We start from the raw sequence: 226,600 nt of genomic DNA, 5'->3' as shown, positions 1-226,600 counted from the left end.
GGAAGAAACCGATCTGGCCAGGGACATGCTGGTCGTTTTCGTCTCCGACCATGGCGACATGATGGGCGAGCGCGGGCTCTACTACAAAAAGTCGTTCTACGAATGGTCAAGCCGCGTGCCGATGATCTTCTGGGCCGGCGATCGGCTAACGCCTGGCCGATGCAGCGAAACCGTATCCCTTCTGGATCTGCTGCCGACATTTGCGCAGCTCGCGGGAACGGCGGATCAGGTGCTTGAGGCCGACGGCGCGTCCCTTTTGCCCTGCCTAAGCGGCGGGTCCCTTGGGCACCGAACCATCCCGGCGGAGTTCCTTTCAGAAGGCGTGTTCGAGCCCGCCTTCATGATGGTTCAGGACCGGCTGAAGCTGCTTTATAGCGAAAGCGACCCGCCCATCCTGTTCGATCTCGGCGCCGACCCGGACGAGCTTAGAAATGTCGCAGGGGATGCGCGCTACGACGCGCCGCTGAACGCGCTGATGGCCGAGGCGCGTGCAACCTGGGACGTGGACGCGCTGTCTGCGCGGATCATCAAGGATCAGAACCGGCGCCGCCTGATTGATCGCAGCCATAAGATCGGCGCGCCGCCGGTTTGGGACTACCAGCCCTTTACCGACGCCTCCAAGCAATATGTGAGGGCCGGCAAATGGACGACCGAGGTCGAGGCGCTGGCACATCTGCCGCCTCATAACGGCACTGAGTAAAGCGCGGCCTGTGAATGCCCACTGGCCCCAAGAGACTCCAGTCGACCAAGAGCCGATCTGCTGGGCGCGATGGAAAAGCTGCGCCTGGACATGAAGAAATCTAGCCAGAAGCGCGACAGAACATCGGCCGCCGTCTCGACGGTGGTCCCGGAGCCAGGGCCTCTCACCCCAAGAAATACGAAAAGCCGCCCCAGGCCGCAGAGGACACTGTTGGCTTGCCGAACCGCAACCAACGTCGCCGCCAGCCCCGCTGGCTGTACCTCGCGAGGCCAAACTCCGGTTTAGAACCCGATACGGTCTGACCGAATAATTACACCGAGTTGCGGGTTTGAGCCCATCTTGATCAATGCTCCGCGACGCACTGACGGCGACCTTCGCGGAAGGAGCAAAATGGACCGCTCTAGTCACCGCCCCAATCGCAGGCGCTGTCAGTCTAATTCTGGCTCCAGAAAGGAAACAAAGTAAGTGAAGCTATCCGCGGACGGGTAGAACAGCGATGCTTCTGCACAGTCTCTATCAGCAGTAAGTCGCAGTACTATTCCCAGACATCTGCACCGATGCAATACTGACGTAATACCGACTTGATACCAACGCCCGGTTTTCCCATAAAACAAGACGCTAACCTCCGATTCGGGCGGCTTGCCCAACGGACTCACCGCACGCCGTGTTAAAGGCTTGGAAAAATGCGCGCGCAATAAGTTGATCGGCCGCAGAGGCGGCGAATTGTGCGTGGCCCGTCCTTAGTCTGTAACTAGTTGATATGTTATAAATTATTTATTCAGATGCCTATCAGGAACGCCTATGCCCGTCGCCCGCCTGCCTTATACTGTGCCCTCTTGCTTGCTGGGCGTGGGGAAGATCGCGCCGCTCAACCGCGCGCCCGAGACCGTGGCACGCGGCCATGCCTCAAACGTTTATCGCGCGCGTCAGCCGTTTTCTCCCCGGATAACCCTGGAGCTCCTGAACGGTAAGCTGCCGCAGGACCTGCCCGACCCGCTCCCCGGCTACCGGCGGGTGGAGGATGCGGTATGACCTCCGACGAAAAGGCACCGCAAGACGCGGTCTTGGGTGTGGGCATCGCCGACACCCCCGCCGAGCTGGGCGCGTTCTTGCATCCGGGCTGTGTGGCGGCCATCTGGCGGCGCCAGACCCCGCGCGACGTACAGATTTGGCTGGACGGGTTGGACCCCCAGGTTCTGCCGCAGGGCAGGGTCACACTGCGGCCCCATGCCGTGGCCGACACGGCGCGGCATCTCTTCGACGAGGCCGGGTTGCCCGCCGGGCCGGAACGAGACTGGCTGCACAATGATGTGGTCACGCTGGCCGATATATTCTCGGGCCTGCTGCCAGCTCGGTTCCTGCGATTGCGGCTGGATGTGGTGACCACCAATGCCTGCAGCAAGTTCCATATCGACGCGATCACATCGCAGCTTGTTTGCACCTATCGCGGCACCGGCACGCAATACGGTATCTCCCATGATGGCAACGATCCCAAGCGGGTCTTTACGGCTCAGACCGGGTCGCCGATCCTGCTGCGCGGCACGCTTTGGCCCACGAAGCCTGTCTCGAATCTGCTGCATCGCTCGCCGCCGATCGAAGGAACCGGCGAGACACGATTGATTCTGGTGCTCGACCCGGTGCCTGCTCTCGAAGACCAATCAACCTGATCGGCCAGATGCTTTACGTAACGTCAGTCCGGTGACAGAATCGGCGGAAAATGCGCCCGACGCGGGCGGTTACGCGCCCCACACCGGCCCCAGAATTCACCAAAAACATTAACGCAACCGATTGCGAGAGACGCTCGCGGCGTCAAGAATATCATTATTTAACATAATGTTACAATGTACCCCCTTGAAATCGCTCGACAAAACGGCGAAACTGTTTGCAGCTTTCTGCGTATCCAACGAACCTGCAGGTCCTAACTCTGTGCAGCCAGTGGGTTTTTTTTGGCGCATTGTCACGTAACGGTTGTTTTTGCGTGCCACAGAGATCGAGTCCGCACAGGACGAAACACTGGGAGAACGAAATGAAACTACAAGTATCCGCATTGGCCTTTGCGTCGTCGCTCATCGCGGCGGACATCGCTGCCGCCCAGACCGAGGTTCAGTTCTGGCACGCCTTCACCGGCCGCCTGGGCGAGCTTGTCGCCGCGCAGGTTGACGAGTTCAACGCCAGCCAGAGCGACTACGTTGTCGTGCAAAGCCACAAGGGCAACTACTCCGAGACGCTGAACGCCGGCATCGCCGCCTTCCGCGCCCAAGAGCAGCCCCATATCCTGATGGTTTTCGAGGTGGGCACCGCCACGATGATGGCCGCCGGTGGCGCGGTCAAGCCGGTCTTTGAGGTGATGGCCGAGAGCGGCGCGACCTTTGACTCCGACGCCTATATCGGCTCGGTCAAGGGTTACTACACCACCACTGAAGGCGATATGCTGTCGCTGCCGTTCAACTCCTCCACACCGGTCCTTTGGGTGAACCGCGACGCGATGTCGGCGGCGGGCGTGGACCCGGACACCGACATGTCCACCTGGGAGCAGGTCGGCGACGTGCTCGACCAGCTGAAGGCCGGCGGCGAGGATTGCCCGCTGGTCACCGCTTGGCAGAGCTGGATCCATCTCGAGAACTTCTCGGCCTATCACGACGTGCCGTTTGCCAGCAAAGACAATGGCTTTGCAGGTCTCGACACCGAGCTGATGCTGAACGGTCCTGCGCAGATCGCGCATCTGAGCGCCATGGGCGAATGGGCCCAGGACGGCAAGTTCATCTACACCGGTCGCCGCAACGAAGGTGGCGCGAACTTCCGCGCGGGCGAATGCGCCCTGTTCACCGAAAGCTCGGCGGGCTACGCGGGCATCAGCTCCGAAGCCAAGTTTGACTTCGAGGTGCGCCCCCTTCCCTATTGGAAAGCCGTGGCCGACGAGCCGCAGAACACCATCATCGGTGGCGCGTCGCTTTGGGTGATGCAGGGGCATGAGGCGGACGAGTACAAGGGCGTGGGCGAGTTCCTGTCGTTCCTGTCGACCTCGAACGTGCAGGCCTCTTGGCACCAGAACACCGGCTACCTGCCGATCACCATCGCGGCGGGCGATCTGACCAAAAGCCAGGGCTTCTATGACAAGAACCCCGGCACGGACATCGCGGTGATCCAGATGACGGCCAAGCAGCCGACGGCGAACTCCAAGGGTCTGCGCCTGGGCTCCTTCGACCAGATCCGCGGGATCATCGACGAAGAGCTTGAGGCGATCTGGGCGGGCGACAAATCCGCCGAGGAAGCCATGAACAGCGCCAAGGAGCGTGGCGACGCGCTGCTGCGCCGCTTCGAAGCCGCCAACCGCTAAGTCTAAAACAATCCCCGCCCCGGGCCAGTCCTGGGGCGGGCACTCCCGCCGGATGACTCAATGGAAAAGCGTGTAACCTTTCGCGGCTGGATGCTGCCGCTGCTGCTGATCGCCCCGCAGGTGCTGATCTCGGCGGTGTTCTTTTTCTATCCAGCGGGCCAGGCGATCTGGCAGTCGCTGTTTATACCCGACCCGTTCGGGCTTTCGGCGCGCTTCGTGGGCCTGGGGAACTTCGAGTTCCTGCTGGGCGACAAGTTTTATCGCGCCGCATTCCTGACCACGGCAGTGTTCTCGATCCTGGTGACGGTCTGCTCGATGGTGCCGGCGCTGTTCCTGGCGGTGCTGGCGGACCGGCTGATCAAGGGCTCGGGCGTCTACCGCACGATGCTGATCTGGCCCTACGCGGTGGCACCCGCCGTGGCCGGCGTGCTGTGGCTCTTCATGTTCAACACGCGCGTGGGCGTTATCAGCTGGTATCTGGGGCAGCTGGGATACGACTGGAACCACGTGCTGAACGGCGGCGAGGCGATGGGCCTCGTGGTCGTGGCCTCGGCCTGGGGGCGCATCAGCTACAACTTCCTGTTCTTCTTCGCGGCTCTGCAATCGGTGCCGCGCTCGGTGATCGAGGCCGCGGCCATCGACGGCGCGCATTTCTGGCGGCGCTTCTTCACCATCGTCCTGCCGCTGATCACTCCCACGGCGTTCTTCCTGCTGGTGGTCAACGTGGTCTACGCGTTCTTTGAGACCTTCGGCGTGATCCACACGATCACCGCGGGCGGGCCGCAGCAGAGCACGACGATCCTGGTCTACAAGGTCTTCGCGGACGGGTTCGTCGGCCAGGACCTGGGGTCCTCCTCGGCGCAGTCGGTGATCCTGCTCTTCGTGGTGGGGCTGCTGACGGTGATCCAGTTCAAGTATATCGAGAAGAGGGTGCATTACTGATGGCCCAGCAATCTGGCATGGTGGAAAAGCGCGGCGCGGGGCTCTGGCTGACCCATGCGTTCATGATCCTGGGCGTGCTTGTGATCTTCTTCCCGATCTGGCTGGCCTTCGTGGCCTCCACGGTCACCCAGCCCGAGATCGTGCAGCCGCCGATGCCGCTCTGGCCCGGCGACCAGTTCATCGAGAACTACACCGCCGCGCTGTTCTCTGGCGTGAACGTGCCGGTGGCGACGATGCTGTTCAACTCGCTGGTGATGGCGGTGGGGATCGCCGTGGGCAAGATCATCATCTCGCTGCTAAGCGCCTTCGCCATCGTCTATTTCCGCTTCCCCTTCCGCAGCACGTTCTTCTGGATGATCTTCCTGACGCTGATGCTGCCGGTCGAGGTGCGCATCGTGCCCACCTTCGAGGTCGTGGCGGGCTTTGGCATGCTCAACAGCTATTCCGGGCTGATCTTCCCGCTGATCGCGTCCGCCACCGCCACGTTCCTGTTCCGGCAGTTCTTTCTGACGATCCCGGACGAGCTGGCCGAGGCGGCTCGCGTGGACGGCGCACGGCCGATGCGGTTCTTCATCGACATCGTCGTGCCGATGAGCCGCACCAATATCGCGGCCTTGTTCGTGATCCTGTTCATATACGGCTGGAACCAATACCTCTGGCCGCTTCTGATCACCACGGACCCAGAGATGAACACCATCGTGATGGGCATCAAGCAGATGTTCCCCTCGGGCGATGACGTGGCCGAGTGGCCGGTGATCATGGCGACCTCGATCCTGGCGATGATCCCGCCGGTGATCGTGGTGGTGTCGATGCAGCGCCTGTTTGTGCGCGGACTTGTGGATAGCGAGAAATAAATGGCGACGGTTACACTCAACCAGATCAAGAAAAACTTTGGCCCCACGGATGTGATCCACGGGATCGACATGGAGATCGCCGATGGCGAGTTCATCGTGATCGTGGGCCCGTCGGGCTGTGGCAAGTCCACGCTTCTGCGCATGGTTGCGGGGCTGGAGACGGTCAGCAATGGAGACGTTCTGATCGGTGGCGCGCGGGCCAATGACAAAGAGCCGATGGACCGCGACATCGCCATGGTGTTTCAGAACTACGCGCTATACCCGCATATGTCGGTGCGCCAGAACATGGGCTACGGGCTGAAGATCGCAGGCCTGCCTAAGGCCGAGATCGAGTCCAAGGTGCAGGCGGCGGCGAAGCTCTTGCAGCTTGAGCCGCTGCTCGATCGCAAGCCCCGGCAGCTCTCCGGCGGCCAGCGCCAGCGCGTCGCCATGGGCCGGGCCATCGTGCGCGAACCCGCCGTGTTCCTGTTTGACGAGCCGCTCTCGAATCTCGACGCCAAGCTGCGCGTGCAGATGCGCCTAGAGATCCGCGAGCTGCAGGAAAAGCTGGGGATCACCTCGCTATACGTCACCCACGACCAGGTCGAGGCGATGACCATGGCCGACCGCATGATCGTGATGAACGCGGGCGTCGCCGAGCAAATCGGCACGCCGCTGGAGGTCTATGAGACGCCGCGCACTCTGTTCGCGGCACAGTTCATCGGCAGCCCCGCGATGAATGTCTATGACGCGCAGGTAGAGGGCGGTGAGGTCAAAATGGGCGATGCCATCATTGGCGCCGCGGTCGGTCCCGATGGTCCTGTCAAATTGGGGATGCGGCCAGAGCATCTCTTCTTGCGCGACGACGGTCCGGTCGAGGCGCAGATCCAGATGTCCGAGCCGCTGGGCGCGAACACGCTGCTGCATGGGCGCCTGACCGCAACAGGCGACGCCATCACGGTCAGCCTGCCCGGCGTGCACGTCACGAACGACAAAGACGCCGTCATGCGGTTCGCGGTGGATCGCGGCAACATCCACCTGTTCGATCAATCTAGCGGTATTCGGCGGGACACCTAAGCCCGCCGAACACCGTCAGCCGCGCCACTGATTTCTGCGCGAGCATGGATTCCCTGACCTCCCCGACTCACACAATATGTGGCATTCTTCCGCCACAATCGGAGCGTATTATGACGAATAGAAGAGATTTCATGGCCATGTTTGGCGCCGCAGCGGCCCTGCCCTCGGTGGCCCTTGCCCGCAAGAATTATGAGATCCCACCCGAGCATATGCCGGTCGAGGTCCGTATTAAGAAGGGGCTCGAACCCGGCGTGATCCATGTCGACCCCAATAGGTTCTACCTCTACTGGACGATGGAGAAACGCAAAGCCATCCGTTATGTTGTGGGTGTTGGGCGCCACGGCCTCTATGAGTCGGGCGAATTCACCATCGGCGCCAAGAAAGAGTGGCCCTCTTGGAAGCCCACCGAGTCGATGATCGAGCGCAACCCGGCCTATAAGGAATTCGAGAACGGCGTGCCCGGCGGCCCGACAAATCCGCTGGGGTCCAGGGCGCTCTATCTCTTCAACGCCAAGGGCGCGGACACCTTCCTGCGCATCCACGGCACCCCGCAGCCTTGGACGCTGGGCCAGGCGGTCTCGAACGGCTGCGCGCGGCTGGCCAACAGCCATATCGAGCACCTCTACCAGATGGTGCCCAAGGGCACCCGCGTGGTGCTATATCCGCAGGCCTAGCGCTTGATTTCGGCTAAGATGTAAAGCCCGTGCCGGTGGACCTCCTCCACCGTAAGCGCTCGCGCTGCAACGGCTTCCAGCGCCTGCTTTCGGATCGCTTCCGAGGCTGGGCAGAGCGGCACCAGCAGGTGCGAGGCGTCCGCAATCCCCGGTAAGCCGCCGTAATACCAGGGCGATCCGCCGACCAGCCGCGGGTTGTCCCCGAAGAGCCAGAGGCTCGAGAAGATGTCGGCGGTGTAGATCTTCGTGTCGCCGAACCCATTCGCCTCCAGGTCTGCGGCAATGACCTCGAACCACGCAATAATCCCCATGCGCAGCTCGCAATCGGGCAGCAGCTCGCCCAAAAATTCGGTCTTCGTCGTCTCTCTGTCGGCCAGCTCAGCCCGGCCCTCTAGCCCCGATCCCGGCCCGTCCAGACCCATGGTTCCGTCCACCCGGTTGGCGCGGACAATGCGACCATGCAAGTCGCGATGTGGTCCGGAGTCCGCCAGTAAAGGCGTGTATTTCTCGGGGTTTACATTCATGTGGCGGAACGGGCTGTAGGCGAGGTTTATGAAGGACGGCGTGGCGAAGGCCAGCGCGGCCACGGCGCTTAGCATCAACGCGCGGCCCAACGGCCAGCCGAACCCGTTCCTCGCCTTCTCATCCACCCGCGGCGCCAAGAGCAGGATCGCCAGCAGGACCAGCCATTGCGGGTCATTTCCGAAGTTCTGGAAAGTCACATAAAAGAACCCGCCCGCCAGCAGCAGCAAAAGCAGCCCCAGATGCGCCTCTCCCGCCTGGCGCAACAGCACCACGCCCAAAAGCACCACCAGCGAGCCGCCCAGATAGGCGGGCGCCCCGATGACGGATTGCAAAGGCATGCCGGGCTGCGAGCGCACCTCAGAGCCCGCTACGGCCAGCAAGTCGCCCAAATAGGCGCCCCAGAACGCGACACCCGCCTCCGCGGTCACCGCCGCCATCACTGCCAGCCCCGCGACCAACGCGCAGATCAGCGCCACCCAGTCCCGGCGCAGCAAGAGCGCGATCAGCACCACCGGCGCGAAGGAGATGAAATAGGTGACCTTGCAGAGCGCCAGGAACGCCATGCCGAGCCCGATGAACCCGCCATCCAGCACCCCGCTGCGCACCACGACGCCCGGCAGCACCGCCAGCACGATCACCACATAGGCCACGGCCCAGGCCCAGCGGTTGTAGTGCATCGAGATCGAGACCAGCAGGTCCCTTTCGCCATGCACCAATGCCAGCGCCAGCACCATCACCGTGAGCCCAAAGAGATAGGCTAAGCCGTTGGGAAAACGCGAGAACGCCGCCCAGACCGTGGGCAGCAGTAAGGCGCAGGCGACCACCACCTGCGCTGATAGGATCGCCTGCCCCACGCCCATCCCTGCGTCCAGGAACCAGACGACAGGTTGGAATGCGGCGATCCCAATCGGTGTCATAAAGTCCAGATGCGGCCATTCGCCGTCGGCCATGCGGAACAGGATCTGCAACAGGTGCAGCGTGTCGCCCTCATGCTTGGCGATGTAGAACCCGCCCTTCATCAGGGCCGCGCCGCCTAAACCGGCGATCACCACCCCGAGGAAAACCAGCAACATAATGGGATTAGGTCTGCTCATGCCTTCGCCCCGTCCTTTTTTTGCCAAATTAGCCTGTCATCGCACGTAAAGCAAAAGAAGAACCGGAGCAGCGACCGATGAACATGCAGGTTGGAGACGTAATGGCGCCGCCGGCGCCCAAGCGCATTGACGAGATGAAGCTCCCCATCGTGGTGATGCGGGACATCTTGCTGAAGACCATGTTCCGCCGAAACCTCGAACAGGTCACAGAATTGTCCAAGGTACTCTGCCTGCCGGTGCCGGTGACGCAGGAGCTGGTTGATCTGTGCCGCACCCAGAAACTGGTGGAAGCAACGGGCACGCTGCACGCCAATTCCGGGGGCGAGATGGGCTATCAGCTGTCGGATGCGGGCAAGGCCCGCGCCTTGGACGCGCTAGCTCAGTCCGAGTATTACGGCGCCCTGCCCGTTCCGCTGGAGGTCTATCAAGAGCAGGTCAAGCGCCAGTCCATCCGTAATATCCACATGAGCCGCGAACAATTGACCGGGGCGATGGGGCATCTGGTGCTGCCGCCCACGCTGATCTCGAACCTTGGCCCCGCGGTGGGCTCGGGCCGCTCGATCTTGATGTATGGCCCTCCGGGCAACGGTAAGTCCTCGATCTCGAACGGCATCCGGGACGCGCTTGGCGACAAGATCTATGTGCCCCGCGCGATCTTCTATTCCGGCCAGGTGATCACGGTGTATGACCCCATCGTGCATACGATCGCCGAGGACTGGGGCGACGCCGAGACCGGCCTGCGCAACACCACCAACAAATTCGACCGCCGCTATGTGCTGTGCGAGCGCCCCACGGTGATCACCGGCGGCGAACTGTCGCTGGAAATGCTCGATCTGGTCTACAACTCCACCTCGCGGACCTATCAGGCGCCCTTGCAGCTAAAATCCACCGGCGGCGTGTTCATCGTGGACGACCTTGGCCGCCAGGCCGAGCCGCCCCAAGCCCTGATCAACCGCTGGATCGTGCCGCTGGAAGAGGGCAAGGACATCCTCGCCCTGCAATCGGGCGAGAAGTTCGAGGTGCCCTTCGACACGCTGGTGATCTTCTCGACCAACTTCCACCCCAACGAGATCTTCGACAAAGCCGCGCTGCGCCGGATCTTCTTTAAGATCAAGATCGACGGGCCGTCGCAGCAGGACTACCTGAAGATCTTCAGCCTGGTGGCCAAGAAGCGCAAGATACCACTCTCAGAGGACGCGCTGTTGCATCTGATCAAAAAGAAATACCCCACGATCAACAACATCTATGCGAACTACCAGCCGATCTTCCTGATCGACCAGATGATCGCGATGTGCGAGTTCGAGGGCATCCCCTATCAGATGACGCCTGAGCTGATCGACCGCGCCTGGGCGAACATGTTCGTCAAGGAAGAGACGATCGTGCATTAGGCGACGCTTGCCGACACCAGACGTGACGGAACCCAAGCAGAGCAACCGCCCGAGCTTGCCTCGGGCAGCGGCCGACCTCCCCCAGGAGGCCGCTTTTGCAACGTAGCAACTTAGTTAAACGCCGGGGGTTTCACAGATCGCTCGCACGACAGGAACGTCGCGCAGGCGTCCTCCAGGTCGGCCGCTGCCTAGGTTGCGCTTGGTTCAAGGGGGAGGCCCCGGATCACGTCCGGCGCGACGGGTTTCAAATCCCTGCTCAAAGCCAATCAGCGATGTGTTCCGGGAAGTCACCCTACCGCCCAAGTCACTCACGCATCAGGCAGCACGCCCGTAGGGTGACCACCAATCGTCTCAGCGTTCTTGCGCCGCCAGAAGTCACGCACCCCATCTCGTCATAGAACGGCACCAGGGCCATCCATCCTCCGTAGACAGAATGCCTGGAACGTAGTAAGAACATCTGATACGCGCAACTGACAGCTTTCCAGGCGGCAGCGCGCGTCTATTGAGGCCCAAAGATATCCAGCATGAGCACGCTTCCCGCGCAGTTTGACGCCTGGTTCGCCCGCCGCGGCTGGTCAGCGCACCCGCACCAGCTGGACATGCTGGACCGCGCGCAGGACCCGGCAACCTTGCTGATTGCGCCCACCGGCGGCGGCAAGACGCTGGCCGGTTTTTTGCCGTCCCTGGTGGAGCTTACGGGGGGGCATCAGGGGCTGCATACGCTTTACGTCTCGCCCTTGAAGGCCCTGGCCGCGGACATCCGCCGCAACCTGCGCAGGCCGGTGGAAGAGGTCGGGCTCGACATCCGCATAGAGGAGCGCACCGGCGACACGCCCGCCCTGCAAAAGAAGCGGCAGCGCGCCGACCCGCCGCATATCCTGCTGACGACACCCGAGAGCCTGGCCCTCCTGACATCCTACGAGGACGCCGCGGTGACATTTGCGGGGCTGCAGCGGGTGATCGTGGATGAAATCCACGCCCTGGCGGAATCGAAGCGGGGCGATCAACTGATGCTGGCCCTGGCGCGGCTGCAGACGCTCAGACCCGAGCTGCGCCGGGTCGGGCTCTCGGCCACTGTCGAGGACCCGGGCAGGATCGCGGGCCTCTTGGCACGCCACCCCGATCCCTGCCACATCCTGCATGCCGATCCCGGACCGGACCCGGACATCCGCATGCTGCAAACCGAGGACCCGCCCCCCTGGTCCGGCGGCGGCGCGAAATACGCCATCCCCGCAGTGCTGGAGGAGGTCAAAAAGCACCGCACCACGCTGATCTTCCACAACACCCGCGCGCAGGCCGAGATCTTCTTTCACAACCTGTGGCTCGCCAATGACGACGCGCTGCCGATTGCGATCCACCACGGCTCGCTGGCGCGCGAGCAGCGCCACAAGGTCGAGGCCGCCATGCTCGCGGGCAAGCTGCGGGCGATCGTCTGCACCGGCACGCTGGATCTGGGCATCGACTGGGGCGATGTGGACCTGATCATCCAGGTCGGTGCGCCCAAGAACGTCAAGCGGCTGATCCAGCGGATCGGGCGGGCGAATCACCGCTATAACGCGCCCTCCAAGGCGATCCTGGTGCCCGCGAACCGGTTCGAGGTGGTGGAATGCGTGGCGGCGCTGGAGGCCGCGCGGGCCCATGAGCTGGATGGCGACCCTGCGGGTCGCGGTCCTCGTGACGTGCTCTGCCAGCAGATCCTCATCGCCGCCGCAGGTGGCGGGTTCCGGGCCGACGATCTCTACGGCGAGATCAGGAGCGTCGGCGCCTATGCCGATCTGAGCCGCGCCGAGTTCGACGCCTGCCTGGATTTCGCCGCCACCGGCGGCTACGCGCTGCGCGCCTATGACCGCTGGCAGCGGCTGGTGGAGGACGAGGAGGGCGTCTGGCGCCTGCGCGACCCCCGCGCCGCCCAGCGCATCCGCCAGAACATCGGCACGATCATGGACAGCGAGTTGGTCAAGGTGCGCATGCGCGGCCACCGCAAGCCCCTGGGCGAGATCGAAGAGGACTTTGCCGCCACCCTGACCCCCGGCGACACCTTCCTGATCGCGGGCCGGGTGGTGCAATACCGCCGCATTCTCGAGCAGGTGGTCGAGGTCACCAAGACCAACAAGCGCAAGCCCAAGGTCGCCGTGTTCGGCGGCACCAAGTTCGCCACCTCCACCCAGCTCTCGCAGCGCATCCTGCGCCTGATGCACCAGCCGATCTGGCCCGAGCTGCCGCAGCACACCGCCGATTGGTTGATGCTGCAGCGCGAGGTCAGCCAAATGCCCACTGCCGACCGCATCCTGGTCGAAAGCTTCCCCCATGACGGGCGGGCCCATACTTGCGTCTACGGCTTCGCCGGGCGCAACGCGATGCAGACGCTGGGGCTATTGCTGACGCAGCGCATGGACCAAGAGGCCTTGATGCCGATGGGCTTTGTCTCGACCGACTACGCGGTGCTGATCTGGGGGCTCGAACAAGTCGCCGACCCCGCGCCCCTGTTCCAGCGCGACGCCCTGCGCGCCGGGTTCGAAACCTGGCTCTCGGGCAATATGGTGATGAAGAAGACCTTCAAGGTCAGCGCCGTGGTCTCGGGCCTGGTGGATCGCAAGGCCGCAGGGCTACGCAAGACCGGGCGGCAGACGGCGTTCTCGACGAACATCCTTTATGACACGTTGCGCAAGTATGACCCCGACCACGTGCTGATGCAGATCACCCGCGAGGAGGCGATGAAGGGCCTCGTGGATTTCGGGCGCATCGAAGAGATGCTGGCGCGCACCCAAGGCCGGGTGGATCACGTGATCCATGACCGTGTGACGCCCCTGGCCGCGCCTCTGCTGTTAGAGGCAGGCCGGGTCACCGTCGACAGCGCCGCGGTGACCGAGAAGCTCCTGGCGGAAGAGGCCGAGAAACTGATGCAAGAGGCGGGGCTCTAGGGCGAGGATTGGCCCGGTACGCCCTTTGGGTGCGCCAAATCTCTTGCAAGAGATTTGCACTTTCCTTGCAAGGAAAGTTGGGCCCGCAAGCGAGCAAGCGGTTACGCATAGAGGACCAATGCGGATCGCGTTGAAGAAACTCTTGCAAGAGTTTCGCAATTTTCTTGCAAGAAAATTGTGTCGCGCCAAGATCTGCGGAAGGCCAAAACAAACTTGCAATCCGCGCGGTTTGCGCTATCGAACATAGCATGAACATCAACCAGATCATGCTCGCGGGCACGGCGCTCGAGGCGCGCGGCTCTGGGGCGCTGCACTGGCCCGAAGAGCGCCTGTTGGCTGTCAGCGATCTGCATCTCGGCAAATCCGAGCGCATCGCGCGCAACGGGGGCGGCTTCCTGCCGCCCTATGAGACCACGGATACATTGGCCCGTCTAGACGCCGAGATCGCCGCAACCTCCCCCCGAACGGTCGTCTGCCTCGGCGACAGTTTTGACGATATGGCCGCGGCGGACGGGCTGACAGACGCGGCAACGGAATGGGTGACCCGGATGATGGCCGGGCGGCGCTGGGTCTGGATTGAGGGCAACCACGACCCCGGCCCAGTGGACCTCGGCGGCACGCATCTGGCCGAGCTGCCGCTTGCGCCGTTGACCTTCCGCCACATCGCGCGGCCCGGCGCCAGCGGCGAGGTCTCGGGCCATTACCACCCTAAGGCCAGCGTGCGCGCGCGCGGGCGCACCGTGTCCCGACCCTGTTTTCTTTATGATAGAGACCGGCTGGTCCTACCCGCGTTCGGAACTTACACGGGCGGCCTGCGCTGTACCGCGCCCGCGCTGCAGACGCTGATGCGCGCCGAGGCGCGCGCGGTCTTGACTGGGCCGCGCCCGACGACCATTCCTATGCCGAGGGTGACCGCATGAGCATAGAGCAAAAGATCCGCGCCAGTTTCGACCGCCAAGCGATGATGGCGACCATTGGGGCCGAGTTGGCCTCGGTGTCCGAGGGCCAGGTAGTGCTGCGGGCGCCGATCCTCGAAAGCGTGACCCAGCAGCATGGCTTCGCCCATGCGGCGGTGTCCTTTGCGCTGGGCGACAGCGCGGCGGGCTATGCGGCGCTTTCGGTGATGCCCGAGGACGCAGAGGTGCTGACGGCGGAGATGAAGATCAACCTGCTGGCCCCGGCAGCGGGGGACCGGCTAGAGGCCACGGGCCATGTGATCCGCGCGGGCCGCAAGCTCGTTGTGGTCGGGGCGAGCGTCGTGGCCTTCGACGGCGGCAAAGCGCGTGACGTGGCGGTGCTGCAGGGCACCATGGTGCCCTTCTACCCGTCCTGATCCGGCACGCGCAGCTCAAACTCCCGCGCGGCGACAATAACCCCGTTCACCTGGACCGAGACCGTCTGTTCGCCCGGATAGTGGCGCCTGGTCGTGACCGGCTTGAGCGGCAGCGATTTGGTCAATTGCGTGGGCTCGCCTGGGGGCAGCTCGGTCTCTGTCCACTTGAAGACCTTTGGCGCGGTCTGCCCGTTCGCCTTGCGGAACCCCAGCACCAGGTCGACTAGCACCGGCAGCGGCCCCGCCCCCTTGTGTGTGAGCGCCAGCGAGACCTCCAGTGACTCGCCCAGGGTGATGGCGGCTGGCGAAACGTTCAGATCAGCCGCCAGATCACCCGGCGCGGCATAGCCAAACACCGCCAGCGTGTCCGGGTCGCCCGCCTTGATCAGGCTGCGGCAGGCATGCTTGACCAGCCTGCGGCGTGGCCCGGACGCGTCCCTCATCCAGCGCGCGGCGATGCCCGTCACCACAGAGGGGTGATCCTTGGCGATGTCATTTAGATTATTGGCGACGGAACGGCGCACATATTCCGACGGGTCGTCCTTGAGCGCCGCCAGGATTGGCAGCACCGGCGCCGGGTCGCGCACGAAATCCTGCAAGCGGATGCCCCAGGGCAGGCGCGGGCGGCTGCCCTCGCTGGCGAGGCGACGCACATGGTGATTGGGATCGCGCGCCCAGCCCGCGGCGGTTTCGAGCGTCAGTTCGGGGTGGTCGCGAAAGAACGGGCGCACGGCGAACTCCGCCGAGAAGCGCTTGGTCATCTCTGCAAGGAAGCCGAGGCAGGCCTCGGGATGCTCCAGCCCATCCTCGGCGACGTAATTGCCAACGGGCACCAGGGACCAGCCGCGCAGGCCCGCCGCGTCCGGCGGGCCGCCGTCGATCCCCTCCTGGAGATCCGGGTGAAGGAGCCCCGTCAAGGGAGCCAAGGCCCCGGGCAACGCAAGAGGCATCGCGGCGCGCAGCGCCGCCGCGATTTGCGCCGAGCGCTCCATCATCTCTAGATCGTCCAGCCCGGAAAGCGCCTGTGCCTCGAACGCCGCGCGGTCGAACCCATCGATCCGCGCAAGCACCGCGCCCATCGCGCGGATCACGTCGGCGCTGAAGAGGTTCTTGAGCGGCTCGGCCACCTTACGCAGGCGCCCAGGCGCGTTGCGTCGGCACGAATAGCCGCACCTGGTCACCGACGCTCAGCGGTCCGGGCCGCTCCACCCAGGCGGTGACGCCGCGCCGATCCTTTGCGGCGGCCTTGAAGGCCTTGCCATGGCCGGGGCGGTCCGCCTCTATCTCCTTGCCCGGAAAGTGGCAGGGCGCGTTCTCGAGGTCGATGGTGATCGTGGTGCCGTTGGGCGTTTGCAAGCGGCTGCCCGGCGGCACGTGGGTCCAGTCTGGGATGCCCTCGACCACGATGGAGGCGCCCAACCATTCCGGGTTCAGCGCCTCAACGCCGATCTCGGCGGCGATCTGGGCGTTCTCCTCGGCCGACAGGATCGACAGCTGGCGCGTGTTTCGGATCTCGGTGCCCTTGGGATGCAGCATGGTGACCCGCACGCAGGAGGCGCGTGTGGTTCCGGAATGCAGCTCGCCTTCGATGCCTTCGAAGCCGGCCACGACCTCGTCCGCCTGCCCCGAACGAACGCCTGTGACGTCCGGCGGCACGATGCCGAGCCAGGCGATCTTTGCCTCATGTTTTGTTTCGACCAGGCAACCCATGGCGCGCTCCTTCTTTGGGATTCCGCCTTAGGTTACGGCTGGGCCGCCCAGGACCTCAACCCGAAAGCTGCGGTCTGCGTGACATGGCACGAAAAAGCCCCGCACTTGTCGGGGCTTTTTGTGGTGCTTCAAACCGGCTTTGATCACGCCGGATCAGGCTCCATTCCGCCGTCATCCAACGGCTTGGCGCGCGGCTTGGTCTTGGGGATCGCCGTTACGCTAGGCGCGCTGCCCTGGTCGTCGTCATCGGCATCGTCGTCGCCTACGACAGGCGGCTCACCGCGGATGACGCGCTTGATCTCTTCGCCGGTCAGCGTTTCGTACTCAAGCAGACCCTCCGCCAAGCGTTCCCATTCCTCTTTCTCGTCGGAAAGGATCTTGAACGCGGTCTCATACGCTTCTTGAATGATGCGTTTGACCTCTTCCTCGATCATCTCCTTGGTCGCGGCAGAGACCGAGAAGCCCGCGGTCTGACCCGAATAGCCCTCATGCGCCTCGGCATAGTCGATGTTGCCGACCTTGTCGGACATCCCCCAGCGCAGCACCATCGCGCGCGCCAAGGCTGACGCCTGCTGGATATCGCCCGCGGGACCGTTCGAGACGTCGTCCTCGCCGTATTTGAGGATCTCAGCGGCTTTGCCCGCCATGGTCATCGCCAGCTTCTCTTCGCATTCCGACTTGTGCCAGTTCAGCCGGTCGATCTCGGGCAGCGAGACGACCATGCCAAGCGCGCCGCCGCGCGGAATGATCGTGGCCTTATAGACCGGGTCACATTTCGGCAGCTTCAGCCCGACGATGGCGTGACCTGCCTCATGATAGGCCGTCTTTTCCTTTTGGTCGTCCGTCAGCACCATCGAGCGCCGCTCGGCCCCCATCATGACCTTGTCCTTGGCCTGCTCGAAATCCTCCATCGTCACGAACCGCCGCCCGATGCGCGCGGCCATCAGCGCGGCCTCATTCACCAGGTTGGCCAGGTCCGCGCCGGAGAAGCCGGGGGAGCCACGCGCGATGATGCGCAGATCAACGTCGGGACCCAGCGGCACCTTGCGGGCATGCACGCCCAGGATCTTCTCGCGGCCCTTGATGTCGGGGTTCGGCACCTGCACCTGGCGGTCGAACCGGCCAGGGCGCAGCAACGCGGGGTCCAGGACATCCTTACGGTTGGTGGCCGCGACGATGATCACGCCCTCATTGGCCTCGAACCCGTCCATCTCGACCAGCAGCTGGTTCAGCGTCTGCTCGCGCTCGTCATTGCCGCCGCCATAGCCCGCGCCACGGTGGCGGCCCACGGCGTCGATCTCGTCGATGAACACGATGCAGGGCGCGTTCTTCTTGGCCTGCTCGAACATGTCGCGCACGCGGCTGGCGCCGACGCCCACGAACATCTCGACGAAGTCAGAGCCGGAAATGGTGAAGAAGGGCACGCCCGCCTCGCCCGCGATCGCGCGCGCCAGCAGCGTCTTACCGGTGCCCGGAGGGCCCACCAGCAGCGCGCCCTTGGGGATCTTGCCGCCCAGGCGGCTGAACTTCTGCGGGTTACGCAGGAATTCCACGATCTCTTCGAGCTCTTCCTTGGCCTCGTCGATGCCAGCGACATCGTCAAAGGTCACCCGGCCATGCTTTTCGGTCAGAAGCTTTGCGCGGGACTTGCCAAAGCCCATCGCGCCGCCGCGGCCCCCGCCTTGCATGCGGTTCATGAAATAGATCCAGACACCGATCAGAATGATGAACGGCAAGAATGTCATCAAAATCGTGGTGAAATTGGATTGCTCCTGCGGGCTGGCCTTAAAGTCCACATTATTGTCGATCAGCGTGGTTGTGACGTCCGTATCCGGAGGCACAATTGTGACGGCACGACCGCCGCCAGCGCTGATGAATTCCACCCGCTCGCCGTCTATGACGGCCTCGGTCACTTGGCCGTTCTCGACCTGCTCGACGAAATCCGAATAGGCGACATCGCTCGACCCCAGACCGGACTGGTTGTTGCCGAAGACGTTAAAGAGCGCCAGGATGAGCAGGAAAAGGACGACCCAAAAGGCGATGTTTCGCGCGTTGCCCAAGGTGTTCTCCTCATGAATTGGGATCCGGCGGGGCGGTGCCGGAGGTTCCCCCTAAGATAAGCGTTCAGCGCCGAGGTTCAACGGCGGATCAGCCAAGCGGCGAAATCGTCGCGGGATTCGACGAGTTTCGCACGCCAACCGTTAAGATATCCTGCGATTGGGGCGGAAATAAGCTCCGCCCCGCGCCAAACGCCCGGCGAGGACAGCAGCGAGACCCGCGGCATGCCGGAATCCCGCCAGTCTGTAACCTGCCGCAGGCCGTCTTCGCCCAGCGCGCGGATCTCCAGATCGGGCGCGTGCGGCCCCTCAAGCACCCAGCGCCCGTCCCAGATCTCATCGGTGCGCGCGGTCAGGTCCTTCACCGCGTTATGTTCGCGGGTGATGCGCAGTTTTTGATTCAAAATGCCGTTTGATGCGTCCAACCGAAGAAGGCAGCCGGACAGCGTATGGGTATCAGCCTGGATGAAGGCGGCATCCATCGACACCAGCGCCGAATAGCGCACGGGGTGGTCTGCGCCCGAGACCCATTGGATGGCCTGCACCAGCAACCGGCGTTCGATCTCTTGCGGGACCGGGAGCTTCGGTGACCGGGTCAGAATGAGGTCACCGGATTCTTCCTGTACCAAGGTGCCCGCCTCTTGCCGCATGTAGTGATCCAGCGCCCATTTGGCCATGGCGGCGTTGTGGGCGACCGCGCCCAGCCTTTCCGCGTCGATCCCCAACGGAGCAAGCATGGCGAGAACATTGCGCGCCTTGACCCGATCGAACCGTTCGTCAGTGTTGCTGGGGTCCTCGACCCAGCCGAGATTATTCCTCTGCAAACAGGCTCGCAAATCCTGACGGCTAAAGCTTAGAAGGGGGCGCTCGAACCGCACCCCATCTTGTTCGAACGAGCGGCTCATGCCAGCCAGTCCGTCGACGCCTGCGGATCGCGCCAATTTCATCAAGACAGTTTCGGCTTGGTCGTCCACCGTATGGCCCAGAGCCACATGCGCAATGTTATGCGCGTGGGCCCATTCAGCAATCAGGCGGTAGCGCGCACGGCGGGCTTGGTCCTGCAGGTTGCCGGTTATGTCGCCATGCTCCCAAGACAGGGTTGTGTGCGGCACGCCCAAATCCGCGCAGGTTTTTGCGACAAAAACGGCCTCTTCCGCGGCTTCGGGGCGCAGCTTGTGATCCACGGTGACCGCGTGGATATCCACGCTTCTCGTTTGCGCGGCACGCACGAACAGCAGCAAAGTCGCCATGCTATCGCTGCCACCAGAGACTGCGACCCCGATCCGTTTGGGCTGGTCCCACAGAAACGCGGATTCCGCAAAGTGAAGAAGGAAATCGTCTGGAACTGCCGCGTCTTCGCTCACGAGCACCCAAGTCGGGCGCGTTCCGCCTCGGCATCCACCACCCGCAGCGAGCCGGGAAAGCGCGAGGCCACCTCGGCCAGCGTTACGCAGGCCTCTTCCTGCTGCCCAAGCTGCCCCAGCGAGGTGCCCAGACCCACCAGCGCGTCCGCCGCCATGCGCCCGTTGGGTGCGCCCGAGAAACTGGCCAGATAGGCACGGGCAGCGTTTGGCGTGTCGCCCAGTCCGGTCAACGCCTCACCGCGGAAGAAATTCGCCTCGGGTGTCAATGCCCCGCCGGGGTAGTTGTCGACCACATCGGTCAACAAGGTCACCGCGGTGGTGAAATCGCCCTCGTCCAACGCTGAAAGCCCTGCCTCGAAATCGGCCTGCTCGCCCACGGCGAACTCGGTGGTGTCGCCTGTGACGGTGGCCAAAGCCGTGGTGCTATCCGCAGTGGAGGGCACGGCGGCATCGCCGCCCAGGGTCGGGGTGTCTCGCAGAGTGGCGATGTCGCAACCAGGCTCCAGCTCGCACAGCCGAAACTCAAGGTCGCCGACACGATTGGTGCCGTCTTTGACGACCCGGTCGATGCGGAACTGTAGCTCTTCTGTGCGCGCCGTCAGCCGCTGCAGCGCGCCCTCGATCAGGTCGATACGCTGCAGCGTGTCCCCGCCCACGGCAAGAGAGACGCCGCCGGTGGTCGACAGCTCGCGCCTAAGGGACTGGATCTGCACGAAAAGCGCCGAGAGCTCCTGGCGGATATCCGCCAGTGTTTCGTCCTGCGCCACGGCCGTGACCGGCGCGGTCAGGGAAAGCGCAAGCAGGGCCGGGACATACCAACGCATAATCGCCACCCTTAGCTTGTCAGACCAGAGGCCAACACCGTCACCGCGCGACGGTTCTTGGCATAGCAGGTCTCGTCAGAGCAGATCTCCAGCGGGCGTTCCTTGCCATAGGTCACGGTGCGCAGCCGGTTGGCGGCCACGCCTTGGCTGATCAGGTATTGCTGCACCGCGCTGGCGCGACGGGCGCCCAGGGCGAGGTTGTACTCACGCGTACCTTGCTCGTCCGCGTGGCCCTCGATCTGAACCGTGAAGCCGCCATTGTTCAATAACCACTGGGCCTGCCCAGCCAGGACGTTGCGCGCGTCCGCGTTCAGGGTGCTTTGATCCACCTCAAAAAGCACGCGGTCGCCGATGATTTCCGTGAAATAGGCAGGCGTTGCCGGATCAAAAGAAGCGCTGGCGCTCGAGCCAGAAGCGTTCAGGTCTACCCGGTTTTCAGATCCGAATTGGCTTGGGTTGGTGCAAGCGGCCAGGGCCAGCCCAGCGACCAGTAAGAGGGATTTGTTATAGAAGGTCATTTTTGTTGCCTTTGACCATATTGTTGCTCGATTGCTTACAGTTTAGCAGGTTCTATTGCGCTTGGGAACGCACAGTCTCGTTGGAGATACAGCTTGACACGCGCGCGCGCAGCCGCTGCAACTTGGGCATGGACGCGACGCCCAATTTCGAGCCAGCGGAATTCGACCTGCTGAACGTGCCTGCGGGCTATCTGGACGATCCCTACCCCTATTTGGCCACGCTTCGGACGCAGGCGCCAGTGCACCGCAACCCAGATGGCACCTATGTGCTGACCCGCTACGCCGACATCGCGCAGGTCTATCGTGACCCCGCGGTCTGGTCGTCGGATAAAAAGGCGGACTTCGCGCCAAAATTCGGACCCGGCGCGCCGCTTTACGAGCACCATACCACCTCGGTCGTGTTCACCGACCCGCCGGACCACACCCGCATCCGCAAGCTCTTTCAATTCGCCTTCACGCGGCGGGCGCTCGCAGCGTTCGAAGAACGCATCGCCGCGCTGGTGGATGGCTATCTCGACCAGCTTGCCGATCAGGGCGGGATGGAATTGGTCGAGGGGTTCTCGTTCAAGCTGCCCATCGAGGTGGTCTGCGACATGCTCGGCGTGCCCGGACAGGACCGGATGCTGATCCGCGACTGGGCGCTTGCCATCCTAACGGCGCTTGAGCCGAAGCTGACGCCGGCGCAGCTAGATGCGGGCAACCGCGCCGTTGTGGAGTTCAAGGATTACCTGCGCGGGCTGATCCGACACCGGCGCGCGCATCCCAACGAGGCGCAGCCCACCGAGGTCCTGACCGTCATGGCCGACGCCGAGGCAGACGGCGAGCGGCTTTCCGAGCTAGAGCTTCTGCACGCCTGCATCTTCATGCTGAACGCCGGGCATGAGACCTCCACCAATATGATCAGCCACGGGGTGCACGAGATGCTGCGCCACCCTGATCAGATCGCGCGGCTGCGCGCCGACCCGGGCCTGATCGAGCCGATGGTCGAGGAGGTGCTGCGCTATCAAGCGCCGATCCAGATCAACAACCGCCGCTCAGTCGCGGAGGCCCGGCTGGGCGACGTCACTCTAAAGGCGGGCAGTTCGGTGCACATGATCGTCGCCGCGGCGAACCGAGATCCCGCCCAGTTCGCGCAGCCCGACCGTTTCGACATCACGCGTCGCCCCAACAGGCATTTTTCCTTTGGGCTTGGCATCCACATCTGCGCGGGCAACGCGCTGGCCCGCTTGGAGGCCGCGATCGCATTCCAGAAGCTCTTTGATCGCTTCCCCAGGCTGTCGCTTGAGGCACCCGCCAAAATCGCTCCCCGGCTGCGGTTTCGCGAGGTCTCGGCGCTTCATGTGCGAACAGCTTGACCCGATGGGCTTCTTCTCATCACAAATACGCAGCCCAACCGCCCCGTCAGGAGCATAGTGAAATGTACCCCAAATGCATGCAGCACGTGGCCATCGAGGTCCGCGACCCGGAACGCTCTATCGCGTGGTACCGCGAGGTCCTGGGCTTTAAACTGACCGAGCGCCACCCGGCGCACGAGCACCCGGACATCCCGGTGGAGCTGACATTCATGCGGTTGGGCGAGGTACATCACGAGATCGTCCTGGTGCACAACCCACACAAGGAAAGCACCCGGAAACCCTTGCCGCAGGAAGACCGGGCCGGGCCAGTGAATTTCCACCATTTTGCCCTGGAATGCGACAATCGCGAAGAGTGGATCGCCTTCGTGGCCCGCGTCGAGGCCATGGACGTCGAAATCGTGCGCGGACCGGTCCTGCATTCCTTCACTCAGGCGCGCGGTGACGGGTCCTGGGGCGAGAACGAGGCCGTCTATATCCTGGACCCCGACGGGCACCGGATCGAGATTTTTTGCGATCTTGCCTTGATTGATCCAGACGGCACCCATCGCAGCGTCTATGGGGATCGGTTGGAAGGCACGCGAACCGAGGAACTTTAGCGGTCGGCGGCAAATTAGCGCGCGACACGTGAAATCGGGCAACCGCCAGAAATTTTTAAAATTTCTGCGGTAGTTCCCCCGTCCACCCGCCCCTATCATCGGCCGATTCGAGCGAACAAATAATGAACTTTTTAGCGCGGGGCTGGTGGGCCTACTCCCGCAAACTCAATCCACTCTGATGACATGTGCTTTCCTCCAGATTTCATGACGCGGCCGAACCGGCGCAGCCCCCTAGCCCCAGCGGCCTGCATGGCGGCAATGGCCCTAACCTAACTTCGATTCTGGTTTATATTCAGTAAACACCCACGGAGATGTTTCCCCTCCATGAAAAGTGCCCCTAGAGTGACGCCAGGGCCGCCAAGCCGAACAGAAACCACCGGACGGGGTATATGGACACAGATGTTGCAGTGATCGGTGGCGGGCCGGTGGGTTTGACGCTCGCCAATCTGCTGGGCCGCCGCGGTGCATCCGTCCTGGTTCTCGAAAAGCAGCCTGAACCTTACCCAATGCCGCGCGCGATCCATTTCGACGGCGAGGTGATGCGTGTTTTTCAGGCCGCGGGGGTGGCCCAGGCCGTCCTGCCGCACACGCATGTCGGCAAGGGGATGCTGTTTCAGAACGGTGCGGGCGAGACTTTGGTGGACTGGTCCCGCGCGCAAGAGATCGGGCCGATGGGCTGGTACGAAAGCTACCGCTTCTTTCAACCTGGGCTGGAGGCGGCGCTGCGCGACGCGCTGGTGGATTACCCAAACGTGCGCCTCGTCACCGGCGCCGAGGTCATCCGGCTGTCGCAATCGGGCGATGCGGTCACGCTCACCCTCGGCTCTGGCACGCAGCACCGGGCGCGCTTTGCGATCGGCGCCGACGGCACCGGCTCCGTCACCCGGCAGGCGCTTGGCATTGCGCTGGAGGATCTGGGATTTCAAGAGCGCTGGCTGGTGGTCGATCTGCGTCTGACCCGTCCGCGCGACGACCTTGGCGATTACTCGATCCAGTTCTGCGATCCTGAGGCGCCCGGGACCTATGTGCGCGGGGTGGGCAACTGGCGCCGGTGGGAGCTTCGGCTTAGCGACGGCGACCCCGACCCAATGCCCGAAGAGATGATCTGGCAGCGGCTCAGGCGTTGGATCACGCCGCGGGATGCCGTGCTGGAGCGCGGCGCGATCTACACCTTCCGCTCTCGGATCGCAGAGCATTGGGAGCAAGGCCGCATCCTGTTGGCCGGAGACGCCGCACACCAGATGCCGCCCTTTATGGGCCAGGGCATGTGCGCGGGCATACGCGACGCGGCGAACCTGTGGTGGAAGCTCCTGGCGGTGCTGCGTGGCGCGGACCAGGCGCTGCTGGGGACGTACGGCCCGGAGCGCGCGGCCAATGTGCGTGCCTTCATTGAAAAGTCCGTCGCCCTTGGTCGCTTGATCAACCAGACCGCCGCGGGGCTGATCCCGCAGGGGCAGATGAGGTCAATCTGGCCGGATCTCGGCCCGGGCCTTGGTCCCAGGGACGGGATCGGCGGGTCACTGGCACCGCAGGTGCTCACCCCCAACGGCAAGGCTGATGACGCAGCGGGGCACCGCTTCTACGCGCTCGGCGCCGGGGCGGCCGCGGGGACGCTCCCCAAATTCGACGGCGCCGAGGACTGGCTGGCCGAGCACGCCTGCAAGGGCGCGATCATCCGCCCGGACGGCTACGCTCTCGGCCCGGCCAGTGACCCAGAGCTTGTCACGCTGGCCGAGCAGCTCAACCAACATCTGGCCTAAGAGCTTGCCATGCGCGTGCGGCTCCGCTACCCCGCAAGCCGCGCAATCGGCAAAGGCTCAACCCATGGGCATCAACTCTGAATCCGACATCGAGGCCAATCTGCAGATCGGCCCCACGAATGAGGGCATGGTGCGGCTATACGTCGAGGGCGGCGGCGCGCAGATCCCGATGGATTTCGATCCAGAAGAGGCCGAAGAGATCGCCGAAGAGATCCGAGCCGCCGCGGCCAGCGCCCGCGCGATGCAGAAGAAATAGCAATCTGCCGGGCGGCCACTTAGAGCGCGCGCCTAGGCCGCGTCCAATGCGCAGCCCTCCACCGTCACGCGATGCATGAGCCTGCGCTGGCCCGGGTAATCGTTGATCGCCTTATGCCAGGTGGCACGGTTGTCCCACATGGTCACGTCCCCCGCCTGCCACCGGATGCGGCAATGGAACTCAGGCCGCTCGCAATGGCGGAAGAGCATTTGCAGGATCGCGTCCGATTCCTCTTCAGAAAGCCCCTCGATCCGCGTGGTGAAATCCGGGTTCACATAAAGACCCGCCCGCCCTGAGAGCGGGTGCCGGATCACCACCGGGTGCAAAGCGTCCTGGGTGGCGGCGGCAGCGTTTCCAATGCGCCCGTCCTTTGCGGTCTCTGCCTCCGCGACCGCCACCCCAAAGGCGTGCCGGCTGGAATGCCAGGCCCGCAGGCCGCCGACGAATTCCTGCATCACAGGAGAAAGATGCTCGTAGGCCATGCCCATTGAGGCAAAAACAGTGTCGCCGCCGGTTTGCGGCACCTCTATGGCATGCAGGATCGAACACATCGCCGGGATGTCGTCGTAGGAATGGTCCGTGTGCCATTGCTCGCCGATCACCTTCGTCTGATCGCGGTCCTTAAAGACCATGGCGATGCGCGGGTGGCTTTCAACTGGCTTAAAGAAACGGTTGACGTTGATCGCGCCGAAGCGCTCGGCAAAGGCCAGATGTTCGTCGGGGGTGATGCTTTGCGCCCGGATGACGATGACCGAATGCTCGGCGAAGGCCTCGTGGATCGCCGCAAACTGAGCCGCGTTGCGGATGTCGGCACCGATGATCTCTGCGCCAAGCCCACCGGTGAGTTGTTTGATCTCCATGCGTGCCTCCACCTAACCGGGTGGATGGAACATCAGGACCCCTCATTTTGCAATACACCTTGGGATCTCATTCAAGCTTCAGAAAGCCAGAGTGATCCCGTCATTACTGCGGCGGCGGGATTGGTTTTGGCCTGGAGCAGGCCTTAGGGTGCGCCAAATCTCTTGCAAGAGATTTGCACTTTCCTTCCAAGGAAAGTGGGCCCGCAGGCCGGTAAGAGGTTGGGATAGAAGAATCATTCCGAGGCGCGCTGAAGAAACTCTTGGAAGAGTTTCGCAATTTTCTTGCAAGAAAATTGCGGCGCGCCAATGCCCGCTCCTGGCCGAACGCAGCAACAAATTTTGATTGCAACCACAGTCGTCCCGACGTCTCAAAGCGCCTTTGTCTGCCAAAGCCTGATGCCAATTCCGCCATGATCCACAACGGGACCGGGTGGCGCAAACGGCAGGCCGCTGGCCTTGGCCAGTCCGCCATCCGAGGTAATCAGAGCCACACGCCAGCCCTGAAACCTTTCCTTCATGACCTGCCCGAAGGCCCCGTAGAGCCCAAAGAGCGGCTTTTTGTTGCCGATCCGCCCGCCATAGGGAGCGTTTACGATCACCAGGCCGGGCTGGTCCGTGGGAGGTTTGGCGTCGCTAATCGCGGCGTGATGGAACGCCGCCAGGTGAGAAACACCGGCGCGTTCGGCGTTCTCTTGGCTCATCTTAACGGCGCCGGTATCGCGGTCAGAGCCAAAAAAGCGCGCCGGCGGCACCGGGGCGAGGCGGCGCTTCATCCGCTCGAACGCTTCCGGCGCGTAGCTGGCAAGCTGCTGGAACGCAAACGCGCGCGAGCGGCCTGGGTAGAGCCCGGCGGCAATCTCGGCCGCCTCTATCGGGAAGGTCCCAGACCCACACATCGGGTCATAGAGCGGCATCGTCCCGTCGAAGCCCGCCGCGCGCAGGAAGAGCGCCGCCAGGTTCTCGCGCATGGGGGCCTTATTGAGACGCAATTTATGCCCGCGCCGATGCAGCGCGTCCCCGGAAGAGTCCAAGCTTATCGTGACCATGTCGTCTTCGATACGCAGCTTGACCGTGAGCTCGGGGTCGCCATCACCAGAGCCGATGGCCTCGGTTATGGCGTTCTGCACGCGCTCGGATGCGGCGCGGTTGTGGTATATCTTGGACTTGCGGCAGGTGGCCTCGACCTCGACCGGCGTGCCGGGCCGCAACCAGTCGGACCAGGCCAGGCGGCGGGCGCGCTTGTCGAGCTGCGCCAGGTGCATGGCGCGGAACTCGGCCAGGCGCACCAGCACCCGCGTCGCACCGCGCAGCTGCAGATTGGCGCGCCAGACCTCGGTCCAGTCTCCCTGCACCGTGACCCCACCAGGGTCCACGGATTGCACCGCGAAACCGCCCGCGCGGGCCTCCTCGGCCAGATGCGCCTCAAGTCCCGGCGGCACCACGAGGAATATGTCAAACAGCACGCTCATCTGCGCTGGATAGCGCGGCTGGCGTGGCGTGGCCAGCGATCAGCGAGGGCGCAGCGGTACAAAAATCGCCGCCAAGCGCGACGATCGGAACGCTGCGGAACGTATGGATTTTGGTCCCGCGCGCGGTTAGTCCTTGAGAGGTGACGCCCAAGGAGAGAACTCATGCGCGAGACCCTCAGCATCGTGATGCGGATGGGGCATCTGCGACGGCTCTTCCCGCTTTGGCTCGTGGGGCTCGCCGTTCTGGTGCTTTGGTTCAGCACCTGGCTGCTCTTGGCGCTTGTGTATGGCGTGGTGATGCAATTCTTCGTCGAATATGTGATGCACCGCTTTCTCTACCACCGCGACCCGCCCGCCGAGCAGAGCGCCTTTAACGCGCTCTACCGCACGCATATCGGGCATCACGAGTTCCCCAACGATCCCGAGTTCTTCACCGGCGACGACCATTGGTTCGCGGTCCGGTTCGGGCTGATTTCGGTGCTCTTGCACTTGGCGGTGCTTTGGCCCTTCACCGGGCTCGCCTTCGCGGCGCAATTCGCTGTGGTGGCGCTGTTTGTGGGCTCGGTCTCGGCCTATGCGTTCTATGAGTTCTGCCACACGCTGGCCCATGTGAAGGTACCCAAGGGCTGGTTCGGGCAACGCGTCACCCAAAGCCATATGAAGCACCACTTCAACGACCACGAGACCACGTTCCATGTCAGCTTTGGCATGGGCTGGATCGACCGGCTGATGGGCACGACCTACGACCGTGAGGATGCCAAGACCCGCTATGACGGCGAACGCATCCTTTCGATGGGCATGGACCCCGAGGATCTGCGGCTGGTGACGGCGCGCAAGGCCTTTGGCATCACCCAAACGCCGCGCAGCAAAAGCGCCTAGGCGTCCTCGGCCGTCTCCACCGGCTGTACCTCCACCGCCTCGTTCAGGAAGATCCCGGGCGCGCAGGCCGGGTCGATCTCGACCGTGGCCTCGACGAACTGCGTCTCGGTGTCGGCCTCGGTGTCGATGCGGGTGATCGCGCCGCCGCAGGTCTCGCCCGTCACGCGTTCCACGGTGACCGCGCCGCCAATGGACAGCGCCGAGGCCTCTGGCGCCGCGAGCCGCCGGATCGGCAGGAACACGTCAACCGATTTCTGGTCCGGCTTGTAGATGCGCGCGGCGAGGGCGCCGTCCTGCACGCAGTCGCCCACGCTGGCCTCAAAGCCCACGAGCACGCCGTCATAGGGCGCGGAAAGAGTGTACTTGGACAGATCGATCTGCGCCGATTGCATGTCGAGCGTGCCGATCTCTAGCGCGATCTGCGCGCGTTTCAGCGCCGCCTCGGCGGTCGAGATCGCCTCTTTGGCGCGCTCCGCCGTGAACCGCGCATCCATGAACCGCCGCTCGATCCCGTCCATCGTGGTCTCGTTGATCAGCCCGCGGCCCAGCATGACGCTGTTGCGTTGGAATTCCTCCTCGACGAAGTCGCGCTCTTCCTGGCGGCGCAGGTCGTCGGCGCGGGCCGCGGCGAGCGAAAGCTCGCGCTCCTCGACCTGGGCGGCGAGCTCTGCCAGGCGCGCCTCGGCGGTCACAACCGCCAGCTCGGCGCGCTGCGCGTCCAGCCGCACCAACACCTGCCCCCCCGCCGCGCGGCGCGCGGTCTTAGCCGCATCCGAGATCTCCACGATGCACCCACGGGCCTCAAAGGATAGCCCGTCAATCTCGCTAGCCCGCACGGTCCCAAAATAGGTCTCTGCGTCGTCGGCGCCCGCGGTGAAGGGAACAAGGGCGAGCGCGAGGGCGGTCAAAGGCAGTCTCGGTGTCATGGCGGTCCTCAATGGGCGGCTTGTCTGGCAGATCAGGGGTAACCTTAGCGCCTTTTTGCGATTCGGCTATTCTTTAGACTTCCTCGCGGACCATCCGCCGGGTCAGCGCCCGCACGCCCAGATGCAAGAGCACCGAGAAGACGCCCAGCGTCAGCAGCGCCGCGAACATCAGGTCGGTCTTTGACCGCCCATTCGCAAGCAGCATCAGGTAGCCAAGCCCGCGCGAGGCCCCCACCCACTCGCCGATCACTGCACCGATGGGCGCGTAGACCGCCGCCAACCGCAGCCCCGAGGCCAGCGATGGAAGTGCGGCGGGCACGCGGATGCGCCACAGCACCTGGCCGGGCCGCGCCTGCATCGTGCGCGCCAGGTCCAGATAGCCCGGCGGGGTGCGCAAGAGCCCGTCCAGGAAGGACGCCGCCACCGGGAAGTAGACGATCAGCACGCACATCAGCACCTTCGAGGACAGCCCGAACCCCAGCCAGAGCGTCAGGATCGGCGCCAGGGCGAAGACCGGCAGCGCCTGGGTGAAGACCAGGACCGGCTGCACCAGCAGCCGCGCATAGCGGCTGGTGGCCAGCTGGATCGCCGTGGCGACGCCCACCAGCGCGCCGATACCCAGGCCGAGGAAGACCTCAACGGCGGTGATCCAGGCGTGCTCGGCGATCACCCAGCGGTTAGTCCACCAGGTCTCGGCCACCAGGGCGGGCGCAGGAAGGATAAAGCGCGGCACGCCGCTGAGCGTGACGATGGCCTGCCAGATCGCCAGCGCGAACGCCGTGGCGGCCAGGGCGGGCCAGGCTTTGATCAGGGCGCGGGTCACGCTGCGAGCGCCATCAAATGGCGCATCAGGTCCGCCTGGCACGCCAGCGTCTCTTGCGCGTCCACCCCGCGGGGGATCGCAGCCTTAGGCGGCGTCACCTCAGTCAGCCCCTCCGGCGTCATCACCTGCACCGAATGCCCCAACCGCGCCGCCTCGCCGGGATCATGTGTCACCACCAGCACCGTGCGCCCTGCGAGCAGCTCCACCGCTAGGTCCTGCATCTCGGCCCGCGTGCGGGCGTCCAGCGCCGAGAACGGCTCGTCCAGCAGGATCACCGGCTTGTCCTCCATCAGCGTCCTGGCCAGCGCCACGCGCTGCCGCTGTCCGCCGGACAGCGCATACGGGCGTTTCTGGGCGTGCTCATTGAGGCCAACGCGCGCCATCAGCCCCGCGAGGCGATCACGCTCCGTAGGATCGCCGCGCAGCCTAGGACCAAGGGCGATGTTCTGGGCTACGCTGGCCCAGGGCAGCAGCAGGTCGTCCTGCGCCATGTAACCCACCCGCGGCGCCACCGGCCCGCCATCGCTGGCGCTTATGTCGCCGGTGAACGCGGCCTCGGTCTCTAGCCCCGCCACCAGCCGCAGGATCGTGGACTTGCCCACGCCAGAGCCGCCCAGCAGGCAGGTCCAGGCACCCGGCGCCAGCTCCAGCGTCAGCGGCGCGAAGAGCCGCGCGCCGCCGATCTCCGCCCGGCCTTTGACCGTGATGCCGGGCGCTTGGCTCACGGTGTGAGCCCCATCTGCCAGAAGTTCACCTCTAGCTCGGTCGCCGTGCGGAAGGTCCGGCACAGGCGATCCCAGCGCGGCGAGGCGGTGAAATCCGCGCCCAGACGGCGCTCCAAGGCGCTGTCGAGCATCTCGCCCACCGCCACGCAGGCGCCTTGATAATCCGCGCCCGCATAGGTGCCGATCCAGTCGCCGTAAGTGTCGGATGTCTTCTCCGCCGCCAAGCGCGCGCCGATCTCGCCATAGCCCATCACGCAGGGCGCCAGCGCAGCCAGCAGATCCAGCAGATCGCCGCTATAGCCCGCCTCCAGCACAAACCGCGTATAGGCCAGGTTCTCGGCCCGCTCCGGGGTCGCGAAGAGCTCCTCTTGCGGGATCCCCGCCGCCGCGCAGATCCCGATATGGAGCTGCATCTCTTCCGCCACCAGTGCGTTCACCGTGCCCACGGCGGTGAGCATCTCTGCGTGGGTCTCGGCCTTGACCACCGCCAGGGCCCAGGCGCGGGAGAAGTGGATCAGGAACACATAGTCTTGCCGCAAGTAGTGCAGGAACGCCTCCCGCGGGAGGCTCCCATCCCGCAGCCCCTCCACGAAGGCATGGCGGGTGTAATCCCGCCACGCGTCGCGTGCGGCGCCCCGCATCAGCGGGAAGGCACGCCCATAGCTCATTGCCCCGCGGTCTCGGCTGTGACGTCGATGCTGATCGCGCTGACCGGGTTCTCGCTCTCGATCAGGCCACTTTCCACCAAGAAGCTCTCGAACCGCGCGTAGCGACCATGATCGAACCCAGCGGGGCGCAGCGCAAAGCGCGGCAGGGTGTCGACCCAGGCGCGCGCGTTTAGCTCGTCCTGCAGCTCGACCGAGGTCGCGGCGAAGATCTCCCAGCTTTTCTCGGGGTTGTTGACGATGAACTGCGTGGCCTTCTCCGTGGCGGCCAGGAAGCGGGCGATCATGTCGGCGTCCATCCGGTCGGGGTTGGCCACATAGATCAGCTCGTCATAGGGCGGCACGCCCTCCTCTTCGATGTAATAGCAGTGCCCCTCGACGCCCTCGATCTCCATCTGGTTCAGCTCGAAGTTCCGGAAGGCGCCGATCACGGCGTCCACCTGGCCGGACATGACGGCGGGGGAGAGCGAGAAGTTCACGTTGACCAGCTCGATATCGTCCAGCGTGATCCCGTGGGGCTTGAGCATCGCCGTCAGCACCGCCTCCTCGACACCGGCGACCGAGAAGCCGATCTTCTTGCCCTTAAGGTCGGCAAGGGACTGCACCGGGCCGTCCGCCAGGGTGAGCAGGCAGTTCAGCGGGGTCGCCACCAGCGTGCCCACGCGTTTGAGCGGCAGTCCCTCATGGATCTGCAGGTGCAGCTGCGGCTGGTAGGAGACGGCCAGGTCGCCCTGGCCCGCGGCCACAAGGCGCGGCGGGGCGGAGGGGTCGGCGGGGGCGATCACCTCGACCTCCAGGCGTTCCTCGGCAAAATAGCCGTTCTCCTCAGCGATGATGATTGGGCCGTGATCGGGGTTGATGAACCAGTCCAGCAGGAGCGTCATCTTGTCCTGCGCCGTCGCGGGCGCGGCGGCCAACAGGGCCAGTGTAGTGAGAAAGTGTTTCATTTTGATCCTCTGTTTACGAAGCGGAGGCTGCGACGAGAACAATCTCGCCAGGCCAATCGGGGTGAAGGGTTTCGGCAGCGCGCCAGGCGCGCAGACCGGTGGCGCAGGCCAGGGCAAGGCGACCCTGGCGGGGCGCAATCCTAGAGATGTCCTGCGGCGCGACGCGCCGCGCTGCGGGGTGTATCGGTTCCGGGGCCTCCTGGTGCCCGCGCAGATCGACGATGGTGTCCCCATCGTTGAGATCGGCTCGGGCGGCAAAGGAGAACCGCAGCTCAGGTTCGGGCGCATCATCGAAGCGGAATATGCTGGTGCGCAGGCTCATCGCGTCAAGATTGACGACCTGTCCAAGCGGCGAGGAGTGCCCGCAGGGCGCAATGAGCAACCCCAGCGCCATCTGCGCCTGCATCGCGCCGAGCATGCCCACCACCGGGCCAAGCACCCCTGCCGTGGCGCAGCTTGCGCCGCTCTCCGGGGCGTCCGGGAAGACCGCCCGCAGAGAGGGCGCTCCGCCGCAGAACCCGCCCACATAGCCGCTCAGCCCCAGCGCCGAGGCGCTGATCAGCGGCTTTCCCGCAGCAAGGCAGCTATCGGACAGGATGTAGCTCGCCGCATAGCTGTCGGCGCAATCGAGCACCAAGTCCGCCGCGCCCACCAGCGCGCCCGCATTCGCGGGCGTCAGCGCCTCAGGCACCGCCAGCACCGCAATCTCGGAATTCAGGGCTTGGCAGCGACGGCAGGCGATCTCGGCCTTCAAAAGGCCGACGTCCTGCTCGGAGAAGAGCGTCTGCCGGTGCAGGTTCGTCAGGCTCACCACGTCCGGGTCCACAATGGTGATTTGCCCCACTCCGGCGCCCGCCAGGAGCGGCAGCGCCGGCGCGGCCAGCCCGCCCGCGCCCACCACAAGGATCCGCGCCGCTGCGAGGCGCGATTGGCCTGCGGCGCCGACCTCGGGCAGGATCTCTTGCCTAGCGTAGCGGCTCACCTTGTCACCTCCAGCCACGCGCGCACCCGCGCCTCGGGGTCGTCGTTCAGCGTGATATCCGTGACTGCCGAGACGATGTCGGCCCCAGCCTCGAACACCCCCGGTGCGCGCTCGACCGACATCCCGCCGATGCCCACCAACGGGACCGCGCCTACGCGCACCTTCCACTCGGTGAGCCGTGGCAGGCCCTGCTGGTGCCATTTCATCTTCTTCAGGATCGTCGGATAGACCGGCCCCAGCGCCACATAGTCAGGCTCACAGCCCAGCGCGCGCTCCAGTTCATCCTCGTCATGGGTTGAGAGGCCCAGCTTGATCCCGGAGCGCTTGAGCGCCTTCAGATCCGCGTCGCCCAAATCCTCCTGACCGAGATGCACCCAATCACAGCCCAGCTCTATGGCCAATTGCCAATGGTCGTTCACCACCAGCACGGCGCCGTGGTCCCGGCAGAGGTCGCGGGCGGCGGCGATCTCGGAGCGCAGCTCCGTCTCGCCGCGATCCTTCACGCGCAACTGCACCAGTTTCACGCCCAGCGGCAGCATGCGCCGCAGCCAGTCCGCGCTGTCAAAGATTGGGTAGAAGCGGTCTAGGGTCGTCATGAGAGGAATGCCTTTCCGATCACAGGCGTTGACGGCGCGGCCATGTCGCGCGGCTCGATCGGGTCGGCCTCATGCGCCATCTGCCCGGCCTCGATAGCCCGCATCATGGCCACGGCCATTTGCGCGGGGTCGCCCGCGCGCGCCACGGCGGTGTTCAAAAGCACCGCGTCATAGCCCAGCTCCATCGCCCGCGCGGCATGGCTCGGCAGCCCGACGCCGGCGTCCACCACCAGGGGCGTGTCCGGGAACTCTGCCCGCATGGCCCGCAGCGCGTATTCGTTCGCTAGCCCGCGGCCGGAGCCAATGGGCGCGCCCCAGGGCATCAGCACCTCGCAGCCCGCCGCGAGCAGGCGCTCGCCCACGATCAGATCCTCAGTGGTGTATGGGAAGACCTGGAAGCCCTCGTCGGTGAGGATCTTGGCCGCCTCCACCAACTGAAACACATCCGGCTGCAGGCTGTCCGTGTGCCCGATCAGCTCCAGCTTGATCCAGGGCGTGCCGAAGACCTCGCGCGCCATCTGCGCGGTGGTGACGGCCTCTTTCACGGTGTGGCAGCCCGCGGTGTTGGGCAGCACCAGGACGCCCAGGTCGCGGATCATCTGCCAGAAGGCCTGACCGGCGCCGCCCGCGCCCTCGCGGCGCAGCGAGACGGTGGCCACGCCCGCGCCAGAGCGCCGAAAGGCGTCCTCGAGGATCGCGGGGCTGGGGTATTGCGCGGTGCCCAGCATCAACGGGTTGGGCAAGTTGGTGCCGTAGAAAGAACGCATCGCTCAGCCCCCCTGCATCGGCGCGAGGATTTCCACCCGGTCGCCGTCCTTGAGCGCGGTCGTCGCGCGCAGCCCCGCGGGCACGAAACCCTCGTTCACCGCGGTGGCAACGCGGCCTGACAGGCCGCGCTCCTCCAGCAGGGCCGCAAGGGTCTCTGCCCGCACCTCGCAGGTCTCGCCATTAAGGATGATCTTCATCGACCAGCTCCGTTCTCTTGTTCTCTAGCGCCAGGTCCGCCACCGCCTGCGCCACGGCGGGCGCCAACAGGTAGCCATGCCGGTAGAGCCCGTTGGCATAGATCGTGCCACCCCGGCGGCGCACGCGCGGCAGGTTGTCAGGAAAGGCGGGGCGCAGATCCACACCGATCTCAAGGATCTCGGCCTCGCCGAAGGCGGGGTTCAGCGCGTATGCCGCCGAGAGCAGCTCCAGCATCGAACGCGCAGTGATGCGCCCGCGATCTTCGCTCTCGATCATGGTCGCGCCGAGCATATAGACGCCGCCGCCGCGGGGCACGATATAGAGCGGCATGCGCGGGTGCAGCAGCCGCACCGGGCGGGTTAGCGTCACATCCGGGCAGCGGATCACCAGCATCTCGCCCTTCACGCCGCGCAGGTCAGTCAGGTGATCGCGGGCGGCCAGCCCGCGGCAGTCGATCACGTTGCTCAAGCCCTCGGAAGCCCGCTCGGGCAGGATCGCGACGCCTGCGTCGCGTAACCCTTGGGCCAGACAGGCCAGTGCCTGCCTTGGGTCCAGATGTGCCTCCTCGGCGAAGAACAAGGCCTGTGGGAAGCCAGACAGGTCGGGCTCCGTACGGGCGATCTCGTCGGCGCTGAGCCATGTATGCGCCTGCGTGCGGCGCGAAAACCGCTTGAGGTCGGGCAGGTCGCGCGGGTTGGCCACAACGAGCGTGCCCTTGCGCTCGACACATGTATGGCGTGCCCACCAATCCGCCGCCCGCTGGCCCAGGCGCAGCACGGGCTCTTCGGCGTTCTCATACTCGCACCAGGGCGCGAGCATGCCCCCCGCCCACCAGGAGCAGCCATGCGGGCCCGGCGCGCCATGCGGGTCAAAAACCCGCACTTCCGCGCCGCGGGCGATCAATTCGGTCGCCACCGCCAGCCCGGCAACCCCGGCCCCTATGACGGACCAGGTCGTCACGCGGGCCAGACCCGGTGGAAGTGATGCACGGGCCCGTGACCGGCGCCCACGCCCAGCCCGTCCGCCGCCCCGATAGCGCCCTGTAGGTAATCGTGGGCTTCGCCCACCGCCGCCTCAAGCGACAGCCCCTTGGCCAGACCCGCCGCGATGGAGGATGACAATGTGCAGCCCGTCCCATGCGTGTTCTTGGTCGCTAGGCGAGGCGCGGAGAACTCCGCCACCACCTCGCCGCCAGAGATCAGCACGTCGTGGCAGGTCTCTCCCGCGCCATGGCCGCCCTTCATGAGGATCGCGCGCGCTCCCATGGCGCCGAGCGCCGCCCCTTGGCGGAGCATCTCCTCGCGGCTCATCGCCTGGGGCTCGCCCAGCAGCACCCCCGCCTCCGGCAGGTTCGGCGTCAGCACCGTGGCCCGCGGCAAGAGCACCTCGCGCAGCGTCGCCACGGCCTCCTCGGCCAGCAAAGCGTCGCCGGATTTGGCGATCATCACCGGGTCCAGCACCACCGGCCCGTCATAGCCCGCCAAGGCCTCGGCCACCGTGTGGATGATCTCGGAGGTTGCCAGCATGCCGATCTTCACCGCCGCCACGTCCAGGTCCGACAGCACCGCCTCGATCTGCGCCGTGACCACGTCCAATGGGATGCCATGCACCGCCGTCACGGCCTTTGTGTTCTGCGCCGTCACCGCTGTGATCACGCTGGCGCCGTATACGCCCAGCGCCGAGAAGGCCTTTAGATCCGCCTGGATGCCCGCGCCGCCGCCGCTGTCGGAGCCTGCGATTGTCAAAGCGATGCGCGCCATATCGGCCTCCAAAAAAAGGCGGACCGGGGGTTGAAACGCGTTCTGCTTATGAGACCGTTCCCTCCGCCGGCATTGCCCGGATCAGGTTCGATGGGTTTACGCTTGCGCGAGTCTCAGCCCTGACGGGCACCCCAACGGTTAAGGGGAGGCGTATCAAGGCCCCGCCCCAGCGTCAACCAACCAGCGTCAACCAACCAGGCCGCGCGCAAACGGCATGCGCAAGAAACGCTGACCGCTTCGCGCGTTCGTGGTGATAGATGTTCCACAGGCACGGATTTGAGGGGGACCATATGGCCAAGACACTTAAGACGCCTATTCTGTGAGCATGGGCCTTGGCGGCACCATGACGACCCAAGGCGTACCGGATGGGTACAAGAACATCACGGTCCATGTCGCCCCGGTCCGCCCGGCCGAGCTCGTCGCGATCACCATTCAGCGAAAGATGCAGACCTCTTAAGGGACCGCGTCTGTTAGCTGCGGGATTTCCACCTCCCCCCGGCGCCACCGTGGCGCGGCCCCTATCTCTTCTTTCCGGGTCAGGCTATCACCGTAGCTGAACGCAAAGCCGCAAGACGAAGAGGTCAAAGATGAGCCCCACCGGCAACTGGTCCTACCCCACCGCAATCCGCTTTGGCGCGGGGCGCATCCAGGAAATCTCTGAGGCCTGCGCGGCTGCGGGCATATCAAAGCCGCTCTTGGTCACAGACCGGGGGCTCGGCGGGCTGCCGATCACGTCGGGCACGTTGGACCTTTTGGAGGCGGCCGGCCTAGGCCGCGCCCTCTTCGCTGATGTAGACCCCAACCCAAACGAGGAAAACCTGACCGCCGGGATCGAGGCCTTCAAATCCGGCGGCCATGACGGGGTGGTGGCCTTTGGCGGCGGCTCGGGGCTGGACCTGGCCAAGATGGTGGCCTTTATGGCCGGGCAGACGCGGCCCGTGTGGGACTTTGAGGATGTGGGCGACTGGTGGACGCGGGCCGATGCCGACGCGATCTATCCCAACGTGGCGGTGCCGACCACGGCGGGCACCGGCTCGGAGGTGGGGCGCGCCTCTGTGCTGACCAACACCGCAACCCGTGAGAAGAAGATCATCTTCCACCCCAAGGTGCTGCCCTCGGTGGTGATCTGCGACCCGGAGCTGACCGTGGGCATGCCCGCCGCGATCACCGCAGGCACGGGCATGGACGCCTTCGCGCATTGCTTGGAGGCCTTCTGTTCGCCCCATTACCACCCGCTGAGCCAGGGCATCGCGCTAGAGGGGATGCGGCTGGTGAAAGAGAGCCTGCCACGCGCCTTTGAGACCCCTGGCGACCTGGAAGCGCGGGCGCATATGATGTCGGCCGCGATGATGGGGGCCACGGCCTTCCAGAAGGGCCTCGGCGCGATCCACGCGATCAGCCACCCCATCGGCGCGCATTACCACACCCATCACGGCACCACGAACGCGGTGGTGATGCAGGCCGTGTTGGAGTTCAACCGCTCCGCCATCGAGGACCGCCTTGCCATGGCGGCCCGCTATCTCGGCATGGAGGGCGGATTCGAGGGCTTCCACGCTTACGTGGGGCAACTTAACGCGCGTCTGAACATTCCCGCGAGCCTTGCGGATTTGGGCGTCACTAGCGCCGACAAGGCGGTGCTTCTCGAAGGCGCGCTGAAGGACCCGTCCTGCGGCGGCAACCCGGTGCCAATGAACGCCGAGAATATCGGGGCGCTCTTGGATCGGCTGCTTTAGGGCCTGTGGGCAAACACCACTTTTGCACTGTGCCGGACCAGACCAAGGGGCCGCAACGTCGCACTCGACCGCGATCCCAATCCCACGCATAGTGGCGCGCGGGAGGATGCAAATGGGTGAGACGTACAAGGCCGATGTGGTGATCTGCGGCGCCGGGCTATCCGGGCTGGTCGCGGCCTGCGAGGCCGCCGACCGGGGCCGCAAGGTGCTGATGCTGGACCAGGAAGGCCCGCAGAACCTGGGCGGGCAGGCGTTCTGGTCTTTGGGCGGCCTGTTCATGGTCGACACGCCAGAGCAGCGCCGCATGGGCATCAAAGACAGCCACGCGCTGGCGATGAATGACTGGCTGGGCTCGGCGCAGTTCGACCGCCCAGAGGACGCCAACCCGCGCAAGATGGCCGAGGCCTTTGTCGACTTCGCCGCCACAGAGATGCGGCCCTGGCTGCAAGGGCTTGGGCTGCGCTGGTTCCCCGTGGTGGGCTGGGCCGAGCGCGGCGGGTCCTTTGCGCATGGGCATGGCAACTCGGTGCCGCGGTTCCACATCACCTGGGGGATCGGGCCCGCGGTGCTGCGGCCCTTCATCAACAAGGCGGTTGAGCACTCGAATATCGAGATCAAGTTCCGCCACCGTGTCACCGGGCTGGACCTTAAGGACGGGGGCGTCTCCGGTGTGACCGGCGAGATCCTGGCGCCGAGCACCGTCGCGCGCGGGGCGGCCTCTTCGCGGGATGTCACCGGAGACTTCCGCGCCGAAGGGCAGGTCGTTGTCACCTCCGGCGGCATTGGCGGGAATTTCGACCTGGTGCGCGCCTCTTGGCCCACCGATCGGCTCGGCACAGCGCCGCAGAAGTTCATCTCTGGCGTGCCCGAGCATGTGGATGGGCTGTTGCAGCAGACCGTCGCCCAGGCCGGCGCGCAGATGATCAACACCGACCGGATGTGGCATTACTGCGAAGGGATCACCAACTGGAACCCGATCTGGCCGCATCACGGGATCCGCATCCTGCCGGGCCCCAGTTCGCTTTGGTTCGACGCGCTGGGGCAGCGGCTGGAGGCGCCCTTCTTCCCCGGCTACGACACGCTGGGCACTCTGTGCCGCATCTTGTCCACCGGGCACGGGCATAGCTGGTTCATCCTGACCCAGAAGGTGATCGAGAAGGAGTTTGCCCTTAGCGGGTCAGAGCAGAACCCCGACCTCGCCGCGGGCAAGTGGAGCGCCGTGCTGCGCCAGCGCTTCTTTGGCAAGGCCACGAGCAGCGTGGCCGCCTTTAAGGAGAAGGGCGAGGATTTCGTGGTCGCCGCAGGGCTAGAGGAGCTGGTCGCGGGGATGAACCGGCTCACACCCGACGCACCCTTGGACGCCGCGAAGATCCGCGCCCAGGTCGAGGCCCGCGACGCGCAGGTGCACAACAAGTTCTCCAAGGACCTGCAGGTCACCGCCCTGCACGGCGCGCGGAGATACCTGGGCGACCGGCTGATCCGCACGACCAAGCCGCATAGGTTCCTGGACCCGGCGAACGGTCCCTTGATTGCCGTTCGGCTGAACATACTGACGCGCAAGAGCCTCGGCGGGCTGCATACGGACCCCACGGGCCAGGTGCTGCGCCATGACGGATCGGGTTTTGACGGGCTGTTCGCGGCGGGGGAGGCCGCCGGGTTCGGCGGCGGTGGCTATCACGGCTACAACGCGCTGGAGGGGACCTTCCTGGGCGGCTGCCTGTTCTCGGGCCGCGCGGTGGGGCGGGTGGTGTGACAAACCCGCCATTTTAAGCACCATTTTCATTAATCCATTGACCTTTGGGCACAAAGCGCCCATGTGCCCCCCAAGCCCGGCGTCCCTGACGCGTGAGCAGGTGGCGGCACAACGACCGCCCAGACCCGGCGCATAACAATAACAATTGGTTCCCATATCACGCAGGGGTCCGATGGAAGGCTGCACCTAGCGCAATCCGGCGCGCGCACCTTTCTCACCTTTGCCTCCTCGCAGGACGCGAGAGGAACAAACAGGGCGCCAAACGGACGCCCAGAGAGACACAACTTGACAACATTCGCAGAGCTCGGCCTGGCCGAGAGCCTGGTGTCGCGCCTTACAGAGGCGGGCATCTCCACCCCAACCCCGATCCAAGAGCGCGCGATCCCGCATGTGCTGGAGGGCTTCGACCTTATGGGCCTCGCCCAGACCGGCACCGGCAAGACCGCGGCCTTCGGCCTGCCCCTGGCGCAGCGCATGCTGCATCACCAGGAGAAGGCCCGCCCGCGCGGCGCCAGCGCGCTGGTCCTGGCCCCCACCCGGGAGCTGGCCAAGCAGATCCACGACAACCTCATGGCCTTCGTCGGCGGCGCGCATCTGCGCGTCGGGCTTGTGGTCGGCGGGCAGTCGGTGAACGCCCAAGCCAAGCGCATGGAGCGCGGGGTGCACATCCTGGTGGCCACGCCGGGGCGTCTGATGGACCTGATCGACCGCGGCGCGGTGACCCTTGAGCATACCGAGTACTTGGTGCTGGACGAGGCGGACCAGATGCTGGACCTCGGCTTTATCCACACGCTGCGCAAGATCGCGCAGATGCTGCCAGCGGAGCGCCAGACGCTGCTGTTCTCGGCCACCATGCCCAAGCTGATGAACGAGATCGCGGGCTCTTTCCTGACTGACCCCGTGCGGGTCGAGGTCTCGCCCCCCGGCAAGGTCGCCGACAAGATCACACAATCGGTGCACTTCATCTCGCAGGCGGGCAAGAAGGACCTGCTGATCGAGTGCCTGGACGCGCATCGCGAAGAGCTCGCCCTGGTTTTCTCGCGCACCAAGCACGGCGCCGAGAAGCTGATGAAGTCGCTGGTGGCGGCGGGGTACGCCGCGGGCTCGATCCATGGCAACAAGTCGCAGGGCCAGCGCGACCGCGCGCTGAAGGCCTTCCGCGCAGGCGAGCTGAAGATCCTCGTGGCCACGGATGTGGCCGCGCGCGGGATCGACATCCCGGACGTGCGCTACGTGTATAACTTCGACCTGCCGGACGTGCCCGACAACTTCGTGCACCGCATCGGGCGGACGGCGCGCGCGGGCGCCGCGGGCCGCGCGGTGGCGTTCTGCGCGCCTGGCGAGGCCGAGGCGCTGCGCGCCATCCAGAAGGTCATGAAGCTCGAGATCCCGGTTGCCAGCGGCACCCCCTGGGAGGGCGTGGAGCCCCCCGCCGGTCGCCGCCCCAGTGGCAAACCCCGCAACGGTGGCGGGCGCGGGCCGAAACCGGCGCATACGTCCGGTGACGGTGTCGGCAAGCCCAAGAGCAACAGCCGCCGTCGGCGGCGGTCCGGCCGCGGCAACCGTGCCGCCTAGAGGGGCTCGCTGGGAGCGGGTCTGCGCGCATGCTGCGTACAGACCCGACGCCGGCTTTCTGCTCCCACAATCCCAAAGTGACTGCGCGACCCAACCGCCCCCATTCGGGAGTGCGGTCTCGCGTTGATTTGCAGGCTTGCCTTTTGATTGAAATATGTGCTATTTGCACATTTATTCATTCAGAAGGACGGCCTATATGCTTAGATCTGCTGGTCTGCGTTTCCTCATCGTCGGTTTTCTTGGGTTGATTATGTTCATCCCGTTGGAGCTTGTCAGCGCCATCGTCTCGGAACGCGACGACTACTCCCTTCAAACCATCCGCGAGGTCAGCCGGGAATGGGGCGGGGCGCAGCTTATCAGCGGGCCGCAGCTTGTGATCCCGGTGCAGGAGCTTGTGACCGAGGAGCGCCGGCGCACCAAGTTCGACCAGGCAACGGGCGAGGCCCTGCGCGACGACAAGGGCGAGCTTGTCTATGAGATATTCCAAGAGGACGTGCTGAAGACGCGCGATCCGATCTATGTCTATCCTTAGGTCTTCGAGATCCTCATAACAACGCAAACGCAGACCCGTTACCGCGGTATCTTCGAGGTGCCGGTTTATACTGGAACCGTAGAGATGCGCTTTGACTTCCCGGCAGATGCCGAAGGCGTGCTGCAAGGCGCGGAGGTGGCGCAATGGGACCAAGCCGAGCTGCGGCTCTTTGTGTCATCGAACCGCGCGCTTAGGGGCGAGGCGCGGCTGAGCGCCGGGAACCAGGACTTCGCCCTAGAGCCTCTGGACCGGCGCGACGGGATCTATGCACCGATTGGCGACCCGCGCGGGCTGGGCCAGTTCGAGATGCGCGTGGGCATCAACGGCGCGCGGAGCGTCTCCGCCGCAGCGGTAGGCCGCGCCAGCACGATCAGTATCGAGAGTGACTGGCCGCATCCCAGCTTCTATGGCAGCTTTCTTCCCAACGAGTCCGAGATCACGGATACCGGGTTTAGCGCCCGTTGGGCGATCCCACATCTGGCGCGGGCGCTGCCGCAGATCTCGCGCGAGGACCCGGATGAGAGCGCGCGCGATGATGCCAGCATGGGGGCGCGGTTTTTTCAGCCAAATGACTTCTACCAAAAAGCCTATCGCTCGGCCCGTTACGGCATTCTGTTCATCGCGCTGACATTCCTCACGGTGCTCTTGATGGACCGCACGAATGCGAAACCCGCACATCCGGTGCAGTACCTGCTGATCGGGCTGGCGCAGGCGATCTTTGTGCTGCTGATGGTGGCCGACTCGGAGCAGATCGGCTTTGGCGCGGCCTATGCGCTTTCTGCCGGGGCGACCATCCTGCTTTTGGTGATGTTCGCGGCGACGGGGCTGAAGATGGGGCGGCGCGCCTGGGTGCTGGCTTTGCTGCTGGTGGTGCTTTACGGCGTGCTCTACCTGATCCTGGAGAGCACCGATTACGCGCTGCTTGCCGGGGCCAGCCTGGCGTTCGTGGCCCTGGCGGGCACGATGTATTGGACCCGCAACGAGGACTGGTACGGCGCCCCGCGTGACGGGTTGCCCCTTTGGCAAGGCTGGGGGCGACCCAACGCCCAGCCCCAGGCCCCGTCGCCCACACCGGAAACGCCAACCAACCCGCAGCAACAATCGGACAAAGAGGCCTAAGACGGCGGCAGCGCGGCATGTGTCGCGCGGCCAGCTCGCCAATTGCCTCGCCGGGAACACGCGCTAAAGTGGCGGCCACAGCTGAACGGAGTGTTGCAATGCCGCGCCTGCCTAGCCTGAATGAGAACGCCGCGCTCAGCGATCTATTCGCGCGGTTTCCCGGCAACGCCGCGCCCATCATCGCGCTTGTCGAAGAGATCATGCGCGGCGAGGGCGCCAGGGACATCGCCGAGCGCGAATTCATCGCGGCCTATGCCTCGGCGCTGAACGCCTGCGCCTTCTGTACCGGGTCGCATGTGATTTTTGCCGAGGCCTTCGGGATCGCGCCGGGGCTGATCGAGCAATCGCTGGAGGATCTCGACGCCGCCGAGATCTCGCCGCCACTGCGAGAGGTTCTGCGTTATCTTCAAGCGCTCAATGCGCTTCCGCATCGGCTGACACAGGCGGATATGGACCGCGTGCTTACGGCGGGCGTCAGTGAGGCAGCCCTAGTAGAAGCGCTGGAAATCTCTGGCCTTTTCAATATGATGAACCGGATCATCGAGGGCGCGGGTGTTGCGTTCGACCCACGCAGCGACCCGCAAAGCCACAGCGTCAACGCGATGCGGGGTGCCCCCCGCAACCACCACTACGTCTAAACCGGATAGGGCCCACTACTATGAACCAGCCGAACGATGCCGAGGCCAGACGCGCGATAGAACCGGTTGTGGTCTATCCGCCGGACACGCTGGACCCGCCGCCGATGGAGCTTTACCGCGCCGCGCGGGCGGGGGCATCAAGGATCGCCGAGCACCGGGCCGAACCGCGCGAGGCGGCCTGCTTTCGCGTAGCCGCGGGGCAGTTCTTTCGCATCAGCAGCGTCGAGGGATCGCAGGTCGGAGACCTGAACCTCTGGGCCGCGGATGACCTGAACGAGCGGTTCTTTTCGGGCAAGACACGCGCGCTGCATGGGACGCATGTGACCACGGGTGACCGGCTCTGGTCGACGATCCCGCATCTGCGCCCCATGGCCACGGTGACCGAGGACACGCTAAGCTGGTACGGGATCGACGAATATGGCGGTTCGGTCCATGACGTGATCGGCACCCGCTGCGATCCCTACACGCATCACGCGCTGTCGGGCGGCGGCGAGTATCACCACTGCTGCCACTCGAACCTGACCCGCGCCTTGGTGGCCGAGACCGGCGCCGACCCGTTGTCGGCGGAGCTTGCGGTGCATGACGTGCTGAACGTGTTCATGTGCACCGGCTTCACGCGGGACACGGGGCAGTATTTCATGAAAGCCTCGCCGGTGCGCCCGGGCGACTACATTGAGTTATTTGCGGAGATCGACCTTCTCGGCGCGCTCAGCGCCTGCCCTGGCGGGGACTGCTCGACCGGGCATTCCAGTGACGCCGCGCAATGCCACCCGCTGTTGATTGAGGTCTTCGCGCCTGCGGACGGGGCCCTGACCGGCTGGTCTTCACCGCCGCGGAACGGGTATTCGCGCAACCACGGCTTGTGAGGGGGCCGAATTTCTTGGAGAAATTCGAGCCCTTTTCTTTCTAAGAAAAGGCCGCCTCCAAAGCGATTTCGACCATGTCTCCAAAGCTGCGCTCGCGCTGATCGGACGGCAATTCTTCCTTTGTAATCAGGTGGTCAGACACGGTCAGCACAGCCAGCGCCCGCACGCCGAAACGCGCGGCCAGGGTGTAAAGCTCGGCGGCCTCCATCTCGACGCAGAGAATACCGTGGCGGGTCATCTCGGCGTTCAAATCGGGGCGCTCGTCATAGAACGTATCCGATGAGTAAATCCCGCCGACATGGGTCACCACGCCCCTCTTCGCTGCCGCCTCAACCGCCGCGCGCAGCAAGCCGAAATCGGCGCAGGGGGCGTAGTTGAACTCGCGAAAGATCGTGCTGGAGGGCGTCGCCACGGTCGAGGACGTCATGGCGATCACCACGTCGCGCAGCTTGACATGCTCTTGCATCGCGCCCGTAGACCCTATTCGGATCAGGGTCTTAGCACCGTAGTCGCGGATCAGTTCGTTGGCGTAGATCGACAGCGAGGGCATCCCCATGCCCGATCCCTGGATCGTCACGCGGTTGCCGCGCCAGGTGCCGGTAAAGCCCAGCATGCCCCTGACCTCGTTGACCAAAACGGCGTCCTCCAGGAACGTCTCCGCCGCCCATTTTGCGCGGTAGGGATCGCCCGGCATCAACACGGTCTCGGCGATTTCGCCGGGCTGCGCCCCGATGTGAATGGTCATCTCGCCTCGCAGATTTGGGTGTCGGTATCACGTCGGTATAGCGTCGGCATTGCGTCGGTGTCTATCGCCCCGGGACAGGCAGGTCTGGGCTTTGTAGCATAGGGAAACCATTGGCGTTGGGCGCGCCAAATCTCTTGCAAGAGATTTGCACTTTCCTTGCAAGGAAAGTTGGGCACGCGTGCCGGTGAGAGGCTGTGGCTGGAGGACCAAATCGGGTCGCTCATTAGAAACTCTTTCAAGAGTTTCGCAATTTTCTTGCAAGAAAATTGTGACGCGCCAATGTCCACCGAAGGCCATGAGTGGATCCGCTACTGCGCCGCCACCGCCTGTGGGTCGGCCAGCGCCACGATGTCGAACATGATCCGGTTCAGCTCGAAATCCTTGGGCGTGTAAACCTTGGCCACGCCCAGCGCCCGGAGCCGCGCCGCGTCGTCGTCCGGGATGATCCCGCCCGCGACCACGGGGATGTCCAGCCCTTCGGTCTTTAGCCGCGCCATGAGGTCTTCCAGAAGCGGCACGTGGCTGCCAGACAGGATCGAGAGTCCCAGCACATGCGGGGCCTCCGCGCGGCAGGCCGCGACGATCTCGGCGGGGGTCAGGCGGATGCCTTCATAGGCGATTTCCATGCCGCAGTCGCGTGCCCGCGCGGCGATCTGCTCGGCGCCGTTGGAATGCCCGTCGAGCCCCGGCTTGCCCACCAGGAACTTCAGGCGCTCGCCGAGGCGGTCGGAGACCGCGTTGACGGCCTCGCGGATCTCGTCCAGCCCCTCGGTGCGGTTCGACGGCGAGCGCGACACGCCGGTGGGCGCGCGGTACTGCCCAAAGGCGGCGCGCACAACGTCGCCCCATTCGCCCGTGGTGGCGCCGGCCTTGGCGGCGGCAATCGATGGCTCCATGATGTTGGTACCGCTGCGGGCCGCCTCGCGTAGCTTCTCTAGGGCCGCGGCGACGGCTGCGCCGTCGCGATCCTGGCGCCATGCGGCGAGGCGCGCGATCTGATCGGCCTCGGCCTCAGGATCGGCGACCATGATCGCATCCGGCCCGGAGGTCAGCGGCGAGGGCTCGCCGGTGGTGAACTTATTGACGCCAATCACAGTGGTCTCGGAGGTCTCGATGCGGCTGATGCGCTCGGCATTGGCCTCGACCAGCTGGCGCTTCATGTATTCGATGCTCTCGACCGCGCCGCCCATGCCGTCGATCTGCGCCAACTCGGCGCGCGCGCCCTCCTTGAGGGCGTCGACCTTACGCGTCACCGCCGGGTTGCCGTCGAAGAGGTCCTCGTATTCCAGAAGGTCGGTCTCGAAGGCCAGGATCTGCTGCATGCGCAGCGACCATTGCTGGTCCCATGGGCGGGGCAGGCCCAGCGCCTCGTTCCAAGCCGGAAGCTGCACCGCGCGGGCGCGGGCGTTCTTGCTGAGCGTCACCGCCAGCATCTCGAGCAGGATGCGGTAGACGTTGTTCTCGGGCTGCTGCTCTGTCAGGCCCAGCGAGTTCACCTGCACGCCGTAGCGGAAGCGACGGAACTTGGCGTCCTCGACGCCGTAGCGTTCCGCGGTGATCTCGTCCCAGAGCTCGACAAAGGCGCGCATCTTGCACATCTCGGTCACGAAGCGGATGCCCGCGTTCACAAAGAAGCTGATGCGCCCGACCATGGCGGGGAAGTGCTCGGGCGGGACCTTGCCCTTGAGATCGTCCAGCACCGCCACGGCTGTGGCCAGGGCGAAGGCGAGCTCTTGCTCCGGCGTCGCGCCCGCCTCTTGCAGGTGGTAGGAGCAGACGTTCATCGGGTTCCACTTGGGCAGATGCTGGCGCGTATAGGCCGCCACGTCGGTGATCATCCGCAGGCTGGGCCGCGGCGGGCAGATATAGGTCCCCCGCGAGAGGTATTCCTTGATGATGTCGTTCTGGACCGTGCCCTGCAGCTTGGAGATATCCGCGCCCTGCTCCTCGGCCGCCGCGATATAGAGCGCAAGCAGCCACGGCGCCGTGGCGTTGATCGTCATCGAGGTGTTCATCTGCTCCAGCGGGATCTGGTCAAACAGCGCGCGCATGTCGCCCAGATGGCAGACCGGCACGCCGACCTTGCCGACCTCGCCCTTGGAAAGCTCGTGATCTGAATCATAGCCCGTCTGCGTCGGCAGGTCGAAGGCCACGGAGAGGCCCGTCTGCCCCTTGGCCAGGTTGCCGCGGTAGAGCGCGTTGGAGGCCGTGGCCGTCGAGTGGCCCGCATAGGTGCGGAACAGCCAAGGACGGGTTTTCTGCGCTTGCGACATACGGGGGCCTCCGACTCGGTCCGGTAACTTTATTTCGCGTCCGCGTAGGTATTCGACAGATTGTGGCGATGTCAATATGCCGCAGCGCAGAAACCTGAGCGCGATTTGATCAACTCGGCCCTCAAGTAGCGAAGTGGCAGGGCACCAACATGTCTGCTTCCGCAGGCTCTTTCCTATGCAAGACGCCAAGCGACGCGCGAATTCTGACGCCAATTCTGGGCGCATGGTGGCGATTCCGTATTTTTGGCCAAGAAGAAGCAGGGCGCCTGACCTTGTTTACCGACCTATGAATTCCTGGCAGTGTGCCGGGATGTTTCGGACCGTAGAACTCCCCATCTGGCTCTTGGTGTTGATCGTGCTCTTCGCGGCGGTCACCTTTGCCTCGCATTTCCTGTTCCCCTCCGTGCGCTGGTTCCTGAGGCGGCGCATGGAGCGGGTGGTCTCGCGGCTCAACGAGCGGCTGGAGCGGCCCATCCAGCCGTTTAAACTGGCCAAGCGCCACGACATGATCCAGCGGCTCATCTATGATCCCAAAATCGCCGAAGCGATCTCGCATCACGCGCGCGAAGAGGACGTGCCCGAGGCGGTGGCCTTTGAACGCGCGCGGCGCTACGCGCGGGAGATCGTGCCCAGCTTCTCTGCCAGCCTCTATTTCGGCTTCGCGATCAAATTCGCGCGCTGGCTGAGCCGCAAGCTTTACATCGTGCATCTTGATGACGGCGACGACGCCGCGCTGCGGGCCATCGACAGCGAGGCGACAGTGGTCTTTGTGATGAACCACCGTTCGAACATGGATTACATGCTGGTGACCTATCTGGTGGCGGATCGCTCGGCCCTGTCCTACGCGGTGGGCGAATGGGCCAGAGTCTGGCCGCTGAGCCGCGTGATCCGCGCGATGGGCGCCTTCTTTATCCGCCGCAAGTCGCGCAACGTTTTGTATCGGCGCGTCCTAGCGCGCTATGTGCAGCTGGCCACCAAGGGCGGCGTCACGCAGGCGGTCTTTCCCGAGGGCGGGCTGAGCCTGGACGGGACCGTGGGGCCGTCAAAGCTGGGCTTTCTGAGCTACATCCTGTCCGATTTCGACGCGAAAACCGACAAGGACGTGGTCTTCGTGCCGGTGGCGCTGAACTACGACCGGGTGATCGAGGACCGCGTGCTGACCGAGGCGGCGCGGCGCGGCGAGCGCAAGTTCCGCGCCTCGGTCATCGTCGGGATCTGGTTCGCGTTGCGCTACACGTTCCGGCGCATCATCCGCACCGCCGTGCGGTTCGGGCATGCAGGCGTCGGGTTCGGCGCGCCGCTGTCATTGACGGAGTTCCAGCGCGAGCATGGGCGCGATCTGGAGGCCGTGGGCGAGGCGCTGCGCGCGCGCGTGCGGGACGTGGTGCCGGCGCTGCCGGTCTCGACGCTTTGCTACGCGCTTGAACAGTTGACCGGGCCGGTATCACGGGGGGATCTGTCCCTAGCCGTGGCCCCGCTGATCGCCGCCCATCCGCACCCCTCCATGGCCGACGCCGCAACCACCGTGGACGAGGCGATGGGCACGCTCTTGACCCGGCGGATCGTCACGGAGGGGCCGCAAGGCGTGGCCGTGAACCCTGAGAGCCGCGCCCTGTTGGAGTATTATGCCCGCTCCGTGGCGCATCACTTTGCGGACGCAGCATACACCGTGCAGTCGCAGCAGACATAAAATTACAATTATGCGGCCTTTTGGGTTGCATCGTTACCAAGCGATCACTAGTCATGTCGCAATTCGCGCCCCGATTCTGCGGCGCGGCGAGACATTCAGCAACGGGAGAGACACCCATGGCCCTGGACCAGGCGGACACGATCGCGCCCTATGACGCACCCGAGAAGGACCTCTATGAGGTCGGTGAGATGCCCCCGATGGGCTATGTACCCAAGAACATGTACGCCTGGGCGATCCGCCGCGAGCGCCATGGCGAGCCCGATCAGGCGATGCTGCAGGAGGTCGTCGAGACGCCCCTGCCCGACAGCCACGAGGTGCTGGTGCTCGTGATGGCCGCGGGCGTGAACTACAACGGCGTCTGGGCGGGCCTGGGCATCCCGATCTCGCCCTTCGACGTGCATGGCGCGGACTACCACATCGCGGGCTCGGACGCCTCGGGCATCGTCTGGGCCGTGGGCTCGAAAGTGAAGAACTGGAAGGTCGGCGACGAGGTCGTGATCCACTGCAACCAGGATGACGGCGACGACGAGGAATGCAACGGCGGCGACCCCATGCTGTCGCCCAGCCAGCGGATCTGGGGCTACGAGACCCCCGACGGGTCCTTTGCGCAGTTCACCTGTGTGCAGGCGCAGCAGCTTATGCCGCGACCCAAGCACCTGACCTGGGAGGAGAGCGCCTGTTACACGCTGACGCTGGCCACCGCCTATCGGATGCTGTTCGGCCACCACCCGCACGAGCTTAAGCCCGGCCAGAACGTGCTGGTCTGGGGCGCCTCGGGCGGGCTGGGCTCCTACGCGATCCAGCTGGCCAACACCGCGGGCGCGAACGCCATCGGCGTGATCAGCGACGAGGACAAGCGCGACTTTGTGATGTCCCTGGGCGCCAAGGGCGTGCTGAACCGCAAGGATTTCGACTGCTGGGGGCAGCTGCCCACGGTGAACTCGCCGGAATACGCCACCTGGTTCAAAGAGGTGCGCAAGTTCGGCAAGGCGATCTGGGAGATCACCGGCAAGGGCGTGAACGTGGACATGGTGTTCGAGCATCCCGGCGAGAGCACCATGCCGGTGTCGAGCTTTGTGGTGAAGAAGGGCGGCATGGTCGTGATCTGCGCCGGCACCACCGGCTACAACCTGACCATGGACGCGCGTTACGTCTGGATGCACCAGAAGCGCATCCAGGGCAGCCACTTCGCGCATCTCAAGCAGGCCGCCTCGGCCAACCAGCTGATGGTCGAGCGCCGGCTGGACCCCTGCATGTCCGAGGTCTTCACCTGGGCCGAGATCCCCGATGCGCATATCAAGATGCGCAAGAACGAGCACAAGCCGGGCAATATGGCGGTGCTGGTGCAGGCGCCCAAGACCGGGCTGCGCACGCTTGAGGATGCGCTGGACGCCGGGCCCAAGGGCTAACGACCATCGCATCTGGCAAGATCTTGCCGGCCCGCCGAGGCGTTAACCCTTGGCGGGCTTTTTTATGTAAAACTCTACCTAACTGAGAATTCGAAATCCTCTATTAACCTTCTCCTCCCCATTTCTGGCGAATATTTTGTCGCCGGGACCTGTGCGATAAAAAAGCTCCTCCGCGGCGGCTATTAAGCTTCCGTTAACCTTTCCCAAGGAGAGATGCCTATGGCACATGATTGGATTCTCGACGTTCTCGCGGACCTAAAGACCTACGCCAACAAAAATGGTCTATCCGCCTTAGTGCATGAGCTGGACGAAGTTACGCTCATCGCTGCGACCGAGATTGCGTCGGCGGAGGGGAAGGCGCCGATGACGGCGACGCGCAATGCAAGGACGTCTGGATACCTATATTGAAACGGTCCAGTCCGCGAACTCGCTGGATGAGCTTCAAGGGCGTATCAAAGACCTCAGAAACGTCTTCGACGTCGAGCATGTCGTTTACCACTCGATCAACTCCCTAGGTCAACAATACGCATCGCATACCTACACTCCGGAATGGGAAACGTACTACTTTGCCGAGAACTTCGAACGCATTGACCCCGTTGTGCAGGGCTGCCTCCGCAGGTTCCACCCGGTGGACTGGCGGCGCCTGGACTGGTCGGGCAAGGCGGCGCGCGACTTCTTGGGCGAGGCGGTAGATGCGGGCGTGGGGCATCAGGGCTTCTCGGTGCCGATTCGCGGCCCCAGCGGTCAGTTCGCCCTGTTTACCATTAGCGACCGCCGGTCCGACGCGGTCTGGGAAAAGTACACCGAAGCGCATGTGCGCGATGTGATTCTCGCCGCGCATTTCATCAACCAAAAGGCCCTAGAGATCGAACGCGGGTCAGACGAAGCGGATGTGGCCAAGCTGAGCCCGCGCGAGGTGGACGCTTTGACAATGCTCGCAATGGGTTACAACCGTGCGCAGGCCTCGGAGAGCCTCTCGATTTCCGAGCACACGCTGCGGGTCTATATCGAGAGCGCCCGCTCCAAATTGGGCGCCGCGAACACCACGCATGCCATCGCAAAGGCGCTCACCCTGGGGCTGGTGATCGTCTAGCTGAAACCGAAATCGTTAACTGACCGCGCGCTGCCTTAGGCCTCTGTTAGCCAGCAGGCCGGATTCTCTTCGCCACGTTTTTCGGCGAAGGGAGACCAAAACATGCTGCGTTACATCTATGGCGACGAACTCCACAGCTTTCCAAAGCTGCGCGACACGATGTTCCGTGACCGCGCCTGGCAGTTCAAGGAGCGCCTCAATTGGGAGGTGAAGATCGACGCGCACGGGTTCGAGCGCGACAGCTATGACGACATGAACCCGCTCTATGCGATTTGGGAGAAGGCCGATGGGCGCCACGGCGGCTCGATGCGGTTCTTGCCCACCACCGCCGAGACCATGGTGAACGACCATTTCCTGGACCTCACAGATGGCGTGCCGATCCAGAGCCCGTTCATCTGGGAATGCACGCGGTTCTGCCTGTCCGAGAATGCCGAGGCGCGGGTGTCGGCGATGCTTATGCTGGCCGCTTTGGAGGTGGGTCTGAACTTCCACCTCACTGATCTTGTTGGCGTATTCGACGCGCGCATGGTGCGCATCTACCGCCGCCTGGGCTGGGAGCCCACGGTGCTTGGCACCCAAGGCGAGGGCCGCGACGCCATAAGCGTGGGGCTATGGGACTGCGCCGCGGACCTGCGGGGGAACCTGCTGTCGCGCGCGGGGGTCTCGGCGGAGGTCGCGCAGCATTGGTTCGATCGCACATTTGGCCGCGCGGCCAGCCCGGCGCCGCTGGCCTTGGTCGGCTGACCTGACGGGTCTTGGGCTTTACGGGCGCGGCGCTCTGCCTCGCGCTCGAATTCCGGTTCCAACCGCTCGGAATGCGCTCTAGGGTCGCCCCATGGCGCTTCCCAGCTTTCAGTTCTCCGACGATCAGGCCGATGCCTATGACACCGCCACCGAGCTTTTGCGCGGTGTCGGGGTGGACTTGGACGAGGGGATGCTTTTGCCCCCGCCCGAGCGCCAGGCCCCGGCCATGGCGATCATCGGGCGGGCCGGGTCCGGCAAGACGCTGCTGCTGAGCCAGCTTTACCACGCGGTAGAGGATCTAGGGGTCGAGGTCGTCTCGGGCGATTACGAGAGCCGCAAGAAGAAGGACAAGCGCACCCTGGCAATCCTGGCGCCCACCAACAAGGCCGCAAGCGTGCTGCGCGGCAACAAGGTGCCCGCAACGACGATCCACCGCATCCTCTACACGCCGGTTTACGACCCCGAATACGAGCGCGTCGCGGAATGGCTCGCCGGGAACGGCCCGAAACCCGAGATCGAGGGGCTCACCGAGGCCGCCCTGGACCGCGCCTTGGAGTTCTACAACGCCCACCGCTCGATCCCCGGCGCGCTTGCCACGGCGGGGCTGCGCGGCTCGGATTTCATCACCGGCTGGAAGCGGCGCGACGACCCCCTGGACATCGGCTTTGTCGACGAGGCCTCGATGCTGGACGACAAGCAGTACCAGGATCTGCGCGAGATCTTCCCGACGCTGATCCTGTTCGGCGACCCCGCGCAGCTGGCCCCGGTGGGGCAGTCCGGCGAGATGGTGTTCGACCGCTTCAAGGGCCCGCGCAAGCGCGAGCTGAGCCGGATCCACCGGCAGGCCGATGACAGCCCGATCCTGGACCTGGCCCACGCGCTGAGCGACCCAGAGGTGGAGTTCGAGGAATTCGAGCGCATGATCCACGAGGCAGCGCAGCGCGACGACCGTGTACAGGTCGCGCCTCGGGTGGATGCTGACCTGATGGCCCGCTCGCCCGTGCTGGTCTGGCGAAACGCCACGCGCGTGCGGCTGATCCAGGCCTTCCGCGGCGCCCATGGCGCCCCGCCCGACGCGCTGATCCCCGGCGAGCCGCTGATCTGCGACGGGATCGAGCTGCCCGCCAAGCACCGCAAGCGCCGCATCGACCTAGAGGCCCGCGGCCTGATCAAGGGCGCGCAGGTGGTCTATCTCGGCCCCGGCAACAGGCCCGGCTTCTCGCGCCTGCACGTCTTCGGCGCCGACCAGCCGCAGATCTCTGCCGCCTCGATCGTCAAGATCGAGTTCCCGGACCAGGAGGAGCCCTTTATCCCCTACGCCGCGCGCATGGGCGCGGCCTTCCTGCACGGCGCCGCGGTGACCATCCACAAGGCGCAGGGCTCGCAATGGCCGGAGGTGCAGGTCTTTGGGCCAGATATCTACGCCGCGGCGCGCTCTGGCCGGATGGAGGCGGGCCTGCCGCTGTGGAAACGCCTGGCCTATGTGGCGATCACCCGCGCCCAGGAGCGCCTGCATTGGGTCATGCGATACGCCCTTGCGCGCCCGCAGGCGGCGCTTACGGTGGAAGACCTGCGCACGGCCAAGCCCGCGCCGCTCGAGATGACGCAAGAGGAAGAGGCACAGACATGAGCAAGAGCATCGTGATCACCGGCGCCAGCAGCGGCATCGGCCGCGCCACGGCCGAGCACTTCATCGCCCAGGGCTGGACCGTGGGCGCCCTGGCGCGCCGCGCCGACGCGCTGGCGGAGCTGGCCGGCGAGAAAGTGATCGCCCTGCCCGCGGACGTCACCGACCCGGACGCCGTCGAGGCCGCCTTTGACGATTTCGTCGGCAAGGCCGGGCGCATCGACGCGCTCTTCAACAACGCCGGCATGTTCGGCGTGGCCGCGCCCATCGACGAGGTGCCCGTCGAGACCTGGCTGCAGGTGGTGAACGTGAACCTGACAGGGATGTTCCTATGCGCGCGCCAGGCCTTCAAGCACATGCGCGCCCAGGGCGGCGGGCGCATCATCAACAACGGCTCGATCTCGGCGCATGTGCCACGCGACGGCTCGATCTGCTACACCTCGACCAAGCACGCCGTGACCGGGCTGACGCGGACGCTCAGCCTGGACGGGCGGGCGCTGAACATCGCCTGCGGACAGATCGACATCGGCAACGCCGAGACCGACATGGTGCGCGCGACCAACGCGCGGCGGGTCAGCGAGGGCCTGACCGCGGATCCGGTGATGGACGTGCAAAACGTCGCCGAGGCGGTGATGTATATGGCCGAGCTGCCGCTGAACGCGAATGTGCAGTTCATGACCGTGATGGCGACACAGATGCCGTATATCGGGCGCGGATAGGCGCGGCGCGTTCCGGCACGATTGGCCGGTTGGGCTCTGGCGGGCGGATCCTCGTGAAGATTAGGGAAATCTTCACGCGAATCGCAACACAATCGTGCAGGGCGGGCGCTGACGGCGCGTCTTTCTTTGACCAATCTTAATCCCATTGAGTGCCTGCGGCACGCTTCATGCTCCCCATATCGGTGCGGCCAAAATGCCCCGCCCCCGTCGTGACAGCGGCAAGCCTGAGCTCTCGGGCATTTTGCCACCCCGAAATGGGGCCCCGCCGTCCAGCCCAACCGAATGCTCTCCAAATCACCGTGATCGTTGAGAGACCCCGTGACTACTGCTAGACTCCTAGCGGCAGGCATTGATTGTGGGGCGTTATGGTTAAAACCAAAGATGACAAGGAGGCCGGATTTTCGCTGCTGGAATTGATGGTTGTCGTCGTGATCCTGTCGATCCTAGCGCTGGTCATCGTTCCGCGCATCATCGACCGCCCGGATCAGGCCCGCATCGCCCGCGTGCAGTCTGATTTGGCGGCGCTGACAAACGCGGTCAACCTCTACAAGCTCGACAATTTCACCTACCCCACCACGCAGCAAGGCCTGCAGGCTTTGGTGCAAGCGCCGGTCGGCGAGCCCACGCCGCCCAACTACGCCGCCAGCGGTTATATTGATCGCCTGCCCAACGACCCCTGGGGCAAGCCCTACCAGTATCTTTCGCCCGGCGTGCACGGGGATTTCGACATCTTCACCTTCGGCGCTGACGGTGTCACCGGCGGCGACGGGGTGAACGCGGATATCGGCACATGGACCGGCGGCTGAGTTCCGACGCGGGCTTTACCTTGGTTGAGCTTATGGTCGTGGTCGCCATGCTGGCATTGCTGTCCGTCTCGGCGGTGCTAAGCCTGTCGCGCCCGTCCGCCGAGGCGCGCGATTGGGCGCGCTTCCAGGCGCTTCACGATCGCCTAAGGGCCGAGGCCACACTGTCACGGCAACGCATCGGACTTGCCGTCTCGGCGACGGGTGTCCAGCGGCTTAGTTGGGACAATGACTGGCAAACGGCGTCAGAGCCGCAGCCTTGGCACGGCGCGGTCACGCTGCAAACGCCACCCGCCGCAGAGGCCACCATCGTCTTCACCCCCAGCGGCCAAACCACGCCGATCCGCCTGCAATTCAAAACCCCGAATGGGGCAACCCAATGCGCAACCGAAGGGTGGGGGCCACTGACATGCGCCGGCGGCTAGACCACGGCATAAGCCTCGTCGAGATGGTCGTCGCCGTGCTGGTGCTGTCCATCGGAATCGTCGCAGGATTTCAGGGGCTCAACCAAGCCCGGCGCGGCATTGGCGAGGAACTCCCGCGGCTTATGGCGCAGCAGGCAGCCCTAAACCGGGCCGCGCAGTTTCAGATGCTCGGGGTCGCGGGCGCCGGTACCGGGCCCACGCAGACCGCCCTGGGCGGCATCGACTGGCACATCACCATAGAGACCGCGCCGACCGAGGGTGGCTTTGTCGAGGCGCGCATCCGGGCGCAGGCCGAAGGTCACCCGGGCGCGCTTGTGGTCGTTTATGCACCGTCCGGACCGCCAGAGCCATGAGGCGGCAGTCCGGTTTCTCTTTGCTTGAACTTGTCGCCGTGATGGCAATTTTCTCGCTCGTGGCGCTCATCGGCGTTCAAGTGATGCAAGCCAGCCTGCGCAATGCCGAACGCCTTAGCGCGGTGAGCGACGAAAGCGCAGGGCTAGCACATGGGCTGGCAATGCTGCGCCTGGATCTAGAAAGCGCCGTTCCGCGCGGTTTTGTGGCGCCGGAGGGTACCCACCGTGACGCGTTTCTGACCGCCCCATCCGGCGTCGAGCTGTCGATTGGCGGGCTGTCGCGCAGCGCGCCAGGTGCCACCGGATTTGGCCGCGTCCAATGGAGGCTCGACCCCGGCGCCGGGCGCCTGATACGCCGCGTTTGGACCGACCTACAGCCCGGCCCCGAACGCCCGCCTGAGCAAGGCTATTTGTCCGATATTCGGGGTTTCCAAATCGAAACCTATCAAGTCCTCGGCGGATGGCGGCCCGGATATGCCCCGGACCCGCGCAACCCCGATGCTCTGCCGCTTGGCGCCCGCATCACGCTGGACCATGCCCGGCTCGGCCCTCTGGAAATCATGGTGAGCCTGCGATGACCCGGGACCGCGGCGCCGTGTTAATAAACGCCTTGGTCGTGGTGCTGGCAATCGCGGCGGTTGCCGCGGCGATGCTCACGCGGTCGGAATCCGCGCGCATCCGCGGCGCCGGGGCGAGCCAAGCCGCGCAGCTCTCGCTTTACCTGGACGGGGCAGAGCGGCTGTTGCCCGCGCTATTGGCCGACGTCACCGACAACCCCATCGCGCATTCCGGCCAAAGCTGGGCCAAGGGGCCGCACCGCTTTCCCATCGATCGAGGCCGCGTCGCGATCAGCCTGGTGGATCTGCAGGGGCGGCTGAACGTGAACTGGCTCACACGCGACGACGATTACGCAAGGGACGTGTTCCGCGCAACTTTCACAGAGCTGGGGCTGCGCCCCGCCCTGGTGAATGCGCTTGCCATCTTCGTGGCGCAGCGCGGCCCGGCCATGACGGTGGACGACCTGCGCGCGGTCCCCGGCATCGCAACAGGCGAATTCGCCGCGATGCGCTCCAGCCTGTCGGCCCTGCCCGTGGACACCAGGCTTAACCTCAACACCGCCTCTGACGCGGTCAAGCGGGCCGCAATCGCGCCCCTGCCGCCAGAGCTGATCACGGAGATCATGCAGCGACAGACACCGATCCAGTCCACCAGCGAATTACGCAAGCGCGCCGAGGAACTGCTGGGCACTGAGGAGCTGGATCACCTGCCCTTCGACACCCGGTTGACCGTCGGCAGCATGTGGTTCCGCGCCGATATCCGCGCCGATCTGGGCGATCTGCACCTGCGCCGCGCCTTGATCATCCAAATAGACACGACCGCCGAGACGCCGACGCGGCGCGTGCTGCGCTGGGCGGTCTATGATTGAGCCCGCGCCAATTCCGCCGCATAACGTGGCCCAAAGGGGCGACAGACGTTGAGCAAGACCTATCGCATTCCAGGGGCACCGCCGATGCGGCGGCTGGGCGCCGGCCAAGCGCCCGGCGGCGCATATGTCGGCTTGCTGCCCGGCACGCTTTCGCCGATCCTGCCCGTGGAGCTGCCAGCAAAGCTGAGCGGCGGCGCGCGCGAACAGGTGGCCGGTCGGCAGGTCTCTGACATGGTGTCCCTGCCCGCCGGCAGCTTCGAGATCCACCCGCTGCAACCCAAGGGCGCCAAGACTTGGAACCGCGTCCTTTTTATGGCGCGGGACGACATCGCCGCCTGGCGGCAGAAGGCGACAAAGGGCTGCCAGGCCATCCTGCCCGATTTCTTCGCCCTGCCCAGCGCGCCGGGCCTATGGGCCATCGAGGTCGAGGGCGACACCCTGCGCGCGCGCCTGGCGGCCGATGACGGGTTCACCGCCGAGGCGGATCTGGCCATCGCACAGCTTCAGGCCACTGATGCGCCGAAAGGCGTGCTGCGCCTGGGCGATCCCAACACCGCGGTGGACGCATATCTCGCAGGTCTTGGCGTGCCGATCCACACCGATCCCGCCGCGCTGAAGAAGGCCGGGCTCGCGCCGCTGCGCTGGGCCGACGTCACCGCCGGGCTGAACCTCTTGACCCCGCCCAGCGCCGCGCCACAGCGCATCCAGGCGGGGCTGCGGCGCTGGCGCCTGGGCGCGCTGGCCGCCGCCAGCGCTGCCGCCCTGTGGCTGGGCATGCTCTACCTCCAAACCCAAACGGCGCAGCAAGAGGCCGCCCAGAACCGCGACCTGACGCTGGCCATGGTGCGCCAGCATTTTGTGCCCGATGGCCCAATCCTGGACGTGCGCGCGCAGGTCGGCGCGGTGCTTGCCTCCGCCGTAGAACCCGAGGTGATCGAGGTCCAGGGTCTGCCCGCGCTGACGCAGTTCCAGATCGCCGCCGAGGTCCTGACCCGCGACACCGCGCAGGTCGCGCTTGTGACCTACCGCCCGGAGACCGGGCTGGAGACCACCATCGAGACCCCGGATTTTGCGGCGCTGGACGCGCTTGTGCTGGACCTGCAAGGCGCCGATTTCCTGGTCGAGCAACTGGATAGCCGCGCCGAGCAATCGGGCGGCGTGTCCGCGCGCCTGCGCCTGGAGCTACTCGAATGAGCGGCGGGCTCTCTGGCATCCTGGCGCAGCTCTCGGGGCGGGAGCGCGCGCTTCTGGGGCTGATGGCCCTGGTGGCGCTGCCGCTGGCTGTGGTGTTCCTTGCCGTTTTGCCCATGACCGAGGCCCGCGACGCGGCCCGTCAGCAGGCCCGCGAGGCCACCGCCCTGCGGGACTGGGTCGCGGGGCAAGTGCGGCAAATGCCCTTGAGCGCCGAGGCCGCTTCCGCCACCAACGCCGAGGCCAACACATCCGAGGTCATCGGGCTGGCCGCGATCGAGGAAGGCCTGATCGGTGCCGGGCTGCGCGACCAGATCACCCAGCTTGCCGACCGCTCTGACGGCGGGGTGGATATTGCATTAGAGGACGCGCTGTTCGATGAACTCAGCCGCTGGCTCAGCGATGCGGAGCCGCGCTGGGGCTACCGCCTGCACGCGTTCCGGATCGAGGCGGCCTCGCCCGGCTTGGTCCGCGCGCAGTTTGAGCTGCGGGTGCCGCAATGATCCGGGCCTTGTTCTATCTGATTGTTTTTGTGGCGGGATTGGGCGCCGCGCTGGCCTGGTTCGGCGAGATCCGCCACCTGCGGATGGCGTTTGGCGATGACCTGCCGCAATGGACGCAAGCCATCAACGATGACGCCGGGATGCGGCAAGGCTCGGCGGGGATTGCTGTGCCGGGGCAACCCGAAATCCTGTTGCGTTGGCGCGCCGTTGCGCCGGACCTGGACGGGCTGCATTGGGAGCTGAAGCTTTCAGGAGATGCGATAGAAGCGCGGGCGGAACTTTTGCTGCCCTGGTGGCCGCAGGACGCCGTGCTTCGAAACGGGCGCGGCAGCGCCTCGGACGGGGTTAATGGCGTCCTCCGCCTTAGCAACATTGAGGGCAAACTCCCCGTGCTCAACCGCAAGTCACGCGGCCCCGGGCAGATCACAGTCACCTTCGATCCAGAGAGCGGCGTGCCAAAAGGCTTTGGGCCCCTCGGCGTCGTGAACGGAAACACCCTTACGGTGCAGGTTCCGGCACCCTAGCAAGCCCGGGTCACGCATCGGCGGAAAACCCGTTCCAAAGGACCCACTTAGCTTCCGTTCAAGGCGGATCGGTGCTAAGGAACGGGTCTGTCAGGCTTAGGCATGCCGGCGAGGGACTGGGGCGATAAGGTGAGACTTTTGTCAGGGCTCTTCACGAGTATCGCGGTGGCCGCGCTGGGCTTTGCCTGCGGCGCGCTGGGTCTTGCCCTTTTGCCCGCCGCCCCCGACGCCTTTTCGCAGCCAGAGCGTGCGCCTGCGGTTGAGCCCATCCTGGTGACCGCGCGGGACGTTCCCGACGCCTGGCCCGCCGTCTTTGGCGTGGTGCCCGAGGTGGCGCCGGAGCCGGAGCCCCTGCCCGAGCCGGAGACCGCCGAGGCGCCGCCCGAAGAGAACACCACCTACTGGCTGACCGGCATCGTCGCCGGCCTTGATAGCGGCGCGGGCATGGCCATGCTGGCCGAGAACGACCGCAACATCGTGGTGAAGATCGGCGACACGCTGATCGGCGGCGAGACGGTGACCGCCATCGACGCGCGCGGCGTCTGGATCGAGTATGACGGCAAGACAGAGCTTATCCCGGTGCAGCGCACCAGATTGGACGGCATCGTACAGCTAGAAGCGCCCAGCGCTGCGGCGGCATCTGATGTTGCGGCGGATGTCTCGCTGGTGCTCGAGCAGGTCGACCGCGAGACCATCAGCGCCCTGCTGGCCGAGGCGGGCCAATTGGAGCCGCCCATCGGCGGCACAGGGATGAACGTCGCGCGGGTTAGGCCAGGGCATTTCTATGCGCAGATGGGCCTGCGCCCCGGCGACACGATCATGGCGGTCAACGGGGCCGCGCTGACAAACGCGGACCTGCTGTCGGGCGTCTCAGACGAGGACCTGAACAGCGGCGCATTAGAGTTGGACATCCTGCGCGACGGCGCGCGGCAAATCGTGAGGGTCACCCTTGATCAAGGCTAGCCGCGCAATCCTGGTCGCCCTGGCGATCTTCCTCAGCTTCACCGCCACGGTCCGCGCGCAGATCTCGTTGGATCTGCGCGACGCGGATCTGCGCAGCTTTGTCGAGATCGTGGCGCAGTCCACCGGGCGGAACTTCACCCTGGACAACCGCGTCGACGGCACGGTGACGGTGATCGCGCCGGGCACCGTCAACAGCGCGGCCTTGTACGAGATCTTCCTCAACGTGCTAGAGCTGAACCGCCTGACCATTATCGAGGGCGAGCAAGTGGACCGCATCGTGCCCTTGGACATCGCCCGCGAGCTGCCCCCCAGTGAGCGCGTGCGCACGGCAGGCGGCGCGTTCGAGACGCGGGTCTTCGTGGTACGCAACATCTCCTTGGGCGAGACGGTCGAGGTCATCCGGCCCCTGCTGCCCGCCGAGGCCGTTTTGTCCACGGTTGAGCAATCCGGGCTAATCATCCTATCGGACCGGCGCGAGAATATTGACCGGATCGGCACCCTGATCGGGCAGCTCGACCAGCCGCGGCGAAAGACCATCGAGACGATCCGGCTGAACTACTCCAACGCGCAGGACATCCTGTCGACGATCCAGGCGCTCGAAATCGTGCCGCCGGGCGGCTCGGTGACCGCCGATTTCCGCTCTAACGCCATCGTGGTCAGCGGCAATGACGAGTTCCGCAGCCGCGTGCGCACCGTGGTCAACCAGCTTGACACCCCGCAGCGCAGCACCTCCACCTCGGTGGTGCAGCTCAACTACGCGGATGCCTTGCAGCTAGAGGGCGTTATCGCGCGGTCGGTCTTGGCGGGGGACGCCAACAGCACATCCGAAGTGACCATCGTTGCCGAGCCGCAGACGAACTCGATCATCGTGACCGCGCCCAGCGACCGGGTGGATGGCATCGTCAACGCGATCAAGCGGCTGGATCAGCGGCCCAGCCAGGTGCTGGTCGAGGCGGTGATCTTTGAACTTTCGGTGCAGACGCTCAGCGATCTTTCCGTGCAATTCGGTGGGCTTTTGAATGACGCGCTGTTTGGCGGGGCGGAGTTCAGCGTGGGCGGGCGCTCGACGCTGACCTCGATGCTGAACACGGCGATCTCTGGCAGCGTTCCCAGCCCCGGATCGGGCCTGACGGCTGGGTCGGCCTCTGTCAACGCCGCGGGCGACAGCGGGTTCATCGGCTTCCTCTCGGCGCTGAGCCAGGCCAACACCACGCGCCTTCTGGCCACGCCCTCGATACTGACGCTCAACAATACCGAGGCCGAGATCGTCGTGGCGCAGTCCGTGCCCTTCGTGACGGGCTCTTTCGCGACGGTGGGCGACAGCCCGACGCCAGAGCGGCCCTTCCAGACCATCGAGCGCCAGGATGTGGGGCTGAAGCTGCGCGTCACGCCGCAGATCACCGGCGACAACACCGTGCGCATGGAGATCTCGCAGGAGGCCTCGTCGCTGACCCGCCGGGCGAGCGCCGCGGGGGGCGAGATCACCTCGAAACGCACCCTGTCCACCAACGTGCTGGTGGGCAACGGGCAGGTGATTATGCTGGGCGGTCTCTTGGAGAACGGCGCCGGGTCCGAGAACGCCGGCGTGCCCGGGCTGTCGCGCCTGCCCTTGCTGGGCGCGCTGTTCCGGGGGCGCGCCGTGACCAAGAACCAACGCGTTCTGCTGCTGCTGCTGCGGCCCCGCGTGGTGACCAATGACCGCGAGGCCACGCGCCTGTCCCGCGAGGTCGCGCGCGATGCCAAACGCGCGACCCGCGCCATCCAGCCCGACCCCGATGGGCAGTTCCCGAACCAACCGCTGGTCGCCTTCCCCTTCGACGGGGCGAACCTGAACCAGCCCTTCGATGCGGGGTTCATCGACGACTACGCCCGGTCCAGGACATTCCCGCCGCTGCCCTCGCGGCTGCAATTCAACGCGCAGTAGCGCGCAGCTTGAACGCCCGCGTTGGCGTCTTGCGCGGCGGCGGAGAAGACATGGGCTAACAGAGATTATGGTGGCCCGTGTCTGGCGAGGAGCGGTCGTTGAAGATCTCCCGCCCCAGACTTGATCCGGGGCCTCCACCTTGAACCAATCGCGACCCGGGCAGCGGCCGACCTGGAGGTCGCCTGCGCAGCGGTTCTGTATCGCGAGTGATTTCTGAAAACGCCACCGTTCCAATGAATTGCAACGTGGCAAAAGCGGCCTCCTGGGGGAGGTCGGCCGCTGCCCGAGGCAAGCTCGGGCGGTCGCACTGTGTGAATGCCGTTTCATCTGGTGTCGGCAAACGTCGCCGGGGCGTTGTTCGTTTCGACCTATACCCGCCCCAGGCCCTAAAGCGCACACGGATTCCATTCTGCTCGCGCCCGGGCTACAGTCCGACTGACATAGACCCGAAAACGATAGAGACGCGCTCCGGATGGCCAAGCCTGACCTGCCTTTCACCTTCGCCCGCGACCAGCAGATGGTCCTGCGGGGTGACGCGCTGGTCTGCGGGCCGGGCGCGACGGTCCTCGGCATGCGCGAGGCGCGTCGGCGCGCGGGCATCGCCTTGACGGTGGAGCGGCTTGAGGCCGAAGCCTTTGAGGCCCTTCTTAACAGCCATTACCGCGAGGGCACGCAGGCGGGCGACGAGGACGACCTGACCTTTGATCTTGAGGCGGGCGGCGGGCCGGCGGTCCGCGATCTCCTAGAGGACGCCACCGAGGCGCCGGTCATCGAGCTGGTCAACCAGCTCATGCGGCGCACGGTGCGCGGCGGCGCCAGCGACCTGCATGTGGAGCCCTATGAGGACGGGCTGCGCGCCCGCGTGCGCGTGGACGGCATGCTGCGCACCGTTATGGACCGCTCTGACGTGCCAGTGCGCCGCGTTGTGAGCCGCCTCAAGGTCATGGCGGGCATGGACACGGCCGAGACGCGGCTGCCGCAGGACGGGCGGATCGGGCTGCGCTATGGCGGGCGCGACATCGACGTGCGCATGTCCACCCTGCCCGGCCAATTCGGCGAGCGCATCACCTTACGGGTGCTGGACCGCCATTCCGGGCTGATGCCGCTAGAGCGGCTTGGGCTGGGCGAGGACCAAGAGGCCACGCTGGCGCGGCTCGCGGCGCGGCCCGACGGGATCGTGCTGGCCACCGGTCCTACCGGCTCGGGCAAGACGACCACGCTTTACTCGCTGCTGCAGCTCTCGGACCACACTAAGCGCAACATCGTCACCGTCGAGGACCCGATCGAATACCATCTGCCGGGCATCAGCCAGACCCAGACCAATAGCGAGATCGGCATGAGCTTTGCCGCCGGGCTGCGCGCGACGCTGCGTCAGGACCCGGATGTGATCCTGGTGGGCGAGATCCGGGATGGCGAAACAGCGCAGGTCGCCGCACAGGCCTCGCTGACGGGGCATCTGGTGTTCTCGTCGCTGCACGCGAACAGCTCGGTGGCCGCGGTCACGCGGCTGCGGGACCTGGGGCTGGACAACTACCTGATCGCCGCGACCCTGCGCGGGATCCTGGCGCAGCGGCTGCTGCGGCAGGTATGCACCCATTGCGCGGAAAGCGCGGCGCCGGACCAAGCCACGGCAGAGATGTTCGCCGCGCACGGCCTGCCCGTGCCGCTGTCGGTGCCCAGCGCGGTGGGCTGCGAGGACTGCGCAGATACCGGCTATCAGGGCCGCCAGGGCGTCTACGAGATCGTGGAGATCACCGAGGATGTCGGCGCGGCGATTGGCGAGAACGCCTCGGAGCAGGCGCTAAAGCGCCTGGCCGTGCCCGCGGGCAGCACGCTGATCGCGCAGGGGCTCAAGCTGGTGGCGGAGGGGCGCACGACCATCCCCGAGCTCCACCGGGTGCTGGGCGCTGAATAAGTGCAGAGCTACGCCTATATCGCCTATGACGGCAACGGGCGGCGCAAGACCGGCACGCTGGTCGCGGAAAGCGAGCGGGCGGCCTCGGACGCCCTGCAGGCCGATGGCTTGATGCCCGCCGAGATCACCGCGCGCGCCAAGCGCCGGGCGGGCGGGCGCGCCAAGCTGGACGCCGATGAGCGCGCCATATTCTCGCGGCAGATGGCGGTCCTGCTGGAGGCCGAGCTGCCGGTGGAGAACGCCCTGGACGCGGTCATGGAAAGCGAGGGCTCGCGCGCCATGCAGGCCTTCGCAGGCGAGCTGAAGGCCGCCACGCTCGAGGGCTACCCCTTATCGGACGCCATCGCGCGCGGCCGGGGCGGCTTTGCGCCCTACTACACCTCGTCGCTGCGCGCCGGGGAGAGCTCGGGCGACCTGGCTGTAGTCTTTGGCGGGCTGGCGGACTTCCTTGAGGCGCAGGGCGCCAATCGCGCCGAGATCGCCACGGCGCTGATCTACCCGGCCTTTGTGGCGCTGGTCTCGCTGGTGGTCTGCGCCGTGCTGGTGACCAGCGTGGCCCCCGAGGTGGTCGCGATGTTCGAGGTCTCGGCCCGGCCGCTGCCGGAGCTGACGCAGGTGGTGCTGGGCGCCACGGGCTGGATCCAGGCGAATTGGGTGGGGCTGGCGGCGGCGCTGGGCGCCGCGATCCTAGGCGGCTACCTGGCGCTGCGCGTGCCGCGCGTCCGCAACCGCGCGGACCGCATCCTGCTGCGCCTGCCGATCTTCGGGCGGTTGCGACGCATGGCGATGGCCGGGCAATACCTGCGGACCCTGGCGCTGGTCCTGGGCAGCCGCCAGACCGCGGTGAACGCCGCCGAGGGCGCCGCCGATGTGCTGACCGTCGCGCATCACCGCGAAGAGGCCGACGGCGTTGTCACTGCCGTCAGGCAGGGCGAGAGCCTGTCCGGCGCGATCCGGCGCCTCACGCTGCTGCCACCCGTCGCGCTGCAACTGATCCGCGTGGGCGAGGAGAGCGCGCGGCTCGCCCCCATGGCCGACCGCGCCGCGGTGCTGGTCGAGACTTGGCTGGCCAATGACCGCAAGCGCATCGCCCAGATCCTGGACCCGGTGCTGATGATGCTGGTGGGGGTCTTTGTGCTGATCATCGTGCTGGCGATCCTGCTGCCGATCTTCGAGCTGCAATCGGTGGTGATCAGCTGATCAGCGCGCATTTGGCGCTGTGGTTTGCGGTTCAGCGCCTGTTCTGGCAGGCTCGACACAAATATAGGAGCAGGAATTATGAGACATTTCATTGCCGTGTTGTGCTTGGCCGCGATGCCGGCGCTTGCAGATGACGTCCAGACCCAGATGCCGCCGCGCGCCGTAGAGGTGTTCCAGCAGACCGCGATGGTCACCCGTGGGGCCACGCTGGACCTGCCCGTGGGCGATCACCGGGTGCTGGTGCCGCTACCCGAGCCCCTTGAGGATGACCTATTGGACCTGACCGCCTCTGACGGCGCGCGCATCACCGCCCTTCGCAGCGCCGAGGCGCTTGATTTCGATGCCGACGCCATCGCCACCCCTGAACAAGCCGCCGCGCAGGCCGAAATCGACCGCATAGACGCCCTGGTGGACACCAAACAACGGGAGATCGCCGCGATCGAAGCCGATTTGGCGGCCCTTTCCGCGCAGCGGACCTTCCTGGGCTCAATCACCGGGCCCACGCAGACCGGGCTCAGCCCAGAGGACATCCGCGGCATGGGGCAGGCGCTCCGCGAGGAAAGCTCTGGCACGGGCGCGGCCATGGTGGAGCTCAACGCCACGACTGCGCGCCTTACCGAGGAGCTGCAAACGCTAAACCGCGATCTAGAAGCCGCAAGGCGGGCCCACGCGGCGCTGAACCCGCCGCAATCCTTCGGGCCCGGGCTGGTCATCGACGTGTCCGTCAGTGTGGCGGGGCAGACCAGCTTTGTGCTGAAGCATGCCGCCGAGGCGGGCTGGGCGCTGATCTACGAGATGCGCCTACGAGACGAGGCAACAGCCCCCAAAGTGGAGATCACGCGCAAGGTCGCGGTCACGCAATACTCGGAGGCGGATTGGCGCGACGTCGATTTGATCCTGTCGACCGCCAATCTGGGCCAGGCCGAACCCTCGCGCGTTTGGACCAGCCGCGCACGAATCGAGAAGCCAGAGCCGTTGCTTAACGGCTTAGGTGGCGTGCTCGACGAGAGCGCGGCGATGACCGATCCCGTTTTTGTCGAACCCGAAGTTATTATCGAAGAGACCGGGGCCATGCGCGCCCTTGATGGCCAGATCCTTGCCTATCAGAGCCCCGCCCCGGTGACGCTGCCTTCCGTAATGGGCCAGTTGATGTCAAGGACAGCGTTTTCACCCTCAAAAACCCGGGAACCGACGAAGGTTTCCGGGGTGCCTGCCAGGCGCAGTGAGGTTCACAGCGGAGTGATTGTGCTGTGGCGATGGGGAATATGCCAGTGTTGTTGGCCTCGCCTGTCGGCATGCCTGCTCACCGTGATGTGTCTGCGCCGGGCTCGTGCTTCCGTCCGTGGTCAGCGCAATGGCTGCCAACTTCATACCTTGTCCGGTTCGGCTCCCGAGTGTCGATCTTCAGGGCGCGCTCAACCCTGGAACGGGTCGGCAGATGGCAGCTTGCGTACATCATCGGGGACCGCGTCCCGGCTGGGACACTGGTGGGCCGGCACCGTCAGGTGCGGCCGAACGCTCCTTGTGCTGAAAACATTTCAATCATGGATGCGGGGCGCTCAGGCGTTCTGCCGGAGCGCCATCGCCTCGTCACGGGTGAAGCGGAACCCGGTTCCATCCACCCACATCCGGTGCAGCACCACGCCGATGCGACGGGCCAGCGCCACGGTGGCACGTCTCTTCCCACGACGCTCGGCAAGGCGCAGCGCCCAGGACTTGAGCCAGTTCGGGCCGCCATGATGCAGCATCACGTTGGCCGCCTGGTAGAGCGCCGCCCGGAGACCTGCGTCTCCGACCTTGGTGATCGCGCCCACAATGGACCGCTCGCCGGATTCATCCCGCCCCGGCGTCAGCCCGACCCAGGGGCCAACATCACGAGATCGTTTGAAGCGTGTGGGATCATCGATCGCGGCCTTCACCGTCAGCGCAACGACGGCACCCACACCGGGCATGGTCATCAGCAGGCGACAGATCGGATCGATCTTCGCCTGATCGCGCACCATCTTCTCGAACCCCGCAAGTTCCCTTCGCAGCTCTGCGCGGGCACGCAGGATCGGCTCAATAGCCGCTTTCAGCACAGTATTGCCCGCCGCCAGGTCCCTGACCCGCTGGTCATAGCGACCTTTCGAGACGGGTCCCATCTTCAGGCCAAAGTTGCGCAACACGCCCCGCACCGACAGTTCCAACTGGATCAGTACCTTCTGGATCGCCTTGCGCGCCGTCAGCAACACGCGTGTTTCCTGAGCAGGAACCGACTTGCAGTGCACGGCGCTGAACCAACCCATCTGCAGGAGATGCGCGATCCCCTGTGCATCCCGCCGATCCGTCTTGATCGGGCTTGCTTTCAGCGCCGCCTTCACTTGCCGCGTTTCCATCAGGATCGCGGGTAGCCCGGCCTCGGTCAGCCCCTTGTGAAGCCATTGGGACAGTGGACCCGCTTCCAGGCCAATCCCGGTAATCTCGCAGGGCAAGGCCTTGAGGAAGCTGACCAACACTTCCGGCTCGCTGGCGACGTCAGTTTCCTTCAGGATCTTGCCGCGATCACCGAGCACGCAAACAGCCGTGCTTGCCAGAGAGACGTCCAGTCCGATAAAGATATCCATGTCGTTGTCCTTTCTATTCTTTGGAATTGAGGCGCGCCATCTGGCAAGACCTCGTAGACACGCATCATGCGTATCAAAGGGCAACGACACCCTCTCTGCGACACCGCTTCAAGCGTAACGACCGAGATTCGCGCCGAGGCCCATTACGGTATCTTCGGGCGACCAGCTTGTGCTGACGCTTGGGCAGGTCGCCCTGGACGCGGAGCTCAGCTTTGTCGCCGTGCCCCGGCGCGATGAAAGCGCGTTCGTGATGGCGGAGCTGAAGAACACCGGCGAGCTGCTGCCGCCAGCGATTGCCAAACTCTATCGCGGCGACCGCCTGGTGGGCGAGGCAGAGACCGACCTGATCCCATCGGGGGCCACCGCCAGGATCGGCTTTGGACCCGAAGAAAGCCTGCGCCTGGACCATGCGGTGCTTGACCGCGAGACCGGCGACCGCGGGCTGGTGTCGGTCACGAACACGCGCGACGAGACCGTGCGGTTATCAATCGAGAACCTCGGGGACGTGACGCGCAATGTGCGTCTGCTGCATGCACTGCCCTATTCCGAGCAGGAGGACCTGGTGGTGACCACGCGCGCCCGGCCCAACCCAAACGAGACCGATATCGAGAACCGGCGCGGCGTTTCCGCCTGGTCGATCCAGGTTGGCGCGGGTGCCACAGAGACGATCACCCTGACCCACAACCTAAGCTGGCCGGACGGGATGGAATTGTTCTGGCGGCCCTAGAGCTACCGCCGCGCGCGCAGGAACTCCATCAGGCGGCCCACCCCGCCGGGCACCACCAGGAAGGACAGCCCGAACCCCGCGAAGAACCCCAGGATACGCGGCGCGACGCCCGTTGTGCTGCCATAGATCAGCGCGAAGACCACATGAATGCCCATCAGTAAGGCGATGAGCGTGAAGGCTTGGCGCTGCGGCCCGCCCGCCGCCACCTGACGCAGCCACAAAAGGAACGTGTAGGCCCCGATCAGCCCATATGCGCCAGGCAAGCCCCCGAACACCGGGAACGGGTCGTTGAAGATCAGCCAATAGAGCAGCGACGCCAGGATGCTGGACCCCAGAAACACCGCGGGCACCGCCCATTCCGACATCGCCTCGCCCACCATCTTGCCCAGCGCCAAGGTGAAGACCAAGGCGAAGACAACCGACATAAAGCTGGGGTGCACGAATGGATGCGTGACGATGCGCATAAGGTGCTCTGGCGGCCAGAGGTTGCGGTCGACCATCTGCGAGAGCACGTCTGGGAAGAATGCGAACCGCTCCACCGCGTCGGCGCGCCAACCGATGGCCGCGGGCCCGCCGATCAGCCCGTTCTCGCCCGCCTGGAACGCCAGCTCTGGCAGCACGATCAGAAGCGCCAGCAGCATCACGCTAAGCGGCAGCGGGTTCACCGGGCTTTCGTCGTAATGGCTCATGTCTTGCGTCCGTTCTGCCTGCGCCCGCCATGTGACATCCCATGGCCAACGGGTCAACGCCGCGAAGGCTTGCCGCGGCGCCATTCGCGGTGCAGAGTTTCGGCGAGGTACCGCAAGGGAGGCGATGATGGCAGACGGACAGCCGAAGGCTTGGGGCATCAACAACGACTACGCCAAGCTGCATGACGTGCTGCTGGGCAAGCCGGAGTTCTACCGCTGGGTCGAGGCCGGGCCGCTGATCGGGCGCACCCTGGCCAATGCCGACCGCACCGGCCACAAATTCGGTCTGCAACTTGCCATGCAGCAGCATTCCGAGATGGTCTCGATCTACGAAGAGAACGGCGTCACCTGCCACTACCTGGACGCCGACGAGGCGCTGCACCGCAACTTCTTTGCGCGCGACAGCTCTGCCATGACGCCCTGGGGCGCCCTGATCTGCCACATGCAGCTGAAGGTGCGCCGCGCCGATTACGTCACCGCGATCAAGTTCTACCAAGAGGCGGGGATCCCGATCTGGAACTTCGCCACGGCTGGGCATTTCGAGGGCGGCGATTTCAACATCATCGAGCCCGGGCGGGTGCTGATCGGCTATTGCGGCGAGCGCTCCGAGAAGGCGGGCTCCGAGCAGGTCGCCGATTGGGTCCGCGCCGAGGGCTGGGAGGCCGTCGTCGCCCCCATCAGCCGCGAATTCGTGCATATGGACGGCTTGATCGTGCCCCTAGCCGAGAAGCTCGCCGTCGCCTGCGTGGACGCGATGGAGCCCTGGCTGGTGGACATTGTGCGCGGCTGGGGGATCGAGATCGTCGAGGTCGAGTATCGCGAGGCCAAGAATCTGGGCGTGAACCTGGTGGCTCTGGGCAACGGCAAGGTGCTGTCGATGGCCGGCGCGACCGAGCTGAACGCCAAGATGCGCGCCCTGGGCTTTGAGGTTTACGACCCGGATATGTCGATGTTCACGCTTGGCGGCGGCGGCGTGCATTGCCTGTGTCAGGCGCTTTGCCGCGACGATGCGTAAGGAATTTGCCGCGCGACAACCTCTTAATTCACTGATATATAATGTCTATTTATCTACTAAATTAATAGTTTGACAGCTCTCTGCTGTTCTGCCTACGCTTTAGGCAGCCGGAGATTACGGCTTTAAAACGAAATTTGGGAGGAGACGAGATGCGCAAGTATCTACTCTCCGCGACTGCGGCTGCGGCCGTCATCGCGGGGTCTGGTGCCGCTTTTGCTGACGCCGCGGCGGCCACGAAATGGATTGACCAAGAGTTCCAGCCATCCACCTTGTCGAAAGACGAGCAGATGGCCGAGATGCAGTGGTTTATCGACGCCGCCGCGCCGTTCTCGGGCATGGAGATCAACGTGCTGTCCGAGGGCATCCCGACGCATGGCTACGAATCCGAGGTCCTGACCAAGGCCTTCGAAGAGATCACCGGCATCAAGGTGAACCACCAGATCCTGGGCGAGGGCGAGGTCGTGCAGGCGGTGCAAACCCAGATGCAGACCCAACGGAACCTCTATGACGGCTACGTCAATGACAGCGACCTGATCGGCACGCATTCGCGGCTGCAGCTGGCCTATAACCTGACCGAGCAAATGGCGGGCGACTGGGCGGCCACGACCAGCCCGACGTTGGACCTGGAAGACTTCATGGGCATCCAGTTCACCACCGGGCCGGATGGCAACCTCTACCAGCTGCCCGACCAGCAGTTCGCGAACCTCTACTGGTTCCGCAAGGACTGGTTCGACGACGAGGGCAACAAGGCCGCGTTCAAGGCCAAGTACGGCTATGACCTGGGCGTGCCGGTGAACTGGTCCGCCTATGAGGACATCGCCGATTTCTTCTCTAACGACGTAAAGGAAATCGACGGCGTCGCGATCTACGGCCACATGGACTACGGCAAGCGCGCGCCCGATCTGGGCTGGCGGATGACCGACGCCTGGCTGTCGATGGCCGGCGCCGGATCGAAGGGCGAGCCGAACGGCATCCCGATCGACGAATGGGGCATCCGCATGGAAGCGGGCAGCTGCAACCCGGTCGGCGCCTCGGTCGAGCGCGGCGGGGCCGCCAACGGCCCGGCGGCGGTCTACGCGATCCGCAAATGGGACGAGTGGCTGCGCAACTACGCGCCCCCGGGTGCGGCGTCGTTCGACTTCTACCAGTCGCTGCCCGCGCTTTCCCAAGGCAACGTGGCGCAGCAGATCTTCTGGTACACCGCCTTCACCGCCGACATGGTGAAGCCGCAGTCAGAAGGCAACAACACGGTGGACGCCGATGGCAACCCGCTGTGGCGGATGGCGCCGTCGCCCCACGGCCCGTACTGGGAAGAGGGCCAGAAGGTCGGCTATCAGGACGTGGGTTCCTGGACCTTCCTCAAGTCCACCCCGTCGGACCGCGCCCAGGCCGCTTGGCTCTATGCGCAGTTCGTGACCTCTAAGACCGTGGACGTGAAGAAAAGCCATGTTGGCCTGACCTTCATCCGCGACAGCTCGGTCAACCACGAAAGCTTCACCGAGCGCGCGCCCAAGCTGGGCGGATTGGTCGAGTTCTATCGCTCGCCGGACCGCGTGGCATGGTCGCCCACGGGCATCAACGTGCCGGACTACCCCAAGCTGGCGCAGATCTGGTGGCAACAGATCGGTGACGTGAACTCGGGCGCCTTCAGCCCGCAAGAGGCGATGAACCGCCTGGCCGAGGAGATGGACGTGACCATGGCCCGGATGCAGTCGGCTGACGAGGCCGCCGGCATCTATGGCGGCTGCGGCCCGCGCCTGAACGAAAAGCAACCGGCCGAGTTCTGGTACGCCAATGGCGGCGCCAAGCCCCCGCTGGAGAACGAGAAGCCGCAGGGCGAGACCGTCAACTATGACGAACTTGTCGCGCGCTGGAACCAGTAGCGCCAAGCGCTTGAGACACGATGTAGGGCGGGACCAGTCCCGCCCTACATGCAGAGGGACCGGGGTAGAACATCCATGACGATAGAGCTGAAGGCCGCCTCCAAGACGCTGCGCGGCATCACCCATATCAAGCCCACGTCTCTGGTCATGGAGGCTGGGCGTTTTAACGTTCTGCTCGGGCAGACCGGATCGGGCAAGACCTCTCTGATCAAGCTGATGGCCGGGCTGGACCCGCTGGCCTCGGGACAGATCTGGATGAATGGCGAGGACGTCTCGAAGCTGTCCACGCAAAAGCGCAATATCAGCTTGGTGCACCAGTTCTTCGTGAACTACCCGCATATGTCCGTCTTCGACAACATCGCCTCGCCGCTGCGCGTGGCCGGGATGGCCAAGTCCGAAATTCAAGGCCGCGTCGAGGAGGCCGCCGACATCCTGCAGCTGCGCCCGATGCTGAACCGGCGCCCGCAGGAGCTTAGCGGCGGGCAGCAACAGCGCTGCGCCCTGGCCCGTGCCATCGCCAAAGAAAGCCGCGCGGTGTTCCTGGACGAGCCGCTGGCGAACCTGGATTACAAGCTGCGCGAGGAGCTGCGCGAGCAACTGCCAGAACTTTTCGCCGGGCGCGGGGCCGTCGTGGTTTACGCGACCTCCGAGCCCGAGGAGGCCCTGCTGCTTGGCGGGGTGACCGCGCTGATGGAGGACGGGTCGGTCTCGCAATTCGGGCCGACCGCGCAGATCTACCGCGACCCGGACAGCCTGACCGCGGCGCGGGTGTTCTCTGATCCGCCGATCAACGCCGCCCAGATCACCAAGGCCGGCACCACCGCATCATTGCCCACCGGGGCGAGCTGGACCATGCAGGGCGACGCCGCCAATCTGCCGGACGGCGCCTACACCGTGGCGATGCGCCCGCATCACGTCACGCCGCAGCGCACATCAGAGGCGGATGTCGCCCTGAACGGCGTGGTGCAGGTCACCGAGCTTTCCGGCTCGGAATCCAGCGCGCATTTCCAGATGGGCGCGAATGGCTGGGTCTCGCTGGCCCACGGCGTGCACCCCTATGAGGTCGGCGCCGAGCACCAGTTCTTCATGGACGCCGCAAAGGCGCTTTACTTTACCCAGGACGGAAGGCGCGTCGCGTGACCCAAATGTTGTCGAACATGGCTCGCCCCTTTTCGTGCATCCAGACGGAGGTGCGGTAGTGGCCAAGATCACGCTCTCTAACCTGCGCCACTCCTACCTTGCCAACCCCAAGGGGCCAGAGGACTACGCGCTGAAGGAAATCGACCTGGATTGGATGGACGGCGGCGCCTACGCGCTGCTTGGGCCGTCCGGTTGCGGCAAGTCGACCCTGCTCAACATCATATCCGGCCTGCTGTCGCCCTCGGAGGGGCGCATTCTGTTCGACGACCAGGACGTCACCGCCTTGGCGCCAGACAAGCGCAACATCGCCCAGGTATTCCAGTTCCCGGTGATCTACGACACCATGACTGTGCGCGAGAACCTGGCCTTTCCGCTGCGCAACCGCGGCGTGGCCGCGTCCAAGATCGCCGAGCGCGTGGCCGAGATCGCGGCCCTGCTGGAGGTCGAGGAGATGCTGGACATCCGCGCCGCGCATCTTTCCCCCGACAACAAGCAAAAGATCTCGATGGGGCGCGGCTTGGTGCGCGACGACGTCAACGTGGTCATGTTCGACGAGCCGCTGACCGTGATCGACCCGCATCTCAAGTGGAAGCTGCGCAGCAAGCTGAAAGAGCTGCATCAGCGCGTTAAGGCCACCATGATCTACGTCACCCATGACCAGACGGAAGCGCTGACCTTTGCCGACCAGGTCGTCGTGATGCAAGACGGTGAGGTGGTGCAGATCGGCACACCGGTCGAGCTTTTCGAGCGCCCCCAGCACACATTCGTGGGCCATTTCATCGGCTCGCCGGGCATGAACCTGCTGCCCGCAGAGGAAAGCAGCGGCGGGCGCGTGTCCTTCCAGGGCCAAGGCGTTGCGCTGGAGGGGCCGATAAAAGGCGCGGGCGGGCTGACCCAGATCGGCATCCGCCCGGAATACGTGACCCTTGGCGCGGCGGGCGTCGAGGCGCAGGTCCGCAAGGTCTCTGATGTCGGGCGCCACTGCGTGGTCGAGGCGATCGCGGGCCCCACCCTGGTCAAGGCCATCGTGCCCGGCGACCCGCCCCTTCAGGGCGAGACCGTGCATCTGGGCTTTCGACAGGATCAAACCCGCCTTTACAGAGACGGCTGGGTCGCAACGGAGGCCGCGACATGAGAACGGAAAACCAAAAGGCCTGGTTCTTTGTGCTGCCGGTCTTGCTGCTGGTCGCGTTCAACGCGCTGGTGCCGATTATGACCGTGGTGAACTACTCGGTGCAGGAGACCTTTGGGAATAACGTCTTTTTCTGGCAAGGGTTGGACTGGTTCGAGCAGATCCTGCGCTCGGACCGCTTCCAGGCGGCGCTGGGGCGGCAGTTCCTGTTCACCTTCCTGATCCTGATCATCGAGGTCCCTTTGGGCATCGCGATTGCACTGTCCATGCCGCGGCAGGGGTTCTGGGTGCCCGTCTGCCTGGTGACCATGGCCCTGCCGATGCTGATCCCGTGGAACGTGGTGGGCGCGATGTGGAACATCTTCACCCTGCCCGAGATCGGCCTGCTGGGCTATCTGATGAACAACACTTTGGGCATACCCTACGACATGACGCAGAACCCCTTTGCGGCCTGGGTCACGATCATCACGATGGATGTCTGGCACTGGACCTCGCTGGTGGTGCTGCTGAGCTATGCGGGGCTGGTGTCGATCCCTGACGCCTATTACCAGGCGGCCAAGATCGACGGCGCAAGCCCCTGGAAGGTGTTCCGCTACATCCAGCTGCCCAAGATGAAGACCGTGCTGACCATCGCGATCCTGCTGCGGTTCATGGACAGCTTTAACATCTATACCGAGCCCTTCGTGCTCACCGGCGGCGGGCCGGGCAACTCGACGACGCTGCTGTCGATTGACCTGGTCAAGATCGCGCTGGGGCAGTTCGACCTGGGCCCCGCCGCGGCGATGAGCCTGATCTACTTTGCAATCACGCTGCTGGTCTCGTGGCTGTTCTACACGCTGATGACGAAGGATGACGTGAAATGAGAAAGCGTTCGCTCGTCCCGATCCTTTACATCGCCTTCCTGATGCTGCCGATTTACTGGCTGGTGGCGATGAGCTTTAAGACGACCGGAGAGATCCTGTCGGGCTTCAGCCTGTTCCCGCAGACATTCACGCTCGAGAACTACCGGGTGATCTTCACCGATCCGACCTGGTATTGGGGCTACATCAACTCGATCCTCTACGTGTCGCTGAACACGGTGATCTCGGTCTGCGTGGCGCTGCCTGCGGCCTACGCGTTCTCGCGCTACCGGTTCCTGGGCGACAAGCAGCTGTTCTTCTGGCTTTTGACGAACCGCATGGCCCCCGCGGCGGTCTTCGCCCTGCCCTTCTTTCAGCTTTACTCTTCGGTGGGGCTCTTTGACACGCATCTGGCCGTCGCGCTGGCGCATTGCCTGTTCAACATCCCGCTGGCGGTCTGGATCCTCGAGGGCTTCATGGGCGGCGTGCCCAAGGAGCTGGACGAGACGGCCTATGTGGACGGTTATTCCTTCCCGCGCTTCTTCGTCACGATCTTTCTGCCGACGATCAAGGCGGGGGTCGGCGTGGCGGCTTTCTTTTGCTTCATGTTCTCGTGGGTGGAGTTACTGCTGGCCAAAACGCTGACAGCGGTGGAGGCAAAACCCATCGCGGCTACGATGACCAAGACCGCGTCCTCGGCGGGGTATGAGCTGGGTCTGTTGGCGGCGGCGGGCACGCTGACGATCATCCCCGGCGCCATCGTGATCTACTTTGTCCGCAACTACATCGCCAAGGGCTTTGCCCTGGGGAGGGTCTAATGCGCTGGTTGATATTCATTGGAGCGCTTTCGCCCGTGGCGGCCCTGGCGCAGGGCTGGGGCAACGTGGCCAAGCAGGAAGAGTCCCAGGGGTTTTCCTGGACGGACCCGCTTTGGCCGTCCTTCTGGATGGCCTGGACGCCGGCGACCTTCGCGCTGTTCTGCGGGATATTCGCCGCCATGGGGCTGCTGACGATCCTAGAGATCCGCCGCCCAGGCGGAGATGAGCGCCGCGGCATACTGGGCCTGACAACCACGCGCGGGGACCGGCTTTTCATCTCGCTTCTGGGCACGGCCTATATCTTTTTGGCCTGGCTGGGGCTGGTGGGGCAGCCTGTTTGGGCTCCGCTAGGGATCAGCGTGGCCTGGATTGGGTTCTGCTTTTGGAAGGCGTGAGCGGCGCGCTTCTCCCAACGCGCGGCTATTTTCTTGAATTACTATTTGTTTCGTAGATACTGCCATAGCGGGAAGAATGGGCGCTGCCCACGATAGGGTCAGAAATGAAACCAAAAAGAAAGTACGAGCTTCTGACCGAGGTCGAGCTGGAATTTATGAATATCCTTTGGGCTCTGGATGAGGGCACCGTGCGGGACGTATTGGACCAACTACCGTCAGAGCGCAGCCTGGCCTACACGTCGGCGGCGACCATCCTTCGCATTCTGGAGCAGAAGGAATTCGTCACCAGCCGGAACCGCGGCAAGAGCCATGTCTACAAACCGACCCTGGCGAAAGACGTTTATCAAATGCGCTCGCTTAAGGATCTTTCCGTGAAGCTTTTCGACGACGCGCCCGCCTCGCTGGTGGCGCGCCTGGTCGACGACAACGAACTGAGCGAAGAAGCATTGGGGCAAATCCGGGCACTTGTGGATCGGAGGTTGAAGAATGATACCGGTTGAAGCCGTTCTAGATGCCTACATCAATGCCAACATCCTGATTGTCGTAGCCTTTGCCCTATGGAGCGCGGTGGCGTTTGCGCTGCGCCGCGTTGGGCTTGAACACAGCTACGGGACCCAATTACAGCTGCTGAACACGGTGTTCCTGGCGATCTTGCTGTCGCCGTTCCTGGTGATGCTGTTTTTCGCCGCGCAAAGCGCCGGGGTCGCCAAGGGCGTGAATGTGAACCTGTCGGACATGGTCGTGTCGCACTTCCTGAACGGCGGGTTCGAGATGAACGCCACGCAGTTCGAGCGCCTCTTGCAGATCCGCGAAACGCTCATCACCAATATCGCTAACGCCGCGGGCATTAGCGCCTGGATCGCGATCTCGGCCTTCCTTGCGGGACTGCTGATTGGCGTGGGGCGCCTGATTTACTCGATGTATTGCCTGCAGGTGATTGTCTCGCAAAGCTACCACCTGCGGCGCTTTGGCCGGCTGCGGATCCGGGTGTCGGACCGCACTCTTGTGCCGTTTTCAACGCGCGGGCTGTGGTACTATCACGTCGTCATCCCCGCCCAGATGATGGGCGAACAGGGCGACGTGCTGCGCGTCTCACTGGCGCATGAGTTCCAGCACCTGCGCCAGGGCGACATCGAGTGGGAGATCATCCTGGAGGCCCTAAAGCCCTTCTTTTTCCTCAACCCCGCCTTCCACGCCTGGAAGCGGCGCGTGGAGGGGCTGCGCGAGCTGAGCTGCGACCACCAGGTCATGTCGCGTGGCCGCATAGGTCGCCGAACCTATTGCGACACGCTGCTGTCGGTCTGCCAGCAGACGCTCAGGCGCGACCGGAACTTTGTGATCGCCGTGCCAAAGGTGACCCTGGTCACCGCGGACCGCACGGCGATTGGGCGCGGCAAGCAAAGCCTGCTAGAACAGCGCATCAACTCGATCCTGGACGCCCGGATGCTGCGCAACCCAAAGCTCGTCTATGCGGGTATCATGATCCCCATGACCGCAGCGGTTCTGTTGACCGCCGTGGCGATCCAACGCCCCGCGGATTGGAGCCAGGATCGACTGACCCTATCCACGGTGGTGAATTTGGAGCGCCTGGATGAGATCAATCGGCTTTCGACATTTGGGCGGATACGGAACTAGGCCAGGCATACGGCTTCCCTCTCACAGAGGCCCGCCAAGGCAAACCTTGCCGGCGTTTTGGGGTCGGGAAGTTGTTACCCGATGGATTCGGGGCCGTCGCCATTGGTGCTCGAACCAATGGCGCACGCGCTGGCAACTCCATCCGAATGGCCAGTGGCCTCCCCCGCTAGGCGATGACTTGGTTCAGCGTTCGGACGACGCGTTCCGAGGGCAACGAGAAGCCCACCTCAATGTGCAATCCCTCGCGGTTGAAGCCATCAAGCACATTCAGTGCGCGGAATGAACGACCATCGGCCAACTGATCTGCCATGAAGTCCAATGACCGGACCTGATTTGGCGCTTCAGGCACCGCCAACGGCTCTGGCTTCTCACATTGTAGTCGTTTCTTGGGTTTAATCCGCATGTTCAACTCCAGTTCGCGATAGATGCGATAAACGCGCTTATGGTCCCAACCGAAGCCTTTTACGTTGCACAGGTGCAGGAAGCACAGGCCAAAGCCCCACGTCTTCTCGGCATTGGTCAGCGTCACCAGCCAGTCCGCGATCGGCTCATTCTCATCACTGAGCCTGGGCTGATACCGATAGCAATTCTCGTTTACGGGGCTTTCGTGGCCCCGCTGGGGCCACGGTCCCCTTCAACTGCTGAACGCACGGCAGGCGCCGGGGTGATCTCATACAGCTCCAACGGCCTGCATTCGGTGAAGTGCAGCGTCTCACACAAAGTGCGATCTCGCACGAGTTGTTTATGGGCGATATCAAGGAAAGCGGTGCGCTCTTTCACATTCAGGCAGAGGCGGCGTCCTGGCTGTCATAGTGGCTCAATTCGCTGATACTTAATAAGTATCCCAAAAGCTGTTAAGCCGACAATCGGGATCGGCTTGTTATTCCATGCGTTCGTGGGCGGCAGGCGCATGGAGACTTAACAAGTCTATGCATTCCATTCAGTGACGGAAGTGCGAACAAAGCCGCTATTGGCAGTTCTCTGTTTGCGGCTGCGCCCAGCGGTTGGGCCGCATGTCCGCCGCGGGGGCGGGCGGGTCAGCACGTTGGTCGCGGGGCTCGTGACCAAAGGGTTAACCCTGCGCGCGGCGGTTTCGGGGGTGGGGCCGCGCATCGGGAGGTTAACGCCTTATTTTGTTGAGAAAACCCGTGTCGGCAAAGCGTCGGCAATGTGTCGGCCTTGCGTATGGCACCTCGTATGGCAGAAGGGTGGAAAGCGCCCGAGTTAACGGACCGCGCGGTGGGTTTGGGGTTTGTTGAGGCTCGGATGGGCCTGTGAGCATTATGCCGCGGAGTTTGATGCCTTCACAGCGGCCAACGTCACGGATCGGTCCAGAAAAACGTCGAGGTCCAGTCGCTATGCCAGGCAGAGCCGTCGGTTGGGGGGAATAGAAAGACAGTGTTGATTAGGCATTCGCTGCCCTTCGGGGGGGTCACGTTGACATGGCCATCAGCATCGGTGCGCAGCCGGTCGGTGAAGAGCCTGCCGTCTGGGGTCCGGCAGAACAGCGCAGCGGGTTGGCCTGCGGTATCGGAGCTTGCGCTGAAGAGCTGAAAGCCAGTCTCCGTTTGCACCCATTCATGGTGCAGGCCGACGCGGCGATCTTTGCCCGATCGCGTGCCAAAATGGACCAGGGTCTTTGAGAGGCGGCGATAGGTTTCGCGGATCTTACCGTCTTCGTCCGAAAGCGGGCTTACACCTTCAAGCGCTGCTTCGGCACCGATATCACGGACGAATTTCAAGAACTTGTCCTGCTTGTTATAGATCAGCCGCTGATTGAAGGAGGTCACCGCCAAGATGTGCAGCCCCTCTGAGAACGCGCGCAAAGAGGCGTCCCTTTCGGCCAGCTTCTGGTTCTGCAGCGATTGCTCGGTTTTGGGCCCGATCCATCGAGCGATCTCATAGGCGCGTGGCTGAAACGGGAATCTTTGCCCTGCCAAGTCTTCACCGATCCAGACCTCGGGGGTGAGGGTCGCATCAAGGGCAAGGACCTGCGCGGGGGATCTGATCCAGAACTCGTGGGCCTGGGCCGGGGTGAGGAAGGCCGTCTGAAAAATCAGTGCCAGAAGCAGGTTACGCATCGCTCAATATACCTATTGCAATCACGGGCCCCGTTGGTGCCCCGGTTGGAGAGCCGCCGACGGGCTCTAGGCTGACCGCGAGGGTGGCCCCTGCGGCGACTTGTTGAGTGTCGGGCAGCGCAAAAACACCGCCCGGCGCAAAGACCCCAAGCGAGACGGGCGCGGCGCCATTTGGTAAGAGCCAAAGCTCGAAGGATCGGTCCTCCGCGGGCAGGTCTCCGGCGGCGAGCGTTATCTGAGCCTCGGCTTCCTCGCGCCTTAGTTCCAAGATGAACTGGTAAGGCGTCTCGGGGCTGGCCAGCCTGGCCCGGAGATCAGGCGCGGATGGATCGAAGCCCCAGTTGACCAAGAACAACGCCACCAAGAGCGCGGCGGTCACGGCGCTCAGAAGTGGCGGCAGGAACCGGCCCCAACGGCCCGCCTTAGCAAAGAGTTTGCGGTCGATCTTGGCCTTGATCCTCCTGGAAGGTGTCATGCTGCCGTAATCCGAATTGAAGCCCGAGAGATGATCCTGCCAGCGCGCGATGAGGGCGGCAAAGCTGGTGTCGCGGCGCATCCGCGTCTCGGCCTTTCGGCGCCCTTCCAGCGGCAAGACCCCCACAACATATTCTGCCGCAATTGTGTTATCGCTTTGATCTGATGGGTCAAATTCGGTCATGGTCTGGCATGCTCCAGGCAGGCTTTCAGGCGCAACAAGCTGCGCCGAAGCCATGTGCGCATGGTGTTGAGCGGGGTGTCAAAGCGGGTCGCGAGCTCTTGATAGGACCAGCCCTCAAGATAGGCCGCGCGAACGGCCTCGGCGCGTTTGGTGTCAAGCTCCTCTAAGCAGGTATTGATCTGCGCCCGCACCTCGGATTGGGCATAAGCGGTCTCGGGCGTCGGTTTGTCGTCGGGCAGCTCCTCTGCCATCTCAATCGGCGCCACCGGCACGGTTCGGGCGCGCAGCTTGTCGATGGCCAGGTTCCGCGTGATGGCGATAAGCCAGGAGATTGGCCGCGCCTGGCCCGGTCGAAAACTATCGGCGCGGTGCCAGATCCGAATATAGGCCTCTTGCAGCACATCCTCGGCCTCAGAGCGGCTGCGCATCATCCGCAAGGCGACCGCAAAAAGACGCCCCGAGGTGAGCTTGTAAAGCTCGTCAAAGGCGCGCCTGTCCTTGAGCGCGACCCGCGCGAGGCAGGCCTCGAGCGCTGCATGTTCCTGAATGCCCTGCATTTCGACCTCCTACCCATGCACCTAGTAGAGGCCGCCGATCTCAAGCCGCACCGGCTGCCGCCCCGCTGGCGGCGTTGCGCCGGGTTGTGAGGGGCGGATGTCATCGCGCGCCTTCTCCAACGCTTTCAGCCGGGCCTCGTATGTTGATTTCAGGCTCCGATCCGACCGCAGAACGGTGGGCTTGAGAAACACAAACAGGGTGCGCCGGGTGCTGCTGCGCGCGCGGGATTTGAACAGGTTGCCCAGAACGGGAATGTCCCCTGCGCCCGGCACCTTCTGCAGGCTGTTCAGGTCGTCGCGCGTGATCAGCCCGCCCAGCACCACCGTCGAGCCGCTTTGGGTCAGGATGCTGGTCTCGATTGAGCGGCGATTGGTGATCAGGTCGGCCGCCCCTTCGACATTGGCATTGACGAGCGACGAGACCTCTTGGCTGATATCCAGACGCACCGTGTTGCCCGCATTGATCCGCGGCAGCACGTTCATGGTCAGCCCCACATCGCGGCGCTCGATGGTGGTGAAGGGCTGGACTGTGTTGCCATCGGTGGCGAAGGTGCCCGTGCGAAACGGCACGTTCTGGCCAACCACGATGGAGGCGGGGCGGTTGTCGAGCGCCATCAGCGAGGGCGTCGACAGAAGGTTGGCGCTTGTGCTTTGGCTAAGCGCCTGAACCAGCAGCCCGAAATCGCTATTGCCCAAAGAGAAGGAACCGCCAGCGGTTGCAAACGCCGCCCTCGGCGCGCCGATTGCCGCCAGCAGGGTGCCGAGCGCGCCGCCGCCATTGCCAAAGGAGGTCGCGGCCAGCCCGCCCGGTGGGGCCAGCTCGCCCAGACCCAATTGCGCGCTGAGCCGGCGCGCCGCTTCGCCCGAGACTTCGACGATGGCGGCCTCGATCAGAACCTGTGGCCGCCTCTGGTCCAGCTCTGCGATCAGGGCCGCCACCTCGGACAGCTGCGCATCCGTGCCGCGCGCCACGATGGCGTTTTGCGCCTGATCCGCCGCGATGGTGACGGGTTGCTGATCCTGCGTCGCGGCCGCGGCGTTTAGGCTATTGTGCTGCGCGTCTTCCGCGACGGCATTGGTCGCGGGTGTGCCCGCCCCGGTCAGGGCGGCGGAAAGGATGCCGGCCAGCTGCTCGGCCTCGCCAAACCGCAGCGCGAAGACCCGAGTACGGCGCGCCACTGTCGGGTTGCTGATGGGGGGGACATCCATGGCCAGGGCCAGGGTCTCGACCTCCTCAAGCGCCTCCGGTGTGCCCCGGATCAGCAACGTGTTGGAGCCTGGATCGACCGAGAGTCGCGCGCCGGAGGGATCTGCGCCCAGAACCTCAATGATGGCCGCGCCGACAATCGCGGCCTGAGTATTGCGAAACTGCAGCACGCGGGTCAGGCGCGTCTCGTCCTGATCGAGACCCTGGGCGATGGCCTCAACGCGCCGAACGCCCTCTGCCGTGTCAGTGATGAGCACCGCATTTGGGTCCTCGAGCGCTTCGATGGACGCGGATGAGGCCACCAGCGGGCGCAAGACCCGCACGGCCTCGGCGGCTGGCACGTTGTCCAGCAAGATCATTTGGGTCACAAAATCCTGGCTGCCCACCGCGCCGGTATCGCCGACCACTTGGGCGACGGCCCGCGCAGCATCAAGGGGCACGATTTCCCAGATGGCGCCGCTTTGCGCGGCGTGAAACCCGCGCGCCCGCAAGATGGATTGAAAAAGCTCCCAGGCGCCTGCCTGATCCAAAGGCTCGGCCGATACGACAGTGATCTCGCCGCGCAATTCTGGGTGGACGATGAGCGTGCGCTGGGTGATTTCGGCGATCTGCTCGGTCAGGATGGCCACATCGGTCTGGCGCAGATTAATGGTAAAGGTCTGGTCCTGTGCCTGAGAGGCGGGGACAAATCCAAAGATTGCGTTGGCGAACAAAAGGACAAACAAAATGCGCATAGCTCACCTCAGCGGAAAGGAGAAAGACAAGACCTGCCCACCGCGCTCGACTTCGAGACGCGCATGGCCTGAGGCCGCGATCACATCGTAAAACCGCCGATCCTGCTCGGGGTCTCCCACCGCCTGGCCGTTGACGCTGCGCACCAGATCGCCGGATTTCAGCCCAGCGAGGCGCACGCCGACGTCATGGCGATCAGCGATGACATAGCCGTCATCGGTTGGTTTGAGCCCGATTTCTTGCAAGACGGCCTGCGGGTTCTTGCGGATACGGTGGCGCCAGTAGTCGATGTATTCAGAGGTGGTCTCGGGCGCGCCGGGCTTTTCATACTTCGCGGGCACAACCAGCTCTTGGCCCATCCGCGACAGGAGCGTCGGGGCGTCAGCCGCGTCCGGGTCGGGTTTCGCATGGGCAGTTTCGGTCGCCTCGTCAAAGCGCAGGGTGATGACGCCCGCCTCATCCTCAAGCTCGACAAAATCGACGGCAATGCGCGTCAGGATCAAGGCGTCAGTCACGGGCATGTCTTGGCGAAACAGGCCCGGCGCGCCGCCAACATACAAGAGCGCGGTGGACGCGCCCCCAGCGGAGGCAAAAATGCCCCGCAAGACCAGATCGGGCCGACCGGGCTTGGCAGGGTTGAGGTCGCGCACAGGCGTGGCCGCCTGTCCAAAGGGTGCGGAGGCGATGATCGCCGCCACATCGACGGGCGCGGCCTTGGCCGGGCGCGTGTCTGCGATGGGAGGAGCGGCGTGCAGAACCACGATCCCGGCCTGGTGGCGGACCACGGGAGGTAAGGCCCATGCCACCGAGCCAAGCGCCGCCAGAGCGACGCCAACGCGCCACAAGTGATCCACGCGGCGCATCACGACGCCCCGCCATCTGTCGCCACATATCCGGTGAGATAAGCAAGCGGCGCGTCCGGGTCGGCGGCGGGTGCGACGGATATGTCCACCCGGGACAGCTGGGGATCACCCGTCGGGCGCAGCACCGCTTCAACCTGCCACTGGGTCTGGGCCATGCGCAGGCGATCCTCGGGGTCATTTGCGCCCAATTGCAGCTCGACCAGAGTGTTTTCGGCCACCCAAAGCGCGACAACACGGTCAGAGACGCTGACTACGCTGCTTGTGTGGGCCTCGGCCGCGGAAAGCAGCGCCTTGGCGGAGACAGAGATCACGACCAGCGCGACCAGCGCCTCCAGCAGGCTGAAGCCCGCAGTGTTCGGTGATCTCTTGTTAGCCATTCTCATCTCTCACCACCTGCGCACGGACGCCATCAAAGCTGACGATGCTGGCCCGTGCCCCCGAACCGAAGGTCACAACGAGGCGGTCGCGGGTATCGGGGACCAAATTGCCCGAGACGCTGTAGACCGCCGTGCGACCGGCTTGTTCAGTGTTACGCGTGGTGGTCGGGAAAAGTTTCACCCCCGCCAGAAATGGGTCGGAATGCGGGTGCCACGCCCCTTGGTCGTCCTGCTGAACAAGCTCAAGGGCGCCGTCGGATTGGCGGATGCCGAAAGCCTGCCCGGTGGCGAGCGCGTGACCCGCCGCGCGGTCCAGGGCCGAGACCAGCGCCAGCGCGCTGAGATCGGCGCGTGCGGGGTCCCGGGCGCTTGGCAGCGCCAGGACAACGGCCCCCGCCATGATGGCAAAGAGCGCCAGCACCACGAGCATCTCGATCAAGGTCACGCCCGCCAGAGACGGGCGCGCGGTCATTGGCCCGCCCGCTTTGTCTCTTGGCGCAACGAGATGTCAGCCTCGACGCCCTCACCGCCGGGGGCGCTGTCGGCGCCGTGCGAGACCAGATCAAAGCGGGCGCCCTCTGCGCGGTAGACATAAGGCGCGCCCCATGGATCGAGTGGCACGGTGCTGAGATAGCCACCCTCGGGCCAGCTGCGCGGCAGGGGCGGGCTGACCGGGCGCACGGCCAGGGCCGCAAGCCCCTGCGCGGTTGTGGGGTAGGCCCCGTTGTCCAACCGGTAGAGCTGCAGCGCGCCCGCGATAGAGCGCAGGTCGGTCCCGACCACCGTGACCCGCGCCTCATCCGGGCGCCCGATCACATTCGGCACGATTAGGGCCGCCACGACCGAGATCATCACCAAGACGACCATCATCTCGATCAAGGTGACCCCCGCGTTGGGCGCGCGGCGGCGCGCGTCCAGGTCTTTCGTATCAATGAATTCAGCCATGAAACTATTCCCTTCTGAGTCGCGTATTGCTGAGTATATAGGCGCAAAAATATGCGCTGTAAACACAAAAAATCAAGCAAAAACAATGCTTTAGATTGGTATATGGGATCGCGACGCCATGCGTAGAAATGCACTCGTGCCGCTCTCTTCGGCCCAGACGCTTTGGTCCGCCGATCCCATTTTGACCGCGCGCCTAGCGCGCAGTGCGGCGGCCTCGGGTGCTCCATCCCCCCAGGTGATCCCGGGTGCCGCCGTTCTTTTGCTGCCGCTTCATTTGCCCCTGAAAACGGACCGAAAGCGCCGCGCCGCGCTGCCCTTTGCTCTTGAGCCGCACCTTAGCGCCGGGCCGGAGGAGACCCATGTCGCCCTTGGCCCAGAAATCGGCGATCAGACCTGGCTTTGCGCCGCGATTGACCGGCTTGATGCCATGTCGTGGCTTGATGCGGAGGGCGGCGGCCCGCTGCTGCCCGATATCCTTGCCGTGCCCGTGCCCACGGGTGGCGTGGATTGGGGGCTGTGGTGCAGCGATCGCGCTATCTATATCCGCTTGGCCGAAGGTGGTGGGCTATGTGTCGCCCGTGATGCCTTTGCCGATCTGTGGCGCGCGCAACATCGTCCCGCGCTAGAGCTGGCCTTTGGGACGCCGCCGCCTGGGGTGGAGATCGCGCGGGTTCTGACCGAGCTTCCTGATGTGGACGCCTCTGTATTGACGCTGGATCTGCGGCAGGGGCTTGCGCCGGCGGCGGTCTCAAAACAGTGGCGCAGGCGTTTGCGATTTGCGGCCGCTGCCGGCGTTTTGACCATACTGGCCCACGCGGCGTTGCTGGAGTTTGACGCGCGCGCCCTGTCGCATCTGAGCCAAGACCGCGGCAACCAACTGCGCGCCGCTTTGGCCGCGCGAGGGTCAAGCTTGGATCTCTCGTTGCCGACGCAGACCGTGGCCCGCGCCCTGTTGCGTACAGGCGCGACGGGCCCAACGCCGGATCCGTTCCTGCTCATCCTGTCGCAGGTGTTCTCGGCGATCCCATCGGGGTCGGTCAGGTTGCGCGATCTGCGGTATGACGCGGCAACCGCCAGCCTGACGCTGTTGCTGACAGGCGATGATCTTGCCGCGCTGCAACGGGCCGAAACCAGCCTCAAATCGCAAGGCATCGCTGTGACCAGCGGGTCGGCGGCGCAGACGGCCAGAGGCGCCGAGATGCAGATCGTTGTTTCGGGGGCCGGGTGATGCGCAGGCTGACACCACGCGAGCAGGTTTTGCTTTTCGGTCTCGGCGGGCTTCTGAGCATGTCGGTTCTGTGGGCGCAGGTCTGGCAGCCGGCGCTTACGAGCAAGCGCGACAGCTATGCGCAGCTGACCAAGATCGACGCGATTGAAGGGCTTTTGCACAGCCTGCCCATATCGGTGGTGCCACAGGAGATGCCCGAGCCATTGCGGCTGCGCGTCACCGGCACGGCAAGCGAGGCGGGGTTGGAGATCCGCCGCCTGGATCCGCAGGGGGCGGCGCTGTCGGTCTCCCTGGACAAGGTGCCCTTTGCCGCGCTGATCTCCTGGGTGGAGACGTTGAGCACAACAGCAGGCGTGCGCGTCTTGGCGGCTGAGATCGGGCGGCTGCCCGAACCCGGCCAGGTCACGGCCCGCCTCTTACTGGAGAATTCCCTATGACGGCAATTCCTTACCGCTTCGCCAGCGCCCAAAAGCTTGTGGTAACGCCAGAAAGCGAGACCTGCGTCTACGCCGCCGAAACTCCGCTTGCGGCATTGGCGGAAGCCCAGCGGGTGACGGCAAAGGCTCTGCGGTTCCAGCAGGTCTCGGACGTGGTTCTGGCCGAGCAGATGGAAGACAGCTATCGCGACAGCGCCACGGAAGCCGCGGGCGCGGCAGAGCAGGCGCGGGACACGGATGCCGATCTGGCCGCCCTGGCCGACAGCGCCGCGGCGGTCGATGACCTGTTGGACCAACGCGAAGACGCCCCGGTTGTCCGGCTGATCAACGCGCTGCTTTTGGAGGCCATTCGGGGCCGCGCCTCGGATGTGCATATCGAAGCCGAAGAGCATCATCTGGTCGTGCGCTTTCGCGTCGACGGCATCCTGCGCGAGGCGCTGCGATCAAACCGGGCTTTGGCCCCGCAACTGATCAGCCGCATCAAGGTGATGGGACGGCTCGACATCGCAGAAAAGCGCCTGCCCCAGGATGGGCGCGTGTCCTTGCGGGTGGCGGAGTTCCATTTGGACGCGCGGATCTCGACCATTCCAACCCAGCACGGAGAGCGGGTCGTCATGCGTCTGCTGGACCGGGGCCAGACCCGCGTCGGGGTGGTCGGGCTGGGAATGACGCAAGAGATGCAAGCCACGTTCGAGCAGCTTCTGGAGCGGCCCGATGGCCTGATCCTGGTCACGGGCCCCACCGGGTCGGGCAAAACCACGACGCTCTATGCGGGGCTGGATAGGCTCAACGACCGCCAGCGCAACATCATGACGATTGAAGATCCGATTGAGTATGCGCTGCCGGGCATCGCGCAGATGCAGGTCAACCCCGCCACCGATCTGACCTTTGCACGCGGATTGCGCGCACTTTTGAGGCAGGATCCCAATGTGATCATGGTGGGCGAGATCCGCGACGGCGAGACCGCCAGGACGGCGGTGGAAAGCGCCATGACCGGGCATCTGGTTCTATCGACCCTGCATACGAACTCTGCCATTGGATCGATCGCGCGCCTGCTTGATTTGGGGGTCGAGCGTTTCTTGCTGGCGCCGATGCTGCGCGGGCTCTTGGCGCAGCGGCTCGTGCGCCGGGTGTGCCCCAATTGCGCGACCGACCATGAAGTGACCCCCAGCGAAGCGGCGCTGATGTCGAACCTGCTGCGCCCAGGCGAGAGGATCCTCAAAGGTCTAGGATGCGAGGAGTGTCACCAGACAGGCTATCACGGGCGCGCCGCCCTATATGACCTGATCGAAGTGACACCCCGGCTAGAGCAGGCCATTGCCGCGGGCGCCCCTGAGGCCGATCTGGCGGCGACCGTGCAGCGCTCGGTTCCGGGTCTGATCAGCGATGGCGTTGCCAAGATCCGGCAAAGGCAGACCACCCCGCAAGAGGTGGCCCGGGTCATCTTCGAAACAACAGCGAATAGCGCGGCATGACCCAGCGGTTTCGCTATCAGGCGTTTGACGCAGCGGGGCGGATGATCCGGGGAGACATCGCCGCCGAAGATAGCGCCGAGGCCCGTGGGCTGTTGCGCGAAAAGGGGCTGACCGCGATGTCCGTCTCGGCCCGCACCAGGCTGGAGCTGGGCGCGCTTGGCCAGATCTTTGACCGCAGCGCGCATCGGATGCCGGCGGCGGATTTGGCGGTGTTCACCCGGCAGATGGCGACCTTGCTGGGCAGCGGGGTGCAGATCGAAGTCGCGCTGGCCGCGCTTGGGCAGCAATCGCACCCCCGTCTGGCCGCCCATTGCCAGGCCTTGCGGACCAGCATCCTGGATGGGGACAGCTTCGCCACCGCGCTGCGCACGCGCGCGTTGGGGCTTGATCGGTTCTACCTGACCTCGATTGAAGCGGCCGAGCGCGCCGGTCGCCATGGCGCGGTGATGCGCTATCTTGCCGACCACGCCGAGGCCCGGCTGCGCAACCGCCAGACCATTGGGCTTGCCATGATCTACCCGGCGATCCTGATCATCGTCTCAATTGCCGTTGTCGTCGGGCTGCTGGTGTTCTTGCTGCCTGACATCGTGCGCGTGTTCGCGGCCCGCGGGGCGGAGCTGCCCACCCTAACCAAGCTGATGATCGGGCTCAGCGATTTTCTGGCGGGAAACGCCGCCCTGCTGGGGCTGGGTCTGATCGGCGTGATCGGCGCCGTTCCGATGCTGTTGCGCCGCGCCGAGATACGGCCGGTCTGGCACCGGCTGTTGTGGCGGGTTGGCCTGGCGCGCCAGGTGACGATTGTCCAATTCACTGGCACGCTGGCCACGCTGACCCAGAGCGGCGTGCCCTTGGCCGACGCATTGGCATCTGCCAGCGCCACCGTCGGCAATGAGACCGCCCGCCAGATCCTGCAAGACGTCACCCGCGACGTGCGGGACGGCGCCGGGCTGTCCCGCGCCTTGGGGCGCCATAAGGGCTTTGACCCAATGATGCTCACCATGATTGCCAGCGGCGAGGCGAGCGGCGCCTTGCCCGCCATGCTGGCCCGGTTTTCGCAAGACCAGTCCCTGGCGCTGCAAGCGCGGGTCAAAGCCCTTGTCGGGCTGGTTGAGCCCCTTGTTCTGCTGGCTTTGGGCGGCGTGGTGATGCTGCTCGTCCTGGCCATTCTGATGCCCATCGTCAACCTCAACACGCTGGTCGGCTGACCCGCTGTTGCCACCCGAGAGGAGGATCGCCATGACACATCAAACAGGTATAAGCCGCCGCACGCTTTTGGGTGGGCTGGCCGCTGTTTCGGCCCTAGGCGGATGCGGTGGCAATCAACGACCCGCTAGAAGCGTAAACCAACCTGCCTCAAGCGCCGTGCCCGCCTTGCTGCTGCCGCTGACAGGTTCGAATGCCGGGCTGGGGCAACGGATGGCCAAGGCGGTTTGGTTGCAAGAGGATTTGGGCGGCCTGCCGAGGCGGACCCTGGTGCTCGATGCAGGCGAGACGCCAGAGCAGGCGGTTTCAGCGGCCCAAGACGCCACGCAAAGGGGCGCCAACCTGCTGATCGGGCCGCTCTTGCGCGACCAGACGCCCAGCGTGGTCCGCGCCGCGGGCCAGGTGCCCGTGATGACCCTGTCAAACGACAACGCCCTCGCGCAAGCGGGCGCCTGGGTCTTTGGCGTGACGCCAAAACAATCCGCCGACGCCGTGCTGCGCTACGCCAAATCCGCGAGATCCAAGCGGGTCGTCTTGCTGGACAGCGGCGACGCGCTGAGCGCACGGGCCGCATCCGCGCTGGACCAAGGCGCGCGCAAAGCCGGGATCGCCCGCGTCACGAAGATCCCCGCGTCCACCGCATCCGAGCAGATCGCAAACGCCCTGCGCCAGGCCGGCGGCGGGGAGATGCCCGATATTCTCTATGTGCCGGCATCCGACGATCGGGCACAGTCCCAGGCCATTGCAGCCGTCGGCGCCGGCGTCACGACCATTGGGTCCTTGCAATGGTCCGGGCTGTCCCGCGATGCATTTTTGCGGCTGGACAAAGCCTGTTACACCGGCCCCGACCCGGTGCAGTTCAACCGCCTTTCCGCGGCCTATATGGCGCAGCTTGACGAGCAGATGGGCGTGATTGCGGCCCTCGCCGTGGATGCGGTCGCGCTGGCGCATCAGGTCGGCGGCGGCCCGGCGCTGGATCGCAAGAAGCCGGCACAAGGCCTGCTTGGGCAATACCAGTTCCTGCCGGACCGGACCCTTAAGCGAGAGCTGGCCGTCCTTCGGATCAACGGTGGCGCGGTCGAACGGGTGGCATGAGACGCCGCCGCAATGCCAGCTCTGGCGTGACGCTGATTGAGATGCTGCTGGCGCTGGCGGTGTCGAGCATGATCGGCGTGGCGGGGTTTGTGCTGTTGGAGGGGATGACACGCACCGAGCAAGGCGTGACGGGCGCGCTTTCGCGCCTATCCGAACAGGATCGCGCGTTTCGACTGTTCTCAATGGATGTGGCGCAGGCCGTGGGAGCCAGGTTTCGCGACACCGGTGCGTTGGAGCTACAGCAGCTTGACCACCTAATTGTCTGGAGCGCCGAGGATCAGGCCGTCACCCGCATCCTGGCCTTTGAAGGGCGCGCGCCTTTCCCGCAGCAGGTCCTAAACCAAGAGGCAGAGTTCCGCATGACGCGCCCGGGCGTGGTGGCGTTCCGGTTGCCCCAAGAGGACGCCTGGCGGCTGGCCCCGCTGCCGGAGGCAACGCCGTGAGCGCGCGGGACCAAAGCGCAGGCGTGAGCCTGTTGAACACGCTCGTGGTGATCGCGGTGGGCGCAAGCCTGGCGCATGCGATGCTGTCTGATCAGGACGCTGCCTTGTCTCGTTTGGGGGCGACTCAGAACTTGGCGCAGGCCACGGCTTTGGCCAATGGGGGGATCGCATCGGTGGCCACCGCCTTGCAGCGCGACTTTCGCGAGGCCCCCGAGGCCGATCACCTTCGCGAGCCCTGGGCGCAGGCGGCGCAACAGCAAATAGAGCTCGATTTTGGCACGTTTGAGGTAGAGATCGTGGACGCGCGCGGCCGGTTTGACCTTAACGCGCTGACGCCGGTCAATCTGGCCGAGCAGCGTCTCTTTGCGGCCCTTTTGGTCGCGCTTGATCTGCCCAAGGCGCTGGGCGCGCAAATCTCGAGAATCATCGCGCAAAACGGCCCGCTGCGCCATCCTGATGATCTGCGTCGGTATGGCATTTCCGACGGGGATCTCGAGCGGCTGACCCCCTATCTGGGCACGTTCCAAACCCGTGGCGCGGTCAATGTGAACGCCGCGGACGCCCCGGTTCTGTCGGCGCTTTTTGGCAATGCTGAGCTGGCACAGAGCCTGAGCGCACGCAGATCCGCCAAAGGGTTCCTTGATGCCAGCGATTTGGCGGCATTCGGAGCCATTCTGCCAAGCCTGGGCAGTTTCGCGTCGGACAGTTTTGACATCCGTGCCGTGGTCCGTGTGGGGCAGGCAAAGGTCGAGATCCATCGCCGCCTGACCCGCGATCCGCGCAACGGTCAAGTGCGCAGCTCTTCTATTCAATAAAAAACCGCCGCGAGAGAATTCCCGCGGCGGCTGGTGATGTGGGCTTGTTCCGGTTCTACAATTCGAACGGGTCAGCCGTCAGGCGGAGGGTGAGATCCGCGTTTGTGACATCAATAGGCGCATCGTTTGGCCCCTGGCCAAAAGCCTGCTGGAAGGTTTGACCCAGCGGCGGGGTGCCGCCCGCGTCAGAGCCACCCCCACCGCAGGCGGCCAATCCAGCCAGACAGGCGGCGAGAAGACCCAGCTTGGTGCGTTTGCTCGCGAATTCCATAGCGGCCTCCTTAGTTTACGACCGACACGGTGCCGTTAGGCGAACCGGGCACGGGCGAGTTTAGGTAGGGGAACGCGTTCTGCATCTCAGTGGCTGACAGAGGCGCGCCGTCGGTCAAGGCCACCGTGCCTGCAGGTGCCTGCTCTGGCGTGCAGAAGCCCAGATTGACCAGATCGGTCGCGGTGTCCTCGACCGCCCCGTCGACACCCAGCTCGGCGCCAAGCGGCACCGGATGGCACAGCGCGCCCATGGCCACGCGCAGGACGATGTCGACGACGTCATCACCCGGACGGCGGCCGTTGGGGAAGCCGGCGAGATCCTCGGCCACAACACCGAACGTGCTTTGCTGGTCACGCGGCGTGGCCGGCACAGCGGTGTTCAGGCGCATCATCTCAGAGGCAACGACCTCTTGCGGCTGGTTCAGGCCCGGGAGCCCTGTCAGGAACGTGGCCACAAGGTCGGTCCGCGGCAGGTTTGTCGGCGCGAGGTTGTTCTCTGCCCCCAAACGAGGGCCAAACAGAATCTCCACCAGACGCGGGAAGGACGGGTTCGTCACATAGGTGGCAAAGCCGCCATCATCGATGGGCTCCGAGCCGTTAAACCGGTCCTTGTCCGGAATGCCGATCACCACCTCGTTGACAAGCGGTATAGACACGCGCGATTGCTGAACCAGAGCACCGCCGACGCGCGACGTGTCCTCATAGCTGGGCGATGGGTTTTCCAGCTCGCCCTGCGGCAGGCTCGACGTGGTCCAGGCACCGATCACCGGGTCGTCGTCTTCTGTGATGCAGTGGATTGGCAGCTCGAGCGCCAAGGTCGTGACATTGAGCTTGCCGAAGACATCGTCATTCACCCGGCTTTGGGTGATGCCGCCGACAAACCCGCCACCATCACCGGCACCGGGCGCGCTGTCGGCCTCAATGGGGATGAGGTTGATCAGGTCAAAGATCTCTCCCAGATTGATCGCGAATGCCTCGGCCCGCTGACCGACAAAGACCCGGCCCGGCATGTCACATTCGGCCATGTCGAAGTCATAGATGTATTGGTCGGCATAGGCGTCGTAATCGGGCAGGGTCTTGAGGCCCACGTGATCCAGCGGCTTTGTGAAGGTCGCATTGCCAGAGCCCGATTGGGTCAGCGCGCTGCGGTCTCCGCTGCGCCGATCACCCTCAACTAGCGTCAGCGAGTAGGTCTCGCTTTCGTTGAGAAGCGACTGGTCGTTGGCCAGAATGGGCCCGGCATATTTGAGTGGAATCGCGACATTCTCGCCGCCGATATCCAGGCCGATCCCCGCGCCGCCATTGGCCAGTTGGTTCTCAAAGTCGAATTGGAAGGTCAGGTCCTCGATGGCATCGCCGTCATTGTCGATATGGACCTCATAAACAGCGTCGGCGTCCATGGTGTAGTAGCTGGGCCCACCGTAGTTCACCTGCAGCGGCTGGTAGTTGGCCAGCAGCGTCACATAGCCCTCGCGGCCCGGTTCATAGCTGCGGAACATGTAAAAATCGGTCCCGTCAACTTTCGGGTGCTCGGTGATTGCAGGTGCCTCGCGGTGAGATGAGGCCGGTGCAGGACCGGCTAGGGTCCAGGTCACGGCCACCAAAGCCGTGCTAAGGACCAATGCGGTTTTGATCTTCATGTCATTTCCTCTTCAGATTGTTTGGCGCACGGCGCTACCGTTCGCAAAAGATGACCCTTTGCGTTCAATGCCGTCCGACAGCGGAGTATGTGCCCGCCTGCGCTTATCCGCAGGTTTGGGACTTCAGGTGCTGCACCCTATTAGACGAGCCGCCCGCCGGAATAGTTTCGCAAACCGAAACGTTTTCTGAGCATTTCTCGTATCGCTATTCAGACCCCTTTTTCTATTGAGAGGTGCCGAATGTCTTTGGTTCACTTGGATCTGGCCGCCGCTTCTGTGCTGGCGGGATTGCTGGGCTGGGCCACGTTGCGCGACCTTGAGCGCTATGAGATCCCGGACGCGGCCAGCCTTGGTCTGGTGGCGATTGGCCTGGCGTTGAGCCCGTGGTCGGCGGTCACCCAGCCGCAGGCCGCGCTTTTGGGCGCCGCCTTGGGCTACGGCGTCTTTGCAGGGCTCGGGGAGCTCTATTTCAGACGGACAGGCATAGATGGGCTGGGGTTGGGGGATGCCAAGCTGCTTGCCGCGGCAGGTGCTTGGCTGGGCTGGGCCGCGCTCCCCTTGGTGGTCGGCCTGGCGGCGGTATCTGCCTTATGTTTTGCCGTGATCACCCGTCGGCGGCGCCTGGCCTTTGGCCCATGGCTGTCCATGGCGTTTTGGATGATTTGGGTGGCCCGTGGAATGACGGGGCTAGACGGGCTGTAGCCCTGCCGCTCAAATCCTCAAGGACCGCGGCAGGGTTTGGGTGTAGGTCTGTGAGTTCCTCAGACGCTGACCAATACAAGACAGCCGTTGGGCATGGTGATTTCGGCGTGCTCGCTAAGGGGCGGCGAAATCTGCGCATCGCCTGCCAAGAACTGCTTGCCGTTCATCCAAAGCTCGCCCTCTACAACGAAAATATGCTCAGCGCGCTCGTGCAGATGCGGCTTGATCGACGCCCCGGGCAGGCATCGTAGCAGATAGGTCGAGCGGCCCGAAACCTCATCGGTCGCCAGAACTTTCTTCCACACCTTATCCGAGCGCTGCACCCATTCCCCTTCATCGGCCCGCAGGCTTTGGGTGGGTTCGGCCTCTAGCCCGTCAAGTTCTGCCTCGATGGCGTCAAACAAGCCCTTTGGCGGTTCCGCCTCTGGGAAGCTTTTGAGCAGAGGCGCGAATTGCTCGGCCATCAGCTGTGTGTCGGCAGCGAGGTCCGGACGGGTGCCCGGCAGATGTGTGTCGGAGGTCTTAAACGCCGCCTCAAAGATCTCGGTTCCAAGATGCATGTGTGTTCTTTTCATTGCATCGCTTCCTTTAGTGCGGCAAGTCCGCGTCTGACCCAACTTTTGGCGGTCCCAACGGGTATATCTAGAACACTCGCCAGTTCTTTGTAAGTGTAGCCCTGAAAATAGCAAAGCATCAGTGCCCTTTGATACTCAGGTCGCAAATCCTGCATCAACCGGCGGATCACCATCGAGTCAATCGTCATGTCCGCAGGGTCGCTTCCTAGGCGGATATCCGGCACCTCATCAGTGAATTCCACAAAGCCGCGCGCGCGTTCCGAGCGCAGCCGGTCGATGGCGCAGTTGCGCGCGATAGAGCCTATCCAGGCCAGCGGGTTGCCGAACTTGGCGTCAAACTGATCCGCCCGCTTCCAGATGCGCACAAATGTCTCCTGCGCCACATCATTTGCCATTTCGCGATCCCTGAGGATGCCTAGGACGATACCGAAAACATAGCGCGCACTTATGTCATAAAATCGACGAAACGCTCCTCGATCCCCGATTGCGCAGCTCTGCAGCAACTCTGACATCTGTCTGGATTGCTCTGCCGCACACATTCTACCCGTCGCGTTCCTGATGCGTTGCGATTTGGGCACCAACTTGGTTACACCCACGGTTTGTCCCTTCACTGGTCATGTTTCTCAACATTACGGACCTCAGGTGCTAAAAGTTGCACTCCATCAGAATTTGTTCTCCGGGGTTCATCAGCGGGACCTCTGCAACGCCATCGCCCGCGCTTTGAGGATCGGCATATCCGTGCATCGTAATATAGAAATGCGTGTATCCACGACATCTCGCCCGCACGAAGGCGCGCAAATCCCGGCCATGCAAAGTGACCTCCCCCAGGGTCGACCATACCACAGTTGGCGCTGGGCGGGCAACGATCTGCTGCCGGGGGGGCAGGCCGAGCGTGACGAGCGCCGCCACGGCCACCCCCAGAAAAAGCCCCAACCCCAGAATGGCGAGCTCCCGTCGAACCCCGGCGGGCTGCGGCCTTTGCGGGGCGGCCGGCATCTCTGCGTCGAGCTGGCGTTCAATCCGCGCGAACAGATCTGGCAGGGGCTCCGCCTCATCCAGCAGCCCCACCAGGGGCGCCGCCGCCTCCAGGTTGGGCTCGGACCCTTGCGTTGAGGGCCGCCCGGGCCTTAGGCGTCGGACCAGCACTTTAAGGCGGGCAAAGAAGCTCACAACTTTCCCTTTTTGTTGCATTGACAGCAAAACGGTTCGCGGCGCGATTGAGTTGCAAGTGCCGTGGCGTCACGTTGGCATTAAATTCCGGCGTACCATTCGTAGCCGCGATCCTCCCAATACCCGCCGCCTCCAGGCCCAGTGACGCTGGCCCCCCGAACCAGGTCAGCACATCGAAGCGACAAGCCATGTTCCGGGCTTCTCTCAGGGAGGCTGCGGGCCAGTTGCCGGCGGCACACCCATGGAATGCTCAAAAGACGATCAGAACGACCAGAAGATAGGCTCCACGAGCAAAGCATCCCCTCCGCGCGCCGCGCCGCTCTCGAATCCGCTTTTGCCGCACAGGTCGATGCGCCACCCACAATGCCATGGCCAAGCCGCTTTCCATACTTGTCGTCGAGGAGGTCCAGGATCGGGCGTTGATGATCGTCGACAGCCTCGCCGAGCTTGGCGATCACGACATCCAGGTGATCTCGGAGGTCTCCGGTTTGGCCCGCAGGATCGCCGAGCGGAACCCGGACGTGGTGCTGGTTGATCTCACCAGCCCGACCCGGGACACGATCGAAGAGCTGACCCTCGCCACGGCCCCGATGGAGCGCCCGGTTGCGATGTTCGTGGACGAAAGCGACGACCGGCTGACCCAGGCCGCCATCGAGGCGGGGGTCTCTGCCTATGTGGTCGACAACCTGCGGGCGGATCGGATCCGCCCGGTCCTGTCCGCCGCCATCGCGCGGTTCCAGATGTTCCGGCGCATGCGCAACGAGCTGGACGAAACCAAGCGGGCCCTGGAAGAGCGCAAGACCCTGGATCGCGCCAAGGGCCTTTTGATGAAGAACCGCGGGCTCAGCGAGGACGAGGCCTATGGGCTGCTGCGCAAGACGGCGATGGATCAGGGCAAGAAGATATCCGAGATCTCTGCAGCTCTCGTCACGGCTGCGGATCTTCTTTCATGAATACGCGCCTTAAGATTGGATACGTCCCGCTGGTGGACGCGGCGCCGCTGATCGTCGCCTCTTATATGGGGTTCGACCGCGAGGAGGGGCTGACCCTGGATCTCGTGCGCGCGCCCTCCTGGGCGACGCTGAGGGATATGCTGGCGTTCGGACGGGTCGATGCGGCGCATATGCTGGCCCCGGTGCCCGTCGCCATGGCGCTTGGAATTGGCGGCGTTGCGTCGCCCATATCGGCCCTTATGGTTCTGTCTGTGAACGGCAACGTGATTGGGGTGAGCCAGGACCTGGCGCTGCGGCTCGCCGATCAGGGCCACGACTTTGCCTTCTGCGACGCCACAAAAGCCGGGACCGCGTTGATTGATGCCGCCAAGGGGCGGTTGCGCATCGGCGTGCCGTTCCCATTCTCGATGCATGCCGAGCTGCTCTATTGCTGGCTGTCCGCCTCCGGCCTACCGGCGCCGCAGAATGTCGAAATCCGCACCGTCCCGCCGCCCCTGATGGCGCATGCGATTGAGGCGGGCGAGATTGACGCGTTCTGCGTCGGCGAGCCTTGGGGCTCGATTGCGGTAGAGAACGGCACCGGCGCGCTGCTCTTGCCGGGCCGCGCGATCTGGAGCTTTGCGCCAGAGAAAGTTCTGGCCGTTCGCACGCGCTGGGCAGAGGAAGAGCCGGACCTGGCGGCCCGTTTGATGCGCGCGGTCTGGAAGGCCAGCCGGTGGTTGGGGCGCGGCGGGCTGAACACGACCGCCTCGGAGCTGCTCGCAAGATCAGAGTATCTCGACATCGCGCCCGACATCATCGACCGCGCGTTTCAGGGCAGGCTGGTGATCAATCCCGATGGCGAGACCCGCAAATGCGCGAACTTCGTCGAGTTCTACGAGGGCGCGGCGACCTTTCCATGGAAGAGCCAGGCGGCCTGGATCGCTGACCGGATGGCCAGCCGGCTGGGCCTGGACCGCATTCAGGCGATGGACCAAGCGCAGGCCGTCTTCCGCTCGGACCTGTATCGGCAGCACCTTGGTGACATCGGGGCCGTTTTGCCGAGCGCGTCGTCAAAAGTAGAGGGCGCGAATCCGGAAGAGACCGGCGTGGCCTCTGTTGGGGGGCGACTGATTCTGGCCGAGAACCGATTTTTTGATGGTCAAATTTTCGATCCTTTGGCGCGCAAGTGATGAAATTCCAGGCAAACCGGGCCTCAGGTTGCTGCGCCGCAGAAAGTTGGCCCAAGACTCTTTGAAGCCCGGCCCCCGTCCGGCATGTTGTTTATCGAGAGCAATGGCGCTCTTTACGAATTTCTCCCAAGTGGGCGACCCGAGCAAAGCCGCTCGACCGGACCTAATGCGCATCCTCCTCCCGCGCGTGGTTCGGTCGTGCGGCTTTTTTTGTTGTTCCGTGCTGCTGAATCCAGGCAGCCCGCAGAAGGAAATACAAATGAGAAACCTAGTATCCGGTCTGGTGCTGTCAGCCGCGCTTGCGACAAGCGCGTCGGCGGAACTTTTGGACCTTGAGAAAGACGAACTGACCTTTGGCTTCATTAAGCTGACGGACATGGCCCCGCTGGCGGTGGCCTACGAGCAAGGCTACTTCCTGGACGAGGGCCTGTTCGTGACGCTTGAAGCCCAGGCGAACTGGAAGGTGCTGCTGGACGGCGTGATCGACGGGCAGCTTGACGGCGCGCATATGCTGGCCGGTCAGCCGCTGGCGGCGACGATCGGCTTCGGCACCGAGGCGCATATCATCACGCCCTTCTCGATGGACCTGAACGGCAACGGCATCACCGTCTCAAACGAGATCTGGGACAAGATGCGCCCGCATATCCCCTCGATGGACGATGGCCGCCCGCAGCACCCGATCTCTGCATCGGCGCTGAAGCCGGTGGTCGAAGAGTTCAAGGACGCGGGCAAGCCCTTCAACATGGGCATGGTGTTCCCGGTCTCCACCCATAACTACGAGCTGCGCTACTGGCTGGCCGCCGGCGGCCTGCACCCGGGCTACTACTCGCCCGAGAACATCTCGGGCCAGATCGGCGCCGACGTGCTGCTTTCGGTGACCCCGCCGCCGCAGATGCCCGCCACCTTGGAGGCCGGCACGATCTACGGCTACTGCGTGGGCGAGCCCTGGAACCAGCAGGCCGTGTTCAAAGGCATCGGCGTGCCGGTGATCACCGACTACCAGCTCTGGAAGAACAACCCCGAGAAGGTCTTTGGCATCACCAATGAGTTCGCCGAGAAGTACCCCAACACCACGCTGGCCCTGACCAAGGCGCTGATCCGCGCCGCGATCTGGCTGGACGAGAACGACAACGCCAACCGCCCCGCGGCGGTGGAGATCCTGTCGCGGCCCGAATATGTGGGCGCCGATTACGACGTGATCGCCAACTCGATGACCGGCTTCTTCGAGTTCGAGAAGGGCGACAAGCGCGACATCCCGGACTTCAACGTGTTCTTCCGCTACAACGCGACTTACCCGTTCTACTCGGACGCCGTGTGGTACCTGACGCAGATGCGCCGCTGGGGCCAGATCGCCGAGCCGAAGTCGGACGCCTGGTATGACGAGGTCGCCAAGAAGGTGTACCGCCCGGATATCTACCTGGAGGCCGCGCGCCTGGTGGTGGACGAGGGCTATGCCTCTGAGGTCGACTTCCCCTGGGACAGCACCGGCTACAAGGATGTGACCCCGGCCGAGGATATCATCGACGGCATCCCCTATGACGGGACCCAGCCGAACGCCTACCTTGAGAGCCTGCCCATCGGGCTGCGCGGCGAGCAGATCGTCGTGGGCACCGAGATACAGGGCTAAGCAAAGCGAAGCAAGGGCGGGACAAGTCCCGCCCTACAAAGCTCGCGCAACAACCGTAGGGCGGGACTTGTCCCGCCCCCGTCTCCACAAAAGCGAAGGCATGCTCCATGACCGCTGTTGACCCGAACTTCTCCGCGGCAGAGGCCAAAGAGGCCCAGAAAGAAGCGCGGCGCGCCCGCCTGTTCACCCGCATCAACAAGGCCGACAAGTGGTTCCAGGTTCTGGGGCTGTCCTGGCTGACCCCCGTTCTCAAGGCCGCCGCGGGCGACAATCCGCGCGCGCAGGCGGGCGAGATCTGGCGGCTTCTGGGCGTGCCGATCCTGGCCATCACGGCCTTCCTTACGCTTTGGGGCATGCTGGCCCCGCAGGTCCAGACCTCGCTGGGCGCGGTTCCCGGCCCCGGGCAGGTCTGGGAGCAGGCGCTGAACCTGCACGAGGACGCCCAGGCCAAGGCCGCCAAGAAGGCCGAGTTCGACGCCAAGGTCGCCAAGCTGAACGAGCGCCTGATCGCCCAGGGCAAAGAGCCCAAGGCGCGCGCCTTCACCGGCGCCCCGACCTATTACCAGCAGATCTGGACCTCGATCCAGACCGTGTTCTTCGGCTTCATGATCGCCACCGTGGTCGCCGTGCCCCTTGGCATCGCGGCGGGGCTTTCGCCGATTGCCAACGCGGCGCTGAACCCGCTGATCCAGATCTTCAAGCCCGTCTCGCCGCTGGCCTGGCTGCCGATTGTGACCATGATCGTCTCGGCGCTGGCGGCCTCTAACGATGGCCTGCTGCCCAAGAGCTTTGTGATCTCGGCCATCACGGTCACGCTCTGCTCGCTTTGGCCGACGCTGATCAACACCGCGCTGGGTGTGGCGAGCATCGACAAGGACCTGGTGAACGTCTCCAAGGTCCTCAAGATGAACACCTATACCAAGATCACCAAGCTGGTGCTGCCCTCGGCGCTGCCGCTGATCTTCACCGGGCTGCGGCTGTCGCTGGGCGTGGGCTGGATGGTGCTGATCGCCGCCGAGATGCTGGCGCAGAACCCCGGCCTGGGCAAGTTCGTCTGGGACGAGTTCCAGAACGGCTCCAGCCAGTCGCTGGCCAAGATCATGGTCGCGGTGCTGACCATCGGCATCATCGGCTTCCTGCTGGACCGGGTGATGTACGCGCTGCAGTCGCTCTTTACCTTCACCAATAACCGGTAGGCCGAGATGCTAGAGTTCAAAGACGCCTACAAAAGCTTCGGGCAGGGCGACCAAGCCACCCCGGTGCTGCAGGACATCAACCTGAAGGTCGAGGAGGGCGAGTTCCTGGTCTTCCTCGGCTTCTCGGGCACCGGCAAGACCACGCTGATCAACCTGATGGCCGGTCTGGACACGCCAAGCAAGGGCGCGGTGACCTTCAAGGGCCAGCCGATCAAGGGCCCGGGGCCAGAGCGCGGGGTGATCTTTCAGAGCTACTCGCTGATGCCCTGGCTGACGGTCAGCGGCAATGTCGGGCTGGCAGTGGACACCGTGTTCCCCAAGCTCTCCAAGGCGGAGCGCGCCAAGAAGGTGGCGCATTACGTCAGCATGGTTGGCCTGAGCCACGCCGCCAGCCGCCGCCCCGCCGAGCTTTCGGGCGGCATGCGCCAGCGGGTCAACGTGGCCCGCGCCCTGGCGATGAATCCCGAGGTCCTGCTGCTGGACGAGCCGCTCAGCGCGCTTGACGCGCTCACCCGCGGCAACCTTGCCGACGAGATCGTGGGCATCTGGGAGGCCGAGAAGAAAACCTGCGTGCTGATCACCAACGACGTGGACGAGGCGATCCTGATGGGCGACCGCATCATCGCGCTCAACCCCGATGGCACGCTCGGCGCCGAGTTCAGCGTGGACCTCGCCCGCCCCCGCGACCGCACCGCCATGAACCACAACGAGGGCTTCAAGACGCTGCGCGCCGAGGTCACCAAATACCTCATGGATGTGGGCATCGAGGCCAAGATCGAGGGCACCCGCATCCTGCCGGACGTCACCCCGATCCATGGCGTGCCAAGCGCCGTGGCCAAGGCCGCCGAGAGCAAGCGCGACGAGCGCTATCTGGAGTTCTCGCAGCTGCACAAGGTCTACCCCACGCCCAAGGGGCCCCTGACCGTGGTCGAAGACTTTGACTTCAAGATGAACAAGGGCGAGTTCATCTCGCTGATCGGGCATTCCGGCTGCGGCAAGTCCACCGTGCTGACCATGGCCGCCGGGCTGAACGAGATCTCTAAGGGCGCGATCGTGCTGGACGGGCACCACGTCGAGGGCGCCGACCCGGAACGCGCGGTGGTGTTCCAGTCGCCCTCGCTGTTCCCCTGGCTCACCGCCAAGCAGAACGTCGCCATCGGGGTGGACAAGGTCTATCCCAAGGCCAGCCAGGCCGAGCGCCAGGACGTGGTGGAATACTACCTGGAGCGCGTCGGGCTGGCCGATGCGATGGACAAATCCGCGATGGATCTCTCCAACGGGATGAAGCAGCGCGTCGGCATCGCCCGCGCCTTTGCCCTGTCGCCCAAGCTGCTGCTGCTGGACGAGCCCTTTGGCATGCTCGACAGCCTCACCCGCTGGGAGCTGCAGGAGGTGCTGATGGAAGTCTGGTCGCGCACCAAGGTGACTGCCATCTGCGTCACCCATGACGTGGACGAGGCGATCCTCTTGGCCGACCGCGTGGTGATGATGACCAACGGGCCGCAGGCCACCATCGGCAAGATCGTTGATGTGGATCTGCCGCGCCCGCGCACCCGCAAGGCGCTGCTCGAGCACGCCGATTACTACAACTACCGCCAAGAGGTGCTCGATTTCCTCGAGAAATACGAGCACGGCGCCAAGCCAAAGCCGAAACAGCCGGCCCCCAAACCCATCGCAGCGGAGTGACCGTTATGGACGATAGTCAGATCACCCTTGTGCAAGACAGCTTTGCCAAGGTGGCGCCGATCAAGGACGCGGCGGCGCAGATGTTCTACGCCGACCTCTTTGAAACCGCGCCCGGTGTAAAACCGTATTTTGCCAACTCGGACATCAGCGAACAGGGCAATAAACTGATGGCCACCCTGGCCGTGGTCGTGAACGGCCTGCGCGACCTCGACAAGATTGTGCCCGTGGCCGAACGGCTGGCCGTGGCCCATGTCGATTACGGCGTAAAGGCCGAGGATTACGGCAAGGTCGGCGCCTCGCTGATGCGCACCCTGGAAAAGGGCCTGGGCGAGGGCTGGAACGACGAGGTCGCCAAGGCCTGGCTTGCCGCCTACACCACTCTCTCGGGCGTCATGGTCGCCGCTGCATACCCGGAGGCCGCATGAAAGACCTAGTGATCATCGGCGCGGGCATGGCCGCCGGGCGGCTGGTCGAGCACGCCTCTGAGCAGGGCGATTGGAACATCACCCTGTTCAACGCCGAGCCGCGCGGCACCTATGACCGGATCATGCTCTCGCCCGTGCTGGCGGGGGACAAGACCTACGAGCAGATCGTCACCCATGACGCCGCGTTCTACGAAGACAAGGGCGTGACCTGCCGCTTTGGCGAGCGGGTCACCGCGATTGACCGCGCCGCCAAGACGGTGACGGGTGACAACGGCACGGTCAGCTATGACAAGCTGGTGATCGCCACCGGCTCGGAGCCATTCATGATCCCGCTGCCGGGGCATGACCTGGAGGGCGTGATCGCTTACCGCGACCTGGAGGACACCGAGCGGATGATGGGCCTGGGCGCCGGTCAGAAGGCAGTGGTCATCGGCGGCGGGCTCTTGGGGCTTGAGGCGGCGGCGGGCATGCATGCCCGCGGCGTGGACGTCACCGTGGTGCATCTGATGGGCCACCTGATGGAGCGCCAGCTGGACGAGGCCGCGGGCTACCTTCTGCGCAAGGAGCTCATCGAGCGCGGCATCAAGGTGCTCTGCTCGTCGAATTCGAAAGAGATCCTGGGCGAGAATGGCCGCGTCAAAGCGCTGGTGCTGGACAACGGCACCGAGCTGCCCTGCGACCTGCTATGCATGGCGGTGGGCATCCGCCCCTCGGTGGCGCTGGCGAAAGAGGCGGGGCTGGCCTGCGGGCGCGGCATCCATGTCGATGACCAGATGATCACCAGCGACGCGGACGTGCTGTCCATCGGCGAATGCGTCGAGCATGACGGCGCGGTGTTCGGCCTGGTCGCCCCGCTCTACGAGCAGGCCAAGGTCGCCGCCAAGACCCTGGCGGGCCAAGAGGCCGGTTTTGTGAACAAAGAGACCGCCACCAAGCTGAAGGTCACCGGCTGTGACCTGTTCAGCGCCGGCGACTTCGCCGAGGGCGAGGACCGCGACGACATCGTCTATCGCGACCCGGCGCGCGGCGTCTACAAGCGCCTGGTGCTGCAAGGCGACCGGCTGATCGGCGCGGTGATGTATGGCGACACCGCCGATGGCGGCTGGTTCCACGGGCTGATCAAGGACAAGACCGACGTGACAGAGATGCGCGACACGCTCATCTTTGGGCCCGCCTTCCAAGGGGGGGCCGCGCTGGACCCTATGGCGGCCGTTGCAGCCTTACCGGCTGACGCAGAGATCTGCGGCTGCAACGGCGTATGTAAGGGCCAGATTGTCGAGGCGATCCAGGGCGGGGCGACCGACCTGGGCGCTGTCCAGGCGACCACCAAGGCCAGCAGCTCCTGCGGGACCTGCACCGGGCTGGTGGAGCAACTGCTCGCCCACACGCTGGGCGATGACTTCCAGATGCCGACGGCCAAGCCGGTCTGCGGCTGCACCGACCTGACCCATGAGGACGTGCGGCGGCTGATCAAAAGCCAGGAATTGAAGTCGCAGCAGGCGGTCTGGCAAGAGCTTGGCTGGAAGACGCCGAACGGCTGCCATGTCTGCCGCCCGGCCGTGAACTACTACCTGCTGGCGGATTGGCCGGTGGAGTATCAAGACGACCCGCAGAGCCGCTTTGTGAACGAGCGCAAGCACGCCAACATCCAGAAGGACGGCACCTTTAGCGTGGTGCCGCGCATGTGGGGCGGGATCACCACCCCCAACGAGCTGCGCGCGATTGCCGACGCCGCCGACAAGTACAAGGTTCCCACCGTCAAGGTCACCGGCGGGCAGCGTATTGACCTGCTTGGGGTCCGCGGCGAGGACCTGCCGTCGATCTGGTCGGATCTCAACGAGGCGGGCATGGTCAGCGGCCACGCCTACGCCAAGGGGCTGCGCACGGTGAAGACCTGCGTCGGCACCGATCATTGCCGGTTCGGCACGCAGGACAGCACCGGGCTGGGCATCAAGCTAGAGCGCAAGCTCTGGGCCTCTTGGACCTCGCATAAGGTCAAGCTGGCGGTCTCTGGCTGCCCGCGGAACTGTGCCGAGGCGACCTGCAAGGACCTGGGGATCATCTGCGTCGATAGCGGCTATGAGATCGGCGTCGGCGGGGCCGCGGGCATGGATCTCAAAGAGATCCAACCGCTGACCAAGGTCACCACCGAGGACGAGGCGATGGAGCAGGTCGTCGCCTTCGTGCAGCTCTATCGCGAGAACGCCAAATACCTGGACCGCCCCTATAAGTGGATCGCCAAGGTCGGCATGGACTGGGTGCGCGAGCGGATCGCCGATGACGCAGAGCGCGCGCGCCTGGTCGCGGCCTTCGAGCTGTCGCAGTCGATCTACCAGACCGACCCCTGGGCAGAGCTCAGCCAAGAGCAGAAGGCCCGCAAGTTCGGCCCCATGGCGGACCTCACCCTGGAGGCCGCGGAATGAGCTGGATCGATATCGGCGACATCAACGACATCCCCCTGCGCGGCGCACGCAAGGTCAAGACGGCCCAGGGCTGCATCGCGGTGTTCCGCACCGGCGAGGCCGAGGTCTTTGCCACGTCCAACACCTGCCCGCACAAGCAGGGGCCGTTGAACGAGGGCATCGTGCATGACCGCAAGGTGACCTGCCCGCTGCATAACTGGGTGTTCGACCTCGAGACGGGCGAGGCGCAAGGCGCCGATGAGGGCCGGATCATGACCTATGCCGCGCGCGTCGAGGACGGGCGTGTCCTGATCGAGGCGGCAAAGCTCGGTCGGCAAGCGGCTTGATGATCGCGCGGACGCAAAACCAACGTGATACCGACGTAACACCGACGCGGGATCTTCGGCGAAATGCGTGATCAGCTCGATAGCGCGATCCGCACCACCTGCCCCTATTGCGGGGTGGGCTGCGGCGTGCTGGCCCGCCCCGATGGCGCCGGCGGCCTCACCGTCGAGGGCGACCCCGATCACCCGGCGAATTACGGGCGCTTGTGCTCCAAGGGGCTGGCCCTGGGCGAGACGATGTCGCTTGACGACCGCCTGCTCTCGCCGCAGGTGCACGGGCAAAGCACCGGCTGGGATCAAGCCCTTGATCTGGTTGCGCAAAAATTCAAGGCCAGCATCGCGGAACATGGCCCCGACAGCGTCGCCTTCTACGTCTCGGGGCAGCTCCTGACCGAGTGCTACTACGTCGCCAACAAGCTTATGAAGGGCTTTATCGGCAGCGCCAATATCGACACGAATTCAAGGCTTTGCATGGCCTCCACCGTGGCCGGGCACAAGCGTGCCTTCGGCGCGGATACGGTGCCCGGCACCTACGAGGACCTGGAAGAGGCCGACCTGGTGGTGCTTGTGGGCTCCAACCTCGCCTGGTGTCATCCCGTTTTATATCAAAGGCTTGCGGCGGCCCGGGCGGCGCGCGGCACCAAGATCGTCGTCGTGGACCCGCGCCGCACCGCGACCTGCGACATCGCCGATCTGCATCTCAAGCTGGCCCCCGGCTCGGACGTGTCCCTGTTCAATGGGCTTCTAGCCCATCTTGCGCAATCCACTGCATATGACGCTGATTTCGTCTCAGAACATACCGACGGTTTCGCCGAGGCCCTGTCCCAAGCGCGCCTGGATGACCTCAAATCCACCGGGCTGACCGCCGAGGAAACCGCTGATTTCTATCAGCTCTTCGCCAAGACCGAGCGCACGGTCACGGTCTTTAGCCAAGGCGTGAACCAGTCGAGCTCGGGCGCTGACAAGGTCAACGCCATTCTGAATTGCCACATGGCCACGGGCCGCATTGGCAAGCCCGGCATGGGCCCGCTGAGCGTCACCGGCCAGCCCAACGCCATGGGCGGGCGCGAGACCGGCGGGCTGGCCAATATGCTGGCCGCGCATCTGGACCTGGAGAACGACGATCACAAGGCCGCAGTGCAAAGCTTTTGGGGCGCTCCCACCATCGCGCAAAAGCCTGGCCTCAAGGCGGTCGATATGTTCGACGCCGTCGCGGATGGCCGCATCAAGGCGCTGTGGGTGGCCTGTACCAACCCGGCCGTGTCGATGCCCGACGCCGACCGCGTGCGCGACGCCATCAAGGCCTGCGACTTCGTCGTTGTCAGCGATCTCACCACCGATACGGACACCGCTCGTTTGGCCGATGTCGTGCTGCCTGCCGCCGGATGGGGCGAGAAGGACGGCACCGTCACCAACTCCGACCGCACCATCAGCCGCCAAAAGGCGACAATCGCGGCGCCCGGCCTTGCCAAGCCCGACTGGGCGATCTTCGCCGAAATCGGCCAGCGCATGGGATGGGCAGAGGCCTTTGACTATGACGGCCCGGCGCAGGTGTTTCGCGAGCATGCCCGCCTCAGCGCCTTGGCGGGCAAGTTTGGGCGCGACTTCGATATCTCTGGGCTCAGCACAATCAGCGACGACGATTACGACAGCTTGGCCCCGACCCGCTGGCCCGTATCTGCCATCAGAACCGGAGGGCGCTTTTTCGGCGATGGGCGGTTCTTTACCCCCGGCGGCAAGGCCCGGTTCGTTGCCGTGACGCAACGGCCTCCCGCCGCGGTGACCGGACCCAAATACCCCTTCCGCCTGAACACCGGGCGCGTGCGGGACCAATGGCACACGATGACACGCACCGCCAAATCGCCGCGCCTGTCGCGGCACCTGGCAGAGCCGTTCTTAGCCATCCACCCGGACGACGCGGCCGCTATTGGCCTGGCCCCCGCCGATCTGGCCCTGGTCACCAGCCCAACCGGGCGCGCGATCCTGCGGGTCTTCATTACCGAGGACGCAACTCCGGGCGCGCCCTTTGCGCCGATGCATTGGACCGGCGAAACCGGCCCCGCAAGCCGCGTCAACGCGCTTGTCGCGCCGGCTGTCGACCCGGTGTCGGGCCAGCCGGAAAGCAAGGCAAGCGTTGTCGCCATCGCCCCGTTCAAGGCCGATTGGTACGGTTTCGCCGTGTCGCGCGGCAAGCCCGCCCTGGCCACGGATTACGCGGCGACGATGCGCACGGAAAGCGGCTGGCGCACCGAGCTGGCCGGGCAAGGCCAACCAAGCAGCTGGGAGGAGCTTGCCCAATCGCTCTTCGCCGTGTCTGGAGAGCCCGAAACCCTTCGCAGCGCGACCCAAACGCGGCTGGCGTTCTGGGACGGCGACATATTGCAGGCCGCGCTCTTTGTGTCGGACCAACCCGTTATGGTGGCGCGCGATTTCGTGGCCTCGACCCTAAACGCGGCCAGGCCGAACGTTCTGGCGGCCCGCCCGTCGGCGCATATGCCGGACCCTGGCCCGACGGTGTGCTCCTGCATGTCCGTGGGCCGCAATACGATCCTGGCGGCGATCTCGGGCGCGCCCTCCGCCAGCATCGACCAGATCTGCGAAGCGACAGGCGCAGGCGTGACCTGCGGGTCCTGCCGCCCTGAGATCACCGAGCTGATGGCGCGCTTCAAGCTGCCGGTCGCCGCCGAATAGCCAAGGAGATACGCGATGAAATCCTTTCCAATGTTCCTCAAGACCACCGGGCGCCGCATCGTGATCGTGGGCGGCGGCGAACAGGCCGCCCAAAAGACCCGGCTGATGCAGAAAACCGACGGTGAAATCGTGCTCGTCGCGCCGGAATTGGACGCCGAGCTGCGCGGCTTTGTCGAGGCGGGGCTGGCCTCGCACCACGCGGGCCCGATCGCGCCGGACCTCTTTGACGGCACCGCCCTGACCTTTATCGCCACCGGGTGCCCGGGGGCGGATCGCGCGGTCTATGCCATCGCCAGATCCGCCAACACCGTGATCAACGTGGTGGATACGCCGGAACTCTGCGATGCGCTCACGCCGTCCCTGGTGGACCGCGACCCCGTCGTCGTCGCCATCGGCACCGAGGGCACAGCACCCGTTCTGGGCCGCTCGATCAAGACCAAGATCGAGGCGATGCTGCCGCCGCGCATCGGGCATTTCGCGGCCCTGGCGGGGCATCTGCGCGGGGCGGTGGCGCGGTCGATCCCGATGCATCGGCGCCGGGCCTTCTGGGCCTGGGCCTTTGGGGCCAAGCCGGCGCAGCTGCACGATAGCGGAGACGAAACCGGCGCCGCGCGCATGCTCAAGGCGGCCATCGCATCCGGGCGCGCGCCCGACACGAATGACGACGGCCATATCGCGCTTGTCGGCGCGGGCCCCGGCGCGCGTGACTTGCTGACGCTGCGCGCCGTGGAGCGCCTGCAAGAGGCCGATGTGATCTATTACGACCGCCTTGTGGACCCCGACGTTCTGGAGCTGGCCCGCCGCGACGCCGAGCGCGTTTTCGTCGGCAAAGAGGTCGGCGCCTGCGCCTGGCCGCAGGACAAGATCACGGCGCTGATCGTGGCCGAGGCCAAGAAGGGGCGCCACGTGGTGCGCTTGAAGTCCGGCGATCCCAGCGTCTTTGGCCGCGCCACGGAGGAGCTTGAAGCCGCCAGGGCCGCGGGCATCTCTGTCGAGATCGTGCCCGGCATCACCGCCGCCTCTGCCGCCGCCGCGCGGATGGGCATCGGGCTGACAGAGCGCGGAACTACGGACGCGGTGGTGCTGGTCACAGGCAAATGCAAACCCGGCGACCCCGCCCCCGAATGGGCGCGCTATCTGCACCCGGGATCGACCCTCGCGATCTACATGGGGGTCGGCGCCGCGTCGCAGATCTCGCAGCAACTCATCAGCCACGGGGTCTCGGCGAAGACACCGGTCGATCTCTGCATAGAGGTGTCAAAAGAGGCCGAGCGGATCATTCACACGGACCTAGGCGCGCTGCCCGAGCTGGTGTCCGCTGAGCAGGTCACAGGAGGCGCCGTGATCTTTGTACGCGTCCCCAAGTCACATTCTCAAGGCAAGCTGCAGGTGGCCTGAACGCAAGCCCCGCGAGAATGGCCTCTGCCATCGGGGCACTCCCATAAGGCTTCACCGGAGCCTAGCCGCGGGCAAACCGATCAGCCGCTATCCGGTCCCGCGCGCGCCCTCAGCGTCACAAAAAGCGATGCGGCGATGACCAGCGCCGCCCCCGGCGCGAACCGGGCCCCGGGCACCTCTCCGAACAGGAAGTACCCGACGCTGACCGAGAAGATGAGGCTTGTGTAGCTCAGCACGGACAAATAGCCCGCCGCCCCAAAGTAATGCGCGCGCAGAAAGCAAAACTGCGCGGCCTGCGCGAAACAGCCGATCAATACGAACGCGCCCAGGTGGTGCGTTGGAACCGGCGCCCAGGCTGCCCAGGCGAAGGGCAGGCTGCACAGCGACAGCCCCAACGTGTAGAACATCATCATCACAATCGGCGGGGCCGCGCGCAGCGCGCGCGTGGCGATCACAACCGCCGAGGCGGTAAGCACGACAATCGCCATCGCGGCCAGGCCCCACCCCAAGGGCACGTTGCCGGGATCGACCGCGATCAGGATGCCAACAAAGGCCACCGCCGCGGCACTCCAGCCCCGTAGCCCGATCACCTCGCGCAGGATCAAAGCCGCCATCAGCATCGTGACGATAGGGCGGGTGAAACTGATCGCGGTGAACACCGCCAATGGCAGCCGGGCAATCGCAAAGAAACTGGCGGACAGGGTGACGGCGGATAGCACGACCCGCAGAAGGTGCAGAGGAAGGCGCGGTATCTGCCGGAACTGCTGCCGCCTTGCCCAGATCAGCGGAGAGATCACCATCAGCCCGACAATGGCCCGGAAAAACACGACCTGCGCGGCGGCGTAATCCGCCCCCAGCCATTTGACCAACGACAGCGACCAGATGTTCAGCGACAGATCCGCCAAAAGCCACGCGCCGCCCCGAAGGTTGTCGCGCGGCGCCTCGGTCATGCCCGTTTGGCGATGAGGTTGGCCATAAGACGGAAGGCCCCTGGCACAAGGTTCTCCATCTGGTGATGCAAAATCAATGAGGTGTGAACATGCCGCCCCTGCGCGACATCCGCGACCAGCAGCGCGCCCCGATGCGGGTCCTCGCCGGGGTCGGCCATCTCGATCAGAGGCGTATAGGCCGCGTCCCAGCTTTTGGCGAAGTAGAGCCCGCGCTCCTTGACCCACCCGGCCCAATCCTGGGGGCCGATGGTGTTCGGGGTCGACAGCAGCGGATGCTCGACCAGGTGGCGCACCTCGGCGGCCTCGTCGGTGACGCGCCATCGCAGCGAGGGCTGCCCGATTTCCAAGCGATGCGGCGGCGTCTGCTCCGGCAGCCAATTGTCCCAAGGCCGGTGGTAGAGCGTCACCAGCGTGCCGCCCGCCCTGGTCCAGCGGTGAAGCCCGGGCATCGCCTCTGACAGGCCGGCGCGGAACCGCATGGCGAAGATGCCGACGATGATCGTGTCATACCGCGCCAGATCGGCTTGGCTGGTCAGCTCCGTGTCGGACAGATCAGTGACATCCGCGCCCAGCATCGACAGCCAGTGGCTCACCCGGTCATTGCCCGCCCCGACATAGCCGACCCTCACATCTGGCAGGTCGGCCTTCAGGGCAAAGAGCCGCAGAATCGCCGGTCGCGCAAGCGCGGTCGAAGCGGTATGCGCGTGTTTGATCCGCTGCACGCGCATGGCCGGTTGGTCGCCCACAAGAACGGGGATCTCATAAAGCCCGGCCTGCAAATTCGAGGGCGGCTTGATCGCGAAGCCCTCGTCAGTTCCGCGCAGGGTCCACCCATTTGGCGCGCCGAGCTTGGCGTCTGCGCCCTTTGGCGAGACCTCATCTATGCGCAGCATGTGGTCGCGGGCCGCGACGGCAAGGTTGATCAACCCGGCATCCGGAGTGGCGCGCGCCATGTGCACCGGCAGAACAACCGGGGTGTCCTCCATCGGAACCCGGATAGAGGCCTGGGCACCCCGATACGCAAGCGTCACCATGGCGGCGGGCGCGCTGGGGTCACGGGGGTCATAGGTCACGCGGTAAGGACAGGTCGGGGCGGCGGTTGCGGCGATCTCAAGGCTTTGATCCTTGGCCACCCATCCCTCTGGCAGGTCCAAGGTAAGCTCTGCGGCGTCCGCGGCGCCCCGATTGCATTCCAGCACAAGACCGACCCGTGTGCCGGGCGAAAGAAACACCTCAGAGCTGCGGAAATCCACGTCCACCCCAAGGGCGAGCCGGATCACATGGCCAAGCTGGACCTCCTTTGCCTCCAGGCGATGCGCGACGTCTTGGCGAAGGTGGTCGGGGCAATGTGCCCGGGCGGCTTGCACCGCTTCCAATGCCTCAAAGGCCGAGTCCGCGACCAGATCGAAGGCCGGGAAGGCCACCAAAGTGGCCTCAATCGCGGCCTGCACCTTGGCCACGGCTTCGCTGAACTCACCGGGCTTTGCGCCCTTGGCCAGATCTCCCACAGAGCCCGCCAACCCAGAGCTCAAAGCTTCGTCCGGCCCGTCTACATGGCTTTCAACGAGGTGTAGCGGCCAATCCCTGCGCTGATCGCTCGGCACCCAGCGGCCCATGCCTTGGGTCCGATGGTAGGCGCGCGATTGCTGCCCGATCTGCTCCCAGGACCAGCCGCTGATGCCGTCCCGGCCAGAGCCGTCAACCGTCAGCGTCGCGGGCGGCGGCGGCAGGTCGTCGTCATAGGCCTGCCCGGCGCCGGACCAGGCCGGCAGGTAGAGCTTCTTGACCTGCCAGGGCGGGCGATCCGAGGCGAATGCCGGGTCGGCGGCGGCGGCCATGACCTGGTGCGCGGCCTGCGTCATCGCGCGGTGATGCCCGTGCTGCCCGGGGACGTCCAGGAAGGTGGGGCAGATGATGTCGGGCCGCTCGCTGCGTATGATGTCGACGAACCGCGCCAGGGTGCGGTCCTTGCCCCAGCGCGCCAGGGTCTCTTCGCCGCTCTTGGAGAACCCGAAATCGGTGATCGCGTCTTCCGGCGTCTCCGAGTGCCAATACATCCGCATGCCCAGCACATCGCAGGCGCGCTCCATCTCGCGGGTGCGCAGCGCGCCCAGCGCCGCGCCGGCCTCTTGCCCGACATCGTTCTGCCCGCCCTCGCCCCGCGTCGAGCAGGCGTAGGAGATGTTGATCCCGTCGCGGAACGCCAGCGCGGCCAGCATCCCCGAGACCTCGTCGTCGGGATGGGCGCCGGTCTGCATGAAGCGTATCACCGACCGCAGGGGTTGCAGCGCCCACCAAAGCTCCATGATCCGGGGGCGGGCGCGGGCGGCATCTATTCGGGTCTGTTCAGCAGTCGGCATCAAAGCTCCTGCGGTTGCGGGGCGATTTTCGGCGTGAAGGCGTGGTTGACGACCAGGGCGGCGGCCCCCAGCGTGGCGGTCATCCGCCCCGAGGCGCCCCGCATCAGCCGCGGCATCTGCCGCGCGGCGCGGTTGGAGACGGAGCGCGACGCCAGGCGGATCGTCTCGGTCATATGGTCCAGGATGTTGTCGGGCATGGCCCCGCCCAGGATGATGGTCTGCGGGTCGAACAGGTTCTCGACGATGGAAATGGCGGCGGAGAGCGGCTCGACGGTGCGCTCTAGCCAGCGGTGCAGTGCGGGATCGCCCGCCTCGTAGAGCCTGGCAAGATCGCCAACGTCCTGGGTGGCCGCGCCTGAGGCGCGCAGGGCCTCCGACAGCGAGCGGCGGCTGACCACGTCTTCCAGCATCACCAGCTTGCCGTCGCAGGGCACTTGCAGGGTGCCGATCTCTCCGGCGTTGCCATAGGCGCCGGCCTGCAAGCGGCCGCGATGGACCATGCCAAGCCCCAGCCCCACGCCGAAATACAAGAACCCATAGCTGTCCAGGCCCTGGGCGGCGCCGGACACGCGCTCGGCGATGGCGGCGGCGTTGGCGTCATTCTCGACAAGCACCGGCTGGCCCAGCCGCTCTGACAGCCAGACCTCCGGCGGGGTGTCGTCCCAGATCGGCAGCTCTGAGGCGCCGCCTTCGATGCCGGTGCAGCCGAAGGGGCCCGGCATGACGATGCCAAGCCCCAAAAGCCGCGTTGGATCACAGCCCGCGCCCTTGAAGATGCGCGCCTGCATGTCGCGCACCGCGGCGATCACGCCGTCGCGGTCGTTGGTGCTGACCTTGCGCCGCCGTTCCACAACCAATTCGCCGCAGAAGTTCAGCAGCGCGCCGAACACCGCGTCGGGTCTGATCTCGATCCCGGCGGCGAAAGCGCCCTGGGGGTTCAGCGCGTATTGCACCACTGGCACCCCGCGCGACACCGCGCGGTGCCCGCCCTCGACGATCAGGCCGTCCGCCAGGAGATCCGCGATGATGTTCGACACCGCCTGTGTCGACAGCCCAGAGGCGCGGGCGATCTCGGCGCGGCCTATGCGCTCGGCGCTGCGGATGCGGCCCAGAACGACCTGGCGGTTATGGCCTCGGGAGCGCCCGGCATTCGCGCCGACCACGCTTTCAGTCAGGGTAATCATGGTACCGGATTAGCTTGTGATGCTTGATAGCTCAAGAGAGTTGAGCTAACCCTTAAGGCACATGCACCCCGTCCGACCGCCAATCTGCGGCACCGATGGGATCAAAAATGCAGGGAGGATTCTTATGAATACCATTAAGTTCAAAGCACTAGCCCTAAGCGCCGCCACCGGCATCGCCACGCTTCTCGGCAGCGCGGCCAACGCCGTCGAGATCGAGTACTGGCAGTATTTCTTCGACGCCCGGGTTGCGGCGATGGAGCAGCTGATCGACAATTTCGAGGCCGCCAACCCCGATATCACCGTCAAGATGACCCACTTCCCCTATGCGGACTACCGCACCAAGGTCGCTGCGGCGATCCCCGCGGGCGAGGGCCCGGATGTGGTGCAGCTGTTCTACGGCTGGCTGAACGATTACGTCGAGGCAGAGCTGATCCAGCCTCTGCCCGCCGACGCCTTCCCAGCCGCGACCATCGACGAAGAGTTCTTCCCCATGGTCCAGGCGATGAAAGACGGCGACGCCTATTGGGCGCTGCCCACCGCGGTGCGCTCGCTGGCGCTGTTCTATAACGAGCGGCTTCTGGCGGAGGCGGGCGTGGAGCCGCCCACCACCATGGAAGAGATGATCGCCGCCGCCGCCGCCATGACCAAGCGCGACGGCGCGGGCAACCTCACCCAGGTCGGCATGACCGCCGGGATGACCGCGCAGGACCACCATTGGTGGCGCGAGGGCCTGATCCGGCAGATGGGCGGCGAGCCCTATATGGCGGACTACACCAAGGTGAATTACAACTCCGACGCCGGGCTGAAGGCGCTGGAGTTCTACACCAGTCTGTTCACCGGCGACGACGCCGTGACGGCCATCGGCTTTATGGATGAACCGCAGGCCGCCTTTAAGGCGGGCCGCGCGGGCATGCATATCGACGGCTCGTTCCGTATCGGGTCGCTCAACAAGACCCGTGGCCTGAAATGGGGCGTGACCGAGCTGCCCGCGACGGCGGATGGCGCGCAGTCGAACTATTCCTCCTATTGGGTGAACGCGATCACGACAAAGGCCGAGGGCGAGAAATACGACGCCGCCGTCAAGTTCATGGCCTATGTTACCTCGGATGAAGCGATGCAGATCTGGCTTGATGTCGTCGGCGAGCTCCCCGCCAAGCCATCGGTCGGTCTGACAGAGGCCAACGCCAATAACGACGTCTATGGCCCCTTCATCCGAGGCCTTGCCTACGCCAACACCACCAAATTCGCCAATGAGAGCGCGCAGCGCCAGCTGATGGTGGAGATGGTTGAGCGGATCACGCTAGAGGGCATGTCGCCCGCAGAAAGCCTGGCCTTGGCGGCAGAGGCCGAACAGAAGATCCTAGACGAGTACTATGCCGACTAAGGAGCATGGCCCCGGCGGCAACGTCGGGGCCATCCCGCCAGGCAAGCCATGACCCGCTACCGCAATCTCTCGATCAAGCAAAAGCAGATCGTCTGGGCCTACGCCTTCCTGGCGATCCCGATCGTGTTCTATGGCGTGATCCGGTTCTACCCCACCGGGAACGCCATCCTGATCAGCTTTCAGGACTGGAACCTGCTGGGCGACCGCACCTGGACCGGGCTGGACAACTACGCCAAGCTGTTTGCCGATCCGACCTTCTGGAAGGTCTTCAAGAACACGTTCGTCTACCTGCTGATCGGCACGCCGGTCAGCCTGGTGGTGTCGTTCTTCATCGCCTACCACCTGGACAAGACCCGCTTTATGCACGGGTTCCTGCGGATGCTGTATTTCCTGCCCTTCATGACCAGCGCGGTGGCCATGGCCTGGGTCTGGCGCTGGTTCTACCAGCCGGTGCCGATTGGGCTGTTCAACAACTTCCTGTCCACCTTCGGCATCCCGCAGATCGCCTTTCTGAACTCGACCACCAACGCGCTGCCCTCGATCCTGGCGCCGGCGGTCTGGGCGGGCTTGGGCTTTCAGATCATCATCTTCATGGCCGGCCTGCGCGCCATACCGCAGAGCTATTACGAGGCCGCGCGCATCGACGGGGTGTCGACCTGGACGGTCCTGTGGGAGATCACCCTGCCGCTCTTAAAGCCCACCATCGTGTTCATCGTGGTGTTCTCCTCCATCGGGTTCCTGCGCATCTTTGACCACGTGTTCAACATGACCACGGGCAATCCGGGCGGGCCGCTGAATTCGACCAAGCCGCTGGTGCTGATGATATACGAGACGGCGTTCTCGTCCTTCGACATGGGCTATGCCGCCGCGCAGACGGTGGTGCTGTTCCTGGTGCTGCTGGTTGTCAGCCTCTTGCAGCTGCGCATCCTTAGGGACCGCTGATGGCCGTCGCCGAACAGATCCGCCCCACCACGGACGCGCTGCTGAAGACCGGCGGCCCAAAGCGGCCCGCCAATATGGGGCAGTACGTGCGCTGGGCGCTGCTGTTTCTGGGCGGGATCCTGATGGTGATGCCCATCGCCTATATGATCTCGACCTCGCTGAAATGGCCGCACGAGATCTATAACCTCAAGCTCATCCCCGAAGAGCCCACCATCGAGAACTACACCTTCGTGTTAGAGGACGGGCGGTTCTATTGGTGGTTCCTAAACTCGATCATCATCGCGCTGATCACCACCATCTGTAACGTGCTTTTCGACAGCCTGGTGGGCTACACGCTGTGCAAGTTCCGCTTCCCGGGGCGGTACATTATCTTCATCGCGATCCTCTCGACGCTGATGATCCCGACAGAGATGCTGGTGATCCCCTGGTACCTGATGAGCCAGCAGTTCGGCTGGCTGGACAGCTACTGGGGCATCATGTTCCCCGGGCTGATGACGGCCTTCGGCACCTTCCTGATGAAGCAGTTCTTCGAGACCGTACCGGATGACTTCATCGAGGCCGCGCGGATCGACGGGCTCAACGAGCTGCAGATCTGGTGGACGGTGGCGATGCCACTGGTCAAGCCCGCGCTGGCGGCGCTGGCGATCTTCGTCTTCCTGGGCAACTGGACGGCCTTCATCTGGCCCCTGATCGTGACCAACTCGGTCGAGATGTATACGCTGCCCGTCGGGCTGTCCTCCTTCGGGGACGAGGCGGATGTGGCATGGGAGCTGATTATGACCGGGGCCGCTATTTCAACGATCCCGACGCTGATCGTGTTCCTGATCTTCCAGCGGTTCATTATCCGAGGCGTCGTGATGGCGGGGCTCAAGGGATGACGGACAATTCCACCTTTCCCGATCCGACCTATCGCGACACGGTTCTGGCGCCGCTTTTTGAGGGCGTGAAGGCGCATTATGCCCAAGGCATGGACGCGATCAATCGCGCCCACCTGGTGATGCTGGCAGAGACCGGCATCCTGCCGCCATGGGACGCTGCAAGGATCGCCCGGGCTCTTGGCGAGATCACCCGCGAAACCGACCTCTCCGCCCTCGCCTATACCGGCGAGCACGAGGATTACTTTTTCTGGATTGAGGCGCAGCTGCGCGACCGCCTTGGCGACCTGGGTGGGGCCCTGCACACCGCGCGGTCGCGCAACGACATGGACCACACGCTGTTCAAAATGGCGCTTCGGTCTCGGGCCGGTCATCTGATGCAGCAGGTCTTGCACCTCACAACCGCGCTGACCGACAAGGCCGCGGCGGAGGCTGACACATTGATTGTGGCCTATACCCATGGCCAGCCCGCGCAGCCCTCGACCTTTGGGCACTACCTTGCGGCCGCAATCGAGGTCCTCTTGCGCGACGCTGAACGCCTTGAAGCCGCGATGCGGGGCCTCGACCATTGCCCGATGGGCGCGGCGGCCATCACGACCTCTGGCTTCCCCATCGACCGGGAGCGCATGGCCGAGCTGCTCGGCTTCGACGGCCCGCTGGTGAACTCCTACGGCTGCATCGCCTCGGTCGATTACATCACCGGGCTCTATTCGGCGATCAAGCTGGTCTTCCTGCATCTTGGGCGGCTGATCCAGGACATGGCGTTTTGGTCCGCCTTCGAGGTCGGTCAGTTATATGTCCCGAACGCCCTTGTGCAGGTCTCGTCGATCATGCCGCAAAAGCGCAACCCGGTGCCCATCGAGCATCTGCGCCACCTGGCCTCGGTCACGGTGGGGCGCTGTGACATGGTGGTGAGCACGATGCACAACACGCCCTTCACCGACATGAATGACAGCGAGGGCGAAGTGCAGCAGGCCGGATACGCCGCCTTTGAAAGCGGCGGGCGGGTGCTGGATCTTCTGGCGGCTTTCCTGCCCGCCTGCTCGATCAATGCCGACCGCGTGCGCCAGACCACCGATGCCGCCTGCATCACCATCACCGAGCTTGCCGACACGCTGGTGCGGGACGAGGGGCTGACCTTCCGCGCGGCGCATGAGATCGCGTCCCAGACCGCCCGCGCGGTGATCGCCAAACGCATGCCGCTTGGGTCGGGTTATGCCGAGTTCGCCGCCGCCTTCGCCGAAGAGACCGGGCGCGCGCCGGACCTGACCAAGCCGGCCTTCGCCGAGGCCACCTCGCCCGAGACCTTCATCGCGCGCCGCGACCGCATCGGCGGGCCCGCGCCTGGCGCCTTGGCGAAAGCGCTGGAAAAATACCGACGCGATGCCGACGTAATGCAGACGCAATGCCGACGTCGAATTTCGCGCGTTTCTGCCGCCGATGCGGCGCTTGATGCGGCATTCCAGCACCTCACGGAGACCTGACCCATGGCCGATCTCGCGCTCCGCGATTTGGTGAAAACCTATGACAAGACCCAGGTGCTGCACGGCATCAATCTGGATGTTCAGGATGGCGAGTTCGTTGTGTTCGTTGGCCCCTCGGGCTGCGGGAAGTCTACCACGCTTAGGCTGATCGCTGGCCTCGAAGAGGTCACCTCTGGCGGCATCGAGATCGGCGGCAGGGTCGTCAATAATCTAGAGCCCAAGCACCGCAATATCGCGATGGTCTTTCAGAACTACGCCATCTATCCGCATATGACTGTGCGCAAAAACATCGGCTTTGGCCTGCGCAGTTCTTCCGCGCCCAGGGCGGAAAAAGACAAGCGCATCAGAGAGGTGGCGGAGCTTCTGGGGATGACAGACCTGCTTGACCGCAAGCCCGATCAGCTCTCAGGCGGGCAGCGGCAGCGTGTCGCGATTGGCCGCGCGATGGTCCGCGACCCGGCTGTTTTCCTGTTCGACGAGCCGCTCTCTAACCTGGATGCGCAGCTGCGCACCCAGATGCGGCTGGAGATCAAAAAGCTGCACCAGCGGGTCGGTTCCACGATCATATTTGTCACCCATGACCAGGTCGAGGCGATGACCATGGCCGACCGGATCGTGATCATGAAGGACGGGCATATCCAGCAGGTCGGCACCCCGTCCGAGGTCTACCACACCCCCGCCAACACCTTTGTCGCGCAGTTCATCGGCGCGCCCGCGATGAACATGTTGCCCGGGCAAGCGGTTGAAAACGGGGCGATTCTTTTGAAGACCGGTGATCTGGTGAAGGCCGACCTGCCGGTAGGCACCGGCCGCCAGGTGACGCTTGGCGTGCGGCCCGAGGACCTGACCGACGCCGCCGCCGAGCCGTTCCTAGAGGGCCAAGTTGCGCTGCGGGAACCGCTGGGCCACGAGACGCTGATCTACGTGACAACTGAGATGGGCGAATTCATCGCCAAGGCAGATGGCCGCCGCCCGCCCGAGGTCGGCGCCACGGTGCGATTGGGCGCGGAGCAGGAAAACCTGCATATCTTTGACGCTGAAACAGGCAGTGCGCTGGCGTGAGCAAGCGGGGCGATCAACCCAACGTGCTTTGCGTCGGTCGGCTGTATTGCGACGTCATCTTCACGGGTCTTCCCAGGATGCCCACGACGGGAACTGAGGTGTTCGCCGGGGGCATCGGGCTGCACGCCGGGGGCGGGGCCGCCATCACCGCGGGGCATCTATCCGCATTGGGCCATAACGCCTGCCTGGCCGCAGAGCTTCCCGCGCCGCCCTTCGGGGACGTCATCACTGGCCAGCTGGAAGCCCTTGGCGTCGACCTGCGCCTGAGCCGCGCCTCCGAGACCGCGGACCCGCAACTGACCGTCGCGCTTGTGCATGATGGCGAACGCGCCTTTGTCACCCATCGCGCGGGGGCGGCGTTCCCGAAGTTCCAAGCCAAGGATGTCGCCGCGATGCGCATCGACCATATCCACATCGGCGAGGCCACGACGCTGATTGAGAACCCCGATCTGATCGGCATCGCCAAGGAGGCCGGGGCCAGCCTCTCTTTGGATTGCAGCTGGGACGACCAAATCCGCGCGAAGGACATCGCCTGCCTGCTGCCAGAGATCGACGTCTTTCTTCCCAACGCGGCCGAAGTGGAGCTGCTGCGCAAGCTGAGCGTGCCAGAGCCTTTCTCGGATCTCACCGTCATCAAACAGGGCTGCAAAGGTGCGACCGCGGTGATGAAAGGCGTTGAAACCCATGCCCCGGCCTTGCCTACAGATGTGATGGACCCAACCGGAGCCGGAGATGCCTTTAATGCCGCGTTCTTAGGGGCTTGGCTGCGGGGGAAGCCGGTAAGGGAGTGCCTGGAGAACGGCAATGCAAAGGGCGCAGAGGCCGTCGCATATCGCGGTGGTCTGGGCGGGATGACCTCGTGATAGCGGCGCGCTTGGCCCGACAGAGCTAGGCCAGTTCACTGACCTGATAGGATGCCCGCGCCAGCCATTCCGGCGATATTTCCACTCCCCAACCAGGGGCCTCCGTCACCAATGCTTGCCCGTCGGTGATGGTGAAAGGATCCTCGGTGAAGAGGTCGTATTGCCAGGGGTAATAATCCGCCCCTTCGATTGAGAATTCCAGATACTTGCCCGCGTTCGGGATGGCCCGCAGCAGGTGCATCGTGAACAGCGTCACCATCGAGAGGTTGGCGCAATGCGGCGTGACCGGCAGGCCCGCCGCCTCGGCCATGCGGCAGACCCGCAGGGTCCGCGCAATGCCGCCAAGATACATCACGTCCGGTTGGACGATATCCACCGCGCGCATGTCGATCATCCGCCGCCAGGTTGGCAGGTCGCAATCCTGCTCGCCCCCGGTCACGTCGATCTCCAGCGCCTCGGTGACCTCTTTGGTCTGCTCCAATTCCCAGTATGGGCAGGGCTCCTCATAGTGGCAAAAGCCGTTGGCCTCTAGCATCTTGCCCACCTCAATGGCGCGGGTCGGGGTAAAGCAGGAATTCGCATCCGCGAGCAGCGCCGCGTCGGGCAGAGCGGCGCGCATCGTCGGGATGATCTCTTCGGTGCGCCCGGGCCATTCATCCTGATTGCGCCCGACCTCGGCGCCCACGCGGATCTTGAAGGCGTCGAACCCCTGTGCGTCCGCAAGACGCTTTAGGCGGTCGGCCTCTGCCGCGGGCGTGATGTCGCGCTTCATCGACGACCCGTAGGCGCGCAGCGGCCCAGCGCTGCCGCCCAGAAGTTCCGCGACAGGCTTGCCCGCGCGTTTGCCGCGCATGTCCCAGATCGCGGTGTCCACGCCCCCCATGGCGCGGCGCAGGTAGCTGCCGGGGAACTTGTGCTCGCGCTCGGTCACAAGGTCCAGCAGGTCGTCCAGATCGGTGCAGTCCTGCCCCAGCACCCAGGGCGCCACCTGCCGATGCAGAACAAGGCAGGTGATGTCCGAGTGATAGGTCGAGACCTGCCCCCAGCCCTGGCTGCCATCCTCCATCGTGACGCGCACAAAGCCCACATCGGCGGTCGAGAAGGTCTCTAGCTTCGCAATTTTGTCCATGTCAGTCAGGCCCCGCAAGGATGTCACCGGCCGCCTTCGCCGCGACCATGATCGTGGGCGCGTTGGTGTTGGCAGAGGTTATGTTGGGAAAAATCGAGGCGTCCACAACCCGCAATCCCTCTACGCCATGGACGCGCAGCTTGGGGTCGACGACGCCCCCCGCCGCTTCGGGCGCCATCCGGCAGGTGCCGCAAGCGTGGAAGACCGTGCTGGCCCGGGCGCGGAAATCGGCGAGGATCGCCTCGTCGCTGGCATCAACGGGCGTGAACCCGTTGGGGCGGTCGATCAAAGCCTGCAGCGCCGGGGTGTTCAGCATCTGCTCTAAGACCCGCCCGCCCGCGATGGTCGCGCGCTCGTCCTCTGTCGTGGCCAGGTAGTTGGGCGCGATCCTGGGCGGCTGAGCCGCATCCGCGCTTGAGATGTCGACGCGCCCCTGGCTGGTCGGGCGGCACGCGTTGAAACCCAGCGAGAGCCCCGGCCAAGGGTCTGGCTTGAGTAGAACGCGTTTGTTCTTGTGCACCGTGGTGTAGCTTAAGGGGCTGAAATAAAGCTGCAAATCGGGCTCGCGCGCGTCCGGAGTGCCGCGCACCAGCCCGCCCATCTGGTTGATGCTCAGGCTCAGCGGCCCATCCCGGGTCAACAAGAACTGCAACGCCGCTTTGATCCGCCCCGTCCATGTGCCCAATGTTTGGTTGAGCGTGGCCTGTTTGGTCCGAAAGAGGTAGTCGACCCCCAGATGATCCTGCAGTCCGGCCCCCACCGCGGCGTTCTGATGGATCTGCTCGATCCCGAACCGGGACAGCAGGTCGCTCGGCCCGATGCCGGAGCGTTGCAGGAGCGTCGGCGAGGCAACGGCACCCGCCGCCAGGATCACCGCACCGGCAGCGCGGACCTCGTGGCGCGCATCGCCATCGCGATAGGCCACGCCCACGGCGCGCTTGCCCGAAAACAACACGCGCTCGACCAGCACCCCTTTGCGCACCGACAGGTTTGCTCGGCGCATCGCGGGGCGCAAGAACGCGTTCGCCGCCGAGTGGCGCAGCCCCATAAGGGTCGTGATGCTATATGGTCCGACGCCCTCGGCCATATGCGCCTCATGGGGCGGCGCGTGCGGCAGGCCAATCGTCTCGGCGGCGGTCATGAAATGATGCCGCACGGGGTGGTATTCTTGCCCGCGGGCGGCCACGTTCACACGGCGCGGCACGGTATCGGTGCCGTCGCCCACCTGCTCGACCTCGTCAAAAACCGGGGCCACGTCGCGCCACCCCCAGCCAGGATTGCCCGCGCGCTCCCAGTCGTCGAAGTCATGCGGCAGGCCGCGCATCCACACCAGCCCATTGATCGAGCTGGACCCGCCAAGAACCTTGCCCCGGGGCCAGTACATCTCGCGCCCGCCAAGCCCCGCTGACCCCGCCGCGCGGTAGCGCCAGTTCAGCCGGTCGTTATGGAACGCCTTGCCATAGCCGATCGGCAGCCGCACCCAGGGGTGCCTGTCCGTGCCGCCGGCCTCCAGCAGAAGCACCCTATGGCGCCCGCACGCCGTCAGCCGATCCGCCAGTACACATCCCGCCGAGCCCGCGCCGACAATCACAAAATCAAAACTATCCAATCCGGTCCCCGCGATTTGCGCGACAATTGCAGGGTTGATGGCCGCAGGCAAACGTTGGATGGTTTTGATATTGCGAATTTTTGGCCAGGTGACGCTCGGGATGTTCACGGCGGACTTCAAATCAGAGCCCTATTGGTGGGAGCGCACTCCTCGGCCAAACTTCCCGGTCGTGGATTTGCCAAAGGCCGTGGATGTTGCGATCGTGGGCTCGGGCTACACCGGCCTAAACGCCGCCATCCAGACCGCGCGCGGCGGCAGGTCAACGCTTGTGCTTGATGCAGAGGATGCGGGCTTTGGCTGCAGCACGCGCAATGGCGGCCAGATCAGCACAAGCGTAAAGCCTTCACTGGCCGAGTTGACCAAGAAGTATGGGCTAGAGATCGCGTTTGCCATCCGAAGAGAGGGCCATACCGCCCTAGACTGGATCGCGGCCTTCATCCGGGACGAGGGCATCGACTGCGACTTTAAGGTGCCCGGGCGGTTCCATGCCGCGCATAACGCGCGGGCCTTTGACAAACTGGTCCGCGAGGTCACAAACCAGCCAGACGGGCTGGAGGTGCCCTACCAAATCGTCGCGCGGCAGGATCAGCGGCAAGAGCTGGGCACCGACGCCTATCACGGCGGCGTTGTATTCGAGAACCACGCCAGCCTAGAGCCCGCGCGCTTCCACCAGGGGCTGCTTGACCTGGCGACCCGTGCGGGCGCGCAGATCGCCCCGCGGACCCGCGTCGACAATGTCGAGAGGACCGGCGACGGCTTTGTCCTGCGCACCGCGCGCGGCGATGTGCGGGCCCGCGATGTGGTGATCGCCACCAACGGCTATACCGGGGCGCTGACCCCGTGGCTGCGCCGCCGCGTCATCCCCATCGGCAGCTACGTCATCGCGACCGAGCCGCTAGAGCCCGCCTTGATGGACCGGCTTATGCCCAGCGACCGCATCGTCAGCGACAGCCGGACGGTGGTCTATTACTACCGCCCCTCGCCGGACCGGCGCAGGATCGTGTTCGGCGGGCGGGTGTCCAGCGGCGAGATCGACACCCGCGTCAGCGGCATGCGCCTAAAGCGGGATCTTGACCGGCTGTTCCCCGAGCTGAGCGCGACCAAGATCAGCCACAGCTGGATGGGCTTCGTAGCCTACACGTTCGACACGATGGCCAATGTCGGCAAGCGCGATGGGATGCATTACGCGATGGGCTATTGCGGGTCTGGCGTGTCGATGGCCAGCTATCTGGGCATGCGCGTGGGCCAGCAGATCCTGGGCCTGCCCGAGGGCCGGACCGCGTTCGACAAGGTGCCCTTCAGTACCAGGCCGCTTTACTCCGGCAGGCCGTGGTTTTTGCCCGCATCGGTGGCCTGGCACCGGCTGGTGGACCGCATGGGATTCTAATCCGGGCACCCGATTCAGTTCCGTAGACAAGGCGACATCTCTCACCTATGGTTCTCATGCGAAGGGCGACAGCGCCTAACATTGGGAGAGATTGAATATGGGAATTCGTTTTGGATTTGCAGCCGTTGTGGCTGCTTCGTTTACACTCACTGGGATTGCGGCGGCGGATCCGATCACGGTTGTGTCCTGGGGCGGCAGCTATGGCCAGGCGCAGGACAACGCCCTGTTCAATGACGCCTCGGCGAATTCTGGCATCGAGATCATCCGCGAATCCGGCGCGTCTATGTCCAAGACCTGCCTGCAGGTGGAATCCGGCGCGGTGACCTGGGATCTGGTGGTGACCGGTTCCGGCGGCGCGGCCGCGGCCGCCGCGAAGGGCTGCCTGGAGAAGATCGACTTCGGCGTGGTGGACGTCTCTGACTTCTACCCCACCACCTACACAGATTACTGCGTGGGCTCTGATGTCTTCGCCACCGTGTTCAGCTGGAACACCGCCAAGTATGGCGCGCCGGGAAGCGACGGCGCGCCCGCAAACTGGGCCGATTTCTGGGACGTCGAGAAGTTCCCCGGCACCCGCGCCTATCGCGCCAATAACGTGGACGGCGCTTTAGAGCCCGCCTTGCTGGCCGATGGCGTCGCCCCCGAGGACGTCTATGACGTGCTGGCCACCCGCGAGGGCAAGGAGCGCGCGATCAACAAGATCCGCGAGCTGAAGCCGCATATCGCCGTGTTCTGGGAGTCGGGCGCCATGCAGGCGCAGCTGATGAAGGACGAAGAGGTCGACATGACCACAGGTTGGAACGGCCGCTTTGACAACGCCGCCAAAGACGGCGCCACCGTGGGCTACACGTTCAATCAGGCGCTGCTGGATTACGACTGCTTCGCGATGCCCAAGGGCGCGCCGAACAAGGACGTGGCGATGAAGTTCCTCGCCGAAGTCTCCAAGCCGGAATACCAGGCCAACCTGCCGTTCCACATTACCTATGGACCGACCAATAAGAAGGCCTATGACGTCACCACCGCGCCGAAAGAGCTGATCGAGGCACTGCCTTCGCATCCCAAGAACGTGCCGCTGATGCTGCCGATAAGCCTTGATTGGTACGCCGAGCACCGCGCCGAGGCGCTGGAGATGTATATCGAGATGCTCAGCGAATGATCTTCGCACAGCGGGCCGCCTGCATATCGGGCGGCCCGACCTATGAAAGCCAGCACATTGAGTGACGCAGCGCTCCCGATCGCAATCCGCGATCTGACCAAACGCTACGGGCCAGTCTACGCGCTGAACGCCGTGGATCTGGATGTCCATAGCGGCGAGTTTCTGACCCTGCTGGGGCCCTCTGGGTCCGGTAAAACCACGCTGTTGATGGCCATCGCGGGGTTCAACCGGCCCGACAGCGGCAGCATCAAGTTTGGCGCCGAGGAGGTGATCCTCAAGCCGCCGCACAAGCGCGACGTGGGCATGGTGTTCCAAAGCTACGCGCTGTTTCCGCAAATGAGCGTGGCCGACAATATCGGCTTCCCGCTAAAGCTGCGGGGGGTGGGCGCGCCGGAACGCGCCGCCCGCGTCGAGGAAGCGCTTGAGACGGTGCAGCTCGGCGGGTTCGGCGCGCGCGGCATCGACCAGCTCTCGGGCGGGCAGCGCCAGCGGGTCGCCCTGGCGCGGGCCTTTGTGTTCGGCCCACGGATCCTCTTGATGGACGAGCCGCTCTCGGCGCTCGACAAGAAGCTGCGCGAGCGCATGCAGATCGAACTCAAGCACCTGCATCGCAAACTGGGCGTGACCACCGTCTATGTGACGCATGACCAGCGCGAGGCGCTGACCATGTCGGATCGGATCGCGGTGATCAATGACGGGCAATTGGTGCAGCTAGACGCGCCAGAAGTGATCTATAACGCGCCCGCCAACGCCTTTGTGGCCGATTTCATCGGCGAGTCGACCATGCTGCCATTAACGCGCGGCGCAAGCGGCTTGATGTACCGGGACCAAAAGATTGCCGAGACCCGGGATGGGGAAAGCTGGTCACTGGTGGTGCGGCCAGAGCGGCTTTTCTTTGCCGCTCAGGATGCGCAATCGGACGACAACACCATCGTTCTTCGGGGCACGCTGCGAGAGACGGTTTTTCAGGGCGAATCCGAGATGGCCCTGGTCGCCTTGGATAACGGCATAGAGCTGGCGTTCCGATTTGGCACGGGTGCCACAACGAATTCCACAGGCGGCGGGCTGGGAGAGCAGGTGGCGGTGGGCCTGAACCGCAAGGACGTGATCATCATCCCCGGCGAAACCACCTGATGGCGAGCGCGGCCAACGAGACCGAGCTTCGGCGACAGCATCGCCGCGAGCAATTGTCGATCCTGAGCCTGGTCATCCCGGCACTGGTCGTCGTGGGGTTGATCATCCTGATCCCGCTCTCGTGGCTCTTTTACCTGTCGTTCCTCGGGGATGACGGGGGGTTCTCGTTAGAGAACTACCTCAAGATGACCCAGTACAAGTCCTATTACCGGATCTTCATCACCACCTTTCAGGTCAGCATCCTAACGACGATGATCTGCATCGCTCTGGGCTATCCGCTGGCGTTCTTTCTGGCGCAGCTTCCGCCGCGCTGGGCGGGGGTATTCATGCTGGCGGTGCTGCTGCCGTTCTGGACGTCCTTGCTGGTGCGCACCTATGCCTGGCTGGTGCTGCTGCAGCGCAAGGGGATCATCAACGAGTTCGCGATGGACATGGGGTTCTGGGAGAAGCCCCTGAAGCTGGTGCATAACATGACGGGCACCCTGATCGGCATGGCGCATATCATGCTGCCCTTCCTGATCCTGCCGCTCTACAACGCGATGCGCAAAATCGACCGCGACATGATGCACGCCGCAGCAAATCTGGGCGCGAACCCGGTGCGGGCCTTCTGGGCGGTGTACTTCCCATTGTCGCTGCCGGGGATGGTGGCCGGGTCGCTGATCGTGTTCGTGCTGTGCTTGGGGTTCTACGTCACTCCGGCAGTGCTGGGCGGCGGGCGCGTGATCATGGTGTCGAACCAGATCACCGCGATCCTGGAGAACCAGTTCGACTGGGGCGCGGCCAGCGCCCTGGGCGTGGTGCTCTTGGTGGCCACGGTGCTTTGCCTCTTCCTCGCCGCGCGGTTCTTCAAGCTCGACGCCGCCCTGTTCGGGAGGGACTGACGTGAGCTGGTTCTCCCGCCCCGCGACGGACACGCAGATCACCCATGGGCGGCGGCTGTGGCTCTACGCGCTGGCGGCGGTGATCATGATCCTGCTGGTGATCCCAACGCTGATCGTGGTGCCGATGTCATTCTCGGACAGCCAGTATCTGGAGTTCCCGCCCAGCAATTGGTCGCTGCGCTGGTACGAGGAGTATCTGGGCTCGCGCAAATGGATGCGGGCGACGATGACCTCGGTGCAGGTGGGGGTGCTGACGATGCTGGTGGCCACGCCCCTGGGCACGATGGCGGCCTATGCCTTGTTCGTGTCACGCCACCGCCTGACGCGGGCGATTTTCCTGCTGCTGATCACGCCGATGATCGTGCCGGTGATCCTGATCGCGATTGGCACGTTCTACGCCTATGGCCGGATGGGGATGAACAACACCATCGCCGGGTTGGTGCTGGCGCATGCCGCGCTGGCGCTGCCGCTGGTGATCATCGTGGTGACGGCGGGGCTGCGGTCCTATGATCTCAACCAAGAGCAGGTGGCCCGCAGCCTGGGCGCCACGCGCAGCAAGGCGTTCTTTCTGATCACCCTGCCGCAGATCCGGTTCTCGGTGATCACCGCGGCCCTGCTGTCCTTCCTGACGTCCTTTGACGAGGTGATTGTCGCGATCTTTGTCTCTGGCGGGGCGAATGCCACGCTGACCAAGCATATGTTCGCGGCCCTGCGCGACTATATCGATCCGACCATCGCGGCGATCTCGACCATTATGGTGATCCTGTCGTCGGTGCTTTTGCTTCTGACACAGTTTCTTGGCGCTAAGGGCACAAGGGACTGATCCGCGCAAAGCTATGGTCGAGAAGCAACAAAATCCCACCTGCTTGAAGCTTCCAGCAGATATTCCAGCATCACTTCAGCGGTGACTTCTTTGTTTTCGTATATTTCGGTGGCCGAGAACTCGTAGGCAGATATCGCCTCGCCTGCCTCCCACGCAGTGAATCCAAAACTGGCCCCGCCTAATGCAAATTCATAGTCTTCCGGTCCATTTGTCCAATTCGACGTTAATGTCACGGCAGCATCAACCACATCGCAACCCACTTCTAGGTCATAGGCATCAATGTGCCGGGTGGTCAAAAAAGACATGAAGCATTGGTCTTCCCGCCGGAAAAAAATGAGCATCCGGAAGGTAAAGACAGAGGGGCTGACGAAGTATGCGGCGGCAAGGACATCGTGTTCCTGCGAGACTTGATCCAAATACGTTTTAAACCGCTTCAGAGAAGCATAGCTTTGCACGCCTCCAAAATGGGAGAAGTATAGGAATTGAGTTTCTCTCAGTGGTAAACTGCCGCTCTCTCGCTTTAGAAAAGTTGAAACGTCACTGGCGTAGATCGAGTGCATTTCTTTGTTGCGAAGCCAAAGCCCCAAGACAACCGCGCATGACACGACCAACAGAAACAACATTATCGCGATTCTACGGGTTTTCGATGTCATATGGCTTCCTTAGGAACGGGCTGCGCCTCTGCCTACCGATCATGCGCCAATCCCAATAAATATCATTTGTTACTTTATACTAGCTGTCTAACAAACGGCTCTCTATCGCTAAAGCGCATTTTGTAAGAAGAAGCCGATCACCGCGAGCACTCAAGGTCTCTTCCGGACCGAAGGCAGCGAAACCTCTATCTTGGCCCCGTGGTCACTGCGCTCAATTGTCAGCGCGCCTCCATGGTTCTCCATGACCCGAGCGGCGATTGGCAGACCTAGGCCGCTGCCCGGGCCGGTGCCCGTTTGGCTGAAGCGGCCAAGCGCCAGCAATTGATCATCCGGCGCGATCCCCACGCCGTCATCTTGCAGGACCAGTCGCGTCCGCCCATTTGAGCTTTGCAGTGTGACGTCTATGTTCGAGACATCAGGCCCGCCATGTATCACGGAATTTGTCAGCAGGTTCAGGATCGCTTCCTGCAGCATAAGCTCATCGCCCCACACCTCATGGCGCCGACCGTCTGGATGATAGGAAACGGCGATGTCCCTACCCGGTGTTTGATTGCGAAACCGGGTGACCGCGGCCTCGACAGCCTGAGCAAAATCGAGGACCTCACCGCGATCCGCAAGGTTCGTTCCGCCAGCGCGCTCAAACGACAAGAGCTGGTTGGTCAGATGCGTGGCCTCGCGCGCCGCACTGACCAATTCAGCGCTGCGTTCCTTGGCCGCAACGCTTGACGGCGCGCTCTCGACGGCCTCGGCCAGCGCCAGGACTCCGGCAATCGGGTTGCGCAATTGGTGGGCGGCGTTGGATATGAACTCGTCCTTAGAGCTGATGCGCCGCGAGACCCTGTCGAGCAGCGAGTTCAGCGTCGACACGATCCCTTGCGCCTCTATCGGCACCGGGCGGCGGATCGGTTCCAGCTCGCTTGGGGTGCGTTTGGAGATCGCGTCCTGCAGGTCCAGCAAGGGACGCAACCCAAGGCCAACTCCGAACCAGACGACCAAAGCGACCGAAAGCACCAGCAAGGCAATGACGCCGAAGGCGCGGATGACCACCTCGCGCACGAACCCAGTGCGCACGGTCATGTCTTGCCACACCGAGATGGTGAAGACGCCCGTTAGGCCGTCAACCGTGGTGGCGTCTTGGAACCGCAAAACGCGGACGTCCCGGTTTTGATATGTCGCGTCATAGAATTGCTGCTGCGGGGGCGCGTCGGCGGTCGAGGCCGGCGGCACCGGCGGGGTCGCATACCCGGTCACGAACACGCCATCCGGAGCATAGACGTGATAGAATAACTCGCCGCCCGATGTGCCGCCGATCAGTCGCCGTGTGTCCGGGCTAAGCGCATCGCCGCCAGAGACGGCAACGTCGCGAGAGATGGCCAGCGCCGCCGAGAGCAGACCCCGGTCAAAGATCTCCTCGGCGCGCTGCGTCGTATTGCGAAACTGCCAGGCCGCGGCGGCGATGGAGATTATCAGAAGTGGTGAAAGGATGATCAAGATCAGCCGCGCCCGCAGGGATTGCAGCGTCATGTCTGGGCCTCGTGCAGCAATTGATAGCCCAGCCCGCGCTGGGCCTTGATGACCAGGCCGAAGGGTTTCAGCCGGGAGCGGATCCGCGAGATATAGACCTCGACGACCTGCTCCTCGACATCGGCCCCGGTCCCATAGACGTGATCCAACAGCGCGGTCTTAGTGACGAGCCGGCCCCTCGCGGCCAGAAGGCATTCGAAGATAGACAGCTCCCGGCGCGGCAGATCAAGCGGCTGATCGTCCGCCATAAGCTGGCGGGCCGCGGCGTCGAATTGCAGCGGGCCGATATGTTGCAGTTGCCGTTGCGGCGTCGCGCGCCTGCGTGACAACGCGCGCACCCGTGCCTCAAGCTCTGCCATCTCGAAGGGCTTGATCAGGTAGTCATCCGCCCCGGCATCCAACCCGATCACGCGGTCCTCGGTTTCGGCGCGCGCCGTCAGCAGGATCACCGGGCGCGGATCGCCGCCCGCGCGCAGGGCCTTGAGCAAGCTCAGCCCATCGGTGCCGGGCAGGTTGATGTCCAGGATAATCAGGTCGGACACGCAGCCCTTCAGAAAGGCCGCGGCCGCGTCGCCATCGTGCAAGACATCCACCGCATGCCCCGCGTCCTGCAGGCGGTACGCGATGCCCTTGGCCAGTCCCACATTGTCTTCGACAAGGGTGATCCGCATCTTTTTCGGCCCCGAAAGTTTCATGCAAGGTTCGCAGGTCATGGTTGATACATCAACCGGGCAAGGACAGGCCGGTGATTCTGTGAAGGTGCCCTCTTTGAGGGGTCCAAATCCTAGGGAGGAACATATGTCCTTATTTAAAACCACGCGCCGCGCGGCCATGGGGCTTGTCGCTGCCGCTGTCGCAACGCTGCCGTTCCAGACACAGGCCGGCGGCCATGGCATCGACCTGGCCGGCAAGACCGTTGAATGGATCATCCCGTTCTCGGAAACCGGCGGATCGGCCAAATGGGCGAATTTCTACGCGCCGCTTCTGTCCGAGGCGCTGCCGGGCGCTCCGACCGTTGTCGTGAAGTTCATGCCGGGGGCCGGGTCCACCAAAGGCGCGAACTTCTTTCAAGAGCAGACATATGACGACGGCACCCTGATCTTTGGCTCGTCGGGGTCCACGCAGTTCCCGTTCCTGCTGGGCGATCCGCGGGTGAAGTATAACTACGCCGACTGGAATGTCGTGCTGGCCTCCGGCACCGGCGGTGTCGCCTATCTGCCGCCTGACATGGCGGCAAAGATGAGCGGCCTGGATGCCTCGGGTCTACAGGGAGAGGACTTCATCTATGGCTCGCAAGGGGCCACGCGGCTGGATCTTGTGCCGCTTCTGGCCTGGGAAATGCTCGGTCTGAGCGTTGAGCCGGTGTTCGGGATCAAGGGCCGCGGCGACGGGCGTTTGATGTTCGAGCGCGGCGAGGCCAACATCGATTACCAGACGTCTTCATCCTACCTCAAAGGCGTGACGCCACTGGTCGAGGATGGCAGCGCGGTGCCCATGATGAGCTGGGGCGCGCTGGATGACGCAGGCAACATCGTGCGGGATCCGACCTTCCCGGACATGCCGACCTTCAAAGAGGTCTGCGAAGCCACCGCAGGGTGCGAAACCTCTGGCGAGAAATGGGAGGCTTGGAAGGCCTTCTTCATCGCGGGCTTCCCGGCTCAGAAGATGGTCTTCTTGCCGAACGGCGCATCGGCGGACGCAATCGCGACCTACACGGCGGCTTTTGAAGCCGTCAAAGCCCGCGCCGATTTCGCAGAGATCTCTTCCGGTCGCCTGGGCGTGTACCCGCAAATGACCGGAGACGAAGCCAAAGGCGCGCTGAAAAGCGGCACCGAAGTCCCGCAGGCCGCCAAGGAGTTTGTCGTCGGTTGGCTCGAAGAGCGCTACGGCGTGACGCTCAAGTAAGCTTGGCTTTCAGAATGCCCCGTCAACCGGCTTGACGGGGCATTTTTGTAAGCAAAGCAGGGGGCATCGTCATGGATGTCATTTTCACCGCGCTGCCCGCGCTTGGCGACGCCTGGGCGCTGATCCTTCAGCCGGTTGTGTTGGGCTATCTGATCCTAGGGGTCATCATGGGCCTTTGCATCGGCGTCTTCCCCGGGCTGGGTGGGATCGCCGGTCTGTCCCTGCTGTTGCCGTTCATGTTCGGGATGGACCCGATCCTGGGGCTGGCGCTGATGATCGGGATGGTCGCCGTGGTGCCGACCTCTGACACGTTCGCGTCCGTTCTGATGGGCATCCCTGGTTCGTCGGCATCGCAGGCGACCGTGCTGGACGGCTTTCCCATGGCAAAAAACGGCCAGGCGGCGCGGGCGCTATCGGCGGCCTTTGCGTCCTCGTTGTTCGGAGGCCTCGTCGGCGCCAGCTTTTTGACGGTGTTCATCCTGGTGGCCCGCCCCGTCGTATTGGAGTTCCGCACGCCGGAGCTGTTGATGATCACCATCTTTGGCCTGTCCATGGTCGGCATCCTCGCCGGCCGCGTGGCGATAAAGGGCATTGTGGCCGCGGGCCTTGGGATGCTGATCGGCACGATCGGCGAGGGCGCGTCCTCGGGTGATCTGCGCATGTCATCCTACGACTTCCCCTATCTCACGGATGGTCTAAAGCTGGTGATCGTGGGCCTTGGCATCTTTGCGATACCCGAGATCATCTCGCTGTTGCGGCAGGACCGCGCGATTGCAAAAGAGCAGGCGCTGGGCGGCGGCTGGCTGGACGGGGTGCGCGATTGGTTCGCCAATATCTGGCTGTCGGTGCGCTGCTCTATCATTGGGGTCATCGTTGGGGTCATCCCGGGGCTCGGTGGGTCCGTTGTGGACTGGATCGCCTATGGGCACGCCGTTCAGACCACCAAAGACAAATCCAAGTTCGGCAGCGGCGAAGTGCGCGGCGTGATCGGGCCGGAAAGCTCTAACAACGCCAAGGAGGGCGGCGGGCTGGTGCCCACGCTGCTGTTTGGCATCCCCGGTTCGGGCTCTATGGCGATCTTTATCGGGGCGATTGCGTTGCTGGGCTCCGGGCAGATCGAGGTTGGCCCGGCCATGCTGAAGAACAACCTTGATATCACCTACTCCATCGTTTGGCTGCTGGCGCTGGCGAATGTTGTCGGCACGGTGATCTGCATCGCGGCCTCGGGCGGAATCGCCAAGCTGACGACCATTCGCTTTGCGCTGCTGGCGCCGTTCCTGTTCATGATCATCGCCTTCGCGGCCTTCCAGTCGGGGCAGAACTTGATGGATCTGGTGGCGCTGTTCGCCATAGGCTTCCTGGGCATCATGATGCGCCGGTTCGATTGGTCGCGCCCGGCGTTTCTGATCGGCTTCGTCTTGTCAAACCCGGCAGAGACCTACGCCAACCAGGCCCTGCAGATCGCGCAGTCGCGCTTTCGCAAGGGGTTTGGCGAGGGCATAGACTATATCTTTTCGCCCATCGTGATTGTGTTGCTGATCATCACGGTCATCTCCGTGGTCGTCGGGCTGCGGCAGGCCAAGTCCATTCTGGCCGAGGGCGATGTTAAGTCCGGCTCGAAGCGCGCGCCGCTCGCCTTCCTGCTGATCGTAACCGGCTATATCGCCTACGCCCTGTTTGACGCGGCCTCGATCCCGTCCTTCAGCCGGGACCGCACCTTCCCGATGTTCGTTGCTTGCGTCTGCCTGCTGGGTTGCGCGGTCTTGATCATCCGCATGATGCTAAAGCCAGAGACCGACACGGTCTTTGCCGACCGCGAGCGTCATGGCGATGACTCAGAGGCCACCCACGGCCTTTGGCCCACCCTGGCCTGGTTTGCCGCGCTGTTGGTCCTGACCGCCTTGCTGGGCTTTATCCTTGCGCTGGGGCTGTTCCTGTTCAGCTTCCTCAGAATTCGGGCGGGGCTCAGCAATGTCGCGGCGGTGATCTATACCGCAAGCGGCATCGCGTTCATGTGTGCCATGGCATGGCTGCTAAACCGCGACTTCCCGCCCGGGCTGCTGCAGGAATACGCGGATCTTCCGTGGCCGCTGACATGAGCCGGAGGACCATTGCGTTCCCCGTCCGCCGCAGAGTTGCTCTTCATACAAACCCCATAGTCTGGACCTAACCCCATGCCCAAAGTCATCATAGCAGGATCCGGCAACGCCGCCCTATCCGCCGGTATCGCAGCGCTCGAATGCGGCGCCGAGGTCTTGATACTCGAAAAGGCGGATCCGGCGCTCGCCGGTGGCAATACCAAATACACCGCTGGCGCGATGCGCTTTGCCTATGCGTCGGGCGATGATCTGCTGCCGTTGCTGCGCAACCCGGCGGACCCGCGACTGTCAGACACGGATTTCGGAAGCTACACCGAAAAGAAATTCTCGTCTGATCTACTGAGCTTCAATGATGGGCGCCCGCTGAGCCCTGAACAGCACGCGCTGATTTCGGAAAGCTATGACACCGTGCGCTGGCTGGCCTCGCATGATGTGAAGTTTGAACCGATCTATTCCCGCCAAAGCTTTATGAAGGACGGGCGGCATGTGTTTTGGGGCGGTCTGACACTGGCCGCCGAGAACGAGGGCGTTGGTCTCTTCGATCAAGAGTTGGCGGCGTTCCATCGCATGGGCGGCGAGATAAGATACGGCACGCCCGTGGCAGATCTTACCAGCGAGAACGGCAGAGTGACCGGCGTGACCACCGGGGACGGGCATGCCTTTGCCGCCGATGCGGTCATTCTGGCTTGCGGCGGGTTCGAGGCAAACGCCGAGCTGCGGCAGGAACATATCGGCCCCGCATGGGACAAGGCCAAGGTGCGCGGCACGCCGCACAATACGGGCGATGGATTGCTCATGGCCAGGGCGCTCGGCGCGCAGGAATACGGGTTTTATGGCGGCTGCCACGCCACGCCGATGGACTTGCACATGGCGGATTACGGCAATCTCGATCTGCCGCATCGCGAGCGCAAGTATTACCGCAAGATATGCTATTTCTTAGGGGTAATGCTGAACGCCAAAGGTGAACGCTTTGTCGATGAAGGCATCAACTTCCGCAACTACACATACGCTCAGTTTGGCGCCGCCATCATGGAGCAGCCGGGCCATTTCGCATGGCAGATCTTCGATGCCAAAGTGTTTGACCTGCTCTATGGCGAATACAGCTTTCACGACGCCCATTATGTCGAGTCTGCGACGCTTGAGGGGCTGGTCGCCAAGCTTGACGGAGTGGATCAGGCCGCCGCACTCAAGACGCTCGAAAACTACAACGCCGCAGTGGACCAGGGCACCGCGTTTGATCCGACGTCTCTGGACGGCAAGGCGGCAGCCGGGGTGTCGCCGCGGAAATCCAACTGGGCACAGACCATCGAACAGGGCCCGTTTCGAGCCTACCCGGTCACCGGCGGGATCACCTTTACCTATGGCGGCTTAAAAGTGGACGCGTTCGGTGCGGTGCTGTCAGGTTCCGACACCCCAATCGACGGGCTATACGCCTGCGGGGAACTCGTCGGAGGCGTGTTCTTCAATGGCTATCCCGGCGGTTCCGGCCTGACCTCGGGGGCGGTCTTTGGCCGCCGCGCTGGCCGCGCCGCTGGCAGCCCTTCGCCCTAGACGAAGATGCGCGCGCTCGGTCCGAAGGTTACGCCAGCAGGCTGTTAACGGCTCCGCTTTCCAAACACGCTGACCGCGGACGGAACGCCCGACTGGGTGACCTATCGGCGGTCAACCCATCGGGCGGCCCCAAAAGTCCAAACTCAGATGTCGAACTTAACGCCCTGTGCCAGCGGCAGTTCGGACGAGTAGTTGATCGTGTTCGTCTGGCGGCGCATGTAGCCCTTCCAGGCATCCGATCCGCTCTCGCGCCCACCGCCGGTTTCCTTCTCGCCGCCGAAGGCCCCGCCGATCTCGGCCCCCGAGGGTCCGATATTGACATTGGCGATCCCGCAGTCAGAGCCCGCCGCCGTCAGAAACGCCTCGGCCTCGCGCATGTTCAATGTGAAGATGCAGGATGACAGCCCCTGCGGCACGCCGTTATGCAGCTCAATCGCCTCGTCAAACTCGTCATAGCCCATCACATAGAGGATGGGCGCGAAGGTTTCGGTCTTCACGGTCTCGGTTTGCGCCGGCATCTCGACAATCGCCGGGTTCACATAAGCCCCGTCGCCCACGCCATTTGCCGCACCGCCGCCATGCACCGTGCCGCCCTCAGAGGCCGCCTGGTCCAGCATCGCCTGCATCCGGTCCGCGGTGGCCTGGTCGATCAACGGGCCGATCAGCGTGCCGTCGCTGCGCGGATCGCCAATGGGCAGGCTGGCATAGGCGGGCACCAGCTTGGCCACCAGCTCGTCCTTGATCGAGTTATGCACGATCAGGCGGCGCAGCGTGGTGCAGCGCTGGCCCGCGGTGCCCACGGCCGAGAACACGATCGCGCGGATCGCCATGTCCAGATCCGCCGAGGGCGCCACGATCATCCCGTTATTGCCGCCAAGCTCCAGGATCGGGCGGCCCCAGCGCGCTGCAACCTTGGGGCCCACGATGCCGCCCATGCGGGTCGAGCCGGTGGCAGAGAGGATCGGCACATCGGTGGAGTTCACCAGCGCCTCGCCGATCTCTGGCCCGCCGACGACCAGCTGCACCAGCCCCTCGGGCGCGTCGCCGAATCGCTCTAGCGCGCGGTCCAGGATCTTCATGCAGGTCATCGCGGTCAGCGGCGTCTTTTCGGAGGGCTTCCAGATCACCGGATCGCCACAGATCAGCGCCAGGCAGGTGTTCCAGGACCACACCGCCACGGGGAAGTTGAACGCGGTGATCACGCCGCAGGGGCCCATCGGGTGCCAGGTCTCCATCATGCGGTGGCCGGGGCGCTCGGAGGCAATCGTCAGTCCATAAAGCTGGCGCGACTGGCCCACCGCGAAGTCGCAGATGTCGATCATCTCTTGCACCTCGCCCAGGCCTTCTGAGGTGATCTTGCCCGCCTCCAGCGTCACCACGGCGCCCAGCGCGTCCTTGGCGGCGCGCAGTTCCTCACCCAAAAGCCGCACCAGCTCGCCCCGGCGTGGGGCGGGCACCACGCGCCAGGCTTTGAACGCCTCTTTGCTTTTTGCGATGATGCCGGGCATGTCGGCAGCGAGCGTCTCGGCCACCTGCGCCACCACCGCCCCGTCAATGGGCGAGCGCACGGGCAGGCTGCCGCCGGTCAGGTCGGCCTGGGTGAAGCCCGCGGCTTGCAATACCTCTGAATGGCGCATCGGGTGTCTCCTCTTGATGTCGCTACGCGGCGAGGCCGCGCTGGTCCTCCCGGCCCATAGAGACCAGGAGCGGTGTTTCGTTCTGCAGGGTTTGGAAGTCGGATTTGCTGGCCATGCCGCGCCAGTTGCCGGCGATCAGCGATTGCGCCACCGCGCCGCCCAGCGTGGTGCCGGGGCCGGTGATGATGAAGAGATCGGGGGCGAAGTCGCGCGCGGCCACCGTGATCGCGCGGGTGAAGTCATAGGTCTCGGTAACCTGGTGGCCCAGCGTGTAGTCCCAAAGCTGGCGCGTATCCGTGGCCCCCGGCCACCAGACCGCGCCGCGCCCGTCTATGAGCGGCAGACTGGGCTGGGTGAAGAGGTCCTGCGACAGGCGGGCTTTGCCTTGCGCGCTGATCGGCGCCATCAAATGCGAATGGAACGCGGCGTGGTTCGGCAGCCGCATTGGGAAGCGGTCAAGCCGAAGGGCGGCGTCCTCAAAACCCGCGATACCGGCCTCATCACCGGCCAGCACCAGCATCCCGCCCAGGTCTATCGACAGTTTCAGCGCGTGCTCAGCGCGGGCGTCGATCTCGGCGACCAGGGCCAAAAGCTCGGCCTTGCGCGGCATGTCCGGCCGCCAGTCGTCGCCCGTATGCGGGTAGATCACCTGCCCGCCGATCAGCGCCTCTTGCATCAGCGTGCCCATGGTGTTGACGATCTCGAACCCGTCCTGGGGCGCCACCGCGCCGCCGCAGGCCAGCGCCGAGTACCAGCCCATCGAGTTGCCGGTGACGGCCACGATCTCGATGTCCTCCCGGAGGCTCAGCCGGTCGCCCAGCGAGGCCGCATAGATCAGCGCCGAGGCATTGTCGCCCCGCGTGTGCTTGGCGTTCGAGAAGCGCGCGGCGCCGTCCAATGCGGTCAGGGTCTCTTGGCCCAGCGCCGACCGGCGCGCGTCAAACGCCGCCAGCAGCCCGGCATCGGGGAAGGTCCGCGCCAGGGTGCCCAGCTCTGGCTTGTTATAGGTCCCGCGCCCGGGGCAGATCAGAACGGCGGTGGTCATGCCCGGCCCTCCAGCGCGGCCTTTGCGGCCTCATAGATGCTGTCGGCGGACGGCATGGTCGCGCCATAGGCGGGGCCGGTGGCGATGAAACTGTCCTCGGCGGCAAGGCGGGATGTGGGGAGGTCGCAGCCCTCGGTGAAGAGCGCCATGAGGGCCTCGGACAGCCCGCCGGTGCGGCGGGTTTCGTCCACGATCAGCACGCGATCCGCGCCCTTCACGGCCTCAAGGAGCGCTTGTTCGGGTAGTGGGTTCAGCCAACGTGTGTCGATCACCCGGGCATTGATGCCGTCCTTGGCGAGCCGCGCCTGCGCCTGGCAGGACAGGTAGTACCCGTTGGCAAAGCTCACGATGGCCAGGTCGCTTCCGTCACCCTGAACGCCGACCTCGCCAAAGCCGATGCTCTGATCGGGGCCGGGATAGGTCGTCATCCAGCCGCCATCCCCCGCCTCATGCAGGTCGCGCATCGGGTAGAGCGCGATGGGCTCCAGGAACACCACCAGCCGCTGCTCCTCGCGCGCCAGCCGCACGCATTCGCGCAGCATCCGCGCGCCGTCCGCGCCGTTCGAGGGGCAGGCCAGGATCAGCCCCGGAATGTCACGCAGAACCGCCACCGAGTTGTCATTGTGGAAATGCCCGCCAAAGCCCTTCTGATAGCCCAGCCCCGCGATGCGCAGCACCATCGGGTTGGTGAACTGGCCCTGGCTGAAGAACGGTAGCGTCGCCGCCTCGCCGCGCAGCTGATCCTCGGCGTTGTGCAGATAGGCCAGGAATTGGATCTCGGGCATCGGGACAAAGCCGTTCTGTGCCATGCCAATCGCAAGCCCGAGGATGGACTGCTCGTCCAAAAGCGTGTCGATCATCCGGTCGGACCCGAAGCGTTGGCTCAGCTTCTGCGTCACCCCATAGACGCCGCCCTTTCGGCCCACATCCTCGCCCATCATGACGATTTCGCGATGCTCCAGCATCAGGTCGGTCAGCGCCCAGTTGAGGATGCGGCTCATCGGTTGTGGGGTGTCATGGGCCTTTAGGTCGCCGCCAAAGGACTTGGCGCGGGCCTCGGCGCTGGGGCCATTGGTGGGCGCGCAGGCGCGTTTCGGCGGGATGAGGCTCGCCATCACATCGCTGGCGGTCTGCAGGCGAGGCCGGGTAACGGCCTGAGCCGCCACGCGCGCGACGCGGGCGCGGGTCTCTTCGTAGATCCGCAAGGCATCGGCGGGCGACAGCCCGCCGGCCCCCTCAAGAAGACGTACAGAGTGCAGCAGCGGGTCGTTGGCCTCATCCGCCTCGACCTCGGCCTTGGGCAGGTAGGTCGTGGCCACATCCGCGCCGGCATGCCCGTAAAGCCGCACGGTGCGAATATGCAGGAAGGCGGGCTTGCGGCGGCGGCGGACGTATTCGGCGGCCTCAAGCGCGGTGGCGTAGGTGTCGAAGATGTCCAGCCCGTCGCAGGCGAAATACCTCACGCCCGGGCGATTGCGGAACCCATCCGCGATCCAGCCCTTGGGCGTCTTGGTGGAGATCCCGATGCCGTTATCCTCGCACACGAACAGCAGCGGCAGCGGCACCGATTGATAGCTGGTCCATCCGGCGGTGTTGAATGCGCCCTGCGCGGTGGAGTGGTTGGCCGAGGCGTCCCCGAAGGAGCACATCACAATGGCGTCATGAGGGTATCCGGCATGTTCCGGCGCGTGGCGCCGCGCCGCGCCAATGGCATAGGCCGCGCCCACCGCCTTGGGCAAATGCGAGGCAATCGTCGAGGTCTGCGGCGGGATATTCAGCGCCTTGGAGCCCAGCACCTTATGCCGCCCGCCCGAGATCGGGTCCTCCGACGAGCAGGCAAAGCTGAGCAGCATGTCCCAGGCCATCGACTGCCCCGGCACCTGATCGCCGCGCGCGATCTGGAACGCCGCATCGCGGTAATGCAGGAACGCCGGGTCCGTGGGGCGCAAAGCCGCGGCCACCGCTGCCATGCCTTCATGCCCCGACGAGCCGATGGTGTAGAACCCCTGCCCCTCTTTCTGCATCGCCCGGCTTTGCAGATCCAAGGCGCGGCTGAGGCATTGCGCGCGAAAGAGGCCCACGGCCTCCGGCGCGCCCAACGGCCCCGCGGGCGCAGCCCCCTTGGGCAGGTCACCGGAGACGACCCGCCGCCGGAAGTTCTCTTCGACGATAGAAGCGCGATCCATGGCTTAGACGAACGCCTGAATGCCGGACTGCGCGCCATAGGCATGGATCGGGTACATCACCAGCGCGGACTGCACCGACATCATCGAGCGGTAACCGCTATCGACGCGCTCCTCGGTCAAATGGTCAGTCAGATAGAAAGGATCGCCCCAGGTGAAGTCATTCAGGTCGCGGCCAAAGCCCTTGGCGGTCAGGTCTTTCATCACAGGTCTCCTGTCAGAGCATCGCTCAGGCGGGCGAGCGCCGCGTCCAGAGCGTCATCGGAATAGGCAAATGAGAGGCGGAAATGGCCGGGCAATCCAAAGGCGCGGCCGGGCACCAGCGCCACGCCCGCCTGGTCGAGGATGCGGGCGCAGAAATCGCCGCAGCTCTCGCCAGGGCGCAGCGCAGCGGAGCAGGACGGAAACACATAGAATGCCCCATCGGGCTCTGGGCAGGTGATCCCAGGCAGGGCGTTCAGCCCGGCGACCACTTTCTGGCGTCGGGCGCGGAAGGCGTCCCGGCGCTCTGCAAGCAACCCGCGCGGGCCGCTAAGGGCGGCCAGCGCGGCGGCCTGGCTGACCGAGGAGGCGCCCGAGGTCGACTGCCCCTGCACGACCACCATCGCCTTGATCAGCGACGCGGGGCCGACGCCCCAACCGATGCGCCAGCCGGTCATCGACCAGGCCTTGGAGACGCCCGAGACGATCAACGTCCGCGACGCCAGCTGGGGCGCGGCGGCGGTGAAGCTGGTGAAAGGCGCATAGCTGAGATGGGCGTAGATCTCATCCGAGATGACCCAGACATGGGGGTGGCGGTCCAGCACCGCCGCCAGGGCCGCGATCTCGGTCGCGGTGTAGATCGCGCCCGACGGGTTCGACGGCGCGTTCAGCATCAGCCAGCGGGTGCGGGGCGTGATTGCGGCCTCCAGCGCCTCTGGCGACAGCTTAAAGCCCGCCTCCATTGGGCAGGGAACGGTCACCGGAACGCCCCCCGCGACCACGACCATATCGGCATAGCTGGTCCAGAACGGCGTCGGAAGGATCACCTCGTCACCGGGATCCAGGGTGGCCAGAAGCGCGCTCGACAGCACTTGTTTGGCGCCGTTGGAGACAATCACTTCTGATGCTTGCCGTCCGTGTTCGTCGGCGACCGCCTGGCGCAGAGCCGGCGTTCCCGCGGTGGGCGTGTACCTGGTCTCTCCGTTGCGCATCGCGTCGAAAGCGGCTTCGATCACGAAGGCGGGCGTCGGAAAGTCCGGCTCGCCGGTGGACAATGCGATCACGTCACGGCCCTCGTCGCGCATCTGGCGGGCGCGCTCCGAGATCTGAACGATCTCTGAAAGCTCGATCCCGGCCAGCCGCCCGGACCTGCGGAATTCGCTTGGACTATCCAGCATAGCGCGCCCCGTTTTGCGTTGTCAGAAAGGTGCCGAGCGGGATGTCTTCCTGCTTTAGGAACCCTTGGGCGGGCAGCTTGCCATCCCGCACCATCTCGATCACGGCGACGACCGACGAGGCCGTTGTCCAGGCGATCGCGGTCCGGCTCTTTCCCGCAATCTCCACCGGTTTGAGGGCCCGCACGAATTCGCGGCGGGCCAAGGCGCCATCGGCCGTGCCTTCGGCGGAGACATGGATATACACAACGTCCTCTTCGACTGGCGGCTTGGCGTTCACCAGAATCTCGCCCGCCTCGCTCTTGCGGTCGCGCATCAACAGCTCGTGGAAGAAGAAGTTCATCAACTCCACATGGCCGGGGTAACGCATTGTTTTGTAGTCGATGTTTGGCACCTTGCCGAGATAGGTCTCGCACATGGTGCCCAGGCCGCCCGAGGTGGTGAAGGCCTCCAGCTCGACGCCGCCGATCACGATCTTCTCGATCCATTCCATTGGCGAGACCCATTTGTGTTCGCCATTCTCCAGCACCTCGCAATCGTTGAGGTACTCGTTGACGACACCTTCGGGGGACCAGTTGAAGGAATATCCCATCAGCCCGGTCGGGTGCTGCGGCAGCGCGCCAACCCGCAGCTTGCAGGACCGGCAGAGGTCAAACTGCGCGATCAGATCAGCGGCCACGATGCCCACAAAGCCCGGGGCCAGCCCGCATTGCGGCGCCATCAAGCCCTTCGAAGTCTGGGCGAGCTCTAGGATGGCCTTGGTCGTTGGGACGTCCTCGGTCAGGTCGAAATAGTGGATTCCCAGGCCATGGGCGATCCGCGCGATCCCGGTGTTGAGGAAGAACGGAAGGCAGGACAGCACCGCATCCGCCTGCCCCAGAGCCGCCGACAGCGCCGCGTCATCCGAGACATCCAAGGATGCCGTGCGGTATCGCGGTTTGAGCCCGCCTTGGGGCGCAAGATCGTAGCCTGTGACCGCGAATCCGGCGTCGACAAGCAGCTCGGCCGTCAATGCTCCAACTTTCCCCAGGCCCAAAACCGCCACAGACTGCATCTGCACACCTCGCTCTTGATTTGGCGGAAGCGTAGCGGTTTGACACATGCGGATTAATTGGTGAGTTTATCACAATATCATGACTTGGGGTAATGAACGATGCATCTTCCTTCCCTGTCGGCCCTGCGCAGCTTTGAAGCCGCCGCCAAGCATCAGAGCTTCACGCGTGCCGCAGAGGAACTGCGCGTCACCCAGAGCGCCATCAGCCGCATGGTGCGCGAGCTTGAGGCGGCGGTCGGGGTCGCGCTGTTCCGCCCGGCGGGGCGGGGCGTGTCCTTGACCGAAGCCGGGCGCAACCTGGCGGGCCCGCTGCACAACGATCTCGAACGCCTGCGCCAGACCATGCAGAATGCCAGCGCCGCGGGGGACGGGATGCGGACCCTCTCGGTTGGGGTGCTGCCGACCTTCGGCTCGCGCTGGCTGGCCCCGCGCCTGGCCAGGTTCCGCGCCAGCCACCCGGATATCGAGTTCGCCTTGCACAGCCGCCCCGAGCCCTTCGACATGGCGCATGATGGGATCGACCTGGCCATTCATTTCGGCCGCAAGGAATGGGTGGACGGGACGCTGACCGAGCTTTGCCTTGAGGACCTGGTCGTCGTGGCCTCGCCCGTGATGTCCGAGCGCTTTGGCATCAAAGCGCCGGTGGACCTAAAAGACATGCCACGTCTGCACCTGCAGACCCGCGCCAACGCCTGGGAGGTCTATTTCGACAGCCTGGGCCTGCCAACCGGCATGGCCCGGCGGGGCACCCTGTTCGACCAGTTCTCGACCATGATCGCGGCCGCAATCCACGGGCTTGGGGCGGCCATTGTTCCCACCTATCTGATCGAGGCGGAGCTGGCGCAGGGCACGCTGGTGGATCTGGGCCAACCGCAATGCCCTGGTGACGTTTACTATGTTGTCACGCCAAAGGGGGTGGCAAACCCGGACGCCGCTCAGTTCCGCGACTGGATGATCGCCGAGGCGCGGAGCTCAACCCGCAAACGCGCCCTGCGCCGACAGGCTGGCCGCTGACTGCCAGAGCAGCATAAGCGACATCCGCGTGCAGACCGCCAGCACCACCGCACGCAGCCAGCGGGCCGCGGAGGCGGCCAGCCAAGCCTGTGGCGCGGGACCGGCGTTACCGAGGCGTAAACGGTGCGGGCGGCGGATTTTGCCGTGGGGCCGCGAATCGGGCGGTTGATGGCTTATTTTGTTGGGAAATCCGGGGTCGGCGAAGCGTCGGCAAAGTGTCGGCCTTGCGTATGGCACCTTGTCGGGCAGTGAGCATGGTTAACGGACCGCGCGGTGGTGGGAGCGTTGTGGCGTCGTTGGGGAAGGATGCGTGTGATCGCGGTGGGCAAATTGCCCACCCTACAGTTCGCTTCCGCGCCCGAGTATACCGACCACGCGGTGGTGGGGGCGTTGTGGCTTCGTCGGGGAATGGTGCGTGAGATCACGCGCTCTACCGAGTAATCAGTGCCGTGTGATCGCGGTGGGCAAATTGCCCACCCTACGGATCGCTTCCGCGCCCGAGTAAACAGATCCTGCGGTGGTAATCGCGCTGTGGCTTCGTCAGGGAATGGTGCGGGAAAGGGCATCCAAAAGCGGAGGGTTTTGGCGCCGCCGCTAGGGTCTTTCAAGCGCCGTTCAGCCTTGGGCCCCGGTTGTGCTCTAGCAGCGCGGCGGGCAAAGGCGGCAGGGCGCGGATCAGGTCGCTGGCCTTCTCGCCGATCATGATTGTGGGTGCGTTTGTGTTCGAAGAATTGATCGTCGGCATGATCGAGCTGTCGCAGACGCGAAGGCCCTCCAGCCCATGCACGCTGAGCTGCGGGTCAACCACGGCCATGTCTCCGACCCCCATGCGGCAGGTCCCGGCGGGATGGTGCTGGGTCTTGGCCATGCGGCAGGCATAGGCGAACAGATCCTCGCGGGTCTTCACCTGGGGACCGGGCAGGGCTTCGCGCGCCAGGAAGGGCTCAAACGCGGGCTGGGACAGGATCTCGCGGGCAATCTCTAGCCCATTCAGGGAGCCCTCGCGGTCCTGCGGGTGGGACCAGTAATTTGGATCAATCAAGGGCGCGTCGTCGGGGTCCGCGCTGGCCAGCGTCACCGACCCTCGAGATTTCGGGCGCATATAGGCGCAGTTCAGCGTCACCCCGCCCTTGTCGACCGTCACGATCCCCTTTTCGATGCCCGAGCCCTGGCCGAAATGAAACTGGACGTCCGGGCGGTCGGCCTGGTCATTGGAGAACCAAAAGGCGCCGGTCTCGAACAGCGACGAGGTCACCGGGCCGGACTTAAAGAGCACATATTGCAAGGCCGCGAGCGCGGATCGCGGGAACCTGTCATAGCCGTCATAGCTATAGCGGCCGCTGCATTCGCCCAATGCGCAGAGGTCCAAATGGTCCTGCAGGTTCTGCCCCACCCCGGGCAGGTCGTGCCGCACGTCTATGCCCACAGACGCCAAGTGATCCGCCGGGCCGATGCCGGACAGCAGGAGCAGCCGCGGGCTGCCTATGGCGCCGGATGTGACCAGCACCTCGTGCCTGGCCCGGATCAGGTGCGCGCGCCCGCCTTCATTGGTCTCGATCCCGATGGCGCGCTTGCCCTGCAACACGATGCGGCGGACCTGCTGCCCGGACCGCACCGTAAGATTGGGGCGCTGCGACGCGGGGTGCAGATAGGCGCTTGCGGTGGAGGACCGTTTCAGATCGCGCTGGGTCAGCTGGTAATACCCGGTGCCCGCTTGCTGGCGCCCGTTGAAATCCGGGTTGTAAGGGATGCCGTATTGCTGCGCCGCCCGCACGAAGGCGTCCGCGATGGGCAGAGTGCCGCGAGAGGCCGACACGCCAAGCGGGCCCTCGGTCCCGTGGTAGTCGTCATGAAAGCGCTCATTTCCCTCGGCGCGTTTGAAATAGGGCAGGATCTCGCGGTAGCTCCACCCGTCGCAGCCATCCTCGGCCCAGCCGTCATAGTCCCGCGCATGGCCCCTGGTGTAGTTCAGCGCGTTGATCGTGCTGCCGCCGCCCAAGACCTTGCCCTGGGTGTACCAGAGCACCCGGTCGTTGAGGTGCTTTTGCGGCACCGTCGACCAACCCCAGCTTGCGATGCCTTTGGTCAGTTTCGCGAAGCCCGCCGGCCAGCGGAAGAGCAGGCTTTTGTCGGCGCCGCCCGCCTCGACCACCAAAACCGAGACATCCGGGTCCTCGCTGAGGCGGGAGGCCAGGACACAGCCCGACGAGCCGGCACCGACGATGATGTAGTCGAACTCTTCAGTTTGGCCGCTCACCTCGGCACCACGATGGCGCGGACCTCGCCCTTTGGCGGCGGCGAGGCGATGGCCGCCGCGGCTTGGTCCAGCGGGATCGACCGGCTGACCAGCGGCGCGACAATGATGCTGCCATTCGCGATCATAGCCGCCGCGCGGGCATGGGTGAATGGGTTGAGGAAGCTGAAATGCATCTGCACCTCGCGAAACAGCAGATCGAAGGGCTCGATGGGGACCTGCTCGCCCTGTGGCAGCACCCCCAGCACCACGACACGGCCACCGGTGCGGGCAAGGCTTGGGGCCTGCGCGACCGTCGCGGCCACGCCCGCGCATTCCACCACCAGATCCGCCCCGTCCGGCCAGATCTCGCGCACCAACTGCGCGTCGCCCACGGCGTGATCGGCGCCCAGCTCACGCCCCAGGCCTTGTTTGGCGGCGCTGTGGGTCAGCAAGCCCACCTCGGCCCCGGCCAGCCGCGCGATCTGAACCGCCATGAGGCCGATCACGCCGCCGCCGATCACCAGCACCCGCTCGCCCGCCTGCGCCGCGCCGATATCCATGCCATGCAGGGTGCAGGCCAAGGGCTCGCAGAAGGCCCCATGGAGCGGGTCGAGCCCGGCGGGCAGGACCACCGCCTTGGCGGCCGGAAAGGCGCAATACTCGGCAAAGCCGCCGTCGCGATGGATGCCGGTGGCGATGTTGTTCTGGCACAGATTGACCCGCCCGCGCAGGCATTGCGCGCAGGCCCCGCACCATGTGTTGGGATCGCAGGTGACGCGCGCGCCCAGGTCCATCCCGGTGTCGCCCGCATCCACGATGATGCCAGAGAACTCATGGCCCAGGATCTTGCCCGGCACCGAGGGGAACTCGCCCTTGAACAGATGCCGGTCGGTGCCGCAGATGCCCGCGGCCTCGACCTTGATCAGCAGCTCGCCAGGGCCGGGCTGTGGTACCGGGGCCTCGACCGTGCGGATGTCCCCGGTCCGCAAGAGCCGGGTCGCCTGCATCGTCTCGGGTGGCCTAGCGGACACGACTTCCGTTGCTTTCGTCAAAGACGAAGAGGTGATCGGGTGGGATGACGACGCCGACATCATCGCCCTGGTCGCCGGTGAAATCCTTGGGGGCCTTCACGGCGATCTGATCGTCGCCCCAATCGACCGTGACCAGCGCGTGGTCGCCGATCAGCTCGTTGGTGAAGATCTTGCCCACGAATGTCCCCTCGGATGGCGGCGCGATGGAGCAATCCTCGGGCCGCACCCCCATCACCGCGCGCTCGATATTGGCCGAGACCGACGCCTCCACCCGCACGCCATTGGTGACGAACTGGTTGCCGTCCATGCGCCCATGCACCACATTCATCGGCGGCGAGCCGATGAACTGCGCCACAAAGAGATTGGCGGGGTTGTTGTAGATTTCGGCGGGGGTGGCGAGCTGTTGCAGCACGCCCTTTTCCAGGATCGCCACGCGATGGGCCAGGGTCATGGCCTCGATCTGGTCGTGGGTGACATAGATCGTTGTGATCCCCATCGACTTTTGCATGTGCTTGAGCTGCGCCCGCATATGCCCGCGCAGCTTGGCGTCGAGGTTCGAGAGCGGCTCGTCCATCAAGAACACCGACGGCTGCCGGATCACCGCGCGGGCCAGCGCCACGCGCTGGCGCTGCCCGCCCGAGAGCTCCCTTGGGTAACGGTCCAGCAGGTCCTCGATCTGGACCTGCCGCGCGGCCTCGCGCGTGGCCTTATCCATCTCTTCCTTGCCGACCCGGCGGACCTTCAAGGGAAAGCCGATATTCTCGGCCACCGTTTTGTGCGGGTAGAGCGCGTAGGACTGAAACACCATCGAGATGTCACGGTACTTCGGCAGGACCTCGGTGACGTTATGGTCGTCGATATAGACCTGCCCCGCCGAGGGGTTCTCTAGCCCCGACAGGATGCGCAGCGCCGTGGTCTTGCCCGAGCCCGACGCCCCGAGCAGCACGACGAACTCGCCCGGCTCGACCTCTAGGTCGAAGTCGCGCAGCACCTTCACATCGCCAAAGCTTTTCTCGACATTCTCGAACCGAACCGATGCCTTGTGGCCATAATCTGCCATCTCTTAGCCTTTCACCGCGCCCATTAGGACACCCCTGGATATGAATCTGGTCAGCAGGATCGCCATGATGATCACCGGGATGATCATGACCACAATGATCGCGCACATCTCCCACCAGAAGATGCCCTTTTCGCCTGCGTTCTTGGCGGCCACCATGATCGGCATGGTCTGGACCTTCACGGTCGCAAGGAACACCGCAAAGAGGTACTCGTTCCAGCTCAGCACCAGGATCAGCAGCGTCGTCGCCGCCAGCCCCGGCCGGGTCAGCGGCAGGACGATCTCCCAGAAGATGCGCGGCCGCGTGGCGCCGTCGAGCTGGGCGGATTCCTCGAGCTCGATCGGCAGGTTGGCGAAGAAGTCGTGCATCAGCCAGACCACGATCGGCATATTCGCCACCGCATAGAGCAGGATCAGCGCCAGATGCGTGTCCAGCATCTTCACCGCCTGGAACATCACATAGATCGGGATCACGATGACAATCGGCGGCAGGATGCGCTGCGAGATGATCCAAAACAGGATATCGCCATTGCGCAGGTGCATCTTGAAGTAGCCCCGCAAAGCCCGCGCAAGGAAGTAGAACAGCGCCAGCGCCACGGTCGCCGCCGCCCACCAGGGCGCCCCGGCGTAGGTGGTGGCGTAGATCACCACCACGATCAGCCCCACGAAGATCATGATATTGCCGAACCGCGGCTCATAGGTGATGCGCGCCAATGCGTAAGCCGCCATCGACCCCACGATCACGCAGAGCCCCGTCGAGAAGATGCTGATCACCACCGAGTTCGTGAACGCTAGGTAGATCTTGCAGATCTGCGGGTCCATCGGCGTCAGGTCGACAACGGGCGACACGATCCAGACAAAGGAGTTATAGACCAGCAGCCCGAACTGCCGCGCGATGGCCGCGAAGTTGCAATTGGGGTCCTCGGTGAACTGCGTGCGCCAGGCCTCCAAGGTCGGCTGGAAGTCAAAGAACGGCAGGTAATACGGCCCCTGGTTGACCGCGGCGGCGTCCTTGAACGACGTGATCACCACCCAGTAGATCGGAAACAGCACAAAGAAGGACCAGACCGCCAGCATCGAGTAGGCCACGACCTTGGCAAAGGGCGACATCTTGCCAACGGACGGGGCCTCGAACAGGCGCTGGCCCAGCGTGCGATCGGCCTTGTTGAAGCGATACGAGCCCTGCGTCATGACTTTGGCTTCCTGATCTGGCCCATGACCACGTAGTTGAAGAAGGACGCGCAGACCACGACCGTGAGGATCAAGAGCAGATAGGCGATGGCCGCCGAGCCGCCCAGATCATTGGCGCGCCAGATATACATCGAGTTGAGCGTCATCGACTCGGTCGCGGACCCCGGCCCGCCCCCGGTCATGATGTTTGGCAGGTCGACGATCTTGAAGGCCTCGATCATCCGGATCAGCAGCACCGTCACCGCCACGGGCAGGACCTGCGGCCAGGTGATCTCGCGGAAGATCTGCACGCTGGAGGCGCCATCAACCTGCGCCGCCTCGACGTGATCGCGCGGGATGTTCTCTAACGCGGCCAGCATGCAGATGAAGATGAAGGGGATCCACTGCCAGCTGTCGCTGACCATCATCATGAACCGCGCCGACCAGGCGTCGGCGGACCAGACCCAATCGCCCAGGCCCAGAAAGCCAAGCACCGGCTCGAACGGCCCCTTGGTCACATCCGCCACCATGCGCATCGCATAGCCCACGCCCAGGGGCGTGATCATCAGCGGGATGAAGAAGATGACGCGGAAGAAGTTCTTGCCGGAGATCGGTTGCGAACACAAAAACGCCAGCCCGGTGCCGATCACGAACTGGATCGCGCAGCCCACCAGCACATAAAACAGCGTCGTGTAGAGCGTGCCGATATTGTTGCCCGAGATCAGCGACGCGCAGAGGATATAGGCCAGGAAGATCGCCATCGCAGCCGAGATCGAGCGGCCAATCATCCCCACCCAGGTCGTGATCCGCACCGAGCGGATCAGCCACCACAGCACCGCGGCGGCGATGATCCCAAACAGCACCCAGCCAAAGACGCTGATGTCCAACCGGCCCAGGAAATGCTGCTCGGCGCTGCCGAAGAACTGCTTGGAAAAGTTGCGGAAGCCCACATAGCGGAACTTCAGCCCGTCGCCGGACCAGCGCACCCGGCTTAGGGCAAAAAAGATCGAATAGATCGTTGGGAAAATTGCGAAAATCAGGATCAGCGTGACAGCGGGCGCGATGAAGAACGTGCCCGAATGCTTGTCCACCCACTCGCCCAGCCGGTCGCGGGTGCCTGCGCCAGCCGAGAAGGGTCTCGGCTGGCGGGTGTTTTCATAAGACGTCATGTATCGCGTGCTTTATTCGGAACCAAGCGCCAGGGCCTGGGCCTCGACCTGCTCGTCGCGACCGAAGTCCTCGGTGATCTCCTCCCAGCCCTCTTCGATATTCTCCAGGGCCTCTTCGACGGTGATCTCACCGGCGAGGTAGCGGGCCAGCTGGGTGTCCAGCACCACGGCGGTGTATTGCTGCGCGCCGGGGATCTTCATGTCGGAGGACATGTTGGGATTGGCCAGGGCGCCGTTGATCGCACCGAGGTAGTTGTCGGCCAGCGCCTGCGGCATGCCCGCCTCGACCCACTTGTCGGTGCTGGCAAGCTGCGACACGCGGTAGGGGTTGTAGCCCGTGGCGCCGATGGTGACGTCCACGCCCGACTGCGCCGGCTGGTTCATGTAGGACAGGAAGTCATAGGCCGCCGCCTTGGTTGCCGCGTCCGCCTTCTTATTGATGGCACCGGCCCAGCCGCCAAACGCCGCGAAGGGCGAGTAGTTGACGCCGTCAATGGAATGCGGCGCGCTTTCGGCGGTGGCGGGCACCAGCGCGCCGGTCTCGCGGTCCAGCACCTCGCGCGACCCGATCGCCGCGATGGCGAAAAGCTTGCCCTTGATCGACGAGGCGTCGTCGTCAAGCTGCAGCGTGCCGGGATCACCCCACTCGACCAGCAGACCACAGCGGCCCGCCTTGAACAGCGCGCGGGTGTCGCCGATATCCATGTTCAGCTCTTCCGGAGGGCCGAACTCGCCGGTCGCCTTGTAAAGCTCGAACGCCTTCTTCCAGCCCGCGTTATTGATCAGCGGCTTCATCGTCGCGTTGTCAAAGTGGAAGCCCTGCGCGGTGCCATTCGTCTGCACAATCGGCGCCGCGAAGGTCTGGATCGCGAAATAGGACTGCGCGTTGCGCTTCTTGAAGATGCACGAGCCATAGTCGGCCTCGCCATCGCCATTCATGTCCATGCCGTGGATCTTGCCGGCCACGTCCAGGTAGTCCTCCCAGGTCACGGGCGGCTCGACACCGGCTTCGGTCAGCACGTCAGTGCGGTAGTAGACCATCTGAAAGTCGCCATCGACCATCAAGAGCTTGGTCTTGCCGCCGACCTTCTGGCCGAACTCGCGGAAATAGGGCGCGATGTCGTCCAGGTCGATCTTGTCATCGGCGGCGACGTAAGGGTCGAGATCCTCCAGCAGGCCCGCGGCGTCCAGCTCGACGCCCCAACCGGCGGCGAAGACGCCAACGTCAATCGAATTGGTCCCCGTGGCCCAGTCGTTCTGGATCTTCGGAAAGATCTCGGCGAAGGGCACTTCGGTCACGACGATCTTGGCGCCGGTGAGCGCCTCGAAGTCCTTGCCGCGCTCAACCAAGGGCCCAGCGATGACATATCCAGGCCGCGTTAAGATGTTTACCGTCACGCCTTCGTGCTGAGCGACCGCAGGCGCAGCAACGCCCCCGAGTGCCGCAGCACCAATTGTAAGCGCAGCCATTTGTTTGCGAAAATGCATCTAGTTTCCTCCCAATTTATTTCTTCGTGTGTGGGCATTCTTTGACCCTACGCAGGCCAGCTTAGGACGCAAATTCACGATTGGCTACCAACTTTCCGAATCTTTTTAGGGCCTTGCCCCAGCCAGTCTAAGAGGGGCGTTATATTTAAAGATGCATAGCGCCCCGCATCGCGAAAACACGCCGTCCAATGCAAGGCTTGTGAAAGCTCTGCATCTATTACCAAATGCGCCTGGCCGGTTCCGCCGTACAAAGCGAACGGGACAAAGCGAGCCGGAAAAAGCCAGCCGGACAAAGCTAAAGGGGCGATGCATGGATTCTGGGCTAACTGACCGCGCTATTCTCGTAACCGGCGCCTCCGGCGGGATTGGCGCCGCGACGGTGCGGCTGCTGGTCGAGGAAGGCGCGCATGTCATCGCATCGGGCCGCGACGAGGCGAAGCTGGCCGAATTGGCCGCGCAGACCGGTTGCGACACGCGCGCCTTCGATCTGACCTCGGAGGAGGAGGTCGCGGCAGCGCTTGCGGATCTGGAGCTCTACGGCCTGGTCAATTGCGGCGGCTGGGGCGGAGAGATCGCGACCCCGATGGACACCGATATCGACGTCTTTGACAAGGTCATCGACATCAACGCCCGCGGCACGCTGCTGGTGACCAAACACGCCTCAAAGGGCATGGTGACCGCCGGCAAGGGCGGCGCGATCGTCAACGTCTCGAGCCAGGCGTCGTTGGTTGGCCTTAAGGGGCACATCTCTTACGCGTCCTCCAAAGGCGCGGTGGACGCCATGACCCGCGTCGCGGCGCTGGAGCTTGGCCCGCATGGCATCCGCGTGAACGCGGTGAACCCGACCGTTGTGATGACGCCGATGTCCGAGTGGTACTGGGGCCGCGAGGATATCGGCGGGCCGTTCCTGCAGACCATGCCGCTGCGCCGCTGGGCCACCGAAGAGGACTGCGCCGGGCCCATCGTGTTCCTGCTGTCAGACGCGGCCTCGATGATATCCGGGGTCTGCCTGCCGGTGGACGGGGGCTTTACCGCGGTTTAGCCCGCAGGCACTGGCGCGCCCTCTGCGAGCAGCCCCCTGCCCTTCAGCGCGGTCCAGAAATCGGCGGGGATCGGCGCATGGAACCATTCGACGATCTGCTGCAGCTCGGTCTTGTCGCGCGGCCCGGGGATCACGGAGCTGACGATCTCATGCCCGAGCGGGAATTGCAGCGCCGCCGCCGCCAGGGGAATGCCGAAATCATCCGCCACGGCGCCCAGCGCGCGGGCCTTGTCCAGAACCTCTGCCGGGGCCTTGGCGTAATTCCACATCTCGCGCCCGACCAGAATGCCAGAGTTGAACGGCCCGCCGCAGATGATGCTGGTCCCCGCCGCCGCGCAGGACGGGAACAGCGCGTCAAGTGGCGTCTGCTCCAGCAAGGTGTAGCGCCCCGCCAGCAGGAACACGTCCCATTCGCCAATGCCCAGCGCGTCCTGGCAGACCTCGTTCTCGTTCACGCCCAGACCAATGGCCTTGACCAGCCCGCCACGGCGCAGCTCGTCCATCGCGCGATAGCCGCCCTCCGCGAGGTCCTTGAAATGGCGCGCGTTCTCCGCCGCGCCGTGCTGGAAGGCGCCGATGTCATGCGCCAGCAGGATGTCGATCCGGTCCAGCCCGAGCCGCTGCAGGTTGTCCTCAAAGGCGCGCATGATCCCGTCATAGCCGTAGTCGTAGACCACATGGAACGGCAGCGGATCGACCATGCCGAAATCCATCGGGTTGGGCACGGCGCCGGGCCGCAAGAGCCGCCCCACCTTGTCAGACAGCACATAGTCGGTGCCGCGCAGCATGTCGCCCATCACCCGCTCGGACCGGCCGAAGCCATACCAGGGCGCGGTGTCGAAATAGCCGATCCCGGCGGCCTTGGCGGCCTCGACCAGCTCTTTGGCCTGGGTGTCGAGAAGGTCCACGAAATTGCCGCCAAGCGGCGCGCCGCCCAGCCCCAACGTGTCAATCTGCAAGGCGGTTCTGCCAACGCGTCGCTTATGGTTCATCTCAAATGCCTTCGGATCGGGGATGGTTGCTGCGTCACACTACTGATTTGCGCCCCGTCGCCCAAGGCGATTTTATCCGCCGGTCGACGCGTTTGCCAAAACGCGATTTGCCGGTAAGCTTGCGGCCATAGATTGCCCGGAGGCCGCATTATGGACGACTCTAAATTCGGCAGCGAGGATAGCCGGGGCTATTGGAGCCCGAACGAGCGCATCAGCTATGGGCCGACATTCGCCTGGCCGCCCCAGCCCTGGGCCTTCCTGAAATGGTTCTTCGCCTTCCCGGGCTACCTGCTGCCCTGGAACCTGCTTTATGCCGTCTTCGCGGTGGGCATCTGGGTCTACCTGACGCCGTCACTGGAGCGGTTCGAGACCCCATCCTTGGGGCTTATGGCCTTGATGCTGGGCCGCAACCTGGGGCTGGCCGTGCTGGTCTACGGCGCGTGGCATCTGTGGCTCTACGTCTGGCGCCTGCAGGACACCGCGTTCAAGTACAACCGCAACTGGCCGAGTGAGGACTCGGCGGTCTTTCTGTTCAAGAACCAGACCTATGACAACATGTTCTGGACGCTGGCCAGCGGCGTGCCGATCTGGACGGCCTACGAGCTTTTGCTGCTTTGGGCCTATGCGAACGGCTACGCGTCGATGATCAACCCCGCGGAGAACCCGGTTGGCTTTGTGGCCCTGTTTTTCTTGGTGCCGTTCGTGCATGAGGTCGGGTTCTACTTTGCGCATCGGCTATTGCATTGGCCGCCGCTCTACCGCGTGGCGCATAAGCTGCACCACCGCAACGTGAACCCCGGCCCATGGTCGGGGCTGTCCATGCACCCGATCGAGCATGTGATTTACTTCTCGTCGATCCTGATCTTCTTTGTGGTGCCCGCGCACCCGATCCACATGATCAACCTGGCCTCGCGGCCGGGGTTGGCGCCGGCGCAGGGGCATACCGGTTTCGATCGCGTGGTGCTGGGCGACAAATCCACCTGGAACACATCCTACTACGCGCATTACCTGCATCATCGCTATCACGAGGTGAACTATGCCGACGGGATGGTGCCCTTGGACAAGTGGTTCGGGTCCTTCCATGACGGATCGCCCGAGGCGGATGCGGCCATGAAGGCCCGCCGCCGAAAGTTCCGCCAGGCAAATGGAACGTCGACCTAAGGACCCAGCTTGGCCCAAGCGGATTGCTGCGCCTAATGTCCTGACCGATTGCGGGCTTGACGCTATTGCACGGCTCAACCGTAGCGGTGTGGTTCATGCGCCGATGCCGCTGGCGTGTTGCGCAGCGGATTCGCATTGGCCACGAAAGGGCGGCGGCAAGGTGCTGCCACTGGAAGCATCGCGGTCACAACCCGCGCCAGATCGCTGCCATCGCACCCGCACCTTCACGCTACGCGCGCATGTTTGACCTTGCCTTTCGAGCGTTTACCAAGCAAGTCATCGTGTAATTTAGACCAAGCGGCTGGCCGATGGAGATCATTGAGACAAAACTTTCAGGGGTTCTAATTCTGACCCCAAAGAGGTTCGGCGATGCCCGCGGCTTCTTCAGCGAGAGCTGGAACGCGCGCCGGATGGCCGATGTCGGGTTGGATTACGCCTTTGTGCAGGACAACCACTCTATGTCGATGGAGGTGGGCACGCTGCGCGGGCTGCACTTTCAGGCGCCGCCGCACGCCCAGGACAAGCTGGTGCGCTGCGGGCGCGGCGCCCTGTTCGACGTGGCGGTGGACATCCGGGTGGGCTCGCCCACCTACGGGCAGTGGGTCGGTGAAGAGCTGAGCTTTGAGAACGGCAAGCAGCTTTTGGTGCCCGCGGGCTTCCTGCATGGCTTTGTGACCCGCGCGCCCGAGACCGAGATCATCTATAAGTGCAGCGATTATTACGCCCCCGCCTGCGACGGCGCGGTGCGCTGGGACAGCTGCGGCATCGAGTGGGGCTTTGCGGGCGCGCCGGTCCTGTCGGACAAGGACGCCGCCGCGGTGGCGCTGCGCGACTTCCAAAGCCCCTTCACATGGAGCGCCTGAGATGCGGATACTTGTAACCGGCGGCGCCGGGTTCATCGGCTCGGCGGTGGTGCGGCTGGCGGTGTCGCGCGGGCACGCGGTGGTGAACGTGGACAAGCTGACCTACGCGGCCTGCGAGGCGAACCTGGCCAGCGTGGCCGGCAGCCCCAGCTACGCCTTCGCCCAGGTGGACATCTGCGACCGGGCGGGGCTGGACGCGGTCTTCGCCCAGCACGCCCCCGACGCGGTGATGCACCTGGCCGCCGAGAACCATGTGGACCGCTCCATCGACGGGCCCGGCGACTTCATCGAGACCAATATCACCGGCACCTACACGATGCTGGAGGCCGCGCGGGCCTATTGGACCAAGGCGGGCAAGCCCGAGGCGTTCCGGTTCCATCACATATCGACCGACGAGGTGTTCGGCTCGCTGCCGGACGACCCCGAGGTGATGTTCACCGAGGACACCGGCTATGACCCGCGCTCGCCCTACTCCGCCTCCAAGGCGGCCAGCGACCACCTGGTCAGCGCCTGGCACCACACCTATGGGCTGCCGGTGGTGATGACGAACTGCTCGAACAATTACGGGCCGTTCCACTTCCCCGAAAAGCTCATCCCGGTGGTGATCCTGCGCGCCCTGGCGGGCGAGGAGATCCCGGTCTACGGCCAGGGGCAAAACGTGCGCGACTGGCTCTTCGTCGAGGACCACGCCGACGCGCTTCTGACCGTGCTGGAGAAGGGCGCCCTGGGGCGGACCTACAATATCGGCGGCGAGAACGAGGCGAAGAATATCGACATCGTGCGCAGCATCTGCGCGATCCTGGACGCCAAGCGGCCCAAGAACCATCCCTACGCCGATCAGATCGCCTTTGTGACCGACCGGCCCGGGCACGACATGCGCTATGCCATCGACCCAACCCGCATCCGTGACGAGCTTGGCTGGCGGCCGTCGGTGACCCTGCAAGAGGGTCTGGAGCGCACAGTGGACTGGTATCTAGAGAACGAGGACTGGTGGCGCGCGCTGCAGGGCCGCGACGGCGTGGGCAAAAGACTGGGAGCCGCTTAGGATGACGAAGACGAACCGCAAGGGCATCATTCTGGCGGGCGGGTCCGGGACCCGGCTCTACCCGATCACCATGGGGATCTCCAAGCAGCTCCTGCCGATCTATGACAAGCCGATGATCTACTACCCGCTGAGCGCGCTGATGCTGGCGGGCATCCGCGAGATCGCGGTGATCACCACGCCCGAGGACCAGTCGCAGTTCCAGCGCCTTCTTGGGGACGGCGCGCCATGGGGGCTGGATTTTACCTATATCCAGCAGCCCTCGCCCGATGGGCTGGCGCAGGCCTACCTGCTGGCCGAGGCGTTTCTGGACGGCGCACCCTCGGCGATGGTGCTGGGCGACAACATCTTTTTCGGGCATGGGCTGCCCGAGGTGCTGGCCGCGGCGGACGCGCGCAAGACCGGCGGGACGGTGTTCGGCTACCACGTGGCGGACCCAGAGCGTTACGGCGTGGTGGGGTTCGACGCCGATGGGAAGGCGCAGGAGATCATCGAGAAGCCCGCCAACCCGCCGTCGAACTACGCGGTCACCGGGCTCTATTTCCTAGACGGGACGGCGCCGGAGCGCGCCCGCGCGGTGCGGCCCTCTGCGCGCGGCGAGCTGGAGATCACCTCGCTGCTGGAGAGCTACCTGAGCGAGGGGCTGCTGGACGTGCAGCGCATGGGGCGCGGCTTTGCCTGGCTGGACACCGGAACCCATGCCAGCCTGCTGGATGCCGGAAACTTCGTGCGCACCCTGACAGAGCGGCAGGGGATGCAGACCGGCTCGCTCGACGAGATCGCCTTTGAGCAAGGCTGGATCGACGCCGAAGGGCTGGCCGAACGCGCTAAGATGTTTGGCAAAAATAGCTATGGGGCCTATCTGCGGCGCCTGCTAAAGGCTTGACCCGCCTGGCGCCTCGTGGGCATTGAGAGCCGGCGCCAAATCGGTGCGCAAACCGCAAGACTCTCGATGGCAACTCTGGGGATACGTCCATGACTTCTACTAATGTTACGCCGGTAATTCTGTGCGGTGGCTCCGGGACCCGGCTTTGGCCGCTGTCGCGCAAAAGCTACCCCAAGCAGTTCGCGCAATTGATGGGCGAGGAGACGCTGTTTCAGGCCTCGGCGCGCCGCATGACGGGCTCGGACGGGGCTGTGTCCTTCGAGGCGCCGCTGGTGCTGACCAACACCGATTTCCGCTTTATCGTGACCGAGCAGCTGCAGGCGGCGGGGATCGACCCCGGCGCGATCCTGATCGAGCCCGAGGGCCGCAACACGGCGCCCGCGATCCTCGCCGCAGCGCTTTTTGCCGAGGCCGCGACCCCTGGCGCGGTGCTGCTGGTCGCGCCCTCTGATCACGTTGTGCCCGACGCGGACGCCTTCCGCGCCGCGGTTGCGCGCGGGCTGGCCGCGGTGGAGGCGGGCGACCTGGTGACCTTTGGCATCACGCCCACCCATCCCGAAACCGCCTATGGCTATCTAGAGCTTGGCGCCGCACCCGCCGCTGACGGCGCGCCGGTCAAGCTGACGCGCTTCGTTGAGAAGCCCGGCGAGGCCCGCGCCCAAGAGATGCTGGACGCCGGGACCTTCCTTTGGAACGCCGGGATCTTCCTGTTCAAGGCCACCGACATCATCGCCGCCTTTAAGGCGACCGCGCCGAGCGTGATGGCGCCGGTCCAGGCCGCGCTGGACGACGCCAAGCCCGATCTGGGGTTCCTGCGTCTCGCACCAGCCCCCTGGGCGCAGGCCGAAGACATCTCGATCGACTATGCCGTCATGGAGCGCGCCGAGAACCTCTCGGTGGTGCCGTTCTCTGCCGCCTGGTCGGACCTGGGCGGCTGGGACGCGGTCTGGCGCGAGAGCGGCCCCGACGGTGACGGCGTGGTCACCAGCAGCGGGGCCACCGCCATCGACTGCACCGACACGCTGCTGCGCGCCGAATCCGAGCGCATGGAGGTCGTCGGCATCGGGCTAAAGAACATCATGGCCGTGGCGATGAACGACGCGGTGCTGGTCGCCGATATGAATGCCGCGCAGGACGTCAAAAAGGCCGTGGCCGCGCTGAAGGCAAAGCAGTCCAGCCAGGCCACGCAGTTCCCCAAAGACCACCGACCCTGGGGCTGGTTCGAAAGCCTCGTGGTCGGCGGGCGCTTCCAGGTCAAGCGCATCTGCGTGCATCCCGGCGCGGCGCTGTCGCTGCAAAGCCACCACCACCGGTCCGAGCATTGGATCGTGGTCGAGGGCACCGCCAGGGTGACCGTGGACGACCAGGTGCGGCTGGTGACCGAGAACGAAAGCGTCTACATCCCGCTGGGCGCCAAGCACCGGATGGAGAACCCCGGCAAGGTGCCGATGGTGCTTATCGAGGTGCAGACCGGCGCCTATGTCGGCGAGGATGACATCGTGCGCTACGAGGACGTGTATTCAAGGGAATAGGGTGCGGCTTGGCGGTGGCCCATACGGGCCACTGACCCGCCTCGCCCCCCCCGCCAGGTAGACCGCTACGCCGCGGCGTCCTTTTGCTGCGCCATCCAGGCGTCCAAGCTAGCCACCTGTTCCTTGTCCATCTTTAGCCCAAGCTTCGAGCGCCGCCAGACCACGTCCTCGGCGGTGCGGGCGTATTCGCGATCCATCAGCCACGCGACCTCGCGCGCGGTCAATGTCGCCCCGAAATGCTGCCCCAGATCTGCCGCGGTGTCGGCGCCCGACAAGATCTCGGCCGCTTCGGTACCGTAGGCCCGGACGAGCCGCTTGGCCCAGGCATCCGTTAGGAACCCATGGGCGTCTTGCAGCGCCCCAACCTGCGCGGCGACGCCGTCGACCGGGAAATCGCCCCCGGGCAGCGCGACGCCGCCCGTCCAATCCGCCTTGACGTCTAGATGCGCGCCTATCTTCGCCAGGGCGTGCTCCGCAAGCTTGCGGTAGGTCGTGATCTTGCCGCCGAAGACGTTCAACACCGGCGCGCCGGCGCTCTCGTCGACCTTCAACACGTAGTCTCGCGTCGCCGCCGAGGCGCTGCTGGCGCCGTCGTCGTACAGCGGGCGCACGCCGGAATAGGTCCACACGATGTCATCGCGGGTGACCGTCTGTTTGAAATACTCCGACGCGAAATCCAGCAGATAGTCGCGCTCGGCATCGGTGATCTCGGGCCGGGTGCTGGGATCTGCATGATCCGCATCCGTGGTCCCGATCAGGGTGAAGTCGCCCTCGTAAGGGATGGCGAAGATGATCCGCCCGTCGCGGCCCTGAAAGAAGTAGCACTTGTCGTGGTCAAACAGCTTGCGGGTCACGATATGGCTGCCGCGCACAAGGCGCACCCCCTCGCGGGCGTTCAGTCGCACGACGCCCTTGATGACGTCCTCGACCCAGGGACCGGCCGCGTTCACCAGCATGCGGGCCTGCCGGGTCTCGCCGTTCGAGAGCGTGACATGCCACACTCCGTCGCGGTTCTCGGCCGAAGTGACCTTTGTGCGCGTCATGATCTCGGCCCCGCGCGCCGCCGCGTCGCGGGCGTTCAGCACCACCAGGCGGCTGTCCTCGATCCAGCAGTCGGAATACTCGAACGCCTTGGCGTATTGCGGCTGCAGCGGTGCTCCGGCGGGGTCGCTGGTCAGGTCCAGCGTGCGGGTGCCCGGCAGGATCTTCCGCCCGCCCAGATTGTCATACATGAACAGCCCCAGCCGGATCAGCCAGGCCGGGCGGCGCCCCTTCATCCAGGGCATCACCAGCCGCAGCGCGCGGCCCACGGGCGTATCGCCCTCGAACCGCTGCTCGCGGTGATAGGGCAGCACAAAGCGCATCGGCCAAGAGATATGCGGCATGGCGCGCAGCAGGGTCTCGCGCTCGATCAGCGCCTCGCGCACCAGCCGGACCTCCAGGTATTCCAGATAGCGCAACCCGCCATGGAACAGCTTGGTGGAGGCCGAGGAGGTCGCCGAGGCGAGGTCGTTCATCTCCGCCAGGCTCACCTTCAGCCCGCGCCCCGCAGCGTCCCGCGCGATGCCGCAGCCATTGATGCCGCCGCCGATGATGAAGAGATCCAGGGGGTCCTGATGTGCCATGCCAGCCTCAAACGAACAAATCCGAAAACCAATATAGGCATAACACCCGCGATTCGAAACCGTATTAGGGCCATTTCCCTTGCAATACGCGCAAACCCGAAAGAAACTGCGCGCAAAGGAACACCGCATGCCACAGAGCTTCCGACAGCCCGACATCCTCGAGATCGCCCGGCGCGACGGCAAGGTGACCGTGGACGGCCTGGCCGAGCATTTCGGGGTCACGGTGCAGACCATTCGGCGGGACCTTGCGGAACTGGCGGAGGCGGGGCGCCTTTCGCGGGTGCATGGCGGTGCGGTGCTGCCCTCGGGCTTGAGCAACATCGCCTACCAGGATCGCCGCGGATTGAATGCCCAGGCGAAGGCGCAGATCGCGCGCCGCGCCGCAGAGTTGATCCCCGACGGGGCCTCCCTGTTTCTGAACATCGGCACCACGACCGAGGCGGTGGCGCAGGCGCTTTTGCATCACGAGCGCCTCTTGGTGGTGACCAATAACATGAACGTCGCCAACATCCTGATGGGAAATCCCGGCGCCGAGGTCGTGGTTGCTGGCGGGACCATGCGGCACAGCGATGGCGGGCTGATCGGGCCAATGGCCTTGCGCATGGTGGAGCAATTCTCGTTGGATTGCGCGGTGATCGGCTGCTCGGCGCTCAGCGAAAGCGGCGACATATTGGACTTCGATCTCGGCGAGGTCAGCGTGAGCCAAGCGATGCTCCAGCAGTCCGCGCGCAAGATACTCGTGGCGGATGGGTCCAAATTCTCGCGCAAGGCCCCCGCGCGGATTGCGCGCCTAGACGAGATGGACCACTTCGCCACCGACGCGGATCTGCCTGCCGTCTTGGCCGAGCGCGTTCAAACCTGGAAGACCGAAGTCCTGATCTGACCTCCCGGATGCGACGGATGCGCGCGGCGGCCGTTTCTTAACGAAATCTTCAGCGCTGTGCGCGACAGATGATTCAGGGTGGGCACGGCCCCCGTGCGCGCCGCGGCTCTCACCTAAATACCCTCTCTTGCACTCATCCAATCGCACTGGCGGCGGCCTCGAATGCCGCCTCCGTATGCTCCAGGTCTGCTTGCGTGAGCGCCAGGGAAGGATAGAGCTTGCCCGGGCTCTTAAAGATGCCAGACCCGCGTAAATGATCATTAAACGCTGCGTTCCATGCGCCATCCGCCTGGATCACGTCGCGGTAATCCCGCGCCGGGCGATCCAGAAACAGGATGTCAAAGAGCGTCGCATCGCCGGTGATCTGATGCGGAATACCCTGCGCCTTCAGTGACTTGGACGCCATGCGCTGGATGCGCTCGCCCGTCTCGCGCAGGCGCGCGTATTGCCCGTCGCGGGCCAAGATCTCCATCGTCTTGAGCCCCGCCGCAGAGGCCACTGGGTTCCCCGAGAGCGTGCCAAGCTGCATCAACCACTTGTCGGCGCCTACCAGGGATTTGTCGAAATGCGCCATGATCTCGCGGCTCGCCGCGATGGCGGCCAGCGGAAAGCCCCCGCCGATGATCTTGCCCAGCGTGCAGATGTCGGGCGTCACGCGGTAGAGCTCCTGCGCGCCGCCATAGGCAAAGCGGAACCCAGTGACGATCTCGTCAAAGATCAGCAGGATGTCATTCGCGGAACAGAGATCGCGCAGCGCCTGCAAAAAGCCCGGTGCGGGCGGAATAATGCGCTGCAAGGGCTCGACGATCACCGCGGCGAGCTCGGATTTATGCTCTGCGATCAGAGACTTGACGAATTCGATGTCATTGAAGGGCGCGATCAGCATCTCGGCGCGTACCGTCTCTGGGATGCCCGCGGAATCCGGCACCGCCTGCGGGAAGTTCACCATGCGCGTGGGCGCCAGGGACATCTGCGCCTCGGCTGACATGCCGTGATAGCCGCCCTCGAATTTCAGGATCTTGTCGCGCCCGGTATAGGCCCGCGCCAGGCGCATCGCGTACATATCGGCCTCGCCGCCGGAGGACACGTAGCGCACCTGCTCGGCGCAGGGCACCGCGCGAGCGATCTCTTCGGCCAGCTCTATCCCTTTGGCGTTATTGGCAAAAAACGTCATGCCCTTTGGCAGCTGCTCGAACACGGCCTCCATCACCTCGGGGTGGCCATGCCCGATAAGCATTGGCCCCGAGCCGATCAGGTAGTCGATATATTCATTGCCGTCCGCGTCCCAGACACGGCTGCCCGCACCGCGGGAGATCACGATCCCGGGGTCGAAATTGCCGAAACCGGCGGCGGGCAGGACCTCGGCGGCGCGGGCGATCCATTCGGCTTGCGTGGAGATGCGGTTCATGGATTTTGCTCCAATTTCGGGTGTCGGCAAAACGTCGGGCTTTTGTCGGGCATGTGTCGGGCACGGCGTCGGGCAAGCGGGCTAATCGAACACGGCATCTGGCGCCCCCAGCAGGTCAAGATCGGGCGACACGCCGAGCCCTGCCCCCGACGGCGGCGCGATCCGCCCGCCCGTGCGCGCCGGGGCGTTCGGGTCCAGCCGCGGGCCCACATAGCTGGAGAGGTCGCAGACATTCAGCAACAGCCGTGGCTCGGTCGCCGCGCCCAGATGCAGCGCGGCGGCGGTCACAATGTCAGAGCCCCAGGTGCATTCCACGCACATCCGCGCGCCCAGATGCAGGCAGAGGTCCCGGGCCTGCCGCAGCTTAGAGAGCCCGCCGAATTTCGAGATCTTCAGCGCCACCGCATCCAGGACCTGCCGCTGATGCGCCTCCAGAAGCGTCGCGGTGTCATGCGCCAGTTCGTCCATCTTCATCGGCAGGCCGGTGGCGTCGCGCACCGCCTGGCATTCGGCGAGGGTGGCGCAGGGCGCCTCGAGCATGACATCCAGTCGGGAGGCATCGCGACCCACACGGGTCGCCGTCAGCCGATCCGTCCCGCAGTTCCAGTCGCCATAGACCAGCGGGCCGTCTCCGACGGCCTCGCGCACCTTGGCCAGCCGCGCCACATCCGCGCGCCAGTCGTCATCGGCGCCCAGCTTGCACTGGAACTGGCGGATGCCGGTGGCATAGGCCTCGCGGGCGATGCGCGCCATCTCGTCGGGGTCAATGCAGGTGATCGAGTGGTAGAGCGGCAGGTCTTGTTGGCGCTGCCCGCCCATAAGCGCGTGCAGCGGCAGCCCCGCCGCCTGCGCAGTCAGATCCCAGAGCGCGATGTCGAGCGCGGATTTGGTATAGCGGTGGTCCGGCAGATGCGCGTCGAGCCGCGCCATCAGCGCCTCTGGCCCCACCGGGTCCGCGCCGAGGATCACCGGCGCCATCTCCTGCACCGCGGGCGCCACCCCGCGCGCGTAGGCCGGCAGGTAATGTGGGATCGGACAGACCTCGCCCCAGCCGGTCAGCCCGGCATCCGTGCCGAGCGCCAGCACCACCGTCTCGACCGTGTCACAGGTCTTGCCCGCGGCCATGTAATAGGTCGCGTGGCTGGTCAGCGGCACATGCCAGAGACGGATGGAGGTGATCTTCACTTCAGCTCGACCTCGATGAAGGACATGGGCGCGTCGCCCGCGTTGATCACGTTGTGCTCGACGCCGGCGTCGCGGCGGTAGGCGGTGCCTGCGGGGATGGTGGTTTGCGTCTCCGTGCCATCGGGATGCTCCAGCACCATGTGGCAGTCCGTGAGCGTGGTGATCACATAATCCATCTGGTGGATGTGCCAGCCGGTCTCGGCGCCCGGGGCGAATTCGAACCGGGTCACGCGGGTGCGCGCGTCGTCGATGAGCTGGGTGGCGGTGGCCTGCGGGCGGGTCATTTGGGGGTCCTTTTGCGGCGGTGATAGGTCAGCGCCAGCGCGATCACCTGCGCGAGCGCGTCGGCGTTCAGGGGCTGGTCGAGGGGCATTAGGACGGCGCGGTTGCCCTCATAGGTGAACTCGGTTGGGAAGCGGTCCCGGTATTGGTCGATGAGCGTTGTCTGGCAGTGCACGAAGAGCTTAGCGTGGGTCGGGGTCGCGCCGAGCCGGATCGTGGTGCCGTCCCTTTTGGGCGGCAGGAAGGCCGGCTGGCCCCATTTGAGCGCCTCGGTGACCTCGATGCCCATCTCAGCGGCGGTGCGCAGGATCAGCGCGCGGATCTCGCGCAGCCGGTCAGGCGCGGCTGTGGCACCGATCGCGTGGGCCATATCGGGGGCGGGTGCTTTGCTCATAATTGCTGCCCTTCCTTGAGGAGGAATTGCGCCGACTTCGTCGTCGCCAGGGGGGGGCCTCGCTGCGCTCGGCCCCTTGGATTGGGGTATTACGCGCGCCCAGTTTAGGGGTGCTTGCGCTGGGCGCGGGCGGCGGGATTGCGTATTTGAGACAAGGTGAAGCATGGGGTTGTTTGGAACTCTCTGCCGGTGCGCCGAGGCTCTCGTAGTCAGGCGCGACGCAAGGGCCGGACGCGCGCGGGGTGTAGGGCTTGGCGTTGGCGGTAGGGGGCCGGGCGCGCCGGTGGGGCGGGTGTTGTTTTTGTGCAGATCGCCCGTGTTGACCCGCCGCTCCTGGAGCCTGAAGGCGGGCAGATGCGCGCGCATTGCCGTGGTGACCCCTTCGCCCCGGCAGTCCTTGGCCAGAAGTGGGGCGCAGAGGCTCTCCCCGAGACGGCTCCCGCGGGCGGCGTCCACTGGCGCCTTGGCACAGCCGTGGCCCTGGATCACGCGGTTCGTGATCTGCTCGATCCGCGTCGCTTGCGTGGTCTCCGCGTCGATCGGCGCAGGCGCCAGGTGAGGCAACGCCCCCCGGGCTTGATCCGGGGCGCCCCGGTTAATGAGGCTCCGGGTCAGGTCCAGGACGTCTGTGGCGCGGCCCGGTCTCATGCCGACATCCGCGGCAGTTCCGCCAGCCCCGCGCCGCGCCAAATCGCGTAGCAGAAGAACGGTGTGTCCAACGTGCGCATGGCGTGCTGTTCATAGGAGGCGTGGCTGCGGGTCTCGCCCGGTTGCAGGCGCGCCTTTGGCTGTGATCTGGACAGAAACAGCGGCGATCCGTGCAGCGCAAAATAGCGCTCCTCGGCGGCGTGGTCGTGCCAGCCATAATCCAGCCCGGCGTCCCAGAATGCGATGTAGCCGCGAGACTGCGCAGAGTGGAAGTGCCCGCACGGACCATAGAGCTCGACATAGCCGTAGCGGTTGAGGAAATCCTGGCCCACCTCGTCGGCGCTATAGGTGCGGCGCCACTCCAGCTGGTCGGCGACGGCCATCGTCTCGGCAAGCAGGGGCGCGCGCGCGGGCAAGCCCGCAAGCAGGGCGGATGCGGGGCACGGCACCGGAGGCTTTGGCACGGGCCGCAGATCCCTGGGCCATGGCGCGAAATCCCGCAAGGACGGCGTGGCCTCATGCAGCCGCCGCGCGGCCTCAAGGAGCCCGGCAAGGCCCGTCACAGCGCGCCCCGCGCCCAGGTCGGCTTTACGGTCAGATCCCCCTTCCAGAGCACATGCGCCAGCAGCGGTTGATCCAAGGTCGTGGTCGCGTGCGGCTGGTTGGACGCGTGAACAACGTGCTGGCCCGGGCCCAGCACCTGAGGCGCAGCGCCCGCGCGCCGGAACGTGGCGCTGCCCGCGAGGACGAAATAGATCTCCTCCGCCGGGTGCTGATGCCAGGGGTAGTGCAGCCCCGGCGGCATATAGACGAGATACGCGGCCATGGACTTGCTCATGAACGCGCCGCCGCCGCCGATCAGGCAGTAGCAGCCGAAGCGGTCGAGGAAGGTCGCGTCGATATCGCTGCCCTTCCAGGTCTCGCGCCATTGCGCGACCGGGCTGGCCTCCTGGTAAGCGCGGGCCAAGGGATCGGTGAGCGCCTCGACCTCAAACAGGGCCGCGGGCCGGATCCTGTAGGGCCGCGGGTCGCGCGGCTTTAAGTCATCCGGGAACGGGCAGAACGCGGCAAGCGCGCCCTGGTGGGCGGTCCGTGCTTCGGCCAGCAGATTATCCCAAACCGCGCGCGTCATGCGGGGCCCGAATTTTTGAAAAAATTCGGCTCAGATTTTTTGTAAAAATCTGCCCCCGCCCGGGTCACGGGATCACCACGATATTGCCGGTATGGGTCTTGGCGATGAAGGTCTCCTGGCCCGCATGGAAGTCCTCGAGCTTGTAGGTGCCCGCCACGATGGGCTTGACCTCGCCGCGCTCGATATAGGTGATCAGGTCGCGGAAGATATGCGGCTCCACCACCGTCGAGCCGTGGAAGGTCAGGTCTTGGAGGTAGAGCGTGCGCACGTCCAGCTCCACGATGGGCCCCGCGATCGCACCCGAGGTCACGTAATGCCCGCCGCGGCTGATCTGCTCGATCAGCGTCGGGAAATACGGCCCCGCGACGATATCGGCCACCACGTCGACCTTATCCGAGCCCGTGGCGTCGGCCAGGGCCTGGCCGAGATCCTCTGGCGCGCGATCCAGGATGTGGGCGGGGCTCAGCTTGGCGACCTCGCCGTGCTTGGCGGGCGAGGCCATCGCGATAGTCACCGCCCCGCGCCGGTTCGCCAGCTGGATCAGCGCGGAGCCGACCCCGCCCGAGGCCCCGGTGATCAGCACCCGGTCGCCCGCCTTGACCTGCGCCCGGCTCAGCATCCCTTCGGCAGTGGTGTAGCTGCACGAGAACGTGGCCAGCTCTGCGTCGCTGAGGTCGCTGTCCACCGCGCCCACGTTCCGGTAGTCAGTCACGCAATACTCGGCGTACCCCCCGTCCAGTTCCGAGCCGAAATACCGCGCCTTGTCCTTGTTCAGCGGGTCGTCCCAGTCGCGCACCCAATTGTCGGTGATCACCCGCTTGCCGATCAGGCCCGCGTCGGCCTCGGCCCCCGCCGCCACCACCGTGCCGCAGACATCCGCGCCCTGAATACGCGGGAACGTCACGCCGGAGCCGCCCCAGGTGCCGTCGCCGTCGCCCACCGCCTCATAGGCGCCGCCCGTGGTGCCCTCGGTCACGTCCTTGGAATACCAGCCCGAGCGCGTGTTCACGTCCGTGTTGTTCATGCCCGTGGCATGCACCCTGATCAGCACCTGATGCGGCGCGGGCTGCGGCACCGGCCAGTCGGTGCGGTATTCCAGCTTGTCCAGCCCGCCATGGCCGGTCAGCACGATGGCACGCATTGTGGTGGGAATATCGGTCATGGGCGTGGCTCCTATTCTGTTTTCGAATTGGCTGCGCCAATCCGACCGGTGCGAGGGGGCGCTGCCCCCTCGCGCTCCCCCGGGATATTTGAAAACCGGAGAAGCATCATGCCCTATTCCGCCGCCTGCGGTGTCGCATCTGTGCGCGGCAGCGCTGAGGCGGGGTCATAGGCCGGCTCGGCCAAAACGCGGGCGCGGCGGGGCTGGCCATGGATGACGACCTCGAGCGCGGTGCCGGGTTGGGCGGCCTCGGGTTTAATATAGGCGAAGGCGAGCACCTTTCCGACCGTCGGCCCGAAGGCCACCGAGGAGGTGGCCCCAACAGGGTCGCCATTCCAAAGAACGGCCTCGCCACCATGGCCGTCGATCTCGCCATCGGGCTCTATTTCCAAGTAGGCGCAGACCCAGCGCAGCGACCCGGCCAGGGTCGCCTCCTTGCCCAGGAACGCCTTGTCGGTCCTCACAAAGCGCATCACATCCGCCTCGGGCAGGGTCACCTCATTGGTCAGCTCGCCTGCGCCTTTGAACATCTTCTCCATCCGCATCGCGTTCATCGCAAAGCTGCCATAGTCGCGCAGGCCCAGCGGCGCGCCCGCGGCCATAAGCGCGTCGTAGACGCGGCGCACGGCCGCCATCGGCATGTGCAGCTCCCAGCCAAGCTCGCCGCCATAGGACATCCGGATCGCCTCCACTTGATGGCCCGCCACCGCGATCCGCTGATGCGTGAGCCACTTGAACTGCGCGTTGCCCAGCGGCGCGTCCGTGCAGCGCGACAGGATCGCCCGCGCCCGCGGGCCCTGCAGCGCCAGGGCGCCCATCTTTTGGCTCAGGCATGCCACCTTGGCGCCCCGGTTATGCGTTGCCAGGTGATCCATCACCCGCTGCTCGAAGAAGGCCGCGCAGGTGATGTAATAGGCGTCCTCTCGGAGGCGCACGATGGTGACCTCGGCCTCGATCCTGCCGCGCCGGTTCAGGAGATGCGTGAGCACCATGCGCCCCGGCGCGGGCAGCCGATTGGCCACAAGCGGATCCAGCGTGGCCGCGGCCATCGGGCCGGAGACTTCGATCTTGGCAAAGCTGGAGATGTCCATGATGCCCGCGGCCTCGCGGCAGGCACGCACCTCGCCCGCGACCAGCGCGTCCACCGCGCTGCGCCTGAAGCTGTAGGTATCGCGGGCGCTGGCGCCCGCCGCCCCGTCGAAGAAACGCGGGCGCTCCCAGCCGAACACCTCCTCATGCACGGCGCCCTTGGCCTTGAGCACCTCATAGAGCGGCGAGGTCTTCACCGGGCGACCGGCCAGCCGGTTAAAATGCGGGAACGGGATCTCGTGGCGCAGGCAGTAATCCTCGCGCGCCTTCACCACCTGCCACTCCTTGGTCGCGTAGGGCCCAAAGCGGCGCGGGTCGAACTCGCGCATCGAGATATCCGCCGCGCCATGCACCATCCAGCGCGCCAGCTCGCGCGTCAGCCCGGGCCCCCAGCCGATGCCGATCTGCGTCCCGCAGGCGCACCAATAGCCAGGCGCGCCCGCCACCGGCCCCACCAAGGGGTTGCCATCCGGCGGGTGGCTGATCGCGCCGTGCACCTCGCGCTGGATCCCCAGCTCGGCCAGCACGGGCATCCGGCCCATGGCGTTCTCCAGCCAGGGCATTACCCGGTCGTAGTCGGCGGCGAAGAGCTCGTTCTCTGCCTCCCAGGGGCAGTGATCCTCCCAGACCGTGTTGGGGTTCTCTTTCTCGTAGATCCCGATCAGGCCCTTCTTCTGCTCCATGCGGATGTAGCCCGAGACCAGCTTGTCGTCGCGGATCACCGGCAGTTCGGTGTCGAGATCGGCAAACTCCGGCACCGGGTCGGTGACGAAGTAGTGGTGCGTCATTGAGGTGGTGGGGATCAGCAGGCCCGACCATTCGCCCATCTGGCGCGCGTAGGTTCCGCCGGCGTTCACCACATGCTCGCAGGTGATGGCGCCCTGCTCGGTCTCGACCAGCCATTCGCCATTGCCCTGCCGGGTGATATTGGTGGCGCGGCAGCGGCGGATGATCCGCGCGCCCTGGGCCCGCGCGCCCGCGGCCAGGGCCTGGGTGACGCCCGAGGGGTCCACATGGCCGTCGTCCGGCGTGTAGAGCGCGCCCAGCACGCCCTCCAGGTTATAGAACGGGTGCAGCCTGGCGATGAAGGCCGGGTCCACCAGCTCGATATTAAAGCCCAGCGCGCGGCCAACGGACAAAGTGTGCCGCAGCCAGTCCATCTCGTCCTCGGTATAGGCCAGCCGGAACGAGCCGCAGCCATGCCAGGTGACAGACTGCCCCGTCTCGGCCTCCAGCGCGCCCGCATATAGCCCGATGTTATAGTCCACGCATTTGCCCAGCCCGAAGCTGGAGGTGGAATGCGTGATCTGCCCCGCCGCGTGCCAGGTGGAGCCAGAGGTCAGCTCGGCCTTCTCCAGCAGCACCACGTTGGACCAGCCCTCATGCGCCAGGTGATAGGCCAGGCCGCAGCCCATGATGCCGCCGCCAACGATGACGGTTCGGGCGTGGGAGGGGAACTCGGGCATGGCAAGCGACTCCGCTGCGGTTTTCGGTGGACAGCGTAATCGCACATCTGTACCACCGTCAATCATGAATGATACAAATGTTCTGGATCGCCTGTCTGAGGAATGGGACGCCCTAACGCCCGCGGCGCAGAAGGCCGCGCGCTACGTTTTGGAGAACCCGCAGCAGGTGGGCGTCTCGACCGTGCGCGGGCTGGCGGAGGCGGCGGATGTGACCCCCAACACGCTGGTGCGCATGGCCCAGCAGGTGGGGTTCGACGGGTTCGCGGATTTCCAAGAGCCGTTCCGGGCGGCGATCCGCGACGGCTCGGCCAGCTTCCCCGACCGGGCGCGCTGGCTGCAGGAGCAGGCGGGCAAGGGCGCCTTGGGCGCGCTTTATGCCGACATGGTGGGCAGCGCGCTGCGCAATATCGAGGAGACCTTCGCCGGGATCGAGGTGGCCCATCTGCAGTCCGCCGCCGAGACGATCTGGAACGCGCGGCAGATCTACACCGTGGGCGTGGGGGTGAATTCCTCGAACGCGCAGAACTTCACCTACCTGGCCTCGACCGGCATGGGGCAGTTCCACGCGATCCCTCGGATGGGCTCGACGGCGGTGGATGACCTGGCTCGGGCGAGCGACCAGGACGTGCTGATCGCGATCACCTGCCGCCCCTACCGGGCCGAGGTCGTGGCTGCGGTGGAGGTCGCGCGCGAGCAGGGCCTGACCGTCATTGGCATCAGCGATTCGCCCGCCTCGCCGGTGATCCGCGGCTCGGCGCATAGCTTTGTCGTGGCCAGCGACACGCCGCAATTCTTCCCCTCCTCGGTGGCGACGATCACCCTGCTGGAGACCTTGCTGAGCTTTGTCATCGGCGCGGCCAGCCCCGAGATCGTGCAGCGGGTGGAGAGGTTCCACGCCCGGCGCCACGCGCTGGGGATCTATGCGGGTGACAGCGCATGAAGAAGCCTATCCACTCGCTTGACGCGCGCTACTACACCGACCCGGCGGTCTATGCCGACGAGATGCAGGGGCTCTTTGCCCGCACCTGGCAATTCGCCTGCCATGCCTCCGCGCTGGCGGGGCCCGGCGACTACGTCGCCTTTGAGATCGCGGGGGAGAACCTGTTTTGCATCATGGGGCGGGACGGGGTGATCCGCGCCTTCTACAACGTCTGCCAGCACCGCGCGCATCAGCTGGTCGCGGGCTCTGGCACGACGCGCGTGGTGGTCTGCCCCTACCACGCCTGGACCTATGAGCTGACAGGGCAGCTGCGCGCGGGACCCAACATCAGCGCCGTGGAGGGGTTCGACAAGTCCAAGATCTGCCTCACGGAGGTGCGCACCGAGACCTTCGCGGGCTTCGTCTTTGTGAACCTCGACCCGGATGCCGCGCCGATGGACGACTGGTTCCCCGGCGCCCGCGCCGAGCTTGAGGCCTTTGTGCCGCATCACGGCGCGCTTGCGCCCATCGAGTGGGTGGAGATCGAGGAGCGCTGCAACTGGAAGGTCTCGGTCGAAAACTACTCGGAATGCTACCATTGCGCGCTGAACCACCCGACCTTCGCCACCGGCGTGGTGAAGCCCGAGACATATGACATCCAACCCCAGGGGCATTGCCTGCGCCACACGACCGAGTGCCAGAACCTGGATCGGATGACCTATCCGGTGGATACATCCGTGCCGCATGGGGGCGATTACTCGAGCTGGTTCCTCTGGCCGATGTTCTCGTTCCAGGTCTATCCGGGCAACGTGCTGAACACCTATCACTGGCGCCCGCGCGGGGTCGACCAGGTCACCGTCTGGCGCGGCTGGTACAGCAAGGGCGGGGTGGACGACCCGGTGATCCGGCAGCTGGCGCTACAGGACCGAAACACGACCGTGGCCGAGGATATCGGGCTGGTGGAATCGGTGCAGCGCGGCCTAGGCTCGCGCGGGTACCGCCCCGGACCGCTGGTGCTGGACCCGTGCAGCGGGGTAAACTCGGAACATTCCATCAAGGCGCTGCAGCAGTGGATGCGCGAGGCGGTTGATGCTTGACGCCGTTTTCTTAAAAAGAAAACGGATCGGATTGCTTTAAGCAATCCGGGGCCGCGCGAGGAGGAACGCGATGCCGAAACAATCCGGGCGGTACTTTTGCGGGGCAGTGCGCTGGTGGCATCCAGGCGCGATGACCCGCGCCCTGGCCTCTTGGGCGTTGACCGCGCTGATGCTGCTGATTGTGCTGGCCGCGCTCGAGTTCGTCGAGCACGCCGGGCGGCTGGGCTGGGCGGGGTTGAACGGCGAGGCCGCGTGGTCGCGGTTCAATTCGCAAATCGCGGCGGCAAATATCGGCATCTACGCGCATATGCTGACCGGCGCGGTGATCACCGTTCTGGCGCCGTTACAGCTCATCCCGGTGATCCGGCGGCGGCTGCCCGCGCTGCACCGCTGGTCGGGGCGCGTGCTGGTGGTGCTGGCACTGGTCACGGGCCTCGGCGGGCTAAGCTACATCGCGCTGCAGGGCACCATCGGCGGGGCGCATATGTCGGTGGCCTTCGCGATCTATGGCCTGCTGGTGCTGCTCTGCGCGGTGCAGACCATCCGCCACGCCCGCGCGCGGCACTGGCTGGATCACCGCGACTGGGCGCTGCGGCTGTTCCTTCTGGCGATCGGCAGCTGGCTGTACCGCGTGCATTACGCGATCTGGGAGCCGCTGACGGGCCGCGCGGGCATGGATTTCAGCTTCACAGGCTGGTTCGACCAGGTGAACCTCTGGGCGTTCTACCTGCCCTATCTGGCGCTGCTGGAGCTGGCGCTGATGCGGCAGGGGCGCGGGTTGTTCGGGAGGGCGCGGGCATGATGATGCCAACGCGGTGGCGCCGTGGTCCGTGGGCGAGCATGGGAGCCTATTGGGAGCGGAGGCGGGATAAATCCCGCTCTACGGGGGCATCGCCATGCATGCATTCCTTGCGCTTTCGGCCGATCCTTTCACCACAGCCTGGCGAGATCCACCGGGTTGAGACCGCACAAACGCCGCTATGTCGAACTTTTCCATGCCCCTGAACGCGTTAAGCAGGTGCATCGCCGCGCGAAACCGCATTAAGATCGGCTTTATACGCATCGGATAAGGGGGGAGCCGTGACGGTTAGCATCATCACAGGGGCCGCGCGGGGCATCGGCCTGGCCACGGCCAGACTAATGGCGGCAGCGGGGCATGAGGTCGTGCAGGTGGACTGGGATTCAGAGGAGCTCGCTCGGTCCGCCCTGCCGGGCGTCCTTGCGATAGACAGCGACATCTCGGACCCCGCACAGGTGGACGACATGATCGCGCAGGTGCTCGCCCAGCACGGGCGCATCGACAATCTGGTGAACAACGCGGGCGTGGCCGAGTTCGGGCCCGTTGAGGACTGCTCCTTCGAGATGTGGCGCCGGGTGATGGCGACCAATCTCGACGGCACATTCCTGTGCACCCAGGCCGCCGCGCCCGCCCTGAAGGCTAGCCAGGGCGCGGTGGTCAACATCGCCTCGATCAGCGGGCTGCGGGCCTCGACGCTGCGCGTCGCCTACGGCACCTCCAAGGCGGCGGTGATCCAGCTGACCAAGCAGCACGCCGCCGAGCTGGGCGAGCACGGCATCCGGGTGAACTGCGTCTGCCCCGGCCCGGTGCGCACCAAGCTGGCCATGGCGGTGCATTCCCAAGAGATCATCGACGCCTATCACGACGCGATCCCGCTGAACCGCTACGGCTCGGAGGAGGAGATCGCCCAGGCCATCGCGTTCCTGTGCTCGGACAAGGCCAGCTATATCACCGGCCAGGTCCTGGCCGCGGATGGCGGGTTCGAGAGCACGGGCGTTGGGCTACCAGCACTGAGGGCGACATGAGGGATTACTGGCAGAACTACATCGCCGGCGACTGGGTCGAGGGCGGCGCGGGGCGCATCGCGGTGGAGAACCCCGGCACAGGCGAGGTCTGCACCGAGCACGCCCTGGCGGATGTGGGTGACGTGGACCGGGCGGTGCAGGCCGCGAGGGCCTTCGTCGCCTCAGATGTCTGGACCGACATGCGCCCTATGGCCCGCGGCCGGATCGTCCAGGACATGGGCCGCTGGTTCGAAGCGCATGCCGAGGAGATCGCCCAGGTGCTCAGCGCCGAGCAGGGCAAGCCCATCTGGGAGGCCCGCGGTGAGGTCGGCAACGCCGCCAAGTATTTCGACTATTTCGGCGCGCAGGCGGCGCTCTTAGAGGGCCGGTCCATCCCGCTGGGGGCGGGGTATTTCGACTTCACCGCGCTGGAGCCCTATGGCGTCTCGGCGCAGATCATCCCCTGGAACTTCCCGCTGGAGATCGCCGCGCGCTCTATCGCCTGCGGGTTCGCGGCGGGGAATGCCTGCATCGTCAAGACCTCTGAGATGACGCCCTGCGCCTCGGCCTATTTCGCGCAAGCCGCCGAGGCCTGCGGGGTGCCCAAGGGCGCGCTGTCGGTCTTCACCGGGCTCGGCGCGGACGCGGGCGCGGCCCTGGCCGGGCATCCGGGCGTGGACCAGATCGTCTTCACCGGCTCCGTCGCCACCGGCCAGCGCATCGCCACGGCGGCGGCGCAGAACATAGTCCCCTGCGTGCTGGAGCTGGGCGGGAAATCCGCCGCGGTGGTGCATGCCGACGCCGACCTGGACGCCTTCGAGACCGATATCCGCAAGGGGATCTATGTGAATGCAGGGCAGATCTGCTCGGCTCTGAGCCGCGTGGTGGCCCATGAGAGCGTGCATGACGAGCTGGTCGAGAGGATCGCGGGCGTCGCCCGCCGCACGCCCCTCAGCCTCGGCGCGGAGGCCGAGGAGCCGTTAGGCGCGATGGGGCCTATGATCTCGGCGGCTCAGCGCGACCGCGCTGTGGACATGGTCGCAGAGGCCGAGCGCGCGGGCGCCCAGGTCGTCGCTGGCGGACGTAAGGGCAACCTGCCCGGCTTCTTCATGGAGCCCACGGTGCTGGCGAATGTCCAACCAGATCAACGCATTGCGCAGGAAGAGGTCTTTGGCCCCGTGGTCAGCGTGCTGAAATACCGCGACGAGGCCGAGGCCATCCAGATCGCCAACGGCACCGATTACGGCCTGGTGGCGGGCGTCTTCACCCGCGACCTCGACCGCGCCACCCGCGCCGCACGGCAGCTGCGCGCGGGGCAGGTATTCGTGAACGAGTGGTTCGCGGGCGGGGTCGAGACGCCCTTTGGCGGATATGGCAAGTCCGGCTATGGCCGCGAGAAGGGCCAGGAGGCGCTGCTGAACTACGTGCAGACCAAGAATATCGCGATCCGGACCCGCTGAGTGTCGACCCTGATCAAGCCCTTCAGCCAGGACCAGGCGCGCGGGATGCTGATCGGAATGGCGATGGGCGCGGCGATGGGCAACGCCCGATACGGGCTGGCCCCGGGGCAATGGACTGGCGTGGCCACGCAGGCGCTTTGCATGGGGCAGATGCTGCGCTCGGCCAATGGCTGGGACGCCGAGGACGTGATGAAGCGCTTTGTGAACTGGCGCGATCATGGCTATCTATCGCCCACGCGGATGTGCTTTGACCTCGACCCAGGGATGGGCGCCGCGCTGGAGCGGTTCGAGGCCACGCGGAACCCCTATCAAGGCGTGCCGGAGAGCCGCGACGGCAAGGCCATCGCGCGGCTCGCGGCGGTGGTGATCGCCTATGCGGGGCGGGTCGAAAGCGCCGTGGCGGTGGCGGGCCTTCAGGCCCGGCTGACCCATGGCGACCCGGACAGCGCGCGGGCCTCGGCGGCGGTGGCGGAGTTCATGGTGACGGGCGAGAGCAGCACTCTTTCCGCGGTGGAGGCGCCGCCGCAAGCGCCGGTTGCCGTGGGCGACGTCCTGCGGGCGGCGATCTGGGCCCTGGGGGCCGGGAACAGCCTAGAGGAGGTCCTGCAAAAGGCCACGGGGTTGGGTGGCGACGCCGATGTGGTGGGCGCGGTGGCAGGGCAGCTCGCCGGGCGGCGCCATGGCTATGGCGGGGTGCCTAGCGCGTGGCGCAAGCTGCTGCATGACCACGATAAAATCCTTGGTATCGCGGATGATTTGCACGCCATGCGGCCGGTGGATGTATGAGTGAAACCGCGATCCAGCCGCTGGGCCGCGATCAGTTAGAGCCCGCCTTTGCCCTGGCCACCGAGGTGTTCATCGCGGGCAGCAATGTGCACCGCGCCCTTGGGATCGGGTTGGAGGCATACCGCGCCTATCTGCGGCCTTCCTTTGAGGCGATGGTGGCCGAGGGGCTGTCCTTTGCCGCCACCGACGCTGCCACCGGGGCCTTGGCGGGCTGCGTGATCGTCACTGACTTTTCCAAAACGGGGACCGCCCCTGCGAGGCGGGATCCTGCGCTTGCGCCGCTTATCGCATTGACCGATGCGCTGGGGTCCAAATACCCGCGCGCCTTGGGCGCTGGAGAGGCGATCTTGGTGGATATGGCTTGTGTTGCAGAGGGTTACACCGGGCGCGGGCTCTACACCGCACTTCGCGGGGCGGCGCAGGACCACGCCGCGCGACGCGGATTTCGCTGGGCTTTGGGAGAGCTTTCCTCTGCCGCGACACAGCATGTCATTCTGGGCAAGATGGGCCACCGCGCGCTGGCGCGGGTCGATTTCGCCACATTCGAATTCAACGGGCAGCGCCCCTTCGCCAGCATCACCAAGCCGCGCGGCTTGGTGCTGTCCGAGGGCGCGTTGTAAGCTGTGAAGAGCATCACGGCACACACAAAAAAAACGCCGCGTCGCGGCAAGGCATCCATTGGGAGAACATAGATGAGCCTGTTTGACGAAGACCTGTTCCGCAAGGGGCTAGAGCAGCGCAAGGGGACCTTGGGCGCTGAATATGTTGAGAAAAATCTCGCCGCGGCAGATGAGTTCACCCGCCCCTTCCAAGAGGCGATGACCGCCTGGTGCTGGGGCTTCGGCTGGGGCGATGAGGTGATCGACCCCAAGACCCGCAGCATGATGAACCTGGCCATGCTCGGCGCCTTGGGCAAGATGCACGAGTGGGAGATCCACTGCAAAGGCGCGCTAAACAACGGCGTCAGCAAGGAGGAGATCCGCGCGATCGTCCACGTGGTGGGCATCTATTGCGGGGTGCCGCAATCGCTGGAGTGCTTCCGCGTGGCGCGCCGGGTGCTGGAGGAGGCGGGGGAGCTTTAGGGCGGCCTCCGGCCTGAGAGCACCCCAAAGCAAACGGGTTCTCGGCACTATAAGGCCATAAAATCGGCGCGGTTCCCTGGCACACCACGGTGATTGGTTCTGTGCGAAGGGTCATATTGATGGCAAAACCATTCACGTTCCTGCGCGCCGCCGTGCAGCGGAGCAAGTTGAATGGGCGGCGGGTGTTGGGCTGGTCCATGCAGGTCGGGGCGGTCGCGGTCGTGGTGACGCTCGTCGAGATGAGCTATCTGTGGTTTGCCGTTTTGCCGAGCGCGCCCGATGCCCTTCAGGCGGCGGCCCAGGGCATCGCGTCCGGCGGGTTCATCTTTGACAGACTTACGCTCTTGGTCGCTCCAATCCTCATCGTAAACTCCGTTGCATCAGGCGTGTTTGTCTTGCTTGCGGCGCTCGCCGCGGCTGTGTGCGGGCTGCTCATCCCCCGGCACCTGATTGGGTATCTGGACGGGGTGCTGTGGGTTGTGATGGCAAGCGTTTTGATCCCCTATTTTGGCATCGCTGACCGTCTGTCAGAGCAATTGGGCAACATCGGCGGGGTGCTGCCATATGTCGTGCTTTGGCTGCTCGTATACATGCGGGCGCGGCTGGTTCCGGGCTTTGCCCGGCTGGACTTCAAAGACAACGCCGCGTTGGATCTGGCGATTGACGCAGAAGCGGCCTGGGGCGCTCTGCGCACGCACTTTGGCATCTCTATTGCTGAGCCCGGGGACACCGCGCTCTTGGCTGGGCAAACCGGCGGCGAGGTCCGCTTTTCGATCCCAGGGCATCATCACCTTGTGATCGAGGAAAAAGGCACCAATCGCAACTTTACGACCTCTCGGGAAGAGATTGCGATCACCATGTTTGCCGCTGGGCATTGCCGGCTGAACCTTCGGACGAGGATCGAAGGCCTTAACCCGTGGATCTGGTGGGGCTGCTGGGTGACCCCTTCCGCGAGGGACCAAGCGTTGCACCTCTCTGCGCAAATCCTGGGCGAGCCCGATCCCTCAATCGCTGGTCGAATTTTGCGGCGGCATCGCCGGAAGGCGGAGAGAGCGGCCATGGGGGCGGTTCCGGCTTAAAACGCGACATGTTTCAGAGTTCACCCTTGGTCGAACGGGCCAGCATGTCGTAGGTCTCGGCGGCGGCCTCGGCCGAGACGTAGCCCAGCGCCAGGTCCAGTATCACATCGTTCCAAAAATGAGTGTCGCGGAACGTCAGACCTTTGTTCTTGAACGTATCTAGCGCCCGCTGGAGCTTCCCTTGGGCGAGCACCTGCGCCGCCCGGCGAACTTGAGCTGCTGCGTTGTGCATCGACCATGTGCCCCGCAGCCACAATTGGAGGACCGCGCGGCCCAACGAGGGCCCGTGGAAAGCGATGAATGCGCCAGCATAGACGTTTCTTGATCACTGGTTGCTCCGGCGGCGGGAAAAGCACGCTGACCCAGGCGCTTGCGCGCGCCGGATATGCGACCGTCCCAGAGCCTGGCCGCCGCATCGTCAAAGAGGAACGCGCCGGTTCGGGCCGCGCCTTGCCATGGGTCGACCCCGAGGGCTTTGCCCGGCGCGCCCTGGAGATGGCCACCCGTGATCTCGAAGGGGCCGGCGCCGTCGACACGTTCTTTGACCGCGGAACACTTGATGCCCATGTCGCGTTGCACCACCTCACGGGCGCGCCTGTTCCGGGGGAGTGGCCATATTCTCAGCCGGTGTTCTGCGTGCCGCCCTGGCGCGAGATCTTCGTCAATGACGCCGAGCGGATGCATGACTTTGGCGTGGCGGAAGCTGAATACCGCAGAATCCTGACGGCGCTGGGCGCAAGCGAGGTCCAATATCACATCGTTCCAAAACTGAGCGTCGAGGAGCGCCTGGCCTTCGTGCTTGAGCGCATCTAGCGCCCGCTGGGGCTTTCCTTGGGCGAGAGCTTGCGCCGCCCGGCGATCTTGAACCGGTCCGCCGTGCCATAGTCGCGCATCGCCACGCCCGCGGTGAAATCCCCAAAGGCCGGCCCGTGCTTGAACAGGTGCCCCGAGCAGCCCCCGGCCAGCAGCACGTTGGAATGCTCTGGGTGCCAGTCGACGATGAAATGCGTGTCCGGCGTCAGGATCACCTGGTTGAACTTGCTGTCCACCACGCGCTCGCCGATCAGCCCGGGCAGGCGGTGCCGGATGTACTGGCGGGTCTTGTTGAGGGACTGGCGCTCGATCAGGCGCTCGTCATTGTTGATGTCGATGGGCGTGTTGGGGATGACCACGGCGGCCTTGACCCCGGAGCCCTCCGACGAAGGAATGCCAAAGCTGCCCTGCCCGTGGTCGATCCAGCAGGGCATGCGCTCCATGTCGAACTGGTCCGAGCCATCGGGCGTCGAGGTATAGAGCACGTTGATGCCCATGATCGCGCTGATCGGCTTGATCGTGCGGGGGAACATCTCGGCCATCCAGGCGCCGGTGGAGATCACGATCACGTCGGCCTCCAGCGGGCGCCCGTCCAGCATGGGGCGCTCGGATGCGTCCGTCGTCACCGTGCCGCGCTTGACCACGCCGCCCTCGCGCTTGAACAGCTCCACCGTGGTGATCACGCAGCGATGCGCCATCAAGAGCCCCGCCTGGGGTTCGAAGAGCGCATAGCTGATCTCGTCGACCTTGAACTGCGGGAAGCGGGCGCGCACCTCGTCCGGCGTGAAGCGGTAATAGGGCACGCCGACCTTGTCGAAGGTCTCGGAGGTGGCGTCCTCCCAATCGCAATGCCCGCCCGTGGCCAGGATCAGCGCGCCGCATTCATACATAAGGTTCTGGCCGGTCTCGGCCTGCAGCTCTAGCCAGCGGGCGCGGCTGTCGCGGGCCCAGCGGGTGTAGAACTCGTCGCGGCCAGAGATCGCCCGGATCACCCGGTTGTAATCCGTCGAGGCGGCGCGGGCATGCCCCGGCTCCCAGCGGTCGATCAGCGTGACCTTCGCGCCACGGCGCTGCAAATGCAGGGCGGTCATCGCCCCGGCTATTCCCCCGCCAACCACAATGATGTTTGAATTGGGCATCAAGAACCTTGCCACGATCTGTATTTCTGGATACTGTATACAGAATACGGTCCGCTGGCAAGGATCGTAAAACAGGGAGAATAACGTGCCAGAACAAGACTTTAGCCTGCCGGAGGGCACGCATACCGTGGTGATGGGCGGCGGCGACGCCAACGGAATCATGCGCGGCAAGCGCTTTCCGGCCAGCCACTGGGACGCAATCTGCAAGGGCGGCAACGCGATGTCGATCGCCACCTTCGCCATCGATATGACCTGCGACGTCTGGGACACGCCCTATGTGAACTTCGACAACGGCTATCCGGACATGCACCTCTTTCCGCTGACCAAGCCGGTGCCGATCCCGTGGGAGCCCGGCGTGGCGATCTGTTTCGGGCGCTTTGAGGGCACCGACCACAAGCCCGTACCGATTGACCCCCGCCAGGCGCTGGTGCGCCAGGTGGAGCGCGCGCGCGACATGGGCCTTGAGGTGCAGGTCGGCACCGAGCTGGAATTCTACCTGCTGGATCCCGAGACCGGGTTGCCCAAGGACAAGGGCATCGGCGTCTACGGCCTGGACCGCGCCGCCGAGCTAGAGCACGTGCTGGGGCCGATCCGCACCCAGATCAACGAATGCGGCATCCCGATCGAGCAATCCAACCCCGAATACGCCGCCGGCCAGGCCGAGGTGAACATCCGCTTCGGCGAGGCGCTGCGCGCCGCCGACCGCGTGGTGATGTTCCGCTCGCTGGTCAAGCAGCTGGCCGCGGCGCATGGCTACCGCGCCACCTTCATGGCCAAGCCCTTCTTTGAGGAGAGCGGCAACGGCTTTCACGCGCATTACTCGCTTTGGAAGGACGGCCGGAACGCGTTCTCGGATGGCGGCAAGCTGAACGACACCGGGCGGCACTTTTTGGCCGGGCAGCAGGCGCGTATGGCCGAGGCGGCGATCTGCGGCTCGCCCACGCCGAACGGCTACCGCCGCCGCCAGCCCTATACGTTCTGCCCGATCAACACCGCCTGGGGCATCGACAACCGCACCGTTGGGCTGCGGGTGATCGAGGGCAGCGAGAGCGCCGTGCGGGTGGAGAAGCGCGACGCGGACGCGACCGCCAACCCCTATTACCTGCTGGCCACGGACATCGCCGCGGGGCTCGACGGGATCGAGCAGGGACTGGAGCCCTCCGAGATGACCACCGGCAACGCCTATGAGAGCGAGGACGCCGCGCCAATCCCGACCACCATGGTCAAGGCGCTGGAGCTGGCCCGCGGGTCGAGCTGGCTGAAGGGCGTGATGGGCGCGGACGGCTACGAGATCTACCTGCAGCAGGCCGAGCGCGAGCTGGAGTTCCTGCTGGCGCAGATCAAAGAGACGGTCACCCCGGTGGAGACCCAGCGCTACCTGGTGAACTTCTAGTGCTGCTGGGCCGCGTCACCGGGACGGTCACCGCGACCGCCAAGGACGCCTCGCTGGTGGGCGGGGCGCTTTTGCTGGTGGAGGTGCCGGCGGGCGAGATCATCGCGCTGGACACCGTGGGCGCGGGCAAGGGCGACCAGGTGATCGTAACGACGGGGTCGGCGGCGCGGCTGCCGAGCGGGGCCACCGGTGCGCCGGTGGATGCCAGCATTATCGCAATCGTGGACAGCGTCTCAAAGGCGTGAGTGAGGAGACCTAAAATGGCGAAACCAGCAGCGGGCCAGGCGGCCCTTGGCATGATCGAAACGCGGGGCCTGGTGGCCTCGATTGAGGCGGCGGACGCGATGGTGAAGGCCGCGAGCGTCACCATCGTTTCGCAGCAGCGCCCCGGCGGCGGCCTGGTGGCCACGCTGGTGCGCGGCGAGGTCGGCGCGGTGAAGGCCGCGACGGACGCGGGTGCGACGGCGGCCAACAAGGTCGGCGAGGTCGTCTCGGTCCACGTGATCGCGCGCCCGCATGACGAGCTTGAGGCCATCCTGGAAGGTCTCGGATAGGCGCGGGCCGATTTCTTGCAAGAAATCGGACAAGAATTTTGGAAAATTCTTGGCCCGCCCAGCCGATAGGAACGCGCCCAGATGAGCAACCCGTTCGCTGATTTCGCTGAAGCCGCCTCGAGCGCGCGCCGGACATCCCTTGCAAGGGATGTGCCGCAATTTTCCAAAATTGCGGTGCTCGGCGGTGGCGCGGATGCGCGGCTGATTGCAGCGCTGTGTCTGAGCGAGGGGGCGGAGGTCACGCTGTTCTCAGCCTACGGGGCCGAGCTGGAGGCGATGCGCGCCTCCTCCGGCATCACCCTGCGTGGGGCGGGGCCGGTTGGGACCTATCACGTGGATCGCCCGCAGGGGCCGTCGGTCAAGCTGACCGCTGAGCTTGACGCCGCCGTGAAGGACGCCGAGCTTATCTTCCTGACCGGGCCGGTCCACAAGCAGCGCACCTATGCGATGGTTCTGGCCGATCATCTCCAGGGCGGGCAGGTCATCGTACTGCCCGGCGGGCGCACCTTTGGCGCGCTCGAGACCGCCTGGTATCTGCGCATCGGCGGCGCCACAGCGGATTTCACCATCGTGGAGACTCAGGGCCTGCCCTATTGGATCCGCAGCGAGGGCGCGGTGCTGCATCTCTCCCAGGCTGGCGCCGTCGGCGCCGCCACCCTGCCCAGCGGACGCGAGCACGTCCTGGCGGCCGTGACGCCGCTGATCGCGATCCAGCCGCCCCATCCCATCGCCGTGAACGGCTTTCATGACGGGTCGGCGCTGGTGGAATTCCCGGCACTGCTGATGTCGGGGCCAGCGCTGGGCTCTGGCGCACAGCCGATCCCAATGGGCGGGCAGCCCCTGCCGGAAAACCAGAGCTTTGCCAGCCTCATCGGGCCGGAACAGAGACGCATTATTGAACAGCTTGCCGAGGAGCGCCGCAGCGTCGGGCACGCCTTCGGCACGCGATCCTTTCCCGACACCGACGACTGGATCGACCTCTATGCAGGAGGATCGCGCGGCGAAGCCGCGCGCCCGGTTCCAGATCAAGAGAGCGCCAAGCAGGCGCTGCGCGACGGGGTGATCGGCTCGCTGGTGCCGCTGGTCTCCGCCGCCAGGCTGACCGGCACAAAGGTGCCCGTTACCGAGGCGATGATCACCCTGGCCTCCAGCGTTCTGGGCGCGGATGTTGCCGCCGCCGGGCGCCGCCTGGACACGATTGGGATCACCGCCACGGACGCCTCGGAGGCGCGCCGCCAGATGGACAAGATCGCCGGGGGCGCCCATGGATAACGACCTGCTTTCCATCGCCGCGGCCCGCCGGGCCGCCGACACCGCCTTTAAGGCCTATCAGGACTTCCTGGGCACCGACCCCGCGCAGGTCGACGCCATCGTCGAGGCCATGGCCCGCGCGGTGGAGCCCGAATGCGCCCGCCTCGGCCAGATGGCGCATGAGGAGACCGGATACGGCAACCCCGAGCACAAGCGCATCAAGGACCTGATGAACGCCCGCGAGACGGTGAACTGGCTGCGGGACGTCACCACGCTGGGCATGCTGTGGCGCGACGACGCCACCAAGATCGCGGCCTTTGGCGAGCCGATGGGCGTGGTGGCCGCGCTGATCCCCGTGACCAACCCCACCAGCACGATCATCTTCAAGGTGCTGAGCGCGGTGAAGGCGGGCAATGCCATCGTCTGCGCGCCGCATCCGCGCGGGCTGCGCTGCGGGCTGGAAACCGTCAAGATCCTGGCGCAGGCCGCCGAGCAGGCCGGCGCCCCCAAGGGCCTGGTCCAATGCCTGAGCGAGGTCACCATCGAGGGCACCGACGCGTTGATGAAGCACCGCCGCACCAGCATCATCATGGCCACCGGCGGGCCAGGCATGGTCAAGGCGGCCTATAGCTGCGGCAAGCCCACGCTGGCCGTCGGCGCGGGCAACGTGCCCTGCTATGTGCACGGCTCGATGAAGGACGACCTGGACGAGGTCGCCGAGATGATCGTGGCCTCCAAGAGTTTCGACTACGGCACCGCCTGCGTCTCCGAGCAGGCGGTGATCGCCGATCCCGAGATCGCCCGCGACATGCGCGCGGCACTCAAGCAGGCGGGCTGCTATTTCTGCACGCCGCAGGAGGCCGACCGCCTGGCCAAGGTGATCTTTCTGGGCAAGCAGCGCATGAACCCAGAGCGCGTCGGGCAGGCGCCCGAGGTGCTGGCCGAATTGGCCGGGTTCTCGGTGCCGCCGGGCACCAAGGCGCTGATCAGCGAGGAGACCGAGATCGGCTGGCACCGGCCCCTGTCGGCGGAGAAGCTGAACCCGGTGATGGCCTTCTACGCGGCGAAGAATTCCAGCCACGGCATCGAGCTGGCGCATAGCATCGCCAAATTCGAGGGCTGGGGGCACTCCGCGGTGGTGCATTCCAACGACCCGCAGGTGGTCGCGGACTTCGCCCGAGTGCCCACGGGGCGCGTGCTGGTGAACGTGCCCGCGATCCATGGCGGGGCGGGATATGCGACCGATATGGAGCCGAGCTTTATGCTGGGCACCGGCACCTGGTCGGGCTCGATCACCTCCGACAACGTCACCGCGCTGCATCTGATCAACATCAAGCGCGTGGCCTATGCGAACCGCAACTGGCGCGACATCTATGAGGACTATGGCTAATGGCTGATATCACCATCCGCGCGCTGATGCAGATCGACAACCTGCAACCCAAATTCGCTGCCTATAATGGCGCGACGGTGCAGGGCTCGATCCCCTTGGCGGGCGACACCGTGCTGATCGGCGAGCTGGCGCCGGGCAACGGCGTGTTCGGGCTGATCGACCGCGCCTTGAAGGCCTCGAGCGTCGAGGCGACCAGCCAGATGGTCGAGCGCGAGTTTGGCTTTTTCATCCTGCGCTCGCCGTCGAATGCCGAGGTCTCTATGGCGCGCGATGCGATCCTGTCAGAGCTGGGCGCGTCGATGCAGGACCGGCTGAAGCCCGCGATCGCCTCCACCCAGATCATCACCAGCGTGGAGCCGCACCAGGCGCAGCTTCTCAACAAGTGGCGCAAGGGCGCGCTGCTGGTGCCGGGGCAGACGCTGGGGATCATTGAATGCGCCCCCGCGGCTTATATCTCCATCGCCACCAACGAGGCCGAGAAGGCCGCCGAGATCGACATCGTCGAGGTGCGCGCGGTGGGCCGGTTCGGGCGCCTGTTCATCAGCGGGTCCGAGAACTCGGTGCAGACCGCGATGGAGGCCGCGACGCGGGCAATTGAGGCGATCGAAGGACGCAATGAGTAGGGTTGTAGGCTCTGAACTGATCGAGGACGCGCGCCAGCGCGGGCGCGTGGTGTTCGAGATCCTGCCCGGCGACATCATCACGGATGTGGCGCGCGAGACCGCCGCGCGGATCGGGATCAGGCTGGTCGATGGGCCGCTGGAGCGGCCCGCCCCGGTCAAGACCGATGGCACCACGGCGATGCGGCGGTTGATGTACAAGCGCTCGGCGCGGTGGGTGGCGCCCCGTCGGGGCGCGATCCTTCCGGCGCGGCGTTTCAGCAAGCTCGCCTTGGTTGGCGCGGGCGGCGTGGGCGGCAACATCGCGCATCTGGCGGCGATGGCGGACATGGCCGACGAGATCGCCTTGATCGACATCGCGCCGGGGCTGGCCGCGGCGACGGCGTTGGACCTCAACCACGCCACCGGCATCACCGGCGCGCGGGCGCGCTGCCTGGGCGGCGAGGACCTGTCGCAGGTCAGCGGCGCCGACGTGGTGGTGGTCACCGCCGGGCGCGCGCGCTCGCCGGGCATGACCCGCGCCGACCTGATCGGGGTGAACGCCCGCGTGATCCAGACCGCCGCCGAGGCGATCCGCACCCAGGCCCCGCAGGCCATCGTGATCGTGGTCACCAATCCGCTGGACGAGATGACCACCGAGATGCTGCGCGCCACGGGCTTCCCGCGCGAGCGGGTGCTGGGCATGGCGGGCACGCTGGACTCCAGCCGCTTTCGGAACGCTTTGGCCATGGCGGCGGGGGTCACCCCGGCGGACGTGCAGGCCATCACCCTGGGCAGCCATGGCGAGGAAATGGCCCCGATCCCAAGCCTCGCCCGGATCAAAGGCGCGCCGCTGGAGAAGTTCCTCAGCCCCGAGAGGATCGCGGCCTGCGTGCAGGACGCCGTCACCGGCGGCGGGCAGGTGGTGGCCTTGAAAAAGATGGGCTCGGCGACGATTGCGCCTGCGCATGCCTCGGTCGAGCTTTTGGACCACATCCGCGGCGCGCGCAGCGGGCCGGTGCCGGTCTCGGTGCGATTGGACGGCGAATACGGCATCGAGGGCGTGGTCCTGGGTGTGCCCGCGCATCTGGGCGCCAGCGGGCTGGTCGAGGTCGAGGAGCTTCGCCTGACCGAGGAGGAACGCGATGCTCTGCGTCGCGCGGCGGACGCGATCAAGGCGCGGTTGGCGTCATGATCCGCAAGGCCCAGGGCGGCGGCCGCTTCGAAGAGATCGGCAGCTATTCCCGCGCCAAGCGCGTCGGGCCCTTCGTCTACGTGGCGGGCACCACCGCCATCGAGCCCAGCGGCAAGCTGCACGCGCCCGGCGACGCCTACGCGCAGACGCATTACATCCTGCAAAGGATTGAGGCCGCGCTGCGGGATGTCGGAGCCGAGCTGCGCCACGTGATGCGGGTGCGCGCCTATTTCACCGCCGACTGCGACACCGGCGGATTCGTCCGCGCCCATGGCGAGGTCTTCGCCGGGATCGAGCCGGTGCTGACCGGCGTGACGGCGGGGCTTAGCCAGCCGGGGATGGTGGTGGAGATCGACGTGGACGCCATCGTGCATGACGAGGACGGCACCATTGCCGGATGAGGCCCGCCTGACGGAGCTCTTGGCGCTGGAGCGGCAGGTCTGGGACGCTCTGCTGCGCGGCGACGCGGCGGCGGACGCGGCGCTCTTGAACGAGCGGTTCCTGGGCGTCTATCCCAGCGGGTTCTCCGACAAGGCGGGGCACGTCTCGCAGCTCGGCGATGGGCCGTCGATCCTGCGCTATGCGCTGTCGGAGGCCAGGCTGCTTGATCTGGGCGAGGACCGGGCGCTGCTGTCCTATCTGGCGCATTACGAGCGGATCGGGACAGGCGCGGCGGAGAGGATGTATGTCAGCTCCATCTGGGAGCGTTCCGGCGGCGGCTGGCGGAACATCTTCAGCCAGGACAGCCCCGCAGCTTAGCCCTACTGGCTTTACATCGCGACCTGGCCGGGCGAGCAAAGGCGCATGCATTATCGCCTCGCCCAGCCCGACGACGCCCAAGCCATGTCCAACGTCTTCACCCGCCTGGAGGCCGTCGGCAAGCGCCGCCTGCCCAGCACCATCGCATACGCGCGCGAGACCTATATCGACCACTTTGCGAACATCTCTTGCTGGGTCGCCGAGGAAGACGCCAAGCTGGTCGGGCTGCAAGTGCTCAAACGCGCGTGGCCGGGCAACCCCTACGATATCGAGCCCGGCATCGGCGTCATCGGCACCCATATCGACCCCGATTTCGGGCGCCGCGGCATCGGGCGCGGCCTGTTCGCCCACACCTTGCATGCCGCCCAAGCCGCGGGCCTTGCGGAGATCGAGGCCCGCATCACCGAGGACAATGCCGAGGGGCTGGGATATTACGAGGCGATCGGCTTTCGCACCTATGACGTGATCGAGGGGCGCGTGCGCAAGAAGTTCCCTGTTTCGCCCTAAAGGAACCGCTCCTTTGCGCCCCTGGTTGCCCTCGCGCTGGCGTCGACGCGCAGGAATTCGTTGACACGCGCCACGCTTCCGGTTTCTGTATACAGTATACAAAGAGGCCGGAACGGCCCGACGCATCATAGGGAGCGTAACATGACACAGACTTTCAAACTATTGCTTAGTGCCTCTGCCGCCGCCGTATTGGCCACAAGCGCAATCGCCGACGTCAAGATCGGCTTTATCGGCTCGCTGTCCTCGGACACCGGGCTGAGCACCTTGCGCGGCGCCGAGATCGCCATCGAAGAGCTGAACGCCGCCGGCGGCATCATGGGCGGGCAGAAGATCACCATGGTCACCGCCGACACCCAAGAGGACGTCACCGAGGGCATCAAGGCCTATGAGTACCTCGCCGAGACGGAAGAGGTGGACTTTATCATCTCCGGCTCCATCGACGACGTCTCGCTGGGCTGGCTGCCCCGGATGCAGGAATACCGCATCCCGACGCTGGACACCTGGACCTCTTACATCGGCATCATCGACATGGTGGTCGAGGACCCCGAGGGCATGGCGCCCTATTTCATGAACATCGCCTCTGACGAGGCGCTGGCCACGCTATACATCAGCTTTGGCGCGGACGTGCTGAAGGCCAAGATGGGCTTTGAGAGCGTGGTCGTGCTGGCCGAGGACACCGCCTTTGGCGGCGCGATCACCGGGCTGGTGACCGAGGCGCTGGCGCCGGTCGCGGGGATCGAGGTCAAGGACATCATCACCTATGACATCGGCACGGTGGACTTCGCGCCGATCTTCGCCAAGGCCGAGGCCTCTGGCGCGGATTTCATCTACCAGGTCTCGTCGGTGAACAGCCAGGTGGTTTCCAGCCAGTATGTGAAGCTGCAGGTGCCGATGGCGATGACCGGCGTGAACGTCTCGGCCCTGGGCATGGAGTATTGGGAGGACACCGGCGGCGCGGGCGGCGGGATCTCGACGCTCTCGCCGGTGCCCTCGGTCGGCTTCGAGCTGGACCCGGTCAGCCAGGGCTTCGTGGACACCTACCAGGCCAAGTACGATTCGCGCCCCGTGGTGCCGCATTTCAACGGCTTCAACGCCTATCACGGCGTCAAGCAGGCCATGGCCGCCGCCGAGGCCGCGGGGTCCTTCGAGGCCGCCGCCTGGGCCGCCGAGATGGAAAAGCAGGACCTGGTGCTGGAGAAGGACGGCAAGCTTTGGCTGCGCTACGCCTTCTGGGGCAAAGACGAGGTCGAGGAGGTCACCGGCCGCACCTATCCGCATAACGCCCGCTTCGACCTGACCGCGCCCTATGAGGACGCGCAGCCCTCGATGGTGGTGGTGCAGTGGAACGAGGACGGCTCGGTCGGCGTGGTCTACCCGTTCGAGTTCGCCACGCAGGACTTCACGCTGCCAAGCTGGGTGCCGTCCAAGTAAACACGCGTAGGATGGGGTTAAACCCCATCCTACCGACCGATCGAGCAGGAAGGACGCCCGCAGGTGACCCACCCCCAAGATGTGCAAAAGGCCTCGCCCGGCCGGACCGATGAAGGCGTGCAGGGCCTCACCTGTGGCGCCGCGGCCTCTGCCAAGAGGGCCAACGCGCGCCGGATCTGCAGGAACGTCATGCTGACCCAGCTCGACGCGGTCCTGACCGAGACCTAACCCGATGCTTCAAATCCTCATCCAAGGCCTCTTGCTCAGCGGGCTCTACGCGCTGATCGCGATGGGCTTCACGCTGATCTTCAGCGTGGGGCGGGTGCTGAACCTGGCCTATGGGGCGTATCTGCTGATCGGCGGGTATGCCTATTTCTACTTCTCGCAGCAGCTGGGCCTGCCCAAGATCGCGGGTGTGATGCTGGCGGGGGTGCTGGGCTGTGTGTTGGGGCTGCTGAAGTACCAGCTTTTGGTGAAGCGGGTGCAGGGCGTGCACTCGGCGGTGGAGATCGCCACGCTGATCCTCGCCGTGGTGCTGCAATCCGCTGTGGTGCTGATCTTTGGCGACAGCTCCAAGATCCTCTTGCCCATCGTGCCGGGGGTGGAGCGCGTCGCGAGCGCCGCGATCCCCTATTCCAACCTGGTGGCGACGATCATCAGCTGGGCGATCCTGATCGGGCTCTATTTCTTCGTGCGGCTCACCCATACGGGGCGCGCGATGCAGGCGGTCAGCATGGACGCCAAGGGCGCCGCGATCAGCGGCATCGACGCCAACCGGATCAACATGATCACCTGGGGCATCTCGGGCACGCTGGGCGCCATCGGGGGCGTGTTCTTTGCCAGCTACACGCAGCTTTATCCCGGCATGTGGGTGGCGCCGCTGATCATCGCCGTGGCGGTGGTGATCGTGGGCGGGATCGGCTCGATCATCGGGACGCTGGTGGTGGCGCATATCGTGGGCTTCATGGAGATCATCGTCTCCAGCTGGAACCCCGAGCTGCGCGGCGTCTTCACGATGCTCCTTATCATCCTGGTGCTGGTCCTGCGGCCCAGGGGGCTCTTTGGCCGCGAGGAAATACACTAAAATGAACCTGCGCTGGTATCACTTTGCCGCCTGGGGCGCGCTGATCGCCGCGATGCTCTTGATGCCGCGGCTGGTGGATCTGGGCCTCATGGGGCGCGGCACGCTGCGCACGATGATCCAGGCCTGCTATCTGGCGATGTTCGCGATCTCCTGGGACGTGCTGAGCGGGCGCACGGGCTACATCTCGTTCGGGCACCCGTTCCTGATCGGGATCGGCGCCTATGGCACGGCGATCCTGTCCAAAAAGTTCGGGGTGCCGGTGGAGCTGTCGATCCCGCTGGCGGTGCTGATCACCATGATCGGCGGGCTGGTGGTGCTGCTGCCCGCGCTGCGGATCAAGGGCAGCTACTTCGCGCTTGTCACGCTGGCCTTCATGGAGCTGATGTACCAGCTGGTGCAGGTGATCCGCCCGGACCTGACCGGCGGCACGCGCGGCCTTTCGGGGATCAAGACGCTGACGCGGGGCGCCGAGAACGGATACATGCTGGCGGTCTCGCTGATGCTGGCGGTGGCGCTGGGCTGCTGGCTGTTGATGCGCACGCGGTTCGGCACGGCGCTTTGGGCGCTGGGGCAGAACGAGGAGGCGGTGAGCGGCTCGGGGCTGTCGACCATACGGCTCAAGGCGATGGCCTTTTTGGTGAGCGCCTTCGTGGCGGGGCTCGCCGGCGCGTTCCTGGTGCATTACAACGGCTCGCTGGCGCCAAGGGCGATGTTCGACATCAACAGCGTGTTCACCATCATCGTGGCCGCGCTTATCGGCGGGGCGGGCACCATCTTGGGCCCCGTGCTGGGCGCGTTCTTTTTGACCTTCCTGCTGGAGTGGCTGCGCCCGTTCCTGCCCGGCGCCGAGCGCTTCCTGGTCTACGGGGCGGTGGCGCTGGTGCTTTACATGTACCAGCCCAAAGGCATCTACGCGATCATCGAGGGCGGCCTAAAGCGGCTCTGGGGGCGGGCATGAGCGCGCGGCTGCAAGTCTCCAACCTGGTCAAGCGCTTCGGCGGGCTGACCGCAACGAATGACATGAGCTTCACCGTGGAGCCGGGCGAGAGCGTCGGGCTGATTGGCCCGAACGGGGCGGGCAAGACGACGATCTTCAGCCAGATCATGGGCGAGCACCGGCAGACCAGCGGGCAGATCCACATGGGGGAGCAAGAGATCAGCGCGCTCAGCACGCCTGCGCGCATCCGCCGGGGCGTCAGCCGCACCTATCAGGTGCCGCGCCCCTTCCCCGAGATCACTGTGGCCGAGAACATCCGCGTCGGCCTGATGCCCGACAGCGTCTGGCAGATGGTCACCCGGGGGGCGGATAGGGATCGCGAGCGCGAACTCGCTCTGGCGGTGGGCTTCGCGGAGGCGGACCTGGACCGCACCCCCGCCGAGCTGTCCATGGGCGACCTGCGCAAGCTGGAGATGGCCCGCACCCTGGCCACGGACCCCAAGGTGATGCTGCTGGACGAGGTCTTTGCCGGGCTCACCGTGGGCGAGATCGCCACGATCAGCGCCCTGGTGCAGAAGCTGCGCGACCAGGGCATGACCTTCCTGATCGTCAGCCACGACCTGAAGGCGCTCGAGCCGCTGATCGACCGGGCCATTGCCATCGACCGCGGCACGAAGATCGCGGAGGGCGCCTATTCTGAGGTGATCGCGGACGCTGGCGTCCGCGCGTCCTATCTGGGAGGCGGCGGCGATGCTTGAGATCCAGGGCCTCTCTGCCTTCTATGGCCGCGCGCAGGCGCTGTTCGACGTCTCCTTGCGCGCCGAGAAGGGCGAGATCATCGCCGTGATCGGGGCCAATGGCGCGGGCAAGTCGACGCTGTTTGATAGCGTGCTGGGGCTGACCAAGACCACCGGCGCGGTGCGGCTGGAGGGGCAGGACCTGACCGGGCAAGGCTCGTCGGAGATCGTGCGGCGCGGCGTGGGCTACGCGCCCGAGCGCTTCAACCTCTTCCCCTACATGACCGTGCGCGACAACCTGCTGGTGGGCGCCTACACCGCGCGGGGCGACATCGAGACAAACCTAGAGATGGTGCATGCGCTCTTCCCCCGGCTGGCTGAGCGCGCCGGGCAGGAAACCTCCACCCAATCTGGGGGCGAGCGCCAGATGGTGAGCCTCGGTCGCGCCCTAATGGGCAGTCCTCGGCTGTTGCTGGTGGACGAGCCCACCATTGGGCTGGCCCCCAAGGTCTGCGACGAGATCGCCGTGGTGCTGCGGCGCCTGCGCGACGAGTTCGGCCTGACCGTGGTGATCGCCGAGCAGAACGCCAATTTCGCGCTCTCTCTGGCCAGCCGGGTCTACGTGCTGGAAAGCGGGCGCATCACGGCGGAGGGCACCGCCGAGAGCCTGGCCAAGGACGAGGCGCTGGCCGCGGCCTATTTCGGGCACTGACGCAAGCAACGAGAGCGGGCGGCGGGACAAGTCCCGCCCTACATGGGTTGCGTCTCAGCCCAAGAGCTGCGCCGCCTGCCGCAGCGCCAGCTGGTAGCCATGCGTCCCGCAGCCGATGATCACCCCGTCGGCGCGCAGCGTCACGTAAGAGAAATGCCGGAACTCCTCGCGCGCGTGGATGTTCGACACATGCACCTCCACCACCTTGCCCTCGAACGCGTTCAGCGCGTCGAAGATCGCGATTGAGGTGTGCGAGTAGCCGCCCGGGTTTATCACGATGGCCTCGGCCCTGCCGCGGGCCTCCTGGATCCAGTCCACCAGCTGCCCCTCGGAGTTCGACTGCCGACAGACCAGCTCTAGCCCCAGCTCCGCCCCCAGGGCGGTGCACTCGGCCTCGACCTCGGCCAGGGTGGTGGCGCCGTAAAGCTCTGGCTGGCGCTGCCCCAGCAGGTTCAGGTTGGGGCCGTTCAGAAAGTAGACGGTCTTGGGCATCGCAAAGAAACCTTCTCTTGGGTTTCCCCCCCTTACGCCATATGACGTCGCAAACGAAAGCCCAGGGGGACCAGATGAGCTTTGACCGTTCCATCAAGATCGCACCTTCGATCCTGAGCGCTGACTTTGCCGACTTTGGCCGCGAGATCCGCGCCATCGAGGACCAGGGCGCCGATTGGGTGCATGTGGACGTGATGGACGGGCATTTCGTGCCGAACCTGACCTTCGGCCCGCCGGCGGTGAAGGCCTTTAAGCCGCATGTGACGACCTTCATGGACGTGCACCTGATGATCGCGCCGGTGGACCCCTATATCGAGGCCTACGCCGAGGCGGGCGCGCAGATGATCACCGCCCATGTCGAGGCCAGCCCGCATATCCACCGCACCTTGCAGGCCATCCGCGCGGCGGGCTGCAAGGCGGGGGTGGCGCTGAACCCCGGCACGCCCGCAGAGGCCGTGGCCGAGCTGTTGGATCTGGCCGATATGGTGCTGGTGATGACCGTGAACCCCGGCTTTGGCGGGCAGAAATTCATCGACATGACCGCCAAGATCGCCAAGATCCGCGGCTGGATCGGCGACCGTCCGATCCATATCCAGGTGGATGGCGGGGTGACGCCCGAGACGGCGCCGCTGGTCGCCGCGGCGGGGGCGGATGTGCTGGTGGCGGGCTCGGCGGTGTTCAAGGGTGGGTCCGTGAGCGACCCCGCGCCCTATGGCGCCAACATCCGGGCGATCCGCGAGGCCGCCTTGCCACGCTAGGATCGCCAGTCATAGACTGGCCGCATGCCGGGAAGGTATTTCCTCCGCCGCCCTCTTGCCGAGATCGCCCAACATCTGGGCGCCGATCCCGGCGCGCTGGTGGCCGAGCCGCGCAACAACGTGGCGCCGGGGCAAGAGGTCCTGGTCTGCCCGCCGGACCGCGCTCTGACCCAGATGCGCTGGGGCATCATCCCGGTGGGCCGGGTGAACGCCCGCGGGCGCCCGGTGATGGAGACGGTGGTCAACGCGCGCTCCGAGACGGTGTTCGAGAAATCCGCCTTTGACGGGGTGCGCCGCTGCCTGCTGCCGACGGATGGCTGGTATGAGTGGACCGGCGAGACGCGCCGCAAGACGCCCTGGCGGATCAGCCGCCGGGACGGCGCGCCGGTGGTCTTCGCGGGGATCTATGACGTCTGGACCGCGCCGGGCGGCGGCACGCAGGTCTGGCAGGTCGCGGCGCTGACCTGCGAACCCAACGCGGATGTGCAGGACATCCATCACCGCATGGGCGTGATCCTAGAGCCCGCGCAATTCGCAACCTGGCTGGGCGCAGACCAGACCGAGGCCGCGGCGCTGATGCGGCCGCTGCCCGACGGGCTGTTGCAGGTCGAGGAGGCGGTGGGCGTGGATTGGGACGGGCCGTGACGGGGTCTTGGTGAAACCGCTGGGGATCCCGATGGGCGCCCCAGCGCTTTTTAGTTTATACCAAGCCGCTTCATACCCACGCGAATGCGCAACGCAATCGACTGCGACAGCGGGTCCATCTGCATTACGCGCGCCGTGGTGCGCTCGATGAACGTGCCGTTCTGAAGCTGAGCCATCCGGTGCCCATAAGAGGCCGGGCCGATTTCGACCATCGAGATCAATCGAATGAGCAGCACAACGTAGATAAAGAACACGATGTGCCACATTGGCAGCCATCGGTTGCGTTTCTTGGTTCGGGCAAGTTCCAGCCCGTCGTGATTAAAGCTTACGGCGGCTGCGGACTGATATAACGCGCCCGAGGCGCCACCGGCTTGTCTCTTTTGAAACAGATTACGCATAACACATCTCCCACCGGGCATCATACACAGATCTGTGGCGAAAATATGTTCACCTGCTGCGTCGTGCGTAGCGCAGCAGCGCGCTGCCCGCGATGAGGATCCAGAACAGCTCGATCAGGATCGCCCCGGGCACTGGCTCGAAATAGAGGCTAAACAGGATCAGCAGCGCGCCCAGAAGGTTCCACAGATTGAAGGCCGGGCGTTCGGGGTCCACCCAGCCGCGCGTCACCGCCAGATAGGCACTGGCGATGCAGAGCGAGCCCAAGACGCCGACCCAATCGATCCAGGTAAAGCTGAGATCCATCTAGGGCTCCACCCGTCGCCGCTCGACCAAAGGCGAGCCGACCCGGGCGCGGGTCACAAAGAACAGGTCACCGTAGTTCAAAGGCGGCGGCTCGGGGGCCGAGATCGCGTCCCAGATCGACTGCAAGTTGCCCTTATTGCCAATCCAAACAATGGTCTTGCCCGCCCCAGAGGCCATGAGCTGCGCGGCGGGGTTCTCGGCCGGGATGCGCTGTACGGTCAGGCCGCGCGCGCGGGCCAGCGGCACCGCGGTTTCCAGGTTGCGCTTTATGCCGGGCGCATAGATGGCGTCGATGGGCACCCCTTCAAGCGCGGCAACCAGCGCCTCGGCCCGGGCGATGCCCTGCTCGGTCAGGTCCTCGCCCACGCGATCCGCGTGGCGCAGAATGATCAACGTGGTCTCGGGAGGAACCGACACTTGGCCAGGTGCCGCGCAGGCGGCAAGCAGCGTCAAGAGCCCCAGGATCAGTCGAACAGGTCGCATACCGCGCAGTTTTGAACAAATCGCGCGCGTTTGGAACTGGGAATCGCAAAAAAGCCGCATAAGCTGCCGCCCTTGCGCCAGGCGCGGCCCAATGCGACGGTATAGTCAGCTTTACTTGCTCGGAGGGATTCCCATGCGCACCTTGTTCGCCGCCGCTCTCGCTTTGTCACTGCTTGCCCCTGCGGCGCAGGCGGCCGGATCCCTGGGTCAGATGACGCTTTACCCGGGCACGGACATTGCCTTTCTAAAGGCCCCTGACCGCGAGCGCTCTCGGGATCTGCGCCTTTGCGCCACGCGCGGGCATGTGCATGTGCTTTGGCTGGACGTGTTTCTGCGCAATGGCGGGCACAGGACAGTGCCGGTCAATCTGCGCCTTCCGCGCGATCACTGCACCAGCTGGATAAAGCTCCGCGGTCGCGCGCTTGGGCGGGATGTTCATCGCATCTCGGTGCATTACGACAGCTTCCACGACCATAGCGGGCATGCCGTGCTGCGCGCCGAGGGTCAGTAGGGTCGAATCGGTTAGATTACGAAGCAATCGAAACACTTTGTTTCGAATTCGAGGCGCTTCCGGCCACATTCCCGCCCCATTTCAGCACCAAAAGCGCCTTACCAAAGTCGCTTTCTGGGTGGGGGCCTTCATGCAAAACAAAATGATCAACGATGACTTCAAGGTGCAGAGCCATTGGGCGCATTGGAATGGCAAGGACGGCAGGCTGCCGCAAGAGGACACCGGACTGCGCCTGTTTGGGCGCCGCCTGTCCAAGATCATCAGGTGGCTGCTGCACTAGGCTTCAGCCGTAGGAATAGAGAAGCGGGCGCATGCCGCCCGCCTCATTGTCAGATATTACAACGCGTTAGGCGAGGGTGAGGTTCACCGCAGCCTGACGACCGTCGCGGCCATCTTCGATGTCGAAGTTGACCTTCTGGTTGTCGGCAAGCCCGGTCAGGCCCGAACGCTCTACGGCCGAGATGTGGACGAAAACGTCCTTGCCGCCGGCGTCAGGCGCAATAAAGCCATAGCCTTTGTCGGTGTTAAACCATTTCACAGTGCCGCTGGCCATCTGTGTGTCTCCTTAATGATGCGCCCCGCGGGGGTGCGGGCGCCCGGCTTAGTCAGTCCTGTTCGAGAGACTGCAGCCAAAAGCGAGACAGTGGTCGAAAGGGGGTAACAATAGCGCGTGCCGTATGGGCCGGAAGAGCTGCAAAATCAAGCGAAATCGCACTTTTGCCGCGAATCGGTGGTTAAGCGCATGATTTCTTGAGGAATTCGGCGTCGGCCTTTTGTCGGCAAAATGTCGGCCTTTTGTCGGGCACGATCTCGCAATTGGGCGGGATGAACAGACCGTGCGCGCGACTCATGAAACATTAAGGTTCTGCGCGTGGGAGAGCGATGGGCGCGCCGTGGGGCGAGAAGCGCTTGGGTTCTGGCATCAGGCGGATTACCAAAGTTGAGCGCATAGAGCAGAGGGCGGGACATGGCGGAGCTATTGGGCATAGGGATACTGATGGGCCTTGGCGGGACCGTGGCGATGGACCTCTGGGCGCTGCTGCTGGCCCGGCTGGGCGTGTCGCCCTTCCCGAACTGGGCGATGCCGGGCCGCTGGGTCGGGCACATGCCGGTGCTCTTTCACAATGACATCGGGTCGGTGGACCCAGTCCGAGGCGAGCTGGCGCTGGGCTGGGCGCTGCATTACGGCGTCGGGGTGAGCTACGGTGTGCTCTGGGCTCTGCTCGGCGGCGCGGCCTGGCTGGCGGAGCCCACATTCCTGCCGGTCTGGCTGTTCTCGATCTTCACCATCGCGGCGGGCTGGTTCCTGCTGCAGCCAGGCATGGGCCTGGGCTGGGCGGCATCCAAGACCCCCGCCCCGTGGAAGACCCGCGGGTTCGGGCTCTTGGCGCATACGGTCTTTGGGTTGGGGATGTGGGCGGTGGCTTTGGTTTTGTGAGCGGTGGGCAGATTAATGTCTTCGCTTGCTGCGCTTGCATTTCTCGCTACTTTCAATAGACTTTTTGAGTGAAAAAGAGAGTATTTTCCTTTACCCGGGATTTTTTACATGCGAACCATCGCTTTACTTTTTTTAGCACTCTGCTTTCAGCTTGAAACTTTATCTGCCCAAACCTCACAAGAGTTCGCAATTGCTGAAAGAACGTTCCACGAAGAAGAGTATGTTGCCATCAATGTCGCGCAAGAGTTCCCGACCAATCGATTTCGTGAAGTACAGATCGCCCTTACTGACCTCGGGTACAGCCCGGGTCCGATAGACGGAATTTTTGGCCCACTTACAGAAGCCGCTATTCAGAGATTTCAAGGCGAACTCAACGCAAGTGCCGATGGCGTCCTACAAAACCACCAATTCATGATCCTAAAGATCGCTGCAAACTTGAGTGTATCGGACTCTGAGAGAACGCGAATTCAAACTGTCCGAGCTTCGAGACGAGCTTTCCTAGCGGTTTTGAATGAACGGGAGCAAAGTCCCGCGGGTTCACAGCCTGACGTCGTGCGACTTAACGCATCCCCTCCACCTACCTTAGGTGAAACAGCGGAATCACCGACAGCTGATGCCTATGATCCAGAGAAAACCGTGAGCGCGACGATAGAGCCACCGATGCCGTCCCGTTTGTTCGCCACTCTGAACGAGTTTCCGCCCGAGAACTTTCTTGGATATGGAGTTCTTTCTTTCAAGGCGCTGGCGACGCCTAGGGACCAAGATCGGCATGAAATGATTTGCCAAGCGTTCTTTGCATCATTGCCTCGGTCCACCGAGTTGCTGGAGCCAAGATCTCAGCAGTTTACGACCGTTTGGCCAGTGCTGAGTCCCGATGTTTCTTGCGATCTCAACTTCCAACAAAGAGAAGATATTCCGGCAGCGTGCGAACTCGCGGTAGAAAACTACAACGATGAGCTTGCTCGCTTGACAATCGATGCCGCACGGCGGGCAGGATTCTCCGATGAAGGCACTGGCCCGTTCCTGCTTGGCTGGTTACCGGCAAGAGAGTTTGGTGAAGCTGAAGCTCTTATTGTTTCATTGGACCTGTCGTTGGTGCATGATTTCCGCCAAGCTTCGATTCTGTTCAACGAATGGAAATGGGAAATAGAAGCTGACCCACTACTACGCGAAGTATTGTTTTCGCCAGAACGCCTGCGACATAAAATTCGACAGTTATCTGTACAACATGGCCCCGGAGTTTTCGGAATTTTCTTCGGCGGATAGTGAAAGGGGTTTGATATGGAAGGCTTGCCTGGAATAGGGAAGGGTGGTCTAATTGGAGTGCTCGCGGGAGTATTATTGGCAATTTGGGTGAATCCAGGAATTCCTGAAGCTTTTGCGATGATTGTTTTTTTGGTAGCGCTTTTGTCAATCCTAGTCTCAGTAATAATTGGAATCTTATTGAAGAATCGATAAATCTTTTAACCGGCAGAGATTAGATTTTGCGTTGTGAGTATCGGCAAATAACAAATTCTACCAACGTGTTCGCTGGCCCAAGAAATCATGTACAACTCTCAAAAGTCTACCCAAGCGGTTAAAATTCTTATACTTAACCCGCATCCGCTTGGAACGTAGCGCCAATTCTGCGAGGAGTACGCACGCGCTTTGGCAAGCCAAAACGCTGCCACGCACCAGCCGAACCAACGCAGAATACGAAGAAGCCCACCCTAACGGGTGAACTTCTTATACTTAATCCGTTTCGGCTCCACCGCGTCGGGCCCGAGGCGGCGCTTCTTGTCTTCCTCGTAATCCTCGAAGTTGCCCTCGAACCACTCCACATGTGCCTCGCCCTCGAAGGCTAGGATATGCGTGCAGATCCGGTCCAGGAAGAAGCGGTCGTGGCTGATCACCACGGCGCAGCCGGCGAAGTCGACCAGGGCGTCCTCTAGGGCGCGGAGGGTTTCCACGTCCAAATCGTTGGTTGGCTCGTCGAGCAGCAGCACGTTGCCGCCCTCGCGCAGCAGCCGCGCCATGTGGACCCGGTTGCGCTCGCCGCCTGACAGCAGCCCGACCTTTTTCTGCTGGTCGCCGCCCTTGAAGTTGAAGGTCGAGCAATAGGCGCGGCCGTTCACCTCGGCGTCGCCCAGCTTGATGATGTCCTGGCCATCGGCGATGGCCTCCCACACGTTGTGGTTGGGGTCCAGGTCGTCGCGGCTTTGGTCCACGTAGCTGAGCTTGACCGTGTCGCCGTAATCCACATTGCCCTCGTCGGGCTGCTCCTGCCCCGTCAGCATCCGAAACAACGTCGTCTTGCCCGCGCCGTTGGGGCCGATCACGCCGACGATCCCGCCGGGGGGCAGCGAGAAGGAGAGGTCCTCGATCAGGAGCTTGTCGCCCATCGCCTTCTTGAGCCCGGTGACCTCGATCACCTTGGAGCCAAGACGGGGCCCGTTGGGGATGACGATCTGGGCGCGGGTGATCTTCTCGCGCTCGGACTGTTCGGCCAGCTCGTTATAGCGGTCGATCCGGGCCTTTTGTTTGGCCTGGCGGGCCTTTTGGCCCTGGCGCATCCATTCCAGCTCGCGTTCCAGGGTCTTTTGCTTGGACTTGTCCTCGCGGGCCTCTTGGCTGAGGCGCTTGGCCTTCTGCTCTAGCCAGGCGCTATAGTTGCCCTCGTAGGGGATGCCGCGGCCGCGGTCGAGCTCCAGGATCCAGCCGGTGATGTCGTCCAAGAAGTAGCGGTCGTGGGTGACGATCAGGATGGTGCCCTTATAGGCGATCAGGTGCTGCTGCAGCCAGGCGATGGTCTCGGCGTCCAGGTGGTTGGTCGGCTCGTCCAGCAGCAGCATGTCGGGCGCCTCGAGCAGCAGCTTGCAGAGCGCGACGCGGCGCTTCTCGCCGCCCGAGAGCGTGGTGACGTCGGCGTCGTCCGGCGGGCAGCGCAGCGCCTCCATCGAGATGTCGATGCTGGCGTCGAGGTTCCACAGGTCCTGGGCGTCGATCACGTCCTGGAGCTCGGCCATCTTGTCGGCGGTCTCCTCGGAGTAGTTCATCGCGAGCTCGTTATACTCGTTCAGGATGGCCTGCTTCTCGGCCACGGCCAGCATGACGTTCTCGCGCACGGTCAGGGCGGGATCGAGTTCCGGCTCCTGCGGCAGGTAGCCCACCTTGGCGCCCTCGGCGGACCAGGCCTCGCCGGAGAAATCCTTGTCGAGCCCGGCCATGATCTTCATCAGCGTGGACTTACCCGCGCCGTTCACGCCGACCACGCCGATCTTCACGCCGGGCAGGAAGCTGAGCCGGATGTTCTCAAAGCACTTCTTGCCGCCGGGATAGGTCTTGGACACCCCGTCCATGTGGTAAACGTACTGATAGCTGGCCATGGCGTCCGCTCCTTCGCAAGAAATCCGCGCCCCCCTCTAGCCAAGGCGCCCAAGAAGGGCAACGATGATCGCAGGAAGCGGGGGATGACGGATGCTAAGACTTGCTTTGGGGCTCATCTGTGGCGCGGCGGCGCAGGCTCAGGCGCAGGGCGTGCGCAATATCGAGACGGAGGGGAACCTTGTGGCGCTGGCGCCGCTGGCCTGCGTCGCGGTGGAGGCGGTCGGTGCGGAGGCCACCCCGGCGGACATCTCTTTTGGGATGCGCGACTGCCTGCGCCAGGAAAACGGCGCGACCGCGTTCGATCTGTTCATCCTGCTGATCACGCGCGGGAGCTTTGACGCCAAGCGGGTCGCGGACCGCAGCGCCGGCCAGGCTATCAACATGCTGCTGCAACAGGTGGGCAGCGAAGCGGGCGAGGCGATGCTGCTGATGGGCCCGCACCAGCAGGCCTATCTGGCGGACGGCTCACCCGAGCGCGCCGCGCTCTGCGCGCTGCAGCGCCAAAGCGGCCCGCCCGCTTATCACCCGCGTTACATGATCCAGCACGGGATCAAGGCCGTGACCGGCCTGGACGGAGACGGTCTGATCGATGACTTTCAGGCGGAGCGGGAATGGGAGACCACCCTGCTGCAGGTCGCGAAGTGTGATCGGCCGTAAGGCTCCTTCGGTGGATTAAATTTGAGTTAACGCCGCGTTGGAAGTTACCCCCTCCCTACCGCCCTCTATTTTCAGGCGATTCGGTTACGATGCAGGTAACGCGCATAAAAGACCGGTCTTCCCTGCGCGGAGGGGACCGGCCGCCAGTGCAACAAATCGAGAGGCGGTGGCAGGGGCACCAGGGCTCGAACCCGGGACCTACGGTTTTGGAGACCGTCGCTCTACCAACTGAGCTATACCCCTAAAGCCAGGCGCTGGGGTAGTCCGTCGCGCGCCCAAACGCAAGTGGAATTCCAACCCAACAGCGGGGCGTGAAAGACCTTTCTCAGGATTTCTTAGCGGAACCTGGCCGGTCCCATGGAAGTTGTGGGCGCCCGGCCTCAACTTGCCCTCGCAGGTTTAGGGCGGGGCGTTGTAATCGCGCTTGCCTTGCGGCGCGGCATGACCGAAGCTGGCGCCATGAGCAATGCTGACCGCGATGCCGCGGAATTCGAGGGCGTGCCCTGGCGCAACGTCAACCTCAACGACCAGCCCGAGGCGCGCCGGGTGCCCACCATGCTGGCGGGCGACGAGCAGCGGTTCTACACCTGGATCACCCAAGACTGGGCAGAGGGCACCGGCGCCGTGGTGGACCTTGGCGCCTTCGCGGGCGGCTCTACGGCGCGCCTTGCTGCCGGCGCCAAGGCGGCGGGCAAGCCGCTGGCGATCCACGCCTATGACAAGTTCACCGCCAAGGCAGAGACCAAGCAGACCGAGCTTTACGACAAGGGCGTGCCGGAATTCGACGGTGCGGACATCCTGCCGCTGGCGCGGGACTTCCTGTCCCCCTGGGCCGATCAAATCACCTATCACAAGGGCAATATCGAGGAGCTGGGCTGGGACGGCGGCCCCATAGAGATCCTGGCGATTGATGTCTTCAAGAAGGTCGATCTGATCGACCCCATTACCCGCGCCTTCTTCCCCTCGCTGGTCCCCGGGCGGTCGCTTTTGGTGCAGCAGGACTTTCTGCATTGGTCGCAACCCTGGATCTGCGCGCAGATGGAGCTTTTCGGCGACGTGTTCGAGCCCGTGGCCTTCGCCCGGCGCGATAGCATCGCCTATCTGCTGCGCAAGCCGATCACCGAGGCGGTCCTAAAGCGCGCCCAGGTCGCGTCGCTTACGGATGATGACATGCAGGGCGCCATCGCCTCGGCGCGGGTGCGCTTTGGCGACTGGGGGATCCAGAACCGGCTCGACGCGTTGTCCCAGGGTCTGGCGGCCAATCCTGGCGCGCGGGTCTCCTGGCAGATGAAGCCCCCAGAGGCATAGGCGACAACGCCTGGATCATGAACCCAACGGCGCGAGACTGCCTCGGCTTCAAGACGCCAATCGAGGCCTTCGCTCAGCAAGTCGGTGTCCGCTGTGAATGCGAATCCGACCTGTGCTTGAACGTGTTTGGACCTGCGGCAGCGGTTCTCTGATGTCGCGGGCGCCGCCATGTTGCGACGCAAGACCTGAGACCGAACGCAAGCCGAATTGGCCCCGCAATCAGGGTGCTCTTGCGACTGCCGCAACGATCTCTCTGACCGGCGCTGTGTTCAATGCGCTTCGCCGCTGCAAAAGCAGAGAAGCCGCCTGATTTCAGGCGGCTTCTTTTTCTTGGCTGCTTCTCCGCCCTATTGGGCGCGAGGAGGCCCCGCTGTTACTCGATGATCTTCGCGACGACGCCGGCACCCACGGTGCGGCCGCCCTCACGGATGGCGAAGCGCAGGCCCTCCTCCATCGCGATCGGCGCGATCAGCTCGGCCTCAAAGCTGATATTGTCCCCAGGCATCACCATCTCGGTGCCCTCGGGCAGCTTGAAGTTGCCGGTCACGTCCGTGGTCCGGAAGTAGAACTGCGGCCGGTAGCCCGAGAAGAACGGCGTGTGGCGGCCGCCCTCTTCCTTGGTCAGGATGTAGGCCTCGGCGGTGAACTTGGTGTGCGGCTTCACGGAGCCGGGCTTGCACAGCACCTGGCCGCGCTCGATCGCCTCCTTGGCCACGCCGCGCAGCAGCGCGCCGATATTGTCGCCGGCCTCGCCCTGGTCGAGCAGCTTGCGGAACATCTCCACGCCCGTGCAGGTGGTCTTCTGCGTGTCCTTGATGCCGACGATCTCGATCTCTTCGCCGACCTTGATCACGCCGCGCTCCACCCGGCCCGTGGCAACCGTGCCGCGGCCCGAGATCGAGAACACGTCCTCGACGGGCATCAGGAAGGGCTGGTCCACGGCGCGCTCGGGCGTCGGGATCGCCTCGTCCACCGCCGCCATCAGCTCTTTGATCTTCTCCTCGCCGATCGCCGGGTTGTTGCCCTCCATCGCGGCCAGGGCCGAGCCCGCCACGATCGGGATGTCGTCGCCGGGGAAGTCGTAGGAGGACAGCAGCTCGCGGATCTCCATCTCGACGAGCTCCAGCAGCTCCTCGTCATCCACCTGGTCGACCTTGTTCATGAACACCACCAGCGCGGGCACGCCCACCTGGCGGGCCAGCAGGATGTGCTCGCGGGTCTGCGGCATCGGGCCGTCGGCGGCGTTCACCACCAGGATCGCGCCGTCCATCTGGGCGGCACCGGTGATCATGTTCTTGACGTAGTCGGCGTGGCCGGGGCAGTCGACGTGGGCGTAGTGGCGCGCCTCGGTCTCGTACTCCACGTGGGCGGTCGAGATCGTGATCCCGCGGGCCTTCTCCTCGGGCGCGCCGTCGATCTGGTCATACGCCTGGAAGTCGCCGAAATACTTCGTGATCGCCGCCGTCAGCGTCGTCTTGCCGTGGTCCACGTGCCCGATCGTGCCGATGTTCACGTGCGGCTTGTTACGCTCAAACTTTTCCTTTGCCATATCGTAGGGCGCCTTACTTTTAAGGGGCCGGTCGCGGCCCGGGTCATCATCGCGCGCTCGTTAGCCGCGCGGCCCGGAAAAATCAAGCAGATGTTGCCGAAACCGGTCTAACTGTCGGGCTCTGAGGCGATGCCAAACCATTCCGGATTCTCCAGCAGCCATTCCTGGATCTCACGCGCGGCCAGCGCCGAGAGGTTGTCGAGCTGCACCTGCTTGCTGGGCTGGATGCCCGCGCCCGAGAAGATCCCCAGCACGGTGATCGTCTTTGGCTTCTCGTTCAGCTTCGCGCCCTTTGCGTCATACCAGACCGTCACCGTGACCCCAAGCGCCGATTTCGGCGTCGGCACGCCCGGCAGATCAATCGCGGCCAGGTTATAGGCGTCGATGCTGATCCCGAAGTGATAGAGCCGCGTGCCGTCCTCATACCGCCCGAAGCGCGCGTCGATCGCGCCGGTCATCGCCGCCTTCCATTCCTCATCCGTCGCCCGGCGCGAGCCCGGCACCAGTTTCGGATCGGGGGTGACCACAATGTTATGGCCCAGCTTGAAGTCGCCAAGATCCACCGGCGGGTCGGTCAGGTCGGCCGTCGGAGGCGCGCAGGCCGCCATGAGCAGCCCAATGGATAGTAAAATTACAGCCTTCGTCGCGCGGATCATCCCAATACCCCTTTACTTAACTTCACCAGGGCTACCGCGCCAAAGGCCAATCCGCAACGCCCAAGCCCTTTAGGTGAACCGGTTATCCCGGGGGAAGCCCCGCGGCGCCATGCGCCCAGAGCCGGCCCGCTTGCCGATCCACTCGGCCAGATCGGTCTCGGTCCGCCTGCGCCCCGCCGGGTCCAGCCAGCTGAGCCCCTCGGCCAGGGCAAAGGTCGTCGCGTCCGACATCCCGCCATCCTTGTAGCGCTGCAGGCGCACGCCCTTGCCGCGGGTCATCTCGGGCAGCTCGGCCAGCGGGAAGACCAGCACCTTGCGGTTCTCGCCCACCACGGCCACGTGGTCGCCCCGCACCGGCGTGCAGACATGCGCCTTGAACGGCACCTTGACGTTCAGCGCCTGCTTGCCCGAGCGGGTCTGCGCGATGATCTCGGCCTCGGGCACCACGAACCCGTCGCCCGCATCAGAGCCAACCAGCAGCTTGCCATCCGGGCGGTGAATGAAGAGATCGACGATCTCGGCCTCGTTCGGCAGGTCCACCATCAGCCGCACCGGCTCGCCCATGCCGCGCCCGCCGGGCAGGTTCGCGGCCAGGAGCGTGTAGAACCGCCCATTGGCGCCGAACATCAAGAGCTTGTCCGTGGTCTCGGCGTGGAAGATGAACCGCGGCCCGTCGCCATCCTTGAACTTCAGCTCGCGCGTGAGGTCGATATGGCCGGTCATCGCGCGGATCCAGCCCATTTTGGAGCAGACCACCGTGATCGGCTCGCGCTCGATCATCGCCTCGATGGGCACGTCCTCGACCTCGGCCGCCTCGGCGAATTGCGTGCGGCGCGGGCCATATGTGGCGTCCTTGCCAAAGATCTTCTTGGTCTCGCGCAGCTGCTCGGCGATCCTGCCCCATTGCAGATCCGCGTTCTCTAGAAGGTCCTCGATCTGGGCGCGCTCCAGCATCAGCGCGTCGCGCTCGCGCTTGAGCTCCATCTCCTCTAGGCGCCGCAAGGACCGCAGGCGCATGTTGAGGATCGCGTCCACCTGCACCTCGGACAGCTCGCCCGGGCCGGGCTGGGGCGAGACGTAATCCGCCTCGTCGCGCGCCCGCACGTGATCGCGCGACCAATCCTCGCGCATCAGCGCCGCCTTGGGGTCGTCATCGTAGCGGATGATGTCGATCACCCGGTCGAGATGCAGGAAGGCGATGATGAAGCCCTCGAGCACCTCCAGCCGGTGGTCGATCTTCTCAAGCCGGTAGCGCGAGCGCCGCAGCAGCACCTCGCGGCGGTGGTCCAGGAAGGCCCGCAGCACCTCCTTGAGCGAGCAGACCTTGGGCGTGCGCCCGTCGATCAACACGTTCATGTTCAGGCTGAACCGGGTCTCGAGATCCGAGTTCCGGTAGAGCATGTTCATCATCACGTCGGGGTCGACATTCTTTGACTTCGGCTCCAGCACGACGCGGATGTCATCGGCGCTCTCGTCGCGCACATCGGCCAGCACCGGGATCTTCTTGGTCTGGATCAGCTCGGCGATGCGCTCGATCAGCTTGGATTTCTGCACCTGGTAGGGGATCTCGGTGACCACGATCTGCCACTGGCCGCGGCCCATATCCTCGGTGTGGTGCTTGGCGCGCAGGCGGAAGGCCCCGCGCCCGGTGCGGTAGGTCCGCGCGATGCTGTCGCGCGGCTCGACGATCACCCCGCCGGTGGGGAAATCCGGCCCCTGCACGAAGTTCAGCAGCGTGTCGTCGCGCGCGTCCGGCGTCTTGATCAGATGCAGGCAGGCGTCGCAGAGCTCGTTGAGGTTATGCGGCGGGATGTTGGTGGCCATGCCCACCGCGATCCCGCTGGAGCCATTGGCAAGCAGGTTGGGATAGGTCGCGGGAAGCACCTCTGGCTCTTCCAGGCGCCCGTCGTAATTGTCGCGGAAATCTACGGCGTTCTCGTCCAGCCCCTCCAGCAGCGCCTCGGCGAAGACGGTCATGCGCGCCTCAGTATAGCGGCTGGCCGCGGGATTATCGCCGTCGATATTGCCGAAGTTCCCCTGCCCGTCCACCAGCGGGTAGCGCACGTTGAAATCCTGCGCCAGGCGGGCCATGGCGTCGTAAATCGCCTGGTCGCCATGCGGGTGGAAATCGCCCATCGTGTCGCCGCTAATCTTGGCGGATTTGAGGAACTTGCCGCCCGCCGTCAGGCGCAGCCGCGACATCGCGTAAAGAATGCGCCGGTGCACCGGCTTCAGCCCGTCGCGCGCATCCGGCAGCGCCCGGTGCATGATCGTCGACAGCGCGTATTGCAGGTAACGCTCGCCAATCGCGCGACGCAGTGGCTCGGCGCTCTCGTTGGGCTCTATGTTGGGTGTGTCGGTGTCGTCGCTCATACATGCTGTGTACGTCAGCGGTGCGAGCGCGACAAGGCGCAGGTGTGGAAATCCATTCCTTTACAGGTGCTCCAGCTTCATCAACAATTAATCGTCTTTTGTTGCGTGAGTCGCGCCATGCGTTTGTTGAGTCTGATCGCTGTCACTTTGGTCGCTTTTTACTTTGTCGGCGTGTTCACACCGGACGCGCCGGACATCGCTGAGCCCGTTGCTTTGCCATCGACACAAGCGCCGGCGGTCACAGAAGAAGAGACCGCGGAAGACGTGCGCCTGACGGTGCTCGAAGCGTCCCCGACCACACAAGAGCCACCCGCCCCGGAGCGCCTCTCTGCGACCACACCCCCGCGCGCGGCAGCGCCGGAATTGCCCGTTCGAATCGCCACGCCGACCCCGGTGCTTCCAAGCCTGGCCACCGGGCTGGACCTAAGCGCCACGGAGCGCGCCGCGACCGCGGCTCTGGCGCCTGACCCCAGGGATATCCGTGTCGTCACCGGGACGCGCGTGAACCTGCGCGCCGGTCCTTCGACCAGGAACGCCATACTGACGCAGGTCCTGTCCGGTGACCAGGTAGAGATACTGGAGGCCGGCCAAGGCGGATGGGTGAAGATTTCGGCCAATAATGGCGATGTGGAAGGCTGGATGGCGGCGCGGTTCTTGACGGCGGCGCGGCGCTAAAGCCTGCCGCGGCCCGGAATTTTCTATTTCTTAATGGTCGATTAATCCGACTCATCGACAATCGAGGGTGGGTTCGGGGCCCGCCCTGAATTTAAGGTTAAAAACCGCCTCCACCCGCCCTAATTTTCCCTGAGTCGGTATAACATTCGGTTAATCTGCCCCGCGTCATTCAGCGCAAACCTGCCCGCGTTTTGGTGCGCCGTGCGATTTTCGCGTTGAAACTGCGCCGCTCCCACGCCTTAAGTGCCCGCATGGCACGCAGCATTCTCATCACAGGCTGTTCTTCGGGGATCGGTTACGACGCGGCGGTCACGCTGCGCGACCGCGGCTGGCGCGTCTTCGCCTCGTGCCGCAAGGAGGAGGACTGTGCCCGGCTGCGCGAGGAGGGCTTTGACAGCCCGCGCGTCGACTACAGCGACCCCGCAAGCCTGGAGGCCGCCGTCGCCCAGGTGCTTGCCGAAACCGGCGGCACGCTTGACGCGCTTTACAACAATGGCGCCTTTGGGATCCCCGCGGCGGTGGAGGACCTGCCCCGTGCCGCGCTTGCGGACATCCTTGAGGCCAACCTGATCGGCCCGCATCACCTAACCACGCTGGTGCTGCCCGCCATGCGCGCCCAGGGGCACGGGCGGATCGTGAACTGCACCTCGGTGATGGGCTACACCGCCTATCCCTGGCGCGGCGCCTATGTCGCCACGAAATACGGGCTGGAGGGGCTGACCGACACGCTGCGCATCGAGATGCACGGGCTGCCGATCCATGTCAGCCTGATCGAGCCGGGGCTGATCACCACGGATTTCGGCAAGAACTCACAGAAGAATTTCGAGCGCTGGATCGACTGGAAGAGCTCGGCCAAGGCAGCGGAATACGAGCGCGACCTGATCGGTAAATGGCGCGGGCGCAACCCGGTCGCCTGGCTGGAGGTGCCGCCATCGCATGTCACCGCCAAGATCATCCACGCGGTCGAAAGCCCCCGGCCCCGCGCGCGCTACCGCATCACCAAGCTCGCCCATTTCGCCTATATCGCCAAGCGGCTGCTGCCCACCCGCGGCGCCGATTGGCTGATCCGCCGCATGTCCTGAGGCAAATTCGCCCCTGGCTTTTTCCGCCAGAGCCGCTACATGCCGAGGATCGACCCCGGAGGCCCACATGCTGCAAGACCCGCTGTTCATCGTTGTCGCCATCGCCTGCATCGCGGTGCTGGTGATCCTGTCCATCGGCATCGGCGGCTTCGCCAAGGGCGGCGACTTCAACCGCAAATACGCCAACAAGATCATGCGCTGGCGGATCGGCGCGCAATTCGTTGCGGTCATCCTGATCCTCGCCTTCGTGTTCTTCCGGCGCAGCAACGGAGGCTGAGCATGGTCGTCCTGTCCAAGATCTACACCAAGACCGGCGACGCGGGCGAGACCGCGCTGGGCAATGGCGCGCGGGTCGCCAAGCATTCGATGCGGGTCACGGCCTATGGCACCACCGACGAGGTCAACGCCACGGTCGGCCTGGCGCGATTGCAGGCGACCGGCGAGATGGACACGCAGCTCAGCCGCATCCAGAACGATCTCTTTGACATCGGCGCGGACCTCTGCCGGCCCGATATGGAGAAAGACGCCGAGGCCGAATACCCGCCGCTGCGCGTCACCGAGGACCAGGTCTTGCGGCTTGAGGCCGAGATCGACGCGATGAACGCCGCGCTGGAACCGCTGCGCAGCTTCGTGCTGCCCGGCGGGTCGGCTCTGGCCGCGCATCTGCATCTCTGCCGCACCGTAGCGCGCCGGGCCGAGCGCCTGACGGTGGAACTCGCGACGATGGAAAGCGTGAACCCCGCCGCGGTGAAATACCTCAACCGGCTGAGCGATTGGTTCTTTGTCGCCTCGCGGATCGCAAATGACGACGGCCGCGCGGACGTGCTTTGGGTGCCGGGGGCGAACCGCTAGTCCGACCCTTTTCGCCTCGCCGTGCCGCCCCGGGCCAGGGCAATGTCCAGCAGATCGTCCATCGCGCCCCAATCGCCCAGCTCCAGCCGCACCGGCAAAGTCAGAACCTTTGAACGGAACCCGCGCGGCAGGCGCACGGCGTCCTTCTCGGTTGTCACCAATTGCGCGCCACGCGCCGTCGCCTCAATTTCAAGCCGCCGCATGAGCGCCTCTGACAGCGGCTGGTGATCGCTGAGCGCCTGCGCCTGCACCAGCTCTGCGCCAAGGCCCCGCAGCGTGGCAAAGAACTTCTCGGGCCGCCCGATCCCCGCAAACGCCAGCACGCGCTGCCCGGACCAGTCGATGCCCATCTGCAAGGGCTGCAACGCGCCCTGCAGGACGGGCACCGTGATCTGCGTCCGCCAGTGCAGCAAAAAGCGCTCTCGCTCCTCAGGCGCCCCGATGACAAGCACCGCTTGCGCGCGGGACAACCCGACCGGCACCGGCTCGCGCAGCGGGCCAGCGGGCGCGACGCGCCCATTGCCAAAGCCCACCCCGGCATCGACCACCACAACAGAGGCGTCCTTTGTCACGGCGGGGTTCTGGAACCCGTCATCGAGCAGGATCACTTCGGCGCCCGCGGCCTGGGCGGCGCGCACCCCCGCGGCACGATCCTTGGCAACCCAGACCGGGCAGAACGCCGCCATCAACAGCGGCTCGTCACCGACCTGAGCGGCGCTATGCGTGCGCTCGGCAACGGCGACCGGGCCCTCCAGGCTGCCGCCATAGCCTCGGCTGACCACATGCACGGCGCATTCTTGCGACAAGAGGCGCTGCGCCAGGGCGATCACCGTCGGCGTTTTGCCCGCCCCGCCCAGGGTCAGGTTCCCCACGCATATCACCGGCACCGAGGCCGCATAACCGGGGCGCGCCACGCGGCGCGCCGTCGCCCGCGCCACCAAGGCCGAAATCGGCGCCAGCGCGCGCGCCTGCCATGTCGGCTGGCTGGGCGGGGTGAACCAGAAACCGGGCGGTCTCATCGCTGTCCCTCTAGCTCTGACAGTGCCAGATCCAGGACCAAATCGGTCACCTCGGCCCCCTCGGTCGTGACCTCCCAGGCCTGGCGCGCCAGCTCCGCCGCGCGGGCCGGAGACAGCAGCGCCTCGACCGCATCCCCCAGCCCCTTGGCGTCGTCGATGCGGCGCGTGGCGCCTGCGCCATTCAGCCGCTCATAGGCCCCACGATGCCGCCGCGTGCGCGGCCCATGAATGATGGCCGAGCCCAGCGCCGCGGCGTCAAACGGGTTCAGCACCTCTTTGCCGCTGAGAGAGCCCCCCAGATAGGTCACCGGCGCGAGGCGGTACCAAAGGCTCATCTCGTCATCGTCACTGCCATCGGCGATCAGTATCTTCACATCCGCCGTGGGCTCTTCATCTTTCGAGCGCCTGGCGACCTTGTACCCGGCCGCGGTCAGCTCCTGGGCCCAGCGATCCGCGGCGCCTGGCTGGGACGGCACAAGGATCAGCAAGAGCCGGTGCGCGCGCAGCTCGGCAACGGTCTGCGCGGACAGGACCGCGTCGCGCTCTTCCTCGGGGATCCAGGCGGCAAGCCAGGCCGGGCGCCCGCCGATCACCTGGGCCAGCGCGTCATGCTCTGTCTGGTTCACCGGCAAGGCCGGAGCGCCCTCGCGCAGGTACCCGGTGGTTCTGATCTGACGCTCCCTGACCCCCAGCGCGCGCAACTGCGCGGCAGAGGTGTCATCCGCCGCAAGGATGCAGCGAAAGATCCTCAGCACGTCCCCGGCGATACCGCGGGACCAGACCGACAGCGGATCCCAAGGCGCGGTGCCCGCATCCACCAAGATGGCGGGCACGCCGCGCGCATTGGCCTCCATCTGCAGCGCCGGGCGCAGTTCCGGCTCGGTCCAGAGGGCGAGGTCCGGGCGCCAATGGTCCAGGAACCGGCGCACCGACGGTTGCGTCTCTTCGGGCGCGTATTGGCACAGGATGCGATCATCCGAGGGCAGCCTTTCCGTGGCGGAGGTGGTCAGCAGGAAATGCAAGTCCTCGCGCTCTGCCAGCATGCGCTTGGCCAATTCCCGCGCCGCCAATGCCTCGGCATCGGCGCCAGAATGCAGCCACACCAGTGGCCCATCCGGCCGGTCATGCGCGCCTAGGCCGCAGCGCTCTCGGTCGGGGCCCTTCAGCAGATGCACAGGCGTGCGATCGGCGCGCCCGCGCGTCGCGAGGTAAAGGGACAGACGTAGGGACTGGGCCATTCAGCTCCACCGCTCGGGCGGCGCCAAGGGCAGGCGCCGCAGCTTACCCCCGCTTTGTGTCGCGGTCGCGGTAATACTGCAAGACCTCGGCGCGGGGGCGCCACCCGTAGCGCCGATCCTCCAGCACCGGCATCCAGACCAGCCTTCCGCCCTTGCGCCAGGGGTCCAGGATCACGCCGTCAAACATCGTGGCCCCCTTGGCGCTGATGATGGCCGTGGAATGGTCGATAAGGATGTTGTCGTGATTGGCGATGGCGCGGTGCAGCTCCAGCGTCTGGAACGCTTCGGCCTTTAGGCGCCGCTCCATGTCCTCGGCCCAATGCCAGCAGAGCCCGCGCGGGCGCAGCCCGGCATTGACCTTAGCGTTATGGATCAGCGGCGGGTCGGTGATGCCATATTCCGACTTAAGCTGCGCGGTGTAGCTATAGGCGATGGAGGCGGCGCGGGCGGCCTCCTCGGGATCCACCTGCGGCGAGAGGCCCAGGAGCAGCCGCGCCAGCTGCGCCGTGTTCTGGTCCGTCAGCGCCGCGATGGGCGCGGGATCGGGATCGGGCGCCGCAGCGGCCAGGTCCGGCGCATCAATCTGCGCCCGCGTCGGCACGTCGCCCGCACCGCAGGCCGCCAGCGCAACCAGCAGCGGGAGGATCAAAACAGCACGGATCATACGCGGCCTCGTTAGCTTCAAACGCGGCAAGAATTAACCAGCCACGCGGCCCGTGTACAGGTCGATCAAGCGATTGTGCAGCTGGGGTGCCGCGGAGAACACGCCCTTGGCCTTGGCGTCTTCGGTGTTGAACCGGATCGGGTCGCCGTTGCGGTCGCTCGAGACCGCCCCCGCCTCATCCGCGATCAGGATGCCCGCCGCGATGTCCCACTCATAGGCGTCGCGGATCGTCAGCACCGCGTCGAACCGCGCCTCGGCCACCGCGCAGAAGCGATAGGCCAGCGAGGGACGCCAGTGCCGGTCAAGCTTGGGCGGCGTCTCGGCCCACCATTTCGCCTCCAGCGCGGGCTTTGCGGCCAGCACCGTGGCGCCGTCGGGCTCTGCGCGGCTGCCCGCCCGCAGCGGCGCGCCGTTCAGCGTGGCGCCATGACCGCGCGCGGCGGCATAGGTGCGATCTCGCGCAGGCATATGCACCACCCCGGCCACCGGCGCGCCATCCTCGACCACGGCGATGGAGATCGCCCAGGTGCGCTCACCCCCGATATAGGCGCGGGTGCCGTCGATAGGGTCCACAATGAACACGCGGCGCCTCTCAAGCCGCGCCAGGTCGTCTTCTGTCTCCTCCGAGAGCCAGCCATAATCGGGCCGCGCGGCGCGCAGCATGCTGCGCAGAAAACCGTCCACGGCAAAGTCGCCCTCGCTGACCGGAGAGCCGCCGTCCTTGTGGTCGACCCGCTGGTCCGTCTTCCAATATTTCAGAGCAATGTCAGAGGCTTGCAGCGCAGCATCCGTGATCAGCCGCAGGTCACTTTCCGGCAAGGGTCAGCCCCTCTACCAAAAGCGAGGGCACGACCCGCGACAGGTGCGTGCGAGCGTCGTTGGCCGGGATTATGCTGCGCAGCATTTCGCGCAGGTTCCCCGCAATGGTGCATTCGTTCACCGGGTAGGCGATCTCGCCATTCTCGATCCAGAACCCCGAGGCGCCACGGGAGTAGTCCCCGGTGGTGGGGTTGATCGAGGACCCGATCATCGAGGTCACCAGAAGGCCGGTGCCCATCTCGGCCAAGAGCGCCTCTTTCGTTTGCGTGCCCTGCGTGAGCGCCACGTTCGTCAGGCTGGGGCTCGGCGGGCTGGAAGTGCTGCGCGAGGCGTTTGCGGTGCTGTCCAGGCCCAGCTTGCGGGCCGTCGCGAGGTCCAGCGTCCAGCGCTGCAAGACGCCATCCTCGACGATCGCGCTGGCGCGGCTGGCGAACCCCTCGCCATCAAAGGGCCGCGACCCGGCGGTGCGCGGGCGCAAGGGATCCTCGGTCAGGGACAGACCCGCCGGCAGAACCTGCGCGCCCATCGCGTCGCGCAGCCAGGACGCGCCGCGCCCAATGGCCGTGCCGTTGATCGCCTGCAAGAGATGCCCGATCAGACCGCTCGCGATGCGCTCGTCATAGAGCACGGGGAAGGCGCCGGTCGGAGGCTTGCGCGCGCCTGCGCGCGCCACGGTGCGCTCCGCCGCCAGGCGGCCGATCTCCTCGGCGCTCTCCAGATCGGCGCGGTGCAGGCGCATGTCGCCGTAATAGTCGCGCTCCATCTCGGTGCCGTCGCCGGTGATCGCCACGCAGGACAGCGAGGTGGACGTGCGCCCATAGCCGCCGGAAAAGCCGTTCGACGCCGCCAGATGCACCCGCCGCTGCCCGTGCCCAGCGCCGACCCCGTCCATCTTTGTGATGCCGGGCACGGCCATGGCGGCGGCCTCGGCCCGCAGCGCCATGTCCTCTAGCTCTTGCGGCGAGGGCTCGGGGGCAGGGTCCGCAAGATTCAGCGTGGCCAGATCCCAATCGGTTGCCAGATCACCGGCCTCGGCGAGCCCGATATGCGGGTCCTCTGGCGCCTCGCGCGCCATGGCCACCGCGCGCTCGGCCATCGTCGCGATGGTGGTGTCGGAGGTGTCGGAGGCCGAGACGCAGGCCTGCCGCTGCCCGATCAGCACCCGCAGGCCGATATCGACCCCCTCAGAGCGCTCGGCCTGCTCTAGCTTGCCCTCGCGCACGTCGATGGAGATCGAGCTGCCGTCCACCGCGATTGCGTCCGCCGCCTCGGCCCCCGCCTTGGTGGCGGCGTCTAGGAGGCGAGCGGAGAGTTCGGCGAGGTCTGGCATGGAAGGGTCTCGTGTGAATGCTGCTCTGGGAGGTAGTGCGTTAACCGGCGGCGCGCAAGGCGGGACGGCCCGGCCGCCTGGGCGCTGCGGCAATGCAAAGCCCTCCCCGCGCGTGGCGGAAAGGGCCAGGACCGCTTCGGGGTCTTTGCTACTGCAGGCGCTGCCCGTTGGCCGAGATCGCGCCCGAGGCGCCGTCGATCTCGATCTTGGAGCTCAGCGAGTCGTCGCCCACCGGCTGGGCGAACATGCCCATCATCATCTTGCCCATCATGGCCTGCTCTTCCGGCAGCAGCCCCATGGCCACAAGCTTGTCCATCAGCGCGTTCGACCCGTCCAGTTGCAGATCAAGCGCGCCGGTCGGGGCGGGGATGCCATCGAACGTATCCATGTCCGCCATGTCAAAGGTGAACCCGCCCGAGCCGGTCAGCTCGGCGCCCGCGATGGACAGCTTCAGCTCGTTGATGTCCATGCTCTCCAGCGCGCCGGGCATCTCGACATCCGCGGTCATCAGCGCCTCGGGGTCCATGATGTCCACCAGCCAGTTCGCCTTGCCCGCCAGCTCGATGATCAGCGTCGCCGGGTCGCGCGGCAGCTGCGCCGCGGGATCGATCATGCCCCAGATCATATCGCTGACCGAGAGCCCCTCGAGCCGCAGCGAAAGCCCCAGATCCTTGGCGTCGTCGGAGGCCAGCACCGGCATGGTCATCCCAAAGAGCGTCTTGGCGGCGGTCAGCGACACCTCTGGCAGCGGGATCTCCGACCCCGAGACCGTCAGCTCCATACCCGTGTTGCCAATCGCATAGCTCATCACGCCGTCGCCCATCTCGAACTCCATCAGGCCACTGCTGGAACTGCCGTCCATGGCAAAGCTGTCGCGGCTGTCCTTGAAGTCGACGGTGTATTCTGCCCCGCCATGGCTCAAGGAGCCGACGCCCGCAGCGCCCGCCTTCATCATGGCGGTGAAATCGCCCGGCTTGTCGGTGGCCGCATAGACCATGTCGGCGACATACTCGACCGACTGGAACGCCACGTTCATGTCAAACGCGCCGCTGCCGTCGGGCTCGCGCCCCGTGACCACCAGGTCGCCGCTGGCGGCAACAAGGTTCATCCCCAGCACCGGCATGTCACCGGAGCCCAGCACATAAAAGCCCGAGTAGTCGTTCAGGGTCATCGTGGCTTCCATCGCCTCGGACAGCTCCTCCTCGTGCGGGATATTGATGTCCAAGAGCGATATGGTGACGCCGGGGCTGCTCATGTCATAGGTGACCTCCGAGGGGTCACCGGACGCGACAATCTCAAGGCCGGATTGATCCACCGCAAGGCTTATGGTGCCGCTCTCATCGCCCTCCGGCGCAATCAGGACGTCCATCGTGTAACTGTCGGGCATGACAACCTTCACCGTGCCGTCGCCGTTGCTGATCAGCGTCATGTCAGGCATCGTCATCGAAACATCCAACGCGACTTCGCCGGACATCTCGGGAGCCGGGACGGGGAAGGTCATCGACAGGTCAGAGACCGTCAAAGCGCCGCCGGTGTCGTTCACCGACCCCGCGCTAATCTCATATCCAATGACGTCATAAAACCCGGTCATGTTCTCCCAAACCTGGGCGGGTGTAACATCTGCTTGCGCCCCAGAGCCGAGCGCGAGAATAACAGCAGTAGTGCCGTGGAGGGCGATACGTTGTTTCATTGTTACCTTCCGGAATAATGTGAATGAGGCCAGCTTCCGCCGGGTAAGCCGCAGGGTCAAGGTGAGACTTTCCAGACCATGCAACCATACCGCGCCGAGAGCGAAACATGAAAGAGGATATAGCATGAACCTGACAGGCAAGACCGTAATCGTGACCGGCGCGAGCCGCGGAATCGGGGCCGCGGCGGCCCACGCCTTTGCCGCCGAGGGCGCCAAGGTCGCCTTGGTGGCCCGCAGCAGCGCGGCCATTGACGCGTTGGCCGCCGAGATTGGGGATGCCGCGATCGCCCTGCCCTGCGACGTGGCCGATTACGACGCGGTTGCCGCGATGGTGGCCGCGGTTGAGGACCGGCTGGGACCGGTCGACATTCTCGTCAACAACGCCGGCGTGATCGAGCCGATTTCGCACATCGCGACCTCTGACCCCGCGGGCTGGGCCGGCGCGATCGCCATCAATCTCACCGGGGTCTACAACTGCGTGCGCGCCACTTTGCCCGGCATGATCGCGCGCGGCGGCGGCTCGATCCTGGGCGTCTCCTCCGGCGCGGCCCACAGCCCGATAGAGGCCTGGTCGCATTACTGCGCCTCCAAGGCCGGGGCCGCGATGCTGACCCGCATGATCGACAAAGAGAACCGAGACGACGGCATCCGCGCGATTGGCCTCTCGCCCGGCACGGTGGCCACCGAGATGCAGCGCGAGATCAAGGCCAGCGGCGTGAACCCGGTCTCCAAGCTGGAATGGAGCGACCACATCCCCCCCGAGTGGCCCGCAAAATGCCTGGTCTGGATGTGCGGCCCTGAGGCGGATGCGCATCTGGGCGAGGAGCTTGCCCTGCGCGACGAGGGTCTACGGCGGCAATTGGGGCTGATCGCGTGATTGATCTGACGAAGGAGGGCGGGCTCTGGACCGCGACGCTGAACCGCCCCGATAAGGCCAATGCGGTGACCCGCCCGATGCTGGAACAGCTGGCGGATATCGCCGAGGCCGCCAGCGCGGCCAAGGTGCTGGTGCTGACCGGCGCAGGCAAGGTGTTCTCGGCCGGGATGGACCTGGAAGAGGCAAGCACCGGCCTGGCCACCGACCCGGTGTGGGAGCGCCTGTCTGGCGCGCTTGCGGCCCTGCCCTGCCTGACCATCGCGGCGCTGAACGGCTCGCTGGCGGGGGGCTCGTTCGGGATGGCGCTGGCCTGTGATCTGCGGATCGCCACGCCGAGCGCCAAGTTCTTCTACCCGGTGATGAAGCTGGGCTTCCTGCCGCAGCCCTCTGACCCTGGGCGGCTGGCGGCTTTGGTCGGCCCGGCGCGCGCCAAGCTGATCCTGATGGGCGGGGCCAAGATCACCGCACCCGAGGCGCTGGCCATGGGGCTGGTGGACCGGGTGGTGGAGGCCGACGCGCTGGGCGAGACGGTGCAGACGCTCGCCGCCGACGCGCTGAGCGCCGCGCCCGACCACATCGCGGCGATCAAATCCATGGTGAACGGCTGACCGGCGCAAGGGTCGCTTTCGGGGCCGCTGCCGTCGGCAAATCAATTGCGCCCGCCCCTCGACTCAGCTACGAGGTCCGCTGACGACGCCCCATCCGGGGCCGGAGAGGAGAGCCGCGGCACGCCGACCCAATCAGGGGGCACGCCAACGCATCGTCAAGCGGGCCGCGACCCGCCCCTATCCGCTGTCGCAACAGAGGGGGCGCTGCCATGAGATACCTAACCGTTTTGATCCTAAGCCTGACCGGCTCCGCCGCGCAGGCGCATGTCGGCCATCTGGGCGAGGCCGCGGGGCATGGCCACTGGCTGGGCGCCGCCGCGGCGGGGGCCGCGATTGCCATCGGGCTCTGGGCCGGGCTGCGCGGCCGCGGCAAGCCCGCGTCAGAGCCGGAACCGGCCGAGCAAGCGCCCGACGAAGACGAGCTGCAGGAGGCCTGACCCGAGATGAAGACAGGTGTGATGATCTGCGGGCACGGCTCGCGCAGCCAGGCCGCGGTTGATGAGTTCGCCGTCCTAGCCGAGAAACTCCCCCCGATGCTGCCCTCGGACTGGATGGTGGATTACGGCTATCTGGAATTCGCAAACCCGGTGATCCGCGACGGGCTGGACCGGCTGCGCGAGGCGGGCTGCGACCGCATCCTGGCGGTGCCGGGGATGCTCTTTGCGGCGATGCATTCCAAGAACGACATCCCGACGGTGCTGAACAGCTACGCCGACAAGCACGGGATTGAGGTTAAGTACGGCCGCGAGCTGGGGGTGGACCCCAAGATGGTGGCCGCGGCCGGCGCCCGCGTGCGCGATGCGGTGGACGCCGCCAACGCCGCGCAGGGCGAGGTGCCGCTGCACGAGACCTGCCTGGTGGTGATCGGACGCGGCGCGTCCGACCCCGACGCCAATGCCAACGTCGCCAAGATCATGCGCATGCTCTGGGAGGGCATGGGGTTCGGCTGGGGCGCGGTGGGCTATTCCGGCGTGACCTTCCCGCTGGTCGAGCCAACGCTGGAGCATGTCGCCAAGCTGGGCTACCGCCGCGTCATCGTCTTCCCCTACTTCCTGTTCACCGGGATCCTGATCGACCGGATCTATGGCTTCACCGACCAGGTCGCCGCGCGCCATCCCGAGACCGAGTTCGTCAAGGCGGGCTATCTGAACGACCACGGCTTGGTGCTAGAGACCTTCGCCGAGCGCGTGACCGAACAGCTCGGCCCGGTGCCGATCCCGAACTGCGGTACATGCGCCTATCGCGAGCAGGTGCTGTCCGGCGTCGAGGGCGGGCACAAGCATATCAAGCCCGAGGACCGCGCCGCGCATCCCGCCTATGGCGACATGCCGCCGCCGACCTGCGTCTTGTGCAAGTACCGCACCGAGGTGCTGGGCTTTGAGGCCGAGGTCGGCGCGGTGCAGGAGAGCCACCACCACCATGTCGAGGGCCAGGGCGCCAGCGCGCCGGGCTCGAACGTGGCCGATTGCGCGCATTGCGACACGTTCTGCACCGGCTTCTGCCGGCTGGTTATGGCCGATGCGCATCACCACCACCATCATCATGATCATGGGCACGGGGACGGGGACGGGGACGGTCACGGGCACCACCACGACCATGATCACCATCACCACGCCGAGTACCCGCATGCCAAGCACCCGCTTGGCCCCGAAAGCGCGCGGCCCACGAAGTGAGGCCCTACCTAAAGGACCCCAAGGCGATCTATGCTGAGAGCTTCGCGACCGTGCGGCGCGAGGCGCGGCTAGAGCGCTTCCCTGCGGGCATGCAACCCGTGGTCACCCGGCTGATCCACGCCTGCGGCATGATCGAGATCGCCGACCGGCTGGCCTATTCGCGCAGCCTTAGCGAGAAAGCCCGATCAGCGCTGAGGAGCGGCGCCCCGATCCTTTGCGATTGCGAGATGGTTGGCGCCGGGATCATCCGCCGCTACCTGCCCGCCGAGAACGAGGTGGTCGTCACGCTAAACGACCCGCGCGTGCCGGGCTTGGCGCAAGAGCTGGGCACAACGCGGTCCGCCGCAGCGGTGGAGTTTTGGCGCGACCGGATCGAGGGCAGCATCGTGGCTATCGGCAACGCGCCCACGGCGCTGTTCCATCTGCTGGAGCGGCTGGACGAGGGCTGGCCGCGTCCCGCGGCGATCCTGGGCTTCCCCGTGGGCTTTGTCGGCGCGGCGGAATCGAAAGCCGAGCTGGCCGCGGACCCGCGCGGATGTGATTTCATCGCTTTGAAGGGCCGCCGCGGCGGCTCGGCCATGGCCTCAGCGGCGGTGAACGCCCTCGCGGCGGGCCTGCCCGAGGAGGGCAACTCATCCAGCCCGTGCGGGCTTTCTTCGTCAGACGGTCGCACGCCATGAGCGCGCGCTGGCTGCATATCGTCGGCATCGGCGAGGACGGCATGGACGGGCTCACCCCCGCCACCCGCGCCGTGGTTGAGGCCGCCGAGGTGATCGTCGGCGGCGACCGCCATCACAGCCTGGCCGCCAACATCACCGCCGAGCGCCTGGCCTGGCCCTCGCCCTTTGACGCGCTGATCGACCAGCTGCGCGCCCTGCAGGGGCGCCGCGTGGTGGTGCTGGCCACTGGGGACCCGCTGTGGTTCAGCGTTGGCGCCCGCATTGGGCGCGCCCTGCCGCCCGACCAGATCACCTATCACCCGCAGCTCTCCGCCTTCCAGCTTGCCGCCGCGCGCATGGGCTGGTCGCTGGCGGATGTGGAGACATTGACCGTGCATGGCCGCCCGGTCGAGCAGATGATCGCCTTCATCCAGCCCGCCCAGCGGCTCTTGATCCTCACCACCGGCGCCGAGACCCCCACCCAGATCGCGCGCTTCCTGACCGAGCGCGGCTTTGGCCGCTCGCCGATGACCGTGCTGGCCAGCATGGGCGGCACCGAGGAGCAGCGCTTTGATGGCGTGGCCGAGAGCTGGTCGCATGACGTGCCCGCCTTCAACACCCTTGCGGTGGAGTGCGTGGCCGCGCCGGACGCAGCGCTGCTGCCGCGCGTGCCGGGGCTGGCCGATGAGCTTTTCCACCATGACGGCACCATGACCAAGCAGGAGGTCCGCGCCGCCACGCTGGCCAAGCTGATGCCGATGCGCGGCGCCTTGCTGTGGGACATCGGCGCGGGCTGCGGCTCGGTCGCGGTCGAATGGATGCGCGCCGCGCGCTACGCCCGCGCCATCGGGATCGAGCCCCGCGCCGACCGCCGCGCCATGGCCGCGGAGAACGCCCTGGCGCTCGGCACGCCGAAGCTAAAGGTGATCGCGGGCGAGGCGCCCGCAGCACTTGAAGGGCTGGAGGCGCCGGACGCGGTGTTCATCGGCGGTGGCCTCTCGGAGGAGAGCTTCGCGGCCGCATGGGCCGCGCTGCGCCCGCTGGGGCGGTTGGTGGCCAACGCGGTCACGCTGGAGAGCGAGGCCAGGCTCATGGCGCTCCACGCCGCCCATGGCGGGCAGCTGGTCAAGTTGCAGGTGAACCGCGCCGAGCCCGTTGGCGGCCTAACAGGCTGGCGCCCGCTGATGCCGGTCACCCAGTGGAGCCTGGTGAAGCGCTGATGGCACGGGCGGGATTTGCGTATTTGGGACAAGGTGAAGCGGTATGAGTGGCACGCTGTATGGCGTCGGTCTGGGCCCCGGCGACCCGGAGCTGATCACGCGCAAGGCCGCGCGGCTGATCGCGGAGGCCGAGGTGGTGGCCTACCCGTCGCTGGAGGGCGGCGACAGCCTGGCGCGCTCCATCGCGGCGGAGCTGATCCCGGACGGCGCCCAGGAGATCGCCATCGACATCCCCATGACCGTGGCCCGCGCGCCCGCCCAGGCCGCCTATGACGCGGGCGCCGCACAGATCGCTCAGGCGCTGGAGGCGGGGCGCGACGTGGTCTGCCTCTGCGAGGGCGACCCGTTCTTTTATGGCTCCTTCATGTATCTGCACGCGCGCTTGGCGGAGCGCTTCGCCGTGGAGGTCGTCCCCGGCGTGACCTCGATCACCGCCTGCGCGGCGCGGGCGGGCATGCCGCTGGCCGCGCGCAA

218 protein-coding genes, 1 tRNA gene, 4 pseudogenes and 1 riboswitch (2 of these 224 running past the window's edge) are annotated in these 226,600 nt (G+C 65.0%); of the genes and pseudogenes, 137 read left to right on the top strand and 86 right to left on the bottom strand.

From position 1 onward, the window contains the following. The 8 genes from betC to AIOL_RS22050 all read left to right on the top strand — a co-directional run. Positions 1-700, top strand: the 3' portion of a protein-coding gene (gene betC / locus AIOL_RS22085) for a choline-sulfatase (RefSeq protein ID WP_049644968.1). The gene continues 818 nt to the left of window position 1, outside the view; only the last 700 of its 1,518 coding nucleotides appear in the window; its start codon lies beyond the left edge, outside the window; its stop codon occupies positions 698-700. 801 nt (positions 701-1,501) lie between these two features. Beyond that, on the top strand, positions 1,502-1,732 hold the full coding sequence (locus tag AIOL_RS22080) for a hypothetical protein (protein WP_049644967.1): 231 nt from the start codon (positions 1,502-1,504) through the stop codon (positions 1,730-1,732). Continuing rightward, a complete protein-coding gene (locus tag AIOL_RS22075) occupies positions 1,729-2,367 on the top strand; it encodes a DUF1826 domain-containing protein (RefSeq protein ID WP_049644966.1) in 639 nt (212 codons plus the stop codon). The genes AIOL_RS22080 and AIOL_RS22075 overlap by 4 nt, the downstream gene beginning before the upstream one ends. 359 nt (positions 2,368-2,726) lie before the next feature. Then, on the top strand, positions 2,727-4,037 hold the full coding sequence (ugpB, locus tag AIOL_RS22070; RefSeq protein WP_049644965.1) for a sn-glycerol-3-phosphate ABC transporter substrate-binding protein UgpB: 1,311 nt from the start codon (positions 2,727-2,729) through the stop codon (positions 4,035-4,037). A gap of 60 nt (positions 4,038-4,097) precedes the next feature. Continuing rightward, the gene (gene ugpA, locus AIOL_RS22065) at positions 4,098-4,979 is read left to right on the top strand and encodes a sn-glycerol-3-phosphate ABC transporter permease UgpA (RefSeq protein WP_049644964.1); all 882 of its coding nucleotides are present in this window, start codon (positions 4,098-4,100) and stop codon (positions 4,977-4,979) included. Positions 4,980-4,996: 17 nt separating this feature from the next. Then, positions 4,997-5,833 carry a sn-glycerol-3-phosphate ABC transporter permease UgpE gene (gene ugpE, locus AIOL_RS22060; protein WP_049645614.1) on the top strand — a complete coding sequence of 279 codons (837 nt, stop codon included), beginning with the start codon at positions 4,997-4,999 and terminating at the stop codon, positions 5,831-5,833. Further along, positions 5,834-6,889, top strand: a complete 1,056-nt coding sequence (gene ugpC / locus AIOL_RS22055; protein ID WP_049644963.1) for a sn-glycerol-3-phosphate ABC transporter ATP-binding protein UgpC — start codon at positions 5,834-5,836, stop codon at positions 6,887-6,889. A gap of 110 nt (positions 6,890-6,999) precedes the next feature. Further along, on the top strand, positions 7,000-7,563 hold the full coding sequence (locus AIOL_RS22050; protein ID WP_049644962.1) for a L,D-transpeptidase: 564 nt from the start codon (positions 7,000-7,002) through the stop codon (positions 7,561-7,563). Here AIOL_RS22050 and AIOL_RS22045 read toward each other — a convergent pair. Next, complete coding sequence (locus AIOL_RS22045; protein ID WP_152912642.1) at positions 7,560-9,182, bottom strand: hypothetical protein; 1,623 nt, start codon at positions 9,180-9,182, stop codon at positions 7,560-7,562. The genes AIOL_RS22050 and AIOL_RS22045 overlap by 4 nt on opposite strands. 77 nt (positions 9,183-9,259) lie before the next feature. Between AIOL_RS22045 and AIOL_RS22040 the strand changes: the two genes are divergently transcribed. The 4 genes from AIOL_RS22040 to AIOL_RS22025 all read left to right on the top strand — a co-directional run bounded on the left by AIOL_RS22040 (position 9,260) and on the right by AIOL_RS22025 (position 14,824). Further along, positions 9,260-10,570 (top strand): ATPase, encoded by a 1,311-nt coding sequence (locus tag AIOL_RS22040; RefSeq protein WP_049644960.1) that lies wholly within the window; start codon positions 9,260-9,262, stop codon positions 10,568-10,570. A 524-nt stretch (positions 10,571-11,094) separates the two neighbouring features. After that, entirely contained in the window at positions 11,095-13,491 is a 2,397-nt protein-coding gene (locus tag AIOL_RS22035; RefSeq protein WP_049644959.1) for a ligase-associated DNA damage response DEXH box helicase, read from the top strand. Positions 13,492-13,739: 248 nt separating this feature from the next. Then, complete coding sequence (gene pdeM / locus AIOL_RS22030; protein ID WP_049644958.1) at positions 13,740-14,411, top strand: ligase-associated DNA damage response endonuclease PdeM; 672 nt, start codon at positions 13,740-13,742, stop codon at positions 14,409-14,411. After that, complete coding sequence (locus AIOL_RS22025) at positions 14,408-14,824, top strand: PaaI family thioesterase (protein WP_049644957.1); 417 nt, start codon at positions 14,408-14,410, stop codon at positions 14,822-14,824. Before pdeM ends, AIOL_RS22025 begins: the two co-directional genes overlap by 4 nt. Here the strand turns inward: AIOL_RS22025 and AIOL_RS22020 are convergent. The 6 genes from AIOL_RS22020 to pal form a co-directional block, all read right to left on the bottom strand. Further along, positions 14,812-15,951, bottom strand: a complete 1,140-nt coding sequence (locus AIOL_RS22020) for a hypothetical protein (RefSeq protein WP_049644956.1) — start codon at positions 15,949-15,951, stop codon at positions 14,812-14,814. The genes AIOL_RS22025 and AIOL_RS22020 overlap by 13 nt on opposite strands. 1 nt (position 15,952) lies before the next feature. Then, positions 15,953-16,534: an MOSC domain-containing protein gene (locus tag AIOL_RS22015; RefSeq protein WP_049644955.1), complete on the bottom strand. Its 582-nt coding sequence runs from the start codon at positions 16,532-16,534 to the stop codon at positions 15,953-15,955. 143 nt (positions 16,535-16,677) lie between these two features. Further along, on the bottom strand, positions 16,678-18,594 hold the full coding sequence (ftsH, locus tag AIOL_RS22010) for an ATP-dependent zinc metalloprotease FtsH (RefSeq protein ID WP_049644954.1): 1,917 nt from the start codon (positions 18,592-18,594) through the stop codon (positions 16,678-16,680). A 77-nt stretch (positions 18,595-18,671) separates the two neighbouring features. Then, entirely contained in the window at positions 18,672-19,955 is a 1,284-nt protein-coding gene (gene tilS / locus AIOL_RS22005; RefSeq protein ID WP_049644953.1) for a tRNA lysidine(34) synthetase TilS, read from the bottom strand. Next, a complete protein-coding gene (ybgF, locus tag AIOL_RS22000; RefSeq protein WP_049645613.1) occupies positions 19,952-20,779 on the bottom strand; it encodes a tol-pal system protein YbgF in 828 nt (275 codons plus the stop codon). The genes tilS and ybgF overlap by 4 nt, the downstream gene beginning before the upstream one ends. An 11-nt stretch (positions 20,780-20,790) precedes the next feature. After that, positions 20,791-21,297: a peptidoglycan-associated lipoprotein Pal gene (gene pal, locus AIOL_RS21995; protein WP_049644952.1), complete on the bottom strand. Its 507-nt coding sequence runs from the start codon at positions 21,295-21,297 to the stop codon at positions 20,791-20,793. Positions 21,298-21,425: 128 nt separating this feature from the next. On the opposite strand from pal, the gene AIOL_RS21990 reads away from it, so the two are divergent. The 4 genes from AIOL_RS21990 to AIOL_RS21975 all read left to right on the top strand — a co-directional run bounded on the left by AIOL_RS21990 (position 21,426) and on the right by AIOL_RS21975 (position 25,264). Then, positions 21,426-22,652, top strand: a complete 1,227-nt coding sequence (locus AIOL_RS21990; protein WP_049645612.1) for a cytochrome P450 — start codon at positions 21,426-21,428, stop codon at positions 22,650-22,652. A 62-nt stretch (positions 22,653-22,714) separates the two neighbouring features. After that, positions 22,715-23,248 (top strand): VOC family protein, encoded by a 534-nt coding sequence (locus tag AIOL_RS21985; protein WP_082152735.1) that lies wholly within the window; start codon positions 22,715-22,717, stop codon positions 23,246-23,248. Between the two features lie 389 nt (positions 23,249-23,637). After that, entirely contained in the window at positions 23,638-25,008 is a 1,371-nt protein-coding gene (locus AIOL_RS21980) for a bifunctional 3-(3-hydroxy-phenyl)propionate/3-hydroxycinnamic acid hydroxylase (protein ID WP_049644950.1), read from the top strand. A gap of 64 nt (positions 25,009-25,072) precedes the next feature. Beyond that, complete coding sequence (locus AIOL_RS21975; protein ID WP_049644949.1) at positions 25,073-25,264, top strand: DUF6324 family protein; 192 nt, start codon at positions 25,073-25,075, stop codon at positions 25,262-25,264. Between the two features lie 32 nt (positions 25,265-25,296). Here the strand turns inward: AIOL_RS21975 and AIOL_RS21970 are convergent, their stop codons facing one another. Further along, positions 25,297-26,124, bottom strand: coding sequence for a TauD/TfdA dioxygenase family protein (locus AIOL_RS21970; RefSeq protein WP_049645611.1), 828 nt, complete (start codon positions 26,122-26,124; stop codon positions 25,297-25,299). A 368-nt stretch (positions 26,125-26,492) separates the two neighbouring features. Then, positions 26,493-27,593, bottom strand: coding sequence for a THUMP domain-containing class I SAM-dependent RNA methyltransferase (locus tag AIOL_RS21965; protein ID WP_049644948.1), 1,101 nt, complete (start codon positions 27,591-27,593; stop codon positions 26,493-26,495). A gap of 162 nt (positions 27,594-27,755) precedes the next feature. Here AIOL_RS21965 and AIOL_RS21960 point away from each other — a divergent pair, with 162 nt between their 5' ends. Continuing rightward, positions 27,756-28,472 (top strand): sterol desaturase family protein, encoded by a 717-nt coding sequence (locus tag AIOL_RS21960; RefSeq protein WP_049644947.1) that lies wholly within the window; start codon positions 27,756-27,758, stop codon positions 28,470-28,472. On the opposite strand, the gene AIOL_RS21955 is transcribed toward AIOL_RS21960, so the two are convergent. The 11 genes from AIOL_RS21955 to thiD all read right to left on the bottom strand — a co-directional run bounded on the left by AIOL_RS21955 (position 28,469) and on the right by thiD (position 36,862). Next, positions 28,469-29,398, bottom strand: a complete 930-nt coding sequence (locus AIOL_RS21955; protein ID WP_152912641.1) for an HlyD family efflux transporter periplasmic adaptor subunit — start codon at positions 29,396-29,398, stop codon at positions 28,469-28,471. The genes AIOL_RS21960 and AIOL_RS21955 overlap by 4 nt on opposite strands. 73 nt (positions 29,399-29,471) lie before the next feature. After that, entirely contained in the window at positions 29,472-30,221 is a 750-nt protein-coding gene (locus AIOL_RS21950) for an ABC transporter permease (protein ID WP_394298930.1), read from the bottom strand. Continuing rightward, entirely contained in the window at positions 30,218-30,946 is a 729-nt protein-coding gene (locus tag AIOL_RS21945; RefSeq protein ID WP_049644945.1) for an ABC transporter ATP-binding protein, read from the bottom strand. Before AIOL_RS21945 ends, AIOL_RS21950 begins: the two co-directional genes overlap by 4 nt. After that, positions 30,943-31,614 carry a thiaminase II gene (gene tenA / locus AIOL_RS21940; RefSeq protein ID WP_049644944.1) on the bottom strand — a complete coding sequence of 224 codons (672 nt, stop codon included), beginning with the start codon at positions 31,612-31,614 and terminating at the stop codon, positions 30,943-30,945. Before tenA ends, AIOL_RS21945 begins: the two co-directional genes overlap by 4 nt. Further along, positions 31,611-32,558 (bottom strand): ABC transporter substrate-binding protein, encoded by a 948-nt coding sequence (locus tag AIOL_RS21935; RefSeq protein ID WP_049644943.1) that lies wholly within the window; start codon positions 32,556-32,558, stop codon positions 31,611-31,613. Before AIOL_RS21935 ends, tenA begins: the two co-directional genes overlap by 4 nt. Before the next feature lie 13 nt (positions 32,559-32,571). Further along, a complete protein-coding gene (locus AIOL_RS21930; RefSeq protein WP_082152835.1) occupies positions 32,572-33,540 on the bottom strand; it encodes a HesA/MoeB/ThiF family protein in 969 nt (322 codons plus the stop codon). After that, on the bottom strand, positions 33,537-34,136 hold the full coding sequence (locus AIOL_RS21925; protein ID WP_049644941.1) for a thiamine phosphate synthase: 600 nt from the start codon (positions 34,134-34,136) through the stop codon (positions 33,537-33,539). Before AIOL_RS21925 ends, AIOL_RS21930 begins: the two co-directional genes overlap by 4 nt. Further along, entirely contained in the window at positions 34,133-34,903 is a 771-nt protein-coding gene (locus AIOL_RS21920; RefSeq protein WP_049644940.1) for a thiazole synthase, read from the bottom strand. Before AIOL_RS21920 ends, AIOL_RS21925 begins: the two co-directional genes overlap by 4 nt. 3 nt (positions 34,904-34,906) lie before the next feature. Next, positions 34,907-35,101: a sulfur carrier protein ThiS gene (gene thiS, locus AIOL_RS21915; protein WP_049644939.1), complete on the bottom strand. Its 195-nt coding sequence runs from the start codon at positions 35,099-35,101 to the stop codon at positions 34,907-34,909. After that, entirely contained in the window at positions 35,085-36,062 is a 978-nt protein-coding gene (thiO, locus tag AIOL_RS21910) for a glycine oxidase ThiO (protein WP_049644938.1), read from the bottom strand. The genes thiS and thiO overlap by 17 nt, the downstream gene beginning before the upstream one ends. Continuing rightward, positions 36,059-36,862: a bifunctional hydroxymethylpyrimidine kinase/phosphomethylpyrimidine kinase gene (gene thiD, locus AIOL_RS21905; protein ID WP_049644937.1), complete on the bottom strand. Its 804-nt coding sequence runs from the start codon at positions 36,860-36,862 to the stop codon at positions 36,059-36,061. Before thiD ends, thiO begins: the two co-directional genes overlap by 4 nt. A 41-nt stretch (positions 36,863-36,903) precedes the next feature. Further along, positions 36,904-37,006, bottom strand: a riboswitch (TPP riboswitch). A 443-nt stretch (positions 37,007-37,449) separates the two neighbouring features. On the opposite strand from thiD, the gene AIOL_RS21900 reads away from it, so the two are divergent. The 6 genes and pseudogenes from AIOL_RS21900 (at position 37,450) to AIOL_RS21875 (ending at position 45,078) form a co-directional block, all read left to right on the top strand. Continuing rightward, positions 37,450-38,595: an iron-containing alcohol dehydrogenase gene (locus AIOL_RS21900; protein ID WP_049644936.1), complete on the top strand. Its 1,146-nt coding sequence runs from the start codon at positions 37,450-37,452 to the stop codon at positions 38,593-38,595. 112 nt (positions 38,596-38,707) lie between these two features. After that, positions 38,708-40,348, top strand: coding sequence for an FAD-binding dehydrogenase (locus AIOL_RS21895; protein WP_049645609.1), 1,641 nt, complete (start codon positions 38,708-38,710; stop codon positions 40,346-40,348). Positions 40,349-40,633: 285 nt separating this feature from the next. Continuing rightward, positions 40,634-41,923 (top strand): DEAD/DEAH box helicase, encoded by a 1,290-nt coding sequence (locus tag AIOL_RS21890; RefSeq protein WP_049644935.1) that lies wholly within the window; start codon positions 40,634-40,636, stop codon positions 41,921-41,923. Between the two features lie 154 nt (positions 41,924-42,077). Beyond that, positions 42,078-43,574 (top strand): annotated as a pseudogene (gene creD / locus AIOL_RS21885) (cell envelope integrity protein CreD). Positions 43,575-43,672: 98 nt separating this feature from the next. Beyond that, on the top strand, positions 43,673-44,212 hold the full coding sequence (locus tag AIOL_RS21880) for a carboxymuconolactone decarboxylase family protein (protein ID WP_049644934.1): 540 nt from the start codon (positions 43,673-43,675) through the stop codon (positions 44,210-44,212). Positions 44,213-44,232: 20 nt separating this feature from the next. Further along, positions 44,233-45,078, top strand: coding sequence for an urea carboxylase-associated family protein (locus AIOL_RS21875; RefSeq protein ID WP_049644933.1), 846 nt, complete (start codon positions 44,233-44,235; stop codon positions 45,076-45,078). 40 nt (positions 45,079-45,118) lie between these two features. Here the strand turns inward: AIOL_RS21875 and deoD are convergent, their stop codons facing one another. Both deoD and AIOL_RS21865 read right to left on the bottom strand, forming a co-directional pair. Continuing rightward, positions 45,119-45,823: a purine-nucleoside phosphorylase gene (deoD, locus tag AIOL_RS21870; RefSeq protein ID WP_049644932.1), complete on the bottom strand. Its 705-nt coding sequence runs from the start codon at positions 45,821-45,823 to the stop codon at positions 45,119-45,121. Positions 45,824-46,131: 308 nt separating this feature from the next. After that, positions 46,132-48,321, bottom strand: coding sequence for a methylmalonyl-CoA mutase family protein (locus tag AIOL_RS21865; protein WP_268760224.1), 2,190 nt, complete (start codon positions 48,319-48,321; stop codon positions 46,132-46,134). Positions 48,322-48,406: 85 nt separating this feature from the next. On the opposite strand from AIOL_RS21865, the gene AIOL_RS21860 reads away from it, so the two are divergent. The 19 genes and pseudogenes from AIOL_RS21860 to AIOL_RS26035 all read left to right on the top strand — a co-directional run. Continuing rightward, a complete protein-coding gene (locus tag AIOL_RS21860; protein ID WP_049644930.1) occupies positions 48,407-49,786 on the top strand; it encodes a 1-acyl-sn-glycerol-3-phosphate acyltransferase in 1,380 nt (459 codons plus the stop codon). Positions 49,787-49,902: 116 nt separating this feature from the next. Further along, a complete protein-coding gene (gene ccrA, locus AIOL_RS21855; protein WP_049644929.1) occupies positions 49,903-51,195 on the top strand; it encodes a crotonyl-CoA carboxylase/reductase in 1,293 nt (430 codons plus the stop codon). Between the two features lie 379 nt (positions 51,196-51,574). Further along, on the top strand, positions 51,575-52,288 hold the full coding sequence (locus AIOL_RS21845) for a helix-turn-helix transcriptional regulator (RefSeq protein ID WP_049644928.1): 714 nt from the start codon (positions 51,575-51,577) through the stop codon (positions 52,286-52,288). 102 nt (positions 52,289-52,390) lie between these two features. After that, positions 52,391-53,032: an acyl-homoserine-lactone synthase gene (locus AIOL_RS21840; protein ID WP_049644927.1), complete on the top strand. Its 642-nt coding sequence runs from the start codon at positions 52,391-52,393 to the stop codon at positions 53,030-53,032. A 91-nt stretch (positions 53,033-53,123) separates the two neighbouring features. Further along, a complete protein-coding gene (locus AIOL_RS21835; protein WP_049644926.1) occupies positions 53,124-54,662 on the top strand; it encodes an ATP-dependent DNA helicase in 1,539 nt (512 codons plus the stop codon). Beyond that, positions 54,659-55,378, top strand: coding sequence for an SDR family oxidoreductase (locus AIOL_RS21830; protein ID WP_049644925.1), 720 nt, complete (start codon positions 54,659-54,661; stop codon positions 55,376-55,378). Before AIOL_RS21835 ends, AIOL_RS21830 begins: the two co-directional genes overlap by 4 nt. Before the next feature lie 365 nt (positions 55,379-55,743). Continuing rightward, positions 55,744-56,184, top strand: coding sequence for a type II secretion system major pseudopilin GspG (gene gspG / locus AIOL_RS21825; protein WP_049644924.1), 441 nt, complete (start codon positions 55,744-55,746; stop codon positions 56,182-56,184). After that, positions 56,169-56,606 (top strand): GspH/FimT family pseudopilin, encoded by a 438-nt coding sequence (locus AIOL_RS21820; protein WP_049644923.1) that lies wholly within the window; start codon positions 56,169-56,171, stop codon positions 56,604-56,606. Before gspG (AIOL_RS21825) ends, AIOL_RS21820 begins: the two co-directional genes overlap by 16 nt. Beyond that, positions 56,591-56,959, top strand: a complete 369-nt coding sequence (locus AIOL_RS21815; protein ID WP_049644922.1) for a PulJ/GspJ family protein — start codon at positions 56,591-56,593, stop codon at positions 56,957-56,959. The genes AIOL_RS21820 and AIOL_RS21815 overlap by 16 nt, the downstream gene beginning before the upstream one ends. After that, positions 56,956-57,537: a type II secretion system protein GspJ gene (locus AIOL_RS21810; RefSeq protein ID WP_049644921.1), complete on the top strand. Its 582-nt coding sequence runs from the start codon at positions 56,956-56,958 to the stop codon at positions 57,535-57,537. Before AIOL_RS21815 ends, AIOL_RS21810 begins: the two co-directional genes overlap by 4 nt. After that, positions 57,534-58,385 (top strand): type II secretion system minor pseudopilin, encoded by an 852-nt coding sequence (locus AIOL_RS21805; RefSeq protein WP_049644920.1) that lies wholly within the window; start codon positions 57,534-57,536, stop codon positions 58,383-58,385. Before AIOL_RS21810 ends, AIOL_RS21805 begins: the two co-directional genes overlap by 4 nt. A gap of 48 nt (positions 58,386-58,433) precedes the next feature. Further along, on the top strand, positions 58,434-59,579 hold the full coding sequence (locus AIOL_RS21800; RefSeq protein WP_152912637.1) for a hypothetical protein: 1,146 nt from the start codon (positions 58,434-58,436) through the stop codon (positions 59,577-59,579). Continuing rightward, positions 59,576-60,079, top strand: a complete 504-nt coding sequence (gspM, locus tag AIOL_RS21795) for a type II secretion system protein GspM (protein ID WP_049644918.1) — start codon at positions 59,576-59,578, stop codon at positions 60,077-60,079. The genes AIOL_RS21800 and gspM (AIOL_RS21795) overlap by 4 nt, the downstream gene beginning before the upstream one ends. Beyond that, positions 60,076-60,603: a hypothetical protein gene (locus tag AIOL_RS21790; protein ID WP_049644917.1), complete on the top strand. Its 528-nt coding sequence runs from the start codon at positions 60,076-60,078 to the stop codon at positions 60,601-60,603. Before gspM (AIOL_RS21795) ends, AIOL_RS21790 begins: the two co-directional genes overlap by 4 nt. A 129-nt stretch (positions 60,604-60,732) precedes the next feature. Beyond that, on the top strand, positions 60,733-61,566 hold the full coding sequence (locus tag AIOL_RS21785; protein ID WP_160314546.1) for a type II secretion system protein N: 834 nt from the start codon (positions 60,733-60,735) through the stop codon (positions 61,564-61,566). Continuing rightward, positions 61,553-63,490, top strand: coding sequence for a secretin N-terminal domain-containing protein (locus AIOL_RS21780; RefSeq protein ID WP_235439131.1), 1,938 nt, complete (start codon positions 61,553-61,555; stop codon positions 63,488-63,490). Before AIOL_RS21785 ends, AIOL_RS21780 begins: the two co-directional genes overlap by 14 nt. A gap of 472 nt (positions 63,491-63,962) precedes the next feature. Then, positions 63,963-65,405, top strand: a complete 1,443-nt coding sequence (locus AIOL_RS21775) for a GspE/PulE family protein (RefSeq protein ID WP_049644915.1) — start codon at positions 63,963-63,965, stop codon at positions 65,403-65,405. Then, complete coding sequence (locus tag AIOL_RS21770) at positions 65,406-66,605, top strand: type II secretion system F family protein (protein ID WP_082152733.1); 1,200 nt, start codon at positions 65,406-65,408, stop codon at positions 66,603-66,605. 78 nt (positions 66,606-66,683) lie between these two features. Further along, positions 66,684-67,727: pseudogene (locus AIOL_RS26035) on the top strand (DUF4139 domain-containing protein); the annotation flags it as partial. Between the two features lie 437 nt (positions 67,728-68,164). Here the strand turns inward: AIOL_RS26035 and AIOL_RS26030 are convergent. Next, positions 68,165-69,208 carry an IS110 family transposase gene (locus AIOL_RS26030; RefSeq protein WP_049641827.1) on the bottom strand — a complete coding sequence of 348 codons (1,044 nt, stop codon included), beginning with the start codon at positions 69,206-69,208 and terminating at the stop codon, positions 68,165-68,167. Between the two features lie 142 nt (positions 69,209-69,350). Between AIOL_RS26030 and AIOL_RS21760 the strand changes: the two genes are divergently transcribed. After that, positions 69,351-69,935: a DUF4139 domain-containing protein gene (locus AIOL_RS21760; RefSeq protein WP_082152731.1), complete on the top strand. Its 585-nt coding sequence runs from the start codon at positions 69,351-69,353 to the stop codon at positions 69,933-69,935. Between the two features lie 2 nt (positions 69,936-69,937). Here the strand turns inward: AIOL_RS21760 and AIOL_RS21755 are convergent, their stop codons facing one another. Next, complete coding sequence (locus AIOL_RS21755) at positions 69,938-70,624, bottom strand: rhomboid family intramembrane serine protease (RefSeq protein WP_049644913.1); 687 nt, start codon at positions 70,622-70,624, stop codon at positions 69,938-69,940. Between the two features lie 127 nt (positions 70,625-70,751). Between AIOL_RS21755 and AIOL_RS21750 the strand changes: the two genes are divergently transcribed. The 9 genes from AIOL_RS21750 (at position 70,752) to AIOL_RS21710 (ending at position 79,481) form a co-directional block, all read left to right on the top strand. Beyond that, positions 70,752-71,639 carry a dimethylarginine dimethylaminohydrolase family protein gene (locus AIOL_RS21750; protein WP_235439130.1) on the top strand — a complete coding sequence of 296 codons (888 nt, stop codon included), beginning with the start codon at positions 70,752-70,754 and terminating at the stop codon, positions 71,637-71,639. Between the two features lie 149 nt (positions 71,640-71,788). Then, positions 71,789-73,522 carry an ABC transporter substrate-binding protein gene (locus AIOL_RS21745; RefSeq protein WP_049644911.1) on the top strand — a complete coding sequence of 578 codons (1,734 nt, stop codon included), beginning with the start codon at positions 71,789-71,791 and terminating at the stop codon, positions 73,520-73,522. Positions 73,523-73,597: 75 nt separating this feature from the next. Beyond that, complete coding sequence (locus AIOL_RS21740; RefSeq protein ID WP_049644910.1) at positions 73,598-74,662, top strand: ABC transporter ATP-binding protein; 1,065 nt, start codon at positions 73,598-73,600, stop codon at positions 74,660-74,662. Between the two features lie 58 nt (positions 74,663-74,720). Further along, positions 74,721-75,797 carry an ABC transporter ATP-binding protein gene (locus tag AIOL_RS21735; RefSeq protein ID WP_049644909.1) on the top strand — a complete coding sequence of 359 codons (1,077 nt, stop codon included), beginning with the start codon at positions 74,721-74,723 and terminating at the stop codon, positions 75,795-75,797. Further along, positions 75,794-76,657, top strand: coding sequence for a carbohydrate ABC transporter permease (locus AIOL_RS21730; protein WP_049644908.1), 864 nt, complete (start codon positions 75,794-75,796; stop codon positions 76,655-76,657). The genes AIOL_RS21735 and AIOL_RS21730 overlap by 4 nt, the downstream gene beginning before the upstream one ends. Beyond that, the gene (locus AIOL_RS21725; RefSeq protein WP_049644907.1) at positions 76,654-77,451 is read left to right on the top strand and encodes a carbohydrate ABC transporter permease; all 798 of its coding nucleotides are present in this window, start codon (positions 76,654-76,656) and stop codon (positions 77,449-77,451) included. Before AIOL_RS21730 ends, AIOL_RS21725 begins: the two co-directional genes overlap by 4 nt. Before the next feature lie 128 nt (positions 77,452-77,579). Then, positions 77,580-77,846, top strand: coding sequence for a DUF2160 domain-containing protein (locus AIOL_RS21720; protein ID WP_049645605.1), 267 nt, complete (start codon positions 77,580-77,582; stop codon positions 77,844-77,846). Positions 77,847-77,950: 104 nt separating this feature from the next. Beyond that, positions 77,951-78,346 (top strand): BlaI/MecI/CopY family transcriptional regulator, encoded by a 396-nt coding sequence (locus AIOL_RS21715; protein ID WP_049644906.1) that lies wholly within the window; start codon positions 77,951-77,953, stop codon positions 78,344-78,346. Then, positions 78,333-79,481, top strand: coding sequence for a M56 family metallopeptidase (locus tag AIOL_RS21710; protein ID WP_049644905.1), 1,149 nt, complete (start codon positions 78,333-78,335; stop codon positions 79,479-79,481). The genes AIOL_RS21715 and AIOL_RS21710 overlap by 14 nt, the downstream gene beginning before the upstream one ends. 169 nt (positions 79,482-79,650) lie before the next feature. Here the strand turns inward: AIOL_RS21710 and AIOL_RS21705 are convergent. The 9 genes and pseudogenes from AIOL_RS21705 to gspG (AIOL_RS21665) all read right to left on the bottom strand — a co-directional run. Beyond that, a pseudogene (locus AIOL_RS21705) lies at positions 79,651-80,079 on the bottom strand (IS3 family transposase); the annotation flags it as partial. Between the two features lie 721 nt (positions 80,080-80,800). Continuing rightward, positions 80,801-81,562, bottom strand: coding sequence for a hypothetical protein (locus AIOL_RS21700; protein ID WP_049644904.1), 762 nt, complete (start codon positions 81,560-81,562; stop codon positions 80,801-80,803). Beyond that, the gene (locus tag AIOL_RS21695) at positions 81,555-82,220 is read right to left on the bottom strand and encodes an anti-sigma factor (RefSeq protein ID WP_160314545.1); all 666 of its coding nucleotides are present in this window, start codon (positions 82,218-82,220) and stop codon (positions 81,555-81,557) included. The genes AIOL_RS21700 and AIOL_RS21695 overlap by 8 nt, the downstream gene beginning before the upstream one ends. Then, the gene (locus AIOL_RS21690) at positions 82,217-82,777 is read right to left on the bottom strand and encodes a sigma-70 family RNA polymerase sigma factor (RefSeq protein ID WP_049644902.1); all 561 of its coding nucleotides are present in this window, start codon (positions 82,775-82,777) and stop codon (positions 82,217-82,219) included. Before AIOL_RS21690 ends, AIOL_RS21695 begins: the two co-directional genes overlap by 4 nt. A gap of 21 nt (positions 82,778-82,798) precedes the next feature. Further along, a complete protein-coding gene (gene gspD / locus AIOL_RS21685; protein ID WP_053101337.1) occupies positions 82,799-84,718 on the bottom strand; it encodes a type II secretion system secretin GspD in 1,920 nt (639 codons plus the stop codon). Between the two features lie 3 nt (positions 84,719-84,721). Then, positions 84,722-85,582 (bottom strand): hypothetical protein, encoded by an 861-nt coding sequence (locus tag AIOL_RS21680; protein ID WP_152912635.1) that lies wholly within the window; start codon positions 85,580-85,582, stop codon positions 84,722-84,724. Then, complete coding sequence (gene gspI / locus AIOL_RS21675) at positions 85,579-85,956, bottom strand: type II secretion system minor pseudopilin GspI (protein ID WP_049644900.1); 378 nt, start codon at positions 85,954-85,956, stop codon at positions 85,579-85,581. The genes AIOL_RS21680 and gspI overlap by 4 nt, the downstream gene beginning before the upstream one ends. After that, positions 85,949-86,428, bottom strand: coding sequence for a pilus assembly FimT family protein (locus tag AIOL_RS21670; protein ID WP_049644899.1), 480 nt, complete (start codon positions 86,426-86,428; stop codon positions 85,949-85,951). Before AIOL_RS21670 ends, gspI begins: the two co-directional genes overlap by 8 nt. Then, complete coding sequence (gene gspG / locus AIOL_RS21665; RefSeq protein ID WP_049644898.1) at positions 86,425-86,901, bottom strand: type II secretion system major pseudopilin GspG; 477 nt, start codon at positions 86,899-86,901, stop codon at positions 86,425-86,427. Before gspG (AIOL_RS21665) ends, AIOL_RS21670 begins: the two co-directional genes overlap by 4 nt. Before the next feature lie 118 nt (positions 86,902-87,019). Here gspG (AIOL_RS21665) and gspL point away from each other — a divergent pair, with 118 nt between their 5' ends. The 7 genes from gspL to AIOL_RS21630 are packed head-to-tail and all read left to right on the top strand — an operon-like array spanning position 87,020 to position 93,597. Then, a complete protein-coding gene (gene gspL, locus AIOL_RS21660; RefSeq protein ID WP_082152727.1) occupies positions 87,020-88,129 on the top strand; it encodes a type II secretion system protein GspL in 1,110 nt (369 codons plus the stop codon). After that, entirely contained in the window at positions 88,129-88,566 is a 438-nt protein-coding gene (gene gspM / locus AIOL_RS21655) for a type II secretion system protein GspM (RefSeq protein ID WP_049644896.1), read from the top strand. Before gspL ends, gspM (AIOL_RS21655) begins: the two co-directional genes overlap by 1 nt. Beyond that, entirely contained in the window at positions 88,563-90,041 is a 1,479-nt protein-coding gene (locus tag AIOL_RS21650) for a GspE/PulE family protein (RefSeq protein WP_049644895.1), read from the top strand. Before gspM (AIOL_RS21655) ends, AIOL_RS21650 begins: the two co-directional genes overlap by 4 nt. Next, positions 90,038-91,246 carry a type II secretion system F family protein gene (locus AIOL_RS21645; protein ID WP_049644894.1) on the top strand — a complete coding sequence of 403 codons (1,209 nt, stop codon included), beginning with the start codon at positions 90,038-90,040 and terminating at the stop codon, positions 91,244-91,246. The genes AIOL_RS21650 and AIOL_RS21645 overlap by 4 nt, the downstream gene beginning before the upstream one ends. Positions 91,247-91,277: 31 nt before the next feature. Next, entirely contained in the window at positions 91,278-92,339 is a 1,062-nt protein-coding gene (locus AIOL_RS21640; protein WP_082152726.1) for a penicillin-binding protein activator, read from the top strand. Then, positions 92,336-92,782 (top strand): PulJ/GspJ family protein, encoded by a 447-nt coding sequence (locus AIOL_RS21635; protein WP_152912634.1) that lies wholly within the window; start codon positions 92,336-92,338, stop codon positions 92,780-92,782. Before AIOL_RS21640 ends, AIOL_RS21635 begins: the two co-directional genes overlap by 4 nt. Then, positions 92,779-93,597, top strand: a complete 819-nt coding sequence (locus AIOL_RS21630; protein WP_049644891.1) for a type II secretion system minor pseudopilin — start codon at positions 92,779-92,781, stop codon at positions 93,595-93,597. The genes AIOL_RS21635 and AIOL_RS21630 overlap by 4 nt, the downstream gene beginning before the upstream one ends. Before the next feature lie 55 nt (positions 93,598-93,652). On the opposite strand, the gene AIOL_RS21625 is transcribed toward AIOL_RS21630, so the two are convergent. Both AIOL_RS21625 and AIOL_RS21620 read right to left on the bottom strand, forming a co-directional pair. Next, complete coding sequence (locus AIOL_RS21625; protein ID WP_049644890.1) at positions 93,653-93,868, bottom strand: hypothetical protein; 216 nt, start codon at positions 93,866-93,868, stop codon at positions 93,653-93,655. A gap of 10 nt (positions 93,869-93,878) precedes the next feature. Then, positions 93,879-95,507 (bottom strand): DUF4331 domain-containing protein, encoded by a 1,629-nt coding sequence (locus AIOL_RS21620; RefSeq protein ID WP_049644889.1) that lies wholly within the window; start codon positions 95,505-95,507, stop codon positions 93,879-93,881. Between the two features lie 240 nt (positions 95,508-95,747). Between AIOL_RS21620 and AIOL_RS21615 the strand changes: the two genes are divergently transcribed. Then, positions 95,748-96,209 (top strand): prepilin peptidase, encoded by a 462-nt coding sequence (locus AIOL_RS21615; protein ID WP_049644888.1) that lies wholly within the window; start codon positions 95,748-95,750, stop codon positions 96,207-96,209. A 59-nt stretch (positions 96,210-96,268) separates the two neighbouring features. On the opposite strand, the gene AIOL_RS21610 is transcribed toward AIOL_RS21615, so the two are convergent. The 3 genes from AIOL_RS21610 to AIOL_RS21600 all read right to left on the bottom strand — a co-directional run bounded on the left by AIOL_RS21610 (position 96,269) and on the right by AIOL_RS21600 (position 97,954). Continuing rightward, positions 96,269-96,784 carry a cupin domain-containing protein gene (locus tag AIOL_RS21610; protein WP_082152725.1) on the bottom strand — a complete coding sequence of 172 codons (516 nt, stop codon included), beginning with the start codon at positions 96,782-96,784 and terminating at the stop codon, positions 96,269-96,271. Continuing rightward, positions 96,781-97,296 (bottom strand): RNA polymerase sigma factor, encoded by a 516-nt coding sequence (locus tag AIOL_RS21605; RefSeq protein ID WP_160314544.1) that lies wholly within the window; start codon positions 97,294-97,296, stop codon positions 96,781-96,783. Before AIOL_RS21605 ends, AIOL_RS21610 begins: the two co-directional genes overlap by 4 nt. 133 nt (positions 97,297-97,429) lie before the next feature. Further along, positions 97,430-97,954, bottom strand: a complete 525-nt coding sequence (locus AIOL_RS21600; RefSeq protein ID WP_152912632.1) for a hypothetical protein — start codon at positions 97,952-97,954, stop codon at positions 97,430-97,432. A 368-nt stretch (positions 97,955-98,322) separates the two neighbouring features. On the opposite strand from AIOL_RS21600, the gene AIOL_RS21595 reads away from it, so the two are divergent. The 10 genes from AIOL_RS21595 (at position 98,323) to cysG (ending at position 111,848) form a co-directional block, all read left to right on the top strand. Beyond that, positions 98,323-98,907, top strand: coding sequence for an ANTAR domain-containing response regulator (locus AIOL_RS21595; RefSeq protein ID WP_049644884.1), 585 nt, complete (start codon positions 98,323-98,325; stop codon positions 98,905-98,907). Continuing rightward, positions 98,904-100,079 (top strand): ABC transporter substrate-binding protein, encoded by a 1,176-nt coding sequence (locus tag AIOL_RS21590; RefSeq protein ID WP_049644883.1) that lies wholly within the window; start codon positions 98,904-98,906, stop codon positions 100,077-100,079. Before AIOL_RS21595 ends, AIOL_RS21590 begins: the two co-directional genes overlap by 4 nt. 259 nt (positions 100,080-100,338) lie before the next feature. Further along, positions 100,339-101,706, top strand: coding sequence for a CmpA/NrtA family ABC transporter substrate-binding protein (locus AIOL_RS21585; protein WP_049644882.1), 1,368 nt, complete (start codon positions 100,339-100,341; stop codon positions 101,704-101,706). A gap of 107 nt (positions 101,707-101,813) precedes the next feature. Next, the gene (locus AIOL_RS21580; RefSeq protein WP_049644881.1) at positions 101,814-102,902 is read left to right on the top strand and encodes an ABC transporter permease; all 1,089 of its coding nucleotides are present in this window, start codon (positions 101,814-101,816) and stop codon (positions 102,900-102,902) included. Between the two features lie 6 nt (positions 102,903-102,908). After that, positions 102,909-104,588, top strand: coding sequence for an ABC transporter ATP-binding protein (locus tag AIOL_RS21575; RefSeq protein WP_049644880.1), 1,680 nt, complete (start codon positions 102,909-102,911; stop codon positions 104,586-104,588). Between the two features lie 5 nt (positions 104,589-104,593). Then, positions 104,594-105,013 (top strand): globin family protein, encoded by a 420-nt coding sequence (locus tag AIOL_RS21570; protein ID WP_049644879.1) that lies wholly within the window; start codon positions 104,594-104,596, stop codon positions 105,011-105,013. Beyond that, on the top strand, positions 105,010-107,436 hold the full coding sequence (gene nirB / locus AIOL_RS21565; RefSeq protein WP_049644878.1) for a nitrite reductase large subunit NirB: 2,427 nt from the start codon (positions 105,010-105,012) through the stop codon (positions 107,434-107,436). Before AIOL_RS21570 ends, nirB begins: the two co-directional genes overlap by 4 nt. Further along, a complete protein-coding gene (gene nirD / locus AIOL_RS21560; RefSeq protein WP_049644877.1) occupies positions 107,433-107,762 on the top strand; it encodes a nitrite reductase small subunit NirD in 330 nt (109 codons plus the stop codon). Before nirB ends, nirD begins: the two co-directional genes overlap by 4 nt. 63 nt (positions 107,763-107,825) lie before the next feature. Beyond that, positions 107,826-110,450, top strand: coding sequence for a nitrate reductase (locus AIOL_RS21555; RefSeq protein ID WP_049644876.1), 2,625 nt, complete (start codon positions 107,826-107,828; stop codon positions 110,448-110,450). Positions 110,451-110,465: 15 nt separating this feature from the next. Continuing rightward, entirely contained in the window at positions 110,466-111,848 is a 1,383-nt protein-coding gene (gene cysG / locus AIOL_RS21550) for a siroheme synthase CysG (protein WP_049644875.1), read from the top strand. Between the two features lie 80 nt (positions 111,849-111,928). Here cysG and AIOL_RS21545 read toward each other — a convergent pair whose 3' ends face one another. From AIOL_RS21545 to AIOL_RS21535, 3 genes are read right to left on the bottom strand one after another with little or no spacing between them, the layout of a single operon-like run. Then, positions 111,929-112,798, bottom strand: a complete 870-nt coding sequence (locus AIOL_RS21545) for a DMT family transporter (protein ID WP_049644874.1) — start codon at positions 112,796-112,798, stop codon at positions 111,929-111,931. Further along, the gene (locus tag AIOL_RS21540; RefSeq protein ID WP_049644873.1) at positions 112,795-115,158 is read right to left on the bottom strand and encodes a PIG-L family deacetylase; all 2,364 of its coding nucleotides are present in this window, start codon (positions 115,156-115,158) and stop codon (positions 112,795-112,797) included. Before AIOL_RS21540 ends, AIOL_RS21545 begins: the two co-directional genes overlap by 4 nt. Then, on the bottom strand, positions 115,158-116,342 hold the full coding sequence (locus tag AIOL_RS21535) for an ROK family transcriptional regulator (protein WP_049644872.1): 1,185 nt from the start codon (positions 116,340-116,342) through the stop codon (positions 115,158-115,160). Before AIOL_RS21535 ends, AIOL_RS21540 begins: the two co-directional genes overlap by 1 nt. A 124-nt stretch (positions 116,343-116,466) precedes the next feature. Between AIOL_RS21535 and AIOL_RS21530 the strand changes: the two genes are divergently transcribed. From AIOL_RS21530 to AIOL_RS21505, 6 genes are read left to right on the top strand one after another with little or no spacing between them, the layout of a single operon-like run. Beyond that, positions 116,467-117,726: an extracellular solute-binding protein gene (locus AIOL_RS21530; protein ID WP_082152723.1), complete on the top strand. Its 1,260-nt coding sequence runs from the start codon at positions 116,467-116,469 to the stop codon at positions 117,724-117,726. A gap of 48 nt (positions 117,727-117,774) precedes the next feature. Further along, entirely contained in the window at positions 117,775-118,668 is an 894-nt protein-coding gene (locus AIOL_RS21525) for a carbohydrate ABC transporter permease (RefSeq protein WP_049644871.1), read from the top strand. Further along, entirely contained in the window at positions 118,668-119,546 is an 879-nt protein-coding gene (locus AIOL_RS21520) for a carbohydrate ABC transporter permease (RefSeq protein WP_049644870.1), read from the top strand. Before AIOL_RS21525 ends, AIOL_RS21520 begins: the two co-directional genes overlap by 1 nt. Beyond that, the gene (argH, locus tag AIOL_RS21515) at positions 119,543-121,027 is read left to right on the top strand and encodes an argininosuccinate lyase (protein ID WP_049644869.1); all 1,485 of its coding nucleotides are present in this window, start codon (positions 119,543-119,545) and stop codon (positions 121,025-121,027) included. The genes AIOL_RS21520 and argH overlap by 4 nt, the downstream gene beginning before the upstream one ends. Before the next feature lie 3 nt (positions 121,028-121,030). Continuing rightward, on the top strand, positions 121,031-122,089 hold the full coding sequence (locus tag AIOL_RS21510; protein ID WP_049644868.1) for an ABC transporter ATP-binding protein: 1,059 nt from the start codon (positions 121,031-121,033) through the stop codon (positions 122,087-122,089). Next, positions 122,086-122,952 carry a carbohydrate kinase family protein gene (locus AIOL_RS21505; protein WP_049644867.1) on the top strand — a complete coding sequence of 289 codons (867 nt, stop codon included), beginning with the start codon at positions 122,086-122,088 and terminating at the stop codon, positions 122,950-122,952. Before AIOL_RS21510 ends, AIOL_RS21505 begins: the two co-directional genes overlap by 4 nt. Before the next feature lie 25 nt (positions 122,953-122,977). Here AIOL_RS21505 and AIOL_RS21500 read toward each other — a convergent pair whose 3' ends face one another. Both AIOL_RS21500 and AIOL_RS21495 read right to left on the bottom strand, forming a co-directional pair. Beyond that, complete coding sequence (locus AIOL_RS21500) at positions 122,978-124,081, bottom strand: mandelate racemase/muconate lactonizing enzyme family protein (RefSeq protein ID WP_049644866.1); 1,104 nt, start codon at positions 124,079-124,081, stop codon at positions 122,978-122,980. A gap of 1 nt (position 124,082) precedes the next feature. After that, entirely contained in the window at positions 124,083-125,690 is a 1,608-nt protein-coding gene (locus tag AIOL_RS21495) for a GMC family oxidoreductase (RefSeq protein ID WP_049645601.1), read from the bottom strand. Positions 125,691-125,790: 100 nt separating this feature from the next. Here AIOL_RS21495 and AIOL_RS21490 point away from each other — a divergent pair, with 100 nt between their 5' ends. The 5 genes from AIOL_RS21490 (at position 125,791) to AIOL_RS21470 (ending at position 131,071) form a co-directional block, all read left to right on the top strand. Continuing rightward, positions 125,791-127,077, top strand: coding sequence for an NAD(P)/FAD-dependent oxidoreductase (locus AIOL_RS21490; protein WP_049644865.1), 1,287 nt, complete (start codon positions 125,791-125,793; stop codon positions 127,075-127,077). Between the two features lie 127 nt (positions 127,078-127,204). Next, a complete protein-coding gene (locus tag AIOL_RS21485) occupies positions 127,205-128,233 on the top strand; it encodes an ABC transporter substrate-binding protein (protein WP_235439129.1) in 1,029 nt (342 codons plus the stop codon). 57 nt (positions 128,234-128,290) lie between these two features. Further along, a complete protein-coding gene (locus tag AIOL_RS21480; RefSeq protein WP_235439128.1) occupies positions 128,291-129,367 on the top strand; it encodes an ABC transporter ATP-binding protein in 1,077 nt (358 codons plus the stop codon). After that, positions 129,367-130,248, top strand: coding sequence for an ABC transporter permease (locus tag AIOL_RS21475; RefSeq protein WP_049644862.1), 882 nt, complete (start codon positions 129,367-129,369; stop codon positions 130,246-130,248). The genes AIOL_RS21480 and AIOL_RS21475 overlap by 1 nt, the downstream gene beginning before the upstream one ends. Position 130,249: 1 nt before the next feature. Continuing rightward, positions 130,250-131,071 (top strand): ABC transporter permease, encoded by an 822-nt coding sequence (locus AIOL_RS21470; RefSeq protein WP_049644861.1) that lies wholly within the window; start codon positions 130,250-130,252, stop codon positions 131,069-131,071. 11 nt (positions 131,072-131,082) lie between these two features. On the opposite strand, the gene AIOL_RS21465 is transcribed toward AIOL_RS21470, so the two are convergent. From AIOL_RS21465 to AIOL_RS21455, 3 genes are all read right to left on the bottom strand, one after another. Continuing rightward, positions 131,083-131,694: a hypothetical protein gene (locus AIOL_RS21465; RefSeq protein WP_049644860.1), complete on the bottom strand. Its 612-nt coding sequence runs from the start codon at positions 131,692-131,694 to the stop codon at positions 131,083-131,085. A gap of 180 nt (positions 131,695-131,874) precedes the next feature. Beyond that, on the bottom strand, positions 131,875-133,248 hold the full coding sequence (locus AIOL_RS21460; protein ID WP_049644859.1) for a sensor histidine kinase: 1,374 nt from the start codon (positions 133,246-133,248) through the stop codon (positions 131,875-131,877). Then, positions 133,245-133,919, bottom strand: coding sequence for a response regulator transcription factor (locus AIOL_RS21455; RefSeq protein ID WP_049645600.1), 675 nt, complete (start codon positions 133,917-133,919; stop codon positions 133,245-133,247). Before AIOL_RS21455 ends, AIOL_RS21460 begins: the two co-directional genes overlap by 4 nt. 127 nt (positions 133,920-134,046) lie before the next feature. Here AIOL_RS21455 and AIOL_RS21450 point away from each other — a divergent pair, with 127 nt between their 5' ends. The 3 genes from AIOL_RS21450 (at position 134,047) to tcuA (ending at position 138,803) form a co-directional block, all read left to right on the top strand. After that, positions 134,047-135,153, top strand: a complete 1,107-nt coding sequence (locus AIOL_RS21450) for a tricarboxylate transporter (RefSeq protein ID WP_152912630.1) — start codon at positions 134,047-134,049, stop codon at positions 135,151-135,153. Between the two features lie 71 nt (positions 135,154-135,224). Beyond that, positions 135,225-137,252 carry a tripartite tricarboxylate transporter permease gene (locus tag AIOL_RS21445; RefSeq protein WP_049644858.1) on the top strand — a complete coding sequence of 676 codons (2,028 nt, stop codon included), beginning with the start codon at positions 135,225-135,227 and terminating at the stop codon, positions 137,250-137,252. 75 nt (positions 137,253-137,327) lie between these two features. Then, positions 137,328-138,803: an FAD-dependent tricarballylate dehydrogenase TcuA gene (gene tcuA, locus AIOL_RS21440; protein WP_049644857.1), complete on the top strand. Its 1,476-nt coding sequence runs from the start codon at positions 137,328-137,330 to the stop codon at positions 138,801-138,803. Between the two features lie 143 nt (positions 138,804-138,946). On the opposite strand, the gene amaB is transcribed toward tcuA, so the two are convergent. The 6 genes and pseudogenes from amaB to AIOL_RS21410 form a co-directional block, all read right to left on the bottom strand. Further along, entirely contained in the window at positions 138,947-140,440 is a 1,494-nt protein-coding gene (gene amaB / locus AIOL_RS21435) for an L-piperidine-6-carboxylate dehydrogenase (protein ID WP_049644856.1), read from the bottom strand. 22 nt (positions 140,441-140,462) lie between these two features. After that, entirely contained in the window at positions 140,463-141,485 is a 1,023-nt protein-coding gene (locus AIOL_RS21430) for an ACP S-malonyltransferase (RefSeq protein ID WP_049644855.1), read from the bottom strand. Continuing rightward, positions 141,482-143,671 (bottom strand): dehydrogenase E1 component subunit alpha/beta, encoded by a 2,190-nt coding sequence (locus tag AIOL_RS21425; protein ID WP_049644854.1) that lies wholly within the window; start codon positions 143,669-143,671, stop codon positions 141,482-141,484. Before AIOL_RS21425 ends, AIOL_RS21430 begins: the two co-directional genes overlap by 4 nt. Before the next feature lie 6 nt (positions 143,672-143,677). Then, positions 143,678-143,872: pseudogene (locus AIOL_RS21420) on the bottom strand (hypothetical protein); the annotation flags it as partial. Further along, the gene (locus tag AIOL_RS21415) at positions 143,872-145,047 is read right to left on the bottom strand and encodes a pyridoxal phosphate-dependent aminotransferase (protein ID WP_049644852.1); all 1,176 of its coding nucleotides are present in this window, start codon (positions 145,045-145,047) and stop codon (positions 143,872-143,874) included. The gene AIOL_RS21415 and the pseudogene AIOL_RS21420, both read right to left, overlap by 1 nt. Next, positions 145,037-146,056, bottom strand: a complete 1,020-nt coding sequence (locus AIOL_RS21410; RefSeq protein ID WP_235439127.1) for a saccharopine dehydrogenase family protein — start codon at positions 146,054-146,056, stop codon at positions 145,037-145,039. Before AIOL_RS21410 ends, AIOL_RS21415 begins: the two co-directional genes overlap by 11 nt. Before the next feature lie 141 nt (positions 146,057-146,197). Here AIOL_RS21410 and AIOL_RS21405 point away from each other — a divergent pair, with 141 nt between their 5' ends. Further along, the gene (locus AIOL_RS21405; RefSeq protein WP_049644850.1) at positions 146,198-147,112 is read left to right on the top strand and encodes a LysR substrate-binding domain-containing protein; all 915 of its coding nucleotides are present in this window, start codon (positions 146,198-146,200) and stop codon (positions 147,110-147,112) included. A gap of 604 nt (positions 147,113-147,716) precedes the next feature. Here the strand turns inward: AIOL_RS21405 and AIOL_RS21400 are convergent. Genes AIOL_RS21400 through AIOL_RS21375 form a run of 6 tightly spaced genes read right to left on the bottom strand, consistent with a single transcriptional unit; the run spans position 147,717 to position 155,245 of the window. Further along, on the bottom strand, positions 147,717-149,369 hold the full coding sequence (locus AIOL_RS21400; RefSeq protein WP_049644849.1) for a GMC family oxidoreductase: 1,653 nt from the start codon (positions 149,367-149,369) through the stop codon (positions 147,717-147,719). Next, entirely contained in the window at positions 149,366-150,379 is a 1,014-nt protein-coding gene (locus AIOL_RS21395; RefSeq protein ID WP_200898774.1) for an alcohol dehydrogenase catalytic domain-containing protein, read from the bottom strand. Before AIOL_RS21395 ends, AIOL_RS21400 begins: the two co-directional genes overlap by 4 nt. Further along, positions 150,369-151,439 (bottom strand): ABC transporter ATP-binding protein, encoded by a 1,071-nt coding sequence (locus tag AIOL_RS21390; RefSeq protein WP_049644847.1) that lies wholly within the window; start codon positions 151,437-151,439, stop codon positions 150,369-150,371. The genes AIOL_RS21395 and AIOL_RS21390 overlap by 11 nt, the downstream gene beginning before the upstream one ends. A 3-nt stretch (positions 151,440-151,442) precedes the next feature. Continuing rightward, positions 151,443-152,627 carry a carbohydrate ABC transporter permease gene (locus AIOL_RS21385; RefSeq protein WP_049644846.1) on the bottom strand — a complete coding sequence of 395 codons (1,185 nt, stop codon included), beginning with the start codon at positions 152,625-152,627 and terminating at the stop codon, positions 151,443-151,445. After that, complete coding sequence (locus AIOL_RS21380; protein WP_049644845.1) at positions 152,624-153,775, bottom strand: carbohydrate ABC transporter permease; 1,152 nt, start codon at positions 153,773-153,775, stop codon at positions 152,624-152,626. The genes AIOL_RS21385 and AIOL_RS21380 overlap by 4 nt, the downstream gene beginning before the upstream one ends. A gap of 12 nt (positions 153,776-153,787) precedes the next feature. Continuing rightward, positions 153,788-155,245 carry an ABC transporter substrate-binding protein gene (locus tag AIOL_RS21375; protein ID WP_235439126.1) on the bottom strand — a complete coding sequence of 486 codons (1,458 nt, stop codon included), beginning with the start codon at positions 155,243-155,245 and terminating at the stop codon, positions 153,788-153,790. Positions 155,246-155,573: 328 nt separating this feature from the next. Here AIOL_RS21375 and AIOL_RS21370 point away from each other — a divergent pair, with 328 nt between their 5' ends. Continuing rightward, the gene (locus AIOL_RS21370; RefSeq protein ID WP_049644843.1) at positions 155,574-156,305 is read left to right on the top strand and encodes an SDR family oxidoreductase; all 732 of its coding nucleotides are present in this window, start codon (positions 155,574-155,576) and stop codon (positions 156,303-156,305) included. Here AIOL_RS21370 and AIOL_RS21365 read toward each other — a convergent pair. Then, positions 156,302-157,264 carry an aldo/keto reductase gene (locus AIOL_RS21365; protein WP_235439125.1) on the bottom strand — a complete coding sequence of 321 codons (963 nt, stop codon included), beginning with the start codon at positions 157,262-157,264 and terminating at the stop codon, positions 156,302-156,304. The two genes, AIOL_RS21370 and AIOL_RS21365, sit on opposite strands and share 4 nt — an antisense overlap. Positions 157,265-157,447: 183 nt before the next feature. Between AIOL_RS21365 and AIOL_RS21360 the strand changes: the two genes are divergently transcribed. The 5 genes from AIOL_RS21360 to AIOL_RS21340 all read left to right on the top strand — a co-directional run bounded on the left by AIOL_RS21360 (position 157,448) and on the right by AIOL_RS21340 (position 162,781). Next, complete coding sequence (locus tag AIOL_RS21360; RefSeq protein ID WP_049644841.1) at positions 157,448-158,458, top strand: sterol desaturase family protein; 1,011 nt, start codon at positions 157,448-157,450, stop codon at positions 158,456-158,458. Between the two features lie 308 nt (positions 158,459-158,766). Then, on the top strand, positions 158,767-159,321 hold the full coding sequence (gene rfbC / locus AIOL_RS21355) for a dTDP-4-dehydrorhamnose 3,5-epimerase (protein WP_049644840.1): 555 nt from the start codon (positions 158,767-158,769) through the stop codon (positions 159,319-159,321). A 1-nt stretch (position 159,322) separates the two neighbouring features. Then, complete coding sequence (gene rfbB, locus AIOL_RS21350; RefSeq protein WP_049644839.1) at positions 159,323-160,366, top strand: dTDP-glucose 4,6-dehydratase; 1,044 nt, start codon at positions 159,323-159,325, stop codon at positions 160,364-160,366. A gap of 1 nt (position 160,367) precedes the next feature. After that, complete coding sequence (gene rfbA / locus AIOL_RS21345; RefSeq protein WP_049644838.1) at positions 160,368-161,249, top strand: glucose-1-phosphate thymidylyltransferase RfbA; 882 nt, start codon at positions 160,368-160,370, stop codon at positions 161,247-161,249. An 89-nt stretch (positions 161,250-161,338) separates the two neighbouring features. Then, the gene (locus AIOL_RS21340; protein ID WP_049644837.1) at positions 161,339-162,781 is read left to right on the top strand and encodes a mannose-1-phosphate guanylyltransferase/mannose-6-phosphate isomerase; all 1,443 of its coding nucleotides are present in this window, start codon (positions 161,339-161,341) and stop codon (positions 162,779-162,781) included. Between the two features lie 65 nt (positions 162,782-162,846). Here AIOL_RS21340 and glpD read toward each other — a convergent pair whose 3' ends face one another. Beyond that, positions 162,847-164,406 carry a glycerol-3-phosphate dehydrogenase gene (gene glpD / locus AIOL_RS21335; RefSeq protein ID WP_049644836.1) on the bottom strand — a complete coding sequence of 520 codons (1,560 nt, stop codon included), beginning with the start codon at positions 164,404-164,406 and terminating at the stop codon, positions 162,847-162,849. Positions 164,407-164,533: 127 nt separating this feature from the next. On the opposite strand from glpD, the gene AIOL_RS21330 reads away from it, so the two are divergent. Continuing rightward, entirely contained in the window at positions 164,534-165,289 is a 756-nt protein-coding gene (locus AIOL_RS21330) for a DeoR/GlpR family DNA-binding transcription regulator (RefSeq protein ID WP_049645598.1), read from the top strand. Between the two features lie 133 nt (positions 165,290-165,422). On the opposite strand, the gene AIOL_RS21325 is transcribed toward AIOL_RS21330, so the two are convergent. The 8 genes from AIOL_RS21325 to AIOL_RS21290 form a co-directional block, all read right to left on the bottom strand. Continuing rightward, entirely contained in the window at positions 165,423-166,697 is a 1,275-nt protein-coding gene (locus AIOL_RS21325; RefSeq protein ID WP_049644835.1) for an aspartate aminotransferase family protein, read from the bottom strand. An 81-nt stretch (positions 166,698-166,778) separates the two neighbouring features. Then, positions 166,779-167,882, bottom strand: coding sequence for a mandelate racemase/muconate lactonizing enzyme family protein (locus AIOL_RS21320; protein ID WP_049644834.1), 1,104 nt, complete (start codon positions 167,880-167,882; stop codon positions 166,779-166,781). Next, entirely contained in the window at positions 167,879-168,166 is a 288-nt protein-coding gene (locus AIOL_RS21315) for a cupin domain-containing protein (protein ID WP_049644833.1), read from the bottom strand. The genes AIOL_RS21320 and AIOL_RS21315 overlap by 4 nt, the downstream gene beginning before the upstream one ends. Next, complete coding sequence (locus tag AIOL_RS25615; RefSeq protein ID WP_082152722.1) at positions 168,163-168,558, bottom strand: DUF1801 domain-containing protein; 396 nt, start codon at positions 168,556-168,558, stop codon at positions 168,163-168,165. Before AIOL_RS25615 ends, AIOL_RS21315 begins: the two co-directional genes overlap by 4 nt. 644 nt (positions 168,559-169,202) lie before the next feature. After that, positions 169,203-169,769 carry a dimethylsulfonioproprionate lyase family protein gene (locus tag AIOL_RS21305; protein ID WP_049644832.1) on the bottom strand — a complete coding sequence of 189 codons (567 nt, stop codon included), beginning with the start codon at positions 169,767-169,769 and terminating at the stop codon, positions 169,203-169,205. After that, on the bottom strand, positions 169,766-170,338 hold the full coding sequence (locus tag AIOL_RS21300; protein WP_049644831.1) for a dimethylsulfonioproprionate lyase family protein: 573 nt from the start codon (positions 170,336-170,338) through the stop codon (positions 169,766-169,768). The genes AIOL_RS21305 and AIOL_RS21300 overlap by 4 nt, the downstream gene beginning before the upstream one ends. Before the next feature lie 64 nt (positions 170,339-170,402). Further along, positions 170,403-171,500 carry an alcohol dehydrogenase family protein gene (locus AIOL_RS21295; RefSeq protein WP_049644830.1) on the bottom strand — a complete coding sequence of 366 codons (1,098 nt, stop codon included), beginning with the start codon at positions 171,498-171,500 and terminating at the stop codon, positions 170,403-170,405. 113 nt (positions 171,501-171,613) lie between these two features. Continuing rightward, positions 171,614-174,055, bottom strand: coding sequence for a GcvT family protein (locus AIOL_RS21290; RefSeq protein WP_049644829.1), 2,442 nt, complete (start codon positions 174,053-174,055; stop codon positions 171,614-171,616). Positions 174,056-174,119: 64 nt separating this feature from the next. Here AIOL_RS21290 and AIOL_RS21285 point away from each other — a divergent pair, with 64 nt between their 5' ends. The 9 genes from AIOL_RS21285 (at position 174,120) to AIOL_RS21245 (ending at position 182,281) form a co-directional block, all read left to right on the top strand. Continuing rightward, positions 174,120-174,995 (top strand): MurR/RpiR family transcriptional regulator, encoded by an 876-nt coding sequence (locus AIOL_RS21285; protein ID WP_049644828.1) that lies wholly within the window; start codon positions 174,120-174,122, stop codon positions 174,993-174,995. Continuing rightward, a complete protein-coding gene (locus AIOL_RS21280; protein ID WP_049644827.1) occupies positions 174,992-176,071 on the top strand; it encodes an aromatic ring-hydroxylating oxygenase subunit alpha in 1,080 nt (359 codons plus the stop codon). Before AIOL_RS21285 ends, AIOL_RS21280 begins: the two co-directional genes overlap by 4 nt. 70 nt (positions 176,072-176,141) lie before the next feature. Continuing rightward, positions 176,142-176,873, top strand: coding sequence for a DUF2306 domain-containing protein (locus tag AIOL_RS21275; protein ID WP_235439122.1), 732 nt, complete (start codon positions 176,142-176,144; stop codon positions 176,871-176,873). 338 nt (positions 176,874-177,211) lie between these two features. Next, positions 177,212-177,895: an SDR family NAD(P)-dependent oxidoreductase gene (locus tag AIOL_RS21270; protein WP_235439192.1), complete on the top strand. Its 684-nt coding sequence runs from the start codon at positions 177,212-177,214 to the stop codon at positions 177,893-177,895. Further along, complete coding sequence (locus AIOL_RS21265) at positions 177,892-179,334, top strand: aldehyde dehydrogenase family protein (protein ID WP_049644824.1); 1,443 nt, start codon at positions 177,892-177,894, stop codon at positions 179,332-179,334. The genes AIOL_RS21270 and AIOL_RS21265 overlap by 4 nt, the downstream gene beginning before the upstream one ends. Then, positions 179,335-180,120, top strand: coding sequence for an ADP-ribosylglycohydrolase family protein (locus AIOL_RS21260; protein WP_049644823.1), 786 nt, complete (start codon positions 179,335-179,337; stop codon positions 180,118-180,120). Then, positions 180,117-180,740 carry a hypothetical protein gene (locus AIOL_RS21255; protein WP_049644822.1) on the top strand — a complete coding sequence of 208 codons (624 nt, stop codon included), beginning with the start codon at positions 180,117-180,119 and terminating at the stop codon, positions 180,738-180,740. The genes AIOL_RS21260 and AIOL_RS21255 overlap by 4 nt, the downstream gene beginning before the upstream one ends. A gap of 72 nt (positions 180,741-180,812) precedes the next feature. Further along, positions 180,813-181,202: a carboxymuconolactone decarboxylase family protein gene (locus AIOL_RS21250; protein ID WP_049644821.1), complete on the top strand. Its 390-nt coding sequence runs from the start codon at positions 180,813-180,815 to the stop codon at positions 181,200-181,202. A 119-nt stretch (positions 181,203-181,321) separates the two neighbouring features. Next, entirely contained in the window at positions 181,322-182,281 is a 960-nt protein-coding gene (locus AIOL_RS21245; RefSeq protein ID WP_049644820.1) for a hypothetical protein, read from the top strand. Between the two features lie 13 nt (positions 182,282-182,294). Here AIOL_RS21245 and AIOL_RS21240 read toward each other — a convergent pair whose 3' ends face one another. Continuing rightward, positions 182,295-182,558 (bottom strand): hypothetical protein, encoded by a 264-nt coding sequence (locus tag AIOL_RS21240; protein ID WP_235439120.1) that lies wholly within the window; start codon positions 182,556-182,558, stop codon positions 182,295-182,297. Positions 182,559-182,602: 44 nt separating this feature from the next. Here AIOL_RS21240 and AIOL_RS21235 point away from each other — a divergent pair, with 44 nt between their 5' ends. Beyond that, on the top strand, positions 182,603-183,094 hold the full coding sequence (locus AIOL_RS21235; protein ID WP_235439119.1) for an AAA family ATPase: 492 nt from the start codon (positions 182,603-182,605) through the stop codon (positions 183,092-183,094). Here AIOL_RS21235 and AIOL_RS21230 read toward each other — a convergent pair. Further along, positions 183,091-184,233 (bottom strand): FAD-dependent oxidoreductase, encoded by a 1,143-nt coding sequence (locus tag AIOL_RS21230; RefSeq protein ID WP_268760223.1) that lies wholly within the window; start codon positions 184,231-184,233, stop codon positions 183,091-183,093. The genes AIOL_RS21235 and AIOL_RS21230 overlap by 4 nt on opposite strands. Positions 184,234-184,318: 85 nt before the next feature. Between AIOL_RS21230 and AIOL_RS21225 the strand changes: the two genes are divergently transcribed. The 16 genes from AIOL_RS21225 to AIOL_RS21155 all read left to right on the top strand — a co-directional run bounded on the left by AIOL_RS21225 (position 184,319) and on the right by AIOL_RS21155 (position 196,782). After that, positions 184,319-185,626 carry a glutamine synthetase family protein gene (locus tag AIOL_RS21225; RefSeq protein ID WP_049644816.1) on the top strand — a complete coding sequence of 436 codons (1,308 nt, stop codon included), beginning with the start codon at positions 184,319-184,321 and terminating at the stop codon, positions 185,624-185,626. Beyond that, positions 185,626-185,871, top strand: coding sequence for a EutN/CcmL family microcompartment protein (locus AIOL_RS21220; RefSeq protein WP_049644815.1), 246 nt, complete (start codon positions 185,626-185,628; stop codon positions 185,869-185,871). The genes AIOL_RS21225 and AIOL_RS21220 overlap by 1 nt, the downstream gene beginning before the upstream one ends. Before the next feature lie 15 nt (positions 185,872-185,886). Next, positions 185,887-186,180 carry a BMC domain-containing protein gene (locus AIOL_RS21215; protein WP_049644814.1) on the top strand — a complete coding sequence of 98 codons (294 nt, stop codon included), beginning with the start codon at positions 185,887-185,889 and terminating at the stop codon, positions 186,178-186,180. An 81-nt stretch (positions 186,181-186,261) separates the two neighbouring features. Further along, entirely contained in the window at positions 186,262-187,452 is a 1,191-nt protein-coding gene (locus tag AIOL_RS21210) for a hypothetical protein (protein WP_049644813.1), read from the top strand. Further along, positions 187,445-188,821, top strand: coding sequence for an aldehyde dehydrogenase family protein (locus AIOL_RS21205; protein WP_049644812.1), 1,377 nt, complete (start codon positions 187,445-187,447; stop codon positions 188,819-188,821). The genes AIOL_RS21210 and AIOL_RS21205 overlap by 8 nt, the downstream gene beginning before the upstream one ends. After that, positions 188,821-189,444, top strand: a complete 624-nt coding sequence (locus AIOL_RS21200) for a BMC domain-containing protein (protein ID WP_049644811.1) — start codon at positions 188,821-188,823, stop codon at positions 189,442-189,444. Before AIOL_RS21205 ends, AIOL_RS21200 begins: the two co-directional genes overlap by 1 nt. Then, entirely contained in the window at positions 189,437-190,615 is a 1,179-nt protein-coding gene (locus tag AIOL_RS21195; RefSeq protein ID WP_082152719.1) for a malate dehydrogenase, read from the top strand. The genes AIOL_RS21200 and AIOL_RS21195 overlap by 8 nt, the downstream gene beginning before the upstream one ends. After that, entirely contained in the window at positions 190,612-191,016 is a 405-nt protein-coding gene (locus AIOL_RS21190) for a Rid family hydrolase (protein ID WP_049644810.1), read from the top strand. The genes AIOL_RS21195 and AIOL_RS21190 overlap by 4 nt, the downstream gene beginning before the upstream one ends. After that, positions 190,988-191,374 (top strand): nuclear transport factor 2 family protein, encoded by a 387-nt coding sequence (locus tag AIOL_RS21185; protein WP_049644809.1) that lies wholly within the window; start codon positions 190,988-190,990, stop codon positions 191,372-191,374. The genes AIOL_RS21190 and AIOL_RS21185 overlap by 29 nt, the downstream gene beginning before the upstream one ends. Before the next feature lie 45 nt (positions 191,375-191,419). Continuing rightward, positions 191,420-191,881: a GNAT family N-acetyltransferase gene (locus AIOL_RS21180; protein ID WP_049644808.1), complete on the top strand. Its 462-nt coding sequence runs from the start codon at positions 191,420-191,422 to the stop codon at positions 191,879-191,881. A gap of 141 nt (positions 191,882-192,022) precedes the next feature. Beyond that, the gene (locus AIOL_RS21175; RefSeq protein ID WP_082152718.1) at positions 192,023-193,312 is read left to right on the top strand and encodes an ABC transporter substrate-binding protein; all 1,290 of its coding nucleotides are present in this window, start codon (positions 192,023-192,025) and stop codon (positions 193,310-193,312) included. Positions 193,313-193,375: 63 nt separating this feature from the next. Beyond that, a complete protein-coding gene (locus tag AIOL_RS25610) occupies positions 193,376-193,540 on the top strand; it encodes a hypothetical protein (RefSeq protein WP_160314542.1) in 165 nt (54 codons plus the stop codon). 4 nt (positions 193,541-193,544) lie between these two features. After that, positions 193,545-194,396: a branched-chain amino acid ABC transporter permease gene (locus AIOL_RS21170; protein WP_082152717.1), complete on the top strand. Its 852-nt coding sequence runs from the start codon at positions 193,545-193,547 to the stop codon at positions 194,394-194,396. A 1-nt stretch (position 194,397) separates the two neighbouring features. Beyond that, entirely contained in the window at positions 194,398-195,354 is a 957-nt protein-coding gene (locus AIOL_RS21165; RefSeq protein ID WP_049644805.1) for a branched-chain amino acid ABC transporter permease, read from the top strand. Continuing rightward, entirely contained in the window at positions 195,351-196,091 is a 741-nt protein-coding gene (locus tag AIOL_RS21160; protein ID WP_049644804.1) for an ABC transporter ATP-binding protein, read from the top strand. Before AIOL_RS21165 ends, AIOL_RS21160 begins: the two co-directional genes overlap by 4 nt. After that, positions 196,084-196,782, top strand: coding sequence for an ABC transporter ATP-binding protein (locus AIOL_RS21155; RefSeq protein WP_049644803.1), 699 nt, complete (start codon positions 196,084-196,086; stop codon positions 196,780-196,782). The genes AIOL_RS21160 and AIOL_RS21155 overlap by 8 nt, the downstream gene beginning before the upstream one ends. A gap of 54 nt (positions 196,783-196,836) precedes the next feature. On the opposite strand, the gene aroQ is transcribed toward AIOL_RS21155, so the two are convergent. Continuing rightward, positions 196,837-197,274: a type II 3-dehydroquinate dehydratase gene (gene aroQ / locus AIOL_RS21150; protein WP_049644802.1), complete on the bottom strand. Its 438-nt coding sequence runs from the start codon at positions 197,272-197,274 to the stop codon at positions 196,837-196,839. Positions 197,275-197,348: 74 nt separating this feature from the next. On the opposite strand from aroQ, the gene rpe reads away from it, so the two are divergent. Both rpe and AIOL_RS21140 read left to right on the top strand, forming a co-directional pair. Continuing rightward, complete coding sequence (gene rpe, locus AIOL_RS21145; protein ID WP_049644801.1) at positions 197,349-198,032, top strand: ribulose-phosphate 3-epimerase; 684 nt, start codon at positions 197,349-197,351, stop codon at positions 198,030-198,032. Between the two features lie 24 nt (positions 198,033-198,056). Further along, the gene (locus AIOL_RS21140) at positions 198,057-198,677 is read left to right on the top strand and encodes an SOS response-associated peptidase (protein ID WP_049644800.1); all 621 of its coding nucleotides are present in this window, start codon (positions 198,057-198,059) and stop codon (positions 198,675-198,677) included. Positions 198,678-198,727: 50 nt separating this feature from the next. On the opposite strand, the gene AIOL_RS25295 is transcribed toward AIOL_RS21140, so the two are convergent. Genes AIOL_RS25295 through AIOL_RS21125 form a run of 3 tightly spaced genes read right to left on the bottom strand, consistent with a single transcriptional unit; the run spans position 198,728 to position 199,862 of the window. Continuing rightward, positions 198,728-199,075, bottom strand: coding sequence for a hypothetical protein (locus tag AIOL_RS25295; protein ID WP_152912627.1), 348 nt, complete (start codon positions 199,073-199,075; stop codon positions 198,728-198,730). A 49-nt stretch (positions 199,076-199,124) separates the two neighbouring features. Then, the gene (locus AIOL_RS21130; RefSeq protein ID WP_049644798.1) at positions 199,125-199,379 is read right to left on the bottom strand and encodes a CBU_0592 family membrane protein; all 255 of its coding nucleotides are present in this window, start codon (positions 199,377-199,379) and stop codon (positions 199,125-199,127) included. Beyond that, positions 199,380-199,862, bottom strand: coding sequence for a histidine phosphatase family protein (locus AIOL_RS21125; RefSeq protein ID WP_049645595.1), 483 nt, complete (start codon positions 199,860-199,862; stop codon positions 199,380-199,382). It lies immediately after the preceding gene. Positions 199,863-199,995: 133 nt separating this feature from the next. Between AIOL_RS21125 and AIOL_RS21120 the strand changes: the two genes are divergently transcribed. Both AIOL_RS21120 and AIOL_RS25605 read left to right on the top strand, forming a co-directional pair. After that, complete coding sequence (locus AIOL_RS21120) at positions 199,996-200,373, top strand: DUF2541 family protein (RefSeq protein WP_049644797.1); 378 nt, start codon at positions 199,996-199,998, stop codon at positions 200,371-200,373. A gap of 142 nt (positions 200,374-200,515) precedes the next feature. Next, positions 200,516-200,653 carry a hypothetical protein gene (locus AIOL_RS25605; RefSeq protein ID WP_235439117.1) on the top strand — a complete coding sequence of 46 codons (138 nt, stop codon included), beginning with the start codon at positions 200,516-200,518 and terminating at the stop codon, positions 200,651-200,653. Positions 200,654-200,719: 66 nt separating this feature from the next. On the opposite strand, the gene AIOL_RS21115 is transcribed toward AIOL_RS25605, so the two are convergent. Further along, on the bottom strand, positions 200,720-200,926 hold the full coding sequence (locus tag AIOL_RS21115; protein WP_049644796.1) for a cold-shock protein: 207 nt from the start codon (positions 200,924-200,926) through the stop codon (positions 200,720-200,722). A 414-nt stretch (positions 200,927-201,340) separates the two neighbouring features. On the opposite strand from AIOL_RS21115, the gene AIOL_RS21110 reads away from it, so the two are divergent. Further along, positions 201,341-201,811 (top strand): DUF2938 family protein, encoded by a 471-nt coding sequence (locus tag AIOL_RS21110; RefSeq protein WP_049644795.1) that lies wholly within the window; start codon positions 201,341-201,343, stop codon positions 201,809-201,811. A 108-nt stretch (positions 201,812-201,919) separates the two neighbouring features. Further along, on the top strand, positions 201,920-203,077 hold the full coding sequence (locus tag AIOL_RS24645; protein ID WP_082152716.1) for a peptidoglycan-binding domain-containing protein: 1,158 nt from the start codon (positions 201,920-201,922) through the stop codon (positions 203,075-203,077). A gap of 443 nt (positions 203,078-203,520) precedes the next feature. Here the strand turns inward: AIOL_RS24645 and ettA are convergent, their stop codons facing one another. Beyond that, positions 203,521-205,176 carry an energy-dependent translational throttle protein EttA gene (gene ettA / locus AIOL_RS21105; protein ID WP_049644794.1) on the bottom strand — a complete coding sequence of 552 codons (1,656 nt, stop codon included), beginning with the start codon at positions 205,174-205,176 and terminating at the stop codon, positions 203,521-203,523. Positions 205,177-205,267: 91 nt separating this feature from the next. Here ettA and AIOL_RS21100 point away from each other — a divergent pair, with 91 nt between their 5' ends. Further along, positions 205,268-205,834, top strand: a complete 567-nt coding sequence (locus AIOL_RS21100) for a hypothetical protein (RefSeq protein ID WP_152912626.1) — start codon at positions 205,268-205,270, stop codon at positions 205,832-205,834. A 167-nt stretch (positions 205,835-206,001) separates the two neighbouring features. Here the strand turns inward: AIOL_RS21100 and AIOL_RS21095 are convergent. After that, positions 206,002-206,077, bottom strand: a tRNA-Trp gene (locus AIOL_RS21095). A 216-nt stretch (positions 206,078-206,293) separates the two neighbouring features. On the opposite strand from AIOL_RS21095, the gene AIOL_RS21090 reads away from it, so the two are divergent. Further along, entirely contained in the window at positions 206,294-207,142 is an 849-nt protein-coding gene (locus AIOL_RS21090; protein WP_152912625.1) for a hypothetical protein, read from the top strand. A gap of 373 nt (positions 207,143-207,515) precedes the next feature. Here the strand turns inward: AIOL_RS21090 and tuf are convergent, their stop codons facing one another. The 3 genes from tuf to parC form a co-directional block, all read right to left on the bottom strand. Further along, positions 207,516-208,691, bottom strand: coding sequence for an elongation factor Tu (gene tuf, locus AIOL_RS21085; protein WP_049644791.1), 1,176 nt, complete (start codon positions 208,689-208,691; stop codon positions 207,516-207,518). 107 nt (positions 208,692-208,798) lie between these two features. After that, the gene (locus AIOL_RS21080) at positions 208,799-209,347 is read right to left on the bottom strand and encodes a hypothetical protein (protein WP_082152715.1); all 549 of its coding nucleotides are present in this window, start codon (positions 209,345-209,347) and stop codon (positions 208,799-208,801) included. Positions 209,348-209,416: 69 nt separating this feature from the next. Next, on the bottom strand, positions 209,417-211,720 hold the full coding sequence (gene parC, locus AIOL_RS21075; protein ID WP_049644790.1) for a DNA topoisomerase IV subunit A: 2,304 nt from the start codon (positions 211,718-211,720) through the stop codon (positions 209,417-209,419). A gap of 117 nt (positions 211,721-211,837) precedes the next feature. Between parC and AIOL_RS21070 the strand changes: the two genes are divergently transcribed. The 4 genes from AIOL_RS21070 (at position 211,838) to AIOL_RS21055 (ending at position 214,329) form a co-directional block, all read left to right on the top strand. Continuing rightward, positions 211,838-212,395: an SH3 domain-containing protein gene (locus tag AIOL_RS21070; RefSeq protein ID WP_049644789.1), complete on the top strand. Its 558-nt coding sequence runs from the start codon at positions 211,838-211,840 to the stop codon at positions 212,393-212,395. A gap of 251 nt (positions 212,396-212,646) precedes the next feature. Continuing rightward, positions 212,647-213,477: an SDR family NAD(P)-dependent oxidoreductase gene (locus tag AIOL_RS21065; RefSeq protein ID WP_049644788.1), complete on the top strand. Its 831-nt coding sequence runs from the start codon at positions 212,647-212,649 to the stop codon at positions 213,475-213,477. 67 nt (positions 213,478-213,544) lie between these two features. After that, positions 213,545-213,754 carry a twin transmembrane helix small protein gene (locus AIOL_RS21060; protein ID WP_049644787.1) on the top strand — a complete coding sequence of 70 codons (210 nt, stop codon included), beginning with the start codon at positions 213,545-213,547 and terminating at the stop codon, positions 213,752-213,754. Positions 213,755-213,756: 2 nt separating this feature from the next. Further along, positions 213,757-214,329 (top strand): cob(I)yrinic acid a,c-diamide adenosyltransferase, encoded by a 573-nt coding sequence (locus tag AIOL_RS21055; RefSeq protein ID WP_049644786.1) that lies wholly within the window; start codon positions 213,757-213,759, stop codon positions 214,327-214,329. Here AIOL_RS21055 and lpxK read toward each other — a convergent pair. From lpxK to AIOL_RS21025, 6 genes are all read right to left on the bottom strand, one after another. Then, positions 214,326-215,348 carry a tetraacyldisaccharide 4'-kinase gene (lpxK, locus tag AIOL_RS21050; protein WP_049644785.1) on the bottom strand — a complete coding sequence of 341 codons (1,023 nt, stop codon included), beginning with the start codon at positions 215,346-215,348 and terminating at the stop codon, positions 214,326-214,328. The two genes, AIOL_RS21055 and lpxK, sit on opposite strands and share 4 nt — an antisense overlap. Beyond that, positions 215,345-216,586 carry a 3-deoxy-D-manno-octulosonic acid transferase gene (locus AIOL_RS21045; RefSeq protein WP_049644784.1) on the bottom strand — a complete coding sequence of 414 codons (1,242 nt, stop codon included), beginning with the start codon at positions 216,584-216,586 and terminating at the stop codon, positions 215,345-215,347. Before AIOL_RS21045 ends, lpxK begins: the two co-directional genes overlap by 4 nt. Positions 216,587-216,629: 43 nt before the next feature. Then, complete coding sequence (locus AIOL_RS21040) at positions 216,630-217,250, bottom strand: hypothetical protein (RefSeq protein ID WP_053101334.1); 621 nt, start codon at positions 217,248-217,250, stop codon at positions 216,630-216,632. A gap of 33 nt (positions 217,251-217,283) precedes the next feature. Continuing rightward, entirely contained in the window at positions 217,284-218,069 is a 786-nt protein-coding gene (locus AIOL_RS21035; protein WP_049644783.1) for a 3'(2'),5'-bisphosphate nucleotidase CysQ, read from the bottom strand. Next, positions 218,056-219,399 (bottom strand): TldD/PmbA family protein, encoded by a 1,344-nt coding sequence (locus AIOL_RS21030; protein WP_049644782.1) that lies wholly within the window; start codon positions 219,397-219,399, stop codon positions 218,056-218,058. The genes AIOL_RS21035 and AIOL_RS21030 overlap by 14 nt, the downstream gene beginning before the upstream one ends. A 148-nt stretch (positions 219,400-219,547) precedes the next feature. Beyond that, entirely contained in the window at positions 219,548-221,089 is a 1,542-nt protein-coding gene (locus tag AIOL_RS21025) for a DUF2125 domain-containing protein (RefSeq protein ID WP_160314540.1), read from the bottom strand. Positions 221,090-221,213: 124 nt separating this feature from the next. Here AIOL_RS21025 and AIOL_RS21020 point away from each other — a divergent pair, with 124 nt between their 5' ends. From AIOL_RS21020 to cobI, 7 genes are all read left to right on the top strand, one after another. Next, entirely contained in the window at positions 221,214-221,966 is a 753-nt protein-coding gene (locus AIOL_RS21020; protein WP_049644780.1) for an SDR family oxidoreductase, read from the top strand. After that, a complete protein-coding gene (locus AIOL_RS21015) occupies positions 221,963-222,574 on the top strand; it encodes an enoyl-CoA hydratase/isomerase family protein (protein ID WP_049644779.1) in 612 nt (203 codons plus the stop codon). Before AIOL_RS21020 ends, AIOL_RS21015 begins: the two co-directional genes overlap by 4 nt. A gap of 209 nt (positions 222,575-222,783) precedes the next feature. Then, a complete protein-coding gene (locus AIOL_RS21010; RefSeq protein ID WP_049644778.1) occupies positions 222,784-223,011 on the top strand; it encodes a DUF6732 family protein in 228 nt (75 codons plus the stop codon). Between the two features lie 6 nt (positions 223,012-223,017). Next, positions 223,018-224,247: a sirohydrochlorin chelatase gene (locus AIOL_RS21005; protein WP_049644777.1), complete on the top strand. Its 1,230-nt coding sequence runs from the start codon at positions 223,018-223,020 to the stop codon at positions 224,245-224,247. After that, on the top strand, positions 224,244-224,927 hold the full coding sequence (locus tag AIOL_RS21000; protein WP_049644776.1) for a precorrin-8X methylmutase: 684 nt from the start codon (positions 224,244-224,246) through the stop codon (positions 224,925-224,927). The genes AIOL_RS21005 and AIOL_RS21000 overlap by 4 nt, the downstream gene beginning before the upstream one ends. Next, complete coding sequence (locus AIOL_RS20995) at positions 224,924-226,126, top strand: bifunctional cobalt-precorrin-7 (C(5))-methyltransferase/cobalt-precorrin-6B (C(15))-methyltransferase (protein WP_049644775.1); 1,203 nt, start codon at positions 224,924-224,926, stop codon at positions 226,124-226,126. Before AIOL_RS21000 ends, AIOL_RS20995 begins: the two co-directional genes overlap by 4 nt. A 43-nt stretch (positions 226,127-226,169) precedes the next feature. Beyond that, positions 226,170-226,600: the 5' portion of a precorrin-2 C(20)-methyltransferase gene (gene cobI / locus AIOL_RS20990; protein ID WP_049644774.1), read on the top strand. It continues 271 nt past the right edge of the window; only the first 431 of its 702 coding nucleotides appear in the window; its start codon is at positions 226,170-226,172; its stop codon lies beyond the right edge, outside the window.

This window comes from Candidatus Rhodobacter oscarellae (genome assembly GCF_001078595.1).
In the GTDB taxonomy this organism is placed as follows: domain Bacteria; phylum Pseudomonadota; class Alphaproteobacteria; order Rhodobacterales; family Rhodobacteraceae; genus Rhodobacter_B; species Rhodobacter_B oscarellae.
The sequence above is the reverse complement of the archived record's forward strand: the minus strand, read 5'-3'. Positions and strand labels throughout refer to the sequence as shown.

Coding starts and splice junctions, on each gene's coding strand:
- AIOL_RS22080 (WP_049644967.1), top strand. CDS start 1,502: ATGCCCGTCGCCCGCCTGCCTTATACTGTGCCCTCTTGCTTGCTGGGC.
- AIOL_RS22075 (WP_049644966.1), top strand. CDS start 1,729: ATGACCTCCGACGAAAAGGCACCGCAAGACGCGGTCTTGGGTGTGGGC.
- ugpB (WP_049644965.1), top strand. CDS start 2,727: ATGAAACTACAAGTATCCGCATTGGCCTTTGCGTCGTCGCTCATCGCG.
- ugpA (WP_049644964.1), top strand. CDS start 4,098: ATGGAAAAGCGTGTAACCTTTCGCGGCTGGATGCTGCCGCTGCTGCTG.
- ugpE (WP_049645614.1), top strand. CDS start 4,997: ATGGTGGAAAAGCGCGGCGCGGGGCTCTGGCTGACCCATGCGTTCATG.
- ugpC (WP_049644963.1), top strand. CDS start 5,834: ATGGCGACGGTTACACTCAACCAGATCAAGAAAAACTTTGGCCCCACG.
- AIOL_RS22050 (WP_049644962.1), top strand. CDS start 7,000: ATGACGAATAGAAGAGATTTCATGGCCATGTTTGGCGCCGCAGCGGCC.
- AIOL_RS22045 (WP_152912642.1), bottom strand. CDS start 9,182: ATGAGCAGACCTAATCCCATTATGTTGCTGGTTTTCCTCGGGGTGGTG.
- AIOL_RS22040 (WP_049644960.1), top strand. CDS start 9,260: ATGAACATGCAGGTTGGAGACGTAATGGCGCCGCCGGCGCCCAAGCGC.
- AIOL_RS22035 (WP_049644959.1), top strand. CDS start 11,095: ATGAGCACGCTTCCCGCGCAGTTTGACGCCTGGTTCGCCCGCCGCGGC.
- pdeM (WP_049644958.1), top strand. CDS start 13,740: ATGAACATCAACCAGATCATGCTCGCGGGCACGGCGCTCGAGGCGCGC.
- AIOL_RS22025 (WP_049644957.1), top strand. CDS start 14,408: ATGAGCATAGAGCAAAAGATCCGCGCCAGTTTCGACCGCCAAGCGATG.
- AIOL_RS22015 (WP_049644955.1), bottom strand. CDS start 16,534: ATGGGTTGCCTGGTCGAAACAAAACATGAGGCAAAGATCGCCTGGCTC.
- ybgF (WP_049645613.1), bottom strand. CDS start 20,779: ATGCGTTGGTATGTCCCGGCCCTGCTTGCGCTTTCCCTGACCGCGCCG.
- pal (WP_049644952.1), bottom strand. CDS start 21,297: ATGACCTTCTATAACAAATCCCTCTTACTGGTCGCTGGGCTGGCCCTG.
- AIOL_RS21990 (WP_049645612.1), top strand. CDS start 21,426: ATGGACGCGACGCCCAATTTCGAGCCAGCGGAATTCGACCTGCTGAAC.
- AIOL_RS21985 (WP_082152735.1), top strand. CDS start 22,715: ATGTACCCCAAATGCATGCAGCACGTGGCCATCGAGGTCCGCGACCCG.
- AIOL_RS21980 (WP_049644950.1), top strand. CDS start 23,638: ATGGACACAGATGTTGCAGTGATCGGTGGCGGGCCGGTGGGTTTGACG.
- AIOL_RS21975 (WP_049644949.1), top strand. CDS start 25,073: ATGGGCATCAACTCTGAATCCGACATCGAGGCCAATCTGCAGATCGGC.
- AIOL_RS21970 (WP_049645611.1), bottom strand. CDS start 26,124: ATGGAGATCAAACAACTCACCGGTGGGCTTGGCGCAGAGATCATCGGT.
- AIOL_RS21965 (WP_049644948.1), bottom strand. CDS start 27,593: ATGAGCGTGCTGTTTGACATATTCCTCGTGGTGCCGCCGGGACTTGAG.
- AIOL_RS21960 (WP_049644947.1), top strand. CDS start 27,756: ATGCGCGAGACCCTCAGCATCGTGATGCGGATGGGGCATCTGCGACGG.
- AIOL_RS21955 (WP_152912641.1), bottom strand. CDS start 29,398: ATGACACCGAGACTGCCTTTGACCGCCCTCGCGCTCGCCCTTGTTCCC.
- tenA (WP_049644944.1), bottom strand. CDS start 31,614: ATGAGCTATGGGCGTGCCTTCCCGCTGATGCGGGGCGCCGCACGCGAC.
- AIOL_RS21935 (WP_049644943.1), bottom strand. CDS start 32,558: ATGAAACACTTTCTCACTACACTGGCCCTGTTGGCCGCCGCGCCCGCG.
- AIOL_RS21925 (WP_049644941.1), bottom strand. CDS start 34,136: ATGACGACCCTAGACCGCTTCTACCCAATCTTTGACAGCGCGGACTGG.
- AIOL_RS21920 (WP_049644940.1), bottom strand. CDS start 34,903: ATGCGTTCTTTCTACGGCACCAACTTGCCCAACCCGTTGATGCTGGGC.
- thiS (WP_049644939.1), bottom strand. CDS start 35,101: ATGAAGATCATCCTTAATGGCGAGACCTGCGAGGTGCGGGCAGAGACC.
- thiD (WP_049644937.1), bottom strand. CDS start 36,862: ATGGCGCGCATCGCTTTGACAATCGCAGGCTCCGACAGCGGCGGCGGC.
- AIOL_RS21900 (WP_049644936.1), top strand. CDS start 37,450: ATGAGCCCCACCGGCAACTGGTCCTACCCCACCGCAATCCGCTTTGGC.
- AIOL_RS21895 (WP_049645609.1), top strand. CDS start 38,708: ATGGGTGAGACGTACAAGGCCGATGTGGTGATCTGCGGCGCCGGGCTA.
- AIOL_RS21880 (WP_049644934.1), top strand. CDS start 43,673: ATGCCGCGCCTGCCTAGCCTGAATGAGAACGCCGCGCTCAGCGATCTA.
- AIOL_RS21875 (WP_049644933.1), top strand. CDS start 44,233: ATGAACCAGCCGAACGATGCCGAGGCCAGACGCGCGATAGAACCGGTT.
- deoD (WP_049644932.1), bottom strand. CDS start 45,823: ATGACCATTCACATCGGGGCGCAGCCCGGCGAAATCGCCGAGACCGTG.
- AIOL_RS21865 (WP_268760224.1), bottom strand. CDS start 48,321: ATGCGCCCAGAATTGGCGTCAGAATTCGCGCGTCGCTTGGCGTCTTGC.
- AIOL_RS21860 (WP_049644930.1), top strand. CDS start 48,407: ATGTTTCGGACCGTAGAACTCCCCATCTGGCTCTTGGTGTTGATCGTG.
- ccrA (WP_049644929.1), top strand. CDS start 49,903: ATGGCCCTGGACCAGGCGGACACGATCGCGCCCTATGACGCACCCGAG.
- AIOL_RS21845 (WP_049644928.1), top strand. CDS start 51,575: ATGCAAGGACGTCTGGATACCTATATTGAAACGGTCCAGTCCGCGAAC.
- AIOL_RS21840 (WP_049644927.1), top strand. CDS start 52,391: ATGCTGCGTTACATCTATGGCGACGAACTCCACAGCTTTCCAAAGCTG.
- AIOL_RS21835 (WP_049644926.1), top strand. CDS start 53,124: ATGGCGCTTCCCAGCTTTCAGTTCTCCGACGATCAGGCCGATGCCTAT.
- AIOL_RS21830 (WP_049644925.1), top strand. CDS start 54,659: ATGAGCAAGAGCATCGTGATCACCGGCGCCAGCAGCGGCATCGGCCGC.
- gspG (WP_049644924.1), top strand. CDS start 55,744: ATGGTTAAAACCAAAGATGACAAGGAGGCCGGATTTTCGCTGCTGGAA.
- AIOL_RS21820 (WP_049644923.1), top strand. CDS start 56,169: ATGGACCGGCGGCTGAGTTCCGACGCGGGCTTTACCTTGGTTGAGCTT.
- AIOL_RS21815 (WP_049644922.1), top strand. CDS start 56,591: ATGCGCCGGCGGCTAGACCACGGCATAAGCCTCGTCGAGATGGTCGTC.
- AIOL_RS21810 (WP_049644921.1), top strand. CDS start 56,956: ATGAGGCGGCAGTCCGGTTTCTCTTTGCTTGAACTTGTCGCCGTGATG.
- AIOL_RS21805 (WP_049644920.1), top strand. CDS start 57,534: ATGACCCGGGACCGCGGCGCCGTGTTAATAAACGCCTTGGTCGTGGTG.
- gspM (WP_049644918.1), top strand. CDS start 59,576: ATGAGCGGCGGGCTCTCTGGCATCCTGGCGCAGCTCTCGGGGCGGGAG.
- AIOL_RS21790 (WP_049644917.1), top strand. CDS start 60,076: ATGATCCGGGCCTTGTTCTATCTGATTGTTTTTGTGGCGGGATTGGGC.
- AIOL_RS21775 (WP_049644915.1), top strand. CDS start 63,963: ATGGCCAAGCCTGACCTGCCTTTCACCTTCGCCCGCGACCAGCAGATG.
- AIOL_RS26030 (WP_049641827.1), bottom strand. CDS start 69,208: ATGGATATCTTTATCGGACTGGACGTCTCTCTGGCAAGCACGGCTGTT.
- AIOL_RS21755 (WP_049644913.1), bottom strand. CDS start 70,624: ATGAGCCATTACGACGAAAGCCCGGTGAACCCGCTGCCGCTTAGCGTG.
- AIOL_RS21750 (WP_235439130.1), top strand. CDS start 70,752: ATGGCAGACGGACAGCCGAAGGCTTGGGGCATCAACAACGACTACGCC.
- AIOL_RS21745 (WP_049644911.1), top strand. CDS start 71,789: ATGCGCAAGTATCTACTCTCCGCGACTGCGGCTGCGGCCGTCATCGCG.
- AIOL_RS21740 (WP_049644910.1), top strand. CDS start 73,598: ATGACGATAGAGCTGAAGGCCGCCTCCAAGACGCTGCGCGGCATCACC.
- AIOL_RS21730 (WP_049644908.1), top strand. CDS start 75,794: ATGAGAACGGAAAACCAAAAGGCCTGGTTCTTTGTGCTGCCGGTCTTG.
- AIOL_RS21725 (WP_049644907.1), top strand. CDS start 76,654: ATGAGAAAGCGTTCGCTCGTCCCGATCCTTTACATCGCCTTCCTGATG.
- AIOL_RS21720 (WP_049645605.1), top strand. CDS start 77,580: ATGGCCTGGACGCCGGCGACCTTCGCGCTGTTCTGCGGGATATTCGCC.
- AIOL_RS21715 (WP_049644906.1), top strand. CDS start 77,951: ATGAAACCAAAAAGAAAGTACGAGCTTCTGACCGAGGTCGAGCTGGAA.
- AIOL_RS21710 (WP_049644905.1), top strand. CDS start 78,333: ATGATACCGGTTGAAGCCGTTCTAGATGCCTACATCAATGCCAACATC.
- AIOL_RS21700 (WP_049644904.1), bottom strand. CDS start 81,562: ATGCGTAACCTGCTTCTGGCACTGATTTTTCAGACGGCCTTCCTCACC.
- AIOL_RS21695 (WP_160314545.1), bottom strand. CDS start 82,220: ATGACCGAATTTGACCCATCAGATCAAAGCGATAACACAATTGCGGCA.
- AIOL_RS21690 (WP_049644902.1), bottom strand. CDS start 82,777: ATGCAGGGCATTCAGGAACATGCAGCGCTCGAGGCCTGCCTCGCGCGG.
- gspD (WP_053101337.1), bottom strand. CDS start 84,718: ATGCGCATTTTGTTTGTCCTTTTGTTCGCCAACGCAATCTTTGGATTT.
- gspI (WP_049644900.1), bottom strand. CDS start 85,956: ATGGCTAACAAGAGATCACCGAACACTGCGGGCTTCAGCCTGCTGGAG.
- AIOL_RS21670 (WP_049644899.1), bottom strand. CDS start 86,428: ATGACCGCGCGCCCGTCTCTGGCGGGCGTGACCTTGATCGAGATGCTC.
- gspG (WP_049644898.1), bottom strand. CDS start 86,901: ATGGCTGAATTCATTGATACGAAAGACCTGGACGCGCGCCGCCGCGCG.
- gspL (WP_082152727.1), top strand. CDS start 87,020: ATGCGTAGAAATGCACTCGTGCCGCTCTCTTCGGCCCAGACGCTTTGG.
- gspM (WP_049644896.1), top strand. CDS start 88,129: ATGCGCAGGCTGACACCACGCGAGCAGGTTTTGCTTTTCGGTCTCGGC.
- AIOL_RS21650 (WP_049644895.1), top strand. CDS start 88,563: ATGACGGCAATTCCTTACCGCTTCGCCAGCGCCCAAAAGCTTGTGGTA.
- AIOL_RS21645 (WP_049644894.1), top strand. CDS start 90,038: ATGACCCAGCGGTTTCGCTATCAGGCGTTTGACGCAGCGGGGCGGATG.
- AIOL_RS21640 (WP_082152726.1), top strand. CDS start 91,278: ATGACACATCAAACAGGTATAAGCCGCCGCACGCTTTTGGGTGGGCTG.
- AIOL_RS21635 (WP_152912634.1), top strand. CDS start 92,336: ATGAGACGCCGCCGCAATGCCAGCTCTGGCGTGACGCTGATTGAGATG.
- AIOL_RS21625 (WP_049644890.1), bottom strand. CDS start 93,868: ATGGAATTCGCGAGCAAACGCACCAAGCTGGGTCTTCTCGCCGCCTGT.
- AIOL_RS21620 (WP_049644889.1), bottom strand. CDS start 95,507: ATGAAGATCAAAACCGCATTGGTCCTTAGCACGGCTTTGGTGGCCGTG.
- AIOL_RS21615 (WP_049644888.1), top strand. CDS start 95,748: ATGTCTTTGGTTCACTTGGATCTGGCCGCCGCTTCTGTGCTGGCGGGA.
- AIOL_RS21610 (WP_082152725.1), bottom strand. CDS start 96,784: ATGAAAAGAACACACATGCATCTTGGAACCGAGATCTTTGAGGCGGCG.
- AIOL_RS21605 (WP_160314544.1), bottom strand. CDS start 97,296: ATGTCAGAGTTGCTGCAGAGCTGCGCAATCGGGGATCGAGGAGCGTTT.
- AIOL_RS21595 (WP_049644884.1), top strand. CDS start 98,323: ATGGCCAAGCCGCTTTCCATACTTGTCGTCGAGGAGGTCCAGGATCGG.
- AIOL_RS21590 (WP_049644883.1), top strand. CDS start 98,904: ATGAATACGCGCCTTAAGATTGGATACGTCCCGCTGGTGGACGCGGCG.
- AIOL_RS21585 (WP_049644882.1), top strand. CDS start 100,339: ATGAGAAACCTAGTATCCGGTCTGGTGCTGTCAGCCGCGCTTGCGACA.
- AIOL_RS21580 (WP_049644881.1), top strand. CDS start 101,814: ATGACCGCTGTTGACCCGAACTTCTCCGCGGCAGAGGCCAAAGAGGCC.
- AIOL_RS21575 (WP_049644880.1), top strand. CDS start 102,909: ATGCTAGAGTTCAAAGACGCCTACAAAAGCTTCGGGCAGGGCGACCAA.
- AIOL_RS21570 (WP_049644879.1), top strand. CDS start 104,594: ATGGACGATAGTCAGATCACCCTTGTGCAAGACAGCTTTGCCAAGGTG.
- nirB (WP_049644878.1), top strand. CDS start 105,010: ATGAAAGACCTAGTGATCATCGGCGCGGGCATGGCCGCCGGGCGGCTG.
- nirD (WP_049644877.1), top strand. CDS start 107,433: ATGAGCTGGATCGATATCGGCGACATCAACGACATCCCCCTGCGCGGC.
- AIOL_RS21555 (WP_049644876.1), top strand. CDS start 107,826: ATGCGTGATCAGCTCGATAGCGCGATCCGCACCACCTGCCCCTATTGC.
- cysG (WP_049644875.1), top strand. CDS start 110,466: ATGAAATCCTTTCCAATGTTCCTCAAGACCACCGGGCGCCGCATCGTG.
- AIOL_RS21545 (WP_049644874.1), bottom strand. CDS start 112,798: ATGACCGAGGCGCCGCGCGACAACCTTCGGGGCGGCGCGTGGCTTTTG.
- AIOL_RS21540 (WP_049644873.1), bottom strand. CDS start 115,158: ATGCCGACTGCTGAACAGACCCGAATAGATGCCGCCCGCGCCCGCCCC.
- AIOL_RS21535 (WP_049644872.1), bottom strand. CDS start 116,342: ATGATTACCCTGACTGAAAGCGTGGTCGGCGCGAATGCCGGGCGCTCC.
- AIOL_RS21530 (WP_082152723.1), top strand. CDS start 116,467: ATGAATACCATTAAGTTCAAAGCACTAGCCCTAAGCGCCGCCACCGGC.
- AIOL_RS21525 (WP_049644871.1), top strand. CDS start 117,775: ATGACCCGCTACCGCAATCTCTCGATCAAGCAAAAGCAGATCGTCTGG.
- AIOL_RS21520 (WP_049644870.1), top strand. CDS start 118,668: ATGGCCGTCGCCGAACAGATCCGCCCCACCACGGACGCGCTGCTGAAG.
- argH (WP_049644869.1), top strand. CDS start 119,543: ATGACGGACAATTCCACCTTTCCCGATCCGACCTATCGCGACACGGTT.
- AIOL_RS21510 (WP_049644868.1), top strand. CDS start 121,031: ATGGCCGATCTCGCGCTCCGCGATTTGGTGAAAACCTATGACAAGACC.
- AIOL_RS21500 (WP_049644866.1), bottom strand. CDS start 124,081: ATGGACAAAATTGCGAAGCTAGAGACCTTCTCGACCGCCGATGTGGGC.
- AIOL_RS21490 (WP_049644865.1), top strand. CDS start 125,791: ATGTTCACGGCGGACTTCAAATCAGAGCCCTATTGGTGGGAGCGCACT.
- AIOL_RS21475 (WP_049644862.1), top strand. CDS start 129,367: ATGGCGAGCGCGGCCAACGAGACCGAGCTTCGGCGACAGCATCGCCGC.
- AIOL_RS21465 (WP_049644860.1), bottom strand. CDS start 131,694: ATGTTGTTTCTGTTGGTCGTGTCATGCGCGGTTGTCTTGGGGCTTTGG.
- AIOL_RS21460 (WP_049644859.1), bottom strand. CDS start 133,248: ATGACGCTGCAATCCCTGCGGGCGCGGCTGATCTTGATCATCCTTTCA.
- AIOL_RS21455 (WP_049645600.1), bottom strand. CDS start 133,919: ATGCGGATCACCCTTGTCGAAGACAATGTGGGACTGGCCAAGGGCATC.
- AIOL_RS21450 (WP_152912630.1), top strand. CDS start 134,047: ATGTCCTTATTTAAAACCACGCGCCGCGCGGCCATGGGGCTTGTCGCT.
- AIOL_RS21445 (WP_049644858.1), top strand. CDS start 135,225: ATGGATGTCATTTTCACCGCGCTGCCCGCGCTTGGCGACGCCTGGGCG.
- tcuA (WP_049644857.1), top strand. CDS start 137,328: ATGCCCAAAGTCATCATAGCAGGATCCGGCAACGCCGCCCTATCCGCC.
- amaB (WP_049644856.1), bottom strand. CDS start 140,440: ATGCGCCATTCAGAGGTATTGCAAGCCGCGGGCTTCACCCAGGCCGAC.
- AIOL_RS21430 (WP_049644855.1), bottom strand. CDS start 141,485: ATGACCACCGCCGTTCTGATCTGCCCCGGGCGCGGGACCTATAACAAG.
- AIOL_RS21425 (WP_049644854.1), bottom strand. CDS start 143,671: ATGGATCGCGCTTCTATCGTCGAAGAGAACTTCCGGCGGCGGGTCGTC.
- AIOL_RS21415 (WP_049644852.1), bottom strand. CDS start 145,047: ATGCTGGATAGTCCAAGCGAATTCCGCAGGTCCGGGCGGCTGGCCGGG.
- AIOL_RS21405 (WP_049644850.1), top strand. CDS start 146,198: ATGCATCTTCCTTCCCTGTCGGCCCTGCGCAGCTTTGAAGCCGCCGCC.
- AIOL_RS21390 (WP_049644847.1), bottom strand. CDS start 151,439: ATGGCAGATTATGGCCACAAGGCATCGGTTCGGTTCGAGAATGTCGAG.
- AIOL_RS21385 (WP_049644846.1), bottom strand. CDS start 152,627: ATGACGCAGGGCTCGTATCGCTTCAACAAGGCCGATCGCACGCTGGGC.
- AIOL_RS21380 (WP_049644845.1), bottom strand. CDS start 153,775: ATGACGTCTTATGAAAACACCCGCCAGCCGAGACCCTTCTCGGCTGGC.
- AIOL_RS21375 (WP_235439126.1), bottom strand. CDS start 155,245: ATGGCTGCGCTTACAATTGGTGCTGCGGCACTCGGGGGCGTTGCTGCG.
- AIOL_RS21370 (WP_049644843.1), top strand. CDS start 155,574: ATGGATTCTGGGCTAACTGACCGCGCTATTCTCGTAACCGGCGCCTCC.
- AIOL_RS21360 (WP_049644841.1), top strand. CDS start 157,448: ATGGACGACTCTAAATTCGGCAGCGAGGATAGCCGGGGCTATTGGAGC.
- rfbC (WP_049644840.1), top strand. CDS start 158,767: ATGGAGATCATTGAGACAAAACTTTCAGGGGTTCTAATTCTGACCCCA.
- rfbB (WP_049644839.1), top strand. CDS start 159,323: ATGCGGATACTTGTAACCGGCGGCGCCGGGTTCATCGGCTCGGCGGTG.
- rfbA (WP_049644838.1), top strand. CDS start 160,368: ATGACGAAGACGAACCGCAAGGGCATCATTCTGGCGGGCGGGTCCGGG.
- AIOL_RS21340 (WP_049644837.1), top strand. CDS start 161,339: ATGACTTCTACTAATGTTACGCCGGTAATTCTGTGCGGTGGCTCCGGG.
- glpD (WP_049644836.1), bottom strand. CDS start 164,406: ATGGCACATCAGGACCCCCTGGATCTCTTCATCATCGGCGGCGGCATC.
- AIOL_RS21330 (WP_049645598.1), top strand. CDS start 164,534: ATGCCACAGAGCTTCCGACAGCCCGACATCCTCGAGATCGCCCGGCGC.
- AIOL_RS21325 (WP_049644835.1), bottom strand. CDS start 166,697: ATGAACCGCATCTCCACGCAAGCCGAATGGATCGCCCGCGCCGCCGAG.
- AIOL_RS21315 (WP_049644833.1), bottom strand. CDS start 168,166: ATGACCCGCCCGCAGGCCACCGCCACCCAGCTCATCGACGACGCGCGC.
- AIOL_RS25615 (WP_082152722.1), bottom strand. CDS start 168,558: ATGAGCAAAGCACCCGCCCCCGATATGGCCCACGCGATCGGTGCCACA.
- AIOL_RS21300 (WP_049644831.1), bottom strand. CDS start 170,338: ATGACGCGCGCGGTTTGGGATAATCTGCTGGCCGAAGCACGGACCGCC.
- AIOL_RS21295 (WP_049644830.1), bottom strand. CDS start 171,500: ATGACCGATATTCCCACCACAATGCGTGCCATCGTGCTGACCGGCCAT.
- AIOL_RS21290 (WP_049644829.1), bottom strand. CDS start 174,055: ATGCCCGAGTTCCCCTCCCACGCCCGAACCGTCATCGTTGGCGGCGGC.
- AIOL_RS21285 (WP_049644828.1), top strand. CDS start 174,120: ATGAATGATACAAATGTTCTGGATCGCCTGTCTGAGGAATGGGACGCC.
- AIOL_RS21280 (WP_049644827.1), top strand. CDS start 174,992: ATGAAGAAGCCTATCCACTCGCTTGACGCGCGCTACTACACCGACCCG.
- AIOL_RS21275 (WP_235439122.1), top strand. CDS start 176,142: ATGCCGAAACAATCCGGGCGGTACTTTTGCGGGGCAGTGCGCTGGTGG.
- AIOL_RS21270 (WP_235439192.1), top strand. CDS start 177,212: ATGGCGGCAGCGGGGCATGAGGTCGTGCAGGTGGACTGGGATTCAGAG.
- AIOL_RS21265 (WP_049644824.1), top strand. CDS start 177,892: ATGAGGGATTACTGGCAGAACTACATCGCCGGCGACTGGGTCGAGGGC.
- AIOL_RS21255 (WP_049644822.1), top strand. CDS start 180,117: ATGAGTGAAACCGCGATCCAGCCGCTGGGCCGCGATCAGTTAGAGCCC.
- AIOL_RS21250 (WP_049644821.1), top strand. CDS start 180,813: ATGAGCCTGTTTGACGAAGACCTGTTCCGCAAGGGGCTAGAGCAGCGC.
- AIOL_RS21245 (WP_049644820.1), top strand. CDS start 181,322: ATGGCAAAACCATTCACGTTCCTGCGCGCCGCCGTGCAGCGGAGCAAG.
- AIOL_RS21230 (WP_268760223.1), bottom strand. CDS start 184,233: ATGCCCAATTCAAACATCATTGTGGTTGGCGGGGGAATAGCCGGGGCG.
- AIOL_RS21215 (WP_049644814.1), top strand. CDS start 185,887: ATGGCGAAACCAGCAGCGGGCCAGGCGGCCCTTGGCATGATCGAAACG.
- AIOL_RS21210 (WP_049644813.1), top strand. CDS start 186,262: ATGAGCAACCCGTTCGCTGATTTCGCTGAAGCCGCCTCGAGCGCGCGC.
- AIOL_RS21205 (WP_049644812.1), top strand. CDS start 187,445: ATGGATAACGACCTGCTTTCCATCGCCGCGGCCCGCCGGGCCGCCGAC.
- AIOL_RS21200 (WP_049644811.1), top strand. CDS start 188,821: ATGGCTGATATCACCATCCGCGCGCTGATGCAGATCGACAACCTGCAA.
- AIOL_RS21195 (WP_082152719.1), top strand. CDS start 189,437: ATGAGTAGGGTTGTAGGCTCTGAACTGATCGAGGACGCGCGCCAGCGC.
- AIOL_RS21190 (WP_049644810.1), top strand. CDS start 190,612: ATGATCCGCAAGGCCCAGGGCGGCGGCCGCTTCGAAGAGATCGGCAGC.
- AIOL_RS21185 (WP_049644809.1), top strand. CDS start 190,988: ATGACGAGGACGGCACCATTGCCGGATGAGGCCCGCCTGACGGAGCTC.
- AIOL_RS21180 (WP_049644808.1), top strand. CDS start 191,420: ATGCATTATCGCCTCGCCCAGCCCGACGACGCCCAAGCCATGTCCAAC.
- AIOL_RS21175 (WP_082152718.1), top strand. CDS start 192,023: ATGACACAGACTTTCAAACTATTGCTTAGTGCCTCTGCCGCCGCCGTA.
- AIOL_RS21170 (WP_082152717.1), top strand. CDS start 193,545: ATGCTTCAAATCCTCATCCAAGGCCTCTTGCTCAGCGGGCTCTACGCG.
- AIOL_RS21165 (WP_049644805.1), top strand. CDS start 194,398: ATGAACCTGCGCTGGTATCACTTTGCCGCCTGGGGCGCGCTGATCGCC.
- AIOL_RS21160 (WP_049644804.1), top strand. CDS start 195,351: ATGAGCGCGCGGCTGCAAGTCTCCAACCTGGTCAAGCGCTTCGGCGGG.
- AIOL_RS21155 (WP_049644803.1), top strand. CDS start 196,084: ATGCTTGAGATCCAGGGCCTCTCTGCCTTCTATGGCCGCGCGCAGGCG.
- aroQ (WP_049644802.1), bottom strand. CDS start 197,274: ATGCCCAAGACCGTCTACTTTCTGAACGGCCCCAACCTGAACCTGCTG.
- rpe (WP_049644801.1), top strand. CDS start 197,349: ATGAGCTTTGACCGTTCCATCAAGATCGCACCTTCGATCCTGAGCGCT.
- AIOL_RS21140 (WP_049644800.1), top strand. CDS start 198,057: ATGCCGGGAAGGTATTTCCTCCGCCGCCCTCTTGCCGAGATCGCCCAA.
- AIOL_RS25295 (WP_152912627.1), bottom strand. CDS start 199,075: ATGCGTAATCTGTTTCAAAAGAGACAAGCCGGTGGCGCCTCGGGCGCG.
- AIOL_RS21130 (WP_049644798.1), bottom strand. CDS start 199,379: ATGGATCTCAGCTTTACCTGGATCGATTGGGTCGGCGTCTTGGGCTCG.
- AIOL_RS21125 (WP_049645595.1), bottom strand. CDS start 199,862: ATGCGACCTGTTCGACTGATCCTGGGGCTCTTGACGCTGCTTGCCGCC.
- AIOL_RS21120 (WP_049644797.1), top strand. CDS start 199,996: ATGCGCACCTTGTTCGCCGCCGCTCTCGCTTTGTCACTGCTTGCCCCT.
- AIOL_RS25605 (WP_235439117.1), top strand. CDS start 200,516: ATGATCAACGATGACTTCAAGGTGCAGAGCCATTGGGCGCATTGGAAT.
- AIOL_RS21115 (WP_049644796.1), bottom strand. CDS start 200,926: ATGGCCAGCGGCACTGTGAAATGGTTTAACACCGACAAAGGCTATGGC.
- AIOL_RS21110 (WP_049644795.1), top strand. CDS start 201,341: ATGGCGGAGCTATTGGGCATAGGGATACTGATGGGCCTTGGCGGGACC.
- AIOL_RS24645 (WP_082152716.1), top strand. CDS start 201,920: ATGCGAACCATCGCTTTACTTTTTTTAGCACTCTGCTTTCAGCTTGAA.
- ettA (WP_049644794.1), bottom strand. CDS start 205,176: ATGGCCAGCTATCAGTACGTTTACCACATGGACGGGGTGTCCAAGACC.
- AIOL_RS21100 (WP_152912626.1), top strand. CDS start 205,268: ATGCTAAGACTTGCTTTGGGGCTCATCTGTGGCGCGGCGGCGCAGGCT.
- AIOL_RS21090 (WP_152912625.1), top strand. CDS start 206,294: ATGAGCAATGCTGACCGCGATGCCGCGGAATTCGAGGGCGTGCCCTGG.
- tuf (WP_049644791.1), bottom strand. CDS start 208,691: ATGGCAAAGGAAAAGTTTGAGCGTAACAAGCCGCACGTGAACATCGGC.
- AIOL_RS21080 (WP_082152715.1), bottom strand. CDS start 209,347: ATGATCCGCGCGACGAAGGCTGTAATTTTACTATCCATTGGGCTGCTC.
- parC (WP_049644790.1), bottom strand. CDS start 211,720: ATGAGCGACGACACCGACACACCCAACATAGAGCCCAACGAGAGCGCC.
- AIOL_RS21070 (WP_049644789.1), top strand. CDS start 211,838: ATGCGTTTGTTGAGTCTGATCGCTGTCACTTTGGTCGCTTTTTACTTT.
- AIOL_RS21065 (WP_049644788.1), top strand. CDS start 212,647: ATGGCACGCAGCATTCTCATCACAGGCTGTTCTTCGGGGATCGGTTAC.
- AIOL_RS21060 (WP_049644787.1), top strand. CDS start 213,545: ATGCTGCAAGACCCGCTGTTCATCGTTGTCGCCATCGCCTGCATCGCG.
- AIOL_RS21055 (WP_049644786.1), top strand. CDS start 213,757: ATGGTCGTCCTGTCCAAGATCTACACCAAGACCGGCGACGCGGGCGAG.
- lpxK (WP_049644785.1), bottom strand. CDS start 215,348: ATGAGACCGCCCGGTTTCTGGTTCACCCCGCCCAGCCAGCCGACATGG.
- AIOL_RS21045 (WP_049644784.1), bottom strand. CDS start 216,586: ATGGCCCAGTCCCTACGTCTGTCCCTTTACCTCGCGACGCGCGGGCGC.
- AIOL_RS21040 (WP_053101334.1), bottom strand. CDS start 217,250: ATGATCCGTGCTGTTTTGATCCTCCCGCTGCTGGTTGCGCTGGCGGCC.
- AIOL_RS21030 (WP_049644782.1), bottom strand. CDS start 219,399: ATGCCAGACCTCGCCGAACTCTCCGCTCGCCTCCTAGACGCCGCCACC.
- AIOL_RS21025 (WP_160314540.1), bottom strand. CDS start 221,089: ATGAAACAACGTATCGCCCTCCACGGCACTACTGCTGTTATTCTCGCG.
- AIOL_RS21020 (WP_049644780.1), top strand. CDS start 221,214: ATGAACCTGACAGGCAAGACCGTAATCGTGACCGGCGCGAGCCGCGGA.
- AIOL_RS21010 (WP_049644778.1), top strand. CDS start 222,784: ATGAGATACCTAACCGTTTTGATCCTAAGCCTGACCGGCTCCGCCGCG.
- AIOL_RS21005 (WP_049644777.1), top strand. CDS start 223,018: ATGAAGACAGGTGTGATGATCTGCGGGCACGGCTCGCGCAGCCAGGCC.
- AIOL_RS20995 (WP_049644775.1), top strand. CDS start 224,924: ATGAGCGCGCGCTGGCTGCATATCGTCGGCATCGGCGAGGACGGCATG.